This is a genomic window from Candidatus Tiamatella incendiivivens (genome assembly GCA_015522635.1).
Classification (GTDB): Archaea; Thermoproteota; Thermoprotei_A; order Sulfolobales; family Acidilobaceae; genus Tiamatella; species Tiamatella incendiivivens.
The window spans coordinates 1-199,676 of the sequence record WALW01000007.1; the positions used below are offsets into that span (position 1 = coordinate 1).

Annotated in this window: 198 protein-coding genes and 5 tRNA genes; 99 read left to right on the top strand and 104 right to left on the bottom strand. The window is 41.7% G+C overall.

Going from position 1 to position 199,676, the window contains the following annotated elements:
• The 4 genes from F7B60_00680 to F7B60_00695 form a co-directional block, all read left to right on the top strand.
• The coding region (locus tag F7B60_00680) for a hypothetical protein (protein ID MCE4614034.1) at window positions 1-302 on the top strand (302 nt) is incomplete at its 5' end.
• 80 nt (window positions 303-382) lie between these two features.
• The gene (locus tag F7B60_00685) at window positions 383-727 is read left to right on the top strand and encodes a hypothetical protein (protein MCE4614035.1); all 345 of its coding nucleotides are present in this window, start codon (window positions 383-385) and stop codon (window positions 725-727) included.
• Window positions 728-1,021: 294 nt separating this feature from the next.
• Window positions 1,022-2,227 carry an FAD-dependent oxidoreductase gene (locus tag F7B60_00690; GenBank protein MCE4614036.1) on the top strand — a complete coding sequence of 402 codons (1,206 nt, stop codon included), beginning with the start codon at window positions 1,022-1,024 and terminating at the stop codon, window positions 2,225-2,227.
• Complete coding sequence (locus F7B60_00695; GenBank protein ID MCE4614037.1) at window positions 2,224-3,066, top strand: heme-binding protein; 843 nt, start codon at window positions 2,224-2,226, stop codon at window positions 3,064-3,066. The genes F7B60_00690 and F7B60_00695 overlap by 4 nt, the downstream gene beginning before the upstream one ends.
• Before the next feature lie 120 nt (window positions 3,067-3,186).
• Here F7B60_00695 and F7B60_00700 read toward each other — a convergent pair whose 3' ends face one another.
• The 4 genes from F7B60_00700 to F7B60_00715 form a co-directional block, all read right to left on the bottom strand.
• Window positions 3,187-3,522, bottom strand: a complete 336-nt coding sequence (locus tag F7B60_00700) for a VOC family protein (protein MCE4614038.1) — start codon at window positions 3,520-3,522, stop codon at window positions 3,187-3,189.
• 268 nt (window positions 3,523-3,790) lie between these two features.
• A complete protein-coding gene (locus F7B60_00705; protein ID MCE4614039.1) occupies window positions 3,791-4,192 on the bottom strand; it encodes a type II toxin-antitoxin system VapC family toxin in 402 nt (133 codons plus the stop codon).
• Window positions 4,189-4,356: a hypothetical protein gene (locus F7B60_00710; GenBank protein MCE4614040.1), complete on the bottom strand. Its 168-nt coding sequence runs from the start codon at window positions 4,354-4,356 to the stop codon at window positions 4,189-4,191. The genes F7B60_00705 and F7B60_00710 overlap by 4 nt, the downstream gene beginning before the upstream one ends.
• 422 nt (window positions 4,357-4,778) lie before the next feature.
• On the bottom strand, window positions 4,779-6,065 hold the full coding sequence (locus tag F7B60_00715; protein ID MCE4614041.1) for a right-handed parallel beta-helix repeat-containing protein: 1,287 nt from the start codon (window positions 6,063-6,065) through the stop codon (window positions 4,779-4,781).
• Window positions 6,066-6,903: 838 nt separating this feature from the next.
• On the opposite strand from F7B60_00715, the gene F7B60_00720 reads away from it, so the two are divergent.
• The 7 genes from F7B60_00720 to F7B60_00750 all read left to right on the top strand — a co-directional run bounded on the left by F7B60_00720 (window position 6,904) and on the right by F7B60_00750 (window position 10,136).
• Entirely contained in the window at window positions 6,904-7,101 is a 198-nt protein-coding gene (locus F7B60_00720; GenBank protein MCE4614042.1) for a DUF5678 domain-containing protein, read from the top strand.
• Window positions 7,102-7,283: 182 nt separating this feature from the next.
• A complete protein-coding gene (locus tag F7B60_00725; GenBank protein ID MCE4614043.1) occupies window positions 7,284-7,535 on the top strand; it encodes a hypothetical protein in 252 nt (83 codons plus the stop codon).
• Window positions 7,536-7,659: 124 nt separating this feature from the next.
• Window positions 7,660-8,691 carry a hypothetical protein gene (locus F7B60_00730; GenBank protein ID MCE4614044.1) on the top strand — a complete coding sequence of 344 codons (1,032 nt, stop codon included), beginning with the start codon at window positions 7,660-7,662 and terminating at the stop codon, window positions 8,689-8,691.
• Window positions 8,692-8,995: 304 nt separating this feature from the next.
• A complete protein-coding gene (locus tag F7B60_00735; GenBank protein ID MCE4614045.1) occupies window positions 8,996-9,199 on the top strand; it encodes a UPF0175 family protein in 204 nt (67 codons plus the stop codon).
• 29 nt (window positions 9,200-9,228) lie between these two features.
• Entirely contained in the window at window positions 9,229-9,390 is a 162-nt protein-coding gene (locus F7B60_00740; GenBank protein ID MCE4614046.1) for a hypothetical protein, read from the top strand.
• Window positions 9,391-9,562: 172 nt separating this feature from the next.
• On the top strand, window positions 9,563-9,802 hold the full coding sequence (locus F7B60_00745) for a DUF433 domain-containing protein (GenBank protein ID MCE4614047.1): 240 nt from the start codon (window positions 9,563-9,565) through the stop codon (window positions 9,800-9,802).
• Window positions 9,783-10,136, top strand: coding sequence for a DUF5615 family PIN-like protein (locus tag F7B60_00750; protein ID MCE4614048.1), 354 nt, complete (start codon window positions 9,783-9,785; stop codon window positions 10,134-10,136). The genes F7B60_00745 and F7B60_00750 overlap by 20 nt, the downstream gene beginning before the upstream one ends.
• A 205-nt stretch (window positions 10,137-10,341) precedes the next feature.
• Here F7B60_00750 and F7B60_00755 read toward each other — a convergent pair.
• The 3 genes from F7B60_00755 to F7B60_00765 all read right to left on the bottom strand — a co-directional run bounded on the left by F7B60_00755 (window position 10,342) and on the right by F7B60_00765 (window position 12,567).
• A tRNA-Arg gene (locus F7B60_00755) sits at window positions 10,342-10,419 on the bottom strand.
• A 79-nt stretch (window positions 10,420-10,498) separates the two neighbouring features.
• The gene (locus F7B60_00760) at window positions 10,499-11,854 is read right to left on the bottom strand and encodes a nucleotide sugar dehydrogenase (GenBank protein MCE4614049.1); all 1,356 of its coding nucleotides are present in this window, start codon (window positions 11,852-11,854) and stop codon (window positions 10,499-10,501) included.
• The gene (locus F7B60_00765) at window positions 11,842-12,567 is read right to left on the bottom strand and encodes an N-acetyltransferase (GenBank protein MCE4614050.1); all 726 of its coding nucleotides are present in this window, start codon (window positions 12,565-12,567) and stop codon (window positions 11,842-11,844) included. The genes F7B60_00760 and F7B60_00765 overlap by 13 nt, the downstream gene beginning before the upstream one ends.
• 116 nt (window positions 12,568-12,683) lie before the next feature.
• Here F7B60_00765 and F7B60_00770 point away from each other — a divergent pair, with 116 nt between their 5' ends.
• Window positions 12,684-13,271, top strand: coding sequence for a hypothetical protein (locus tag F7B60_00770; protein ID MCE4614051.1), 588 nt, complete (start codon window positions 12,684-12,686; stop codon window positions 13,269-13,271).
• A 7-nt stretch (window positions 13,272-13,278) separates the two neighbouring features.
• Here the strand turns inward: F7B60_00770 and F7B60_00775 are convergent, their stop codons facing one another.
• The 3 genes from F7B60_00775 to F7B60_00785 form a co-directional block, all read right to left on the bottom strand.
• On the bottom strand, window positions 13,279-14,385 hold the full coding sequence (locus tag F7B60_00775; protein MCE4614052.1) for a hypothetical protein: 1,107 nt from the start codon (window positions 14,383-14,385) through the stop codon (window positions 13,279-13,281).
• The gene (locus tag F7B60_00780) at window positions 14,378-14,845 is read right to left on the bottom strand and encodes a hypothetical protein (GenBank protein ID MCE4614053.1); all 468 of its coding nucleotides are present in this window, start codon (window positions 14,843-14,845) and stop codon (window positions 14,378-14,380) included. The genes F7B60_00775 and F7B60_00780 overlap by 8 nt, the downstream gene beginning before the upstream one ends.
• A 97-nt stretch (window positions 14,846-14,942) precedes the next feature.
• Window positions 14,943-15,545, bottom strand: coding sequence for a hypothetical protein (locus F7B60_00785; GenBank protein MCE4614054.1), 603 nt, complete (start codon window positions 15,543-15,545; stop codon window positions 14,943-14,945).
• A 169-nt stretch (window positions 15,546-15,714) separates the two neighbouring features.
• On the opposite strand from F7B60_00785, the gene F7B60_00790 reads away from it, so the two are divergent.
• The 5 genes from F7B60_00790 to F7B60_00810 all read left to right on the top strand — a co-directional run bounded on the left by F7B60_00790 (window position 15,715) and on the right by F7B60_00810 (window position 22,384).
• Window positions 15,715-17,991: an ABC transporter substrate-binding protein gene (locus F7B60_00790; GenBank protein MCE4614055.1), complete on the top strand. Its 2,277-nt coding sequence runs from the start codon at window positions 15,715-15,717 to the stop codon at window positions 17,989-17,991.
• A gap of 196 nt (window positions 17,992-18,187) precedes the next feature.
• Window positions 18,188-19,186, top strand: a complete 999-nt coding sequence (locus F7B60_00795) for an ABC transporter permease (GenBank protein MCE4614056.1) — start codon at window positions 18,188-18,190, stop codon at window positions 19,184-19,186.
• An 11-nt stretch (window positions 19,187-19,197) separates the two neighbouring features.
• Window positions 19,198-20,373: an ABC transporter permease gene (locus tag F7B60_00800; GenBank protein MCE4614057.1), complete on the top strand. Its 1,176-nt coding sequence runs from the start codon at window positions 19,198-19,200 to the stop codon at window positions 20,371-20,373.
• A complete protein-coding gene (locus tag F7B60_00805; GenBank protein MCE4614058.1) occupies window positions 20,370-21,368 on the top strand; it encodes an ABC transporter ATP-binding protein in 999 nt (332 codons plus the stop codon). Before F7B60_00800 ends, F7B60_00805 begins: the two co-directional genes overlap by 4 nt.
• Before the next feature lie 32 nt (window positions 21,369-21,400).
• Window positions 21,401-22,384: an ABC transporter ATP-binding protein gene (locus tag F7B60_00810; protein MCE4614059.1), complete on the top strand. Its 984-nt coding sequence runs from the start codon at window positions 21,401-21,403 to the stop codon at window positions 22,382-22,384.
• Between the two features lie 288 nt (window positions 22,385-22,672).
• On the opposite strand, the gene F7B60_00815 is transcribed toward F7B60_00810, so the two are convergent.
• The 6 genes from F7B60_00815 to F7B60_00840 all read right to left on the bottom strand — a co-directional run bounded on the left by F7B60_00815 (window position 22,673) and on the right by F7B60_00840 (window position 28,915).
• Window positions 22,673-23,014 (bottom strand): hypothetical protein, encoded by a 342-nt coding sequence (locus F7B60_00815; GenBank protein MCE4614060.1) that lies wholly within the window; start codon window positions 23,012-23,014, stop codon window positions 22,673-22,675.
• Between the two features lie 357 nt (window positions 23,015-23,371).
• Window positions 23,372-23,447 (bottom strand) — tRNA-Thr (locus tag F7B60_00820).
• Window positions 23,448-23,506: 59 nt separating this feature from the next.
• Window positions 23,507-24,145, bottom strand: coding sequence for a LysE family translocator (locus F7B60_00825; protein ID MCE4614061.1), 639 nt, complete (start codon window positions 24,143-24,145; stop codon window positions 23,507-23,509).
• 59 nt (window positions 24,146-24,204) lie between these two features.
• Entirely contained in the window at window positions 24,205-24,561 is a 357-nt protein-coding gene (locus F7B60_00830) for a hypothetical protein (GenBank protein MCE4614062.1), read from the bottom strand.
• A 6-nt stretch (window positions 24,562-24,567) separates the two neighbouring features.
• Window positions 24,568-27,225, bottom strand: coding sequence for a penicillin acylase family protein (locus F7B60_00835; protein MCE4614063.1), 2,658 nt, complete (start codon window positions 27,223-27,225; stop codon window positions 24,568-24,570).
• 412 nt (window positions 27,226-27,637) lie between these two features.
• Window positions 27,638-28,915 (bottom strand): amidohydrolase family protein, encoded by a 1,278-nt coding sequence (locus tag F7B60_00840; GenBank protein ID MCE4614064.1) that lies wholly within the window; start codon window positions 28,913-28,915, stop codon window positions 27,638-27,640.
• 100 nt (window positions 28,916-29,015) lie between these two features.
• Between F7B60_00840 and F7B60_00845 the strand changes: the two genes are divergently transcribed.
• Window positions 29,016-29,093 (top strand) — tRNA-Arg (locus F7B60_00845).
• Between the two features lie 34 nt (window positions 29,094-29,127).
• Here the strand turns inward: F7B60_00845 and F7B60_00850 are convergent.
• The 7 genes from F7B60_00850 to F7B60_00880 form a co-directional block, all read right to left on the bottom strand.
• Window positions 29,128-30,138, bottom strand: coding sequence for a zinc-binding alcohol dehydrogenase family protein (locus F7B60_00850; GenBank protein MCE4614065.1), 1,011 nt, complete (start codon window positions 30,136-30,138; stop codon window positions 29,128-29,130).
• Window position 30,139: 1 nt separating this feature from the next.
• Complete coding sequence (locus F7B60_00855) at window positions 30,140-31,708, bottom strand: NAD(P)H-hydrate dehydratase (protein ID MCE4614066.1); 1,569 nt, start codon at window positions 31,706-31,708, stop codon at window positions 30,140-30,142.
• A 190-nt stretch (window positions 31,709-31,898) separates the two neighbouring features.
• Window positions 31,899-32,414 (bottom strand): hypothetical protein, encoded by a 516-nt coding sequence (locus F7B60_00860; GenBank protein ID MCE4614067.1) that lies wholly within the window; start codon window positions 32,412-32,414, stop codon window positions 31,899-31,901.
• Between the two features lie 72 nt (window positions 32,415-32,486).
• Window positions 32,487-32,888, bottom strand: coding sequence for a hypothetical protein (locus F7B60_00865; GenBank protein ID MCE4614068.1), 402 nt, complete (start codon window positions 32,886-32,888; stop codon window positions 32,487-32,489).
• A gap of 208 nt (window positions 32,889-33,096) precedes the next feature.
• A complete protein-coding gene (locus F7B60_00870) occupies window positions 33,097-34,878 on the bottom strand; it encodes a S9 family peptidase (GenBank protein ID MCE4614069.1) in 1,782 nt (593 codons plus the stop codon).
• Between the two features lie 147 nt (window positions 34,879-35,025).
• Window positions 35,026-35,700, bottom strand: a complete 675-nt coding sequence (locus F7B60_00875) for a DUF47 family protein (GenBank protein MCE4614070.1) — start codon at window positions 35,698-35,700, stop codon at window positions 35,026-35,028.
• Between the two features lie 19 nt (window positions 35,701-35,719).
• Window positions 35,720-36,754, bottom strand: a complete 1,035-nt coding sequence (locus F7B60_00880) for an inorganic phosphate transporter (GenBank protein ID MCE4614071.1) — start codon at window positions 36,752-36,754, stop codon at window positions 35,720-35,722.
• A gap of 197 nt (window positions 36,755-36,951) precedes the next feature.
• Between F7B60_00880 and F7B60_00885 the strand changes: the two genes are divergently transcribed.
• Window positions 36,952-38,325 carry a tryptophanase gene (locus F7B60_00885; protein MCE4614072.1) on the top strand — a complete coding sequence of 458 codons (1,374 nt, stop codon included), beginning with the start codon at window positions 36,952-36,954 and terminating at the stop codon, window positions 38,323-38,325.
• Here the strand turns inward: F7B60_00885 and F7B60_00890 are convergent.
• Window positions 38,322-39,374, bottom strand: coding sequence for a methylenetetrahydrofolate reductase C-terminal domain-containing protein (locus F7B60_00890; protein MCE4614073.1), 1,053 nt, complete (start codon window positions 39,372-39,374; stop codon window positions 38,322-38,324). The two genes, F7B60_00885 and F7B60_00890, sit on opposite strands and share 4 nt — an antisense overlap.
• Before the next feature lie 148 nt (window positions 39,375-39,522).
• On the opposite strand from F7B60_00890, the gene F7B60_00895 reads away from it, so the two are divergent.
• Window positions 39,523-40,434 carry a prenyltransferase gene (locus tag F7B60_00895; GenBank protein MCE4614074.1) on the top strand — a complete coding sequence of 304 codons (912 nt, stop codon included), beginning with the start codon at window positions 39,523-39,525 and terminating at the stop codon, window positions 40,432-40,434.
• A 3-nt stretch (window positions 40,435-40,437) separates the two neighbouring features.
• Here F7B60_00895 and F7B60_00900 read toward each other — a convergent pair whose 3' ends face one another.
• The 4 genes from F7B60_00900 to F7B60_00915 form a co-directional block, all read right to left on the bottom strand.
• Complete coding sequence (locus F7B60_00900) at window positions 40,438-41,169, bottom strand: ATP-binding cassette domain-containing protein (GenBank protein ID MCE4614075.1); 732 nt, start codon at window positions 41,167-41,169, stop codon at window positions 40,438-40,440.
• On the bottom strand, window positions 41,166-41,948 hold the full coding sequence (locus F7B60_00905; GenBank protein ID MCE4614076.1) for an ABC transporter permease: 783 nt from the start codon (window positions 41,946-41,948) through the stop codon (window positions 41,166-41,168). The genes F7B60_00900 and F7B60_00905 overlap by 4 nt, the downstream gene beginning before the upstream one ends.
• Entirely contained in the window at window positions 41,923-42,960 is a 1,038-nt protein-coding gene (wtpA, locus tag F7B60_00910) for a tungstate ABC transporter substrate-binding protein WtpA (GenBank protein MCE4614077.1), read from the bottom strand. Before wtpA ends, F7B60_00905 begins: the two co-directional genes overlap by 26 nt.
• A gap of 182 nt (window positions 42,961-43,142) precedes the next feature.
• On the bottom strand, window positions 43,143-44,039 hold the full coding sequence (locus F7B60_00915) for a zinc ABC transporter substrate-binding protein (GenBank protein ID MCE4614078.1): 897 nt from the start codon (window positions 44,037-44,039) through the stop codon (window positions 43,143-43,145).
• Between the two features lie 65 nt (window positions 44,040-44,104).
• Between F7B60_00915 and F7B60_00920 the strand changes: the two genes are divergently transcribed.
• The 3 genes from F7B60_00920 to F7B60_00930 are packed head-to-tail and all read left to right on the top strand — an operon-like array spanning window position 44,105 to window position 46,100.
• Complete coding sequence (locus F7B60_00920; GenBank protein MCE4614079.1) at window positions 44,105-44,875, top strand: metal ABC transporter ATP-binding protein; 771 nt, start codon at window positions 44,105-44,107, stop codon at window positions 44,873-44,875.
• Entirely contained in the window at window positions 44,865-45,659 is a 795-nt protein-coding gene (locus F7B60_00925; GenBank protein MCE4614080.1) for a metal ABC transporter permease, read from the top strand. Before F7B60_00920 ends, F7B60_00925 begins: the two co-directional genes overlap by 11 nt.
• Before the next feature lie 6 nt (window positions 45,660-45,665).
• A complete protein-coding gene (locus F7B60_00930; protein ID MCE4614081.1) occupies window positions 45,666-46,100 on the top strand; it encodes a ribbon-helix-helix domain-containing protein in 435 nt (144 codons plus the stop codon).
• On the opposite strand, the gene F7B60_00935 is transcribed toward F7B60_00930, so the two are convergent.
• A complete protein-coding gene (locus tag F7B60_00935) occupies window positions 46,070-46,501 on the bottom strand; it encodes an acyl-CoA thioesterase (GenBank protein ID MCE4614082.1) in 432 nt (143 codons plus the stop codon). The genes F7B60_00930 and F7B60_00935 overlap by 31 nt on opposite strands.
• Before the next feature lie 152 nt (window positions 46,502-46,653).
• On the opposite strand from F7B60_00935, the gene acnA reads away from it, so the two are divergent.
• Window positions 46,654-49,425, top strand: a complete 2,772-nt coding sequence (gene acnA / locus F7B60_00940; protein ID MCE4614083.1) for an aconitate hydratase AcnA — start codon at window positions 46,654-46,656, stop codon at window positions 49,423-49,425.
• A gap of 8 nt (window positions 49,426-49,433) precedes the next feature.
• On the opposite strand, the gene F7B60_00945 is transcribed toward acnA, so the two are convergent.
• Entirely contained in the window at window positions 49,434-49,775 is a 342-nt protein-coding gene (locus F7B60_00945; GenBank protein ID MCE4614084.1) for a thioredoxin family protein, read from the bottom strand.
• Between the two features lie 89 nt (window positions 49,776-49,864).
• Window positions 49,865-50,377, bottom strand: a complete 513-nt coding sequence (locus F7B60_00950; protein MCE4614085.1) for a DUF445 family protein — start codon at window positions 50,375-50,377, stop codon at window positions 49,865-49,867.
• Between the two features lie 213 nt (window positions 50,378-50,590).
• On the opposite strand from F7B60_00950, the gene F7B60_00955 reads away from it, so the two are divergent.
• Both F7B60_00955 and F7B60_00960 read left to right on the top strand, forming a co-directional pair.
• The gene (locus F7B60_00955) at window positions 50,591-52,552 is read left to right on the top strand and encodes an AMP-binding protein (protein ID MCE4614086.1); all 1,962 of its coding nucleotides are present in this window, start codon (window positions 50,591-50,593) and stop codon (window positions 52,550-52,552) included.
• A gap of 2 nt (window positions 52,553-52,554) precedes the next feature.
• Entirely contained in the window at window positions 52,555-53,454 is a 900-nt protein-coding gene (locus F7B60_00960) for a pyridoxal-phosphate dependent enzyme (protein MCE4614087.1), read from the top strand.
• Here the strand turns inward: F7B60_00960 and amrB are convergent.
• On the bottom strand, window positions 53,451-54,344 hold the full coding sequence (amrB, locus tag F7B60_00965) for an AmmeMemoRadiSam system protein B (GenBank protein ID MCE4614088.1): 894 nt from the start codon (window positions 54,342-54,344) through the stop codon (window positions 53,451-53,453). The genes F7B60_00960 and amrB overlap by 4 nt on opposite strands.
• A 51-nt stretch (window positions 54,345-54,395) precedes the next feature.
• Here amrB and F7B60_00970 point away from each other — a divergent pair, with 51 nt between their 5' ends.
• Window positions 54,396-56,684, top strand: a complete 2,289-nt coding sequence (locus F7B60_00970) for a beta-galactosidase trimerization domain-containing protein (GenBank protein MCE4614089.1) — start codon at window positions 54,396-54,398, stop codon at window positions 56,682-56,684.
• An 8-nt stretch (window positions 56,685-56,692) separates the two neighbouring features.
• On the opposite strand, the gene F7B60_00975 is transcribed toward F7B60_00970, so the two are convergent.
• From F7B60_00975 to F7B60_01000, 6 genes are all read right to left on the bottom strand, one after another.
• Entirely contained in the window at window positions 56,693-57,853 is a 1,161-nt protein-coding gene (locus F7B60_00975) for an MFS transporter (GenBank protein ID MCE4614090.1), read from the bottom strand.
• 108 nt (window positions 57,854-57,961) lie between these two features.
• On the bottom strand, window positions 57,962-59,128 hold the full coding sequence (locus tag F7B60_00980) for an MFS transporter (GenBank protein MCE4614091.1): 1,167 nt from the start codon (window positions 59,126-59,128) through the stop codon (window positions 57,962-57,964).
• Window positions 59,129-59,405: 277 nt separating this feature from the next.
• Window positions 59,406-59,479, bottom strand: a tRNA-Ile gene (locus F7B60_00985).
• Between the two features lie 43 nt (window positions 59,480-59,522).
• Window positions 59,523-60,446, bottom strand: coding sequence for a hypothetical protein (locus F7B60_00990; protein ID MCE4614092.1), 924 nt, complete (start codon window positions 60,444-60,446; stop codon window positions 59,523-59,525).
• A 53-nt stretch (window positions 60,447-60,499) separates the two neighbouring features.
• The gene (locus F7B60_00995) at window positions 60,500-61,201 is read right to left on the bottom strand and encodes an MBL fold metallo-hydrolase (GenBank protein MCE4614093.1); all 702 of its coding nucleotides are present in this window, start codon (window positions 61,199-61,201) and stop codon (window positions 60,500-60,502) included.
• Between the two features lie 10 nt (window positions 61,202-61,211).
• Complete coding sequence (locus tag F7B60_01000) at window positions 61,212-62,165, bottom strand: metallophosphoesterase (GenBank protein MCE4614094.1); 954 nt, start codon at window positions 62,163-62,165, stop codon at window positions 61,212-61,214.
• Window positions 62,166-62,696: 531 nt separating this feature from the next.
• On the opposite strand from F7B60_01000, the gene F7B60_01005 reads away from it, so the two are divergent.
• Both F7B60_01005 and F7B60_01010 read left to right on the top strand, forming a co-directional pair.
• A complete protein-coding gene (locus F7B60_01005) occupies window positions 62,697-64,544 on the top strand; it encodes a C45 family autoproteolytic acyltransferase/hydrolase (GenBank protein MCE4614095.1) in 1,848 nt (615 codons plus the stop codon).
• A 148-nt stretch (window positions 64,545-64,692) separates the two neighbouring features.
• The gene (locus F7B60_01010; protein ID MCE4614096.1) at window positions 64,693-65,031 is read left to right on the top strand and encodes a hypothetical protein; all 339 of its coding nucleotides are present in this window, start codon (window positions 64,693-64,695) and stop codon (window positions 65,029-65,031) included.
• A gap of 58 nt (window positions 65,032-65,089) precedes the next feature.
• Here the strand turns inward: F7B60_01010 and F7B60_01015 are convergent, their stop codons facing one another.
• The 5 genes from F7B60_01015 to F7B60_01035 all read right to left on the bottom strand — a co-directional run bounded on the left by F7B60_01015 (window position 65,090) and on the right by F7B60_01035 (window position 68,796).
• Window positions 65,090-66,547 (bottom strand): hypothetical protein, encoded by a 1,458-nt coding sequence (locus F7B60_01015; GenBank protein MCE4614097.1) that lies wholly within the window; start codon window positions 66,545-66,547, stop codon window positions 65,090-65,092.
• Window positions 66,548-66,647: 100 nt separating this feature from the next.
• Window positions 66,648-66,848: a hypothetical protein gene (locus F7B60_01020; GenBank protein ID MCE4614098.1), complete on the bottom strand. Its 201-nt coding sequence runs from the start codon at window positions 66,846-66,848 to the stop codon at window positions 66,648-66,650.
• Window positions 66,849-66,971: 123 nt separating this feature from the next.
• Window positions 66,972-67,047 (bottom strand) — tRNA-Ala (locus tag F7B60_01025).
• Window positions 67,048-67,120: 73 nt separating this feature from the next.
• Complete coding sequence (locus tag F7B60_01030; protein MCE4614099.1) at window positions 67,121-67,852, bottom strand: ABC transporter permease; 732 nt, start codon at window positions 67,850-67,852, stop codon at window positions 67,121-67,123.
• Window positions 67,852-68,796 carry an ATP-binding cassette domain-containing protein gene (locus tag F7B60_01035; GenBank protein ID MCE4614100.1) on the bottom strand — a complete coding sequence of 315 codons (945 nt, stop codon included), beginning with the start codon at window positions 68,794-68,796 and terminating at the stop codon, window positions 67,852-67,854. The genes F7B60_01030 and F7B60_01035 overlap by 1 nt, the downstream gene beginning before the upstream one ends.
• Window positions 68,797-69,028: 232 nt before the next feature.
• Between F7B60_01035 and F7B60_01040 the strand changes: the two genes are divergently transcribed.
• The 5 genes from F7B60_01040 to F7B60_01060 all read left to right on the top strand — a co-directional run bounded on the left by F7B60_01040 (window position 69,029) and on the right by F7B60_01060 (window position 77,328).
• Window positions 69,029-70,399: an NAD(P)/FAD-dependent oxidoreductase gene (locus F7B60_01040; protein MCE4614101.1), complete on the top strand. Its 1,371-nt coding sequence runs from the start codon at window positions 69,029-69,031 to the stop codon at window positions 70,397-70,399.
• Between the two features lie 127 nt (window positions 70,400-70,526).
• Window positions 70,527-71,786, top strand: coding sequence for a metallophosphoesterase (locus F7B60_01045; GenBank protein MCE4614102.1), 1,260 nt, complete (start codon window positions 70,527-70,529; stop codon window positions 71,784-71,786).
• Between the two features lie 6 nt (window positions 71,787-71,792).
• Window positions 71,793-74,537: an AAA family ATPase gene (locus tag F7B60_01050; GenBank protein ID MCE4614103.1), complete on the top strand. Its 2,745-nt coding sequence runs from the start codon at window positions 71,793-71,795 to the stop codon at window positions 74,535-74,537.
• A 2-nt stretch (window positions 74,538-74,539) separates the two neighbouring features.
• Window positions 74,540-75,793, top strand: a complete 1,254-nt coding sequence (locus F7B60_01055; protein MCE4614104.1) for a DNA double-strand break repair nuclease NurA — start codon at window positions 74,540-74,542, stop codon at window positions 75,791-75,793.
• Window positions 75,790-77,328 carry an ATP-binding protein gene (locus tag F7B60_01060; protein MCE4614105.1) on the top strand — a complete coding sequence of 513 codons (1,539 nt, stop codon included), beginning with the start codon at window positions 75,790-75,792 and terminating at the stop codon, window positions 77,326-77,328. Before F7B60_01055 ends, F7B60_01060 begins: the two co-directional genes overlap by 4 nt.
• Window positions 77,329-77,429: 101 nt before the next feature.
• Here F7B60_01060 and F7B60_01065 read toward each other — a convergent pair whose 3' ends face one another.
• From F7B60_01065 to F7B60_01075, 3 genes are read right to left on the bottom strand one after another with little or no spacing between them, the layout of a single operon-like run.
• Window positions 77,430-78,287, bottom strand: a complete 858-nt coding sequence (locus F7B60_01065; GenBank protein ID MCE4614106.1) for a hypothetical protein — start codon at window positions 78,285-78,287, stop codon at window positions 77,430-77,432.
• The gene (locus F7B60_01070; GenBank protein ID MCE4614107.1) at window positions 78,277-79,113 is read right to left on the bottom strand and encodes a cation transporter; all 837 of its coding nucleotides are present in this window, start codon (window positions 79,111-79,113) and stop codon (window positions 78,277-78,279) included. The genes F7B60_01065 and F7B60_01070 overlap by 11 nt, the downstream gene beginning before the upstream one ends.
• 11 nt (window positions 79,114-79,124) lie before the next feature.
• Complete coding sequence (locus tag F7B60_01075; protein ID MCE4614108.1) at window positions 79,125-80,204, bottom strand: hypothetical protein; 1,080 nt, start codon at window positions 80,202-80,204, stop codon at window positions 79,125-79,127.
• A gap of 85 nt (window positions 80,205-80,289) precedes the next feature.
• Here F7B60_01075 and F7B60_01080 point away from each other — a divergent pair, with 85 nt between their 5' ends.
• From F7B60_01080 to F7B60_01095, 4 genes are all read left to right on the top strand, one after another.
• Window positions 80,290-81,045 carry a DUF432 domain-containing protein gene (locus F7B60_01080; GenBank protein MCE4614109.1) on the top strand — a complete coding sequence of 252 codons (756 nt, stop codon included), beginning with the start codon at window positions 80,290-80,292 and terminating at the stop codon, window positions 81,043-81,045.
• Window positions 81,000-81,878 carry a mechanosensitive ion channel family protein gene (locus F7B60_01085; GenBank protein ID MCE4614110.1) on the top strand — a complete coding sequence of 293 codons (879 nt, stop codon included), beginning with the start codon at window positions 81,000-81,002 and terminating at the stop codon, window positions 81,876-81,878. The genes F7B60_01080 and F7B60_01085 overlap by 46 nt, the downstream gene beginning before the upstream one ends.
• A 97-nt stretch (window positions 81,879-81,975) precedes the next feature.
• Entirely contained in the window at window positions 81,976-82,530 is a 555-nt protein-coding gene (locus F7B60_01090) for a methyltransferase domain-containing protein (GenBank protein MCE4614111.1), read from the top strand.
• A gap of 13 nt (window positions 82,531-82,543) precedes the next feature.
• A complete protein-coding gene (locus tag F7B60_01095; protein MCE4614112.1) occupies window positions 82,544-83,707 on the top strand; it encodes an MFS transporter in 1,164 nt (387 codons plus the stop codon).
• On the opposite strand, the gene F7B60_01100 is transcribed toward F7B60_01095, so the two are convergent.
• Window positions 83,669-84,271 (bottom strand): class II aldolase/adducin family protein, encoded by a 603-nt coding sequence (locus F7B60_01100; protein MCE4614113.1) that lies wholly within the window; start codon window positions 84,269-84,271, stop codon window positions 83,669-83,671. The genes F7B60_01095 and F7B60_01100 overlap by 39 nt on opposite strands.
• 118 nt (window positions 84,272-84,389) lie before the next feature.
• On the opposite strand from F7B60_01100, the gene F7B60_01105 reads away from it, so the two are divergent.
• The 11 genes from F7B60_01105 to F7B60_01155 all read left to right on the top strand — a co-directional run bounded on the left by F7B60_01105 (window position 84,390) and on the right by F7B60_01155 (window position 94,702).
• Window positions 84,390-85,286, top strand: coding sequence for a fumarate hydratase (locus F7B60_01105; GenBank protein ID MCE4614114.1), 897 nt, complete (start codon window positions 84,390-84,392; stop codon window positions 85,284-85,286).
• Between the two features lie 5 nt (window positions 85,287-85,291).
• Window positions 85,292-85,918, top strand: coding sequence for a FumA C-terminus/TtdB family hydratase beta subunit (locus F7B60_01110; protein ID MCE4614115.1), 627 nt, complete (start codon window positions 85,292-85,294; stop codon window positions 85,916-85,918).
• Between the two features lie 126 nt (window positions 85,919-86,044).
• Window positions 86,045-87,793 carry a succinate dehydrogenase/fumarate reductase flavoprotein subunit gene (locus F7B60_01115; protein ID MCE4614116.1) on the top strand — a complete coding sequence of 583 codons (1,749 nt, stop codon included), beginning with the start codon at window positions 86,045-86,047 and terminating at the stop codon, window positions 87,791-87,793.
• 10 nt (window positions 87,794-87,803) lie between these two features.
• Window positions 87,804-88,265: a succinate dehydrogenase gene (locus F7B60_01120; GenBank protein MCE4614117.1), complete on the top strand. Its 462-nt coding sequence runs from the start codon at window positions 87,804-87,806 to the stop codon at window positions 88,263-88,265.
• A 5-nt stretch (window positions 88,266-88,270) separates the two neighbouring features.
• Window positions 88,271-88,621, top strand: coding sequence for a hypothetical protein (locus F7B60_01125; protein ID MCE4614118.1), 351 nt, complete (start codon window positions 88,271-88,273; stop codon window positions 88,619-88,621).
• Between the two features lie 13 nt (window positions 88,622-88,634).
• Window positions 88,635-89,549 carry a succinate dehydrogenase/fumarate reductase iron-sulfur subunit gene (locus F7B60_01130; protein ID MCE4614119.1) on the top strand — a complete coding sequence of 305 codons (915 nt, stop codon included), beginning with the start codon at window positions 88,635-88,637 and terminating at the stop codon, window positions 89,547-89,549.
• Between the two features lie 67 nt (window positions 89,550-89,616).
• Window positions 89,617-90,375: an ATP/GTP-binding protein gene (locus F7B60_01135; protein ID MCE4614120.1), complete on the top strand. Its 759-nt coding sequence runs from the start codon at window positions 89,617-89,619 to the stop codon at window positions 90,373-90,375.
• 60 nt (window positions 90,376-90,435) lie between these two features.
• Window positions 90,436-91,821: a CoA-binding protein gene (locus tag F7B60_01140; protein ID MCE4614121.1), complete on the top strand. Its 1,386-nt coding sequence runs from the start codon at window positions 90,436-90,438 to the stop codon at window positions 91,819-91,821.
• A gap of 6 nt (window positions 91,822-91,827) precedes the next feature.
• Window positions 91,828-92,523, top strand: a complete 696-nt coding sequence (locus F7B60_01145) for an acetate--CoA ligase family protein (protein MCE4614122.1) — start codon at window positions 91,828-91,830, stop codon at window positions 92,521-92,523.
• Between the two features lie 34 nt (window positions 92,524-92,557).
• Window positions 92,558-93,436, top strand: coding sequence for a hypothetical protein (locus tag F7B60_01150; protein MCE4614123.1), 879 nt, complete (start codon window positions 92,558-92,560; stop codon window positions 93,434-93,436).
• Window positions 93,437-93,541: 105 nt separating this feature from the next.
• Window positions 93,542-94,702, top strand: coding sequence for a DUF373 family protein (locus F7B60_01155; protein ID MCE4614124.1), 1,161 nt, complete (start codon window positions 93,542-93,544; stop codon window positions 94,700-94,702).
• Here F7B60_01155 and F7B60_01160 read toward each other — a convergent pair.
• Window positions 94,659-95,408: an undecaprenyl diphosphate synthase family protein gene (locus F7B60_01160; GenBank protein MCE4614125.1), complete on the bottom strand. Its 750-nt coding sequence runs from the start codon at window positions 95,406-95,408 to the stop codon at window positions 94,659-94,661. The two genes, F7B60_01155 and F7B60_01160, sit on opposite strands and share 44 nt — an antisense overlap.
• A 98-nt stretch (window positions 95,409-95,506) precedes the next feature.
• Here F7B60_01160 and F7B60_01165 point away from each other — a divergent pair, with 98 nt between their 5' ends.
• The 6 genes from F7B60_01165 to F7B60_01190 all read left to right on the top strand — a co-directional run bounded on the left by F7B60_01165 (window position 95,507) and on the right by F7B60_01190 (window position 99,092).
• Complete coding sequence (locus F7B60_01165; protein ID MCE4614126.1) at window positions 95,507-96,100, top strand: inosine/xanthosine triphosphatase; 594 nt, start codon at window positions 95,507-95,509, stop codon at window positions 96,098-96,100.
• A gap of 41 nt (window positions 96,101-96,141) precedes the next feature.
• Window positions 96,142-96,534, top strand: a complete 393-nt coding sequence (locus F7B60_01170; protein ID MCE4614127.1) for a 30S ribosomal protein S8e — start codon at window positions 96,142-96,144, stop codon at window positions 96,532-96,534.
• Between the two features lie 81 nt (window positions 96,535-96,615).
• Window positions 96,616-96,912: a signal recognition particle protein Srp19 gene (locus tag F7B60_01175; GenBank protein ID MCE4614128.1), complete on the top strand. Its 297-nt coding sequence runs from the start codon at window positions 96,616-96,618 to the stop codon at window positions 96,910-96,912.
• 184 nt (window positions 96,913-97,096) lie between these two features.
• On the top strand, window positions 97,097-97,432 hold the full coding sequence (locus F7B60_01180) for a hypothetical protein (GenBank protein MCE4614129.1): 336 nt from the start codon (window positions 97,097-97,099) through the stop codon (window positions 97,430-97,432).
• A gap of 37 nt (window positions 97,433-97,469) precedes the next feature.
• Window positions 97,470-98,558: a hypothetical protein gene (locus tag F7B60_01185; protein MCE4614130.1), complete on the top strand. Its 1,089-nt coding sequence runs from the start codon at window positions 97,470-97,472 to the stop codon at window positions 98,556-98,558.
• Window positions 98,559-98,693: 135 nt separating this feature from the next.
• On the top strand, window positions 98,694-99,092 hold the full coding sequence (locus tag F7B60_01190; GenBank protein MCE4614131.1) for a winged helix DNA-binding protein: 399 nt from the start codon (window positions 98,694-98,696) through the stop codon (window positions 99,090-99,092).
• A gap of 14 nt (window positions 99,093-99,106) precedes the next feature.
• Here F7B60_01190 and F7B60_01195 read toward each other — a convergent pair whose 3' ends face one another.
• The 6 genes from F7B60_01195 to F7B60_01220 are packed head-to-tail and all read right to left on the bottom strand — an operon-like array spanning window position 99,107 to window position 104,260.
• Window positions 99,107-100,309 (bottom strand): tRNA (guanine(26)-N(2))-dimethyltransferase, encoded by a 1,203-nt coding sequence (locus F7B60_01195; GenBank protein MCE4614132.1) that lies wholly within the window; start codon window positions 100,307-100,309, stop codon window positions 99,107-99,109.
• A 26-nt stretch (window positions 100,310-100,335) separates the two neighbouring features.
• Window positions 100,336-100,872 (bottom strand): nucleoside-triphosphatase, encoded by a 537-nt coding sequence (locus F7B60_01200; protein MCE4614133.1) that lies wholly within the window; start codon window positions 100,870-100,872, stop codon window positions 100,336-100,338.
• Window positions 100,869-101,834: a helix-turn-helix domain-containing protein gene (locus tag F7B60_01205; protein MCE4614134.1), complete on the bottom strand. Its 966-nt coding sequence runs from the start codon at window positions 101,832-101,834 to the stop codon at window positions 100,869-100,871. Before F7B60_01205 ends, F7B60_01200 begins: the two co-directional genes overlap by 4 nt.
• Window positions 101,835-101,847: 13 nt before the next feature.
• Window positions 101,848-102,291, bottom strand: a complete 444-nt coding sequence (locus tag F7B60_01210; protein ID MCE4614135.1) for a DUF61 family protein — start codon at window positions 102,289-102,291, stop codon at window positions 101,848-101,850.
• Window positions 102,288-102,992, bottom strand: a complete 705-nt coding sequence (locus F7B60_01215; GenBank protein MCE4614136.1) for a fibrillarin-like rRNA/tRNA 2'-O-methyltransferase — start codon at window positions 102,990-102,992, stop codon at window positions 102,288-102,290. Before F7B60_01215 ends, F7B60_01210 begins: the two co-directional genes overlap by 4 nt.
• 5 nt (window positions 102,993-102,997) lie before the next feature.
• Entirely contained in the window at window positions 102,998-104,260 is a 1,263-nt protein-coding gene (locus F7B60_01220) for a C/D box methylation guide ribonucleoprotein complex aNOP56 subunit (GenBank protein MCE4614137.1), read from the bottom strand.
• Between the two features lie 137 nt (window positions 104,261-104,397).
• Here F7B60_01220 and F7B60_01225 point away from each other — a divergent pair, with 137 nt between their 5' ends.
• From F7B60_01225 to gatE, 3 genes are all read left to right on the top strand, one after another.
• On the top strand, window positions 104,398-104,568 hold the full coding sequence (locus F7B60_01225) for a 30S ribosomal protein S30e (protein MCE4614138.1): 171 nt from the start codon (window positions 104,398-104,400) through the stop codon (window positions 104,566-104,568).
• A gap of 153 nt (window positions 104,569-104,721) precedes the next feature.
• Window positions 104,722-106,083: a Glu-tRNA(Gln) amidotransferase subunit GatD gene (gatD, locus tag F7B60_01230; protein ID MCE4614139.1), complete on the top strand. Its 1,362-nt coding sequence runs from the start codon at window positions 104,722-104,724 to the stop codon at window positions 106,081-106,083.
• Window positions 106,076-107,995: a Glu-tRNA(Gln) amidotransferase subunit GatE gene (gene gatE, locus F7B60_01235; GenBank protein ID MCE4614140.1), complete on the top strand. Its 1,920-nt coding sequence runs from the start codon at window positions 106,076-106,078 to the stop codon at window positions 107,993-107,995. The genes gatD and gatE overlap by 8 nt, the downstream gene beginning before the upstream one ends.
• Before the next feature lie 110 nt (window positions 107,996-108,105).
• Here gatE and F7B60_01240 read toward each other — a convergent pair whose 3' ends face one another.
• Entirely contained in the window at window positions 108,106-108,342 is a 237-nt protein-coding gene (locus tag F7B60_01240; GenBank protein ID MCE4614141.1) for a hypothetical protein, read from the bottom strand.
• A 114-nt stretch (window positions 108,343-108,456) separates the two neighbouring features.
• Here F7B60_01240 and F7B60_01245 point away from each other — a divergent pair, with 114 nt between their 5' ends.
• From F7B60_01245 to F7B60_01260, 4 genes are all read left to right on the top strand, one after another.
• The gene (locus tag F7B60_01245; protein MCE4614142.1) at window positions 108,457-109,365 is read left to right on the top strand and encodes a flippase-like domain-containing protein; all 909 of its coding nucleotides are present in this window, start codon (window positions 108,457-108,459) and stop codon (window positions 109,363-109,365) included.
• Between the two features lie 54 nt (window positions 109,366-109,419).
• Window positions 109,420-109,746 (top strand): FeoA domain-containing protein, encoded by a 327-nt coding sequence (locus F7B60_01250; protein ID MCE4614143.1) that lies wholly within the window; start codon window positions 109,420-109,422, stop codon window positions 109,744-109,746.
• 47 nt (window positions 109,747-109,793) lie between these two features.
• Window positions 109,794-111,923 carry a ferrous iron transport protein B gene (feoB, locus tag F7B60_01255; GenBank protein MCE4614144.1) on the top strand — a complete coding sequence of 710 codons (2,130 nt, stop codon included), beginning with the start codon at window positions 109,794-109,796 and terminating at the stop codon, window positions 111,921-111,923.
• Window positions 111,924-112,032: 109 nt separating this feature from the next.
• Window positions 112,033-113,250: a hypothetical protein gene (locus F7B60_01260; protein ID MCE4614145.1), complete on the top strand. Its 1,218-nt coding sequence runs from the start codon at window positions 112,033-112,035 to the stop codon at window positions 113,248-113,250.
• Window positions 113,251-113,255: 5 nt separating this feature from the next.
• Here the strand turns inward: F7B60_01260 and F7B60_01265 are convergent, their stop codons facing one another.
• From F7B60_01265 to F7B60_01275, 3 genes are all read right to left on the bottom strand, one after another.
• Window positions 113,256-113,627 carry a hypothetical protein gene (locus tag F7B60_01265; GenBank protein ID MCE4614146.1) on the bottom strand — a complete coding sequence of 124 codons (372 nt, stop codon included), beginning with the start codon at window positions 113,625-113,627 and terminating at the stop codon, window positions 113,256-113,258.
• Window positions 113,628-113,714: 87 nt separating this feature from the next.
• Window positions 113,715-114,428, bottom strand: coding sequence for a thioredoxin family protein (locus tag F7B60_01270; GenBank protein MCE4614147.1), 714 nt, complete (start codon window positions 114,426-114,428; stop codon window positions 113,715-113,717).
• Between the two features lie 165 nt (window positions 114,429-114,593).
• Entirely contained in the window at window positions 114,594-117,251 is a 2,658-nt protein-coding gene (locus tag F7B60_01275) for an adenosylcobalamin-dependent ribonucleoside-diphosphate reductase (protein MCE4614148.1), read from the bottom strand.
• Window positions 117,252-117,553: 302 nt separating this feature from the next.
• On the opposite strand from F7B60_01275, the gene F7B60_01280 reads away from it, so the two are divergent.
• Both F7B60_01280 and F7B60_01285 read left to right on the top strand, forming a co-directional pair.
• Window positions 117,554-117,871 (top strand): hypothetical protein, encoded by a 318-nt coding sequence (locus F7B60_01280; protein ID MCE4614149.1) that lies wholly within the window; start codon window positions 117,554-117,556, stop codon window positions 117,869-117,871.
• Between the two features lie 16 nt (window positions 117,872-117,887).
• Window positions 117,888-118,622 (top strand): hypothetical protein, encoded by a 735-nt coding sequence (locus F7B60_01285; GenBank protein MCE4614150.1) that lies wholly within the window; start codon window positions 117,888-117,890, stop codon window positions 118,620-118,622.
• On the opposite strand, the gene F7B60_01290 is transcribed toward F7B60_01285, so the two are convergent.
• The gene (locus tag F7B60_01290; protein ID MCE4614151.1) at window positions 118,548-119,324 is read right to left on the bottom strand and encodes a hypothetical protein; all 777 of its coding nucleotides are present in this window, start codon (window positions 119,322-119,324) and stop codon (window positions 118,548-118,550) included. The two genes, F7B60_01285 and F7B60_01290, sit on opposite strands and share 75 nt — an antisense overlap.
• Before the next feature lie 146 nt (window positions 119,325-119,470).
• On the opposite strand from F7B60_01290, the gene F7B60_01295 reads away from it, so the two are divergent.
• Window positions 119,471-121,150 carry a TCP-1/cpn60 chaperonin family protein gene (locus F7B60_01295; GenBank protein ID MCE4614152.1) on the top strand — a complete coding sequence of 560 codons (1,680 nt, stop codon included), beginning with the start codon at window positions 119,471-119,473 and terminating at the stop codon, window positions 121,148-121,150.
• Window positions 121,151-121,176: 26 nt separating this feature from the next.
• Here F7B60_01295 and F7B60_01300 read toward each other — a convergent pair whose 3' ends face one another.
• From F7B60_01300 to F7B60_01345, 10 genes are all read right to left on the bottom strand, one after another.
• Complete coding sequence (locus tag F7B60_01300) at window positions 121,177-121,944, bottom strand: uroporphyrinogen-III synthase (GenBank protein MCE4614153.1); 768 nt, start codon at window positions 121,942-121,944, stop codon at window positions 121,177-121,179.
• Window positions 121,922-122,662 carry a uroporphyrinogen-III C-methyltransferase gene (cobA, locus tag F7B60_01305; protein MCE4614154.1) on the bottom strand — a complete coding sequence of 247 codons (741 nt, stop codon included), beginning with the start codon at window positions 122,660-122,662 and terminating at the stop codon, window positions 121,922-121,924. Before cobA ends, F7B60_01300 begins: the two co-directional genes overlap by 23 nt.
• Window positions 122,659-123,552, bottom strand: a complete 894-nt coding sequence (hemC, locus tag F7B60_01310) for a hydroxymethylbilane synthase (GenBank protein ID MCE4614155.1) — start codon at window positions 123,550-123,552, stop codon at window positions 122,659-122,661. The genes cobA and hemC overlap by 4 nt, the downstream gene beginning before the upstream one ends.
• 2 nt (window positions 123,553-123,554) lie before the next feature.
• Window positions 123,555-124,829: a glutamate-1-semialdehyde 2,1-aminomutase gene (hemL, locus tag F7B60_01315; GenBank protein MCE4614156.1), complete on the bottom strand. Its 1,275-nt coding sequence runs from the start codon at window positions 124,827-124,829 to the stop codon at window positions 123,555-123,557.
• 7 nt (window positions 124,830-124,836) lie between these two features.
• The gene (gene hemB, locus F7B60_01320; protein MCE4614157.1) at window positions 124,837-125,838 is read right to left on the bottom strand and encodes a porphobilinogen synthase; all 1,002 of its coding nucleotides are present in this window, start codon (window positions 125,836-125,838) and stop codon (window positions 124,837-124,839) included.
• 9 nt (window positions 125,839-125,847) lie between these two features.
• Window positions 125,848-127,074: a hypothetical protein gene (locus tag F7B60_01325; GenBank protein ID MCE4614158.1), complete on the bottom strand. Its 1,227-nt coding sequence runs from the start codon at window positions 127,072-127,074 to the stop codon at window positions 125,848-125,850.
• 675 nt (window positions 127,075-127,749) lie between these two features.
• Window positions 127,750-128,442, bottom strand: coding sequence for a bifunctional precorrin-2 dehydrogenase/sirohydrochlorin ferrochelatase (locus F7B60_01330; GenBank protein MCE4614159.1), 693 nt, complete (start codon window positions 128,440-128,442; stop codon window positions 127,750-127,752).
• 5 nt (window positions 128,443-128,447) lie between these two features.
• Window positions 128,448-129,626 (bottom strand): radical SAM protein, encoded by a 1,179-nt coding sequence (locus F7B60_01335; GenBank protein ID MCE4614160.1) that lies wholly within the window; start codon window positions 129,624-129,626, stop codon window positions 128,448-128,450.
• 6 nt (window positions 129,627-129,632) lie between these two features.
• Window positions 129,633-130,601, bottom strand: coding sequence for an Lrp/AsnC family transcriptional regulator (locus tag F7B60_01340; GenBank protein MCE4614161.1), 969 nt, complete (start codon window positions 130,599-130,601; stop codon window positions 129,633-129,635).
• Window positions 130,601-131,764, bottom strand: coding sequence for a TIGR04053 family radical SAM/SPASM domain-containing protein (locus tag F7B60_01345; protein MCE4614162.1), 1,164 nt, complete (start codon window positions 131,762-131,764; stop codon window positions 130,601-130,603). Before F7B60_01345 ends, F7B60_01340 begins: the two co-directional genes overlap by 1 nt.
• Window positions 131,765-131,891: 127 nt before the next feature.
• Here F7B60_01345 and F7B60_01350 point away from each other — a divergent pair, with 127 nt between their 5' ends.
• From F7B60_01350 to F7B60_01360, 3 genes are read left to right on the top strand one after another with little or no spacing between them, the layout of a single operon-like run.
• Window positions 131,892-132,860 carry an AbrB/MazE/SpoVT family DNA-binding domain-containing protein gene (locus F7B60_01350; protein ID MCE4614163.1) on the top strand — a complete coding sequence of 323 codons (969 nt, stop codon included), beginning with the start codon at window positions 131,892-131,894 and terminating at the stop codon, window positions 132,858-132,860.
• A gap of 9 nt (window positions 132,861-132,869) precedes the next feature.
• Window positions 132,870-133,973 (top strand): NAD-binding protein, encoded by a 1,104-nt coding sequence (locus F7B60_01355; GenBank protein ID MCE4614164.1) that lies wholly within the window; start codon window positions 132,870-132,872, stop codon window positions 133,971-133,973.
• A gap of 55 nt (window positions 133,974-134,028) precedes the next feature.
• On the top strand, window positions 134,029-134,526 hold the full coding sequence (locus F7B60_01360) for a hypothetical protein (protein MCE4614165.1): 498 nt from the start codon (window positions 134,029-134,031) through the stop codon (window positions 134,524-134,526).
• Here F7B60_01360 and F7B60_01365 read toward each other — a convergent pair.
• Both F7B60_01365 and F7B60_01370 read right to left on the bottom strand, forming a co-directional pair.
• Window positions 134,523-135,668, bottom strand: coding sequence for a hypothetical protein (locus F7B60_01365; protein ID MCE4614166.1), 1,146 nt, complete (start codon window positions 135,666-135,668; stop codon window positions 134,523-134,525). The two genes, F7B60_01360 and F7B60_01365, sit on opposite strands and share 4 nt — an antisense overlap.
• 20 nt (window positions 135,669-135,688) lie before the next feature.
• Window positions 135,689-136,537, bottom strand: a complete 849-nt coding sequence (locus F7B60_01370; GenBank protein MCE4614167.1) for a M55 family metallopeptidase — start codon at window positions 136,535-136,537, stop codon at window positions 135,689-135,691.
• A 124-nt stretch (window positions 136,538-136,661) separates the two neighbouring features.
• Between F7B60_01370 and F7B60_01375 the strand changes: the two genes are divergently transcribed.
• Window positions 136,662-137,765 (top strand): DegT/DnrJ/EryC1/StrS family aminotransferase, encoded by a 1,104-nt coding sequence (locus tag F7B60_01375; GenBank protein MCE4614168.1) that lies wholly within the window; start codon window positions 136,662-136,664, stop codon window positions 137,763-137,765.
• On the opposite strand, the gene F7B60_01380 is transcribed toward F7B60_01375, so the two are convergent.
• The 7 genes from F7B60_01380 to F7B60_01410 form a co-directional block, all read right to left on the bottom strand.
• Window positions 137,754-138,803 (bottom strand): Gfo/Idh/MocA family oxidoreductase, encoded by a 1,050-nt coding sequence (locus F7B60_01380; GenBank protein MCE4614169.1) that lies wholly within the window; start codon window positions 138,801-138,803, stop codon window positions 137,754-137,756. The two genes, F7B60_01375 and F7B60_01380, sit on opposite strands and share 12 nt — an antisense overlap.
• Window positions 138,804-138,860: 57 nt before the next feature.
• Window positions 138,861-139,361, bottom strand: coding sequence for a dual specificity protein phosphatase family protein (locus F7B60_01385; GenBank protein ID MCE4614170.1), 501 nt, complete (start codon window positions 139,359-139,361; stop codon window positions 138,861-138,863).
• Window positions 139,362-139,440: 79 nt separating this feature from the next.
• A complete protein-coding gene (locus F7B60_01390; GenBank protein MCE4614171.1) occupies window positions 139,441-140,772 on the bottom strand; it encodes a branched-chain amino acid ABC transporter permease in 1,332 nt (443 codons plus the stop codon).
• Window positions 140,765-141,808 carry a branched-chain amino acid ABC transporter permease gene (locus tag F7B60_01395; GenBank protein MCE4614172.1) on the bottom strand — a complete coding sequence of 348 codons (1,044 nt, stop codon included), beginning with the start codon at window positions 141,806-141,808 and terminating at the stop codon, window positions 140,765-140,767. The genes F7B60_01390 and F7B60_01395 overlap by 8 nt, the downstream gene beginning before the upstream one ends.
• Window positions 141,809-141,821: 13 nt before the next feature.
• Window positions 141,822-142,541, bottom strand: a complete 720-nt coding sequence (locus F7B60_01400) for an ABC transporter ATP-binding protein (protein MCE4614173.1) — start codon at window positions 142,539-142,541, stop codon at window positions 141,822-141,824.
• A gap of 2 nt (window positions 142,542-142,543) precedes the next feature.
• Entirely contained in the window at window positions 142,544-143,308 is a 765-nt protein-coding gene (locus F7B60_01405; GenBank protein ID MCE4614174.1) for an ABC transporter ATP-binding protein, read from the bottom strand.
• Between the two features lie 152 nt (window positions 143,309-143,460).
• Window positions 143,461-144,906 (bottom strand): ABC transporter substrate-binding protein, encoded by a 1,446-nt coding sequence (locus F7B60_01410; protein MCE4614175.1) that lies wholly within the window; start codon window positions 144,904-144,906, stop codon window positions 143,461-143,463.
• A gap of 174 nt (window positions 144,907-145,080) precedes the next feature.
• Here F7B60_01410 and F7B60_01415 point away from each other — a divergent pair, with 174 nt between their 5' ends.
• Entirely contained in the window at window positions 145,081-145,998 is a 918-nt protein-coding gene (locus F7B60_01415; GenBank protein ID MCE4614176.1) for a hypothetical protein, read from the top strand.
• Between the two features lie 12 nt (window positions 145,999-146,010).
• A complete protein-coding gene (locus tag F7B60_01420) occupies window positions 146,011-146,898 on the top strand; it encodes an MBL fold metallo-hydrolase (protein MCE4614177.1) in 888 nt (295 codons plus the stop codon).
• On the opposite strand, the gene F7B60_01425 is transcribed toward F7B60_01420, so the two are convergent.
• Together F7B60_01425 and F7B60_01430 are read right to left on the bottom strand one after the other, a co-directional pair.
• Window positions 146,879-147,274 carry a hypothetical protein gene (locus F7B60_01425; GenBank protein MCE4614178.1) on the bottom strand — a complete coding sequence of 132 codons (396 nt, stop codon included), beginning with the start codon at window positions 147,272-147,274 and terminating at the stop codon, window positions 146,879-146,881. The two genes, F7B60_01420 and F7B60_01425, sit on opposite strands and share 20 nt — an antisense overlap.
• A gap of 53 nt (window positions 147,275-147,327) precedes the next feature.
• A complete protein-coding gene (locus F7B60_01430) occupies window positions 147,328-148,539 on the bottom strand; it encodes a DUF401 family protein (GenBank protein MCE4614179.1) in 1,212 nt (403 codons plus the stop codon).
• Between the two features lie 122 nt (window positions 148,540-148,661).
• On the opposite strand from F7B60_01430, the gene F7B60_01435 reads away from it, so the two are divergent.
• The gene (locus F7B60_01435; GenBank protein ID MCE4614180.1) at window positions 148,662-149,771 is read left to right on the top strand and encodes a hypothetical protein; all 1,110 of its coding nucleotides are present in this window, start codon (window positions 148,662-148,664) and stop codon (window positions 149,769-149,771) included.
• A gap of 68 nt (window positions 149,772-149,839) precedes the next feature.
• Window positions 149,840-150,313, top strand: coding sequence for an NUDIX hydrolase (locus F7B60_01440; GenBank protein MCE4614181.1), 474 nt, complete (start codon window positions 149,840-149,842; stop codon window positions 150,311-150,313).
• Here the strand turns inward: F7B60_01440 and gatB are convergent.
• The 4 genes from gatB to F7B60_01460 all read right to left on the bottom strand — a co-directional run bounded on the left by gatB (window position 150,310) and on the right by F7B60_01460 (window position 154,128).
• Window positions 150,310-151,749, bottom strand: a complete 1,440-nt coding sequence (gene gatB, locus F7B60_01445; protein MCE4614182.1) for an Asp-tRNA(Asn)/Glu-tRNA(Gln) amidotransferase subunit GatB — start codon at window positions 151,747-151,749, stop codon at window positions 150,310-150,312. The genes F7B60_01440 and gatB overlap by 4 nt on opposite strands.
• Before the next feature lie 10 nt (window positions 151,750-151,759).
• Window positions 151,760-153,175 (bottom strand): Asp-tRNA(Asn)/Glu-tRNA(Gln) amidotransferase subunit GatA, encoded by a 1,416-nt coding sequence (gatA, locus tag F7B60_01450; protein ID MCE4614183.1) that lies wholly within the window; start codon window positions 153,173-153,175, stop codon window positions 151,760-151,762.
• A complete protein-coding gene (gene gatC, locus F7B60_01455; protein MCE4614184.1) occupies window positions 153,172-153,477 on the bottom strand; it encodes an Asp-tRNA(Asn)/Glu-tRNA(Gln) amidotransferase subunit GatC in 306 nt (101 codons plus the stop codon). Before gatC ends, gatA begins: the two co-directional genes overlap by 4 nt.
• Before the next feature lie 423 nt (window positions 153,478-153,900).
• Entirely contained in the window at window positions 153,901-154,128 is a 228-nt protein-coding gene (locus F7B60_01460; protein MCE4614185.1) for a hypothetical protein, read from the bottom strand.
• Between the two features lie 152 nt (window positions 154,129-154,280).
• Between F7B60_01460 and F7B60_01465 the strand changes: the two genes are divergently transcribed.
• Both F7B60_01465 and F7B60_01470 read left to right on the top strand, forming a co-directional pair.
• Window positions 154,281-155,102 (top strand): hypothetical protein, encoded by an 822-nt coding sequence (locus F7B60_01465; GenBank protein ID MCE4614186.1) that lies wholly within the window; start codon window positions 154,281-154,283, stop codon window positions 155,100-155,102.
• A 1-nt stretch (window position 155,103) separates the two neighbouring features.
• The gene (locus F7B60_01470; GenBank protein ID MCE4614187.1) at window positions 155,104-155,856 is read left to right on the top strand and encodes a hypothetical protein; all 753 of its coding nucleotides are present in this window, start codon (window positions 155,104-155,106) and stop codon (window positions 155,854-155,856) included.
• A gap of 494 nt (window positions 155,857-156,350) precedes the next feature.
• On the opposite strand, the gene F7B60_01475 is transcribed toward F7B60_01470, so the two are convergent.
• Window positions 156,351-156,779, bottom strand: coding sequence for a secondary thiamine-phosphate synthase enzyme YjbQ (locus tag F7B60_01475; GenBank protein ID MCE4614188.1), 429 nt, complete (start codon window positions 156,777-156,779; stop codon window positions 156,351-156,353).
• A gap of 83 nt (window positions 156,780-156,862) precedes the next feature.
• Here F7B60_01475 and F7B60_01480 point away from each other — a divergent pair, with 83 nt between their 5' ends.
• Entirely contained in the window at window positions 156,863-157,381 is a 519-nt protein-coding gene (locus F7B60_01480; protein ID MCE4614189.1) for a 50S ribosomal protein L11 methyltransferase, read from the top strand.
• Window positions 157,382-157,573: 192 nt separating this feature from the next.
• Here the strand turns inward: F7B60_01480 and F7B60_01485 are convergent, their stop codons facing one another.
• The 4 genes from F7B60_01485 to F7B60_01500 form a co-directional block, all read right to left on the bottom strand.
• Window positions 157,574-158,554: an ArsA family ATPase gene (locus F7B60_01485; GenBank protein MCE4614190.1), complete on the bottom strand. Its 981-nt coding sequence runs from the start codon at window positions 158,552-158,554 to the stop codon at window positions 157,574-157,576.
• Window positions 158,555-158,560: 6 nt separating this feature from the next.
• The gene (locus F7B60_01490) at window positions 158,561-158,788 is read right to left on the bottom strand and encodes a hypothetical protein (protein MCE4614191.1); all 228 of its coding nucleotides are present in this window, start codon (window positions 158,786-158,788) and stop codon (window positions 158,561-158,563) included.
• Window positions 158,789-158,885: 97 nt separating this feature from the next.
• Complete coding sequence (locus F7B60_01495) at window positions 158,886-160,637, bottom strand: carbon starvation protein A (GenBank protein MCE4614192.1); 1,752 nt, start codon at window positions 160,635-160,637, stop codon at window positions 158,886-158,888.
• Window positions 160,637-160,897: a hypothetical protein gene (locus tag F7B60_01500; GenBank protein MCE4614193.1), complete on the bottom strand. Its 261-nt coding sequence runs from the start codon at window positions 160,895-160,897 to the stop codon at window positions 160,637-160,639. Before F7B60_01500 ends, F7B60_01495 begins: the two co-directional genes overlap by 1 nt.
• Before the next feature lie 123 nt (window positions 160,898-161,020).
• Here F7B60_01500 and F7B60_01505 point away from each other — a divergent pair, with 123 nt between their 5' ends.
• The 6 genes from F7B60_01505 to F7B60_01530 all read left to right on the top strand — a co-directional run bounded on the left by F7B60_01505 (window position 161,021) and on the right by F7B60_01530 (window position 165,114).
• On the top strand, window positions 161,021-161,689 hold the full coding sequence (locus tag F7B60_01505; GenBank protein MCE4614194.1) for a hypothetical protein: 669 nt from the start codon (window positions 161,021-161,023) through the stop codon (window positions 161,687-161,689).
• A gap of 98 nt (window positions 161,690-161,787) precedes the next feature.
• Window positions 161,788-162,186, top strand: coding sequence for a hypothetical protein (locus tag F7B60_01510; GenBank protein ID MCE4614195.1), 399 nt, complete (start codon window positions 161,788-161,790; stop codon window positions 162,184-162,186).
• A gap of 57 nt (window positions 162,187-162,243) precedes the next feature.
• Complete coding sequence (locus tag F7B60_01515) at window positions 162,244-163,128, top strand: P-loop NTPase (GenBank protein MCE4614196.1); 885 nt, start codon at window positions 162,244-162,246, stop codon at window positions 163,126-163,128.
• A 13-nt stretch (window positions 163,129-163,141) separates the two neighbouring features.
• On the top strand, window positions 163,142-164,131 hold the full coding sequence (locus tag F7B60_01520; GenBank protein MCE4614197.1) for an ATP-binding protein: 990 nt from the start codon (window positions 163,142-163,144) through the stop codon (window positions 164,129-164,131).
• 84 nt (window positions 164,132-164,215) lie between these two features.
• A complete protein-coding gene (locus F7B60_01525) occupies window positions 164,216-164,686 on the top strand; it encodes a ferritin-like domain-containing protein (GenBank protein MCE4614198.1) in 471 nt (156 codons plus the stop codon).
• An 83-nt stretch (window positions 164,687-164,769) separates the two neighbouring features.
• On the top strand, window positions 164,770-165,114 hold the full coding sequence (locus F7B60_01530) for a NifB/NifX family molybdenum-iron cluster-binding protein (GenBank protein ID MCE4614199.1): 345 nt from the start codon (window positions 164,770-164,772) through the stop codon (window positions 165,112-165,114).
• On the opposite strand, the gene F7B60_01535 is transcribed toward F7B60_01530, so the two are convergent.
• Window positions 165,105-166,028: an MBL fold metallo-hydrolase gene (locus tag F7B60_01535; GenBank protein MCE4614200.1), complete on the bottom strand. Its 924-nt coding sequence runs from the start codon at window positions 166,026-166,028 to the stop codon at window positions 165,105-165,107. The two genes, F7B60_01530 and F7B60_01535, sit on opposite strands and share 10 nt — an antisense overlap.
• A 5-nt stretch (window positions 166,029-166,033) precedes the next feature.
• Window positions 166,034-166,918, bottom strand: coding sequence for an alpha/beta hydrolase (locus F7B60_01540; GenBank protein ID MCE4614201.1), 885 nt, complete (start codon window positions 166,916-166,918; stop codon window positions 166,034-166,036).
• A 129-nt stretch (window positions 166,919-167,047) separates the two neighbouring features.
• Here F7B60_01540 and F7B60_01545 point away from each other — a divergent pair, with 129 nt between their 5' ends.
• Window positions 167,048-167,341: a rubrerythrin gene (locus F7B60_01545; protein ID MCE4614202.1), complete on the top strand. Its 294-nt coding sequence runs from the start codon at window positions 167,048-167,050 to the stop codon at window positions 167,339-167,341.
• 27 nt (window positions 167,342-167,368) lie between these two features.
• Window positions 167,369-168,136 (top strand): SDR family oxidoreductase, encoded by a 768-nt coding sequence (locus tag F7B60_01550; GenBank protein MCE4614203.1) that lies wholly within the window; start codon window positions 167,369-167,371, stop codon window positions 168,134-168,136.
• A gap of 5 nt (window positions 168,137-168,141) precedes the next feature.
• Here F7B60_01550 and F7B60_01555 read toward each other — a convergent pair whose 3' ends face one another.
• Window positions 168,142-168,930, bottom strand: a complete 789-nt coding sequence (locus F7B60_01555; GenBank protein ID MCE4614204.1) for an HAD hydrolase family protein — start codon at window positions 168,928-168,930, stop codon at window positions 168,142-168,144.
• A gap of 25 nt (window positions 168,931-168,955) precedes the next feature.
• A complete protein-coding gene (locus F7B60_01560; GenBank protein ID MCE4614205.1) occupies window positions 168,956-170,110 on the bottom strand; it encodes a DUF1464 family protein in 1,155 nt (384 codons plus the stop codon).
• A gap of 105 nt (window positions 170,111-170,215) precedes the next feature.
• Here F7B60_01560 and F7B60_01565 point away from each other — a divergent pair, with 105 nt between their 5' ends.
• Window positions 170,216-171,151 (top strand): zinc-binding dehydrogenase, encoded by a 936-nt coding sequence (locus F7B60_01565; protein ID MCE4614206.1) that lies wholly within the window; start codon window positions 170,216-170,218, stop codon window positions 171,149-171,151.
• Here the strand turns inward: F7B60_01565 and F7B60_01570 are convergent.
• The 3 genes from F7B60_01570 to F7B60_01580 are packed head-to-tail and all read right to left on the bottom strand — an operon-like array spanning window position 171,140 to window position 174,971.
• A complete protein-coding gene (locus F7B60_01570) occupies window positions 171,140-172,993 on the bottom strand; it encodes an aldehyde ferredoxin oxidoreductase family protein (protein ID MCE4614207.1) in 1,854 nt (617 codons plus the stop codon). The genes F7B60_01565 and F7B60_01570 overlap by 12 nt on opposite strands.
• Window positions 172,994-173,052: 59 nt before the next feature.
• Window positions 173,053-174,237 (bottom strand): MFS transporter, encoded by a 1,185-nt coding sequence (locus F7B60_01575; GenBank protein ID MCE4614208.1) that lies wholly within the window; start codon window positions 174,235-174,237, stop codon window positions 173,053-173,055.
• The gene (locus tag F7B60_01580) at window positions 174,207-174,971 is read right to left on the bottom strand and encodes an enoyl-CoA hydratase/isomerase family protein (protein ID MCE4614209.1); all 765 of its coding nucleotides are present in this window, start codon (window positions 174,969-174,971) and stop codon (window positions 174,207-174,209) included. The genes F7B60_01575 and F7B60_01580 overlap by 31 nt, the downstream gene beginning before the upstream one ends.
• Before the next feature lie 78 nt (window positions 174,972-175,049).
• Here F7B60_01580 and F7B60_01585 point away from each other — a divergent pair, with 78 nt between their 5' ends.
• Entirely contained in the window at window positions 175,050-176,051 is a 1,002-nt protein-coding gene (locus tag F7B60_01585; GenBank protein MCE4614210.1) for an alcohol dehydrogenase catalytic domain-containing protein, read from the top strand.
• A 7-nt stretch (window positions 176,052-176,058) separates the two neighbouring features.
• Here F7B60_01585 and F7B60_01590 read toward each other — a convergent pair whose 3' ends face one another.
• From F7B60_01590 to F7B60_01605, 4 genes are all read right to left on the bottom strand, one after another.
• A complete protein-coding gene (locus F7B60_01590) occupies window positions 176,059-176,976 on the bottom strand; it encodes an ABC transporter permease (GenBank protein MCE4614211.1) in 918 nt (305 codons plus the stop codon).
• Window positions 176,977-176,985: 9 nt separating this feature from the next.
• Entirely contained in the window at window positions 176,986-177,999 is a 1,014-nt protein-coding gene (locus F7B60_01595; protein ID MCE4614212.1) for an ABC transporter permease, read from the bottom strand.
• A gap of 14 nt (window positions 178,000-178,013) precedes the next feature.
• Entirely contained in the window at window positions 178,014-179,498 is a 1,485-nt protein-coding gene (locus tag F7B60_01600; protein ID MCE4614213.1) for an ABC transporter ATP-binding protein, read from the bottom strand.
• A 93-nt stretch (window positions 179,499-179,591) separates the two neighbouring features.
• Window positions 179,592-180,920 (bottom strand): BMP family ABC transporter substrate-binding protein, encoded by a 1,329-nt coding sequence (locus F7B60_01605; GenBank protein MCE4614214.1) that lies wholly within the window; start codon window positions 180,918-180,920, stop codon window positions 179,592-179,594.
• A gap of 227 nt (window positions 180,921-181,147) precedes the next feature.
• On the opposite strand from F7B60_01605, the gene F7B60_01610 reads away from it, so the two are divergent.
• Window positions 181,148-182,539: a hypothetical protein gene (locus F7B60_01610; protein ID MCE4614215.1), complete on the top strand. Its 1,392-nt coding sequence runs from the start codon at window positions 181,148-181,150 to the stop codon at window positions 182,537-182,539.
• 373 nt (window positions 182,540-182,912) lie between these two features.
• Here F7B60_01610 and F7B60_01615 read toward each other — a convergent pair whose 3' ends face one another.
• Together F7B60_01615 and F7B60_01620 are read right to left on the bottom strand one after the other, a co-directional pair.
• Complete coding sequence (locus F7B60_01615) at window positions 182,913-183,638, bottom strand: ABC transporter permease (protein MCE4614216.1); 726 nt, start codon at window positions 183,636-183,638, stop codon at window positions 182,913-182,915.
• 1 nt (window position 183,639) lies between these two features.
• Window positions 183,640-184,644 carry an ABC transporter ATP-binding protein gene (locus tag F7B60_01620; protein ID MCE4614217.1) on the bottom strand — a complete coding sequence of 335 codons (1,005 nt, stop codon included), beginning with the start codon at window positions 184,642-184,644 and terminating at the stop codon, window positions 183,640-183,642.
• Between the two features lie 84 nt (window positions 184,645-184,728).
• Between F7B60_01620 and F7B60_01625 the strand changes: the two genes are divergently transcribed.
• Entirely contained in the window at window positions 184,729-186,252 is a 1,524-nt protein-coding gene (locus tag F7B60_01625; protein MCE4614218.1) for a VCBS repeat-containing protein, read from the top strand.
• An 8-nt stretch (window positions 186,253-186,260) separates the two neighbouring features.
• Here F7B60_01625 and F7B60_01630 read toward each other — a convergent pair whose 3' ends face one another.
• Window positions 186,261-186,419, bottom strand: a complete 159-nt coding sequence (locus tag F7B60_01630) for a hypothetical protein (protein ID MCE4614219.1) — start codon at window positions 186,417-186,419, stop codon at window positions 186,261-186,263.
• 162 nt (window positions 186,420-186,581) lie between these two features.
• Between F7B60_01630 and F7B60_01635 the strand changes: the two genes are divergently transcribed.
• From F7B60_01635 to F7B60_01685, 11 genes are all read left to right on the top strand, one after another.
• Window positions 186,582-187,187 carry a hypothetical protein gene (locus tag F7B60_01635; GenBank protein MCE4614220.1) on the top strand — a complete coding sequence of 202 codons (606 nt, stop codon included), beginning with the start codon at window positions 186,582-186,584 and terminating at the stop codon, window positions 187,185-187,187.
• Between the two features lie 114 nt (window positions 187,188-187,301).
• Window positions 187,302-187,712 carry a DsrE/DsrF/DrsH-like family protein gene (locus F7B60_01640; protein MCE4614221.1) on the top strand — a complete coding sequence of 137 codons (411 nt, stop codon included), beginning with the start codon at window positions 187,302-187,304 and terminating at the stop codon, window positions 187,710-187,712.
• A 28-nt stretch (window positions 187,713-187,740) separates the two neighbouring features.
• On the top strand, window positions 187,741-188,001 hold the full coding sequence (locus F7B60_01645; protein ID MCE4614222.1) for a sulfurtransferase TusA family protein: 261 nt from the start codon (window positions 187,741-187,743) through the stop codon (window positions 187,999-188,001).
• A gap of 32 nt (window positions 188,002-188,033) precedes the next feature.
• A complete protein-coding gene (locus F7B60_01650) occupies window positions 188,034-188,477 on the top strand; it encodes a hydrogenase iron-sulfur subunit (GenBank protein ID MCE4614223.1) in 444 nt (147 codons plus the stop codon).
• On the top strand, window positions 188,464-189,804 hold the full coding sequence (locus F7B60_01655; protein MCE4614224.1) for a CoB--CoM heterodisulfide reductase iron-sulfur subunit A family protein: 1,341 nt from the start codon (window positions 188,464-188,466) through the stop codon (window positions 189,802-189,804). Before F7B60_01650 ends, F7B60_01655 begins: the two co-directional genes overlap by 14 nt.
• Complete coding sequence (locus F7B60_01660) at window positions 189,801-191,759, top strand: CoB--CoM heterodisulfide reductase iron-sulfur subunit A family protein (GenBank protein ID MCE4614225.1); 1,959 nt, start codon at window positions 189,801-189,803, stop codon at window positions 191,757-191,759. Before F7B60_01655 ends, F7B60_01660 begins: the two co-directional genes overlap by 4 nt.
• A 4-nt stretch (window positions 191,760-191,763) precedes the next feature.
• The gene (locus F7B60_01665) at window positions 191,764-192,051 is read left to right on the top strand and encodes a hypothetical protein (protein ID MCE4614226.1); all 288 of its coding nucleotides are present in this window, start codon (window positions 191,764-191,766) and stop codon (window positions 192,049-192,051) included.
• Between the two features lie 6 nt (window positions 192,052-192,057).
• On the top strand, window positions 192,058-193,152 hold the full coding sequence (locus tag F7B60_01670; protein ID MCE4614227.1) for a 4Fe-4S dicluster domain-containing protein: 1,095 nt from the start codon (window positions 192,058-192,060) through the stop codon (window positions 193,150-193,152).
• Between the two features lie 173 nt (window positions 193,153-193,325).
• The gene (locus F7B60_01675) at window positions 193,326-194,159 is read left to right on the top strand and encodes a 2-amino-3,7-dideoxy-D-threo-hept-6-ulosonate synthase (protein ID MCE4614228.1); all 834 of its coding nucleotides are present in this window, start codon (window positions 193,326-193,328) and stop codon (window positions 194,157-194,159) included.
• Window positions 194,156-195,088 carry a carbohydrate kinase family protein gene (locus tag F7B60_01680; GenBank protein ID MCE4614229.1) on the top strand — a complete coding sequence of 311 codons (933 nt, stop codon included), beginning with the start codon at window positions 194,156-194,158 and terminating at the stop codon, window positions 195,086-195,088. The genes F7B60_01675 and F7B60_01680 overlap by 4 nt, the downstream gene beginning before the upstream one ends.
• A 368-nt stretch (window positions 195,089-195,456) precedes the next feature.
• Complete coding sequence (locus F7B60_01685) at window positions 195,457-197,271, top strand: prolyl oligopeptidase family serine peptidase (GenBank protein ID MCE4614230.1); 1,815 nt, start codon at window positions 195,457-195,459, stop codon at window positions 197,269-197,271.
• Between the two features lie 190 nt (window positions 197,272-197,461).
• On the opposite strand, the gene F7B60_01690 is transcribed toward F7B60_01685, so the two are convergent.
• Window positions 197,462-199,213 (bottom strand): chloride channel protein, encoded by a 1,752-nt coding sequence (locus tag F7B60_01690; GenBank protein MCE4614231.1) that lies wholly within the window; start codon window positions 199,211-199,213, stop codon window positions 197,462-197,464.
• Between the last annotated feature and the right edge of the window lie 463 nt (window positions 199,214-199,676).

Genomic DNA, 199,676 nt, shown 5'->3' on the forward strand with positions numbered 1-199,676 from the left:
GATTAATACTCGTTAGATCTATTCAACTCTATGGTAGATCAGAATATGTGAAAGCTATGGGCTTTCTCTTTGTAGGATGGGCACTTGGATTAATATTGATGATTCTAAATGTATTAGTAATATTCGCTGATGTACTAGATGCTTATTATCCTCTTCTCTGGGGTGAGAGTGTGGAAGGCTGGTGTTTAGCAAATGATCCTTGGGGAATCTCGCCTTATTTAATCCTTGGAATATTTGCGATACCTATTTATTGGTCAAATGCTGGAATCAAGAGGATGCTTAGAGGGATAATACCTAAATAACTATTTTACTGTTGAGTTAATGATATTTTACGGGCAATGCCAATGATTTATGAAAGGAGTATAAGTTAAAGGTGAGCTATTTGAGAATAGCTATATCAACGAAGGGATATAGAGGGCTGGATGATGAGGTATCGGATGAGTTGGCGAGAAGTCGAACAATAACTTTGATTGATATTTACGGAAAAGAGAAAGGATATCAGCTTGTTGAGGTAATAAAAAACAAGGCCGTAGACTTTAGTCATGGAGCTGGGCCAGTTTTTGCTTATCTTTTGTTAGAGAAAGGTGTAGAATTAGTGGTTGGTCCGGATATAGGAGTGGGTGTACAAGAATTGTTTAATGATATTGGAATAAAGTTCTTGAAATATAGTCCTAAAACCAAGGTTAGGGATGTTGTCAATGATCTTTTAAGAAAAGGTTTGAATTAATTTTATTGTAGGACTGTGTAGGTAAGATCTGTACGGTGACGAGATACCGTTTTCTAAGTTACATGATAATGTTACTATGAACATTATAGTGATCGATCTATTATGCTTGTCATATGATATGGACAAGGAAAGCTATGAAGCTTCCGTTCATGATACTAATATAATTAATAATGTTTTGATGGACATACATAAGGGTTAATTGCTACTGATCATTGTATGTTTGATAAGTTAATAATATATTTCGAAAACAATAATTTTAATACTTGAATTAATGGTTTCAGGAGGGGTTTTTAATTGGAAGAACTAGAAGTGGATGTAGCCATTATTGGAGCCGGTGTAGCCGGTTTATCCGTTGCGAAGGAGTTGTCTAGATATGATATTGATATAATTGTTATTGAGAGAAATGATGATGTTGCTTTAGAGATGACTGGTAACAATATGGGGTTGGTCTGTCAAGGAGCAGACTCTCTAACTTTTAGGCCTGGAACTCTTCATGCTGAGCTTAACATTAAAAGCATCCCGCTATGGCCTAAGTTTGCTGAGGAACTAGGTGTCCCATTCAAAAGGGTAGGAGGATTAGGGCTCATTTGGAACAAGGCCGATTATCTGAGGTTCCTAAAGATGTACTCCAGAGCATTTAAGTCATCGTTAAAACCGAACGCGTCATACTACATTCCGGAAGGCAGTTTTAAGCCGCTGCAGTTCCTAGATAGGAGATCCTTGAAGGATCTAGAGCCCAATATTAATCCTAAAATTCAAGGAGCCCTGTATGACCCTAACCTAGCTGTAATAGACCCGGTAGTACTAACTAAATCATTGGCTGAGAATGCTAAAGCAAATGGCATTGAACTCTTACTTGGAAACGCGGTGAAGAACATTGAGAGGAAGGATACATACTTTCTGATCAACACTAATGAAGCTACGGTCAAGGCAAGCTTTGTGGTGAACGCTGCAGGTATAAATACTGATAGAATAGCTGAAATGGTGAGAGCAAGGAACTTCAGTTACGTTCCAGTGAAAGGTGTTCTAACAGATTTTGATGAGGAGACCAGTGAAGTCTTTAGTCACCAGGCATTTTACCTCCCAAGACTTGGCGATCCTCATGTTAGAGCGGTTGTACCTATAGTTTACGGAGGCCTCAGAATAGGTATATACCTCGACTTCGTAATGAAGAGTGATAAAACCCTCCCTCCTCAGGGACTAAAACATAATCTCAAGGTAGTTAAGGAGGTCATACCAGGCTATCCATTTGAAAAACACATCAAAAGAACATTCTTCGGAATAATGCCTATAACAAACGCTGAAGTAGGTTGGCACGATTTCATAGTCGATGTGCCAGAATATGTGCCAAGATGGGTAAATATAATACTAGGCCCTGCAGGGGTCAGCTCAGCGCCCATGCTAGGGAAGAGAGTCGCTGAGCTACTAATGACATCAGGCCTATATCTTCTACCAAAATCTAATTTCAATCCCACAGAAAAAGGAGGTGTTAAGGCATGACTGCGCTTCCTCAAAAAATTACTCTAAATACTGCCCTCAAGATGATCAATGCAATGATAAGATTTGCAAAGGACAACCAAATATTTCCGGGAAGTTATGCAGTGGTAGATGAGGGAGGTCACGTAATAGCTTTCGAGAGAAGAGACATTGCACCGATAGCAACAGCTGATATAGCGATCGACAAAGCATGGACCGCGGCTACAATGAAAGCCTCGGGCAGGATGCTCGAGGTTATAACTAGAGGAGAGGGATGGAGGCTTAACGTCAAACACAAAGGTAGGCTAACCATAATACCTGGGGCCATACCTATAATAGCTCATGGACGAATCCTAGGAGGAATCGGTCATAGCGGAGGCTCAGCGGAAGAGGACTTGAAAATATCTCAAGCCGGCTGGACAGCTATATTCAGGGAAGAAGACTTCAAAGAAGAAGTCGAAGAGAAATTGTCAAAAGCGAGGCTAATAGCTGAAGAAGTCCTAAGTATAATAAAAGAAAGAAACCTAAAACCTGTAAGTGTAGCCGTTTTAGATGAATGGGGAGGGCTCCTACTGCTTTACAGGATGGACAGAGCTCCATATGGAACCCTTGAACTCTCAAGGGACAAAGCTTGGACAGCTGCAGCTTTTAAGACTTTCTCCGACTACGCTTTACAATTCTATAATAACAATGTAAATAATGTGAACTGGAACGAACGTGTTACACCAGTTCCTGGTGGCGTACCATTCTCTACGGGGGAAACGTTTTGTGGTGCGATTGGGATTTCAGGTGATGAGCCGGAGATAGATAAAGAAGTAGCAATAGAGGCTCTTAAAAGATTAGCAATTAAAGTGCGAGAGTAATTTTTTCCATTTCATTTTCCTATTCTTATACCACAATAGGGCAGGTTATGGGAAAACCAGTAACTCTACTAGCGTATCAATTACTGTGGTAATAGCAAGTGTATGAGCAATCACATGCGTTTATCTAGGCTGGAATATTTCATACTCATTGCCCTCTGGATCATTGAAAAATGCGAGTAAACCGGATCCTATATCACTTATCTCACTAACCTTAACACCCCTGGCCTTCAGTTTCTCCACAATTTCACGTATGCCGTCCACTTCAAATACAACGCCTGTTCTCTTGGGAGAAGCATCTTCGTCATGAAGCAACGCGATTACTATGTTTTCCAGAGGTATCTCGCTCCAAACACTAGTAACGTATGATGGCTTCAAACCTATATTATCTCTCCAGAAAGATACCATTTTACTAACATCAGAGACACGAACAATGACATATCTCACATTCTTAAACAAACCTATGTTCCCCCAATCATCTAGATTCTAGCCTGAAAGTTAAATTAGTAATAGTCAAGAATGGGACTACCGCTTCTACATTTACCATAGCAATCCAGTTTCCCAGTCACTCATACATGTAAAAGATTGTTGCCATGCCTAGTAGAGGCTTTGTTTTATTAAGCTGGTTTGTTTATTGGTCCATTGTTATCTTACATGTAACTCCAAAAAATGACATTATCATCGAGTTTTACCGTTAACCACGAGCTTTCGCATAAAGTAATGTTAATCATAAGTCCTCTAGGCATACTACATCGACCATGCTGTTTGCCTTGCTTGATAGTTTCTGGTCTTCTGTTACTAGTATTAGATTGTGTTTTAGGGCTATGGCTATGTAGGAAGCATCATATACTGTTATGTTCTTTGAAATTGAGGTTTCTAAAATATCTTTCTCTAAACCATATGGTTCTATGATGACCACGTCTCTGAGTAGTTCTGTAAAGTCACTAATAATTAAGCTGGCCTCCTCCTGGTCGAGCTTATGTAGGAGGTTAGCCTCTTTCCAGAAAGCATTGAGTACCTCGTATATTGTAAGCCATTGTAGTGCCTGTCCGCCCAGGGGAATTATCTTGGCTTTCTTTATGGCTTTTACGATGCTTGACGCGTCAAATAAGTATGTGGGCCTAGTCATCTCGAATCCCTATCCTCTCGCATTAGCTTTACCAGCTCGTCCACGTCTATCTTAGCCAGTATATCCTGTTTCTCCCTAAGTTTTTCCTCTAGTTTTAACAGCCTCCTTTTGCGCACCTCCTCCTCAAGAGCTTTCCTCAATACCTCAGAAACGTTAACACCCATAATAGTCTGCTACAAGACAAGATAGAAGAGGTTAGAGTACGACATTTCTTCGTGGAATGTATATATGCACATGATACATACTCTTCTGCTAGGTGCCATAAATTAGGAATGGCAGACTCGTTCACAAGTATTCCTTGATAAATGGCTAGAGAAGGATCTGATCAGCACCATGATCAAAAACACAAAATTAATTGTCGAACAGAGACCTCATGTGGCTATATACAGCAATGGCTATTATAGCTGCTATTCTAATATTTATGCTATCAGAGAGACTAGTTCAGTGCTGGAACAGTGTCCCGCGACTTGAGTTGCATGATCTTTGTCCCCTCATTTACTGTAGGTTTTTGTTATGTTTGTGCAATCAGCAGAATTTGTTCTGGATGGACGTAGGCAATAAGTTTTTCTTTAAGTTAACTGGGGTATCAGTATTTCTTCGGTAACGTGATTGCTACTCCTATAGCTATCGCAATTATTACTCCTACTATTATCAGTGTGTAAGTCTTGTTTGCGTGTTTTGATGGAGAAGCGGTTATCGAAGCTGTCGTTGAGGTGGTTAAGCTCATTGTTACTGTAGTGGTGGAGTGAGTTATTGGTGTCGTAATTGATGTCATTGATGAGCTGGTTGCAGACGAGGTAGTGCTTGTTTGGGATGTTGTAGATATTGGTGTAGAAGTTGTTCCCCCTCCTGTTGTGGTTGGTGTCCTAGATTGAGTTTGTGTTGACGTTGTTGGGTGAGTAGTTGTTGGTGACGATGTTGTGGTTGTTTGGGTTTTAATGATATATGGCTTCATTAGTGGGTAGTAGTCGATGTTGCTCTTACTATTATTAATGATGTATGGTGTGTCGCCTATTCCGTCGCTGTTTGAGTCAGTACCCTTATAGTCACTCCAATAATTTCCCCCTGAAGGATACCCGTTATCCCAAATGTTAACTGAGTTTAAAGCAACAGCTTGCACAGAATTATTGATGAAGTCATTGTGATAGATAGTGTTGTTCGAAGAATCGAGGAGGCCTGCACCGTATTTATTGTTGATAAATAAGTTAGCATAGATAGTGTTGTTTGATGAAGCAAAGAGGCCTATGCCATCATGACTGTTGCTTATTACATTACCGTAAATGGTATTGTTATCTGAATAAGAATAAAGAATTATGCCGGAACTGTTACTCATTTCGTTGTTATAAACAGTATCATATGAAGAATTATACAATACTATGCCAACTTGGTCATTGCCTATTTTGTTATTATAGATCTTATCGTTTGAAGAGCCATAGAAAACCATGCCTAAATACTTATTATTTACTATGTTATCATAAATGTTGCTGTCTGAAATATTAGTTAAAAGCATGCCGTCATTGAAACTTCCACTTATTTCTATGTTTTTTATAGTTATGTCACTTAAGTTTACTGCTACTATTCCTATCCCTCCTCCATTTCCTACTCCCACTATCTTATGACCATCTCCGTCAAGGACGACATTACTCGTTTTTATCATAGTTGCATTTATGTCGGAAGGGATGCTGATGTCCGTATTTAAGACATATGTTCCTGGCTTGGTAATGTTGTATGGCAAATGATTAATGTAGTGGATGGTTTCCCCTGTTGTATTTAACCATTGCTCTCTTAAAGCTGAAATGCTTGAAGCTGAAATGTATGTTAAGAGGAATAATACTGCAATGAAAATTTTTAAGTTTTTAATCGTGATAACCACCAATTTAAACATTTACATATTATAATTATCATATAAAAATTTGTTATATTTAACTACTTACAAAAAATCCAAACTTGATGATAACTCACGTTCATAGGATGCCTTTATTACAGCATTTATTATACAGGTTGCGCAAGAAAACACGAATTCATATTCCTTAACTAGGATGACAAGAGTTACATTGTTATTAAGACTATCTCTTTTCGCATTAACTTAAAAATCTTACTGATGTTAGCTTTGTTCGAGGCTTTACTCTACTCAAATCTACACTAAAACTCACAGCACTCCCTTACTTTATAGAGCTGCTGGCGGGATTTGAACCCGGGATCTCCGGCTCCGGAGGCCGAAACCATAAATACGATCGTCCTATTCTCTCTCATTGTTTCGGGCCAGTTAGGTATGTTTTCACGTCTATTATCTAGTGTGTGAGGTAGCGGGTTTAGATAGGTGGTGTTATCAGTGCTAGTTTTAACCTACTATATTGTCAAGAAATCTAAGGGTTAATGGGTTTTATAAATCACTATTACAGGATATTGTGTTTGTTAATAGTGGTTACCATGATAATTAAGGCCTATACTAGATGTGCTTATAATTGTGTTTTAAGGACTCCGGTATTTCTCCTAGCAGGCTCGTGAGAGTATTCATCACTTGCGGGACTTGCCTTGTATGATTCTGTCTAGAAGAGAAATATTGTTGCTGGATAATCGTTGAGCAATGATGTTTTCATGAGATAGAGGATGTAAATAGTATGCCAGGAATCTAAGAGATATTAGCTATGGGGCCCATTATTAAGTAATGGGTATTTGAGCCTTGTCTGTTTCAACTACTAAAAAAAAGCGTGAAGCTCGTTAAACCTGGTGAGCTGGATCAAGTTCCACCTGGTTACTGGGCTGCTATTATAGATGGTGGAGTCGTGGCTTGGGCTGAAAGTCTCCAGAGACTATTATCAGTAATGGAAAGTAAAGGGTACAAGAGGAGCGAGTATGCTGTAGTCAAAGTCCCGCCGGACGAGCTACTAGTCGCCAAAACAGGTTAAAAAGGAGGTATAGACGTGGCTGAACAACTAGTATTCGAATACGTTGAAAGACTTGGCAGACCATACCCACTAGTACCCGTGACCCTAAGAGCCCAAAAAGAGTTAACCCTATACGCTCTCTAGATAGTGGTGCTGTCATAAGCCTCTTCCCAGAAGATGTCGCAAACGTTATAGGACTTGACTTGAGCAATAGGGAGACACTATACTTAACTGGAGTGGGAGGATATATAAAGGGAAAACACGTTCCAAACGTAGAGGTCATGATAGGAGCATATAGCTTAAGAATCCCAATAGTATTCATACCATACATTCCCATAGAACTAGCAGTTCTCGGGAGAAAAGAGTTTTTCGATGCATTCGAAATAGCGTTCAGGGAGTGGGAGAGAAAACTAATAATAAAACCAAGAAACATGCAAGCAAATTACCAGTTATAATACTTAATGTGTATTTATGTCTAAAATTTATGCATAAATGGCGGCTCCGCCCGGATTAGCTGACCAGAGACCACCGGCTCGGTTTAGAAACGATTAGGAGAATTGTGATGTCATGGGATGCTAAATGGGGAATCAAACCATTTACCTTGTTTACTTAGACTTCCTCATTACGATAATAGGTGCTTTTGCTATATACTCGACGAACTTCATAGCATATACTAATACGGTTTTTATATTTGGAACTATTTATGGCATCGTTATAGTCACACGTGGATTCATGCCATTACTGATTTATAGTGAAAGGCTTTTCAAGACAATGCCGTTCGTCCACCTACTTTTCCTGTTCCTAACAATCACGTTAGCTTTACTTCTCAACAACATCACAATCTACCTTATGGGAATATCAGTCTCTGCGTTACTCGGAATTTATACCGGAGGCTACATATACAATCTAGAGGTGAGCTGGTCTAAACACCTAAGAGATCCGTCAAAATTCTTTTCACTAATCTCAGGTGCTGAGGCCGTTGCGTTCTTCGTTGCGCCGATACTCACATATATAACGCCGAATAAGATAGTCTTCCTCGCAGTCCTATCAGTGTCCACGGCATTCGGACTCATTCTCCTCTTCTATTTTGCTCGTCTTGGTGGTGCTGAAATAAAACCTAGATTCTTCTCCGGGGAACTAGCGTTGATTAGGAATGTTGCTCCTCTTGCAATATTGGCAGCTTTAAACTGGTTCTTACAGTACCTCTGGATGGGAATGGTGTTTGAGCTTGGAGCTAGACAAGGCATATCGGGTTTCCTAGTGTTTGTAGCGGTTGAACTCGAAACAGCCACGTATATGGCTATCCAGTTTATTATCAGTAGGAGGGGTCTTAAGAAGCTAGCAAGTATGAGGTCAGTTTCTATGTTAATGGCTGTCTATGCTCTAGTTGTGATATCGTTTGCTTCTCTTATTATCGTTAAGATAGACTCGAGTATATTCTTCCTTATTTTACTTGCTTTAGCAGCTTCGTCAAGCCCGCTTGAGCCTCTTATTAATACACTTGTCTCGTTTACTGATCGTGCTCCTGAGATCTCTACTATTGTCTTAAGCTTTAACTACATAGGAGGCGGGATTGGCTATACATTATCCTCGCTTCTACTCAGAATCTAACTACTCTCTTTGTCTTTCCCTCATTATTATCATTTCTGGGTCAAAGCTTGATTATGATTTCATTTCTCCAGATATTGTTAGTGTTAGTGAGTTGGAACAGGATAGCGGGCTCCTGATTCTGCAAACTGTAACTGTAAATACAATTGTCCCAGAACCCCATAGGAAATAGAACGAATCTAAATAGGATTTATACCCGCTAGGTTAATTGGATATAGCACTCTTATATTTGACTAGGTTTTGCTCTTATACCCATGGTATCGCTTTTTAGGCTTTCATGTTGATTTATGTTACCGGTGTTGTGTTTTTGTCACGGGAAGCTGTAGTTAGGGTTCGGGTTCCCTCTTATTATGCTGGTAGGGTTGAGGAGGAGGTTAGGCTGGCCTACGCTATTGATCTTTTCCTGCGTGGAGTTGTGAGTGTTGAGCGTGCCGCGGAGCTGGCTGGTTTACCGCTCTACAACTTCCTAGTTGAACTGCGCAGAAGGGGGAATCTACGCTTACTCCTATAGTGACGAGGAGTTCCGGAATGAGCTAGGGATTGAGTAGCAAGTCAGCTGAATGCATAGTGCTGAACTCAAGCCCCATTATAGCTCTCGCAGCCATAAACCTACTAGAAAGCTTAATAGAACTGTTTCCAAAGATTATTGTGTCTACTGCAGTCTACGAGAAGGTCACAGTCAAAGGAAGTGTTTATGGATAATGGAATCTGTCTAAGTGTTTAAAGATCGCTGAGGGAGATAGAAAATGTAAGGCACTGGAAATTAACCCTTAAAGGGATAACGTTAATGTTGGAAACTGGGATAGGAGTCTTATCTTAGAGTTGAAGATATAAAGCATTGTATTTGGAATGATATTGTTTGGCGGTGGCTAGTATGGTTCTTTTGCCTGGTTATAAGTGGCTTGAAATAGTGTCTGGTAGACGTGGCGGCAGACCTACTGTGAAGGGTACAAGGATATCTGTTGACGATATTCTAGACATGCTCGCGGCTGGCTGGAAACCCGAGGAGGTTGCTGAGGAATTCGATATTCCGTTGGAGGCTGTGTATGAAGCATTGAGGTTTGCATCTAAGGCTCTAAAGAGGGTTACAGTGGTTGCTGAGGCTTCTAGCTGATGAGAACATACCTAAAAAGCTGGTAATCTCCTTGAAGCGGTATGGCGTGAATGTTGCTCGTTTACAGGACCTGGGTACCCGAGGTATTAGTGATAGGGAACTAGCCAATATAGCAAACGAACTTGAGAGAACAATATTAACAAGAGACGCTGACTTTACAGAACCAAGCCTCTTACCTCTGATAAGGCATGGAGTAATCTACATCTCCTATCAGCCGCCTAGGAAAGAAATACAAGGACTAGCCGAGAGAATAGCCTCTATAGCTAACCAGCTAGAACCTAAGCCTGAGCTACTCATAATCATAGACCATAAATATATAGAAATCTATGACTAGCATCTACATCAACGGTTTACTACTCTAAATGTAGAAGTCTAAATTTTATGTAATAACCATGATTTCATAGCTAAACTACAGGCTAGTGGCCATATAATTAGGGTTGGCAACCATACAACTCCATTATTTTATTTTAAGAAACAAATCACGGAGGAGAAGCGTATCTTGTGGAATATGGAAAAATATACTAAAAACTATGTATGAGTGGCGGGCCCGCCGGGATTTGAACCCGGGACCCCCGGCTCCGGAGGCCGGTGCCCTATCCTGGCTAGGCCACGGGCCCACTCGTATTAACTTGGTTTCTTTGGATGGTTAATAATAGAGCGCTGGTTATTCTGATTTATCTGTTTAGAAATGTTGTTTCATAGATTATGTGGCTTTCCTAGTGTGATTATGTTCTTGTAGTTGTCGTCGTTTTGTATGTATGTTGTGGTGTCAATGATTAGCGGATTTTCTCTCTTAGTTATCTCCTTTATTTGGGTTGTTTTGAGGTCTTTGTATTGGCTGTGTCTTGTTAGAACTAGTATTATCTCAGCGTTTTCGAGGGCTTTTTCTAAATCGCTTGTTAATGGTATGTGTAGATTCTCTAGTATGGGATCATGCTTAACATATGGATCGTGGGCTATGATTTCCTGGTAGCCTCTGGCTTTGAGTATTCCCAGAATGTCATATGTTGGCGAGAGTCTCGTATCATCTACGTTGCCTCGGAATGCTACTCCTAGTACGGCTACTTTACTCGATGGGGGGATCCCTATTTTTCTACGGTATTCTTCTAGCAGGTTGGCAATGGTTAACGGCATATTCTCGTTTATCTGTCTTCCAGTAATGGTTAGTTTCATGATGTATTTTCTTTCGAGGAGGCTATTTGCTAGATAGTATGGGTATATAGGTATGCAGTATCCCCCGACACCTGGTCCGGGGAGGTGTATGTGGGAGTATGGTTGGGTGTTAGCTGCTTCACATGCTTCGTAGAAGTCTATGCCTAAATTCATTGCAGCTAATGCCAGTTCGTTTGCGAGTGCAATGTTGACGTCTCTATATATTCCCTCAGCTAGCTTCTCGAATTCCGCTGTCATAGGCCGGCCTACGCGTAGAACTCCCTTCCCAGCTATTTTCTCGTATAATTTTGATACGAGCTCTAGGCTCTTCTCATCTATTCCTGAAACTATTTTAAGGTATCTATCTTCTATGTCCTCAACCGCCCTTCCAACGTATACCCTCTCTGGACTGTACGCAAGGTAGAAATTTCTCCCTGCTTTTAAACTGCTAGCCTCCTCAAGAACAGGCTTGGCTTTATATTCAGTGGATCCTGGGGGTACGCTGGACTCTATTATTACTAGGTCTCCCTCTTTCAACCCTTTTCCTATGTCTCTCAGAGTAGCTGTCCACGAATCATAGTTTACATCTTTTGTTATCCAGTCAAGGTATACTGGAACAGTTACTACTTTAACCACGGAATCGGCGGACGCTTTAACACCGTCAGTAGTTAATAATAGCCTGTCTTCCTCAATGCCCGTTCTAATAGCGTCTTTTATTTTCTCCTCAATAACATCCTGTGCTCCTTGCCTGATCTTTTCCAGTTTATCGTGATCTATATCAACGCCGATTACCTTCAACCCTTTCCTCAGGTATACTGCTATGAGCGCCAATCCGACGTATCCTGTCCCGTAAACGGCTATCCATCCTTTGCCATCGAACACTTTGTCTACTGCATCCACGTCTGAACACCTCCCTCTTCCCATTCTCTCTTCTTTCTCTCGAATTCCCATCTATCAGATACGATTCTGGCAGGAACTCCGGCAACCACACTTTCACTGGGAACGTCTCTAGTTACGATGCTTCCCGCAGCCACTATAGAGTGCCTACCGATTTTTACACCGGCTATTAATATGGCGTTTGCACCTATAGCTGCTCCTTCTTCTATATAGACTCCTATAAGCTTCTTTGACATGGGATACCGGTCGTTAGTGACTAATGCGAAGGGCCCTAGGAAGACATTGTCCTCTATAATGCTCTCGGGGGGAATATAGACTCCTGATTCTATCCTGACGTTATTTCCTATTCTAACCCTTCCATCTATAACGCTTGATGAACCTATGACTGTATTGTCCCCTATTCTAACGTTCTCTCTTATGAGGACGTTATGCCCTGTCTCAACACTATTTCCTATAACGGTTCCCTCGTAAATACTCGTACCCGGGCGTATGTGAACTTTAGATCCCAGAATAGATCCATCGCTAACCGCATCCAAGGCCTCCAAGTATAAGTTATTATCTCCTACTTCGAGACCCCGGATCTTCGATCTAATAGGATAGCCTATGATTGTATTGATGTCTACGATGGATCCTTGGCCGATTACTGATTCGCCTAAAACCACTGCAGACTCGGCCAATAGGACTTTGTCGATCCTAGCCTTCTTTGAAACATACAAACCTTGTACACCTACTATAACAAGAATGAGATGGGTAGATAATTATCTTATACTACTTCCGTCGAGTAAATGTATAAGTCTCCTAGTTACTCAAGTGATGCTTATGGGGTTAGATGATGAGGCGGTTGATAAAGAGGGCTAGCTCTAATAGCTGGGAGGAGTTATGTATACCATTGGATGACCGGTTAAAAGAGCTCCTCAAATATTACCTGAACTCTACTGATGAAGGCGAAAAAGGGAAGTCGGTACTTGATTTACTGGAGAAAGGCTACAGATATTGGTTACTTGAGAAGAATTACGGGGAGGAGAAGGTTGGGGATAGGGAGAACTGGGATCCGGTTTACTGGAGTATGAAGCTGGCTTCAGGATTTGCTTTCTACAAGATAAGGCTGAGAGATGCTATTGAGGAATTGAAGAAGTTAACAATGTCCTTGAGCGGTGTACTGGGAGATCTAAAGCTCTGCTATGATAAGCCGGAAACAGTGAGAAGGGATCCTAGTTTTGGCAGGCGAATAGAGGAATACCAGAGGGAAGTCAATGCATATGTTGAGAAGTTCATAACAGCCCTAAGAGAAGACGTGGATTCCTCCGAAAGGTATGTCGAAGACGAAGAAAAATTCCTAGATGAACTAGAGTCCCTCATAAAGGACTATAGAAAACTACTTAGAGAAAAGAAATTAACGTCAAAAACGCATTCTAGCTAATTCGCGTCTAACCTAGTATGAACGTTATAATGATGTAACCCGTTATCGTTATTGTACTAGAGAAAACTAGGCTTTTCCTAACATAAGCCTTCCAACTGACGTTACTTAACCTTAATCCAATAAGATTGGCTAGGCTTCCTATGGGAGTAAGGTATCCAGCGATATTTGCACTTACAATCAAACTGTTCCATTGCTGTGTTATTTTTGTAAGGAAAATAGTTGTGGGAACATTACTGATTACTTGTGAAAAAGCGAGTGTTCCTAGGTAAATTAGGCTTCTATTGGTTACTGGATGAATTAAGTGTTTAGATAAAATAAGTGCTAGCGAGTTGAAGTCTAGGAATAGGAATATGAATAGAAGAGCAAGGGCCCAGTCAACAGAATATACGATGTACCTGTCGACTAGGACGAATATACCTAGTGCTAAAAGAAAAGCATATGAACCATATCCTTCATTAGACAAAGCAATGCCTAATAGCAGTAAAAGTAGAGTTGTATATCCTGTAGTACTGGAGATTTTCACCTTAGGATAACTCGCTACCCTCTCTAATCGTTTTCTCCCTATTTCTAGGTAGACCACTAATAACAATATGAGTGTCGCTATAGCAAAAACTACAGATGAAACTTCTATGAAACCGGTAAAAGACACATTATAGTATTGCCAAATAATGATATTCTGAGGGTTGCTGAACGGAAATAAAATCGAACCCGTGTTTGCAGCAATCAATCCCAGAACAACTATAGAAACAGGGTTCCATCCAGAGATTTCCGACAACTTTAAACCTACAGGAATCATTACGAGTACAGCTCCATCATTAGTTGCCATCGCTGAGAGAACAATAGTGGATAGAAGGTAGAATAATAGAACACTAAATCCGTCTGCCTTACCCTTTGCACGTATCCACTGAGCTAACCTTGTATTTAGACCGCTTATAACGAATCCTCTCGAGATAAGTAAGAAAAACAGGATGGTTGAAAGCGACTTTATATCTAGTAGACGTGGAACATCATAGAGACTTGAACTTGAACATTTAAGCAAAATGGGTGTTGCAATAATAGCTATTGAAATAATTAAACTTCTAAAACCTATCGTCCGCTTAGTTATATTATGCAATTCTACTCGAAACCTCTGCAGTCAATCCACGATCCGAGACGACCTCGGAGCCATCCCTCGAAACTTTAATATGTGCCACAATAAATTTGCCCCAAGCTAAGGGGATAACCCAACAGTCTTCGGGTTCTCTAAATTCGGCAGCATCTAGAACTCTAAGCTCCTTGAACAATTCTTTTACCTTAACTGAAATAGCACCTTCATCTAAACCCGGAATAGCGGATACTGCAGGTCTGCCCTTAGGGGAGAATTCACTAGAATTCAAGTCAAAGTGTATTCTATCCAAAGCAAACCCGTTATAGAGAATGGGCACATCTACACTAATACCATCAGGATGACGATGTACAATAAGAGGCCCGGGAATAATTAAGTTAATGAGTGAGGAAGCAGTCTCGATAGCTTTACTAGCCATCTCTTGGGAGACTGTATTAGGAACTGTTTCCCTTGAGGAGGGTTTAGGCAATATTGTACACCGTATTTAGTACGTACGGGTATCGAATTATTTTAAGGATATAGGTGATAGTGTCCAGGGAAAATACGCAACCCTACCTTCAAGTTGATCAATCTATAGTTAGAGAGGTGTTTAAGCATTTTACAATGTCTACTGTAAACTCTTTTTTAAATTGATTATCCATCTTATAGATTCCAGCATAAATTTTATCGAGAATCCTTATTATTTCATTCCCTTCGATCTCGGCTTCAATTTTGAAATACTTAACATATCCTACTGGGCGGGGATTTGATAAGTCAAGGTTACGTATTAGAAAATGTGCTGATCTAATTTCATTTACATCACTATCATTAACTTCGTTTTCCAATTTCTTATAAACTCGATCTCCCGGGGTTATGAGGGTTGCTAGTCTCAATCCAAGCAATTTTAAGGGATTTTTATTTCTCTTCACCGGTAGATTAGTAATTGCTTCATCCAAAGAGTTCCTCAGGTTTCTAAGATCGGTTAATTGGTTATATACATCGATTTTGCCTTTCAATATACAATCCACATTTCTTATGGACTCTACATCATCGAGGAGGTTTTCAAGCCGCATTAACAGGAGTTTTCTGAAGCCTTTTTCCAAGCTACACCAGAACCTGGCATCTGCTCCAATCTTCTTATTCCCCAGAGCTAGAATATTATATGGTATTGCTACGGCAATCTTTTTCAATCCAGCGAAATACCTCCACTTTAAGGTTATACTTTAATCAAAGTTTTTTAATCTTAATTTTAATATTGTATCAATAGAACTGTGAACTGCAAAAATTATTTAACTACTATCATATTATAGGTTATACATGCCAAGCTCTTTCTAGGAAACGTTAGAAGGTGATATAAATTTGAGTTCAAAGGGACTCTCAACATCAGCTTGGATAGGTATTATTATAATAATCATAGTCATAATAGGCGCTGGTTGGTGGGCTGCAACAAGACATGGAGCACCGACTACAACTACGACTACAACTCCTACAGGTACTTCAACTACATCAACTTCACCGACTACAACTACGACTACGACCACATCATCGATCACTGGAACAGCTACTACGACTACTACAACAACAATGATGCAGGGATATACATTCATACCTCCCAAACCGGGGTATGCAGCTGTAATTGAAACAAGCAATGCGTTCGTAGTAGTCGGTCCTACTGGATCTAAGGTTCCACAATTTGACAATAAAGGAAAGCAGATAATTGTTGTTAAGTTTAAGGCAAATGAAAGCGCTACTTTACCTGCTGAAAACTCTACTGCATTCGTCAATATAGATCCAGGGTTCTACAGGAACTCCTATGCAGATGCATTAATGATGGCTGGAAGACAGGAGCCAAATCCAGCACTCAGGACTCAGATGTATGAAGCTGTTTATAAGCTAAGCAATTATTATGAGCCTATGATCTGGCTAGGACAGTACATTGCAGTCTTCAACTACTGGAGCTGGGTACATGGAAGATACTATCAGCCAACCTTGGGTGAAAGATTCGATCTCATTACCGAAGACTCTAATGCACCTAATATCCCTCTAGGCATCGGTAATTATGCTAATAATGCGACAACATACGTAGATGTCACTATAGGATGGCCTCAAAGTTTTGATCCTGCGAAGTCGTATGAAACATTCGGTTGGCTAATCTTCCACGAGATAGGTGACACACTAGTAACGTACTGGAAGAACCAAACAGAGGTATTAAGCCCGGATCTAGCAGTAGCATGGGCTCACAATAAAGACGGAACAGATTGGTATTTCGTTATAAGAGGCAATGTAAAGGCGTATGATCCATGGCACAATAATGTATATCCTGTTAATGCTACCGACGTCCTCTTCACTCTATGGAGGATAGCTAGGCTGAACCTAGATCCTAGCTGGATGATAACGTCTTTCATCAATGTTAACCAGAGCACTGTACTAACAGAAAATGAGCTAAGTAGTGTATTGTCTAAAGGAGGAATATATACTAGCTATGGGAACTTCCAGGGAGAGGTAAAAAGCTTATCGCAACTACTACAAGTTTACGACTACAGCGGATCTACCGCTGGTGTTGTCGAGCTAAAGCTATATAAGCCGTATGGTGCCATACTCGAAATACTTGCAGATCCGTTCACGATGGTTGTACCTATGAAATACATGTTCGATTACACACCACAACTACAGGGCAAATACACACAGGCACTTAAAGATAGCAACTATGGAAGGAGCCCGTCTGCATGGGCGAAATATGTCGGTACTGGAGAACAAGAGCCTACACATCAGCTTCTACATAAGTATCCTGTAGGTACTGGTCCATACTATGTGAAGGAATACAAGGAGAACAGTTACATAGTGCTCCAGTATAACCCTTATTACTGGAACGTAACACTGTGGAAACAGCTATATGGCACTAATGCACCGGAGCATAAGACGGCTATATTCCTAATTAATAATGATGCTGTCACTAGGATAGAAATACTTAAGAGAGGTCAGGCAGATTATGGAGCTATACCCATGGATAGGCTAAAAGATGTTGAAGGGTATCAATATTCTGGAACAAACTATAAGGTAGTGGTAAAGAATCTAGGGTTGGATCCAACGATACTCTACATAGTTCTCAACGATCTGAAGCCTCCTCTGGACAATCTGTATGTCAGGCAGGCACTAGCATATGCTGTACCTTACACACAGATATATAATCTTGTATATGCTGGTTATGCAACCGAGCTTTACGGTGTATTACCAGCAGGCTTCATAGGTCATAATGACAATATTGTGGCAAAATATTCATTTAATCTAACGAAAGCTAAAGAATTATTGCAAAAGTCTGGTGTCGACCTAAGTAAGTATAGTATAGAGGTATGGTATAACACAGGGAATAGTCAGAGAGAGAAAATAGCGACATTACTGCAAAACACCTGGGGTTCACTAGGACTCAAGGTTACAGCAAAAGCTCTAAATTGGCCGACATTACTGCAAAACACAGAGAAGCCTAGTTTCGATGTATATATAATAGGCTGGGCACCTGATTATATAGATCCCGACGACTATGCAGGACCACTATTCTATGGAGGAACACAGTTCAGTGTACTACAATGGACTACCGTTAACAGCGTATCCAGCGCAGGAAGTTACCTAAGCGGATGATATAGTTTTTCCAAAAGTACTCTGTATTCTTTTTTCCAAACAATTAATCTATCGATATAGTTTTACTTTTTTTGATAATGATATTTTAACCTCTCCAATTACCTCCAAAACAAGGATGCAATGGTCTCCCCCCCGTAGTGGGCCAATCTCGGGAACCTAAGTCTTGGCATACATCCGTTAATAGAGGGAGGATATGATGGCCGAACTTAGGAGGTTTCTTGTTAGGAGGTTCCTAACTTTCATTCCTACCTTAATAGGTGTAACCTTCATAGTTTACTTGATAGCTGCAGTGGTTCCCGCTAATCCAGCGAGGCTTTGGGCGGGGGGTCAAAAAGCGAATCCTCAAGTTATTAACATGCTTGTAAGAGAATATCACCTTAGGGACCCGTTTTATGTTCAGTATTATTACTTCATGAAAGGTTTCCTCGAAAACTCTATGGTAAGCCCCGTTACAGGATATAAAGTATGGTATGAAGTGAAAACATATATGCCTGTAACGGTTCAACTCACGCTTATTTCCTTCGTATTTATTGTCCTTATAGGAATTCCCTTGGGAATCATATCTGCCTTGAAGAAGGATACTTGGATAGATGCAGTGATAAGGGTTATAGCTTTAGTTGGGGTTTCTGTACCGATATTTTGGCTAGCATATTTAATGATATTCCTGTTCTTCACAAAGCTAGGCTGGATAACACTATCAGGTACCCCTACTCCTTCCTATAGTATAACCGGTATTCCGTTAATAGATTCTATCTTGAAACTTGATTGGCATACCCACTATGAGATAATAAAGAGATACTGGCTCCCTGCAATAATACTTGCATATCCAGGTATAGGAGTTATAGCCAGGTTGGTACGGAACTCTTTCCTGGACGCATTAGGTGCTGATTTCGTTGAGTTCATAGATGCGAAGGGTCTTCCTAAGTCACAGAGGTACCGTCATGTCCTAAAGAATGCGATGGTGCCTATTATCACGGTACTGGGACTCCAGTTTGGCGGTCTTTTAGCTGGCGCACCCATAACTGAAACTATATTCGGTCTTCCAGGTATTGGTAGGTTTATGCTGACAAGCATATACAGTTTTGACTATTTAAGCCTGATGGGCGGCGTATTTGTGATAGCATTGATCTATATGACGGTAAATCTAATCGTAGACATATTCTATGCCTTAATTGATCCTAGGGTTAGATATTGAGGTGATGTATTATGGCTACTAAAGCTGCTAGTGAAGTTTATAAGAAAAAGGTTCTGGATAGGTTTTCGGATGTATTTATTGATGGTTTAGCTAGCTTCATGGAGAAAATACGTCCAGGGTGGAAGGTAAGGAACCAGGCAAGAATAGATGAATGGAAGCTAATGTTCTACGCGTTTAATAGGAGTCCGCTGGGTATAACTGGTGCTATCCTGGTTTTAGCGTTTCTCGTAATAGCAATTATCGGACCTTGGATAGCTCCGTTAAGCTATGATACTTCTCTAGCGCTGTGCAACCAGCAAGCATACCTTGCCCCTCCGAAGACGACAGTGACCATTCCAACAGGATGCGAGGCGCTCGGTGTTAAGCCTGGTAACTATACGCTATATCTGGGTGGTGATAGTTTTGGCAGGGATTTAGGTAGTAGAATGCTGTTTGGGGCTAGGACTAGTTTTGTCGTAATGATATTTGTCTTGCTAGTAGGGCCTTGGATAGGTATAGGATTGGGGCTTATTTCAGGTTATTTCGGCGGTTCAACAGATGAGGTAATCATGAGGACTACTGATATCTTCCTAGTATTCCCAGGGCTGATACTGGCTATAGCTTTCTCAGCAGTTCTTCCAACGAGGATTTCCGGGTTTCTTTCAAGCCATCACATTGTAAGTTTATTCTTCCTACACTTATTCTCATTGAAAGTTCAGCATGAGGGATCCTTAGCAAGCCTATTATCTGTGATTATAGCCCTCTGGATAGTTTGGTGGCCTGGTTATGCTAGACTTGTTAGAGGAATGGTTCTATCAGAAAAGGAGAACACCTATGTAGAAGCTGCTAGAGCCTTAGGTATACCTTCAAGGTCAATACTCGTAAGGCATATACTACCCAATATATCAGGTCCAATACTTGTATATCTATCCCTCGATTCGGGGGGAGTAATTCTAACAGAGGCTGGGCTTAGCTTCTTGGGAGTAGGAGCTGTTCCACCGATAGCTGATTGGGGTAGAATAATTTATGATGGGTCACAGTACTTCCCTAATGCTTGGTGGCTCATCTTCTTCCCAGGCCTGGCTATATTTTTAACAGTATTTGGCTTCAACCTACTCGGTGACGTGTTGAGAGACGTGTTAGATCCTAGGACAAGGAGAAGCATTGAGTTCAAGTTGAAGAAGGAGGAGGCGGGCGAGGAGCAGTGAGGTGCAGGGATCCTATAATAGTAGTGAAAAACCTGTATGTAAATTTTTACACGTATGCAGGAATCGTCCAGGCAATAAATGGCGTTTCATTCGAGATTTGCAGGGGAGAGACATATTGCCTTGTAGGGGAAACAGGTTGCGGGAAATCTGTAACTTCAAAAGCACTAACCAGGCTCATACGGTCTCCTGGGAGAATAGAGAAAGGAGAAATACACTATTATCCTGAGCCAGGGAAAAAGGTAGACATTATGAAACTTGCTGAGACGGAATTAAGGGAAATAAGAGGGGATGAGATTTCCTATATATTTCAAGATCCTAGTACTTCTCTAGATCCGTTGTATACTTTGGGTTATCAAATAGCGGAAACTATGGTGTTTCATAATGTAGTCCATGATATTAAGGAAGGTATTAGGAAGGCTGTGAGTGTTCTGAAAAGTGTTATGATGCCAGATTCAGAGACTAGAGTTAAAGCGTTCCCACACGAGCTTAGTGGAGGCTTAAAACAGAGGGGTGCTATAGGTATAAGTCTAGCTAATAAGCCGAGGCTACTTATTGCTGACGAACCGACTACGTCGCTTGACGTGACTATTCAAGCCCAAATAATGGACTTCCTTAGGAAGCTGAAAGAAAAGGAAGGACTAACACTATTATTAATAACTCATAACATGGGGCTTGTTGCAGAGATGTGCGATACTGTTGCTGTTATGTATGCTGGGGAGATAGTTGAGGAGGCTCCGGTTGAGGTATTATTTAAGAACCCGTTACATCCGTATACTAAAGGCCTCCTGAAAGCTGTTCCGGTACATGTAGGTAAGAAGGTGACCCTTCACTCGATACCTGGTACAGTGCCGAATCTAATCTTCCCACCGCCAGGATGCAGGTTCCACCCGAGATGCCCTTATAAATTTGACCCTTGTGACAAGAAGAGACCACCATTGATTGAAGTAGAAAAAGATCACTCAGTTGCTTGCTGGCTGTATGAAGAGAAGAGGTGATGGTGTTGGAGAGTAGGGAAATCTTAAAGTATATGCAGTCTAACCTTGGAAAGCCCTTAGTAGAAGTCGAGGATCTTAGAAAATACTTCCCAGTTAAGGGGATCTTCAGGGTAAAGGGGAACCTCAAAGCAGTTGACGGCATCTCATTCATAGTGCCTAGAGGAAAAACTGTTGGTCTGGTCGGCGAGAGTGGTTGCGGGAAAACTACAACAGGAAAACTAATACTCCGCCTCATAGAGCCTACAGGTGGCCACGTTTATTTCGAGGGTAAAGACGTTTTTAAACTAAAAGGAAAAAACCTCATGAAATTTAGAATGAGAGCCCAAATGGTATTCCAAGATCCATACATGAGTCTTAACCCTAGGAAGACAGTATTCGACTCAATAATAGAGCCAGTCAGGGTTCATAAAATAGAAACTGGAGACCCGCATGAATTTGTAGTTAAACTATTATATGAAGTCGGACTAAACGAGACCCATATATATAGGTATCCTTACGAGTTTAGCGGCGGCCAAAGGCAGAGAATTGCCGTAGCAAGAGTCCTTGCTCTGGAACCTGAATTCATAGTCCTAGACGAACCTACAAGCGCTTTAGATGTCTCTGTACAAGCTCAGATACTTAACATGCTAAAAGACCTCCAAGACAAGAGAGATTTAACATACCTATTCATAAGCCATGACCTAGGAGTAGTACGATACATGAGTGACTATATAGCTGTAATGTACCTCGGTAAAATAGTAGAATTCGGATTAGCCGAGGAGGTATTCGAAAAACCATTACACCCATACACAAAGATGCTGTTTACATCTATGCCTGTCCCAGATCCTGAAGCAGCTAAGAAGAAACCTAAAATGGAAATAAAGGGAGAGCCGCCATCCCCCGTAGACCCACCGCCAGGATGCAGGTTCCACTCGAGATGCCCTTATGTAATGGGTAATTGTATGAGTAATGAACCACCACTTGCCATGGTAGAAAAGGATCACTTTGTAGCTTGTTGGCTCTATGAGAAAAAGTGAGTGTGCTATTAAATGATATTATTACATATTCAATTAAAAGCATCTAAAATATATTATTCTATATAAATATTTTAACTTTAATAGAAAGGTATATAGGAACAAATAAATTATAGTATATAGAACTTGTTAGATCTAATAAATAAAGTTATATAATTAAGGTTTGTTGACGATTTGCCCTATTATGAGAAGGACTATCCGGCCTTTAACTTGGATAGGGTTCCAGAAACCTTTCAAAGAATCAACCGTGATAATAAGGAAGAAAAAGAATGGTGAGTTTAATGAACTCACTTACTTTCTATATGCTATTAGTATTCCACCGATAAGCCCTATCCAAGCTCCGCATGTATAAAATCCTCCGTCGAACGGCAGTGTGATTATTGCTAGTATTGCTACTGTCCATCCAACTGCTTGCGGTGACTTATTGTACCAGTATAGAACGATGAATATTATGATGCTTAAGATAACTTCTGTCCAGCCTACTACTGTAGCACTACCGTAGTGCCATCCATAAAAGTTACCTGTGGCTAGTACAATGGCTCCGTCTATTATTATTAGAAGGGCTCCTATTATTGCAAGCCATAAACCGGTTTTTCCTACTGTGGGTTGTTTCTCTTGTTTCTCTTCAGACATTTTTCTCACCAAACTTATAGTTTTAATGAATTTTAATGTTTATAAAACCTAATGTATATCAAGACAATGAAATTTTTTATTTTAACTAGTATAATTCCCGTGTATTAACAAATGAATAGTTCTATCTTTATGAAAAATTATTTTTAAAAGAATTGTTGTTTTGTTGAAATAATTTTCTAAAATCCTTCCGTATTTATGAGTATGAATGATTAATTCAATGAATTTGTATAAGGTATCATTTCTATAGCTGAGCATTGAATTTAAATTACCGGGATATAATCACTGCTTGACTTCTCGTCGAATTGGAATATAGAATTAAAGTGGTTAAAATGTAGTTAAATATAATTAACTCGGTTTTGGAGCCGCCGCCGGGGTTTGAACCCGGGGCCTCCGCCTTACCGGGGCGGCGCTCTACCGGCTGAGCTACGGCGGCCTCCATTATGCGGGTTTGGATTTATACAAGCTGGGAAATATTAGTTTTGCTTCCCGGGATCACCTGCCTTTATAGGTGTCAACAAGGGTCTTAGCGGCGAAATACAGCAACACTATAGCTAGAATAAACATTAACCCTCTATACACCACTAGACTAATACCACTGGCAAGCCCGCCGGCGGCAGCTAGGAAAGCCAGCCATGCATAGTCCATCCATATATGGCTACCATACATTGCTATCAACCCCTCTCTACCTTTCTTAGAAGCCTCTGTAACCAAGGGGTATCCCACCGTTATCCACCACATTAGGAAATACGGGTTCAAACCTGTTAGCATAGCTCCGACGGATACGGCTCCAAGAGTACCTATGCCGGCTGGATGCGAGTTGACATTAAGAGGATTCAGCTGCATGGATGTCTGGAATAGGAGGTATGAGAAGTAAATCAGGAAAGCTGAGACGAGTAGGTTCATAGGTACTTTAGCTCTCTCCAAGTACTTCTTGGTTTTCTCCATTGAGAAGTAGAGTAAAATGATGTAAGGAAGTTCCACTAGCATATGACCTAGAGCAAGGAATACTCCTCCCAGTATACCGAGTGTGAGACCTGCTGTTACAGCCATGGCTGATAAGGGGCCTGGGCTTAGTGCCCCGCTCGGACTTATTGCAATGGTTAAAGTTGCTATCTTTTTAAGTTCACGCATTGCTCTTCAACTTATCGATAAAAAGAAGGAATAGGTTTTATTTTATAATTTTCCCTGTGTTATTTTCTATTTCTAAGAATAAGTGTAGTTCCAATGGACGTTATCAGAATCACTATGAAGACTTGTATGAAGGGCAGAACCCACATTATACCCGTCTTAGTTATTGTCAGCACTTGAGAGCCAGTCAATAACAATCTTGCACCAATTATCAGTAAAGGAGCGAAAAAACCTGTTAAGATGCCGGCAATAGTAGATTGTTTTACTGTTTTAGACGTAGCTCCTACAACTAGTCCTGCTATGAAAGGTGCAACCAGCGTTATAGTATAGCCTAGAGGTATGTACGCTATTATATAGTACGCTATTAACCCGTACAATACTGCTCCAAGCAGGCCTGGTTCTTTACTAGTTTTCTCCATTCAAACTCACCTCCCAGGGGACAGTGTTATAGTATGTTCTGCTATGTCCTTCAAACTCGCTGGGCTGCTATCCATCCTTATATTGTGATACTCCAGGCTCACCCACTGGAAGTACTGGTCAGTATAATGCCTGCTAAACGGGTTGCCATCGTTACCGCCGGGTAGCATTAGATAGCCTGTACCAGGATCCTTAGGGTTTAGTATTGCTATAAACCTTATACTAGGCCCATGGTTTACAGGAGGCAGACTCTTATAAGGGTTCTTAGGTAGCTGTGGTGCGACATTGATAGTGAAGGCTCCTCCGCTAGCTGGTTCCTTGGGATAGTTGAGCCAGGGGAGTACGCTTCCCATGGCGTGTTGGAAATAGTAATAGTGTATTTTACCCCAAATCCACTTCTGCGGATTGTCTGGTGCCTTATAATAGGATCCAAGTAGTTTCTCTGCTTCATGGAGACGGGTTATGACGAATAGTGACGCATCATTACCAAAGTACTTCTCGAGTTCAGTATTACCGTTAAGTACCTGTTTCAAGCCATAGCTCGTGAACTCTGCTTTGGCGAGGCAGTAATCCATGCCTAGTGACGCCCTCGACATTAGGGGGTACCATGTATTATAATGGACTAACAAAGCCCAGAGGAAGCCTATGCTCGGCTCAGGCTTGTTTTTATCCATAACATAGTTCCACTTGCCAAGCATATTCAGTACTTGTTTATCAAGGTTTGTCAGCTTATCAGGGTGTTTCTCAGCCAATTTGATGAGCGTTGGTACGATATCCTCCATTGCACTGCTCTTTATATCACCCTGTATGTGCATCATATCCTCTATAGTTATACCATTGCTCTTGTACCCGTTCAATAGTTCCTCTATCCTATAGTGTCTATAGTGATCACAATAGTAACTCTGAAGCTCCCATGGATATAAACCATAAGCAAGTATCCTATTATTAGCAGTGGCCACATAGCCCCATGATGGATTAAGTAACCGGGGAATATATGGGAAACTAATGTATCCAACCCATTTGCCTTCATCAGCACTACCGTTGAAAGGTAGCTCGCCATAATCTACTATCTTTATATTACCTTTCTTTAGTATAGGTATGTTATCTCTAACGGGTATGAGGCCAGTAGGACTGTAAAGAATGTTACCTTTATCATCGGCAACTACCGCGTTTTGTATAGCTGCATCAAAATATTGCTGTGCTTTCAAGAAGTCCCAAACGCTTTCTGAGTGATCCATTAGATAAGCCCATACTGGTACTAAACTAGGTTTAAGCCCTGTCCATTGGACGGCATATAGTATTTGTCTTCCCTGGAAATCCTTCTCGAATAATGGTCCATGAACTGTTTCCTTAACAGTTAGATTTACGAGCTTATAACCGGAGCCTTCCTTAACTTTTATTGTCTCAGCTTTCTCCATAGGCTTTATCCATTGTCCATTGTAGTAGTATTCGCCGTTCGAGTTCCACTTATAATAGTACCAGTCAACAACGTCAATGAAGCTGTCTGTAAACCCCCATGCTGCATGAAGCGTTCTCCCTATAATGATGAATGGAACTCCAGGGAAAGCTACACCATAGACGTTTAGCCCTGTATCTTTCGAGACTAAATGCATTTCTATCCATATAGGAGGAACCATCAGGGTTAGGTGGGGATCATTGGCAAGTAACGGGTACCCATATTTTGTTATATTACCACTAACAACCCAGTTGTTAGAAGCCCCAAGGCACCTAGTGTAACCCAATAGTTTATCAACAGTCTTAGAGAGGTTCAATGGAGTAACTGCAACAATATTAGGCGTGTTTATTGGTCCTTTGAATGTCCGTACAAAGGTATGCGGATGAAATGTCTGTGGGTTGATATAGGTATAGTTGTACTTGAATTCCATGCCTTTGAAATCATTAATGTGATCCCAGTAGTGATTGCCATGTATTATTGGTTCATTAAAGTCCTGCTTTAACATGTTGAAGTCGAGGAGTATCTGAGGTCCATTAGCTAATGCTAGATGCAACCTACCTACATCACTATCATCATATGCTAAATCATATATTATCAATTTCGCTACCGCTGCACTGTCAGAAAGCTTCCAGGGTTCTGGTTTCACACCGAGTAGTTTATACTCGACGGGAAGAGAGTCACGATCCTCCGCCCATTTAATATAATCGTTCACACCATTAGTATAGGCTTCAAGCATATCCAATGCTTTCGCAACATTAGGATCCTTTTTAGCCATTTGCTTCATGAGGTTAATGCTGTCCACCGCGCTCTCGTATAGCTGTAGGTTTCTCATAAACTTATCTTGGTTTAATGTTTCATTGCCGAAGAACTCTGATAAGCGACCTGCAACTATTCTCCTCATTAGATCCATTTCAAATAATCTGAACCTAGCCTGCACCCATCCTACTGCAGTAAACAAGTCCTTTTCATTGTCCGCGTAAATATGAGGTACACCCTCTTTATCCACTATAACTGTTACTTTACCTGTTAAACCGGGAATGCTAACCTCGTTAGGGTACTTTGCTTTAACAGGTTCCTCCCATAAACCCTTTACAGGGTCGAAAAGGTAGGGATACGGAGTCCCTTGAGTAAGTGGGAATACCGAGAGGATTATAGCTATTATGAGGAGCAGTGATCCGATTGCTATCTTTGATCCTTTACCAAACCTCAATTCTCTCACCACATTCAAACAAGGTTTAAGGATAGTGCTCGCTAGTTTCATTTTATTACTACTATATATAATATAAAGCTATCATAAAAACCTTGAATTCTATAGAAAACTACGGGTGAAATAAAATAAGCTTGAAGGATGGATCAGGATTTAATAGTAATACCAGCTCTTATAGTCCTCTGGATCTTCCTCAAAGACCTCTGTAGCTCGTCTAAATACATTCTAATAGAGACTATGTCGGTATAAACATATGGGTCAACTAGTTGTATGTTCTTCTCCCACCTTACCTGTAGATATCCCATACAATTATGAGTATAACAATAATGTACCATGGAATACCGTTGAAACTAGTGAAAAAGTGTGTAATCACACATGGTTATAGTGCACTATGGTTCTCACAACTAAAACAGCTTTACCCGCTTATAATGTTCTTTACCACAGCACCTTCCTTTACAACTAACCCTACATTCTCCATTCCAACCAGCAGATTAATATTATCCAAGGGGTTACCCTTAACTGCAATAAAATCAGCAATATAACCCGGCTTCAATAACCCAATTCTATCCTGCAACCCGGCAATATAAGCCGAGTTCACAGTTACGGCAATAATAGCCTCCATCGGGGATAACCCTATCTTCTCAACAAGCAACATTAGCTCAAGACCATTCATCCCATAGACATTATAATCCCTACTATTAATGAAGAAATCGGTTCCAGCAGCTAGCCTCACACCTTGCCTGTAGGCTTTCCGTATATTCGAAATATGCGCGTCATGAGCCTCTCTGGCTTTCTCTAAAGCCCAGCTAGGGAGACCAGAGGCTTCACCGAGCTTCAGTAGTAAATCAACAACCGACAGGGTGGGAATAACAACAGCATTCTTCTCCAAAGCAAGATTAATACCATCTTGGTCAATATAGATTCCATGGGCTATCCTAGTAACTCCAGCCTTCAACGCGTTAACAATACCCTCAGATCCCTCAGCATGGATATGAACGAATCTATTAGCCCTCCTAGCCTCCTCGACAATAGCTCTAATCTCCTCTAGAGTAAACTGGGGATACTCAGGCCTATCCCTCTGAGAAGCAACACCTCCCGTCGTGAATATCTTTATAAAATCAACTCCATTCCTAAGAGCGTACCGTGCAGCTTTTCTACAATCATCTGCACCATCACACAACAAACTCATAAACGGGGATAATAGTCTCGAACTCCTAGCATCAACAAGTTCAACAGGCAGGAAATGAATATCACCATGACCAAAAGTCTGTGAAACAGGATAACCCGAAGCAACTATACGGGGACCCCTAACAGACCCTTCATTTACTGCATCTCTCAAGTGAAGGGCTACCACACTACCGGCATCAACGATAGTAGTGAAACCGGCATCAAGAACCCTACCAATATCAACTATTCCCCTCGCAACAAAAACACCGAAAGGAGTAAGCAGACTCTCCTTTACGTAATCACCGCTCCTGAACCCAGTTATATGCATATGGGCATCAATCAATCCAGGCAGAATAGTATAACCCTTAAGCCAGATAGGCTCAACATTGCTAGGAACCTCCACGGAACCCTGGGTACCCACGGTAGTAACCCTGTTATTCTTCATTACGATGCAACCATTCTCGAAAACTTTACCCAGCTCTCCAGTAAAAACACGGTCGCCGCAATAAACACTAGGCAGAGGCAAATAAATATCACCATTCTAATATGCGTGTTATAGCAGTAAAAAGATTACTAGTCTCAGAAACAAATAAGAATTAACAAATCAATAAACCACAATAAGAAAAGGGCCCGTGGCCTAGCCAGGATAGGGCGCCGGCCTGCGGAGCCGGCGATCCGGGGTTCAAATCCCCGCGGGCCCACCACAAATTAATATGGATGTCTTTACTACTTGACGGGTCAAACCCATATTTTTGCTACAGCCACTAGCCCCCTCATTTCTCCTTTCTTCATTCTTATCATTGCTTCTTGTATATCTTCGAATCGTACTATTTCTTTTTCTATGGTTAGGTTTAGCCTGTTTGCTATTTCTAGGAATTCTCTTCCGTAGTCTCTTCTTACTTGGTATAGTGTTTTGATATTCTTTCCCCAAAGATTTGCTGTATAGTCTCTTATCTCTATTGGTGTCATTGATACTGCTGCTAGAACTAATGTTCCTGATATATCTAGGTTCTCTAATGCTTTTTCAACAAGTTTTCCTGCTGGTGGGAAGAATATTATGGAATCCATTTTCTCAGGCATTCTCTCAGTAGCAATATTTCCCACCCACGTTGCTCCATTATTCCTTGCTATCCTTTTATGTTCCTCGCTTCGAGTACTTACATAGAGATCTATGCCCATGCTCTTAGCTACATGGAGTACGTAGTATGCTGTCGGTCCGAAGCCTACAAGTCCGAGTTTACCACCCTCCTTTACATTGGCTAGTTTAAAGGCGAAATGCCCTGATACACCTGGACACATTAGTGGAGCTAGATCCTCGTCTCTTAGCCTCATTTTATTGAGATTAAAAGCGAAGTCCTCTTTCGCAATAAAGTATTCTGCATATCCTCCGTCTACATCCCATCCAGTCCTCTTTATTTCTGGGCAGTAATTTTCTTCTCCCCTCATACAGTACTTACATTTTCCACAGGTACTGTATAGCCATGTGACTCCGGCTTTATCCCCGGGTTTAAACTTCGTAACACCTTCACCGATTTTATCTACTACTCCCACGATCTCATGCCCAGGTATAACCGGTTTTTTGTGGAGGGGTATGTCGCCCTCGGCGATATGTAGATCGGTTCTGCAGATGCCGCAATAGCTTACCTTTATTCGAATCTCACCTGGATCCGGTTCCGGAGTAGGTATTTCCACAAGCTTCATCGGTTTCTCTTCTATCGGTTTCTGCTCCTCTACGATCCAAGCCTTCACGTTAAACCACCCTGATTGAATATCGTTTTTTGACGCTGTCAAAACTTGTTCTAAGAAGTTTTAAGGCTAGGGGCAGGTACTCCATTATATCTCTAGCCACGATACCATCCTCACCTTTCGCTTCTGCTGCTAAATCACCTGCAAAGCCATGGATGAAAACACCCATTCTAGCGGCTTCTTCGAGGCTTAGACCTAAACCATACATAGCAGCTATAGCTCCCGTTAAAACATCACCGCTTCCGGCCGTAGCCATACCTGAGTTCCCACTCATGTTAATATAGACCCTGTCATCCGGGATAGCTATTTGCGTATGAGCCCCTTTCAATATAATAATAGAATTTAACTCCCTAGCGTATTTCCTAGCAACATTTATTCTATCCTCAACTATATTGCTTATATCTAGGCCAGTTAATCTAGCCATCTCACCGGGATGCGGTGTCAAAATTGTTCCACACTTCCGTTCTCTAATAATACTCGGGTTTCTAGACAAGGCAGTTAACCCATCTCCATCCACTATTAGAGGCTTCTCTATGGCTGGAATAAGTTCTAGCATAAGTTTCTGGGTTTCATTATTCAAAGAAGTTCCAGGACCTAATACAACTATGTCAACAGTGTTGACTAGTTCAAGTATTTCTTCTTTAGCCGAATAACTTATACTCCCATCATCCGTCTCGGGGAGAGGATGGAAAACTACTTCTCTAGCACTAGTTCCTATGAAAGGGGCTACAGAACTTGCTGTTGCGAGTCTTGAGTATCCACCGCCAGCTTTCAAGAATGATAATGACGATAGTAGAGGTGCGCCGTAATATTTTCTTGCTCCGGCGATGAATAATGCTTCACCGAAACTGCCTTTGTGCCCGTCTTTTTTCCTGGGAGGTAGTATTATTGGATCATTCAAATCTATTAATACATTACTACTTTCATAAATAGCGGGTGGGAAGGATATATGGGAGACAACGACTTGCCCACAGTATTCATAACCCGGATACAATATATTCCCTATTTTAGGCAAACCAAACGTTATGGTATACCTAGCTCTCACAGCCTTACCCATAACCTTACCAGTATCACCAGAAATCCCAGAGGGAATATCAATGCTGAAGACTAGTTTATCAGAGCTATTTATCAAATCTATAGCTTCAGCGTAAACACCACCGACGTCTCGGGAAAGCCCTGTTCCAAAAATACCGTCAATGATAGCATCAGCCTCTCTTAGAGCATTCACAACAGCATCATGATCAAAATCCTGAACATCTACCCCTATTTTGCTAGTTATTTCAAAGTTCTCCCCAGCAGGCCCCTTGTATTTTGATGGATTAGTAAGGAGAAATACCTTTACAAACGCACCCATAGAATGCAATTTTCTAGCAACTACTAGAGAGTCTCCTCCATTATTACCCGGTCCAGCAAACACAACGAACCTCTTACCTCTAACATCCCCATAGTGCTGGAGAATAACAAAGTACACAGCATGACCAGCATTCTCCATCAACTGGATGTGACTAATACTATACTTATCCACAGCTATTTTATCCATTCCATGCATTTCCTCGACTGTACTAACCTTCAAAATAATTCACCTAGAAAATTATACCGATTCCAATTTACAGTGTTTGATGGGCAAAAAAGATTTTCACTTAAATTAACCCGATTTTGAAACATCATGATGCGCTATATTGATTTAAGAGTTAGTGGCTATTTAGTTCTAAAAATAATCTGATCGTATGAATATGACGTTTTTAGTTAGTGGAAAAGGGGTTTTAGCTAGGCCCGATTTGAATTGCTATATTCCCCATATTACCTTGTATTTGCATTAGTATTATCAGTTCTATCGAATGATCGGTTGTCTGAGCATATATTCCTAGTTGTGCTGGGTTGGCTGCTATTGTAACATTTGCCCATCCCTTGGTTTCTAGTCCTTTACTTATTTGTGTTAGGTAGTTGTTGATTTGACTTGGATCCAAGTTTGTTACAGTAAAGTCTTCATTATAAGCACCGTTTTGTATTGCTGCGACATTACATGCCATATTATTGGGTCCAAAAACACCCGCAAGTACTTCTAATACACCGTCATTTAATTCTTTAAGGTTGCTTGGAGGTTGTACTGTACACATTGATATACCTGTTTGAGTCTGGGTCGTTGTGGTGGTTTCTGTTTGGCTTGTTGTGGTGGTTGAAATCTGAGTTGTTGTAGTACCGCCTTGACTGGTAGTTTGAGTGCCGGTGGTAGTGTGTGTGGTGGTTTGAGTTTGCTGGCTTGTTGTAGTTTGCTCCATGCATGGTAGTTCGTTGCTCGAGCTTTCCTTTACGCCTTCCCAAGACCCCGAGTCATAGTTTGTTGAGAAGTGTCATGAACCGCTCGCCTTGCCCCCAGAGATTGTTCCTGAGAATAATACTGCATTTGGTCCTACTGAACCTATTTCTATTTTGTCCCCACTGAGTGATACTGTTATTGGCATCCAGCCTTCATCGGATGCGTATGTTCCTGTGCTTTGTAGACAACCGGTGTAAGAAGTTGTTCCGGTTTTCTTGATTATCCATTTCCATTCTCCAGTTCCCTTTACACCTTTATAGGTTCCGTGCCATGTTCCTTCTATGTTAGCTGTACTCTCTTGCGTGCTCTGAGTTACCGTACTTCCGGTTTCGCTTGTGGTAGTGGTGCTACCACTTCCTCCGTGGCCTAATGCAAGTGCGCCAGCTATGGCTACTACTACGATGACCGTTATAATCCCAATTATCTTGGTTTCCAAAGATAATTAACCTCCCTAATTAAAGTGCCGACTGTTTGGATGCCTGTAAAATATCAGGATCCTTGGGGGCCGGCTTTTGATTCTAGGGATAATACGGTGTTAAGCAATATAAATATGTTATAGTCTAATAGAGTGCGTGTTTATATAGATTATATATGTTTTTATGTGTGTAAATTATCTTTATACACGAAAAACTACTCCATTAGATTTAGATTTCTTTCATTTTATCTGTTATGAAGTTGATCATTTGACTATAAACGAGTATTCTATTACTTATCCTTGTTATACGGTGTCCTTCATCCCTTAACAATATGTATTTAACATCTATCCCGCGCTCCCTAAGTTTTGTCACTAGCTGCTCTGCTTCTGAGACGGGGACTCGTGTATCATTTTTACAGTGGATAACCATAAGAGGCGCCTTCAGTTTATCTATATGTGTTATCGGGCTTAGTTCTAGCATTATTTCTCTATGTTTATCAGGGTCGCCGTACTCATCCATCCTATACTTCCTCCTCTGGGGACTAGTATTCCTTATGAATGTGACAAGATTGACTATTCCCGCTATTTCTGTTCCACACTTCCATATGTCGGGATAGAAAGTCATAGCCATCAATGTTAGATATCCTCCGTATGATCCGCCCGTGACACATACTTTGCTAGGATCTAGGAGTCCTTCATTAACTAATGAGAGGTATGCATAGTATACATCTTTGACAGCATCACCTCTTTTCTCTATATCGTCTAGATGGGTGAAAGTTTTTCCATAACCTATAGTACCCCTGAAATTAGGGGCTATAACGAGGTATCCTAACCTTGTGAGTAGCTGAATAAGGGGATTGAATCTAAACGTGACTTGACTTTCCGGCCCTCCATGGAGGTACATAATCCCTGGATATGGCTTATTCCCATTCTTTGGCTTGAATAAGAGGCCGTTTATTGTTAACCCATCGAAAGATTCATACTTAAAATGCTCCGGTCTTACAAAGTCCTTCCGGCTCAAAAGAAGTTTTGGGGAATATGTTAACTTTCTCATTTCACCCGAATTTTCATCCAGGAGAAATATCTCTTCACCGTATTCTGATTTCGACAGTGATATAATTAATTGCGATAGATTTTCACTATATTCTACTCTAGTTACATATCCTTTTGTTGAAATTATTTTAGATGGTTCTCCACCTTCTTCTAGGCTTATTTTATAGAGTTCACTTTCTCCGTTTTTATTTAGTGTGAAATAGGCAGTTTTACCCGTCAATGTCACGTGATCTACATCCCATTCTCCATTGTAAAGGTATTTCCATCGCTTTGATTCAAGGTTGTATAGTCCTATCCCTTTGAATTCGCTATCTACATTTGTTATAAAGAGAAAGCTTTTGTCATTAATTGGGATTGGAGAATAGTTGAGAGCTTCACCGTTATGCCCGGTGAGATTATATAACCGTTTCATTTTTATATCGTAAAGCAATATATCTGAATCTAGGTTAGTGTAACTTTTGGTTAAGAGTAGCTTTGAGCCCTTGATCCAGTGTTCGGCGTGTAGTATTCCCTTGTTTCTCATTACAAGCCTTGGTAGGCTACCTAGTTCGTATAGGTATAGGTCGAAGTTGATTAGATCCTTTTTGTTTGATGTGAATGCAAGAGTCGTACCAGCGGGATTCCATGATCCTAGGTAGTTAATATAGTCTCTTCCCTTTGAAATTTTTATAATACTTTTTCCTGTGTCAATATATAATCCCCAAAACTCGTTGCCGATATCGTAGTCTGTGGTGAAGGCTATTAGTTTGCTAGTTGATATAGTGTAATCGTCTATTCTGCCTTCCCAGGGTATTGCAATGTCATAGATAAAGCGCTTATTCTCGGCGCTGGCAACCCACAATTTGTCTATTCCTGTCGTGTTTGAGATGTAAAATACACAGTGGTCTCTTCCTGGTTTGCCTTCCCTGGCAGATCTTATTCTAAGGTATTTAGTTACTTTGTAACTTGTTTCTTCCAATAATTTTCACCGGAGTTTTCATTGATTGTGTAACTTACTTACTATTTCTATCTGTTAGTGATTATATAGTGTGATAATATATTAACATTGGGTTTATCTATGCAGTTATATTTAACTGAAAAAGGTTAAGGTTTATCTTACTGATTTCTAGATGGAAAGGATAGCTATACTCCTAAGCAAGTCAGCAGTATCCTCACACTTATCAGTGCTCATCTCTAAAGACGTCAAAGTATTGTAGAGAGCAGTACAAGTCCCAGGTGCAACCTTAGTATTACACCACTCTAACAGTCTCTCCTCAGTGGCACTACGTATATCATCGGCCTCTTCTTCCATTTTCTCAACCATTTTAGCGAGCTGTATAGTTTTTTTAGGGTCGCTTCTCACCAGCTTAACTGCATCAATTATTGTTTCAACAGACTCCTGCACAAGTTCAGCTATCTTCTCCAGGGGATCTAACAAGTTTGCAGGTATCTCACACTCAAGACGACATAACAGCAGTATCCTCCTGGAAGCTGACTTCAAATATGCTGCTATATCATCTGCTGCCAGTACAACCCTGAGTAATTCCTCCCTATCTATTGGATGGAATATACCAGTTGAGAGCTGTTCAATTATATGGTCTTTGACTTTATCAGCGTTCCTCTCTTCCCCCTTGACCTTAGTATAAAGTTCATCAACATCCTTTTCGGATTTCCTTTTGAATGCTTGTACTAGGCTCACAGTAGCCTTTGAAGCATCATATATATGGTTGAGGTGCTCTAACTCCATTGCAAGGATTGACTCCTCTCTTCGTTTACTGATCCAAGACCAGGTACTGACCAATTTAAAACTACCTCCAATTCTAAACTATATATAACAAACTATATATCCCCGCGGCAAGCCCCGCGGCGATTGGAAGGGTAAAGACCCATCCTGCAATGATTAATCCAACCATCTTCCAGTCAACGCCGGAAAAGCCTTTCTCCTTAGCCATACCTACTCCTATCACTGAGGAGACGCTGGCATGGGTAGTTGATACAGGCATTCCCATGAGAGTGAAAAGATATACTACACTAGCATTAGCGAGCTCTGCAGCAGTACCTGAGACATAGTCAAGTCTTGTTATTTTGAACCCTATTGTCATGATAACCCTGTAACCCCATAGTAAAGCTCCAGCCATTATTCCGAAACCGCCAAGTACAGCGAGGAGATGCATTGTTTTTTGATCTGGAACTCCGAATGTAGATGAGACCACTGATACGTATACACCAGTAGCATTACCAACATCGTTAGCCCCATAAGCATATGCGCTGAATGCCATTGTACCTATTAGCAGGACTCTGAATATGCTTATAGCATTATATTTTCTTGAAAGCAGATTGCTTGACCATAAGAAGCAGATATAGAGAATTGATGCGAGAATCATTGCTCCCAGCGGGCTTGTTACCCAGCTGAGAATAACTTCACCGACAACATTCCATTCTATTTTAGGTGCTATACCAAGAAGATAGCCATGCATCAGGCCTACTCCAACAATGGCACCTACTGTCGAGTGCGTTGTTGAAACGGGTAATCCTTTCCTAGTCGCTATTGTAACCCATAATCCGGCTCCTAGTGAGGCGCTGATAGCCATTATAGGATCAATATCCTTGACTACTCCTTTGCCTAATGTTTTTATCACATGGTACCCTTGAAAGTATGCTCCAAGGAATGCGAATAAAGTGAAGAGTACCACTGTTTTCTTTAAGGACAATGCACCAGAACCTATTACCATATTAGTAGGGTTTGCAGCATCATTACCACCTAGATTAAAAGCCATATAGAAGGCTAGTATCAATCCTATACCAACTAGGATTTCTGGGTTGATGTTCCCGACAGTCAAACTGTTTCTTCCCAATTCCAAGGTTCCATTTAGCGTTATAGAAAAATTTTCTTGTAAGATATCTCTTGAATCGTATTTAATACCTTAAGTTATACAATTAAAATCTACTAGAGATCATCGGGACGATTGACTTATTGTTTTTATTATAGCAATAATAACAAGCTTGAACGAGAGAGTCTTATATTCTATTATATTCCTGGGGTGTGTAATACTTGGGTTTGCCCATAGAGTATTACCGGGTTAAGATGGTTGAAAAGATAAGGCTCCCCCCTAGAGAAGAGCGTCATAAGCACCTGATCGAAGCCGGCTGGAACGTGTTTCGTTTAAGAAGCAGGGATATATTTATCGATTTGCTGACTGATAGCGGTACGGGTGCTATGAGCAAGGAGCAATGGGCTTCTCTTATGATGGGAGACGAATCTTATGCAGGAGCTGATAGTTGGTTTAGATTCAATGATGCTGTTGAGGAAGTCCTGGGATTTCCTTTCGTTTTACCTGTGCATCAAGGTAGAGCTGCAGAAAGGATCCTGTATACCACACTGCTTGATAAGAGTAAACCAGCAAATACGGTTCCTGCTAATACTCATTTTGATACCGGGAAGGCTGTCATAGAATTTTATGGAGCAAAACCTCTGGATCTGCCGATAAAGGAGGCATTAAATTATAAGAGCAATTATCCGTTCAAAGGAGACATTGACTTGAAAAAGCTCGAGAATGTTCTGTCAACAGGAAAAGTTTCATTTATTCTACTGGTTTTGACTAATAATACGATGGGAGGTCATCCAGTGTCTCTTGAGAATATCAGAGCCGCGAGGAAACTAGCGGACGACTACAGTATCCCTTTGGTTCTCGATATCAGTCGGTTTGCTGAGAATGCTTTCCTTCTCAAGGAACGACACCCATTATATCAAGGTAAAAGCGTAAAGGAAATAGTAAAAGAAACAATGTTCTATGCTGACCACGCGATTATGAGCGCTAAGAAGGATGCCTTAGCAAATATTGGAGGGTTTATAGCGACTAAGAGCGAAGAACTCTATAACGAGATGTCTGCAAGAGTAGTGCTTGAGGAAGGCTATGTTACCTATGGGGGTCTTGCAGGAAGAGACCTTGACGCCATTGCTACAGGGCTCAGGGAGGTTATTGACGAGAATTATCTCCAGTCAAGAATAAGTCAAACTAGATATTTATATGAGAGGCTTATCGAGGAAGGTGTTCCTGTTGTACATCCATATGGTGGCCATGCAGTCTATATAGATGCACTCGAAACGCTTCCTCATATACCAAGGGAACAGTTCCCTGCAGATGCCTTGGCTGTTCATCTATACCTTGAAAGTGGTGTCAGAGGAGTAGGACTCGGGGCGCTTGCCTTTGCTAGAGAAACAGAGAAAGGTGTGGAGTACCCGGAAAACGAGTTCCTTCGACTAGCGATTCCGAGGAGGGTCTATACGGTTAGTCATATAGACTATGCAGCTAGATCGCTAGGAGTGATAGTAACTAACTCCCGTAAAGTTAAGGGTTTAAGAATAATTTGGGAACCTCCTATTAAGGGTATAAGGCACTTCCTAGCAAGACTTGAGCCAGTCTAGAGTTCTCTAAATTGTTTTATTATGTTTGCTATTCCTTCCGCATAGTTCCAGTCTCCTGAGAAAACTATTAAAATACCATTTATATAGTTCAGGGATAGGAGCATATTAATTGTATTTTCAAGCTCTTTCAAGGGATCGGTTATTCTCTCTAGGTTCAAGTGGAAGTGATTTTTAACAACGCTTCTATCCCACTTATTTCTTACAAGCATTACAGTAGCTATTAGAGGCAAATTCCGGAGTAATGGTTCATCTTTAATGTCTTTTAGCTTTCTTATTGCTTCGTCATTGAAGAGGGGTTGTGAAACGATGAACTCCATCCCGGCTTTCCTCTTAGCCTTTAGCTTCCTCAGCTCGATCTCCCATAATGAATACGGGTTCGTTGCACCTGCAATGTTGAATCCTGGAACTTCCTTGATCTTACCTCCCATATAATCTAACCCGTGATCTCGGAGTAATCTAAGCATATAAATTAGCCTCACGGCGTCTAGGTCGAATACTGGTTTGACGTGAGGTCCAGCCATGATCCCAGGCCAGTCACCAGTTAAGGCAAGGTAACTTCTTACACCCAACCAGAGGCCGCCCAATGCTGAACTAGTAAGATTGGCTCTGTTACGATCTTTGCATGATAGATGAACTAGTATGTCTTCAGTGAATCCGTTAGCTCTCAGATAACCTGCTGCAGCAACAGGGTCTGCCTGTACTCTGCCTAATGGGTTATCCGTTATTGAGAACCCGTCTACAAGTCCTTTAAACGACTTTGCTTGATCCAGGAATCTTAATCCATGCCCGCGTCTACTGGGCTCCAATTCTAAGAGGAATACAATATTATTGTTGAGCATTTTCTCCATAAAACCTGCGTATCCTTTTAGATCAAGGCTAATATCCCTCTTAATGAAACCAGGGCCTAGAATGGGATTCTCTAAAACTTCCGGCTTGTCCTCAAGGAGCTGAATATATGGGCAAGGTCTACCATCAACCTCACACCTACCCTTAGGGTCAACTCCTCCACAAGGCCCGTTAACCATGTTTTTAGGGCAGCCTTTTTCCAAGAAACCCACCATCACTAGTAGCTAATGTCAAATCTGTCTCGGAGTAAACTATTAAAACAAATCATATGCTGCTTCAATACCCTTTTTATGAGTATACTGTTTATTATTCCATAAAGTGTAGCATAAAATCATTTTCAGGTGGAGATGTATGGGCAAAGCAAAGATGGTGTTCCTAGCTACAAGACCTTGGAGTTTCCCTATGACTATTCTAGTTGGGCTGATTGCAGGGTTAGCGGGATGTTATAATGGATATCCCATTGATTGGATGCTGCTAACTATAGGCCTTATTGGCAGCGTTCTTCTCCATGCCATGGTTAACGTATTGAACGATTACTATGATACTAAGAAAGGACTGGATAGGCGTGGGGTGGGGACGGTTGAATATAGACCTCATCCAATACTCCATCAAATACTATCGCCTAGAGAAACGTTACTCTTAGGCCTAATATCCGGTATAGTAGGCCTTATACTAGCAGCTTTGGTGTGGTACACGAGTAGACCTTTGGCCATTCCATTAGGGTTAATAGGATTCATACTTGCATACATTTACACAGGTCCGCCTTTTCCACTGAAATATCATGCTTTGGGAGAGATAGGTGTTTATTTAGCATGGGGTGTTGTAATTCCTATGGGAAACTATTACCTTGCTACTGGGAAAATAGACTGGATGCCCATAATTATTGTAATGCCGATGGCGATACTTGTTGTTAATGTGCTTCTAGCTAACAACCTAAGGGACGTTGGAGTAGATAAAGAGGGAGGTATAAGGACTCTAGCTACAGTATTAGGCTTTAATGAAGGAAGGAAACTATTTAAGGCACTCATAATTCTAACGTATACTATTCCACTGCTATATCTGCCTATAAAGTACGCATTGTTCATATCAGCGTTACCCATATATCTAACGATAAGGCAGGGAAGAGATCTATTTAGGATGATGGACACGGGAAAGGCTCCGCCAGATGCGGATCCCAGAGTAGCAGGTGTACTCCAAAACTATGCAATACTATATCTCGTCGGTATTATCGTCGTGTGCATTGCAGGTTACTGGGTAAAATAAAATTCAAACCCAGCTTTTATTCAGACCTATAGATAAGTTTTCAATGAGATTGACATATGGTTTCGAATACTCTGTTTTGAGAAACTCGTCTTTACCGAATACGCCAACTAGTTTTCCTTTAAGCATATAGGCTATTTTATCAGCAATAAACAATGCTTCCAAAATATTGTGAGTTACATGTATTGCCGTGAAATCAAGCTTTTCCCTCAAACTCTTCAGAAACCTCAGACCTTTCAACTGGAGCTCTGGATCAAGAGCATTGAAAGGCTCGTCAAGCAAGATTACTTTAGGATCCACAGCTAATGCTCTAGCTAAAGCAACCCGTTGCTTTTCTCCCCCGCTTAACGTATCTGGCTTCCTATCAAGAATTTCTTCTATTTTTAATAACCTTGCTAGATATAGGGCTTTATTGTATGCCTCGTTTTTAGGCACCCCCCTTACCCGCATTCCATAGATTATATTATTGATTACAGTCATATGAGGAAATAACGCGTAATCCTGAGGTACAAGCGAGACTCCCCTCTTCTCTGGTGGAAATTCAGTTACGTCAATACTTCCCACATAAACTCTCCCTTTATCAGGTTTTATGAGACCAGCAATAGTATAGATGAGTAGTGTTTTACCCACACCGCTGCCTCCTAGAACAGCTAGATATTCTCCTTCACCTACTTCTAGTCTGTCAACCCATAGCTCAAAACCCTCTAGTTTAACATTTATTTTATCTAGCATTATCATTTCGAAGCCACCATCTTCAATACAATAAATATTAGTAATACAATCGACGCGTAAATTGCAGATAACGTTGCAGCATACTTTAATCCATAAACACTCAAATATTCAAGTATGAGTATGTTAACCGTTTTAGGATAGTATGCAACTACAAGTAAAGCACCAACCTCACTTAAACCCCTTGCCCATCCAAGAAGGGCTCCAGCTAGAATATGTTTAAATGATAATGGAAGTGTAATAGAAGTAAACGCCCTCCATTCACTTGCTCCTAAAGTTCGTGCTACAGATTCTAATGACGATCCGATTAATTGGAATCCTACCTTAACAGTATCAACGAGTAAAGGAATAGAAACAAATGCCATAACTATTACAATACCCTTAAAGTTGTCTTCGATGATGAATCCTATGTCACTGAAATAGCTTCCCAATAGCCCTCTCGAACCGAATGCAGAGAGTATCATTATCCCGGCAACTGCATGAGGCATGACGAGGGGGAGATCTACTAATGCTTCGACAAACTGTTTTCCCGGAAAACTGTGTCGAGCTAAGATGTAGGCAAGTGGGACTCCCGTTACAATGAGAAGTAAAACACTCAATATGGAAGCTTCAAGTGAAACTTTAATAGCATTGATAACTTCTTGATTTTCAATCATTTTTCCTGACAAACTAGGATTCGCTTCCATAAAAAGAGATACAAGTGGTGCAACTATGAAGAACAGTAACAATGCGGATAAGCCTATGATTATGTATTCGAACTTGTTAACTTTTACTGTTTGATTCTTCAACAAGTCTCACCAATTCCCTTGGAATGACGCCTGAACCTATTGGTTTCTCCAAGAAAGGTTGGCCAAGATTATTGAAAACATTCCCCCCGTCTTTTAGTATATACTTAACAAATTTTAGAGCATCATTCTGCTGCTTGGATGTTGTAGGTATAGTTAAACCGTATACTATAGGTGCCATAGTTATTGCTTTCTCACTATTTGTTCCTACTAATATGTGGACAATAACTTTGGAATAGTTTTGAGCATAGTCCGGATTGCCTAAGTTTACATCATCTGGAAGTGTTATATAACTCAGGTTGTGTTGAACTGCAACACTCTGATACTCGAACGCATAATCTAGTTCGCCGGACTCCAGTAGGGAGATAAGTTGTATACTTTTAGGTCTAATTACTAAGTTGCCAGTGGGGTTAAATGATGGTGGTATATATATGCTTAGTGTACCATTGGTAAGATTGTATTTTGATCCGGGTATTTTATGGATAACGAGGTTCTCTAGTAGTGACATATTATGAAGATACAGGCTCAGTAAGCCGATAACGCCTACTGATCTGTAACCGCATGGATCTCTGTTAGGATCGGAGAATCCGTATTTAACATTGGAGTTGAGCATGTCATTTAGAATGCTTGTCAAACTATGGTTTCCTTTGGTATTTTGACTCATAACGATAACGAGTTTGTTAGAAGCAAATTCTACATACCATTTCGTATAGTTTGGATACATGTACAAGGGTATAAGCCTGTAATCAGCTACAGCGACTATATCGCATGTTTTATGCAGGTCTGTCACTTTTCTAACTGCATCAACGCTACCGCTGGGTTCTAGGAGTATTTTCACACCGGTTTCCTCTTGGTAGGTATCTGATATTTTCTGCAGTGGAATTGTCAAGCTACCGGCGTTGCATACGACTAGTTCTACATTTTGCTTTTTATTACTTTCATAGTGCTCAAAAGCTAGGGATCCGGCTATGATGATAAGAATGATTATCACTAGTGCGGCTTTCGAACTTGTCAATATAGACCACCGTGTCTTCTCGTTTGGGATCATTAGCTTTTAAAATTATCGGATATCCGATAACGGATAAATTCCTAGCCAGGCTAGCTTTAATCACTAATATTATTTACAAACAAAAAAAGATTCCCGTAATAGGATTAACGAGGTATGCAAAAACTCTATATATACCGGTAAAAAGCACGCTATTTTTGGCAAACCTGTAGATCTGTTATTGTTTCATTAAGTTTCTCTGGGATACTTCCATCAGCAAGAGGTCCGGGAATATAGGCTATCCTAACATTGAACGAGCCTGCGCTTATACTGTTAATGAGGTCTTGAAGTTGCCTCGAGGTTGAGGTTGAAGCGATTATACAATGAACTTCCTTACTTGTAAGTGCCTTGTTTATTTTATTGAGTTCATCGAAAGATGCTGGTGTGCCATGTTCAATAACGAACAGATACTTAACCTTTAGCCCCAGCCATGAAACCTCGTATTGCACTGTTGGGTCTGATGCTATTACTGTCATATTATACTCTCCCTTGAATTTTAACAATTGTTCTATTTCAGCATTGACTTTATGCAGGTTTTGCACATGTATACTTGCGCACTTAGGGTCGACTTGATTTAGGACTGTGACTAGTTTTTCCATGAAGAGAATGTAGTTATAGGGGTCCATAATCGGCATATGATAGTTTGGCTCACCTGTTACAGGGTTATTCAGTATCTTTATCCCCGGCATTTTCGGTATTTCAATTAGAATAGCTCTAGTCTCATTACTCTCAACTAGATTCCGAATTTTAATTTCAAATGGAGCATGTCCTGTTGAAACTATAACTGTAGCTTTCTTCAAAAGACCAGCATCCCTTGGCGTTAACTGGTAATCATGAGGATCAACACCCTTAGGTACAATTGTTTCAACAGTCTCATTCGCACATGTAACCAGTTTGATATCATCTACGAGTGATGGAAATGTAGACACTATTAGAATCTCATTGCTCTGAGTTACTTTTTTACTATTATTTTGCAGTATATAGTATCCTACACTGGTGATTATAAGTGCTAATATTATTATTGAAGCCATTCTCGACATCGTACTCATTGTGCACACCCAAGGTATATAATTTATAAATTTGTGCACAATAATAAGAATTGCGGGAAGCAGGAATGGAGCCAACGATTACGGCGGAAAACGTAACAGTACATCTAAGAAACGAAGAGGTAATCCACGATCTTAACATCGAGTTAGAAGGGCCTGGACTAATTGTGATTATAGGCCCTAACGGAGCTGGGAAAACTACATTTTTCAAAACACTGGTCGGCCTCTTAAAACCTGTCAAAGGCGCTATTAAAATAAATAATATCGATGTGACTGGGAATTCTAAATTAGCTGGAAAATACATAGGCTATATGCCTCAATTATCACAGGTTAACAGGTCATTCCCAGTCACGGGGAGAGAGTTCGTAGAAAGTAGTGTCCTGTTCAGGATGAGGCCTCCGAGACTTAAAGTGCCACTCTGGGTTAGTAGGAAAGCCGAAGAGATAGTCAAGGAGCTTGGAGCTCTAGAATTCATGGATAAACCCCTATCGGAGCTGAGTGGAGGTCAAATTCAAAGGCTTATGATAGCGAGAACAGTAGTACCCGATACTCGTATTCTATTACTAGACGAGCCCACATCAGCTATAGACCCCAAAGGTAAGTTTGGCATCATAAAGTTTATCGAAAAACTCTCGAAGAGCAAGCTTGTCCTGCTAACAACGCATGACCCAACAATCTTCAAGGAGAGGGCGAGGCTACTCATAGTTTTCTGGAGAGGAATAAAGGCTATCGGTAAGCCAACGGAAGTTCTTAAACCAGAAATCCTCCGTGAGATTTACGGCGAAATGGTTGTCCCAATCAAGGAATGCATCCACTTGGTGGATACCCATGCTGTTTGAAATCAGATGGTTGATACTTATCACGCTAGCGGGACTTGCGTTTGGAGTGTTAAGCCCCATTGTTACTGCTAGGAGAATGATGTTCTTAGCTGCTGCCATGCCTCATTCAGCTCTCTTAGCGGCGGTGCTAGGTATACCTTTAAGCGTCGAGTACGGATTATCTCCAAGCCTCTGGGCTATCGTTATAGGCACACCACTACCCCTCATAATCTATGCTCTTGAGAAAAAAGGCATAGAAGAGGATGTTGGAACCTCGGTATACGTGGCTGCTACAGCATCACTAAGTGTGGCTTTAATATACTATGTACTCACCAGGTATCCACTAAAATCTAGCTTGTGGGGCTATATCTTAGGCGACCCTCTTCTCTCAACATGGAATGATATCTACTTAGTTTTAGCTATCACAGTACTCTTACTAGTCCTCTTAGTACCATTCATGAGGGAGCAAATATTATTAGGAGTTGATAGGGATTTCGCTGTATCCTCTGGAATTCACGCCTCTCTGTATGATATTGTTTTCCTATTACTACTTTCCCTCTCATCCATAGGGTTCATGAGAACAGTAGGGTATGTACTGGAGCATGTGCTAATACTCTTACCCGCTTCTGTAGCATTACTCATATCGAACAGTGGTAGAAATGTCGTATTGTATAGTATTACTGCAGCTGTTCTAAGCGCTATAACAGGACTCTTCTTAGGCATATCCTTAAACCTTCAAGTAAGTGCTAGTGTAGGGCTTGTATTACTAGTTGTTTACATATTAGCTATAGTTTGGAGAAGGTGAATAGCTTTGGAGTCTACTGGGAAGAGAAGGTTTGGTATATCTATAGATGAACGTATAGCAATGGATCTAGATTTACTAGCGACAAGGCTAGGTACAACCAGGAGTAGCCTAGTGGAAAGAGCCCTAGAGGAATATATACATGATAGGCTTCACATAATAACTCCACATGACTGTGAGGGTATTCTACTAGTCAAACATTCAACCAACCTCGCGGGCAGGGTCTCTAACGTAATTGAAGGCTATACTGACATTGCACTGATAGGATTACATTTCCATACTAGTGACGGCACATGCATACGAATGCTCCATGTAAAAGGTAACAGTACAAGGATCACTGAGTTCGAGAGAAGGCTAAGGGAAACAGGAGTTGAGATGACCAGGTATATAGTTATTAGGCCTCCTCAGAAGGATCAAGAACAGAACTTATCTACTGCACCATGAGCTTTCAGTATTTCTCTCAGTTCCATAGGTATAGAAATTTTCTTGGGTGGGAACCCGGTTACCGAAACAGTCACTATACTGCATGTTGCTACAGTTTCGCTGGTATCATTCCTAAACTCATAGTAATATGTAATACTACTTTCTCCCAGTTCTATCTTTGTCAATGCTACTTCATATGTGGTTCTTGGAAGTAGTGGTTTCTTGTAATCACATTTAGCATGCACTCTGGGAAACCATATTTTTCTCCCTGACATTCTAGCTTTCTCCCCCATACCTATGTGAAAGTAGAATTCTTCTTCTAGTCTCTCACATATAATGAAGTACCTGGAGAAATGCATTATTCCAGCAGCATCGGTCTCGCTCCACCATACACGCCATTTCATATTGAATATGTCTCCCATTTTCAAACGCTTCACCGTGTAGGGAACGCTGTTTATATCGAAAATATATGCTTAATCAAGAATTTATTCTAGCTATTTTTATAACCATCTTGCATCCACTAGAGAGACTTGGAAAAAAGCCTGTTACTAGAACAGTTTTGAGGTGTATTGTATTGCCGTTTGATAAGAAAAACATCTTAGAGGAAATGGATACATATGAAGGCAGAACTAAGATTTACAGTCTAAGGAAACTAGAAGAACTAGGAATAACAGAACTCGATAAATTGCCATACTCGATAAGAGTACTATTGGAAAACCAAGCCAGACACTATGACGGCTATGTCGTTACAGAAGAAGACGTGCTAGCACTAGCGAAATGGGAGCCACAGGGTGAAAGGAAGGAAATACCCTTCATGCCCTCTAGAGTGGTATTACAGGACTTCACAGGAGTCCCTGCAGTAGTAGACTTTGCAGCACTGAGGGATGCTATGCAGGAACTAGGCGGGGATCCCTCATGGGTAAACCCTCTAATACCCGGGGATCTTATAATAGATCACAGCGTACAGGTAGACTTCTACGGCACTGTCTATTCAGTATTCAAGAACCTAGACATGGAGTATAGGAGAAACCGTGAGAGATATACGCTGCTAAAGTGGGCGCAGAAAGCGTTAAACAATTTCAGGGTGGTTCCGCCTGGTAAAGGTATAATCCACCAAGTAAACTTAGAGTACCTGGCACAGCTAGTACATATAAGGGAAACAAAGAACGGTTTAGAAGCCTTTCCAGATACACTTATAGGTACAGACAGCCACACAGTTATGATCAACGGTCTAGGAGTCCTAGGATGGGGAGTCGGAGGAATAGAAGCAGAGGCAGTCATGCTTGGACAACCCTACTACATGCTAGTCCCAGACGTAGTAGGAGTCAAACTAGTAGGAGAACTCCCGGAAGGAGCAACAGCTACAGATTTAGTTCTAACAGTAACAGAGTTACTTAGGAAAGAAGGAGTTGTCGGGAAATTCGTAGAATTCTTCGGTCCAGGTGTGAAGAAGCTAAGCCTACCCGACAGAGCTACTGTAGCCAACATGGCTCCTGAATATGGTGCTACAATGGGCTATTTCCCACCAGACGAGGTTACATTGACATACATGGGGCTAACAGGTAGACCACCGGAACACATTAAGTTCGTTGAGGAATACCTTAAAAAACAGAAGCTATTCTATAATCTAGACAACCCTGAACCCGTATATACGAAAGTCCTGGTTCTAGATATGTCTACAATAGAACCGTCAATAGCAGGTCCACGGCAGCCGGATGAAAGAATACCTCTGAAGAATGCAAAGGAAATCGTTGAACAGCACATCAGGGACTTCCTAGATCAGAGAAGGAAAATGAGGGGAACAACGGGTGGAGACTATTTGCATCATGAAGGTGCTCCGCACCATGAGATCGTGGAAGAAGAACTCCACAAACCAGAAGTCGAAGTAGTAGTTCACGGTGATAAATCCATAATGACTCATGGAAGCGTTGTCATTGCAGCTATAACCAGCTGTACAAACACCAGCAACCCCAGCGTACTCATAGGAGCGGGATTACTCGCTAAGAAAGCGGTTGAACTAGGCTTAAAGACACGCCCACATGTAAAGACAAGCTTAGCACCTGGAAGCAGGGTAGTCGTAGACTACCTCAAGGAAGCTGGCCTCCTACCGTATCTTGAGGCTCTTAGGTACCATGTAGTAGGATTCGGGTGCACGACATGTATAGGTAACAGTGGACCACTACCTGAACCTGTCGCGAAAGCCGTACAAAGCTATGATCTATATGCTGCATCAGTATTGAGCGGCAACAGGAACTTCGAGGGCAGAATACACCCCCTCAGCAGAGGGAACTATCTCGCAAGCCCGATACTAGTGGTTGCATACGCTCTAGCTGGAAGAGTAGATATAGACTTTGAGAAAGAGCCAATACAGTATGACCCTAACGGTAACCCCGTATATCTAAGGGACATATGGCCTAGCCAGAAAGAGATAAGGGAATATATGGAGAAGGCCATTAAGCCTGGAATGTTCAAGGAGAAATATTCTAACGTCTTCGAGGGCGACGATAGATGGAAGTCTCTACAGGCACCTGCAGGTACGTTATTCCACTGGGACCCTGATTCAACCTATATAAGGAGGCCGCCATTCTTTGAGAATATAACCCTTGAGCCGCCGGAGCTCAAAGATATTAGAGGTGCTAGAGTGCTGATGGTGCTTGGTGACAAAGTGACAACAGATCACATAAGTCCAGCGGGGGCAATACCGAAAGATAGTCCTGCAGGTAAATATCTAATTGGACACGGAGTAAAGCCTTACGAGTTTAATACGTATGGCTCAAGAAGAGGCAACCACGAGGTAATGATGAGAGGTACTTTTGCTAATATAAGAATAAGGAACTTCCTAGTACCGGATAGGGAAGGAGGATGGACGAGGCATTTCCCCGACGGCGCTGTTATGACGGCATATGACGCAGCCATGAAGTATAAGGAAGAAGGTATACCTCTGATAGTTATTGCCGGGAAACAGTATGGGACAGGATCAAGCAGAGACTGGGCAGCCAAGGGAACATACCTACTTGGAGTAAAGGCTGTAATAGCAGAAGGCTTTGAGAGAATCCATAGAAGCAACTTAGTTGGAATGGGGGTTTTGCCACTAGAGTTTATGCCCGGAGAAAATGCAAAGAGCTTAGGATTAACAGGAGAAGAAGTATACGATATAATTGGTATTGAGGAAGGTATGGATCCGGGTAAAATACTGAATGTTAGGGCAACAAAACCTGATGGTAGTGTCACAGAATTCAAGGTAAAGACGAGATTAGACACGCATGTTGAGGTAGAATACTTCAAACATGGAGGAATATTGCAGTACGTCCTGAGAAAATTGTATAAAGAGCACAAAAGTCAGTAAAGAATATCTCACTCTTTTTCTTCCATTATATTCTTTACAGCCTCGCCGACATTATCAGCTGGTACAGCCCCAACCCAAGCTCCCTTTATCACTCCATTATCGACTACTATAGTAGTAGGCGTCCCAGGAATTCCTAAGTGGAATGCCGCTTCAGGACAAGAAGCTATGTTGAACCATACAAATTCGATTTCCGGGAATTGCTCCTTAGCATAATCAAACTCTGGTTTATATATTTCGCATGCCCCGCAAGTGGGACTGGAGAAAGCAATGACTACCGGCTTTTTTGTTTTAAAGTATTTCTCAATAATACTGCAACCCTGTGCTTCGTAGACTGATTCGTATTTCTCCACAAATCTCACCTAAACCTACGATTGGCCGGATAGTTTTTATAGGTTTATATATATTCGAATGGATAAACTTTGTTCGAGTTCAAAGGAGTTTAGATGAGAATGGCTATGATGCCTTCAACTACTCCAATAACGAATCCTAGAATGAATCCCATGTATTCCACGAAGCCGAGCTCTCTTCCTGCTATTTTATGGAAAATATCCTCAAGGTCATTTACATCTAGTCTATTAAATTCTGATTCAATAAGTTCCCCCATATCAATTTTGCTTGAAGCCTGTTCCCCAAGTTTCCTCAGGTAAGGTGATAGATTTTCTGCTAGGGCCTCGGATAATAGTGGAATAGCATTAGCCAATATAGGAATCCTTATTGGGAGGCTTTGAAGCTTTTCTTGGAGGATTTCCCTAACAGCAGTTGCCATGGAACCTTCTATTTTATCCCAATACCTGTTTAAGGCATCAGTAGTCATAGCATAACTGGAGAATATCTCGCCCAGCCTTAATGCGAGCTCTTTCTTCTTACCTGGGATTACTCCCTGAAAACATAGTCTCCTGCCAGGTAGGAGGCATATTTTATCTTTAGGGTGGAACAGCATTTTGATTGCCAATACGTTCGTGAAATACCCTATGATTCCACCTATCACCCCAAACGTTAGTATAATCTCCAAAGTATGCAATGTTAGGTCGAAGATTGCTCACCAGGTGATGAGGAATCTAATCTTCCAGTATTAATATTGTGATGATGCAATCCCACGTTTTTATTCAACCATTGGCTATAATATTTTATATTAGACTGATAAAATGAAGGGTGCTATTTTCCCTTGAACTCGTATCCTAATATTTGGTATCCTCCAAAGGATTTAGTCAACTCAGCTAATGTTACATCTTTCATGGAATCTCAAGGGTTGAAGGATTACAAAGAGTTCGTTAAACGCTCGACTGATGATATAAAATGGTTCTGGGGTAATTTGCCTGATTGGCTTGGTACGGAATGGTTCAATCCTCCAGCTAGAACTATTGATACGTCAGGAGGGCCCATGTGGACTAAGTGGTATATTGGGGGGACTCTTAATATAACCTACAACACTGTAGACAGGCATGTTAAAAACGGTCATGGAGATAGAATAGCGTTTATATGGCAAGGAGAAGACGGTTCACTGGAATACTATTCATATTCTAAGTTAAAGGAACGCATTGATAGAATGGCCTCCAGGTTTGTAGAACTAGGAGCCAATAAAGGAGATAATATCCTACTGTACATTACCATGATCCCGGACATGATGGTAGCTTTCTATGCTGCTCTCAAGATAGGAGCAGCAGTTGCCCCTGTATTCTCCGGTTTCGCCCCGGCTAGTGTAGCTGAGAGAATAGATGCGAGCAAAGCCAAGATAATAGTTTCAGCAGACGGGTACTATAGAAGAGGTAAAAAGATAAACCTTTTACAAAACTTGAGGAATGCTCTAAACTTGTCGAATTACAAGCCTCCAGCTATAATATACTCAAGAAGACTAGGGTCGAATGTTGAGCTGCAGAGTAACGAGTATTGGTTCAATGACCTTGAGAACGGTGCTAGGCCGAGATACGAAGCAGAAGAAGTCTCTGGCGAAGATATAGCACTCCTAATGTATACTAGTGGAACAACAGGGAAGCCTAAAGGAATACAGATACGGCAACACGGAGCACTACTAATGCCCACCAAAGACATTTACTTCAACATGGACCTTAAACAGGGGGATAAATTCTTCTGGGTAACTGATATAGGATGGATGATGGGTCCTTGGCAGATAATAGGAGTGAACACTCTGGGAGGAACGCACATTATAATAGAAGGTGCAATAAACTATCCTAAGCCCACAAGAATACTTGATTTGATAGATAACTTCGAGATAACTCAGTTCGGGTTTGCAGCAACTGTTGCAAGACTATTAAAGAAGGATATAGGTGAAGCCTCGGATAACTATGACCTATCCACGCTCAGAACGTTTGGTAACACAGGAGAGCCCATAGACAGGGACACCTGGATGTGGGTAATGTACTCCCTAGGCAAAGGGAAAAGGCCATTAATAAACTTAAGCGGTGGAACAGACATGTTCGGCCCCATAGTACTTCCATCACCTACCGTTCCACTGAAACCTTCAACACTATGGGGCCCAGGGCTTGGATGCGATGTTGACGTGTTTAACGATGAAGGAAAGCCTGTAAGGAGGGAGGTAGGTTACCTCGTCATAAAGAAACCCATACCTAGCCTAACATGGGGCTTCTTTGGAGAACCTCCGGACAGGTACCTACGAACATATTGGTCGAGATTCCCAGGCGTATGGTACCACGGCGACTGGGCTCTAATCGACGGGGAAGGCTACTGGTTCATACTAGGTAGAGCAGATGATGTGATAAAAGTTGCCGGTAAACGTATAGGATCTGCTGAGATAGAAGACGTAGTAAACTCCCACCCTGAAGTAGCTGAGACTGCCTGTATAGGGGTTCCAGACCCTATTAAAGGAGAAGTAATAGCCTGCTTTTCTGTTATGAAGGAGAAGAAAGAGGTGACCGGACTGGAAGAAGAGCTTAAGAACCTGGTAGTAGAGAAGTTAGGGAAGCCCTTCGAGCCTAAATATGTGCTCATAGTAGACGATCTCCCTAGAACAAGGAGTGGGAAGATTCTAAGACGTGTGATCAGAGGAATATTAAAGGGATGGGAGCTTAAGGATAAATCGATCCTGGAAAACCCGGAGAGCTTGGAATCGATAAGAGCCGTGGTTGAGAAGCTAAAACAAGGTGGCTAATAGTGAACTCTATTCTCAAACACAGACTAGAGAAACTGCGATTACAGGTAGGGAATACCCCAATTAAATGTTACACGATTGATAAAGTAGATGTCTGCGTAAAATTGGAATACACTAATCCTAGTGGAAGCCATAAAGACCGCATAGTTCTAGGTATGCTAGAAAACCTGGTAGATAAAGGAGAGGTAAAAGAGAACGGCTGCATATCTGAGGTAAGTAGTGGTAATACAGCTCTTGCAGTGGCATGGGCTGCAAAATACTTAGGATTAAATGCAAGAATATACACTACACCAGCAGCTCCTAAGACTAAGAAGCAGCTGATTGAAGCTCTTGGCGCCACTTTAATCGAAGCACCCAGAGGCGCTGATAGAGACGAATTGATAGCTGAAGCAAAAGCAAAGGGATGCACCTCCCTGAGACAGGATGACAATGAATACAATATACTCATACATTACACTGCAACCGGGCAGGAAATGCTATACCAGCTAAACGGTGTGTTGGACGCGTTTTTCATGGGTATAGGCACCGGTGGCACAATTGTAGGTGTAGGATCTAGGTTAAAGCAATTCAGTAATGAAATAAAGATAGTTGGAATAACGCCCAGAAACAGTGCACTAGCAGGCGGAAAAGGTGGAGACGTTATCCCAGGGCTAGCGAGCAAAGAAGTCCCCCCTTTAATCACACAGTCCAGAGGAATAGTGGACGCGTTATTGGCTGTTAGTAATGAAGAGGCATGGGAACACTCATGGAAACTTTACCAAAAGACTGGTCTCTTGACAGGACTCTCAACAGGTGCCTCATATGCAGCAATAGAAAAAGCTTTGGAGCAAGGTTTAATCAGTGAAGGCTCTAGGATAGCCATAATTGCAGCTGATAGGCTTTACCCCTATATCATAGGCTAAGACTCCCTCATTGACAACGAAGAGTAGCCTACAATAACTGAGGGATCGCCTGTAAGCTCCCCGGAATTATAGTACTTTAACAACCGTAACTCCCATCCTTTCCCCCTAGCTATCTCCATTAGAATCATTATTCCAGGCCATCCGCAGATCGTTGAATTATACTCTCTTACCATGTTAAAGAAGCCTATCGTGTCTTTTTCAGTTATTTTCTTGATAAACGATCTGTCAAGCTCTCCTACTTTATCTATAGGGTTAACAGTATATAGAACGTATCCGTACATTGGACCGTGATGAGTGAAGTCGCTTGAAACAATAAACAAAGGCTTCCTATCTAAATCTCCTAGAACCTTCATAATGTTTTCAGCATAATACCTCGCCTTATCCGGTGTAAAAGGTTTAGTAACTATAGGAACAAGCCTCCAATCTCCTTTAAGGGCAAACTGTGCAAATGGGATTTGAACCTCTATCGAATGCTCCTGCTCGTGTGCCCTCCTATTATCGACAATACCACGCATATCTCCCAGAAGGCCTCTTACAACCTCCATATCCACTAGAACCCTGCCTAGAGGTGTGATCCATTCGTCAAAGGCTGAAGTAGTAGTTAAATCGCCTCCGAATCCGGTGTGATTAGTACCTATTACAACAACAGTGTCGAAATCGACACTTTTCTCGGCCAAGTCGAGGTAAAGCCATGCTGTACATGGACCACTATACGTGTATCCTGCATGGGGAGCAATCCCACCGTGAACACTTTCCTGCGACTTATCTTCAGGCAATTTTCCAGGTCCAAATTCTTTATCCAAGTAGCATCTCTTAATGCTCTTCAAAAGTAAATCCTTATCTAGAGGGTAAAACCCCCAGATACCCGCTACTGGTTCTCTAGCCGTCATTTCTAACCCATTGTTTTTATATTACTCTCTACCCCTTAAAACGGCTTAAGGATGAAAAGAGAAACCGAGAGAAGACAGCCAGTAATCAAGTATCAAGAGAGTGCTATAGAATTGCCTTGGTGGAGTAAACCCCTAAGAGTATTACAATTCAATCTAGAGGATCCATACGGCTTCTACGCATACCGCGTTAACGATGATCTACTACTGGATCTAGCCTCGAGGCTACATGCCAACATGTTAGTAGTATTTGCCCGAGATCCTTGGGGGAGGGTTTTCTATGACGGAAGTAAACTGTATCCACGCCATCCTAATTCGAATCTAGATGTGTCAAGACTAGTAGAGAAGGGAAAGTCTAGGGGGATCCGTGTAGTAGTGATGAGTGCTCATACTGCAAACCGACATATTTACAGTCTGCATCCCAGTTGGGCTCAGAGAACTAAGGAAGGAGAGGTAGTGGTATTAGAGCACTATCCTACAAAGATGAGGATCAGAGATCCTCATTGGCCTTTGATATGTATAAACAGCCCAGCCATGGACGAGTATTTTATTCCTGAAGTGGAGGAATCCCTGAAAGCGACAGGAGCAGACGGTGTTTTACTAGATAGCTTCAGGTATATGCCTGACCCGGAGAGAGCTTGCTATTGCAAGTACTGTCAAGCTAGGTTTAAGAAGGAAACAGGTTTTGATTTACCTATGGATGATACTGCTGACGAGGAAGCGTATAGATTGGCCTGGGAATGGAGGGAGAATGTGATTGTTGATGCTCTCCGGAAGCTATGGAGAGCTTCCAAGCAGGCTGGGAAAGATGTAATGTTCTTCTACAATAGTCATCCTGCTGGTTGGTCTGGACGTGGGAACGTCATAGTTGAGAAGTCCAGAAACATACTTGATGCTGTTTTCGCCGAGGCATCAGAGGTGGATACAAATGCTCCTGGAATGCTTACCCTCGCAACTAAGCTTACAAGAGGGGTTTTGGGGGATAATACTAAACCGGTATTTGTTAGCAGGAACTTGTTCTATCTCCTTAGAACCACTCAGTCCCCCCCACTTATACATGTCCGGCAGGGTATAAGGGAAGTAGTTGCTGCTGGTGGACAGCCATGGGTACTGTTATTTAGTAGCCAGCTTTTCGAGGATCCTAGAGCCTTGGAAGCTGTGGAGCAAGTATATGGAGAGCTAGAGAAGGCAGAAGAGTATCTCGATACTTCTAGGCCTGTAAGCCATATTGCTATAGCATTTTCGACTGAGACCCTCGAAAAGGCGTACAGAAAGTCCCCAGAATTTTATGTTGGCGAAGTATCAGGATTCACCTATATGCTATCAAACCTTCATATACCCTGGGACATAGTATCCCTTAAAGACATCAGTAGACACGACGTATGGTCGAAATATAAGGTAATAATTCTGCCTAACACAACAGTTGTCTCGGACGACTGTATTAGAGGACTAGTTAACTTCTCCCATAACGGGGGGTATATCATAGCAAGCCATGAACTAGGGACAATGAAACCTGATTATACTTATACACACACTCTTGCCTTGAAAGACTTGATGGGAATAGAGTTTGAAGGCATGTTTAGATTCGGATATGCATATATCCACCTAGATAAGTCAAATGGAATATGGAAAGGACTTCCTCAGGCTATACCTTTCGGAGATCAGAGCATAAGATTCGAGTATGAAAGAGTAGAGGTTAGGCTTGGAGAATTCGTACGGGCCCGCCCCATAGACACAGAGGTTTTAGCACGAACAAGACTGGGAAGAAGCCATTATGGATACGAGTATACTCTGGGGAGAAGTACCCCAGCACCGGATTCAATACTTGATATAGCATCTATAATACATAGAAAAATAGGTGGAGCTGGAGGCGGTATAATATATTATGGAATGAGACTAGGATTACACTATAGTAGACTAGGCCACCCAGACTACAGGGAATTACTCAGAAGGCCACTAGAAAAATATGTAGGTGAACCCCCTATCAAGGTGGAAGCACCTGAAACTATTCAAGCAGAGTACTATCATGTTGGAGAAGGAGTAACAGTCCACCTAGTAAACCATACTTATAACCAGCGCATACTACATGCACCAACAGGTCCATCCAAACAGTCAACACCCGGGTTCTCTCTAACATATACCGTTCACCCTGCTAGAACTATAATACCGATAAGAGAAGTTATGATAAGAATATCTGAAGAACTACTTGGAACCAAAGATGTTAAGGCCATTGATGTTATAAGCGAAGAAGAGTTCGAGGTAACGTATGAAAAAGGCTGTATTATAGTGAAGATACCATATGTAAATGAATATAGATTAGTGTATGTCCATCCCAAAGAGTAAATTCCAATTCATTTCCTCCGTAGGAAATACAGTGTAAATGCGCCGAGTGCAACCACGTTAAGTACAGGATATATTAATATAGCCAACCTATACCCAGAGAATGAACTTAACACTCCTCCTAATAGAGGCCCTATCAGCCCCCCGATATCCCAAGATATTGTCGAGAAGCTGAAAGCGGAACCATATTCCCTGTTATCAGTAACTTGGGAGACGCCTACAAGCATTGATGGAACTAGCGTTCCTAAACCAAGTCCAATGAATACTGGTGAGATAATATATGATATAAATCCTCTTGATAACACTGTCATAGAACCTACTAGAATCAAAGTAAATGCCAACTCTATTGCTCTAGATGCACCTATTCTCTCTGATAGAATTCCACTCCCTGCTCTGGTGGGTATACTTGATAAACCAGCTATAGTGAAGAACGTCCCAGCTAGTTGAACTCCCCTTCCATACGCTTCTTGGTAATATAAGCTAAGAAACGTCTGCAGGGAACTATATCCAGTTGCCATCACTGTCACAGCTACTGTAGTCCAAAGTATGAAAGGCTTCCTGCCCATAGAGAACCATCTCTCCAGTATTTCTGCTAGTTTCAAGGCAGGCTTACGCCTATATTCAATTCCTTCCTCTAGCTTTAATGCAAGATATATGAAAGGTAACGGAGTTAACCCTAGTGCGATAAAAGGTGCATGAAACCCGTAGTCGACCGTGAGATACGCGGAGGCTAAAGGTCCAATAGTAAAACCTAGTCCATTAAGAAGGCTTCTAATCCCCATATGCATTCCGAGCTTACCAGTTTTCTTCGCCAAGTATGATGTGAGAGCAATGCTTCCAGGAACGTAGAAGGCTACACCTATACCTTGGAATACTCTGCCTAATGGTACAATATACCTGGGAGAGACGTATAGAAGACCTGACAAGGCTGTAGCGGACAGTCCCACTACGACAAGGTACTTTCTGCTCCAGCAGTCAGCTACGACGCCTGTGAAGGGCCGGAGAAGCATCGAAGTCAGGGGCGTTAGCATTGCTATGACCCCTATCTCGGTGTCACTGAATCCTAGGGAGGCCAGATAAGGGCCCAGGACGGGTATGACTACGCTCATGGCGAAGAATATTGTGAATGTTGAGCTATGGATAATCGTTAACTGCTCATTGTTTCTATCCATTATCGGCCTCCCAGAGTCAAGGCTTGGTGTAGTATAGGTATATATCTCATTATATTGCATAGAGAGTTATTGGCAAAAGAAAGGCTTCAACAGCTAGGAATTAGCATCTCAATTATTTCTCTCAAATAAATAGTATATCGTAAATGATCCAACAGCTAAAGCGTTTAACAGGGGGTATAATAGTACAGCCAGCCAGTAACCTGACAAGGAACTCAATATCCCTCCCAGTAATGGTCCTATCAACCCCCCTGTATCCCAATAGGTTGTTGAGAAACTGAAAGCAGCCCCATACTCCTCGTTATCTGTTACTTGAGATACTCCCACGAGCATAGAAGGTATAAGCAATCCTAACCCTAGGCCTATGAAAATGGGTGAGAAAATAAATGAAAGAATTCCTTTCAACAATATAGTTGTTGAACCAAGCAGTATTAGGATCAAAGCCGTCTCCACTACCTTATATGCACCCTTCTTCTCGGATAATATACCGCCTATAGCTCTGGTAGGTATACTTGATAAACCCAAAATCGTGAAAAATATCCCAGCGAGAACTACGCCTCTCCCATAGGTTGCCTGGTAATATAAGCTGAGGAATGTTTGTATAGAAGTATAACCCACAGTCATAAGAGTCATCGACAGCGTTGTCCATAGAATGAAGGGTTTTCTTCCTACGACGAGCCATCTCTTCAATATTTTAATGTAATTTATTTCTGGACGTTGCCTATGAGTTATCCCGTCATCGAGCCTCGTGGAAAGATAGACGAATGGTAGTGGTGCGATTGCTAGTGCAATAAAAGCTGCATGATAACCATAATTAACAGTCAGATAAGCTGATGTGAGTGGTCCGACTGTGAAGCCGAGACCATTAAGCAGGCTTCTTGCACCCATATGCAATCCAAGCTTCCTCACTCTCTTAGCTAGATATGATGTAAGAGCTGTACTCCCAGGAACAAATAACGCCATACCTATACCTTGGAATACTCTCCCGAAAGGTACAACTAGCCTAGGACCCACATAGAAGAACCCTGCCAATACTGTTGCAATTAGTCCAGTCATCAAAAGATACTTCCTACTCCAAGTATCTGCAATAAATCCCGCTAAGGGCCTCAGAATAATTGATGTTAGAGGCATAAACATTGCTATGACCCCTATCTCGGTGTCACTGAATCCTAGGGAGGCCAGATAAGGGCCCAATATAGGAACCACTATATTCATTGCGAAGAAAATGGTAAATGTCGCACTATGAATAATTCCTAGTTGCTCATTGGTTTTATTCAAGCAAGTACACCTAGTGACAGTGCATGCAGTCTAATTCAGCATTCTTAATCTTATGTATTAAGCTATATTAAGGTTCCCGAGATAATGGGGTCTTATATAAGCTTCATAATAAGGATAACTGAATGAATTATAGAATCAACCTATACATAGGAATTTACGTTGAAAAGGTATGATCGACTATTTCAATCTTACATTGAAAAATAGAGATCTATCTATACTTTACTTCATTGCTCTCCTTACTAGAAGGTTACTAAGTATAAGAACCTGCGGGGCCTAGTGGGCCCGGGGGGATTCGAACCCCCGACCCCCCGGTTATCAGCCGGGTGCTCCACCTGGCTGAGCTACGGGCCCTAATCCAAAGAGTCATTGGTTTACAGGCTGCGATAAATAAGGGTTACCTATTCCTCCTATCCGTCTTCAGTTTCTCTTCCTCTTGTATCTGCCTGTTAACGAGGATGACTGTTGACTTGTCTTCAAGGGGGAGCTTGGATTTTAATGCAGAGTTTACCTCAATGGCACCCCTCTTCTCTAGTTTACTAAGCGTCTTTACAGTAGAATACGCCGCGAGTGGTTTGCTCAGATCGGATTCGCTATAGGTTTTAACTAGTTCTTTGATGAGGTTGTATATTATTTCAAGGTCTTTCAGGTTATCGATCATCAGTGTTTCTCCGGATGCCATGATGAGCTTTGACAGCCTCTCATAGGTATCCTTGTCCATTATTACGAGAAGGCCGTCTCTCGAGTCTTTTGTTTCTTTTATTATCCTTATTCCCCGATTCATTTTACCATCTGGTCTCAGGTGTGTTCTTTCGAAGTTCTCTTCTTCCTGCTCGAGGACTGATTCCGAGACGTATTCGTCGAATAGGTCATCGTTCTCTGTGTAGATTACTGAGCCTCTCGGTGAGACTACGAGTAACGCTACATAGGGAGGTTGGCCTGATATATTGTTTGCAAGTGACTTTATGCTTTGGATTACAGCGAAGCTTTCACCGGTGTTACTCATGTCCCATGATACTAGTTCCTCGTCATCATCAATGGTATAGTATTCTGTTTCAAATACTCCGGTTGTTTCACCTGTTTTCTTTATCTTGGTAGCTAAAGTTAAGATTAGGTATACTACTGCGGAGACTCCGTATACGAGGACTTGCGTGTAATAGAGAATTACGGCTAATCCTATGGAGGATAGTAAGGCTATTACGGGGTTTTGGGGAGGTACTATTATTCCTTGGATAAGTATAATGAAGAAGGCTATTGCAACAGTTATCGAGAATGCTAGTTGGAAATGCCTGAATCCCAGCTTAGGGGTTAATCTTATCACACCTCCCCTGCATGTTAATGGGATGCTCCAAGCCTTTTATATAAACAATACTTTTACTCGAATGGTATTTCTAAAGTGCTCCCGGTTCTCGCTGGAATGTATTTCTCTGAGTAGACCTTTCTAACGTAGTTTTTGGCTTGCTCTCCACTACAATGTATTGGTGAAACGAACCTGGTGAGGCGAGTGAGGTTATCTAGAGTACCTCTACTAGGCATATGAAATCCTCCGATAACCAGGTATAGTTTTTCACCTATAATTCTCGTAGCTGCCTCCGCTAGCTTATCTACTCCCGGGTGACTGCATCCTACTAGGAGTACAGGATGTTTTTCTTGAGGGTATATTAGGAGCGCTTGTTCTAATAGGCCATATGCGGGTAAAGGCGGTGTCAAGTAAAGGCTTTCGCTTATTCTAAGCCCATCTCTGTTTACTTTGATTAGTTCGAACCCATAGTCTCTTACTTGGCTTAGCGAGTCAGCCGTAACATATAGTTCAATCCTATTATTTACCATAGCTATGTAACTTAAACCGCCGCTGTGATCCATATGCCTATGACTAAGTACTCCTATCCTAATATTACCTGGATCAATACCGAGCTTCTCCATGTTGAACTTCAATACGCTGGGTTCGGTGTCGAAGTCGAAGATAACTTCCATACCTATTGGAAGCTTAGCATGTATACTTAGCCCCCATTCATTCATCAATCCTTGTCCCGGTTCATTATCATTAATGATCGTCAGGACTAGACTAGACTTCAATTTAAACACCTCATTTTACTCTAACGAGTTCTATGGAATCATTCCAGAGCAAGGCTACACCAGCACCTCTTAAATGGTATTCGCTTGTGAAAACCGTGAAAACCGGGTGATCTAGTTCACTAATCATTATCTCTTTACCCTTCACATATTCTTCCAGCATTTCACCTTCATAGTACTTTCCATTAGCAAGCCAAAGGGCATAAGCGTCTTTTACCTCATGAGACCGTATAATGCCCTTGAGACTGTTCCTGTCGAGAAATGATTTCCACGCAAGCCTTCCATATACATATATTCCCTCTCCCCTGATATTAGGGGCAAACCAATTTACACCTCCATCTGGATCATTCCACAGGGCCTGTATTAGAATGCTAGGTATTCCCTCAGTAGTCTCAATAGCATTCTTCGCATTCTCTGCAGATGTGAATAATTCTTCAAGGCCGGCCGGTTCACCGTTTGTAGCACTGCAAATTTTACATGGGACTCCTCCGTGAATTAAATACCAGTCACCAGCTATCATTAACCAAGTTAGCTTCTGGTATAGGTTTAGGATAGCTAGGAACAGTTTAAACCCCAGATCCCCCCCGAACTTTGTATGAAGCTCGTCGAGGAACCCGTAGTATGCATTCATACGTCTAGACTCGTGGTTTCCTCTGAGGAGAAGGATTCTTTCAGGGTCATTAAGCTTCATCTCAATTAGATTGCATATAACTTCAAATCCACTATTCCCCCTGTCTGCATAGTCCCCTAGGAAAACTATTTTGCTAACATTCCTTTCTTCAGCAAATTCTATTGCTTTGGAGAGATTATCAAGTGACCCATGGATATCACCGACTATAAGGAAGCCTTTCGACAAGTCTGCCCTATCAGCCTTCAACCAAGGTGTGAACGGTATTTTCCCCATGTATTCATTTATGAGATTGCTACAATATGTCGAGTCGATTTTACGGGTAAGTTTAATCCTCATCACCTCAATAAAGCTAATCTCCCATATTTGTAATAATTACTGTTTTATAGTTATATTAAAAGAGATGTTCTTTCAAGCAAGGTTAAGTCTATTAACTATGTAGCTGGATGCATCTAATTAAATACGGTCCATCCCTTGAGTAATTACTATTAAATGATTATGTTTTCTACTGTAAGCTCAATTATCAAATTACCTGTCTTCAGATGTTAGAGATTAATTTTTACCATTAGTTAAGCATGGTACTTGAAGAAATTTCTTCACTGAAGCTAATATAACCATAGCATACTTGCTGGAAAGGTAATCTTAGTCAAATATCTCATATTCAGAATTACTTTTAGCGAATAGAATACTGATCAAGTATAGTCGAGGAATTCACCATAATGTATTTCCCAGTACAATAAAGGCACTTACATACTAAGTAAACAGGAAGGAAGCTTCTTCCTTATATATAACCACGAGTTTAAAGTTAACTATATATTCTTCATTCTGGACAAATATAAGCGTCAGTCATTTCCTATGAGGCGGTTTCTATTGAAGAAACCATTAACCATACTAACCGCGGTCCTTATCCTAGTCCTATTCACAGGATCCACTATAGCATATGCGAGTTCATCTGTGAAAACCAATCAAGCCTATATTGGAAGAACATCAGGATTTATAAATCGGCCATCAGGAGCGGGGTTCTTCATTTTAGTTGGTATGACATATACTGGGCCATTAAAAGTCCTCTATATATCTGGCAACCCGTATGATAGGGGATATGAGTATGGTTTCCTTGCTGGAGAGGAGATTTATGGACTTCTAACCTGGGCATACGTAGTGCTAAGCCATGCGCAGGGAATACCAACTAGTACTTGGAGGCAGAGACTACTTGGAGCAGCAGGATTGTATGAGAAGTATATTCCACAGGAATATATTGATGAAATGAAAGGTATGGCAGATGGCTTCAACTATTTCCAAGCAAAATATCCGGGCTTAAGCCTCGGATATAACATAACATACCTTGATATACTTATGATCAACGCATTTGTAGACTTTAGCTGTACTGGGGCGGCAATATCAGGGAACCTAACAGTAGATGGTAATGCTATAATAGGTACAACCATAGACGCTGAAGCCCTTGCACCCTACTTCATATACGTGGTGGAATCGCCTGAACCAGGCGATGGGCATAGAATAGCATACTTCACAGCTGCAGGTAGCCTCTTCCAAAACGGCTTCAACGATGTGGGCGTGGGCATGATAGAACATCATATAGAGGGTTGGGAAAATATTGTAGGTATGCCTGAAATGATAAGGGATAGATACGTTTTACAATACGCTGATAATGTATCCCAAGCTATACAGCTATTCAAAGATATATTCAACAAATACGGGTTCTCCGGCTACGGTGACGATGTGTCACTATCAGATATGAAGGGGAACATAGCTAAGGTCGAAGTAACACCATACAGCCTAGGATTCATAGTAAATCCCCACACACAGCCAACATGGCCTAAAGAAGACCCCTTCCTAAAGACCGGTAGAATGCTCGAGCCGGTGCCGTACATTAAATATTACAAGGAAGGTTATAGCAGTGTCTTAAGAGGAGACGGCTGGATTGTTAACGGTTTATACACTGTTAATGAAACAGTAATAGGAATACCTCATCATCCCTCCACTTGGCAGGAAGCCATTTCAAATGAGAGCTATAGTTGGATGTGGGAGGCACCTGAGAGATATATGATAGCCCACTACATATACGACGCACAAATACGTGGCGACAAGCTAACGTTAAAAGATGGAGTAATAATGTCCCAGCTACCACTAGTTGGTGACGCACCACACGATGATGGAGCAATCTGGATGGAACCCCAGCTAGGCTTAGCAGTTATACTGAAAGGGCAGTCCTCATTCACAAAACCAATATACCTACAGGTATTCTTCTCCGAGAAACCAGTCATACTAGGAAAGGTCTCATACGATCAACTTATGGGTATAGCATACAAGCTCAACGGCTCCCTAACCTATTTGGGCACACTAATACAAAGAATACAAGACCAAATCCACAATCAATGCCAGCAATCCGCTAACATCCAGAACGAGCTCAAACAACTCTCAGAGCAACTCAGCCAAGCCTCTCAGGAATGGGAGAAGGTTATCAGCCAGTATCATAACTTGGAAGCTGATTACCAAGCACTCATAAGCCAGGGAGAACAGGTAAACTATAATGTTCAGGAGGCCAACGCCAATATAGCCAAGGTAAACAACACTCTAAACCAGGTCAAGTCAACTGGTTCAGCAATAATAGGATACCAAGCAGTTATAATCTGCCTGCTAGTGATAATTCTTGGACTCCTAGGATACGTTGCTGTCGCGATAAGGCCTCTTACATCCTAACCTTTTTCACGGCCTATTATTCTTTTATCCTTTTTAGATCTATTGAGTAGCAATAACTACTAGCAGGAATATATTAAAGCGAAAATAACCCATCGGGTATCTTTTATTAATTAATTTACCTAAGAGATTGATAATCTGGTGTTTCTCCGTGAAAATTGCTGTTGCTACTTCGGATGGTAAGGTTGTCCATATTGGTCATTTTGGTGAGGCTAAGTTTTACCTTATATTCGATTGTAGTAGCGGGGAGCCTGTTGTCGTGGATAGGGTTGAGAATGTTTTCAGTGATATGGGCCACGAGTTAGATAGTGAGGAGGCTCGAAAGAGGAGGGGTATTCACGAGATACTAGCGGGTCTAGGGGTGTCCAGGTTGGTTGCCACTGCTATGGGTCCAGGTGGGAAGAGGTTCTTCGAGAACAGAGGTATAGGTGTAGTTATGGTTAAACCTGGGACTTCTGTGGATAATGCCGCGAGAGTTGTCTGTAAATAATTGTTTATTTTATTATAAAATAGTACTTTTCGGTTTTTAACGTTATTTAGTACTGGTTTCATACCTTACGCCTCACAACGAGGTATGTGAGGGCGATGGTTAATAACGCCAGGAAAATTATGGTAATAGGCTCTAGATAATGAACTTGATTGGGTCTTACTGTTTTTGTCTTCTGTAATGTTAATGGGTATATGATGTATACTGAGTTATTTGTGTATAGGCAGCCTGAGGCATAATCATCCAATGTAAACACCGGGCGTTTCCCTATGTATTTGGTTATTGTGGTGGCGTTGTTTCCTGTGATTATCCCTAGTGCTTTTGTTTGATTAGTGTTCGTTATCAGTGTTAGCATGTCTGATGCGTTTGTGTAGCACTTGTTTAGGAACCTGAATCCGTTGCTGCAATAACCCACGTAGTTTCCTTCCATTAATTTAACTGCTGACCTAAACAATGAAATGTTGGATAAAGTAATAACTAAAACATTACTCCTCAACAATAAGTTAGCTAAATCATCCACTTCAGTGGATGGTTCGATAACTATTGAATTATTTAGGGGGTATGAGTAGGCGTAGTCAAATAACATTACACTCTTAATTTGTTGCGCAGCTTCCCTTAATTGGGGGTAGTTACCATCATATACTATTGTCGTGTTTGTCAATGCTAAATACTTATAGAATGGCTCATAATCGCTGGGGTACCTATAATTACTTCCCAAGTAATTAAGCCATTCTCCCTCTAATTCATCGAGATCTAAACCGTAAACCTCCTTAAAGTATTTAATGCTTGGGCTCCGGCACATTAGCTTATATAACTTAAGGTACTTACTTAAACCGTAATTATTTATTAACCAGTAAGCAAAGCTCTCAATTTCTGCACGGTAAGCTAATCCCACTGCAGTTAACCCACTAAAAGCCTCCTTCAACGGTATGTCAGCATTGTGGTCAAATAGGTAAAGCACGGGTTCGTTAGGATAGCCATTCAGCTCAAGCTCGATAGCCTCTACTGGTAATGTTTTCATCATTAGGTAAAGGTTTAAACCCTCCCTGAAATTAACTGCTACGTCGTTAAAACTCGGTGAAATGTAGTTCCTTATAAAGTATAGATTAACAGCATCGGATATCTTAAGGAATAGGTAATTAAGGTTCTCATAATCTTCCGTAACATTCGTGTCGAAGACATGATATCTCAGCTTGTAAGGTACGTAAATAACCGCCACACCGTTCTTAGTGATCTCAGGGAAGTAAGACACGTAAAGAGGTTTCCCAGGCTCCCTGAAATATTCTATGGAGTATATGGTTATGTTGATGCTTACATTACCCTTAATATTAAGGATCTTAACAATCTTGGAAACCATTTCCTCTGCAAGATTATGAATCCTTGCAACATTATGCTTTAGCCAAGGGTCAGCACTAGTAGTGAGATGAATAATAACTTTTACATTGCTTTCCTGGCGAACTTCATAGGCGCTTCCTGCATGAATTACAGGTAAAAATAAACTGCTTAACAGACAAAACAAGACCAAGTAGCATGAAAATCGAATCCGCCAACACATAGTTGTACCTCCTAATGAATTAATGTTTGAATTTTATTGAAATAATTGCATATAACATACTCCCTTACCACTTGAGAGAACACCTTAAAGAACCATGTGGAAATATGGCCAGGAGGTCATCCTCACTAACTAAATTACATAGTTTAGGGTCTAGAGCAGCAGGCACTTCCCTCTCCCCCTTCATATACCTGTAGAGGGATGCCCGAGAAATCCTTAACTTCCTAGCAAAATCTACCGCAAAACCTTCTCCCACTAACTTCTTCAAGAGCTCACATCTCTGCTCTGATGTCAGGCTTCCAGGCTCACATTTCGTTGTCTCCTATTCCTCCAAATTCTAATTCTCTAGTTTGAACACAGTTATAATAAAATTATAAATAAAGTATGGGTGTGGTGGACCGGCCGGGATTTGAACCCGGGGCCTCCGCCGTGCGAGGGCGGCGCTCTTCCAGCTGAGCTACCGGCCCATCTCAATATCTCTTTTAGGTTCAACGGCTTTTTTAAGCATTCAGTGATTATGGTGTGAGGGCTTCCTTGGAACTAGGGTTTGCTTCTTTTGATGACTTCACTGGCTCCCACTAGGAATAGTATTCCTAGGATTAGTGAGACTGTTATAGATATTTCTGGTGGCAGTATGTCGTATGATCCTGTGTAAGCGTATCTTAGGGCTTCTGTCATGTAGGTTAGTGGTAGTGCTAGTGATATTGGAATTACGTAGTATGGCATTGCGGTTATTGGTATTATGATGTCTGATAGGAACATCATTGTGAATCTTACTATGTTGAATACTGTCATGACTTGAGTTGGATCTTTTACCATGAATGATAGGAGAACGCCGAAGGTTGATGATGCGAATGTGGTTATCAGTATGGTTATTGTGAGTAATAGTGTGAATACTGGTGGTTGCGGTAGGATTATCAGGGTTAGGAGTAGTACTGGGATTGCCGATATTATCCCCATTATGAAGCTGCTTAGTGATTTGCCTAGTGATATGCAGTTGTATCCTATTGGGAATAGTAGGAGTCTTTCGAAGGATCCTATTCTTCTCTCGAATACTATGGACATGGCTGACATGGAGGTGGAGCCGAAGAATAGTGCTAGTGAAATCATGCCTGGTGCTAGCCATTCTGTGAGTCCTCCCCTCCTCGTCATGAAGGCTAATGCAAAGACGAAGGGGAAGATTATTCCCCAGCTTAGGGAGCCTGGCTTTAGATAGTACTCTCTGAAATCCTTTCTAGCTATATAAACTGATTTAATAAACTCGTCGAGCATTACTGTTCACCAACGATTTTCAAAAATAACTCTTCAGCATCAGCTCCTCTCAAGTTGAGTATGCTTATCTCAAGTTGAGTAAGTTTAGCGAAATTAATTAGACCTTCGATTACCGGTATAGGATCTGAGGTTACGATTTCTATATGATCCTTCTCACTTTTTATACTCAAAGCTCCTTTAAGGTTTTCAGCTAATTCCTCTCCACTAGGGTTTCTTGGTTGAAAGGCTACTTCAACTACTTCTTTTGCACTAAATTTTCTACTGAGTTCCCCTGGTGTTCCCGAAGCAACTAATTTTCCCTTGTTTATTATGCTTATTCTATCACATATGTGGAATGCTTCATAGACATTATGTGTTGTTAGAAATATAGTTACGCCTGACTTATTCAATTCAAGTATTCTCTTCCAAACCATCCTTCTACTCATAACGTCTAGACCTGCAGTCGGTTCGTCTAGGAATAAAATTTTAGGGTTGTGAGTTAGTGCAGCAGCTATTGTAAGTCTCCTTTTAAGGCCTTTCGAGAGATCCTTGAATTTAAAGTCTTTCATACCCCAAAGTCCAAAGAATTTAAGGAGTTCCCCCGCACGTTTTAGCCTCTCGTCCTTTGGCACGCCATACATTTCAGCTGAGAAGAGGAGGTTTTGAAGGGAGGTTAGTTCAGAGTATAAATTTGATATGTCAGGGACTACACCTATTATTCTCCTAACGTCTTTGTATTCTTTAACTATGTCATAACTGTCTATTCTTGCTTTGCCTAGAGTTATTTTTGTGAGTCCGACGAGCATTCTAACAGTAGTGGTTTTACCTGCACCGTTTGGCCCTAGAAAACCAAAAATTTCATTTCTCTTGACACAGAAGGATATATGGTCAACAGCAGTAAACTGGTCATATACCTTTGTTAAATCTTTTACAGAAATAATGCAATCATCGTTGCTGCTATTCATTTTAACCCCCTGCTCATCCCTACTGTTTGACTGATCGGTTAATAATATAACGATTATATGGATTTCCTACATATCGAATTAAGAGGAAACTATCATGAATAGTATAATGCAAAAGAACCTGCTGACTCCTTTTATTAAGGAAATTAGTATTAGCTGCTAAAAAAGCAGGTAGTTGCAGTGCTACATATTATAACAAGGACAAGAGTTACTTTCTATTACTGGTGTGAATGTTTTGACGAGTCAATGCGATTTTGATGTTATCATTCTCGGGGGAGGTATTGGTGGTTATCCGGCAGCTATATCTCTTGCCCGTAAAGGGTTCAATGTAGGCCTTGTGAATGACGGATTGATCGGGGGGGAGTGTACGAATTATGGTTGCATTCCCACGAAAGCATTGATCGGATACTTCGAGTACCGGAAATGCAAGAGCCTTGTGTCTGTAGATGTTTGGAGAAATGGTATTGATTTTGCTTTGCAAGCCGCTAGCAGGAGTAGAAGTGGAATTGAGAGCGTTCTCTCTTCATATGGTGTTAGTTTTACATCAGGGAAGGGATCTTTTCTGGGAGAGAGGAACGGGTGCTATATAATTAATATAGGAGATAAAGTTTACAGTGGAGAGAAGGTGTTAATCGCAACAGGATCGTCACCAGTTATCCCCATTGTTGTTAGGGGATTGCCTAGATTGCTTGATAATAGGAATATTCTCAGCCTTAAGGATCCTCCTAAGTCTATTCTTATCCTAGGTGCTGGTGCAGTTGGTGTGGAGTATAGTAGGATATTTGCTAATGCTAGTATTCGTGTTGTTCTCGTCGAGATGTTGAAGAATGTTTTACCCGGGTTGCCTAGAGATCTTTCCAAACAAGTTCATAAGGGACTTGACGAGCTTGGTGTGGAGGTTTATACATCAACCGTACTGGATGAGGTATTGGTTATTGACGGTGATAGAGTCTGGTATAAGCTCTCTAGTGGTGAAAAAGGAGCTGTTGACTATGTTTTCAATGCCACCGGTAGGAAGCCGAATACCATGGAGCTTAAGCTGGATAATATTGATGTTGAGGTGGATGAAGGGGGTTTCATTAAAATAGATGATAAGCTACAAACCAGTGCTCCAGGAATTTATGCTGTCGGGGATGTTATCGGCCCTCCGTTGTTAGCTCATAAGGCTTATTATCAGAGTCTCGTAGCTTCAGAGAATATTGCAGGTAACGAGGTTGTATTTGATTATCCTGTACCTACGGTCGTATTCTCTCACCCCGAGATCGTTCAGGTAGGCTATACTTGGAGTGATGCGAAGAAGGAAGGGTATAACGCGGGTAGGAGGAGGGTGCCACTATCTATTTTGACAAGGAGTTTCATTGAGGGTTGGAGTAACGGTTTTGCTAGAATGGTATATGACAGGGATACAGGTAAAATCCTCGGTTTCGAGATGGCGGGCCCTTTGGCTTCAGAGCTGTCCGGGCTGGCTTCTTATTTAGTGGCTAATAGAGTTAAGGTGGAGAGTTTGCATAGAACTGTTTTCCCACATCCTACTATGGCTGAGATCTTCAGGGAGCTTGAGGAGGCTGTGAGGGGAGAGCCCATACACTATTATCTTAAACTTTAAAGTGGAACTTCTAGGTGGATCGTTTTTATATTCATTCAGGTCTCTCCTCGAAAGATCCTATGATAATATAAAACTCGGCTTAGACAAGTTGTTAATAGGAGAACAGGCCCGGGTGGATTAATGATTGATGATAGCACATCTTGCTGATATCCATTTGGGGGCTAAGCCTTATCAAATGGAGTTCAGGCGTAGGGATATATTTGAAGCCTTCTCGGAACTCGTTGACAGCATTATAAGCGAGAAGCCTGACCTTGTTGTCGTGGCGGGAGACTTCTTCGACAACCCTAGGCCTGATAATGATACATTAATCGTTGCATTAAAGGATCTCCGGAGGCTTGTTGACAAAGGTTTTCCCATAGTGTTTACCTACGGTGAACATGACTATCCTAAGGTGAGGGATAGGACTCCTGTCGAGTTACTAGCTGAATCTCTCAACGGCAACGTCTATGCACCTCCTAAGATCTCGTTCTATGAGGGTAAACCGATCATAGACCCGTTCATCTACAAGATGGACGGCCTAACTATCTACTTAACACCCTTCATTAAGGCTTCACATGAGAAGAGGAGAGATATTACTAAAGAGATAATGGCTATCTTCGAGAATGACCGAAGGAACAGGGGAGGTAAATCACTTATTGTAGCCCATCTCGCTTTCGAAACAGACTTTCCATTTGGAGCCATACTAAGCTCACCAGCACTACTGCCGAAAGCGGATTACGCCGCGATGGGCCATATTCATATACCCTCAATATGCCTTGAAGATTGCTTAGACCATGGTGTGACTCCCTATGCTTACCCCGGGAGTTTAGAGGCTCTCAGAAAAGACGAGATAATTGAAAAAGGTCGTGGCTATTACCTTGTTGACCTATCTGGTGATGAACCAGTTATACACCGTGTAATTATTAGAAATATTAGACCTCAGTATATTATCGAGTCTACGCCTCAGAGGCTGATGAACGATATAGGTATCCTTAAACTCAAATACAGTGATACTTGGATGAAAGAGCCTCTCATACACGTTGAGTTGACAGTACCAAGGGAAATGAGGATCACGGGCAGATCCCTCAACCAGCTAATAGAATCGATTAAAGCAAAGTATGGAATCCACATTAGAGTTTGGTATAAGAGAATCGAGGATGAAAGCCGTGATAGAACAGGGAGTTCTACACTGGACGTTAAGAGTATGGTTGCACGCCTAATAGACCCCTCTGGGAAGAAAGATAAAGGTAAACTCTTGGAAGCTGCGAGTATAATTCTAGAATTGAAGGATGCTTTGCTCACCGGAACGGATGAGGATCTAGAAAACATTCTGGCCAAACTTTCTGGGTATAAAAACGTCCTCCTAGAACAGGAGAAGATTCCTAAGACATTGGATCGTTTCTGGTGAATGGTAATGAGGAAAAGAAGCTTGCTCTTGGACTCTTTGGAGTTGAAGGATTTCCTCAGCCATGAGGATACAAGGATTACTTTCGAGAAGGGAATACATGTTCTCGCCGGGGAGAATGGCGCAGGTAAAAGCAGTATAGTTGATGCATTGTTTCTCCTTCTAGCCCAGCCTCAACAACCTAGGAGCATAAGGGGAGGCCGTAAAACAGATTTGATAAGGAGATCCACGGATAAGACAGTGGTTACTGGAGAGTTTACTGATGAGGTGACTGGAGATAAATTTAAGATTAGGGCAGTTATTTCAAAGCATACTAGTGAAGCTTATGTCTTCAAGAACAAACAGGTAGTGGCTTCTGGTGTAACAGCTGTTAGAGATTATCTCAGGAAGGAATTCTATCCGGAAGGACTGGATCCCGAGAATATGTTGGCCAACACTACGATTATTAGACAAGGCGGACTTGCAAATATACTTGACATGATCTCAGGAGGCCGTGTAAGGACAAGGAAGGAGTATTTCCAGGAGCTTCTTGGATTAAATGAGTATGAGAAAGCTGTGGATAAACTCAAAAATAAGGGGATAACCATCCCATTAGATCCTCCTTACAATAAAACCTTCTATCCCACAGAGTCGAGAGAAAATGGTTTAGAAGCAGTTAACAGAGATATTATGAGGACGAAACAAGACCTTGATAAAATTATAGTCAATATAAAATTCGGGGAGGATCAAGTAAAGCAACTCTCAAATAAGATAAATAAGTTAGAGGCACGTAAAAATGATATACTCATCAGACTTAGGGAACTTGAGGAAAAAAGAGATCAGCTTAAAATTAAGAGGACGCTAATGGAGGTTAGGGAAAAGACTCTCGAAGAAATCGTGAATGGAATTAGGAAGCTAGAGGATGAAAAGCAGGAAATAAAAAAGAAAATAGCTGAACTCGAGATACCTGAGGACATAGGAAGCCTATACAATAAAGTTCTGATACCATTACAAGAAACTGAATACAAAATCAGGGAACTAGAACCTGGCATCTCGCAATTAGAAGAGAAGCTAAATGAAGCCAAAAAAGCCCTGGAAGAGAAGGGAAAAGCAGAGGAATACGAAGCGGTTCGGAGCGAGATCGATAGATTGAATAGGGAGATAATGGAACTCGAACATGATATTGTATTATATCGAGATAGCCTCAAAAAGCTCGATGAGTGGAAGAAGAAAGAAGAGGGGTTCCTAGCGGAACTGGAAACGGAAGGGGTTCCTTCGGAAACAGTGGAAAATGCGATAAAGGATTTACAGAGTATAATAAACGGAACTAAGGTGAAGCAGAACAAGGTAAACGAGAGGTTACGAGAGCTTGAAATAGAGGAAGAGTCTATCAAAGCAAAAACTAAAGAATTGAAGGAGAAACTTGACCTAATCTCTTCCGGAACAAGTAATAGGTGCCCATTATGTGGCCACGAGTTATCCACCGGAGAAATGAGTGATTTGGGGGAGAAGCTATCCAAGCAATTAGAGGATCTTGAACAGAGGACTAGTCAAATAGAGCCTGAGATTAATAGACTGAGAAGGGAAAGAGAAACCATTGAGCAGGAGTTAGTAGCATTCCAGGAATTGTATATGAAAGCTCAAAGTCTAAACTTCTCTAAACCAGTGGTTCCAGACGGTCTAGTTGGGCAAATAACGAAGATGGAAAACGAGAAGAAAATAATGGAACTATCTTTTTCGCAGCTCGAAGAAAAGAAAAAAGAACTTGAACCAACCTGGCAGGCTTTCCATGCTATAAGGAGAAAATACGGTAATTTGGAAGCCGCCAAACAACAAATCGAACAAGAGCTAGCTGAGAAGAGAAGGGACCTTAATATTCTAACAGATAAAAGGTTATCGCTAACGAAAAAAGCTCATGAATATGCTTGGAAATGGAGTTTACCTGAAGACTTAACTAAACTTGTACCTCTTGTTAAAGAGTTGCTGGAAAAGGAGAAGGAAAAACTAATGCTTCAAGCGAGGTTATCTGAGATTGAATCTAGTATAAGTGAGAAGAAGGAGAAAAAGAGGGAAATAAGGAGGGAGATTGAGAACCTTGAAAAAGAAATAGCTGTACTCAAAGAAGAATCAAAGGAATACGATAAACTGAGGCAGGACGAGGAGAATATAGAAGGGGAGCTAATTAACCTAGCTCAGCATAAAGGAAGACTCGAAGGCGAGCTTAAAAAGCTGAAGGAAACTCGAGGCATGCTATCCGATTACATGTACGAATTAAGGCAGGTGTCTAGAAAACTGCAAATTCTATACAAGATTCGGAAGATCCTAGAAGAGCTTCCATCCCTAATTCTATACGAGACCTTGAAGAGGCTGGAATCCCAGATGACTGAGATTATTAGAACATTTAACTTGACATATACAGGAGTTTCAGTAGACCCTGAAACACTAGAATTTAAGGTATTAGATCCGACTGGAGCTGAAGTGAGCATATCCCAGTTAAGCGGAGGCGAGCAGACAGCGATTTCCTTAGCTTTTGTTGTAGGGTTGAACAAAGTTTTGGGCGGTATTATGGGGTTCCTAGTTTTGGATGAGCCTACAACCCATTTAGACCCGGAAAGAAGGAAATCCCTAGTCGAAATCATAGAGAATGCTGTTGCAGGAATAACTGGTGTGAGGCAACTGGTTCTGGTCACACACCATGAGGAAGTAAAGGATGCAGCTGACGTGCTCTGTAACGTGTACAAGGCGAATGGATCAAGTAAAGTTGAGTGTGAGTAGGGATGACGGTGTATCCTTCTGATTTCTATGCGAAAATAAGTGTGAAGAGGGGATTGCTAGAAAAGCTTGCTTACACCCAGTTCATGGAATCTATGAAACTAGATAGTTATAGGAAGACTATCGATAAGCCTGTGAAGCCTATACAGCAAGCTGCTACTGATGGAGGGCTCGGAGTAAAGAGGCTTGCTGCTTTCACCGTCTATATGGTCAGAGGATATAGTGTAGCGTACAAATCTAACAATATGGGTGATAACGTTCCATTAGGAGAGGCTGTATACGCTGATCTAGGTGTACTTATACCGCCTTCTAGAGAAGAAACTAGGATATCTATCTACCGTGATACAGCTGAGCTATGGAGTGCTTTAAAAATATTGGACGCTATGGATGCAGGTGGTATATACCTTGGAGATGGCAGTATTGTCAGCCTCATAGTTGAACCAGTAGTTTATAGAATGCTGAGGAGTGCTGAGAGACATCCTATCAAATGCATAAATGAGAGGGTTAATCTAAATGTTCTGGAATCCGAGTCTTTGAAGGAGCCATTAGCGTCGAGGAGATTATTAGATGTTGACGAGGCTTCAGCTGTTGGGGAAGGTGGGATCCTGCTTTTAACTGGTGACAGGGAACTTCGTGACTGTGCTCTTTACCTTGAATTCTTGGAGAAAACTCTTCTTCTCAGAAGGTTACTAGAGAAGGCTTGGGAGAAGAATATTGCACCCATATTCATATCTAAGTCAAGTAGAACAAGTTTCCTATACAACCATGATCTATATAGTGATGTATTTCTAGTACAACTAGTAGATCCCATGGAGCCAGGATATTTCTATAACCCTGAAAGGGTGAGTGTTTCGGGGGACATTGAAGGACATCTATGGAGGCTATTAGAGAAAGGGACTATCAGTAGCCTCGACTTATTCCCAGGGAATGTTCTGGGACTAGCAGAGTTCTACGGTAAATTGAACGTGCTGAGATTCTATGCTAGATTAGCAAGAGATTCTCCCGTCCTAAGAGTGGAAATACCTTTCTCATCAGGCGAGCTTGAGGGAATGAGTAAAAAGGAGTTGTCAAAGAACATGGAGTTTACTATTGCCAGTGTAACAAGAGAATTGGCGGGGCTCGAGTTAACAGATGGTTATCCCATGATTCTAAAAATTGTGCATGAGAGAAGTAAGATTTCCGCCATAGAGGCAGATATATTATTCAACTCTTTAGGTCTCCAAGCTAGACACGGATCCCGTGAGGTGCTCGGAGAATGAGTGATATTAAACTGGAACCCATTGGGGTAATAGTCGGGGAGAGCAGTCCCCTTCAAAGTATCGTGTTATTTGACCCGGACTATGTTATCAAACCTAGGGTGGGAATGTATATTACCACCGAGACGGAGGAAGGAGTCATTCTTGGTATAGTTGAAAGCATAAGGGCCGGTAACCCTCTTCTCCCAGGAGATATGGCGGACGTCAATGACGCCCGTAAGATGAGTAGGTTTAGAGATCTTCCAGGTAAGAAGTATTTGAGAGGATTAGTTCAGTGGCTTTCCCTACTGAAAGCTCTTGAGAAAGGGGAGGTAAGAGCACCTAGTCTCCCACCTATCCCATCCAGCGATGTTTATCCGGCATCACGTGAAAGCCTTGCAACAATATTTGGTCCAGAAGGGAGGAAATGGATAAGAATCGGACGATTGTTATCTGACGAAACTGTCCCATTTAAGATAAACGCAGATCAGCTAGCAAGACACCTGGCTATACTTGCGGTTACTGGCGGGGGTAAAAGCAATACTGTATGCATTCTAACCAAGAGGATAGTAGAAGAACTCGGAGGGACAGCAGTTATATTCGACATGCACGGCGAATATTCTAGCATGGATTTACCTGGTGTAATTAATGTCCAGAACCCTCAGATAAACCCTGTCAACCTAACGTTCGAGGAGCTTAGAACACTTGCAAGGCTACCTGAAAACGCTCATAATCAGGAGAGAATACTCAGGGAGGCCTGGGAGAAAGTTAATGAGATTAGATTAGAGAAGAAGATTTCTGCAAGGGAAATAATGGATCTATTAAAGAACACTGTCAAGTCAACAATTGAACAAAAGAATGACTCTACAACAAAAGGTGCTGCTAGAGGGGTTCTGAATAGACTGGATGATATAACCTATTACTATGGGGATATACTCGATGGGTTCGCTCCGACTGAACTAGAAGAATTCATCGTGCCGTCGAAACTCAATGTAGTGGACCTATCAAGCGTTGATGAGAGAGCTGCTGATGCTGTAGTTGCACATTACTTAAGGAGACTTCTTAGAGCTAGGAAAGAGTATATTCGTAAGAAGGGAGCTAGCGGCTATCCCGTCCCGGTTATAGCTTTCATAGAAGAGGCTCATATACTTGTACCGTCAAATGGCTACACATTGACGAAGTACTGGGCTTCAAGAATAGCACGCGAAGGAAGGAAATTCCAGCTTGGAATAACCCTAGTAAGCCAGAGGCCTAAGAATGTTGATTCAGAAGTCCTAAGCCAAACTAACAATAAGGTCATTCTAAGGATAGTAGAGCCCACTGATATGAGTTATGTGCAGAGATCAACAGAGCAGATGTCTGACAATATAAAGGATCTACTTCCCGGGTTGAATCCTGGTGAGGCTGTGGTCGTCGGTATGATGGCGAGGCTCCCTGCGATTGTCAAAGTTGACTTATGCGATGTTAAGAGGGCAGGAAGCGATGTCAGCTTATCTGATTTATGGATGATCCATAATATAGCTAAGAACAGTTCACGCGATGTTAGCGATGTAATGTAGCCTAAAAACACGTATGGGTATATTTGAGTTAGAGGAGGTCAGCACCGGTGGAGGCCGCCCATTCCCTCCTCAGCAGAAGGGTGGCCTATGTGCAATTTGCATCATCCCAGGATATATTGATGGATGTCTGGAGGTTTTAATGCATAATACATGCTAGTCATAAGTGCTTCAATAAACGCCTTCCTAGGCTCCCATGTTATACAGAGGAACAAACCATAGGATAACGTGAACACGTCTCCACACCCTACTCCGGGTGAAGGGGAGGTTTCTTTCGGCCTTGCCCTCAGCCGCGGGTTTCCATTGGAATCCAATAATACTGCACCATCCGGTCCTAGCGTATATAGTAGACTATGCCTGGATATCCCTGCTATCTCATCCAATAAAGCATCAAATTCACGTTGTGATATGTCATCCGAGGATAAGTGAATGACATCTACAATTTTCCGCGGAAATACGCTTGCAAGCTCTTCTGAGGTCATCACTCTAAGATAGCCTTGAAGGTCAAGTATCGACCATTGAGCTCTACTCGACAATTCTTTAAGCGTTTCTATAGGTAGCTCTCCGTATACAGGGCTGATTATAAGGAGAGCAGGATCTAGATTCTTTACTTTCTCTAAAGCCTCAAAACCTATTTCTTGAGGGGGATGTTTGAAAAAGACTTTCCTCTTTCCGCTAGTGTAATCTAGAACAATTCTCGCTGTAGGATTACTTGTTTCGATAAAAACAGGATTTCCTCCCCGCTCCCTTATAGCCTTATAAAATTCCTCCCCGCCTTTAGTGTTGATATGACTGACAATATCTAACCTAGACAACCTATAGGCCTTAGAGACCCATGACATATGATACCCCGGGCCTCCTAACCTGAGTTCTCTGCCTTCACTCGTTACTATTTCATCGATCGTCAGCGTAGATATAACCAACGGTTTACAGGGAGCGAACACGTCATATTCATCGCCCACATTTCTCACCCCTTGGCTCAACATGCACTGTGAGCTGTGAATAGTATTTACACCCTATTTCCTCTATTTTATCTGCCAAGTCATGTGCCTCAACAATAGAGTACTTTTCTGGGACCCTAACAACTATATCGCCTTGATATCTCCCCGGGTAAACCTCCCTTATTCTCAGCGATGCTACCTCCACTTTTAAGGCATCTTCAATTTCCTTGATGATTGATTCTATAAGGCGGCTACTAGGAGCAGTATCTGAGGTAAGCCTGATGTATTTCCCAGCATTCTCCAAGATCTCGTAAAATATGAATCCTAGGATAATTAAACCTCCAATATAATCGAATATGGGAGATGATGCGAGTGAGAGTGATATCATGGCAATAGCTACGAGGCTTTCAAGTATCTCACTTATAGTGAAGAGACCATATACTTGCAGCGGATCTTCCATCTTCCTAAGAATATATGGAAGCGGAGAATAGAATATTAATCCTGCAACAGCAGAGTAGAGTGCTCCTCTCATTAGGCCCTGACCGGGTCTATGGTGAATAAGCTCCATCGTTGATACTCCCGCTATGAAGCTATAGGTTAGTATAACTATGAATGAGCCGGCTAGACTTAACCGCAGATGGCCGTAAGGGTGTTTTTCATCCGGCCCCTTGCTTGTATATTGACTGTAATATATAGCAGCTCCTAGAGCTACTAGGTTAGCTGTACAAGTAAATGCATCAACCATGAGTGTTATGGAACCATATAGTATCCAGCCTACGCTCTTCGCTACCGTTCCCAAAACAGCTAGAACTGCGACTGTACCTAGTTTTAACACAGTTCTAGTCAAACCATACACCTTTAACGAATCATATGTATCCATGAGAGAATACTTTCCACAGCATCCTCGCCTGCCTTACCTTCTATCTCTATTCCTACAACATTATTTCCAGGCTGATACTTTCCTCCTGCAGTGAAACCCTCTGATCTAGCATATTTGATCAAGTCAATCAGCTTAGGCTCCTCCCGCTCAGTTCTAATGTAAACATATGTTCTATCTAGAGGCTTCCAGTGATATGAAACCATAATGATCTTGTTCCTATAAATGTTGGCTAACTTCCTAGCTATAGCAGAAACATGCCTACCTTTACCCTCAAGCCTGAACAATCTAACACCAGCAATATCAGACCCGTTCTCCAATGCTTTCTGTATTAATGAATTATACTCTTCTTCAACCTGTACACGAAGTATTGAAAGCAGTCCATCCTCTAATAGAATACGGCAAGGATCAGTATCATAATCACCCATTCTAGAGGCGAGATGCTCTAGTATATCCCTTCTTCCCATAATGTCTGCAGCCATAATTTGAGCCACACATTCAGTGATAAGACTATAGTCCTTTAAGTGGTCTAGTTTTGCTTCAACCATATATTTCTGGTACACCCTGCTGGCTCTAGCTTTCTCTCTTATGTCACCAACTATACTCAGTGCCACCACAAGAGGCTTGTACATACCGGTCAAACTTGCTATAACATGCGCGGCACTAGGCCAAAACCCCCTTGGATCTCCATTGCTAGCAGGGTTAAACCATAGGATAAACGGTTTCATAGGAGGCTCTAACTGGTAGTGATGATCTATTACAATGATGAGTTTCTGCAGCTTGGCCCATAGAAGGTCGAGTGATCCACCAGGTAGGTTATAATCTACTATGGCTATAGCTCCTGATTTACCACATCTCCTCTTGATTTCCTCTATTACTCTTCCATCAACCCTATAGGTATACGGTGGAACATAATAACCGGCAACGGTCTTTGATACTAACGAAAGAGTAGCAGCTGAAGCAACGCCGTCAGCATCCCAATGGTGAACTATGCATAAAGTTTTAGACCCTATTACCTGTAATATTTTCCTAGCAGTCGCCCTCAAATCACTTGCACTCAAACCTAACCCCTCTATAACACCCATTAACCTCTAACATTAAAATATAGTGAATAGTGAAATCAAATCACAGAGGGATAATATAGAGTTGCCTGAAGTTTACGGAGCAATAAAAAACTCGGTGATCATAGGGGGCTATACTGTTCATGTGGATGACTATGGTAAGAATTTAAAGAAATACCAAAGACTAACAAGCACCGGTGAAGCAGTTTCCACAGCAGTGCTACCTGGAGACTCTGTATTATTGGCGGAGCCTTCCATGCCCATCTTCCTGCCTTTCCAGTATGAAAGTGAGGCATTACTGATAAGGCTTTCGGAGCCAGTATATGTTACTCCAAACTATACTTCAGTATTCTATTTAGAAGCTCCGTTTGACGTTGTAGTTTACGACGAGGACGGCGAGATCATAGATATATTCACAGTAGAGGATCCTAAGTACGGTCTTTATGGAGATCCGAATAATGGTGTCGTGTGCAGATATGGGAAATCAGGTGTCTACGTATCTGAGGAAGAAATACCTAGGGGGAAAGCAGTTTTACCCGTTAAAGTTAGAAACTCGTTTCATACGACTCTAAAGATAACATTAATCGTAGTTCCCTATAGACTGCTTAAAGCATACTATACCAAGGAAGGGAAGATTTACTATTCCATTGCTAAAATAGAATTAGAGGATAAGAATAGAGCAGTAGTTTACGCTTCCAAGGAACCTCCGCTCAAAGGTCTAAGGCAATCGAGAATAGATCCCTTCAGGAGAAAGGGGATATTTATACCAACTGAGGTTGGGAGGTTTGAGTTAGAATGGGGGTTCTCGTTACCCTTAACCAGGCTTTCACCGCAATCGTAAAGGAGTTTAAAGGATCACTAGGTAATTTAAATGCAGCTGATATAATAGCTGCAAGTATAGTCATAATATTATCATATGTAATAGCAGTTGTTTCTAAGAAGCTAGTAGAGAAACCTCTGAGAAAAGTTGCCCCCCAAGATATCGCGACTCTAGTATCGAGAGTAGTATATTATACTGTCTTATTCTTCGGGTTACTATCGGTCCTAGCACTATTTAATATAAGCCTCTCCGGCCTGTTAGTGGCTGGCGGGATAGCAGGTATCGTAATAGGATTCGCTAGCCAAACGGTCTTCTCAAACTTCCTCAGCGGCTTGTTCATTTATTTCGATAAACCCTTCAAAATCGGAGACGCTATAGAAATAGGAGGGGAGAGCGGTATAGTCACGGACATAAACGTGTTTAGCACAAGAATCAGGAGATGGGATGGAGTTCATATAAGAATACCGAACGAAGATATATTCAAGTCACAGATAAAGAACCTCATTCAAAATAAGGTTAGAAGGGTTGATTATACTATTGGAATAAGCTATCAGGACGACCCGGAAAAAGCTAGGGCAATAATTGGTGAGCACCTTGAAAAGCATCCACTAGTATTAGCGGAGCCTCTTCCAACAGTGTTTCTCAGCGAACTGGGTGATAGTGCTCTAGTTATCCAAGTACGCTTCTGGACGCTGACGAAATACTGGTTTCAGGCAAAGACAAGTATACTAGAAGAATTATACAAGAAGCTAACGGATAATGGTATAACGATACCCTTCCCACAGCAAACCATTTGGTTTGCTAATACGCTTGAGCATCATAACACTAGTATTGAACCTGGAAAACATAAGTAATAAAAGCCCTCGCAGTTTTCGAATTTAAAACATGTATATATACGATGAAAAGCCTAGGATTGAATAATTGTACGTATACCAGAAAGGTGTACTGGTAGTGTGGGGGAACCTTAGCGATCAGATAGTGAGTTATTACTGGGTAATGTCAGCTCTACAAGGACAGCCTTGGGTGCCATTCGTCCCAAGCAATCCGGATATAGTTAGAGAGGCCTTCAGGCATATCAGGCTTGGAAAGGATGACGTGTTCTACGACCTAGGATGCGGCGATGGTAGAATTGCTGTACTAGCAGCAAGCGAGTTCAATGTGAGGAGATCAGTTTGTGTCGAGAAAAACCCTAAACTGGCTGAGAAGGCATTATCAACAGTCAAAGAGGAAAGACTTGACGGAAAGGTTATCGTAATCAATAGAGACATGTTTCAGATCCCAATAAGCGATGCAACAGTTGTTTATATGTATTTACTTACAAGTGTTAATGAAATGCTTCGATCGAAGCTGGAAAGAGAGCTTATACAGGGAACTAAAGTACTTACCCTAGACTTCAAGATTCCAGGATGGACGCCCTATAGGACGCTAGGTACAGGAAAAGGCTGGCAGAAAACTATCTACATTTACGTGAAGGGAGTATCAAACATTGTAACAAGACAAATATAGCTTGGTGTACTTAATGTCTTCTAAAATTCCCCGAATAATTATTCTCTTCGGCTTAGTGTCATTATTCGCTGACATGACGTATGAAGGAGGTAGGAGCGTCCTAGGGCCTTATATGGACTACTTCAAAGCAACAGGTACAATTGTAGGAGCTTTATCTATAGGAGAACTCTTAATGCATCTCTCCAAAGGGCTAGGTGGCTATCTAGCAGATAGGGCAGGATCTATCAGAGCCAGATGGACAATAATATTCGCAGGATATGGACTAAACCTTATATCCATGCCGCTTTTGGCATTTGCCGGAAACTGGATACAGGTATTCATACTAGTTTTAGCCGAACGAATCGGGAAGGGCCTTAGAACTCCGGTTAGAGACGCTATTCTGGCAGAGGCTTCAGTTACTTATGGAAGAGGGAAAGCGTTTGGTATCCACGAAGCACTTGACCAGGTAGGAGCAGTGATAGGCCCGTTTTACTTCGGGCTCTCTATGATGACTGGTCATACATACAGGACTGGTTTTCTGGCATTGTCAATACCAGCGACGGTATCACTTTTATTACTAGGATATACATACATATGGAGTAAATCCAACCGTACCATCCTCAAATCCGGAGGCTACCAGAATATTGGCTTACATTTCAGCCTTTCTTCCTATATCCTGGTAGCAAGTCTTCTTTCTATAGGTATAGTTCAATGGGCCCTTCTCTCCTTCGTTTTATCAAGGGGAGGAGTAGATGTTTCAACAATCGCATATGGCTATGCCGTAGCAATGGGTATAGATGCATTATCTGCCCTCGGCGCAGGCTTTATCTACAGTAAGGTCGGGTTAAAAACACTATGGATCGTCCCGTTATTTTCTGTACTTGCAACCCTGCCATTCATCTCCCCCGGATCCGTATGGTTAATTGTAACAGGCATAGTTTCATGGGGTATAGTCATGGGTTTAGAGGAATCAGTATTCCGTGCTGCATTGGGGGATATTGCATCAAAATCAGATTTAGCCGGCGCCTACGGCGCTTATGGGTTATCCGTGGGTTTAGCTGGATTCTTAGGCAACTTATTCATGGGTTATCTAGCAGATACCAATCCCCTGATGATTCCATTATTTGTAGGTGTAATCGAACTAGTAGCGTTAACGGCCTTATTCACGCTTCCAAGAAGAGGATCCACTCAACTCTAGTCTCTTTATCTCAGTATATGAGAGGAACTCTAGTCCTTCCAAAGAGTCGAGAGCGTGATATAGGCTCTTCTCACTATAGGCTACTGCACCGTGCCCCACTAGTATACCTGTTTTACATCCAGTCTCAACTAATCTTTTAGCTGTGACCTCGGCAAGCTCCGTACTTCCACTCGGCAGCCTAGGGATGAAGGCAACACATTCACCGACAGTGTATTTCGACTCAACATACTTCAACGGATCGAGGGGTAAACTCAACTCCCCTGCCAAAACGGCGTGAGGAAGGTGGGCGTGGAGGACGGCCTTTGCTTTTAGAATCTTTTTATAGATGTGTAAATGCATTCTGTACTCACTGGAAGGTTTCCCAGAAATCGCCTCTCCCTTGAGGCTTACTACAGCAATATCACGGGGATCGAGTAGGTTTTTTGGAACAGCACTAGGAGAAATATACATCATCCCACGGGATCTATCTACTATACTAGCATTACCTCCCATTATATTAATCAAGCCCCTCTCATAGAGGAGTTTCATCACCTCAACGATTTCTTTTCTCGGGCCAATATCCATGGACAAAGTTTTTCCCTACTTTTCTATATAACAGGATTAAACTAAGTATTTAACCTAGATAATAGTAGAACATTTGCATGTACAAATCAAACTGGATCGTTAAGACAGGGTGAAACAAGTGCCTCTAACATACAATCAACTCGTGGATTTCTTCTACAATTTAATACTGACTGGAGCAACAAGAATGCCTTTAGACGTTTATACAGCTCTCAAGAAGGCATATGACGAAGAAGAGAACCCTGTAGCCAAAAAGCAGTTTGAGGCTATCTTGAAAAACATTGATCTTGCAGCGAGAATGACTAGACCAATATGTCAAGACACAGGGACACCATACTTTTTCATAGAGGTTGGAGAGGAGTTCCCATTAAAGACTAAGATAAAACAAGCAGCAGAAGAAGCTCTTGCAAAACTGACTAAACAAGGATACCTCAGACCGAACAGCGTTGACCCATTTTACTTCAAGAACCCTGGAAACAATGCTGGGAGGCATATTCCATGGTATCACTTCGAAATAACTGATGGAGAGAAACTTGACGTCTGGTACTTAGCTAAAGGCGGCGGCAGCGAGGCTCCTAGTACGCTAGTCATGAGCACTCCACTCAAAGGATTTGAGAACTTGAAGAAAACCGTTGTAGAAACGATAGCTAAGTATGGTGCAATGCCTTGTCCTCCTGTAATCGTTGGAGTAGCGGTAGCAGCGGGTGCCGACATAGCTTTAGCGCTTGCAAAAAAGACATTATTACGGGATACGCTGGCAAGGAACCCTGATCCGAAGCTAGCCAAACTAGAGGAGGCTCTACTCAAAGCTGTCAACGAGCTTGAAATAGGGCCTCATGGTTTTGGAGGGAAAACAACAGCTTTAAACGTCCACGTAGACTATGCCTTCAGGCACCCAGCGACATTCGCTATCGCAGTAATAACAGGATGCTGGGCGACAAGGAAGAGCCACGGAGTCATAGATTCCACAGGAGAATGGGGAATAACTTCAAAGCATTACGAACCCGAGGAGGGGTGACAGGTATGAATGAATCTAAAATATATCATTTGAGGACTCCCCTAAAAGACGAAGATATGGAGCAACTTAAACTTGGGGACATAGTATACCTTTCCGGGACAGTGTTCACAGCAAGAGACGAGGCTCACGCAAAGATATTGGAGGTAATAGAGAAGGGAGAACAGTTACCAATGGATTTCAAGGGACTAGCACTATACCATTGCGGACCGGTTGTAAGAGAGAAAGACGGTGGATACGAGATAGTTGCAGCAGGCCCAACTACGAGTATGAGAATGGAAAGCGTTGAAGCAGAGTTCATAGAAAAAACAGGTATTAAAATGGTTATCGGAAAAGGTGGAATGGGCCCCCAGACGGCAGAGGCTATGAGAAAGTACAAGGCAGTATATGCTACATTCACGGGAGGTGCAGCAGTTCTAGCAGCAGCTGCCGTAAAGAGAGTTATCAATGTTTACTGGCTAGAGGAACTCGGCATACCGGAGGCTGTTTGGGTATTAGAGGTAGACGAGTTCGGCCCGCTGGTCGTCACTATAGACTCGACTGGTAAGAATTATTATGAGGAAAAGCTCACAGAAGCAAGGGAGAAAGCTCAGAATGAAATAATACCTAGCCTCCTAAGGGAGAATATTCCATAGGGAGGGCGAGGAACCATTATTCTTTTTTACAAGTTCAAACCTTATCTATTCAATCAATATCCCCGTATATGTGCGGGGAGACCGTGCGCGGTTAGAATAGACTAAGAGTGTGATGGTGAAAATCAATTGCCGGTCGAAACGATAACGCATGATGTACTGATCCTTGGATCAGGTATAGCCGGCCTTAGAGCCGCGGTCGAGATAAAAAGGCAATACAGTGAAAAGGTTGATGTCGGAATAATTAGTAAAATGCAATTAATGAGAAGCCACAGCGTTTCAGCTGAAGGAGGTACTGCCGCAGTCTTATATCCGCAGGAAGGAGATAGCTTTGCATTACATGCTTGGGATACTGTTAAAGGTAGTGACTTTCTGGCAGACCAAGAGGCTGTATGGAATTTTGTAAAGCAAATGCCTGAGGAAGTATATCTGCTCGACCACTGGGGTCTCCCATGGAACAGGAGACCTGACGGCAGAATAAACCAGAGACCCTTCGGAGGACACAGCTACCCAAGAGCAGTCTTCGCAGCAGACAAGACAGGTTTCTATGAAATGCAGACACTATACAATAAACTTCTACAATATGAAGGCTGGGAAAGATACGACGAATGGTTTGCAACTAACATAGCAATGGAGAATGGAGAATACAAAGGACTATTCGCCCTCAACCTCAGAGACGGTAAGCTCTACTTCTTCCGGAGCAAAGCACTCATCATAGCTACAGGAGGAGCAGGAAGACTATTCAACTTCACAACATACGCCCACACAGTAACGGGAGACGGTTATGCAATGGCCTTTAGAGCAGGAATGGCTCTAAAAGACAATGAATTCTTCCAGTTCCACCCAACGGGACTCGTGCCAAACGGCATATTAATAACGGAAGGTGCGAGGGGAGAGGGGGGATACCTCTTAAACAATAAAGGAGAAAGATTCATGAAGAAGTACGCACCTAACTATATGGAACTGGCTCCGAGAGACGTTGTAAGCAGGTCAATGTGGAGTGAGATACTAGAGGGAAGAGGATTCCTCCACGAGCAGAGTGGACTGGAATACATACAACTAGACCTCAGGCATATAGGCGAAGATAGATTGAATGAGAGGCTACCTGCTGTAAGGGAAATAGCCATCCGTTACATAGGAGTAGATCCAGCTGAGGAACCTATACCGGTAAGACCGGTAGCTCACTACAGTATGGGTGGTATAAATAGTAATATGTATGCTATGGCTTTAGATGCTGAGGGCAAGTGGATCAAGGGGATTTGGGTAGCTGGAGAAGCCGGTTGTATGAGTATGCATGGAGCCAATAGGCTTGGAACAAACAGTACGGCAGAATGTTTGGTTACAGGTAAAATGTCTGGATTTCTAGCAGGTAAATATGTTTTGGAGGGAGCTCAATTGCCTGGAATGCCTTCAGAAGATAGAATTAAGAAAGAGGAGAAGTGGATTTACGATGAAATGCTAAAGAAGGAGAGTGGAGAGTCGCTTTATACAATAAGGAACGAGCTTAAGGCAACAATGGGTAAGAACTTCTATATATTTAGGAATGAAGAAGACATGAAGAAAGGATTAGCAAAGATACTTGAACTAAGGAAAAGGATGAGGGATATCTATCCATTCGATAAAAGCAGAGTTTACAACACTGACTTAGTAGCAGCCATTGAAACACAGGATCTTCTTGATGGTGCTCTAGTGGTTGCTAAGGGAGCCCTTGCCAGACAGGAGAGTAGAGGAGCACACTTCAGACTAGACTTCCCTAAGAGAGACGATGAAAACTGGTTGAAACACACAATAGCAGTCAGATATGGAGAAGATGATGTTCAATTGACTTATACTCCGGTCGAAATTACGACCTGGAAGCCTGTAGAGAGGAAGTATTGAGGTGGTATCCATGAGTGGGGATAACTCGAAAAAGAATCTTCCAGGCCTTCTTCAGGCTAGTTTAAACCCTTGGCTTATTAAAGTGAAGGATCATCCTGAGAGGCTAGCCTTCATACTTCATAGGGTAACTGGTGTAGTAATAATACTGTATCTTATAGCGCATGTGTATGTTACAAACACCCCTACTAGAGTAGGCTGGGATGCATGGACGCAGGTTATGGTGCAATTCGGGAATAACATATGGAATAAAATAGGGGAATGGATAATAGCTGGATGCGTAATATTCCACGGATTAAACGGTATCAGATTGTTACTCGTTGAATTCTTCGGAATAGGAGTTGGTAGGCCGGTGCATCCTAAGCCTCCATATAGACCTGTTAGCTTATACGCGGGCCAGAGGCTCATGTTATTGATAGTTTTCGGCCTAGCTATAATTGGATGGGTCTGGGCAGGCCTCATAATATTCGGGTGATAAAAATGGGTAAAGCGTCAAATATCCAGATATGGCAATATCTGACTGCAATACTACTTATCTTCTTCCTAGGCTTCCACTTAGCAGAGAGGATACCACAGATAACAGGAATGAGTTACCATCAGAGCTTGGATGCGGAGAACGCTTATCATAGTTTCAGTAGCTATGGATGGGTCCTCTGGATTCTGGCCGCTATAGCATTATTCCATGGATTAAACGGGTTAAGGGGGATATTCCTCGAATGGAGGCAGGGAAAAACGTATACATTGACTGTCAATGCTCTTTTCTGGATAGTGTTCTTAGTACTCCTAGGTGTAGCTACATGGACTATAATAGCCCTACCTGCCCTTGGGTGAGAGGTGAAGAAATATGAGTCTAATTGAAGGAGGAATACCGACTCCGCCTGAGAAGGTTCTGTTCAAAATAAAAAGATTCGACCCTGAGAAAAAAGAGTTCTACTGGAAAGAGTATGAGATTGCAACATACAAAGGGATGACTGTTCTAGATGCTCTTTTAAAGATCAAGGAGGAGCAGGATAGTTCGCTAGCTTTCAGGTACAGCTGTAGAATGGGTATATGTGGTAGCTGTGGAATGGTAATAAATGGTATGCCCAGCCTGGCTTGTCAAGTACAGGTAGGTGCGGTAGCAACGGAAGGTAACCCTGTTGTTACAGTAGAACCCCTCTATAACTACCCGCCTATAAGGGATTTATTCACGGACTTTACAAGCTTCTTCGAGAAGCACAAGAGTGTGAAGCCTTATTTGATAAGGAAGGATCCGCAGGAGACTGAAACTGGAGATGCGGAGTTTGCAATGACCCCGGAGGAATACGAGGACATATACCAGTTCTCCCTTTGTATAAGTTGTGGAGTTTGCTATGCAGCCTGTCCAGTGTCAGCAAGTGACCCCTCGTATCTAGGCCCTCAGGCACTGGCGTATGCATGGAGATATGTTAGGGACGTTAGGGATGAAGGTTATGAAGAAAGGCTAAAGATAATTGATACAGAGGAAGGATGCCATCGTTGCCACTTCGCAGCCACGTGTAGTGCTGTATGCCCTAAAGTAGTTGACCCTGCTATGGCTATACAGAAACTACGGAGCGCACTGTTTAAGAAGAAGCTTGGTGCGTGGAAGAAGAAAACGAGTAAGAAAGTCGGTCCATACCATTATGAGGGCCCTAGTAAGGCTAAGAAAGTGCCTCAGTTAACGGAGGCGTTGCTACCTAATGTTGACTTAGAAGCTAAGATGAAGGAGCCTGTTAATATAGACATAGAACTCAGGTAATTCTCTTTTTAATTCATACTAAACATTATTTTTTCCTATAACTTCTCTAATTTTTAGTGTGGGAAACTTGGAAGGCTTTATAATTCTAATAGGAACAGCTGGATCTGGTAAAACACATCTTGCCGACTCATTTGGTAGATGGTTAGAAAATATGGGTTACAGCATAGCAAGAGTAAACCTTGATCCTGCAGTAGACTGGCTCCCTTATTCTCCCGACATAGATGTCAGAGATTATGTATCAGCGCAGAATATTATGTCAGAGATGAAGCTTGGACCTAACGGTGCATTACTCGCCAGTATCGACATGCTTGTCGGGCATATTAACGACTTGAAGAGAGATCTATCACAGTATAGGGTTGACTATTATATAGTGGATACTCCAGGTCAGATGGAGTTGTTCGCGTACCGTACCTCTGGGCCGGTAGTCTTAGAAAGTCTACTCGGTAGTAGTGAAGCAGCGACGATATTCCTGTTAGACCCCATTTTCGTGGAGAAACCCTCAAGCCTTGTCTCTGCGTTTCTCTTATCGGCTTCTACCTATCTTAGGCTTCTTAGACCTCAGGTTAATATCGTATCTAAATCGGATCTGTTGCTGCCTGATGTAATAGAGTTCCTCCAATCAGGGTCGGAAGAGGGTGGATTATTGAGTGAAATGGTTGGAAGGGAGGATAGGAGTGATCCACTCTTATATAAGATGGCGGAGGTTCTCGATGAAACAGGGTTCACCGGCCGTTTAATTCCAGTATCGAGTATTACAGAATTCGGATTCGAAACTCTTTATTATGAGTTGCAGAAGATATTCGCGGGTGGAGAGGAAAAGGACTAGCTGTGGTAGATGTATAATAAACCCCATGCTCTCCATATATTCTAAGGTAGGTGTGGGATGGTGAATCAAAGGCCGGATTTAGAACCGTTTTTCAACCCGTCAAGCATTGCAATTGTTGGCGCCTCTCCCAAAAAAGGAAGCCTTGGAAGGGCTATTCTTGACAATCTGGTATCACGGTATAGAGGATTTATCTATCCAGTCAATCCTAAGTATATAGACGAATTGGGACTTAAGTGGTATTCCGGCATAAAGGAGATCCCTGAACCACCTGAGCTTGCCATAATCGCTGTTAAGGCCGATTTTGTTCCAGGAATATTAGAGGAGGCAGGTATGAAAGGGTCTAAGGCGGCTATAATAATAAGTGGAGGGTTTGCTGAGTCAGGCGAACGTGGAAGGCAGCTACAGGAAGAAGCGTCTAATATAGCACGAAAATATAATATTAGAGTTATAGGTCCTAACTGTATTGGAGTATATAATGCTTTAGTAGGTTTGGATACCTTCTTCCTCCCACAAGATAGGATGAGGAGGCCTCCGAGAGGCCCGATAGCTATTATAAGTCAAAGTGGAGCTTTTCTTGCGTCAATAATGGATTGGGCTGCTTTAGAGGGTATAGGTATAGCTAAAGCAGTAAACTTTGGGAATAAAATGGATGTCGATGAGGTGGATATGTTAGAGTACTTCGGCTGGGATGATGATATACGGGTTATACTTATGTATATCGAAGGTTTAAAGCCTGGCAGAGGCAAGGACTTTATTGAAATAGCTAAGAGAGTAACTTCCCGAAAGCCTGTAATACTCTTAAAGGGTGGGAAGACCTCTCGTGGTGCTAGGGCAGCTGCTAGCCACACAGCTGCACTTGCCGGAGATTATAATGTACTTAAGGGAGCACTTAAGCAGGCACGAATACTAGAGTCAGACGAGGTTCTAGATTTATTTGATATGGGTAAAGCACTGGCTAACTTGAGATACCCGCGTGGAAAGAGAGTAGTCATAGTGACAAATGCTGGTGGACCCGGGGTCATAATGGTAGATAACCTTATACGATACGGCTTAGAAGTCCCAGAGCTATCAAAGGAACTACAGGAAAAGCTTAAGTCGGTGTTTCCACCTAGAGTCGCTGTTCGCAACCCCGTTGACTTAACAGGAGATGCTAGTAATGAAGCTTATGAGAAGGCTCTGACGACTATAGTAGAGAGCGGTGAGGCTGATATTATAGTGGTTATAGCGTTAATGCAACCCCCAGTACTTAAGATAGAACTAGGAGATTTGATAGCTGATATTGCTTGGTCACACCACAATATACCTTTCGTTGTAGTTACAATGGGGTCTGATATAGCAAAGCAATTAGAAGAGAGAGTAGAGGGTAGAGGTATACCGGTGTACAACTTCCCAGAGAGAGCTGCAAGAGCTGTATATGCAATAGCACACTGTTCAAAATGTAGGTGAAAACGATTGAATCCTATGGAAATAATAGATAAAGCCCTGTCGCAGGGTCGTAGTAAACTATTAGAAAATGAGGCGTATGACCTCCTCGCAAAGTATAGCATACCTGTTCCAGAGCATTGTCTAGCTAGGAACATGGAGGGACTCCAAGCTTGCTCAAGTAAAGTTACATTTCCACACGCATTGAAAATAGTTAGTCCCGACATTGTACATAAAAGCGATGTCGGCGGTGTCATAATAGGACTGAGGAACATCAATGAAGACATTAATGCATACAGGAAAATAGTGGAAAACATTAGCAGGAAAGCTCCAGGAACTAGAATCGAAGGTGTTCTCGTCCAGCAAATGGTCCCTGAGGGACTTGAAGTTATTGTAGGTGGTATTAGAGACAGGTTCTTTGACATAGTTGTCATGTTCGGCCTTGGAGGAATATTTGTCGAGGTATTACATGACGTCTCTTTCAGAGTTTCTCCTCTAACCTATAGAGATGCCCTTGAAATGCTTGACGATATTAAGGCTAATAAAGTGCTATATGGATTTAGGGGCATGCCTCCGAGAGACAGAGAGGCATTAGCTAAAATAATATATGGGATTTACCAGCTAATGGAGAAGCACAGAAATATAAAGGAGATTGACCTTAACCCGGTCATGAGTTATGAACATGGAGCGTATATCGCAGATGCGCGTGTGATAGTTGGCCAGTAAACATGAAAGTTAATGGGTGGGTAGGTCGATAGTCTTGCAAGAAGCAGAAAACGTTGAGGTTCAGGAGAAGGATATGCTTAACAAAATAACGGAATTAAGGCAGAAACTTAAGGAAATAATTGAACATAGAAGCATTCTTATCGATGAGATTAAGATTGAGAGAAGGAAAAGAAGGGAACTCCTCGATAGGAGAAGAGAGCTTATAGAGGAATTGAAGAAACTCCGCGAAGAGAAGAACAAGTTGTTTGAAGAGCTAAATAAACAAAAAGAGAAGAGAAACGAGCTAAGTAAAATGTTACACGACAAAATAGATGAATTGAAGAAGTTCAAGGAACAATTCAAGGATGACAGTATCATGAGGGTAAGCATATCTTCTATACAAAGAAGAATACAGCAACTTGAATGGAAACAGCAAACCCAAGTTCTATCTTCACAAGAAGAAAACGAGATAGTAAGAAGGATTATGGAATTAGAAGAACTATTGGAGAAGGCTCGTGAAGCAAAGAAGCTAAAGACGCAGTTCATATCCATCAAAGCAGAATTAGCGAAGATAAGAGTAGAACTCAAGGATACTACTGCAAAACTGAGGGAAATTAGAGAGAATATTGGTAAAGTTAAGGAGAGAATATCTGGCTTGAGCAGTGACGTCAATGATCTTAATAAACAAATCGATATTATGACTGAGGATATCGAGGAGAAAAGTAAAAACATTGAAGGATTATCAAAGGAGAGGACTCAACTAAAGTCCCAGCTTAAGATTCTGAATGAACAGCTACGCGCTGTTCGTATGGGAGAGGACGCTAAGAAAGTTGAAGAATTTGTAGAAGAAAGGAGAAAACAGGTCATGGATAAGATGAAGAAGGGAGAGAGACTGACGCTTGAAGAGATGAAGATACTGTACGGAGAGCTATAAGGGAATTGGCCGAGTTTCTGGGTTTAACCTATAAGTTAATTTTCGATACATCTCACAATATTTATTCTAGCAAGAACAATAATTAACTTACTAGAGGAGCCGGGGATGACTGATTCGGGGCCTATTCTAGTATTGGTAATAGATGTCGACGATGATTTAGGCAATGCTGGCATCCAAACTCCTATAATAGGAGAGGAGGCTGTATTAGAAGCTGTTCAGCATTTCGCTTTACAATACCCTGAAGATAGTGATGTTAATGCGATTTACGAAGGCATCAAATTGTATAGAGAACTCGAGAAAACTGGTAGTAATGTCTATATAGGTGTTTTAGCAGGCGATCCTGTTAATAGTGTTAAAGCTCATATGAGAATACTCTCGGAGCTAGATAATGTTCTAGAGAAGCTTGGACTAGAGAAAAGAAAGATAAGGGCAATTATCGTTACGGACGGAGCTGAAGATGAAACAGTGATACCTGTAATATCCAATACTGTGGATATTATCAGTGTGAAAAGAATAGTAGTCACGCAACACGTGGGTATTGAAACAACTTATGTCATACTTGGTAGGCTTATTAAAAAGGCAATATTTGAACCTAGGTTCTCCAAGTATTTCGTAGGAGTCCCCGGGCTTATAATCCTTGTGGGGGCTATATTGACAATAATGAATTGGTTCACATATGCGGTTGAGGCTGGAGCTGTTATACTTGCATTAGCAATGATAGTAAGAGGATTCAGCCTGGAACCGTATCTAGAGAAACTTGCGACTGACCTTAAAGCCTTCTTCATCCCTGGAGGGGAGCATTACCATCTCATAGTTGTTGCAAATGCTACTTTAACACTAAATGCCATCCTATCATTGTTCCTTATCTATTATAACTGGTCGGTATCAGAGGATATTGTACATAGAATTGGATATATTCTCTGGTATCCATTAATAATCTTCGGCTTCGGTGTACTAGCTTTCCAGATAGGTAGATTAATGGTTTACATGGAGTTAAACAAGAAGAAAATGTATGATGAAACCCTCAAAATACTGGTAACTATCACGCTGATACTTGCAGGATACGTTCTAGGAGACGGACTCAGGAGTCTCCCAGCTAACCCGAGCTCTGACTTATTATCCACGGTGATACTTGAGTCAGGTTTCCTGCAGATACTGTTTGGGGGTCTAGGAATAATTGCGATGCTATATGTATATTTAAGAGTAACAGGAAAATATGAAGCTATTTCCCAAAGTTCCTCTGAACACCCTGAAACCAGCGAATAGCCTGGTAGAGATCTGCTATACTGAACGCAGGCCATGGTTTCTCGGAAAAATATAACTCCGCATACCTAGCGTTTACCGGGAAAAAGTCGCTTAATCTTTTCCGATCTCCCGTTCTAATAACAAGATCGATCGGTGGAAGCATTCTATAGCTTATAGGTCTCTCCACTCCTTTTTTATCCATATTAATTTCCCAAACAGTGCTATAGCAAAGAGCTATACTTAGTATTCCACCAATCCTATTCTTTGTAGAGTTTTCAAGCTTGAGTATCCTGTCAACTATACTGCCAGGTAGTAATGAGAGATCTCCAAAGAAGACGACTCTTATCCCGTTGCTAATTAGGTCCTCATCTCTAGATAGCTCTTCCACTCCTCTTACAATGAGATCATAGAGAGTTTCAAGTTCTTCACTACCCCTTTTCATACAGTTGTCTAGCGACATCGCGTAAACTGATAGATATTTTACCCCGATTCTTAAGAGTTCCTTCATTATATTCCTCAAATTTTCATAACCGAGGTTATACGCTATTTTATATGAGAGGTTTGCGAGACGGGAATATCTCCTATTCCCATCCGGGATGATACCCACATGTAACGGTAGTTTGGATGGGTCTAGGTATGTGTCCACTGATCCTTTGACTAGTTCCTTTATTTTCCTCTGGATTTTCGTGGCAGATGTAGCAAGGTTACCTGTAATACTATTTTCCAACGTTTCATCCCCATGGTCAGTTTAGCCTTGTATGAATGTTCGGCTAATCAATATATTAAGATTAAACAAGTCCATTGATAATTCTATGGTGATATATATTGGGGGTTACAAGTAAAGCGTTGATAGGTACGGATAACTCCATGAAAGTCCTCGCAGCCAAGTTAGCCTTCGGGAAAATTGGTATTACCAATGTAAAAGGTGTTAGTGTAGAAACGGGAATACCACCTCAACCTGTGGGTTTAGTTGAAACGCTTGCTGGAGCGTTAACTCGAGCGGTTAAAACCAGGAATATTTGTGGAGACTGTTTCACATCTGGAGTTGAATCCGGAATAATTCCATATCCTGCCCCCACTGGTTATATTATACAACAAATTGCCATTGTAGTAGATCGCCAAGGAAGGATTAGCCTAGGATTAAGCCAAGGTTTTGAGTTATATGAACACGAGGCTATGGGAGTTTCAATGGGAACCGAGCTGGCTAAAGTCGGGTCAAAGTATAGGAGCAGTATCAATATTAAAGAGAATCTAGGTTATATAGGTTGTATGACTCATGGTTTAGTGACTCGTTTTGATCTAACAGTGAATGCGTTGTTAATGGCGTTAAAGCCTTGGATACAGGGTGATACGGCTGTACTTCCATATTACATGGATTATATAGATAGGCTAAAGGATGTATTCGGAATAGACTTATAATCCTCCAACAATGCCTAAGGTGAATTATTGAGGGATAGTTAATGGCTGTATACCACGAGAGGGATAGGAAGAAGCCTAGTGGTGGAAAAAGGAGGTACAATTATAAAGCTAAGAAAAGGGCATTGTCTGGAAGGTACTTTGTGCCTACTATATTAGCATCCGAAGAGAAGGAAGAGAGGAAGAAGCTTAGGGTTAGAGGAGGAGGATTTAAACTAAGGTTAAATAAGGCAGTATATGCTAATGTTATCGATAAAAAAGCTGGTACGGCGTTTAGAGCTAAAGTACTTGAGGTCTCAGAGACGCCTGCTAATAGGGAATATAAGAGGAGAAACATTATCACTAAGGGCACTGTAATCGAGACTGAGAAGGGATTAGCCGTTGTGGTCAGTAGACCGGGTCAGGAAGGTGTTATAAACGCCGTACTCGTTTCTTAGACCTTCGCATGAACTTGTTCTAATAGAGTGTTCTTCCTCTTTATTGGTTTCCACGTTCTATTCTTGTTATGGTGGTTTCATTTGACTAAAAGAGAATATGCTGGTATCAAAATGGTTGTTTGGCCTGAGAACATAGATTCAACTAGAACTAGAAGGTTGGGAAGGAAATTATCTGTAAGTGATTCTATTAAAAAGCCGTCGGTTGAAGAGGTTTATGATGCCTCAGTTGAGCTGGGTTTGGATCCTGAGTTGGTTGAAGTTAAGTATTCGAGGAACTGGATGTATAGTAGAGGATGTGTTCTTGTTGCGAAGAAGGGGTCGAAAATTGAGTTGCTGAGAATGATTGTCAAAAGAATCGAGGAAAAGAGGGGGCATTGATTTATGTCTTTATTCATATCTAGACCTCCAGTATATAGCTAGTGTTTTCCACTATGTGTAGTTTCATTCTACACTCTAATACTTCTGATAACCCCATGAACGTTTGATTTACCGTTAAATCCCTCCTCAAACAAAACTACTATATTCCGGCACCGATAACCGGGGCATCATGGGATAATCCGATATGAAGCAGAAACTCGGAACTGTATACACTATAGCTCCAGGAAAACTAATAACAGTAAGACTGGGTAATATTCGAAAACCACCAAAACTCGGCTTAAGAATTTGTAGCAAACAGGAAATGACGCCTATTGGGAGGCTCATAGACATAATAGGCCCCGTAGAAAGCCCATATGCGGTGATCAAACTAGACGCCGGGGCCCAGGTCTCGATAGGAGAACCCGTATATGTAGAACCTCCCAGAAGCCGGCGGAAACCCAGGCATAAACTTGAGAGGCGGAAAGGACCTCGAAAACAGAAGAATTTCATGCGAAGAAACTCTGTGAGAAAGAAAAGATAATCATACCCCGGTGAAAGGTGCTGGGGGATATTTACACGTGTCCATAGATAATAAGGGATTCTCGAATCCCGGCGTTAATGATCCAAACCTGACCTGTGTAGAGGAATGCAATGATCCTCACGCATATTTTAACACAATAACTAGAACATGTGTTTGCGACACGGAAATAGATTCAAAGATTCTATACAATACTGATGGGTTGAGCAGGCAGAGGAGAAATGATGGCATTGTCCCTAATGATCCAACGAGGCATGATAGAGGTATTGGTGTCTATAGTATTGACACGAGAAGAGACGGACTTGGTAAGAAGCTAACAGGGTCAAGGAGATTAGAGGCACTTAAAATTAGGAAGAATAGTAAGAAAACGAAGAGAAGTGAGAGGGGCGAGATTACGAGTAGGCAAGAGTTGGTTAATCTATCTGTTAGTCTAGGTGTAGAGAGCAATACAGCACTATTGTCAACAGCGTCCCGGATATTAGGAGAAGCAATTAAGATAAGACTAGTTAAAACCGGTAACAGGAAATACTTTGTGGCTGCATCCTTGTATAAGGCAGGTGTAACGCACGGAGTTAATATAAGTATACCTGAAATAATGAAGTACTATGGTAGGGATTTCGCTAAAGAAAAAATGTGGGACGCCTTAACTAAGCTTGAGAAGACGGGTATACTTAGAAAAATAATTCCTGATGCATCAAAGAGAGTTACTAATGTGAAAACTGCAGCGACAAGAGCCCTAGTCGAAATAGGGAATAAGCTTAGTGTTGAGCAGAGTGTTGTCATAGCTGCACTCAAACTCTTAGATAAAATTGATAGAATTGTAAAGGTACAAGGAAGGAGTTCGTATGCTGTAGCAGCCACTACCATGTTTTTGACATCCAGATTCTATGGATTAGAGACAGACAAGCTCATTCAGAAAAATATTGCATCAGCAGCAAACATAGTAGATGCAACAATCAGGAAGACCTATACCAGGATGTTCAAAGACTCAGTAATAATAGTGTATCTAGGGCGCAAGTCACAGGAAACTACATATGGTACAATACCCTCATACGGGTCACATGAGATAACAGGTCTCCCAGGATATGTGAGGTATATAGGCAAGGAACCTATTCACACTAGTTCTTAATCTTTTTCACGGGATACTTAACCCACTAATTCGCTCGTTGAAACACTTAATAGCCTCCTAAGCAATATTATAAATGAGGATACCGGTTTACCGATAGTATATACCCGAGGCTTATTAGTATTAGGTGTACTCCAAGTGAGTAAAAGGGCTGTTACAGTAGAAGAAGAGGCGTTGCGGATCATAAAGGAATCAGGCAAGAAAGGGATTCTGCAAGCAGAGTTAAGGAAGATCCTTAATATAGATAGTAGGGAGGGAAGTAGGCTTATTCTAAGACTTCTGCGTAAAGGTGTTATTCGAAGAAAGGAAGAAATGTATAATGGGAGAAAGACTTTTCGTATCTTCTATGTTGAAATAGTGCAACCTGAGGGAAGGCTTAAAATAAAGCCTGGTATTGCACTTCATATACCATGTTTCACTTGTCCCTTCCTAGATACATGTGGTGAGGGGAGTATATATGATCCTACCAGATGCCCTTACTTAACAGCTTTCATAGACCAGTTGAAGGAAGAGTTGAAAAGTAAGGGAAGAATATAAGGTGAAATACATCCTCAAACAAGGTCACGGCATATTCTAAAAATCTCTCTTACTGGTGCATTAGTCCGAATACTTTGTGGGTCTAGGTAACTAACTACAGCATTATATCCTATGCTCTTCAATGATTCAACTACTTTTCTTGATTTAGGGATTTTGCCTCTCATAAGCCTAGCGCAATGATCGAGTCTGTATGGGGGATTGATAGAAGTATCGTACTCCTCTATTAGCTTACCTATAAACTCGAGGATTTTGCCTTTCAAGTGGGATTTCAGTGAATCCACTTCTCTAGCCAGGTTCTCCATGAATTCCTTCTCCCCTAGCTGTCCAGTCCATAAGGGGCCATAAGTTAACATTCTCTTCCCCGTATAGGGGTCTATTTCACATTCCCTGGGTACCGGTCCATTAGTATAACAAGTATAACCTGTATATGGGGAGTAGCGGAGGTATCCTATTTGGCTTACCGATCTATTAGCTTTTTCAGGGCCCCTCTCTAGCAGGATAAATCCACGGACATAGTAGTCTCTATAAAAAGATAGCAGAGGTTTGACTCCTTTCTCCAGGGAACCCCCTATTCTAGCTATTGCACCTAAAATTACCCTTATTCCTAGTTCCCTGGAGAAAGGAGTCTTACCAGATAAACTGTAGTATCTCCTAATTGCGGCTTTTATCCTAGCACCCACCACTGGAGCTATATCTGTAGCAGTGAAACCAATCATGCCCCTGTGCCCCACGAGTCGAATAGAGTTATCTGTAAAGGGTAGAGGGCTACCGTAGGGGTCTATGTCAACATAAAGTATTGGTTCATTTAGTATCGTTTTAATGTGCAGTAATGCGTAGTTCGCCTCATAGTTTAGCGGTGCAACCAAGTCTTCAAGGTTGTTTAACTTTATGTTCTTGTTTACCAGGCTATATGCCCTAGGATTTTTATCGTTTGCATAAATTTTTTCAATCCCTCTGGATTCTAATGAATACCTTATAGCACGGACACCCGTGGCTGATAATAGGTCAACAGCTTTAATGCTTCGTTTAGGACAATATAAGGTATAATATGCTGATAACGCTAACACACTTATATCTCTATTGAAAATCATCAGGGGATTATAAAATACGGGAGCCCAGCTGGGTTCGAACCTACCATCCCACCGCTTATACCTTGCTGGATTAGGTATTAAGAGTCGTGCTTTTCCTTCTTGTACTTCTATAAGATTCTCGAGCAATTCTCAATCCTCCTATGCACCCCTACTTACTTGCATACTGATATAAGCTCAGTTTCTACAGTTTTCCATGTATTATCCCGATTATCTTTATCAATCCAAAAAGTTTTCCCTTTACTTTTTATCAAGTTAAAGATCTCCGGGTGGCTATTTCTTAACCTCCGGTGATAGACTACTAGAAATCTTTCGGCAATCGCAAGAATCCTTTTCATCTCCATTTCAACGCTTGAAAATACAAGTTCCATAGGCCCGATCTCGTCAATCACAATGAAATCTGAGTCAAGCGATCTGGCTAGGATTTCATGCATGAAAGCACCTGCTTCCATTAGTACTCCATAAGACCCCACTCGGAACCTGCTTCCTATGTTTCTTTTAGCTAGCCAGACTTTTCGCCCAGTTTCTATGTCCTCTATTTGGAAACCGAGGCGTTGTCCTCCTACCCTGACTTCTGGAGTATAGAACCCGGTGACTTCGCATCCCCGAGAAGTAAGGAGCGAAACGGCTTTCTTAACGATAGTAGTCTTACCTGAGCCTGGAGGGCCCGTTAAACCTATTCTTGCTATCAATCCTTTCTTTCCTTCCTAGCTATTTCTTTCCTAATATAGTCTGGAACATCTTTTGCTCTTATAGGTTCTAAGCCAGTAGCCTCAACATCTGCCTTAGATATGGAAGTAGAGTCATAAATGTAGAATGCTTTACTTTCAACTACTTTACTTGCTTTACCTGTGTTCTCAAGTTTCGCATATAATTTTTCAAGACCTGTCTTTTTATGCTCTACTACAAAGAGTATCCTTTCGTCCAAGCGTGCTGCTATATCTATGCTGGACCTCTTAAGATGGAATGCATCCCCTCCAAGAGCCTTTATTTCGTTTATCACCGTTTCCTCACATGGGTTGTGTGCTTGGGTTTCCTTAGATGATTTAGTCCTAGTTGACTGGAACAGGTTTATGGGATCAAGAATGTTGTTCCCGAATAATTCAAGTAGCCTCTTACCTCTCTCAATGTTGGGTTCTAGAGTTTCCCTCTCATATTCATATATAGTTTTACGGGAAACACCTACATGCTCAGCTACGTTTCCAAGGCTGAGGCCAGATTCCAATCTTGCCTCTTTGAGTTTCTCACCTGATATACTGACATGCAATCCATCTTTAGCAGTCTTAACATAAATCTTCCCCCTACCCGATAAGAGCCCTTCCAGAGTGTCTGGTGTTATTGCATAGGAATCATATATAGCATAGGCAATAAAGTCAACTAATTTCTCACCAGACCAACTATCCGCTATTATCAAAGGTGAAGTACCGATGGTTCTTGATGCACCTAAGAGCTCGTTAATTTCTGTCCTAGGAAGATTTGCTATATCATCTGTTACTTTAACAAGTACAGGTTTACCGTTAATTTTAGCTATCAAGTCAATGCTTCTCCTAGTATGACTTGGAGGGTAATCGAGGACAGTGACTTCTTCAGCGTACTTATATAGCATTCCTATCGTCCGGTAGAATAACTCCTTCAAACCCCTTCTACTAATCAACTCAATATACACCCTACAATGATAATATTATAGTAAACAGGCTCTTATATAGTGAAATTAACTTGGCCACCTCATTATACTCAAGAATTCTCTCCCCTTCTACTCCAAACTCCCCCTTAAGTAGTACTTCCACTATTCTCCTGTCCCACTTATCTCCCATGACCCTGAAAACACGTTTATCGCCTACTGCAGCATATTCGATAACTATTGGTATTAGTGTCCTAGGATGCAGGTACCAAGGAATATTTTCAGCAGCATATATGACTTCATTCTTATCGAGCTTATGTATAGTTCCGTCTTTAAGTTCTATCGTATAGTCCTGCTCCTCTAGGATATGCTTCAGACTTTTCCGTTTCCTGGGGGTGGTATTAAATAAGGAAACAATATCCCTCTGGTATTTGCGTATTATAAAATTAGAGCCTCCAGGAGGGAGGCTCCCCTCTTCTTTGAACTTCACTCCCTCTTATACCTGGCGTACACCATTGCGTGATCCTTATCGAACGGCTCGAGGTGTACTACATCCATTATCTCGAACCCACCTTCCCGCAGTGTCTGGACCTCACGCTTGTAAACTTCACTGGGCTCCATAGTTACATCAACGCTTCTGGCCTTTATCGCTAACAACAGGTATCCATTGTCTTCTAAGAAGAACTTAGCGTTCCTCACTACTATAGCTGCCTGCTCAGGCTGAGCTATATCTGCATATAGACCGTTTACTCCTTCAACTAGGTGCCTATATTTTTCTGGGAACCGGGCATCACCCAGTATTGGATATAGATTCTCTCTGGCTTCAACGACTAGTAGGAATTCTCTCATGACTCTCGGAGCAAATTCTACACCGTAAAGTCTACCTTCAGCTCCAATTATATCACTGATGTGGCTGGGTGTTGTACCGCTTGCAGCTCCAAGGTAGAGGATTCGATCCCCCTCGATTATTGGAAGTTCCTCTATTCCCTTAAGTATGCCTGCTGCGAGCTTTGACCTATATGCATTCCATTCTCTATATTCTACACCATCTATTATGTGAAGTCTCTCACCATATACTCTATTACCCGGTACTAGGTTCTTCGTTGCAAGCCTCTCGCTGCCATCTTCCAGTTCTATAATGTATACACCATTATATTTAGGGTGTTCTTTTACACCTATTGCTTCAACCATTTCATTCACCTCCTACTTCCTTTCTTACTTCTCTTACGCCCTCTACCATAGCCTCCTTTCCTAGGTCTACGAGGGAATCTTGAAGGCTTGGGCTTCTCTTCCTCCTTCTTCCTTGCAGGTGGTTTTGCATAGATAGTCTTGATCTCTTCAACACGTTTCCCTAATTCTTCGTTGAGTCTATCTCCAACGTATCTTCCCGTGAATGCATCTATTTTCGCAGCTATTGCTAGTTTAGAAGCTAAAGCTCTGGCCACTTTCCCCCTCTGCCATCTCGGACTCTTATGTATATCTGGGTATTGGAATATTATTCCATGTTTTGGTGGTCTACCGCCTGTTCTCAGTGATCTAAATAAAGCTTTTTCAGCTCCAAGCACTTGTATTGTACTGGCTGGCATTCTGGCTAGCCTGTCGAGTGATCCTGCTAGGCTTATTAGTCTGGCTCCTAGCAGAGCTCCTACTAGAGCGGTTACATTAGGCGCTACCTCCTTCATGACTGAAGCTATGTATCCGGCTAGATTGTTTCTAAGCTGATATAAATCGTAGGTAATTCTTGCTAGAGTCTGGATAGCATCGATATCAAAGTCTGATAGGTCTGCTCCAATACTCTTTTTAGCAGTCTCGGCTATTTTCGCTGCATCGCCCTTATTGAATCCTAGTTTAACCAGGTTATCCACTGTTATATTGTCTCTCGAACCTAATTGAGAAACTATTCTCACATACTTCTCATGATCCTCTACTAAATCATCTAGTTCTGGATAGTGTACAGAATACCATTCCCTAAGCCTGGCAACAAACAAGTTTATAGTTTTATCAATGTCATCAGTAGCCCTTATAGCTTGGGCTGCGAGTTGATCTCTCTTCTGTGCATGAGTCCTCAGCTTCCTCCTCGTATACTCGGATGTCGCCTTGTGCATGAAGTCCATTACTGTTGCAATGGACTCGAGGAACCCTGTTTCAACGGCCAGATCGAATAATCCTATTCTTTTTCCCGCTAGAATGGGGTGTCCTTCTACATACTCTGCTGTAAAGCCTTTCTTATTGACTTTAGGGACAATGGCCTCGTCTTCCACATATACCTTATCGACACCCTTCTCTTTCAATACGTCAAGCAGTTGCTCAAGTGCTGAGGTAAGTTCACCCTCCTCCAATTGGAGAGCCTGATGTACTGTTTCGTCAATGTCATTTGGGGGATGGCTATATGCGATTAAACCCCCATCACTGGAGAACGCATAGCTCCCCAGTACAGAATCAAGTATATATGCCTCCAATTCTCCGATCACCACTCACTGATTATACTTAAGTATTATAAATAGCATAGAGACTATAAAATAATAGGTTTCCATCGTACCCTAACCTTAAATACCTCCTAAAACTATTTTCTTGGTTGGAGGAGGTGTAACGTAAAATGCCGAGTCATGGTTCACTTACGAAAGCAGGCAGAGTTAGGGAGTTAACGCCGAAAATAGAGCCGAAGTCGAGGAAGAATAAACCGCCGAGAATAAGGAACAAGAGCAAATATACTGTAAGGATACTGCAAGCATCTTCCCAGCAGAGCAGGAGAAGGAGAAGGTTCTGAACCTACGGGTTATACTTTTAATTCGATTCAGTCCAACCCAAAATTATCTAGTCAAATGTGCATTGTTATGTTAAGTTTTCGTTTGCTCGAAGTTAAAATACTAGGAGTAAACAGACTACCTAAACGGCTATTAATCCCTAGAGGGGATATTGGTTGGATGAAACCGAGTATCGTGGTATAGTTAAGGAAAAACTACAAAGTGCTGCCGCTGACATAGGAAGTCCAGTCCTAGTTTCAAGGAAAGATGGCTTCACAGTAGAGGGAAGAGTTCTCCCTAGATACATGCTCTCATCGCCTGATATACTAGTTATTAAACTGTCTAATGGGTACAATATTGGCGTTAAAATAGATGATTCAACTGTAATAGAGAAGATCGACGAATCCGAGGAAGCGAAACCTTCAGGGACTACGGTATATCTCGATGAGCACTCCAGAAAGCCGCCTGAGAAAAAGGTTTACATAGTCGGCACAGGTGGGACTATAGCCAGTAGGATAGATTATAGAACTGGTGCAGTATATCCCTATATAAGCACTGAAGAACTCTTGCAAGCGGTTCCTGAGCTCCATAGTCTAGCTGAAGTGGAGGTATACGAGTTATACAATATATTCAGTGAGGATATGACACCACGCCATTGGAGTAGGCTTGCTGAAAAAGTTTACGATCTCTTCGAAAAAGGAGCTACTGGTATTGTTGTAGCACATGGAACAGATACCATGGGTTATACAGCAGCAGCACTAGCATTCGCTTTTAGGGAAACTCTTCCTGGCCCCCTGGTATTTACAGGGAGCCAGAGGAGTAGTGACAGACCCAGTAGCGATTCAGCTTTTAATATTATATCTTCTGTTCTCGTAGCCTCTAGAAGCGATGTAAGGGAAAGCATCGTAGTTATGCATGGAGTGACGGGAGACGATTATGCATTAGCTCACAGAGGTGTGAGAGTAAGGAAAATGCATACTAGTAGAAGGGACGCATTCCAGTCCATAAATACTCTACCCCTCTTGAAGGTATACCCTGAGAAAATGATGTTCGAGCAAATAGGTGAGCCACTGTTCAGGAAACCTTTCAGCGGATCCGTTCAACTGAAGGCCGATTACTCGGATAAAGTTGGTTTAGTCAAGCATTATCCCGGAATGAATGGGGAAATGATTGATATGCTGGTCGATAGGGGATATCAGGGAATAGTAATTGAAGGAACAGGATTTGGACATGTGTCAAATAAAGCGATAAAAAGTATAGAACGGGCCGTGGATAACGGGATACCTGTAATATCTACAAGTCAATGCATATTTGGTAGAGTAAACCTCAACGTATACTCGACTGGTAGAAGAATGCTTAGGGCAGGTGTTATTCCTGCGGAAGACATGTTGTCAGAGACAGCTTATGTTAAGTTATCCTGGCTTCTTGGGCAGGGACTCGAATTCCCTGAGATTAAGAGGCTTTTCCGTCAGAACATAGTGGGAGAGATGGATGATAGGACCACTCTTAGAAGCTATCCGAGGTGGTATCATGGCTGAGAAACTGGATTATAAGGAACTTGGTCTAAAGGTTGGCCTGGAATTACATCAACAACTAGCAACTACTCATAAATTATTCTGCGGTTGCCCTGCGGAATTGGCACCTGAAAGTGAAGAAGAGGAGAAATTTCTTAGAAGACTGAGGCCTACAAGAAGTGAGCTAGGCGAAATAGATCCCGCTGCATTGTTTGAGTGGGAAAAAGGGAGAAAATACTTGTATAATGTGCCAGTCAATCATTCCTGCCTAGTAGAAGCGGATGAGGAACCTCCTCATCCGCTTAATAGAGAAGCACTCTTAGTAACACTTGGTTTTGCATCGTCTCTAGGCTCGAAACCCGTGGATGAAGTATACACAATGAGGAAGATAGTTATTGACGGTAGTAACACCAGCGGATTCCAGAGAACCTCTCTTGTAGCTCTTGGTGGGAGCATTAAAGTGGAAGGGAAACATATAGGTATACAAACAGTTGTATTGGAGGAAGATGCTTCAAGGAAGCTTGGGGAGAAAGGTCTGGTAACGGTCTATAAGCTCGATAGACTTGGTATACCCCTTATAGAAGTAGCTACAGCTCCAGATATAGAGTCTCCGGAGGAAGCCAAAAATGTAGCTTATCATCTGGGGCTTCTTTTCAGGCTAACTGGAAAGGTTAGGAGGGGTATTGGAACAATAAGGCAAGACGTAAACGTGAGTATACGTGGCGGAGCGATAACGGAAATCAAGGGAGTTCAAACATTGGAGCTTATACCTAAAGCAGTTGAAATGGAAGCACTACGCCAACACAGGCTCCTAAAACTTAAGATTATGCTTAGTGAGCGGGGATTATCCAAGGATAATATTAGCCCGGAAATATATGATCTGACTGATATGTTCACAGGAACAAAGAGTAAGATAATAAGTGAAACTCTAAAGAAAGGAGGTAAGTTGCTAGGCGTTGCTCTTAGAGGGATGAGGGGAATACCCGGATATGAACTCGTTCCTAGTAGGAGGTTTGGAACAGAATTAGCTGACTATGCAAGATTCTGGGCTGGAGTAGGAGGGCTATTCCATAGTGACGAACTCCCTGCATATGGTATAACACAGAGCGAGTTAGACATGGTTTACAAGGCTCTAGGATTGAATGAGGAAAAGGACGCTTTTATACTTGTAGCTGACGATGAGGAGAAAGCCTTCAAAGCTTTGAGAGCAGTATTAGATAGAATAATACAAGCATTCGATGGAGTACCTGAAGAGACGAGGCAATGCCTTCCAGACGGTACAACGAGGTTTCTAAGGCCTAGACCTGGAAGTGCTAGGATGTATCCGGAGACCGATATTCCTCCCACACTTATTACGAGTAAATTACTTAAGGAGGCCGAGAAGCTTAAGCCCCCACATCCAGACATCCTCGTAAAGCGGTTGTCTAAAAAATACGGTTTAAATAAGCAATTAGCCTTGCAGTTAATTAGATCCCCTTACTTAGATACCTATACTTTGCTTGCTGAAAAATACAAGGATAAATTGAACTGCACTTGGATAGCTAGTGTTTTCACAAATATAATACCTATGATGAAAGGAGAGGGTGTTCCAGTAGAGCATATACAAGAAAACACTCTAGAAGAAACTATAGAGATGGTCGCTAGAGGAGAGATTGGTAAAGAAGCAGTGGAGCAGATTCTCAGGGAAATTGCTGAGAACCCGGGTAAGCATCCACGTCAGATTGCTGAAGGACTTGGTCTGACTGGTTTAACTGAGGAAGATATTAGAGGACTGGTTGTAAGTATAATTGAGGATAACTTGGATAGCGTCAAAGAGAAGGGGGATAGAGCTTTTGGGTTGATAATGGGTAGAGTTATGGCTAGAGTTAGAGGACGATTCGACGGCAAGAAGATAGCCGAAATAGTCAGGGAGGAGCTTGCAAAAATACTTCTCTAGTGGAAGCTAAAAAACTTAGAACGTCAAAGAATCATATAGGGGGATGATATGTACTCCCGACACTGAATACTCCGGTGTGACGAGAAGGCATTTGTATGACCCTCCATCACCTATTTTCTCTCAACCCATCTTATGACGAGCCACCATGAAAAAAGCCAAACTATGCTTAGGATACCGCCAACTATAGTTACTTTCAGGCGCCACATAAGATCAGTGTTAATTTTATAAAGATAGAAGACGGCGATGTCTAGGGCTATGAAACTGACTATTCCATATGTATAAACGAGAAGAGTTCGCTTGAGAGCCTTTAATACTCTATTGAAATCAAGTCTAGGGCATTCAGGCAACCATTCCACCACTCTTGAATTCGGGGGGAATAATGTATTATATATAAGATATTCTAACCCCATAAAATTCAGCTTTCCATGTGAAAAGGATACAATATAGGTGTAAGCAGTCAAATGAATGTAACAGAGATACCGCATGTGTCGACACCGACGGGAATAAGCTGGGGGAGTTTCATAGTAGCGTTAACTCTCTATCTTGCTGGCTTGCTTTTAAGCTTCGCAAGATGGTATGTGTTACTCAGAAGTTATGGTGTTAAGGAAAATTTTACAAGAGTCTCTATAGCTTACCTTTCAAGCTATGCTGTTTTCACATTTACTCCCCTAGGGAGGTTGAGTTCTGAAGGCTATCGAGTTACACTTATACTAAAAGATAAGCCGGGATCTGGGGTCATAGCTAGTGTCGCATATGAGCGAATGCTGGATGGGCTTTCAATACTAGGTCTTTTTATAGGGTTGATTATAGGAGTGATACTAGGATTGAATCCGTTATACCTAAGTGTAGGTTTCATGGTTCTGATACCCTTTATACTAAGCATTCAAGGGAGCTTGTCACGTTTCAGTATCGGCATAGAGAAGTGGGCCAATAGACTTCCCAAGGTTGGTAAATACTTGTCAAAGTTTATGGGGGGTGAGGCAGATTTTGGGGAAGAACCCGAGAAACGGACTAGAGTAACCTCAGCTTTAACTACAATAGTAATGTGGGTGCTTAACATGTTTCATATAGCAGTACTATTAAAGGCGCTAGGATTAAATAACGTATTACTAGGGGCTCCTGCTGTTTTATTAGTTGAAATGCTAGGACTAGGGCTTCCAGTCCCAATACCTGCAGGTCTCGGCGTTATGGATTCTCTTACAGCTATAACACTGAAGGCTGCTGGTCTTGGAACAAGTTTCGTTGGCCAATACCTAATTATTGAGAGAGTAATCATATCAATAATACCGGGTCTATTAGGACTTCTAGCAATGGTTCACCTTGGAGTGCGCTTGATCTGGCGGAGGAAGTCAAAAGACATATATGGATAACTTATAATTATCTTCTGAACTATATTTGTCAAATAGGATCGAGCGTGGATAGTAATGAAATGGATGGGTAGCGATTTCTGGGGAGGATATGGACGTGGAAGAGGATGGGGAGGAATGGGACCTTGGAACGAGGGACCGTCAAATGACCCTGTCCTTGAAAGAGTTCCCGCTGGTCGTAAGGTAAGAGTAAAGTATATTCTAGGGGGATGGAATGCTAATAGTAGGCTTGCATCTATGGGAATAATTCAGGGTGCAGAGATAGAAGTAGTGAAAAACGATTTGAATTATCCTTGGACTCCTATTATAGTTAGAGTTAATGGCGTTGAGATCGCTCTTGGTAGAGGCATAGCTTCCAGGGTTATTGTAGAGAATACGGAGTGATCGTCTCCTGTCTTTCCTGCTGTTACCGGGAGAGGTGTATTTTTCTATTGGAAGGTGAAAGGGACTCCAAGGATCAAACATACCATGTTAATATACTTGAAGGCTGTACAGTCAAAGTAGTTCTCTTGGGTCCTCCTAATACAGGGAAATCTACTTTATTCAATATTCTTACAGGAGGAAATGTATTAGTAGCGAACTGGCCTGGAGTAACTGTGGATGTAGAGATCGGTAAGATTAAAACACTTAGGGGAACAATATGTATAGCGGATTTGCCTGGAACTTATAGTTTATACCCTACTACACTAGAAGAAAAAATAGCCGAGGCATTCATACTGGACAATAAACCTGACTGGATAGCGGTTCTAATAGACGCGACGACACCGGAGAAAAGCCTGGGACTTCTGATCCAAGCCATAGAGGCTTTTGGAAGTAAGGTTATAGGAATTCTTACAAAGAAGGCGGTAATGCATGGTCTAGGAATCCACATTGACGTTGAAGGTCTAAAGAGAGAGTTGGGTGTGAATATAATTGAGACCTCGGCTTTAGAGGGGATAGGTTTAGAAGAATTAAAAGAAGCCATATCTATTAAACCTACGGAGAAAAGCGGGTTTACTTCTTTAAAAATAAACTATGGTCCTTTAGAAGCTTATATAAACATGCTTGAAGGTAATACAGACTTAATAAATTTTTCAGCGGATTATTGCTTATCGACGAGATATACAGCAATATCCCTCCTAATGAAGGACCTTGTAATATTCGATAAAATACCAAATAACCTGAAGGCTAGAGTTCAAGAACTAGAAGAGGAAGCATCCAAAGCTTTCTCGTCTGGGTTAAGTCAAATAATATTCGAAAAACGATACCAGTTTGTTGACCAGCTTGCAAGCAAACATATTGTTAGAACAAAGGAATCAATAATCATGGATAGAATAGATAAGTTACTAACACATCCTATATTAGGACCGATTAACAGTTTACTTTTAATCTTTATAGTCTTCCTAGCTGTTTTCTCTGTGAACACCGGTTTCCCACTAAATGTAATCTTAGATTACACAGGTTATCATAATGCAGCAGCCATAGTCGAAGAGTACAGTCTTACCTCTCTTCTAGGAGAATTCTTCGATTGGTTAGCAACAAGCGTATATAATTATATAGGTGGTCAAGGTGGAGACTTACTGGGGAACGGGATAATAGGTGGAGTAGGAGCAGTACTCAGCTTCGTCCCACTAATTCTTATGGTCTACTTCTTTCTCGGAATACTAGAAGATACGGGTGTTATTTCCCGTATTGCTTCCAGTCTACACCCCTTCTTAGAGCCGTTCGGGTTAACAGGACGAAGTGTCTTCCCACTATTTATATCGCTAGGGTGTAATGTACCAGGAGTTTATGCAACGCGAGCCTCGAGTATAGAGGAGAGAGTTAAATCTCTATGGGCAGTGCCTTTCATACCTTGTCAAGCTAGACTAGTAGTTATACTAGCCTTCGCCGATGCCTTCTTCCACGATCCTATAACAAAAACTCTAGCTGTCCTTGGACTTTACGGTGCAGGTATATTTGCTGCATTATTTACAAGCGTTATAGCAAGTGTTTTCTTCAAAGGGAAACTGGGTGTAGAAAGAAGAACCCCTTTAGTCCTAGAATTACCTTATCTTCATAAACCATCATGGAAAGTCGTTTACTGGATAACACGTGATAATACCCTCCACTTTATTAAAAAGGCTGGAACAGTCATCTTTGTGATGAGTATAATAACTTGGACAATCGTTAACTACGGACCTCAAGGATACACAGGAACTATAAGCGGGTCTTTTGGGGAATTAATAGGTGAGAAACTCAGCTTTATCTTACATCCTCTAAACATAAAAGGCATCTACGCAAATATTCTAACTTTATCACTTATTGTAGGTTTAGTTGCCAAGGAAGTCGTACTATCAACCATTGTACAAGCCACAAGCATCGGAGATCCGATAAAAGCTGTTGCATCTCTTGGACTGACTCATGCTCAAGCATTCGGTTTCCTCTTGATTGTGACGTTATACTTTCCATGCATTGCAACACTAGCAGCTATGTATACGGAGACTAGGAAAATGTCCTATATACTCCTTTTCGCATTATATAGTATTGCACTAGCTTTATCAGCAGGATATATAGGATATCTACTTCACATTATAATTTAGGCTGACTATAATATCAGGGTGCTAATGGGTGGGGATGAGGACACTTGCCCCCTGGGATTGATGAAGACATTACCGCGAACCGACCCACCAACTAGGAGAGTGGTCTGTTGTGGATTGCTTGAAGAATAAACCTGTTTTCATAGAATGGGATAAAGCATCTAGGATAACTAGCATGCCAATATTGGTGAATAAACTGGGATACAAAACCGAGCCTCCTGATTGCATAAAATGGCTTCATGGCACATATACGATAATAGGAGAATGCCCCGGCAAAGCCGGTCAGCTAGTCACTGACCAACCGGCTCCTCCCACTAAAGATTGTGTTTTTAATATAGGCCAAAACATTAGTTCTGCATGGCTTATCAAGTTAGCTCTACAGGAATCCCTCCTTATGGAGAAGGAGGGATTCAATGTATGGCTTAATACCTCAATATACACAAGTGTGAACGACTTTAAGGTTTCATCTAGACCTTTCCCAGGCTCTGTTTGCGGGAGCGACGGAACCTGTTATGGAACCCCTAATATTCGTCCTCTTACAGCTGGATCATCTAGGCCAGTATATTCCATTGAGATGAAGGTTTCTAGGAAGACTATGAGGATTAAACCAATAGAGAATTATCGATCTGTTTGGATGGGTAGAAAAGGTTATGCCCGAATAGATAATAAGGAATGGACAGGGTATATAGATCGCAATAGAATTACAGGTTTATTCTATTTAAAAAATTCAAGTATACTTGAATTCGAGACAAACTACTACCGACCAAGACTGACATTCCTTCATCCATATAGCTTTGTGCATGGAAGAATGGAGGAAGGAGAGAGTATAATATCACCTGTAATCTCGCTTGAGGGGGTAGATGGAAGGGTACTAACTATAGTTTCACCCTCTCCCGTAAGGGCTTCACTAAACAACGGTATCCTTAGAGTAGAATCATTCAAGGACGAATATCCTATACTCGTCTCGGAAAACCCTCCTTTGGCGAGTTTGAAGGGCCTATATAATTCAATGGCCCCTGTAGTTGAGTTAGACGGATATACCACTAAAAGGATCAAGCTACCCATCGCCTCGCTAAGAGTTGGATGTGGTTTAATCGATTACATAGACTTTAATAAGGATGAACTGTTGCTGAACCTGTATAACCCCGGAGAGAATGTTTGTCTAGGAGAGTTAAAGTTTACAGGAGTTGTTTCTGAAGCATCTCAGGATAACAATATATTAGAACCTCTCTATGACAGAGTGAGGATAAGCCTACCAAGTCATTATTATGGACAGGTTAAAGTGAGAATTAAGAGAAGTTTATCTTTCCTATTGAGAATGAGAGAATGATTGATCTAGGATTCCCTTACTCCCCGAATTATCTTACATATACTACAAGTTTTCTCATGGAATAATGCAGGCTCATATTGTTTATTCGATATAGCAAATGCAATATCTTCTATGTGCTGCCTGGTTTCCGGGCAGTTCAGGATTCTATCTATAAGCTTTATCCCCCTTTTCCCTTTCTTATAATTGGTTATTGCTGCTGGTGTTAGATTGAGCATTTTTGCAACTCTATAGCTAGTGAACCCGTATTCTTCTGTTAAAACTATTGCTAAGGCTGCTCTTATCGCTGGAAGAACATACTTGGCAGCAATTTCGCAAGGGAACATTATTTCTTCCATATCGCTATTACTTATCTGCGGTTCACCATCTCCGTCATACAAATAAGTAACACCTGATAAGGAGAAGAATGATTAACAGGCGTTATATATTTCACCTACATACAAGAGAGTGAATATCTGTATAGAAGGCTAGAGCCCTGTAGCGTCCCCGTAATCCTTCATCTTCATCTTCTCAATCTCGCCGCGGTCAGCATATTCCACATAATTAATGAAGTCCTCTTCCACGGGAAGACCGATGAACACCTTAACGCCGTTAATTGTTATTGTGGGTACGCTCTGGACATTATATCTATCAGCTATATCCGGGTTCTCGTAGGCTTCAACTATATCTGATACATATCTTTTTGAACCCGTCTTCCAGCTCTCAAATGCAAACATATTTGATAATAGAGCGGCATATGGGCAATATGGACAAGGTGGTGTGACTATTACTTCAACATAAATGTCCCTACCGAGTCTTACAAGTTTCCTCCCTGTCTCATCCTCTAAGCCTGATTCACCTTCACTAAGCCTCATAATGGTCTCAATAAAACCTCTAAACTCCTCTCCAGATGGTATACCAGTATATTTAATCATGCCATCCAGTAGTGTTAATGTGGGGATTCTTCTAACACCTTCTTTCTCAAGAACTGTATGGTTCTTTGCTTTATCGAATACTTTGGTAATCACTTTACCGTCAGGAGCGCTCTCTTTTACGAACTCGACCAGTTTTATTGTCTCACCGCACGTTGGGCAATTGTTTGATACAAATATATGAATCTCAACCGGATCGAGCATCTCACTAAGAGTCTCTATAGCTTCATTTCTCTCATCCTCGGATAACTCAAATTTTATCGGGTACACTGCTTTCCACCTCGGCTATGCAAGATGAAAGTTTAGAGTTACAACAAGATTATAATAGTTTAACATGCGTTTAACAGCGATAAACCCTTGGAAAAGCAAGCAAATAATACCTAGGATAGCATGCCTCCCTATTAAGAAACTTTACTAAACGTAAGAAAGCTAGAGTTAGGCATCGCAGGTCAAGCATCCGCCCGCATAGTCTTCACTTGCAGTAACCACTTCGATGATCTTCGAAACCTTACCTCTACCAAGCCTAACCTTAGCCTTCCCAGCTGTCTCCCTAGTCTCACTACCACTCGGCTCACTTGTCACTTCAACATTCTCTATAGCGGTTTCTTCACTCTTTGACTCAGCCTCAATAATAAGAGCAGGCTTAGGCTCTTCAGGCACTGTCCTTTCAACTACTTGTTTCTCCTTGCTAACCTTATCCGGCTGTGGTTCTTTTTTAACGCCAAACTCTATTACTTGGGTACTCTTACTTCTATCTCTATATATTGTGATACCTTTGACGCCGAGCTTCCATGCTAGCAGATATACTCTCCTGACAGTTTCAGGTGGTTCGTCTTGACGTAAGTTAACAGTTTTACTTACACCAGCATCGACCCAAGCTTGCCAAGCTGCTTGGTGTAGGAGATGCCATTCGGGGTCAATGTCGTGTGCAACTTTATAGACTTTCCTTAGTGTTCTAGGTAGATACTTGTTACCAGCTATACTGCCGGTTTGAGCTATCTCAAGTATTAGTTCAGGGTCATCTAGCTCATATTTGGCTAGATCCTTCAGGAAGAGGCTGTCTACCTCTATGAATTGCCCTACACTCACGAACCTCATAAATGCTAATGCAAATAATGGTTCTATACTACTGCTGGCACCAGAGAGTATACTTATAGTCCCTGTTGGTGCTATACTTAGTAATGCAGCGTTTCTTAGACCGGTTCCCTTTATTTCTTCCTCTAATTTATCCCAGTCAACTTTGCCTCTCTCTCTAAGGAGTCTTCCCGCTATACCTTCACCTTTGACGGGTAAACCAGCGATTGACAAAAGGTCTTCCGGATTGTCATGCTTCTTTGTTCTCCAAACAAACCGGTATAAATCGGGGTTCCAAGCAGGGAAGGTGCCTTTCTCCTTAGCCAACAGCATGCTCTCCTTGTAGGAGTAATATGTTATCCACTCGCCGACTATCCAAGCTAGTTTCACAGCATCCTGACTATCGTAAGGTATTCTTAGTCTTATCAGCATCCTAGCCCATCCCATAACTCCTAGCCCAACTTTCCTAGTCTTCAAGTTAGCTCCTGTTATCTGGGGTAATGGATGCCTATTAGCGTCGATAACGTTATCTAGGAACCGTACAGCAACCATGACATCTTTAGCTAGGCCTTCCCAGTCAATGTGTGGTACATCTTTCTCATCCTCATAAACATACTTCTCCAAGTTAATGCTTCCTAGGTTACAGTTCTCCCATTCAAGCAAGGGTTCCTCTCCACAAGGGTTTGTAGCGTTTATCTTACCAAGATACCATGTAGGATGTCTCCGGTTTATCTCGTCAATGAAAAGCATGCCAGGGTCTCCTCCCTCCCATGCAGAGGTGTATATTTCTTTGAAGATCTTACTAGGATCAACCCAGTCTACTATAGCTCCTTTTGACTCGGCAATTGACAATGCTTCTTCCATCGTTATCAAGAGGGAGTCTTCATAGGGTACTGAACCTTTCTCCTCAAGCTCTTTGGCTAATATATCTTTCACCCAGTCTTCCCTAATGCTATGTCTTGCCTCGACGATGGCGTAGTATCTGCTGTCCTTTAGGCCGAGTAAATCTGTTTTACGTGGGTTTACAAGAGGCCATTTCTCACCATTCTCGAGCGCCTTCATAAACGAATCGTATACTCCTACACTTATATTGAAGTTCTGTAAATTAGCGTCCTTAAGTGCTCCTGTCTTCGCTTTTACAAAATCCATTATATCAGGATGCCATACATGCATTACACCCATGTTTGCACCTCTACGCTTTCCTCCTTGCTTTATCACATCAGTGTTGACATCGAATAGTCTCATGAAGCTTATAGGACCGCTTGAGACTCCAGCTGTGGAAGAGACAGCATCATTCCTGGGCCTTAGCTCTGAGAAGTCAAAGCCTGTGCCTCCTCCCTGCTGGAATATTATAGCCTGAGCTCTGAGAGCATCATATATACCGTCTCCTCTTGGAGTTGTTATAGAATCTCTTACTGGAACAACGAAGCAAGCGGATAATATCCCCAGTTTCGTGTCAGCATTCATAAGAGTGGGGGTATTCGGCTTGAACCTGTGGGTATTCAGTAATCTGAGGAATTCATTTTCTATTTGCTTAATTTCCCCCTCGCCCTTACCGTATCTTTCCTCTACTTTTGCTAGGAACTTAGCTACTCTTTTATGGAGCATATAGGGTGTTTCAAGGTATCTTGACGTTTCAGGATTCCGGAGCAGATAGCGGGCTTCTAGAACTTTGATCGCGTTAAACGTAAATGTGAGATCTATGGAATTGAATTCCCACCAATTCCCCTTTCCAAATACATCGTTATATATTCTAGCAAGTGCGTATCTCTTCGCGGGTTCCTCCCACTTAGGGTTTTCCAGGATTTTCTCGATCATAGTTTTCTCTACTATATCACTTATTTTCTTTGAAAGAATTACATTATCGTGAGCGAGTTGCGACATTACTTCATTATACAGGTTGAGAGCCTCATCCCGGGATAATCCTCCGGCAAGAATGGCTCTCTCAATGCTCTTGTAAAGTTTTCTATAGTAGAACTTTTCCTTTGAACCGTTTTTCTTAATGATAGTAACAACCATATGGACTTCATCCTCCCGGGTCGGTTAGCGGGGCGTGTATACCCATACACATGATTGCTAAGGTAGTACATTTTAGTGTGGAGCTTGATTAATCTAGCCTTTTCCACAGGTTTCCATCCAATTAATAACGTAAGTTTACAATGGTAATACCATTGATCACTTCTAGAATAATGATTTAATTGTAATTGAAATAGGAATACTGATCAATATCTTGGTCAAACCCATAAAACCTTCTTTGAGCACATGAAATGATATGGTGGGATGATCCTATAGAGAATAAAGATGTTGAGTGGTGAATAATTGTGAAAAAGAGGCATGAAGGGGATATTGTAATCTACATAGAGAGGATAGATGAACTACTATGGGCTGACATAGACAGGCTAATTTTCGAGAACAAGTTGCCAACACCTGATGAGAGAGAGTACAATAGGCTTCTAGACTTCATATATAGAAAACTTAAGAAAAACTGGTTCAAGAATAAGAAACCATCACCCAAAGATTTCGAGAGGCGCTTGAAATACTATTATGTGCGGAAGAGAAATGAATTATTCATTGTGTTAAGTTATCTTATAACAACTTATTACCAACGAAAAGGATTATTTCAAGGAAGATTTAACTAACATCCTGTTCCTTTAGGTGATTGAGTCGGCTAGGAAGTCACGGAGAAAGAAAATAGGTCTGACTCCGCTTGTGGAGGAAGTTACAGATAGATTAATCATTGAAAACGGCTATGATGTCATAGGAATTCCGAGGGAAATGTTAAGAACTCTGGTACAAGAAATCGTTGAGGATATAGCCTCTCAAATGTCAAGTAAGCCGAAGCCGGGGCCAGTTTATAATAGGATTAAAAGTAACATCAGCTTGTTTGAGAAGGCGTTAACTGCAAAGCTGGCAGAGAATCTTGACGGATTGAAGGGGGATCTCGTGGAATTCATTGTAACTAGGAATCCTGAACTGTCAAGCAGGATAACCCCTATTCTGTATAAGAAGCTCGTCGAATTAAATAGAGATGATCTCATAGAAGTACTCAGGGAGCACTGGAGTAAAACCCATCCAGAACTTTATTTAGTGTGCCCTAGATGTAGGTTCAAAAGCCTAACACCTGACTTTAGATGCTTGGTATGCGGGTATTCTCCGAATGAGGAGGAGATCAGGGAGTTTAACAATATTGATCGTTTATTAGATGAGTTTATAGATTCTCAAGATGCTGAGTCTCTAAAAAAACTCCTATTAACGGGTTTCTTCTACTTTTCAGATAGTATCAGGATCCCTGAGCCGCCTCAAAAGCCTTTTGAGTCAATGTTCTTCCTCACTAGAAGAGATAAAGCTAGAGTGATTTCCCGTCTCCGCGAACTCGGCGAGGATCTCTAAAGTTCTCAGAGAATTGAATTCAACTTCATGGCTGTCTTTCAATAAGTTAAATAATATATTGCCAGAACCCATTTCATTACAAGAATGCTTGGGCTCCAGTAAAGGTAAACCGCGTATAAAAGCATATTTCAGTATAAGTTCCTTCTCCAATCCAAACAAAGCACTAATCACTAGTGGACCAGTATCGTGAAATGGTCTAGACGCTTTTATTAGATCTTTTCTACCAGCCAGTATGGCCTGTAAACCAGCTTTTATTAGAAGCAACCGAGAATAAGGTGTTATAACAACGTCAAAACCTGATTCTAAACCTATTTTCCTAGCATTCTCAATATCTTCTAGAACGCATTCTGCTAGCTGTTTCCCCTTAAATCTATAATTATAAGTTGAAACGCTCCATTGCGATTTAATTAGATTCTGGGTGTAATTCAACATATCTCCTGGAATAATAATAGATATTTTTGTTTTATATTTTGATTCAACTCTAGGGACTATTCTCATGGAGATGAGGCTCTCAATAGGAGAAAGCCAAGTTCCATAGATAAGTATATTCATCCCTGTCGTGAGTCTTCTAGTTTTACCTAGAGTTTTCTTCACGTTTTTTACTACAACCTTTTCTAGGCATTTACTACATATGTATTCGCCGCTTGATGACCTGTATAAGTCTGCACCCCTTTTACCGCATATGCTACATTTTCTTATCATCGCTATCCCTCTAACCAGGTATTATTTTTTTATGTTGGCTTATTGTGTTTGCATGCCTTAACTAGAACTACATTAATAGAAAGATTTATATAGAAGCCATTTTACATGGTTTTACGTGAAGCACAAGTAGGAAGGGGTGACAGAATATGGCAGCAGGAATACCTGTACTCGTACTTAGAGAAGGAACCCAAAGAACAACGGGAAGAGATGCTCTGAGGAACAACATCCTCGCTACAAGAGTTATGGCTGAACTTCTTAAGTCAAGCCTTGGGCCTAGAGGACTAGATAAAATGCTAGTAGACAGTTTTGGTGATGTAACAATAACAAACGATGGAGCAACAATAGTGAAAGAAATGGAGGTACAACACCCAGCAGCTAAGTTACTCATTGAAGTAGCCAAAGCACAGGACGCTGAAGTTGGGGACGGAACTACCACAGCAGTAGTTCTAGCTGGAAGCCTCCTAGAGAAAGCAGAGGCTCTCTTAGACCAGAATATACATCCTTCAATGATAATTGACGGTTACGTTGATGCTTTGAACACAAGTGTAGAGGAACTAGACAAGATAGCTGTAAACGTAGATATAAACGATAGAGATCTACTCAAGAGAATTGCAGCAACAGCATTAGCTAGTAAATACATTGGCTCGGGACCGGAGAAAGACGTGATCCTAGATATAGTAGTAGAGGCAGTAACCTCGATAGCTGAACCCACGGATAACGGAACTTTCAGAATAGATCTAGGACATGTAAAGATAGAGAAAAAGAAGGGAGAAAGTCTAGCCGACACCACGCTAATTAGAGGGGTTGTCCTAGATAAGGAAGTAGTACATCCCGGCATGCCTAGAAGAGTAGAGAAAGCAAAGATAGCTCTACTTGATATGCCGCTCGAAATAGAGAAGCCGGAGATAACTGCAAAAATTAATATAACAGATCCAACTCAGATCAAGGCATTCAAAGAGAAGGAAACTAAGGCCATAGAAAAGATGGTTGAAAAAATAATTGAAACAGGAGCCAATGTAGTCATAACCCAGAAAGGTATCGATGAACTCGCACAGCATTATCTAGCTAAAAACAGTGTAATGGCTGTTAGAAGAGTTAAGAGAAGTGACATAGAGAAAATTGCTAAAGCTACAGGTGCTAGAATAATAAGTACACTCAAAGACCTCAAACTAGGGGATCTGGGAGAAGCAGAGCTCGTAGAGGAGAGAAAAGTAGGTAATGACAAGATGATATATATAGAAGGTGCAAAGAACCCGAAGAGTGTAACAATACTTGTGAGAGGAGCGAACGACATGCTACTTGACGAAGCAGAAAGGAGCATTGAAGATGCACTCCACGTCCTCAGGAATGTACTGAGAGACCCGAAGGTCGTCGGCGGAGGAGGAGCACCGGAAGTAGAGCTAGCTCTAAAACTGCGTGAGTTCGCTAGGAAAGTGGGGGGTAAACAACAACTAGCTGTGGAAGCGTTTGCGGAAGCACTTGAGGAAATACCAACAATCCTGGCTGAAAGTGCAGGTCTAGATGCTCTGGACTCTATGATGAAGTTAAGGCAGCATCATTCAGCAGGTAAAGTATTCGCTGGCATAGATGTATTAAATGGTAAGGTTGTTGAGGATACTACTGCTATAAACGTGTATGAACCTATACTAGTTAAAAAGCAAGCAATAAAGAGTGCTGCAGAAGCAGCCCTTGCAATACTAAAGATAGACGACTTAGTATCAGCATCGCCTCCAAAGAAGGAGGAGAGGGGAAGAGAAGCTGGCGCTGGTATGGGCGGCATGCCTGGTATGGGCGGTATGGGCGGTATGGGAGGAATAGGCTATTAAACCTCCCTCAATAAACTTCAACTTTTCTAAAGTAGTTTATTTTTATCCTTGATCTTTTCTCTAGCATTACATGCTATATTTCTCGCAAGAATAATAGCCTCCTCTAATAAGGGACGACTGGGTATATATACAGTAACACTACTACACATATTGTTTATGGTTTTCAAAGTCGTTCTTCCAAGCGCAATTAAGGGGGAATCATTCGGGCACCCGTAATACTCTATAAATATTCTAGCTATTAGGGAGGAAGACAGAATAATAGGACTTCCCTTAGGTATAACTATTCCCCTAACTTTATTCATTGGAATAACATCGTATAATGCGACTTTCCTATAATGAATATTGCAATCCTTAAGCTTCTCTTCCAATATAGAAGATGCTTGCCTTGCCCTTAGTAGAAGAGAGCATCTTGGGTGAATCTCACATAATAAATCGCCTAAACCCCAACTATCCCACTCGATAGGAAGGCAACAAGGTTTTATATAGAATTCGTTTTCCACTGCTTTACCCGTTGATCCGCCTATAACGATGATTGATTTCTCACTCAACGAGTTCAGTATACTGCTTAGTAATCCTTGCTTGTAGAATAATTCTTTCGTTATTCTAACACCCCTAGGACTGGTAAAAATAATATAGTCACACTTCTCTATAGCATCGAGTATCTCCTTACCAGAATTTTCAATAGGAGATATATGGACTAGGGGTATCCACTGAAGATTAATATCAGCATTCTCTTGTAGATCAGGTTCCTCCGGTCCGAAGTAGAATAGTTTACAGGCATTGTAATTTGCCAAGTTTAACACCTAACTCTACCGATTTACCAATGAAAATTACTGCAGGATTCTCTATGGCAGTTTCTACTTTCTCAGTTAAATCCATTAATCTTCCACACAAAATAGACTCGTCCTCCATTCCTAGTCGCTGGATTATCATTGCGTGTTCGTCTACGCCTCTTACCTCCATCACTTGTTTTAGAATCTGTTTTGCTTTACTGGCAGCCATCAATAACACAAGCGTACCAGGTGTTTCAGCTAGTTTAGAGTAGTCTAGCTCTATTTTCTTCTCCTCTGCTAAATGACCTGTAGCAACTGTGAACGAGCTAGTATAATTCCTGCCTGCTAGGGGGATAATAAATTTGGCTGCAGTAGCTGAGTAGCTAGTGATTCCAGGAATGATTTTGCAGTTAATACCTTTTCGAATCAAGTATTCACACTCCTCTTCGCCTCTACCGAAAATTAGAGGATCACCTCCTTTAAGTCTCACAACGATATTAAATCTCCCGGAGAGGTCTAGGAGAAGATCATTTATTTCACCCTGATTCATGGAATGTGATCCAGGAGACTTTCCCACATAGAATAACTCAGCTGTAGGATTAGCGTAGTCAAGCAAGCCTCTCGGTATTAGCCGGTCGTAAACTACTGCATTTGCAGATTGTAAAAGTCTATATCCTTTAAGTGTTATATAGTCCTTGTCTCCGACACCACCACCTACGATAAATACCTTGCCGGTCAATATTTTACACCCTTCTTTAGTATAATAGCGGTTCTTGACGCTACACTGATGATATCATCTCTGTCCCCACTTGCTTCAGCGTATGATAGTAGTGATCCGTCAGGGGACAACATAATGCCCCGGCAAATAGATCTGTTACTCTCTAAGCAACAGTATCCTCCAGACGGTACATTACATCCTCCACCCAATTCTTTAAGAAACTCTCTTTCAGCCATTGCCTCACTATAATTCAAGTTATCAACCACGTCACGCAGCATTCTCGTAACTTGGCTTGACTTAAGAGATGTTACCGCGATAAATCCCTGCCCGGGAGACGGGAGGAAATCCTTTAATGAGAGTCGCTTGAATGGTCGGTTGTAACCTATTCGATCTAATGCTGCAGCCGAAGTTATAATGTAATCGTATCCCGATCCTAATTTGCTTAAACGAGTCTCAATGTTGCCACGGATAGATCTGACTGTTAAACTAGGATTATAGTGGAGAAGTAAGCTTTTTCTTCTAGCACTCGAAGTACCGACCACGTTTCCGGGTTGTAGATCTTTAATGCTAACTATTTGTTTACCCCTTGCAGGAACCAATGCATCTCGAGGGTCACCTCTGTTTGTAACATATGAAATTGTTAACCTGGAATCTAGTATTGAAGGTAGGTCCTTGAGGCTATGAACAGCAATATCTGCTTTGCCTTCTAAAATAGCTCTATTCACGTTCTTCTCGAATACACCAGCTACTCCTATCTTTTGAAGGGGAGAATTATAATATAGATCACCGTGACTCTCGATTTTCACAATCTCGTAGTTTATCGACTCTAACCTATCCTCGAGTTCTCTAAGGAGGACATCAACTTGGATGAGACTTAGCTTGCTTGGCCTAGTAGCTATTCGTATTTTCACTATCAACCCCCTAGTCTGGGCACAGTTTCCTTTAAGGCCTCAATAGTCTCCTCTAGTATTTCGCTCCTGTGTTTTGTTGAAGTGAATATTGACTCCGATTTACTTGGTGCTATAAATACTCCTCTCTCAAGCAGACCTCTCTGGAACTTCTCAAAGAGAGCAGTATCACTTCTTCTAGCATCATCAGCATTTTTCACCTGCTCGACGTTGAAAAATACTTGGAACATACTCTCGACTCTATTTATAGTATATGTTATTTTTATGTCATCCAGAAGGTCGGTGAGAGTTGACGAGAGGATCTCAGCTGCTTGGGATGCCGCCATTAATTCTCCTTTCTCAAGTATCTCAAGTGTTGCAAGTCCGGCGGTCATTATCACAGGATGAGCATTGAATGTCCCTGCATTGAATACTTTGCCTAAAGGCGTCAGGAGATCCATTATGTCTTTTCTACCTAGTACAGCACCTACCGGAAATCCGCCTCCGATTATTTTGCCTAGTGTAACGAGATCAGGCTTAATTCCATAATAACCCGTAGCACCGCTTAGCGCCAACCTAAATCCTGTTATGACTTCATCGAATATTAAAAGCGATCCATATTCCACAGATATCTTCCTCAAAAACTGTAGAAAGCCCTTATCTCCTGGGATAACACCTAAATTACCCATAACTGGCTCTACAATAATGGCTGCAACTTCATTTCCGTGTTTCTCCATGATTTCCGTGACGCTGTAAGGGTCATTGAATTTAGCAACAAGAGTATATTTAGCAGTATCACCTAAAATTCCATGGCTAGCGGGAACAGAATAGTGCTCTACAGCGCTACCAGATGAGACCAGTAAATAGTCGTTGCTACCATGGTAGCAACCATCGAATTTCACAATGTATTTTCTATTAGTGAAGCCTCTAGCAAGCCTGATAGCGATTAATGTAGCTTCAGTACCACTATTAACAAACCGGATTTTCCCGTCTGGATACATGTGATCTAAGATTTTCCTAGCCAGCTCTACCTCTACAGGTGCCGGTATACCATAAAGCCATCCATTATTTAATTGCTCAGATATTCTAGTCAAAACTCTATCATCTCGGTGGCCGAGTATAAGTGGTCCATAACCTAGAACATAGTCAATATATCTGTCTCCATCTACTGAATAGATGAATGCGTCTTTTGCTTTATTTGCATAGAAGGGATAGGGCTTCAAAGCGGCTCTAACTGGACTGTTTACTCCTCCAGGAAACAGATCTTTGGCGCTTGACCAAAGCTTCCAGGAATAAGCCATGAGCAATTCACCTTTCACGCATGAGTTTCGCGAGAAGCGGAGCGAAATATGTTATGATCAAATCAGCTCCAGCCCTCTTTATCGCAGTAGCAGCCTCTAATACAGCTCCATCAAGCTCTAAGAACCCCTTTCCAGATGCAGCTCTTATCATCATGTATTCACCGCTCACGTTATATGCCGCTAATGGTATCCTAGGGAACGTTTCCCCTACTAGTCTTATTATATCCAGGTAAAATAGAGCAGGTTTCACCATTACTATGTCAGCACCCTCATCAATATCAAGTTGAATCTCTTTTAGAGCTTCCATACTGTTCCTCGGATCCATCTGATAAGATGATCTATCTCCAAATTTAGGAGCAGACTCCATTACAGATCGGAAGGGTCCATATAACACGCTCGCATACTTTGCAGAGTAAGCCATTATACCTACATCACTGAATCCTGACGAGTCCAAAGCGCTTCTTATACTCCTGACTTGACCGTCCATCATACCTGAAGGAGCAACAAAATCAGCTCCAGCCTCTGCTTGGGATACAGCTATTTTACCGTAAACCTCAAGAGTCGAGTCATTATCTATTATTTTTACCCCGTTTCTCTCAACTGGTAATCCGCAGTGTCCATGTGTTGTATAATTGCATATACACAGGTCAGTAAATATTACTGGTTCGCTTCCAATGTTATTCCGGACGTATCTAACCGCTCTATATACGGGGCCTTCTGTAGAGTAAGCTCTGGACCCATGGAAGTCTTTCTTACCGGTTATCCCGAAAACTAAGAATCCTTTAATACCGAGTTCTAGATTTGATAGAATAAAGTCGGCTAAATCACTTGATTCAGGAGGATAATAGAAATGTCCCTCTAAACCTTCAGCCGGCTTCTTTTCACTTATTGCCTCGTTTACGAATATAGGTAAGATTAAATCATCAGTTGATAGATGGGTTTCCGCGAGCATGTCACGTAACTCCTTTTTTGAACGGAGTCTTCTTAGCCGTGTGACTGGGTATTCCAATTCGACCACCTAAACCCGAGAATATTGTTTAAGGAAAACGTTTAATGCTTGATCATTATCAAGACGGGCTAGTTCCTTAAGAGATATGATTAGGGGATGAGCCATTTTTTTCAGGGAAGCATTTAGCGCCAGTCTAACATAGCCATGATATTCTGTGGGTATTTTTCCATTGATCCATTCCATTTCTTCGTTAATTATATTTTCAATAGCGTAATTTACAACGGATACTGCGATATCAGCGTTACGTGATTTCAATCTATTTAATAAATTAGAGAGTTCCTCTCTTACGATATCCTCGGTAATTGAAATCCATTTCTTTCTCTCGGATATACCTTTCTCCACTATTTCCTCCAACTGAAATACATCGATAACTTTATCTCCCCTGGCTATAGGGGGGATAGAAATATCAATGATGAGATTTGATGAATTGATCAAGGATTCTACTATACTATTACCGGGTCTATCATTAATGGCGATGAAAGCAATATCATATGTGTGAAGCCTTATATCATTCAGGCTAATAGGTTCGGCTAATTGACAAATATTAGATAAAAACAGAGCTTTATCTCTACTTCTATTTGCGATGAATATTTTTCTTGGTCTATGCTTGCAAGTTTCCTCTAATATTATTCGTCCTGCCTTGCCAGCTCCTATGATTATGACATTCTTATCTTTGAGTGACCCCGCTTCTTTTAAACCGGCAATCAAAGCAGCCTTGGGATATCCGATAACTCCTTCACTGATTCCTGTTTCTTCTCTAACTCTTCTACCAGTCTTAATGGCATACATAAACACTAAATCAAGTAATTCTGTGGAATAAGAGTTCTCCCTCGCATATTTCCATGCTTCTCTCACCTGTCCAAGGATTTCATTTTCCCCTATTATCTTTGACTCGATTCCTGATGCTACTCTAAACAAATGTCTAATGGTATCTACTCCGGTTTGTATCAAAGGAGTCTGACCTGTTAGCTGGATAAAGGTTTCAACTGTTTCTATCCTAGAAACAGGTTTATCAAGGTAAATCTCGAAACGATTGCATGTGGGAAGCACTACAACCCCGGAGGCTAGCTGGTAAAATCTCTGGTAAGCGTTGGAGGCTATTCTTGAAAGCAAGCCTATCTTATTGAGGCTACTGTTTTTGTGGTCAACAAATAATAACAAGAGGTTATCCAAGCTATTGTGTCCTCTAATAGTTTCTGTTCTCCGGCTTCCTAGGATACCAGCATTTACTTCCAAAGCTTTCTCACACCGTTCTAATCCGATTATTGCCCTCGTATAAAACAAAGTGTATATGATGGAAATTATACGTCTCAATACTAGTATAATCTATAAATACATATTCTCCAACGTTAATACCGGTGGATAGAGATTAGGCAGGCATGGATAGTATATCATAGACCCGGCTTCAGGGAATCAGAAAAGGAGCTATTTAACTTTCTCACCGAATTACGGGGATCCGTACAGACTAAACTTAGATCAATTACTATAGATGAATTCGCTAAGGAGTACAATGGAGGCCAAGTTTTCCTACTGTTACTCTACCGAGGAGGACATTATTGCAGTATCATAGAAAACATTCATGCCAAAAACGGGTGCTTCATAGGAATAATCCCACTTGATTTAACCAGTATTACACTGGCTAGCATAGCTTTAAGAAATAGGGATTGCGGTAAAATAAAACTGCTACACCATAAGCCAAAGAGGTGTCTAACATATTATAACCAAGACTTATCCCGCATTACATCAATCACTCAAAACATAACTGGGATAAAGATCGAACCCGCATCACCTGAGGATGTCTCACAAAAAGATTGTATCATTCTCTTTACTCTCCTTAAAAGCAAAATGATCCAAAACTCGGGAAATACAAGGATTCTAGCAAATGGACTATTCCCTCAACTGAAAAGTGGATTAGTCTGGTGGATTACTCAAGCACTCGGCAGGTAAACCTGAAACTTCTAGAGCTCTAGCTAGAGCCTCTTGTAGAAACCCTTTTTTGATAAGCTCATGGAAACTCCCATCAGAGTCAACCTTAAAGTACAGCGGGACTCTTTCCTTTGGATCACTAATACATTCTATCAGAATTTTCTTAAACAGAGACATAACATTAAACAGATTCCTAAGATACTCATTGTTCTCCAAATAACTTGTACAATGCTCTAAAGCTATTCTCGAAGCTATACCAGTTCTACCCAAACTAGTTATAGCAAGCTCCAACCCTCCATCATATACCTCCGAATGGAAGGGGAAAACAACATTGCCCGTGGAGGCCTTAGTAGCATTGTTTACAAGAACACCTTTTTTACGTAAGAGATCCGATAATTTGCTATTGAACTGTAAGTCATCAGTCGCTATGACTATTAGAGAATATTTTCCATGAAGTTCTCTAGCGAGATCCTCAGGTGTCGTATCGTCATCGATGTATTTAAGTTTGAGAATTCCTGAAGCGTCGAGATCCCTTAAATCTGGAGAAAAATCCTTTGAATAGACTACTACATTAGCACCCTTACTGGATAAGTACCTCGCTCTCCTAGTTCCTACATTTCCGCCTCCTATCACTGCAATTCTCATTCCCTCAACATCAATGTAAAGTGGGATGTACAATGATATCAACTCCTGGTGTCATCAATGAATTTACCTAGTAACTTAATATCCAACGGACACAACGGGTCATCCCCCCAGTAATCTCCATTAATAGCGTACGCCCTATTCCGACTACCTCCACCACACACTTGTTTGAATGGACACATAGAACATTTAGGCCCTCTCAAGTGTTTCGAAATATTCAGGAAGGGGCGTAGCCTGGGGTTACTCGCATTTAATATATCCCTCAACTGATCCTTCCTAAGATCTCCTATCACCACATGATCTATAAACTGACAGGGTCTAACAGTTCCATCCGGATATATGCTAGCTGTCTTCCTCCCACAATCACCTTGCGCTTCAATAAGCGATAAGTATTCCATGAATTCCTCCTTACTACTAGCAAGCTTCCAAGCTATATAGATACCGACAAAGTTTCCTCTGACTATCAGTATTTCCAAAGAATCCTGATACATTTCTGCAAGCTCTATGAGATTATCAGCCCATTCAGCCACCATTCCAGGTGTAAGTAGTTCCCTCCCCAACTTCAATCCTCTTCCTACAGTATCAAGCAGGTAAAGGCTTACTCTTCTTACTCCAAGCCTATAGGCTAAATCCACGATTTCCCCTGTTTCCTTGTAGTTATTAGCGGTTATCGTCGTCCTTATTCCAGCAGGTATTCCAGCATCAACTACATTTCTAATACCTTCAATCGCCTTTTCATAAGCACCTTTTACCCCTCTAAAACTGTCATGCCTCGCAGGATTCGCACTGTCAATACTTATTCCAACATACCTGAAACCCAAATAAGCTAGATTACTGGCTATCTTCCTTGTAATCAGAGTTCCATTACTGCTAAGACTCAATGTAGGCCTACGATAATATGATAAATACTTTACAATATCCCAGAACTCTTCTTTAATGAGTGGTTCCCCGCCTGTAAACACTATCAGCGGAGATTCCTGGTCTACAATTTGTGACGCTATATGCAATAATTCATCTTTATTAAGTTCAGGATAATTTACCCATGGACCACTCCTCATGTAACAATGCTGACACTGTAGGTTGCACTTATAGGTAATGTTCCAGAATATAACAGGCTTTACGATATCAGTAAATCTCGAAGGCTTCTCCTTGTTGTATTCACCTTTTAATCTCTTTGAAACAGTCCCCTTTCCCGTCACCATAACTGTAACAGGTATCACGTCTATTCACCTAATAGTACCCGGCTTCAAATCTCCTACACTTCTAATCAATAGCCATTTTCTAGGATGGCAATGGGATACAACTTGATCCTGTAAAAATTCTAGTTTCTCTCTATTTACAGCATGTATCATCGCGTAACAACTCGTTTCAAATGATCCGGGCGGATAAGCTTCCCTCTGAACTACATGTGTAGTATATTCATTACGAGCGAGGCATCTACATAAATCGCCATAGCCGTTATATAGAGTCATCATTAACATTCCGTTTTCAATAAACCCTAGTTTTCTACCGTCTAACACAGCACCGGGATCTCCGAGAACTCCTTTTTTAACCAAAGACAACATTCTATTGTAAACAGTTTTTTCACTTAGGCCAATCGAACGTGAAACAGCATCATATGGTTGAGGTTCCAATGGAAGACTTTTCAGTCTCTCTGCTACAACGAGTTCATGTTCCCTCAAAGTAGGAATGCTATCAGGGGGGTCTGTATATTTCTGGGATGACCTTGAGATACCATTGATGAGATCGTATTTAACGCTAAGCTTCCATGTTTTTGTTCCAAACAGTACAATCCAATCCTTCACATGATATTTATTAGCTAAATATCTAGCAAAATCGATAAGCTCCTTCCTATCTCTTCTCTTGCTAACTATCCATAAGTCATACGATGGATGATCACGTATGTAGGCGTGGGAAGTGCCTGTATCTCGTATTAAATAACTGGATATCTCACTATAGTTACCGTTGGTAGATAGGGCAATCAAAGCGGCTTGCTGGTTCTTAGCTCTATAGTTTAAATAAAAGCCTATTCTTTTAATTATACCAAGTGACTTCAACTTTCTCAGTCTATCTAGCAACAGATCAACTTGAATACTAAGTCTAATAGAAATATCTTGGTAGGGGGTTTTAGAAAACGGGAAATTATATTGAAGTTCGTTAAGCAACCTTACATCAAACAAGGTGAGACTAGGCATCACGGTAACGCCTCATTTAAACCTAGTTTATTCACTAGTTCACTATACTCTCCGGGCTTGTAGTCGCATGCAGGATCAGACTCGAACGGATCTCCATATACTGAGAAGGCCCTTGCCCTACTCCCCCCGCAAATATTTCTGAACTCACATTCACCGCATCTACCCTTGAACATTGCTTCTCTAAGCAACTTGAATATCCTTGAATTCCTATAGATGTCTGATAAACTTCTAGACCTGACATTTCCGGCAGAAAGTTTAAGGAATCCGCTTGGATAGACGTTACCATCGTATGATACGAAAACTATTCCAAGACCATCCCTAGTGAACATCCTTGGTATATTGGGTTTCGATGAAGGTTTACCTAGTATGCTCCTCAGCCTCCTAACTAGGCGAGTATAGACTTCTCCTGTACCCAATAATTCATCAGGATTGTAACCATATTCCTCGAGTTTACTTCGAATCCATGTAACACGCCTGTACATAGGTCCTTCTGTAGTTCTAATAATTACACTATACTTAGAAGCTTCATATAGAAAATGTGAAATATCCTCCCAATCACGGGGGGAAAGCATTTCCTCAAAGCTAGCTCTTCCAGTAGGTACGAGGTAAAAAACTTCCCAAACATTTATACCTAACTTCTTTACAAGTGCAAAAAGGTCAGCCAGACCTTCTTTCGTAGAATTCATCACAACACTGTTAATTTGAACGTTTACACCTTTATTTAGCAATTCTCTTATAACCATAATGCTCTTTCTCCATACGCCCGGAACACCACGTATCTCATCATGAATGTGTGGCGAAGCTGAGTCAATGCTGATTGAAACAGCATTGACCCCGGACTTTACAATCCAGTTTATACTCTGCTCTAAAAGTTCGGTGACGGCAGGAGATAAAGCTGTTTTTACTTTTTTGTTCACACCATATTCTATTATTTCCTTTATATCTTTCCTCATTAATGGATCTCCGCCTGTTAATACTAGTATGGGATAGGGTCGGCTGAATTCTGTGATCATATCAATTAACTTAAACGCCTCATCAGTATCGAGTTCACCGGGTAAAGGATTTTTTATAGCTTCAGCCCGGCAATGTTTGCATGATAGCATACAGGCTTTAGTTGTTTCCCAGAATACTAGAAGAGGCTTTTCCTGCGCTGGCCAACTCATATTTCAAACCCTAGGACTCATCGGGTAGTATTGAAGGTTTTATGAATGTATATTTGACCTGGATATACAGATGTATACATATATATTCCAATCAATATATTATTATTAGTGTATAAGGTGTATATCAATGATCGCTCATCCTAGGAGAGTGCAAAAGCTCGGGACGAGTAGCCTCGTATTAGCCTTGCCGAAAGAATGGGTTAAGAAGCAAGGAATAGACAAGGGGGACGTATTATATGTGGTTGAGGAAGGCGAGTCCCTTAGAATTATAAAGCCAATAGAAGAAAAGGTAAGTGAGCCACCAGCACTGGAAGCTTACAAACTTAAGGATTCCACACTAGTGTCAATAGCAGCCAACTGCCTCTACATCCTAGGCTATAATGATTACATGATAGACCTAAAGAATCTGCCGGCAGAAGTCCAATTACTGCTTAAGAGGCATGCTTCAAGGCTAATAGGAATAGAGTTCTCATACGTTGACAAGGATAAGATTAGGGTAAAGAATATTATGAATATGGAAACCATAAATCCATATACAAGTATAAAAAGCATGGGTATATCTGTTTCACAAATATTCGAAATCCTATCGAAGGCAACAAAAGGCGAATGGGATATTCTATCTTTAACAGATGAGCTCAGAGAGGAGATATTCAGGTTGCAACACCTAATAGTTAAATATCTCAGCTCAAGAATGTTGCCTGGAACAGATGATAGCAGAACGTATAGCTTACTTCTAGGAACGAGTCTTCTAGGGATAATTTCAGAAGACTCCTATAACGTGACGAAGGTGCTTATGATGAGAAAGGAAACTCCCGGTAGGGATGTTCTTGCGATAATTGATAGACTAACAGCAATTATGCCACAAGTATCTTCAAATTTAACAAACCCTAGTATATCTAGGTCTAAGGAGCTCATAAAAGAAACATCTAATATAAGGCAGAAGTTAAATAAGGTAGTTCTGGAAACGAATACAGTTATAGATGCTATTCTAGCACAATTTCTATTGACAGTTGTAAGCATACTATGGATAGTATCAACAATATCCGTATGCAATTCTTTGGCATGCGAAGATATCTGGAGAAAGAAGGAAGGGTGAACTATTAGTTTGAAGAACATTGCCGTCGTTGGCCTCGGCAATATAGGCCTGCGCACTCTTTGGAGGCTTAATAAGCTAGGCTATAAGGCTGTTGGCCTCGACTCGTCTTCATTATCTGTTAAAAAAGCAATGGAGCTAGGATTGAAGGCAATTCTAGGGGACGCGTCTAATCCTTCTGCAATTAGTGACGCAATGGGATTTAACGTTGATGTTGTAGTTACAGCTCTACCAGGAAGCATGGCTTATGAAATAGTTAAAGGAATATTAAACCACGGATATAATATGGTAGATGTGTCCTTCTTCCCTCAAGACCCTTTGGAATTGCGTGAAATAGTAAGGGGAAAGAACTCGACTGTTGTAATTGACACAGGGATTGCACCCGGGTACTCTAACTTCCTCATAGGCAGAGCTATACGAGTGATTAAAGCAACTAAAGCTCACATATATGTAGGGGGATTATCAGGAGAACCCCATCCGCCTCTCGGAATAGCAGCAACATGGAGTACATATGACCTATTAGAGGAGTATATAAGACCTGCAAGGCTAATAGTAGATGGAAAAACTGTAAGCATTAACCCATTGGAAGCGGGAATATCGTACCTGGACTTCCCGGGGACAGGTAGGCTTGAAGCATTTCCTACTGATGGGCTTAGAACACTTCTATACAGCTACCCATATATGAGTGAATTAGCCGAGTATACCTTGAGGAGACCAGGGCATATAGATTTCATCAAGTCCTTAGCTAAACTGGGTTTCCTAGAAGATTCACCATTAAAGCTTACAGGATGCACTATATCCCCGAGGGAATGCCTAGCAAGAATGATCGAGAAGGGTGTCTCTAATATTGCGGATGTTGTAGTTATGAGCGTTGAGGCAGAAGGTGAAGATGGCCTCTATAGAGCATTCCTAAAAGTTAAACCTGAAAACGACTGGTCTGCGATGGCCAGAGCTACAGCAGCTTTCCAAGTAGCTGTCACCCGTTTATTAGTTGAACATGGTTTACCTAAAGGCCTATTGTTCCCTGAAAACCTGGGAGAAAATGCAAGCTTAGCGGGTATACTGGAAACATATTTAAATGAAGAGGAATTGACGCCGCTAGAGGCTTGGAGCTGAACGTCCGACCAGCTATAAAGGGTTAGCTGTTTACCTGGTTATTGGTGGAGAATTATTGGTGCAATTCTTACAGCTAGATCTAGGGATGATAGAAGAGAATATCGTGTTGGTAGCTGGAGTAATTATAGGAATATACTTACTCCTCCTTATATTAGCCTTAAGGAAGCCGGGTGCACGCATTCCTCTTTACCGCCTATCCGTGATATTAATTATAGTTGGCTTTGTGGCAATTAACTTCCTTATGCAACTACCGAAAGTCATAGTTGCTGAAAACCTGACTTATGCAACACTATTCACTATATCACTAGTCTTCAGCGACGGTAAAGGAGGCAAGCTTCTCTCTATGCTTCTCTCTATGTTTATAGCCGGAAGGATATCGAGGAGTATATTAACACCTAGAGGAAGCATTATGCCTCTCACAGTTAACCATATCCTCTTAGAAGTCCACTTAATATTCATAGGTATAATTTCATGGGTACTCCTATCTATGCCTAGAAACACATGGGAGATCCTAGAAAAAGAATTCGCAGAGCCACCGCCAGATTCTGTCTAAGGAGACTCGGTTATCTGCACACAGGGACCAGCCCCTCGTTCTACCAAGGTTACATTCATTAATGGATGTACTTCAGCCCACATACCATGGTCAGTATCCACTACAAGTGGACCGGACACTACTAGTTTATCACCCTCACAGACCTTACCGCTTAAGGCATTGTAAAGTAACCGGCTTCTATCGTGTGGCTGTATCTCTACGTGAATATGGCTATAACGTAGTACTATACTCCCTCCACTTAGAACCGCCGATTCATTCAGATGATTCAAGTCGAAGCAATAATCGCCATCCTCAAACATTTTTGGAATATTCGCTACTGTTCCCTCAAGTGTAACACAGCTTTCGGCTATCCGGAGTCTTTCAGGGTCATGAGTATATTTGAAGACGTTTTGCGTGGTTCCGCAGGGAGTGTTCTGTATACTCCACCTATTACTCGTCCAGCTGGATGGTTTAAATGGGTAGGAAAGGATACTAGCGTTTACACCGATCGTCCCTATTGCTGGTACCGCTACCAGTATCACTAGTATGAGACTAGCTATGGAGGTAGCTTTATGATGACTAGAGAAGAATGGTATAACAGTAGCTAATAGTGAAAGGACTCCGATAGGTGAGAGATAAAATACTGTCGAGAGAAGGAATACTATTACCCCTAATGCACTTGCAACACCAGCTAGGACTCCTTTCTCAATCCATGCTTTGACGCTTAATGCTGTTGCAACGCCCGTCACTATTCCGAAGACGCTTAGAGCTGTATGTATCCCGTCATTCCCATAGTAGAGTACACCAATGATGGTTGCGAACACTCCATCAAACCCACCTGCCACTATTCCCATGCAAGTATAACCGCATCTCTCTTTAGTATAGCTTGATAGATACGCCTCTATGCTCCTCAGGATAAGGCTCAGATATGCTACTAGTGGGAAAATAGCGTGTGTTTCAATAAGGATTGGAGTCGCTATAATGCTAGATATCAGGATCGCCAAAAAGGATTCAGCAGGTGATAATAATGCTGCAGCGATCACCACTGCTGCTATTTGAGGCCCGTATCCTTGGAATAAGCTTGGTGCATTAACCATTATCGAGAAGCCTATGATTCCAGTTACTATTGAAATTATCCACTGTTTCCATCCAGTGAAATGCAATTAATACCACCCGATCAAGCCTATGCCCTCATGCCTTGCATTAAATATGCAGCCGAAGAACCGATCCATGCGACTAGTTCAACAAACCTAAGCGCGTCCTCACTGGACTTTGCTTTATATGAAAGTCTATAGCCGTCGACTCGTACTGCACCAGGAATCATCTCTGCCATATCTGCGAAAATAGGTTCTTTGACCCATAACTCGACATTAATTGGGGGGTTCCACGTTATGGGGGAGATCTTACCATCATTAAACTTTTCTAGTGACGTGCTAATGGCTTTCCAAACAGCTGACTCTATCCTGGCCTTATCTTGATACCATGCAGCTAATCTACCAGCACCTTCCTTTAAAGCTAAGAAAACTATATCCCTAGAGATGCTCTCAACTTGATTCCTAAGTTTCTCGTCTCCAGCAACCATAATCACTGGAACACCTTTCTCCCCTGCATAAAGAGCATTCAATAGGAACTCGCTTGCATGAATGCCATTGAGTTCGACTTTATGAATAGTCCTTGAGCTATATGTGTGGTCCAAGAAGCCTCCTCTTGTTCCAGCGGCTGAATGATATCCTATGAACAATGATACATCAGCTTTTTCCACCCCTAAAACCATGCTATAAGGCCTAGGATAGCCTTGAAGTAATGTAACTCCTTCTCTAACCTTCATATAATCAATATTTCCCATGTATCCGTGGCTGTCTGCCATAAAAACCTCGTCACATCCGTTAGCCAGTAGGGCTTCGGAAACAAGGTTAGCCATCCATGTCATAATTTCTCTTGCATCACGATACAACGGGTATGCAGGACCTACTTGGGATAAACCATTAATCCCGGGGAGGCCTTCCAAGTCTATAGAAAGGTAGGCTTTCAATTTCAATCGCCCAGCTAATAATTAATTGAGTCCGAAGCAATAAAAACAGCAATCACATTTATATGAGTATCTGAGGTACTTGTTTAAAACTACTTTGATGAAAAAATCCAGTAGGTGCATGCAATTGCGGATACCAATTTCCAAACCCTTTCTAGGTCGAGATGAAGAAGAGGCTGTTAGAAAAGTGATTGAAACTGGAATACTGACTCATGGCCCTGAAGTAGAGAAATTCGAGATGGAATTTGCTGAATATTTAGGTGTTAAACACGTTATTGCGGTTTCGAATGGCACAGTAGCCCTAGATGTTGCCCTGAAAGCTGCCGGAATAAAGAACGGAGACGAAGTTATCACAACACCGTTCACGTTTATAGCAACAGCAAATGCTGTTCTTTATCAGCGTGCGAAACCCATATTCGCAGATATAAAATACGATACATACACTATCGACCCCGACAGCGTCCTGGAACTAGTAAACAATAAAACGAAGGCAATATTGGTGGTTCACCTGTATGGGCACCCCGTTGATATCGATCCGATAAGAGAAATAGCAGAAGATCACAAGCTCCTTATTATAGAAGATGCGGCTCAAGCACATGGAAGCATGTATAAAGGAAGAAAAGTCGGGTCTATAGGCGATGTTGGGGCTTTCAGTTTCTACCCCACTAAAAATATGACTACTGGAGAGGGAGGGGCTGTAACAACTGATAACGATGAAATAGCTAGGAAAGCTAGATTAATCAGGAATCATGGGCAGGAAAAGAAATACTATCATACCGTTCTAGGCTATAATTATAGGATGACAAGTATAGGCGCTGCCATAGGGCGTGTACAGCTCAGGAAACTGGATAATATGAATGAAGCTAGAAGGAAGAATGCGGATATGTTAAACAGAATAATAAAAAATATATCAGGCTTCGAGCCTCCGATAGAGAGCGAATGGGCGTACCACGTTTACCACCAATATGTTATCAGAGTTAAGAGCAGTTGCCGTTACAGTAGAAATAGGCTAAAGGAGTTACTCGAGGAAAAAGGGATTGGTACAAATATTCATTACCCGCTAACGATCCCGGAGCAACCTTTATACAGAAACTTAGGAATAGGATGCATCAAGCCTTGCGAGAATGCTGTAAATGCTGCTAAAGAAGTTCTTAGCTTACCAGTCCACCCGCTGGTAAGTCCTGAGGATATAGAATATATAAGGAGAGTTTTAGGAGAATTATGTGGATAACTCATTGATATAGCTAATATATCCTCTAAGCCCCTTATCTAAATACTGTTTCAGATTCTCATAGCCAGAAGACTCCTCTAATATTATTTCTCTATTTAACTCAGTTGACTCAAGTATTTTATCACATAAGTATATGGAAACTATTGCTTGGTAAACATCTACGGGCGGCTCCCTCTTTTCTATGTATCGTTTAACAGTCTCCAAGTCCTCCAAGTAGAGTGGTTCCTCCTTTCTAACACTAACATTAATCTCCTCATCACCTCTGTAAACCTTTAATTCCTGCTTCATGTAGTCTAGGAATACTACTCCTTTTGTTGTTGTTAAATACATAATTCTAAGCTTAAACGGAGTTATCCTGTTAACCTCAATGCTTGCAAATCCTTCGTCAGCATAACTAAATATGCCAAGACTATGGTCTGTTAACCCAGACACTAATCCTTTAATGGTATACCCACGGATTCTAACGGGGAGGCTCTTAAATATAGTTAGAGCATTATCAGTCTCATGCACACCTAAATCATATACAACATCGACATCCGCTACCCTAGGAGTATACGGACCGACTCTTCTTGCAAGGTAAGTTAGAACTTTCCCGAGTTCACCTTTACTCAAACGTGTATGGAATGATTTAACAGCCGGATTAAACCGTTCTATATGACCTACGCTAACCCATAAACCCGTATCTTCAACAATATCGGCAAGCCTTATAGAGGACGAAGTAGCGTTCGTCAATGGCTTCTCGATCAGGAATCCATTCACACCTTTATCTACTAGTTCCTCAAATACTTGCATATGTAATGTAGTTGGAACAGCTATAACAGCAAAGTTAACAACACCCTTTTCTATTTCACTCACGCTTCTAACAGGTTCCCCCCCGAATTTCTTGGATGCTAGTACTGCTTTATCATAATATGTATCGGCAATATAGGACAGTTCTATGGATCCAGGAATTTCCTCACTTATTCTTTTAAGAACGCGAGCATGTGCTCTACCCATAAAGCCAGCTCCAACAATAACGACTCTTATAGTATTCTTCAATTCAACCGCCTATATAGAATCTGGTATCGAGATGGGTTAAATTAATCAATCTATTTCTCAGAGCGACCTTAGTGCAAATCCCATATACTCTCCTAAATCCGAAGAGCTTTTAACAGCTCCAAGTATATCTTGAGGGTTTATACCTGTCGAGATTAGTCTCCATGTGATATCCAGAAATTTATGCTGATCCCATGACTCTGGGCCACATCCTCTCTTATAATAATAAAGGCGTAAAGCATTCTCCAGGGTATATCCTTGGAAGAGGATAAGGTAGGAAACAACAACAGTCCCTGTTCTACCGCATCCAGCATAACAATGTACATATACTCTTTTTTTCTTTATAAGGTGGTTCAAATGGATTTTTTCAATTGCCTTACCAGCATTGTATACTGGTTCAATGCTCAGGTTGTTGATAGGAATTACTTGACGTGGTGCTCCTCTAACATGACAGTTATTATCTAATGACACTACTAAGTCTACATTCACATCATACTTCCTTAGATCAATGCAACCCGGACCGGCTAAGAGTCTTTCAATTATCATTGCTGGCTTGTTCAAGTGTAGAGACACCTATCTGACGAGTGTAATGGGGATCAGTTAAAAGATAGATATTGGGGAAAAGAAGGAGAAGAGCTGTTCATATTATATAGACTATCCATATAGCAAGTATTATAAGGATTATAAGCCACATTAACATCTCTTTTCTTCTTTCCTTTCTAAGGAACTTCTTACCGATATTCTTGGGATGTTCTTGTATTTTGCTATGCTCCAATCTCCACGATACATCAGCTAGTTCCTCGAAGTCTGTAGTCTTACTCATCTTTTCAGGCACGATACCTTCCGGTCTAGTGTAAAGTATTAGGAGCATTAATACGCCTAAGAGTATTTTATCTAATTGAGTTACGGCATCCAAGGGCATGTGAAACAGGTTACCTATTGTTACTTGATAGACATTGATTAATCTCACACCTAACCATATGACAACAACACCTATAACGGTTCCAATGTTATTACCCATTCCACCAACTATCATCATAGCCCAAGGGTAGAATGTATAGTATATTCTGTGGAAATTTAAGGCTTGCACAGTTTGGCTCTTTACTGCTACAAAGAAACCTCCTAATGCAGCCATTGCACTAGTGAATATTATTACTTTCTTCCGGATTGATACAATGTCTTTTCCGAAGGTTTCAGCGGCAAGCTCGTTATCCCTTACAGCTCTCATAAGCCTACCCATCGGACTGTTAGCTAGTCTCTCTGATAGCATAAATATTAGAATAGCAGCTATAATAGCAAATGCTATCATGGTATTAGCCATCTTGGGTGTTGTTTTAAAAATAGCCAAATAATAGGGTACCCATAAACCCTGTGGTCCTAGTAGGCTAGGTGTTTGATAGAATATATTCATCACAGTGAGTTCGGAGAAGCTGAGGAGTAGTATTGCAAGATAGTCTTCTCTAAGCCTTAGAGCTGGATACGCAGCAATTAGGCCGAGTACTCCTCCAATGGCAATAGCTCCGAGTAACGCCACAAGTAGCATGGCTAGACCTAGATATGGATGCATTAGGAGGTATTTATTCATTAGTTGAACGGTGAGAGTTGAGTAGCTGTGATCAAGGTATGCTGCTAATAGACTTGAGTGTGAACCTCCTGTTATTTTCAGAACCTCCTGCGTAGTTTCTGGGTATAAATGCTGTATTGTAACAGCTGTAATATTCCCGCCTATACCGACTGCTGCCCATGCACCTATGAAAGCGAACACTGCCTTACCGAAGTTAGGTATATCGAAGAACCCGGCTTCCAGGTTAAGGCTGAGAGCAACTATAGTATATACAGCCATCAGGAAAAGCAGTTCAAGTAATGAATTAACTGTTGACCTTATACCGATGCCTATTGCTGATAAGATAACAAGGATTATTACAGTTATCCAGCCCCAAGAAACCCTAAACCCTTTTTCCCCTTCACTCACTTGTCTCCACCTCCTCTCCCTTCATTCCAAGGCTTTTTTCTCCTTTACCGCGAATTTTCCTCCACCATGCACCATAATTTACACCCCCCAATCCTTGTGGGAGGACTAATAATACGATTATAATTACACCAAGACTGAAAACCTTCGGGTAATTGACTAACACAATGTTTTCAGGTCTATGATATATGCTGGAGAACATCCATGATAGGAAGTCCCCTGTATACTTGCTCCCAAGTAATTCGAAAATGCCTATGAGGAATCCACCTATGACTCCTCCGAAAATGCTTCCAAGCCCCCCTGCTATGCTTCCAGCGAATATACTGACTATTAGTAGATTGCTAGTATTCGGGTTCACGGGAACATGGAAGGCTAGTATGACGCCAGCCATTCCTGCTAGTCCTCCAGCTATAATCCAGGCTACTATTTGCACTAAATTCACATTTACTCCGACTACTTCAGCTAAATGAGGGTTCTCTATTGAGGCTCTCATAGCTGTACCAAACTTGGTGTATTTAAGGAAAGCCCAGAATATTGTAGCAATGACGAATAGAATTATAGGACCTATAATTGCTGTTGCTAATATAGGTTGTCCGTGGATATTAATCGTGGGCTCATAGCTTAAAGGGTATCTTGAAAGGGTGTCTAACCCTTCTCTACCGTATTCCGGCCTTTTGATACTAGCATAGATAGTGTATGATGCAAAAAGCATGAGATCCACAGCGAAAGTCGCTATCATCAGCCCAGTTATGGTATTCCCTTTATTAGCTAACGGCCTGAGGACGAATATGTACATTCCAACAGCGATAAGGGATCCTATGATGAAAGCTAGTGGGAAGCCGTAGAGGAAATAGTTGTATGTCAGCTTTTTATGGAATATTTTTACAAGCCAAAGCAAGCTATACATTCCGGCTACAGCGAAGTCTGCGTGAGCAAAATTCGGTACCTTTGTTGTTATATATGTAAGTGACAAACCTAAACTCAGGAATCCTAGGCTAGATGCGTAAGCAAGAGTTTCAAGTATTAGTCTGCTCACCACGAGAATTAACACCTCACTTCTTAATTCCTAAATAGAGTTTCCCTAGCTCTGGGTTACGCAATAGGTCAATTGCCTTACCCGTATAACGCATGTGTCCACTGACCATGAGTATGGCTTCCTCACCCATCTGTAACGCGACCTTAGCATTCTGCTCGACTAGAATTATGGTTATATCCAATTCATCTCTTAGCTTTTCAATTCTGTTGAGAATCATTTTAGAGAGTCCAGGGCTTAGGGCTCCAGTAGGCTCATCGAACATCATTAATTTGGGCCTCCGCAATAAAGCCATACCCATAGCTAGTAACTGCCTTTGACCACCACTAAGAGTCCCTGCCCGCTGGTTCCACCTTTCCTTTAGTAGTGGAAACCTGGACAGTATCTCTTCAATTCTATCTCGAAGAACATTACTATCAAGAGTATATCCAGCCATCTTCAAGTTTTCGGCTACAGTAAGTTTGGAAAAAACATTATCTAACTGAGGTAGATAGGCTATTCCTAGTTTAGTCCTCTCGTGGGGCGGGACTTTAGTTATATCATCTTCATCGAAGATTATATTTCCACTATAAATATTCGTCAAGCCAAATACTGTTTTCAGAAATGTAGATTTACCGCTACCGTTAGGGCCTACGATAACAGTAATATATTTCTCTTTAAACTGGTATGATATATCATATAAAATATGTAGTTTACCATATCCTGAATGAACATTTCTTACTTCCAATAAAACCTTCATTTTTAGCCCTCCAAATAACTCTGTATTACCTTAGGATCATTCATGACTTCTTCAGGGGTGCCTTCGCTGATAACCTTACCTTGAGCCATAGCATACGTATAATCAGCATATGGAGCAGCTATATCTAGTCTGTGCTCAATAATAAGCATAGTATAACCCATTTCATCTACCATCCTCCTGAGGAAATCGAAAATTTCAATAGCTAATGTAGGATTAACGCCTGCAGTCGGTTCATCCATTAAAACCATCTTCTTATCGCCGAGCAAAACCCTGGCAACCTCTAGAAGCTTCATTTGACCACCGCTTAAAGCAGTCGCTCTAGAATCCCATAGATGATTTAACTTAGTCATTCTCAAAATTTTGAATCCGTCAATGACAAGATTATTCTCAAATTTAAACCATTTACTTCTTCTAGGCCCGGTGATAAGTCCTTCACCTGGATGGTTTGATTTTGCTACAACCGAGTTTTCTAGAACAGCAAGTTTATCAAACAAATGCGGTATCTGGAAACTTCTAGCAATACCTTTCTCGAATACCCTATGAGGCGGTAGTCCTGTGATATCTTCGCCATTGAATAGTATTTTCCCATCATCTGGCTTATATACTCCTGATATCACGTTTATCAAGGTGGTTTTACCGCTCCCATTTGGGCCTATTAGTAAAGTTATCTTATTCTCGGGGACACGTAAGGTCGCCTTATCTAGAGCTCTAAGGCCTCCGAACAGTTTTACAACATCATACGCCTCCAGCAAATAGTTCCCCGTCATTGAATTCACCCACTATTAGCCCACTGTATTGAATCCACTAATAGAAAGCTCAATATAAAAAGTCACCTTTAACGATTTAAACTAATCTCACTTAGTTCCTATTAATTGTGGGTCATACTTTAAAGAAAAATTTAAAAAGGTTATATAAGAGGTCACTTTTTCATAGCCCACCAAGCAGCTCCTATGATTATTATGATTATTATGATTACAGCAGTCCATAGCAGTGCGGAGCTTGTCCCCTTATTGGTAGTCGTACTTGATGAGGATGAAGTCTGTGTTGTTGATGTCGTACTTGTCGTCGTTGAAGTGGTTTGTGTTTCTACCGGAGGCTGTAATTTCCATACGATCTTATCTTCCTTATGGAGGTACATTCCTGCCTGTTCCCATTGGTATTGTGTGCCGTTTTTCTTAACTACCCATAGAGCATAGTCTGCAGATGCCCTGTCACCGTTCTGATTTAGTTCGATGAATCCTGTTGCTCCTAGCCCGGTGTTCTTATAGTTATTTGGATCTGAAACGACTTGCGGTAAGTATTTTGCTATGAGGTCGGCATCGTATTTGCCTGCTTTAATTAAAGCTAGTGTAGCAGCCCAAACAATATCATATGCCGCTAACGCATATGTGTCAGGAGCGTTTCCTGTTGTTTTTATGATATAGTTAGCCACTCTCGTCTGCTTCTCATTGTTTGGAGCACTGAATATAGGGTTCAGGAAGAACGTCTTTTCAGCGAAGGCAGCCGCTGTAGGATCGCTTGTTATTTCCGATAGTAATGCTGTTCCATCACTACCAAACCATTTCACTTCTCCGAGGGCTTTATAGCTTGATGCTATGTCTCCTATTTGAACCCACTCATTGAAGCTGATTGATAGAACTCCTATCTGGCTTGCCTTGTAACCGCTGTTCAAGAGTTGCTGAACTTCCGTGTTTGCCTGGTCTACCACATTCGCGAAGTTAGGTGCTTTTGGATCATACTTAACGGGAGTAGCTACTTTACCGTCTGGAACTATTTGCTGGAATGTCTTAATAGCTTCTGTGTATAGACCGATTCCCCAGTCATCATTCCTAACAATGGGAACAACTGCCTTTATGCCAAGGGCATTCATTGCTTTGGCAATCACAGGACCTTGTATAACGTCAGTAGGGCAGAACCTATAAACCATATCATTAGGTATAGCAAGGCTTGGGGCTGTGCTGCTCTGGCTTATAATGAGGACGTGGTTCTGATCAGCTATCTGTTTGACTTGAGCTACTTCTGCACTAGTCTGAGGTCCTATTACTACTTTCACTCCTAGGCCAATTAACGCGTTTAGCTTTGCTACTGCTTGAGTAGGCTGTGTACCAGTATCCTCGATTATAATGTCTATCTGGAAGTTGTATCCATTATCCTTAAGCCATTTATTAACATCATCCTTAGCTAATAGTACGGATGCTTTACTGCTTGCACCATAGCTTGCTAGGTCTCCTGTTAGAGGTAGTAGTGCTCCGAACTGGATAGTCCCAGTGAGACCTCCCTGAGCTCTTGCTGGCACCAAATTATATGAGAATGGTAGCATTAGCATAACGAGAAGAATGCTTGCGATTAGGAGTTTCTTGTCCATAATATCCCACCTTTTCTTTTATATCTAGCTTTAAGGTTTGTCTAATACTTTAAATAGTATGTGCTTAATTAAAAAAGATTGTTTTTATATATGCAAATTATGGGAAAACATTCCCAACTAAACTAGTTAAATCTAAAAACCTTTACGTAGGTAATGGCTATTCGGGATTAAGGATTGACTGAAAAAACGGCGGAACATAAAAGCCTCTTAATGTATGACGCTTATCGTCCCACGACATTCTATAGTGTTGTAGCGTTGTTGATAGTGTTAACTGTTATTATATACGTTGTACTTGCAAGGGATGTAATATCTCTTATTTTATTAGTGGTTCCATTGTGGCTGTATAATTATGTCCAGAAAAAATTCAAACCTCTATATGATAGTAGATTTAAAATTAAAGATGGTAGGTTGATTATAGAGTTTCCTAGGCTTCCGCGAATTAAGAAAATTAGCATGGGAAGACTATCTATTGTTCATCAGGTTAGTAAGGCAGGTGAAGACATTCACGTTGAATTTGAAGAGAGGTCTAGTGTGGTTTATAAATTAGAGAAGCCTACGACCATATCTATGAGATCATTGGGAAGCAAGTTTTATACTGGTGCTAGGATTGAACCCACTTATCTTACAGCGTTATTCGAAGAAGCATATAGGCTAGAGTATAGTGATCGTATTGTCTATTTAGGATTAATAAAACCTAGGGAGCTTATAGTTGCAGACAATGCGGGTTTTGATGTATCGCTAAATAATAGTACTCTCAAGGTTAAAGTCAGAGGTTTTGAGCCGCCGATAACAGTTAAATCTTATAGCAGATGCTGCGGTTTCCATTCTAAAGAGGTTCTGGTTGGCAAAGTAAATGAGCTTAAAGACGAGCTTGCAATTAAACTTGGAGTACCTGAGATGACAGGAATAGCAATCATACCGGACAAACCCTACCTACCAAGCCTTCTAGGAGGCATGCTCTCCTCCGTAAACTACCCTATTTCATATATGTCAAATCATCCTGACTCAGAGCTTGTTGTAGAGATTAATGATTCAACAGAGAATAATGGAGAGATTATTATTAAGCCGAAAAATAACCAAGATAAAAACTAGGTGTACTTCTTAATGAATGATAGAGAGAAACCTCCCCGGAATCTTACTCGTCTAGCAGGGAGTACATACCTGTTAAGAGGAAGTCCTGTGACTATAGTTTACAAAGACAATGATACAGCCTATGTTATAGACCCCGGACACGGCAGTAGGAGAACTAAACAGTTAAGACAAGCACTAAATGACCTAAAAGTCAACAGGATTATCGCATTGATCACTCATTATCATAGTGATCATCTGGGTATAACCAGCAAACTTAATCCCGATGAAACTGTTGCACCAGAACAAGACGCCTTATTCGTGAAGGATCCAGAGCTCAGAATTCTTGTAACATTCGGCTATCCTATACCACCTGGCCATCCATCCTTACCATTTGATGCTCCCGGAGTAAATGTTTCCACATCATTTACACCAGGAGCACATATAGGTCCCTTAGAGACTGTTCATTTACCCGGGCATACACCAGGCCAAGTAGGCGTTGTCACACCTGATAACGTTCTCTACTTAGCTGATGCTGCATTCGGTTTAAGAGTATTAGAAAACTATTACATCCCTTACCACCTAGACTATCCCAAGGCTGTAAATACGCTTCACAAGATAAGAGATGAAATAGCTAGGGATGTGAATATTATAGTTTTTGGGCACGGTCCACTGGTAAGTAAATCTGAAGCTGTGTCAATAATTGAGGAAAATATAAGGCATCACGAAAAGGTCAGTTCTAAAATAATTGAGAGTGCTCCTACCCGCAGTGTAGAAGAGCTTGTTATTAATATACTTAGGAAAGCTGGGAAGCAACCAACTCTTCAACTTGTTTTATTAGCCACGGGGTCTGTTAAGAGTATCATAGCTAGAGAATACGGATTAGACCTTGCTGATGACAGAGTTATTGCGAAGGATGCATAGCTTCAATATGTTTTTCCTTCCCGCATCCTCGTATGCCGGCAAAACCGCCTATTACCCCTGTGAACGATGCAGCTATAATGGAAGATGTGAGTGAGATTCCAGCGGTAATAGCTCCTATTGTTATACCTATTACTGGAGATCCTAGCATGCTTGTTAGAAAAGTTACTAACCCAAAATATAATACTGAGGCCAGTATTGATGATGTAAGTCCAGCCAAGACTCCCTTCATCGGACTACAAGCATAGTATCCAGCTAGAAAGCCGCCTATGAGGCCGGCGAGAACGAATCCTCCGATAAACCCAATTGGTATTATTGTAAAAACTATGAATAATACAAATAGTATGGTTGTACCTACGAGTATAGCTTTTCCTAGCAAAGCAAACCACCTTACTGTAGTTTCTCTACCCTGCATGTGTAATAAAAATTCTATCATAGGAGAAATATGTAAGCCATAACTATAATCGTCGTTATAAAGGCTGCAATAGAACTTAATAGGATAGACTTACTTAATTTAGCCTGGAAATATTCGACAGTTAAAGCAAGGCAAAGATGTACTGGGCTAACCATTACTCCCATGTATCCTCCTGTAAATGCTGCTAGAAGAGTTGGAGCGCTTATAAGTCCTTTACTTGGTTCAATTAAAGGTAAAAGCAATGGTATTGCTGTCGCAGCAAAGAATGCTTCGCCTCCCGCTGCAATACCTGCTATAAATGTGACTAAATAAGAAACTATATATGGATTAAGCCCGGATGATTCTGCCAAGTGTAGTAGGTCGGTAGGTGCACTTGTCCTAACGAGTAGTTCCTTGAAAATAAGGCTTAGTACTATCACACCTATAATTGTTGGAGTAGAGGCGAATAGTACGGCTTTCATTATTTTCTCCATACTAGGTTTATAGTAGAATACCACTAGGATTAATGTAATTATTATGCTAATTACCATGTTTATGTTCAGAAATATTACAAGTGTTGCTATAAGAATAAATGGCCATAACCCGTAAAGTAAGTCTAGTAGTGATCCTCTTTCATTTAAATGGCAAGTTTTGCTTCTAAGTAGAACTAATGCAACTAATACTCCTGCTATTAACGATGCTATCCCCGCAGGCCAAGTTATTCTTATTATACTTCCTTCTTTTACCCCTAGTACTGCTGCAGATATTATGAGAGCTTGAAAAAGCGGCCATACTGGAACCCATATATGTCTAAACCAGAAATTAAGGTATACAGATGTTTCTTTATCTAGCTTAAGCTCCTCGAGATACCTATCTCTTACAATGATAGCTGAAACCAAAGCACCTCCAGGCATAGGAAGCAATCCTACCAGACTAGGAACAGCTATTCCTCCGAAACGGCAGCCGCCTTTGCTAGCACCTTTTAATAGTCTATCTAACACTCCTACTTCTTTCAAAATCCCGGCAGTCATTAGGGAAAAGTAGAGTATAACAATGGCTCTAATATCATTCCATGAGAAGAAAGCTATAACTGAGCTTTCAATTATTCCAGGTGTTGTCGCTAGAATAATAAATGAAACAACCATAGTTAGTATACTATAAAATGCTTTTGCCCCCCTGCTTGATGCCGCAACAAGTAAGGCGTAAGATACTATAAATGCTGTTAATCCATGGAGCAGGGGTAAATGCACAGCTCACTCCTCCAGGAATTGGATTCCATTGCAAAGTGGTATATATCGATTACTCAAATACTCCTTCGAATAAATTCAAATCCAAAGGATGATGAATCATCATAACTAGTAGGTGGATAAATGTGAAACCCTCTACATTAAGAAAAATTAGTAGTATAGGGATAATAGAAACCCTAGCTATACTAGCAGTTTCACTAGGTATTCTACCCATAGGATATCCGAAGATACATGCAAAGCTAATAGTATACGGGCTTATGCCTGTATTCGTGTATTCAATAGCTATGGTCTACCTTGCATCATCAAAGCCAAAGTTCGATAGGATAATCCTCCCATGGCTGCTCATAACATACCCCTTTATCCTGGTGGCTCCTTTCGTTTCACTGTTAGGGAATTTTAATGTTCTCATGTATTATTGTGGAGCTACTATGATATTTGCATCAATACCCTTCTTCCTAGGAGGAATAGTTAAGAAGGGCAGTTTACGCATTAGCCTATTCCTACTAGGCCTCTCAATGCTTCAGACAGGTATAATATTATTAGCAAACGTTTTGACCTATAACCTGAAGCTTCAGCCGTCTGAAATGGGAGTAGCTGCTCTAATAGCCTTTCCTGTAACTGCCATATACGCCGTTTCTGTCCATGCTGTTCCAAAGACCTATAGACTAGAACCTGAAAAATTGTCGACAGCCATATTAATCGCGAGCCTTTTACTGGGAACAATATTTTATACAACTGGATATTATGAGTATGCGTTGATGCTTTACGCTATATCATTCTTAGCTTACCCTGTATCTACTCGCCTATACAGGCTTAGGGAATGGGAGAAAAGCATTAAAGCCAAAAAGGATACTCCAGGCAGGCCAGGAAACCTATACTTCATATATAGCCACTACTATGTAGTGTTTTTCACTATCTTAACCCCGATTAGCCTATACCTATATACGAACGGATTAATCGGGAATATCTTTACATTAATACACGTGCTAACAGTCGGCTTTATAGGAATCCACATCTATATACACGCTCCAATGATGGTTCCTGTAGTAGTTGACGTTAAAACGAAGAGAAGATACACAGTGCTACCACCACTACTACTAACACTAGCAGCAATAATATGGCCTTTCTCCGGTATACTATCCTATGTGCTAGTAATACTGAGCCTCTGCAGGCTATTTGACGTGATCCTAGGATATATACCTGAGAAACTTTATGCTCCATTCCGAATCAAATAATTCTTTTCTCGATAGAATATTGTTTATACTCCATTGGGAGCACATCATTACTTAATGGTTGATGCGATTTGCCAAGATACCCTGATAGGCCTCACATAGGAGTAGGAGCCTTGGTAGTGGAGAAGAGTAAGGTATTGATGGTTAAGAGGAAGTATCCGCCGAGGGAAGGTTATTGGAGCATTCCAGGCGGACATGTGGAACTTGGTGAAAGACTGGAAGAAGCTGCAGCCAGAGAATTAATGGAAGAAACGGGTTTAGAGGCAGAACCAATAGGTGTAGTGAATCTCGACGAGCTTATAGTTTATGATAGAGATGGGAGCATTGAATACCATTATGTTCTCGTAGACGTTTTGCTTAGGCGGAAAGGAGGAACGCTGAGGCCAGGTAGTGATGCACTTGATGCTACATGGATGAATGTTCAGGAAGTCGTGGATCGAGAGGATGTCACGATGAGTACTAGGGGGCTTATAGACAAGATTATTAAAGGAATAGTGAGACTGGATAAACCCTTCAAGCCAAAGCTTACAAGCTATACTTCTTAGATCAAACCTTTGAGTTTATGTCTCAATACTTCAGCAATCTCTCTAGGATCGCCTTTCCCACCTAATTTCCTCATAACTCTACCTATCAAATAGTTGAAAGCTTGCTTCTTCCCCATTAATAAGTCATTGACAGCCTTAGACTCCTCAATTAGAACTTCTTCAACAGCTCTCTCCAAAACCTCGCCACGCGGTAAACCTCCCTCTATTTCCATTATCTTCTTTACACTCTCACCAGTCTCCATCGCCCTAGGCAAAATCAAGTATTTCACAATCTCACGATGAACAATATTTTTGTCAAGTAATTCTGCAAGATAAGCTAGATCTGTTGCAAGAGGAACATACTCTAGTCCTTTCTTTTCCCTAAGTCCCTTAACAACATTGCCTAGCATCCATGCAATTAAACCAGGGTTCCTATATATAGATACAGCTGTAATGAACGTCTTAGCTAGATCGAGTTCCCTTATGATACTCCATGCAAGTCCATTATCAACGCCATATTTATTCATGTCGCTCCAAAGCTTTAGTGGAGTGAATCCTAATGCCTTCTCAGCCTTAACCATCATTGACCGGGTAACTCTCAGCGGTGGAAGATCAGGGTCAGGAAAATACATGTAGTCAGTTTCCTCTTCCTTGCTTCTAGTAGCTTTACTGACTCCTTTAACAGCATCCCAATGCCTCGTCTCTCTAGCTATCTTCCCCCCAGCCTCCACTATCTTAGTCTGCCTTAAAATCTCGTATCTTAATCCTCTTTCAACCTCGATAAGGCTACCGATATTCTTCAATTCAACTCTTCCATCGCCGCCTTCAACACTGATATTGGCATCGACTCTAAATGCCCCTGAAAGCCTTGGATCAGTTACCCCTAGATACCAGAGTGTAAGAAGTAGGTTTTCTACAGCTATCCTAGCCTGCCTAGCATCATGTAACTCCGGCCTTGTAACTATCTCAAGTAATCCTACACCACTCCTATTATAGTCGATTAGAACCCGGTTGCTCCCAATTATTCCCCCTCTCTCGTAAACAGCTTTACCAGGATCCTCCTCTATGTTGATCCTATCCAACCCCACACTATGTATGCTCCAATCAAAGGGGTCTATATAATCGAGTCTCCCCCCAAGACATACTGGGGCACCTGCTACAGTCTTGTACTGGGTTATTTGATAATTCTTCGGGAGATCAGGATAAAAGTAGTGTTTCCTAGTAAACACCAGCCATTCAGGTATCTCACAATTCAATGATTTAGAAGCTGTCACAGCTAGTTCAACTGCCTTCCTATTAACCACAGGCAGAGCTCCTGGGAACCCCATACATACCGGGCATACATTTGTATTCGGGGCCTTATCCCGATAATCTACTGGGCAGTTGCAGAAAAGCTTGGTTTTTGCCCCAGTTACCTGTACATGCACCTCCAAGCCTATCTTCACTTTCCCAACCATAAGCGTCGCCTCAAGATATAGGAGTCATAAACCCAACCTCATCCTCTACTATACTAGCAAGTCCGAAAAGCCTTGACTCTGAGAAGATAGGGCCCATCCATTGTATTCCAACAGGGAATCCCTTGATGATACCTGCAGGCTGAACAAGAGCAGGAATACCCGCTAAGTTGGCTGTCACAGTCATGACATCCATACTATACATTTTTACAGGATCCTCTAATTTATCACCAAGCTTCGGAGGAAGAATGGGGCTAACCGGACTTAGCACCGCTTGATAATCTCTGAACAATTTAATCATTGAGTCTCTGATCACTCTCCTAAGCTTCGTCGCCTTAACATAGTACTCCCTACTATACCCCTCCATAAGCATGTATGCACCCATAAGGATCCTCATTTTAACCTCAATACCAAAGAACTCGCCTCGAGCCTTCGCAGCACAATCCCAGTAGCCACGACACTTCTTTACCCTATTGCCATGGATAACGCCATCATATCTTGCTAAGTTACTTGATGCTTCAGCCATCGCTATAACATAGTATGCCGGTAGTGAGTGCTTCAGGGTTTCAATACTGACCATGTCGACGGTGAAACCCTTTGATTCTAGGAAGCTTACAGTATTCCAGAATATTTTAAGTATCTCTTCATCTGCTTCTTCAACGAGTTCCTTGATTATTGCTATTCGTGTTTTCTCCGCCTCCACGCTCGCCACGGAATACTCTTGATCCACACCTATTGTAGTAGAGTCTTTGGAGTCGTCTCCTTTGATAACGTTGTATAGAAGCGCCAGATCCTTTACCGTTCTGGCCATCGGAGATATTTGCTCCAAGCTATTAGCGTAAGGGATCAAACCGTACCTGCTCACTGTGCCATATGTAGGTTTAAGAGCTACAGTACCCGTATAAGCCGCGGGTAGCCTAACGCTTCCACCGGTATCGCTTCCTAATGCCAAGTCAGCTCCTCCATATGCTAAGACTGCACCGCTTCCACCACTACTGCCTCCAGCCGTGCAGTCTAAGCACCATGGATTATGCACTGGCCCGTAAAGTGTATTTTCACTTGTGGATCCCATCGCGAACTCGTCCATATTCGTCTTACCTATAATTACGGCTCCCTCCCGTATTAGTTTCTCTATTACCGTAGCATTGTAAGGTGGGATATACTTCTCGAGTATTCGGGAGGCGGCAGTTGTCGGCATCCAGTTTGTAGATATGTTATCTTTTACTGCGATAATTACTCCTGTGAGTCTCCCCTTCAACTTTACTTGCCTATCCAGAGATTCTTCTAGTTTCTCCTTTTCATCTATGTGAATGTATGCATTTACCTTAGATTCCCATCTCTCAATTCTATCTAGGATCTCTTCTAAGTGATCGTAAGGGTTTATTTGACCGTTCTGTATCCCCCTAGCTATCGCTGTAGCCGTCTTCATTCATAACCACCTTTCCATGGGGCAAGAATATAGCCGTCCTTAAGCCTCATCCTAAGGCTTTTCCTAATTTCTTCGCTACCATAAGGTTCAGGCTCGTCTTCTCTTGTTTTACCAGATACCTCGAGCACGTGATACAGCGGCCTTATCTCTTCAACATTAACTGAGTCAAGCTGCGAGAAAAATTCTCTTACACTTGTTAACCTTCTGCACATTTCCTTTTCTTCGTTCAGAGATAAATGAAGCCTTGTTCTTTCAGCTAGTTTATTTAGGATGATGCATTCATTTTCAGTTAAAACGCACACCTCGCACCCCGAATTAATGGCTCATGGGATGGGGTTGGAGTTACATAGTATATAAGAATCACGTTGATTCTAGAGCTAGTATGGCTATTGTTGTGTAAACCATGAATCTAGCGAATTCACGCCACCCTAAACTCTTAACCTCCGGGGGAGAGGCTTCTATAGTTCTTGGGCGTGTATCTTGAAGTAAGAATTTGATGGTTGGTTAAAGGATACCTATTGTAATGTAGGGATTATATAATGGGGTTAGGAGGGCTAGAATCCACAGTAGAAGGCTTATCTATGCATTAATCCTTCTGTAGGGTAGGATTGATTCTGTGTAGGCTGATGTAGCTACCACGTGTATGGTGGTTAGTCCCTCAGCCTCTCTTTGTAGCTTGGCAGGAGTACTCACCTATGCTCTGGTCTATCTGTGTAGTTATTAACTTAAACCTGATACATGGGGGACTCGGATAGAGCTGCTAGCAACACAGCACTGTCAATACTCCCGATATCGTCGCTATTACCCAAGACCTTACAAGCCATCCTATGTCTTCTCAGGATTTTATCCATTTTATACTCCACAAGCTTTATGAAATGCCTTCTGCACAGATACCTCGTCTGATAGCCGATGTAGGCAATGGCAGGGGACTTATATATGCTACTTCCGCTCATCTAATGATCCTATGGACATCCAAGGCTCCCTTACCGCATGATGTTATCACTGAGGTTATTATGTTAAGTTTTATTATTATAGAGCTATAGTATAGATAGTAGGGTTAATTAACCCTACTATCTATACTAGGATCATGATAAGGTGTTCATGGATGCCTTCTAGTAAGCTAGTTAGATTAGATGAAGCACTGGAGCTTGTTGAGGATGGGATGAGTATAACCATTAGTGGAATAACTTTCAGTAGGAACCCTATGACGTTCATTGCAGGCCTCATTAAGACGGGCAAGAAAGACCTTTATTTCATAGATAGAGAGCCTGGTTTCGGCCTTGATATCCTTGTAGCGTCTGGCGCGGTTAGAGGAGTTAGGGCAGCAATGGCTACCTTTGAACTCTACGGTCTGGCTCCTAGCGTTAGAAGCGCTGTTGAGCATGGGAGAATAGAGTTTTTGGAGGATACTTGCGGAGCTATTATAGCTGGTTGGAAGGCAGGCGCATACGGTATACCCTTCATGCCTGTTAGAGGGGTTCTGGGATCTGACCTAGTTAAATTACATGAGGAGGCTGGTACATGGAAGGTGATAAAGGACCCCTTCGATGGAGAGGAGGTATTGGCTGTCAGGTCCGTTGAGCCCGACGTGGCTGTGGTACATGTGCATTATAGTGATGAGTATGGAAATGCTATGATAGAGGGTCCTCGCTATGAGGATGAGCTCAAAGTAAGGTCTTCCAAGAAGGTCATATTGACTGCTGAGAAGATAGTACATAGTGACTATCTAAGAATGGTTCCCCACGTCTTATCCGCGTCAACGCTTCACGTTGACGCTGTAGTATACGCTCATATGGGAGCCTGGCCTACTGCGATGTATGGGCTATACCAGGCTGACTATGATTCAATAGGAGAATACTATAATTCTGTCAAGAAGGGTAAGGCCATGGAGTGGATAGAGTCTAGGCTTCTAAAGAGGTGGTTGTAAGATGGCGGCTAATCCTAGGCCCACTGATTATATGATAAAGTGTATGGCTAGCCTAATAGAGGATGGGGAGTCAGTATACCATGGTCTAACAAGCCAGCTTCCAGTGCTTGCAATGGTCTATGCAGCTAGGGTGCTTAAAAGAGACTTCGTATGGATAAGTGTGATAGAGTCTAATATGCCCGTGGTCGAAAGGGTTAGGATAACTCCTTCAACTGGGGACCCGTATTCCCAGCCCTATAGCGTTAGCGATTTGACGACAATAGATGTCTTCGATCTAGCAGCTAGGGGAAGGGTAGACGTAATGTTCTTCGGAGCAGCTCAAGTCGATGAGAGAGGCAATACTAATCTGACGGTTATAGGCGATTACAAGAAGCCGAGGGTGAAGTTGCCAGGTGGAGCGGCGACTGCATTCCTCTTCCCTCTTATTAAGAAGCTCATAATCTGGTCACGCCATGATAAGAGGAACTTGGTGAAGAAGGTGGACTTTATAACAGGGCATGGAGGAGGTAGAGTTGAGAGGAGCATGCCGCTCTATCTCTGCACTAGCAAGGCACTAATAGAGTATGTCAAGGAGGGCCCTGTCCTAAAGGCTATATTTGAGGGTGTTACAGTGGGTGATGTACTTGAGAACTCTTCGATGAATATAATAATTAGGGGGGAGCCGGAGATTATAAAGGCTCCCGACAAGGAGGCTATGACCATAATAAATGAGCATGATCCCCGAGGCCTCAGGTATCTCCAGGGATACGGTTAAGACCGCGAAATTAACTCCTGAAATCCTTTTTCCTACTCTAGTAAACTCAGCTTAAATGCAATCTACCACCCTCAGCGGGCTGAACTATAATAATTAAATCTCTTAGCCTCGACCTTCTCCTTTCTCAGTGGTCTATGAGGGGTTGCAAAGGGTTAGTATACCTGTCAATATGGGCAGGTATAGGATACTTGCATTGATGTCTGATAAGGGAATTTGAGAATGGAGGTAAATTATTTACAAGGTGTTATTTCACATGTTGGCTGGGTGATAGTCTTTGACTCTCTTGTCTGGGTTCCTTGGAAACGCTGAAATACTTTGAAGTTACCAGCTAAACCTCTCAATATTTGTTTGTTGTATTCATTTGAGTCAATCCTTATTGGATCCGTTCTTGATTTATGTATAACTTGGAGGGCTGATGGGGATCGATGGGCAAACCCTAGACTCTCCGGTTAAGAAAGGAGGGTGTGAGGAAGCTCTGCAATACTGAAGCCCTCCTAAAATGCTTCTCCAGCGACTGTGACGATGACACGCCTCATAGACCGGGGCCCGTCTAGCTCAACTAGGAATATGTTTTGCCATGTACCTCTAACTAACTTCCCGTTCTCGACGGGGAAACTTCTGTCGGCACCTATAATACCAGCAGCTAAATGGGCATGTGCATTATTATCAATTCTATTATGCATCCAGTCACCCCCGGGCCTGAACAATTCCCTTATCAGCCTAACGTAATCGCCGAGTAGACCCTGTTCGTATTCATTAGCTATAATGGCTGCCGTTGCATGGGGGACGAAGACATGGGCTAACCCATCCTTGATCCTGCTCTCTTCAACTATTCTCTCTATATCCCTTGTCATATCAACGAATTCAATTAGCTTGCTTGTTCTATAGGTTATCTCTTTCCTGTGAATCTTGAATCCAGTCATATGAACCACCATATTGTTAGATTATATCCAGTGAAGACAAAAATAGCATACCTTATAGAATCCTTGAATAGGGTTCCAAGAGATTGAAAGATAGGATTGTACCTTACATACCGTCGACTAAGAAGGTAGCACAAACTGCTTTGAATGAGGCTTTAGCTCATCGAGCCAAGATTCTGGTTGACCTTGGCTCTGGCGATGGACGCGTACTTGTTATGGCTGCAAAGTACTTCGGATTAAAGGCTATCGGATATGAGATCGATGAGGATTTATGTGTATTAGCTGAGGTTAACGCGAGGGAGAATGGTGTCGATGATCTAGTCGAGGTTAGATGTGAGAGTTTTTACAAGGCTGATTTAGGTGAGGCTGACATAATTTATGCTTACCTTTATTCAAGCATACTAGATACACTTAAACCCCTCTTCAAATCAGCCCCCTACTTCTCTAGAATAGTTGTTGTAGATCTCTTTATTCCTAAGTGGTATCCTATTAGGATTAAAAGATTGTTAGATGAGGCTGGTGTTGTAAGGAGTATAGGTGTATACTTTCGAGGAATTAGTGATGATCTCATTAAACGGTCTTCGTCCCACATTCAGCCTTCTTAGATTTCTATTCTCCTATACATGGTTAACCCACTAGTGTAAAATCGTTGGTTAATAAAAACTCTGGGTACTAAATTAATTTGTAGTGGTGAGTAAATATGAGATATAAGAGGAACTGGTTCAGGATAGATTACAGGGTAACGTCTATGGATACTGAAGTGCTTATACCAACAGGAAAACTATTGGAGCCTGTAGTTAGGAAGTACAAGTGATTTTTTCTATCAAATCCAGTAACTTCAAGGCTTCGCCGAGTTTTCGCGGTGGAATCTTGTGATGTTTAATTGCAATTATTGGAATATTTTTCTTGCAGGCAGTTTGCTTGAGTTCTCTTAGGACATTCTCTTGAGTCTCATATATACCTATGTTTTCCGCTGACTCTCTAGATAAGAGCCTGTTAACAATTATCAAGTCAACTCTAGCTTTCATCTCTTCAAGGAATTTAATAGTATTCCCCGTCTCAAATAACGGCAGAGGCTCTGGTGTTAGAACACTCACATAGGCTGTCCTATTAGGCTTTATAAGGTTCTCCAGAAGAGTTGAATATTCGCCTTTTAGCTTATAAAGCCTTCTAAGAACAGGGTCACTAGGCTCTATCTCTCTACCCATAGTTCTAGCGATAGTGTATCGAAGGTTAATTATTCTCTTTCTAAGCTTGATAAGCTCGTCAAACCAAAATAAATATAACCTTGGAAGCCTAAGAATCCTATAGGTAACTCCAGTTGGAGGAGTGTCAATAACTATATAATCATATTCGTTTTTGTTGAATAGACCGGATATAAATCGTAAGTACACCTCCTCCTCAAAACCCGGATTATGCTTTAAACTTTCAACAACATTATCAGCACTAACTATAGATAATCCGGGCATAACACTCCTTATAAGGCTAACATAATCTTTGCTTTCCTTCTTTATAAGCTCCCTAACATCCACTTGCATGACATCCAAGTTCTCCTTGATAGAATATGTTTTCATAGGTTTTTCAAGGTTCAAATATTCGAGTAAATGCATAGCTTGATCTAGGCTAACGAGTAAAACTTTATGATTCATTGATAATTCATGAGCGAACAATATGGAAAGAGTAGTTTTACCTACACCTCCTTTACCGATTACAATTGTGAGCTTATTCTTCTCACCTTTTTCTCTTATAAGAGGCTGAGTAAGTAGAGGCTCACTCAAAACTAGTCACCACTCACCGCCTAAAGTACTGAAATAATCAGCTATAACATCAGCACCTAGAAACGCTCTTTTCTCCATAATCTTGATTTCGTCGGTAACTAAGGGTAACAATTCTCTTGCCACACGACCGGGGATCAGTGGAATACCTATTATACCACCAAGGATCATAGTGAGAAAAGCCATTTCAAGGTCGAGATATTCTTGCTCTAGTGTTTCAACACTCTGCTCTCTCATAGCTTGAAATATACCCTTATTGAAATTTACGAGTTCACGAATAATTGATTTAAAAAAAGAGAGAATTTCAGGCATTTTTATATATCATCTCCAACTGTTATTTTCCTCTTTTACCCCATAAGCCTTTTACGAATAATACTATCAGCAGGAAGTCTAGAATCAAGCTTATAATCACTATGCTACCAGCTCCTACCTGTTGTACGTGCGGTATATGCTGCATGACTGCTACGATCCACCATCCAAGAGCTACTGTTACAGTGATCCATAGGAACCATGCTGGAACCTGTATGAGCCAATTAATAGCTCCGCTTACCTTCTGGACCCTATAAGCCCATAATGCTACTGTAAGCAATGCCAAAGCTGCTAGCAATTGGTTAGTTCCAGCGAACGCAGGCCATATTACGTTGTACGCCGCTACAACCTTCCCGCCTATCTTGACATTTGGATATGCCATTGCAGTACCAAACAATACTGCTAGGAATCCAGCTACCCATCTATTAGCTATTGCTTTATAAAGCGTTGGAGCAGATTCCCTGAGCGGATCGAAGAATTCTTGCCATGCGAATCTTGCTAGTCTCGTTGCAGTGTCCAATGTTGTCATAATGAATGTTGCTAGTGAGACTGCTGCGAATACTACCATAACGTGGTATGCGTCTGGGAAGCTCAGCCCTAGTCTTGCTAGCGCCTTACCTGCCATGTATCCGTAACCTACTGTGAATCTATGGACTTTATCTAGCTCTAGTATGGAGTGCTTGAAGACACCCATCTTTATCAGTTCTGGAGCACTCCAAGCTAGGCTGACTGGGAGTATCACAGCTAGGCTTGAAACTGCTCCCTCGGTGAGCATTCCACCGTATCCTACGAGTAGTCCTTCCATCTCATTTGATAATTGCTTGCTACTTGTACCGCTAGCTACAACGCTGTGGAATCCTGAAAGGCTTCCACATGCTATTATTAGTGGTATAGCTGGCCAGAAAGGTGTTGGTTGCCCGGAAAATATTTTTGGCGCCCAACTCGTATAAGCTGGACCTGTTAGTTTGAAGTCCGCTACTAGTAGTGAGCCAAATATTGCTATAAAGACAAATGCCCACAAAATATATGCATTGAGATAGTCTCTAGGTTGTAGTAGATACCATACAGGTAGGCTAGCAGCTATGAAGGCATAGGCAGCTAATATAACGAGCCACCAATGGTAAACGTCTCCACCTAGGTATAGAGGGATCTTATAAGCGTAGTAGAATCCTATAACTATCAAGATCAACATAAGTACTGTAGCCTTAGTAAGATTCACACCTACTCTGTAGACCATTATTCCGAATATTAGTGCTAGAGGCATGAATATTACTGCTAGTGTCGCTGCGCCAGGTATTCCTTTGAACAGAGAGGCAGCCACGGATTCGAATGCTGCTACTACTAGTACTAAAGCGAAGTACACATAGGCTAGGAATATGAATCTGGCTTTACGTCCCATGACGTTCTCGCTTACGCTCATGACTGAGATTCCACCATATCTTACACTAGACATTAGTGATAGATAGTCGTGAACTGCTCCGATGAATATGTTGCCGAATAATACCCATATGAGTGGTAGAAACCAGCCGTATGACATGGCTATAGCTGGACCGACTATAGGTCCTGCTCCCGCTATGCTAGCGAAGTGGTGTCCGTATAACACGTACTTGTTGGCTGGCACATAATCTACACCATCGTATTTGGTGATTGCAGGTGTAACATTCTCCGGGCTGGCTCTGACTACTTTCTCTTCGAGTACTTTTTTACCATAGTATACGTATGCGAGTCCGTATATGATGAGGACTGACAGGAGTATCTCAATAGAATATGAGGCCATCAGGCTTCACCTCCCTTCTCTCTAACTTTTTGCTTCACGAGTTCAGGTGCTTCGCCGAATATCAGTGCAGGTCCTATTAGTATTAGGAACCATCCAATAATTGCCGAATACGATGTTGCATCCCAGTTATATGCGGTACACTTGGCATTAGCACATGTTCCTATGTGGCCATTGAGCCATCCAACAGTGAATGAATAGATTAATAGTATTACACCGATTACCACTAGGGTATAACCGAGTGCCTTTACGGCTTTGGACATTTTGTCCACCCCTTAATAGATATGATAATTCGTTTAGCTGTTTGATAGTGGGTTCATTATTTTCATATAATTATATACTGCATAATAAAAGCTTATTCAAGGGATATTGAGGGGCTGAATGTAGTGGGTGTAGACTGGAGTACTGTATTAACATGGACTTTCTGGCTAGTGGTAATAGCTAGCTTCCCATCTGTAATATGGTTTTACAAGTTCAGGAGAACAATGATTAAAAGGCAGATAGCGATAATTAACACCCTAGAAAGAACCTTTAAACCTAAGGATAAAAGGTATACAGTTCACGGCTACCTTGTAGGATTTACTGGCAAGTACTGGATCAATAGAGGTAATATCATTAAGGCATGGGCTTATTATGTAACGCCACCATACCACGTTTTCTTCTATCTGCCGGTAATACAAGCATTCAAGAAAAAGGAGAGGATGGATATTACTGTAGAGCTAAAATCAATAAGATATAGAGGCGAGGCCCACATAGCTGTTCCAAGAGACGGATACGTCTCTAGGACACTGGGAATCGATATGGCTAAAAAGAAGCCGCAGCCGAAAGAGACTAAGATTATGATTAACTCTAAGAGTTTTAGAGCCTACTATACTAGCAATGAAACATTGGATGCTGTTGTTGAAGTTTTTAAAGTGCTTAATAGCTTACAAGATGTGAGGAGAATATCGATTGATTCATCAAAAAAGGGGGTTCATGTCTCTATAGTTCCTAAACTCGAAGCGCTGCAGGAGTTTTTGGATAAGCTTATAAGTATCGCTGATTCTGCCCGTTAGTTTGTATATTCTTTTTAGGTTAATTATGGTGGATAGGATATTTATTCCCGATATACTATTTAACATGTGTTAATATGTGGAGGAGGTTAGGATCCTTGATGAAAGGTATAGATGCTGTGAAGTATATATTAAAGAACCTAGGATGCATCCACCCTTTCCGGCTGAGCAGAATACTTGCATTAGCCGAAATAGCATTTTACAGAGACTACGGAGAAAGAATGACTGATATCATATACAAGGAGGGCCCAGGGGCTTTCTATATCGAGGGTCTAAAAGAGCTGGTGGAGAAGAACTCTTGCTTCGCTAGACAAGAGGGAGATCCTGAAAGAGGGAAGAAAGGATGCCTAGAATATATTTGTCAATTGGATGTAGAAATAGAAGGGAAATACCAAAGATACCTAGATGAGGCTATAGCTGAAGCAGGGAGTTTAAATGATATGGAGTTGAATGAAGCAGTCGTTAACGATTCATTGTTCAGAAAGCTACTCGAAGAGTAGGATTCAGGTAAGGTATTCTGTTAGAGGTCACATTGTTCCTATGGAGGTTCAATAGAAATGAGGATTATCTCTGTCACAGGGGGGAAGGGTGGTACAGGGAAAAGCTTTGTCGCAACAAATATATCGTATTTGCTATCCAAGAATAAAAAACTACTCTTAGCGGACTTAGACGTTGAGGCTCCTAATGACTATATATTGCTTGGAATAGATAAATTAGAGCTGGAGGAACCGATCAAAGTATTCTTTCCAATGATAGACTATTCCAAATGCACTATCTGCGGCGCGTGCGCCAGGGTATGTGATACGGGAGCAATAATAATGTCTAAAGGGAAGCCCCCTATGGTAATGCCTAGATTATGCAGTGGCTGTAAAGCGTGTATGTATGCCTGCGTATATAATGCGATACACCCGGGTGAGAGAGTTATAGGATACACTTATCTCAATGATATTAACATCGGAGAAACTGAATTCAAATTATTAACTGGAATCCTAAGGTATGGTGAGGAACATACTGCACCAACTGTGAGAGGTGCAAAGGACAAAGCAATGGATATAGCGAAGAAAGAAAAGTCTCTACTCCTAGTTGATACTGGTGCTGGAACAGGAAACAGCATATCCATTGGAATACAATACAGTAATCTAGTCATAGCAGTGACTGAGCCAACACCTCTCGGAAAACATGATCTCGAGTCAATACTCAAAATTACAAGCGGCCTCGGCTACAAATCATGGGTTGTCATAAATAGACATGGAATAGCTGATGATAAGCCAGTAATTGAGTTATCAAGGGAATACGGTGTAGAATATATCCACAAAATTCCCTTCCATAAGGATGCAGTTGAAGCTTATACAAAGGGATTGCCAATGCCTCTATATAAGCGGGATTCTCCTGTCACTAGGAGCCTCTGTGAGCTTGCCTCAATCGTTGAGGGTGTAATCTGAGAGGTGGGTTGTGATGGTTAATATTGATGAGAGAATTGAACTTGTAGTTGTAAGCGGTAAGGGAGGAGTGGGAAAATCAACTCTGACATCTAGTATAGCAATAGTAGCAGGGGAGTATAACTACGAGCTAATTGCCGTAGATGCAGATGCAGAAGCCCCTAATTTGCATCTAGTATTAGGCGTCTCTGATTGGGACGATACCGAAGACTACTATGAGGGTAGAACGGCATATATAGTGGAAGACAAATGTACTAACTGCGGTATATGCTATAGTGAATGTCCCTTAGGGGCTGTGGAATATAAAGAGGGAAAATACGTTATCAACCAGTACATATGTGAGGGATGTATAACTTGTAGTATAAAATGCCCGGAAAACGCGATCAGGTATAAGTTCAAGGTAAAAGCAGGGGAAATCCGGGTCAAGGATAGGACATTATACGGGTTCCCCCTGGTTTCGGGGGAAATCCTACCGGGTAGACCGAACAGTGGGAAACTAGTAACTGAGGTTAAGAATAAGGCATATGCGATGATAGGTGAGAAAGGGTTTGTATTGGTAGATGCTGCAGCAGGAGTAGGGTGCCAAGTAATATCGAGTCTAACAGGTGCTCACCTAGCAGTATTAGTCACAGAGCCAACTCCGGCTGGTTTCAGTGATTTACAGAGGATACACAGGCTTACAAAGCACTTCATGATAGCTCCGATGATAGTTATCAACAAATATGATACGAATCCCGGTTTCATCGGTGTAATAGAGGAATATGCAGAGAAGGAGAATGTGCCGATAATAGGGAAAATACCGTATGATGCTAAGGTACCTGAGAGTATGGCTAGAAACAAGCCTATAATAACAGAATACCCTGATACACGGGCTGCAAGAGCTATACGTGATGTATCCAGGAAAATAGTAAGTGAAATACTTCCAGGTTGGCGTGACTTCAGGATGAAATATAAGCCGAAGAGACCTGAACCTTATATTCCTGTCATAGTGAAACCTGCATTGTAATATAAGTACACTATATTTATAACTTCAGCTATTTACTTATTATTAGCGATACAAAACTTGATGTATCTTTTATGGTGAATAGTTATGGCGTTAGATATTAGTAAAATCCTCAATATGGTAGAGGAAGAAAGGAAATATGCAGAAGAACTAGAAAAGCTATCTGCGAGTTTTAGGCATCCAGTTCTACAAGGATTAATAAAGGGTATATCTATGGATAGTAAAAAACATAGCATTCTATATACTGCAATAGCGAACCTGCTGAAAGAGACCCAACCAGGGCTCACTGAAGACGAGCTTGGGATAATCAGGAAAAGCATCGAGAAACACATAGAAATGGAAGCAGAAATGGTTAAACTAACAGGTCAATGGTCAGAAGAGGTAGATGATCCCAGGCTTAAACTTCTGTTGAAAGCTATACATGACGATGAAATAAAGCATCACAAGATCCTCCTTGACGTAAAAGACAAGCTGGCCAAAAGAGAAACAATAACTGAGGCAGATATGTGGGATGCTATATGGAAAGATAGCCCCTGGCATGGAACTCCTGGGGGGTAATCTATACATATTTCCTTATTCTTTTTAATGAATTAATGTCCAATAAAGCTTCTTGGTACAAACATGTATATAGGTGGATCGATATGGTGAAAATAGTTTTCCCAACCGGGAAAGGCGGATTAGACGACATAGTATATGATAGACTCGGTAGAGCACCTACCTTTACTATAGTTGAAGTAGACGAATCTACTGGTGAAATAAAAAATGTCAAAGTAACCAGTAACCCCGGTTACTATGCAGGAAGTGGAGCAGGCGTAAAAGCCGCTCAAGTACTAGGTGACCACGGTGTCAATGTTTACTCCGGCCCTAATCCTGGCCCTAACGCCTATGCGGCCATTCAATACTTAGGTATTAAGGTTATTCCAGGGTTTATCGGGTTGAAAATAAAAGATGCTGTAAAAAAAGTTTTAGAACAACTTCACCCCTGACTTCTCTTGTTTCTGTATGAAATCATGTCCAAAGCTATATTCGCAATGTTTTTAATGGGTTCTGCAGGCATAGCGCCCTCCAGTTCCATATAAGCTCTGTATATATTCCCAACAACCCTCTCCCTGTCTATCCATATATCGAATTTGCCCAGATCGGTTTCTAGAGCTGCTTGTAACGGAGTAAGTTTTCTTTCATATCCTTTCTCAGCCGCTTGAACTACAAGTTTCAAATATTCCAGCATCTCTTCTAGGCCGTATTTCCCTGTAACCGGGCCGTGACCTGGGATGAATGTATCAATATTCAGCTCCAATAAACTTTTCTCCAAGACATCTATCCAGCCCTTCAAATAACCGTCAAGGGCAAATGGAGTAACCTTATAGAACACTAGATCTCCGGTATAAGCTACCCCTTCATCTTCTATCATTACCAGTGTATCGCCAGGAGTATGTGCTGGACCCATATAAATTAATTTGACTTTAATTCTATTCGGTAGGTTCAGAATTCCAATGCCACCTTCATATACTATATTGGGCAATGTATACCTGCTGCCTGTGAAGTCGAGGTCAGGGAAGAATGCTTTAAACATCCTAGGATCTAAATCCATGTTTTGCTCGATAAGTCTTGCTGTTACTATATGGGCAACAACAATGGCATTCTTAACTACGTGGTTAGTCCATACATGGTCTCCATGATGATGTGTATTAATGATTATTCTAGGTTCTGGAAGGCCTTTCTCCTCCAGGGTGTTCAGTATATTCTTCATTCTAAGCTCGTTGTATTGTGTGTCAATTAGAACAGTGTAATTACCGGCATCTATAATACCTGTGTTACTCTTGAACCAGCCTCCTTCAGGGTCTATGTATGCATAGAAACCTGGTTTGACCTCTACAAGCCCACTCTCCCATTCATTCATGCGGATCAACTCAGATACTTTCTAGCAAACTCTACCTCATTCTCCACTGTTTTAGATAAAAGGGGTTCCTCATATATATCGAAATGCCCTCCATCAACTTCAAGTAACACTTTCTCTGACCTGATTGCGCTACTAACTTCCTTAATATGTTGCGGTGGTGTAGTCTTATCACTACTTGCTAATAGTAAGAAAATAGGTCTGGACAATATTCTAGCGTAAAGCCCTGGAGAATAGATGAGTATCCTTTCCAAGCTATCAACTGTGATGTAATTCTTGAACTCCGGGAATTTTAAAGCTTTCTCCATGTAATACTTGTAGGCTTCATCACTCCTAATTACACACGGTCCATCCTTCGAGACTATAGGTATTCTATTAATCCTCCCCTTACAACAGTCGCCCCTGAAGGCCTCCACAAGCTGCATGTATGGATTGAGGCTTCCTGCATAGCTTATGGCTGTCTTATAGCTGTAGAGATTAGGTACTTGTGCTATTCCACACTTAACACCAGGCTGTGGGAATGCTAGCTGGAGAATTACATGGCCTCCGCTAAAACTCGTACCCCATATACATATACGAGAAGGATCCACATTATTCAGTGTTTTAACGTAGCTGACAGCACATCTATAATCCTCAATCTGATCCACCGGGTATAATGTCTGCCTCGGAGATCCCTCGCTCTCCCCAAATCTTCTATAATCGAATATGAGAGTAGTAAATCCTGCTTCAGCGAATTTAGGCCCGTAATCACCGGCGTGAATCTCCTTAATCATCCCGAAACCGAAAGCCATAACGATCGCAGGAGTTTTCTCTTCTCCAATAGGTTCATATAACAGTCCCGCGCACCTAACACCCATGCAGTTGAAAGAGGTTTTCTTGACAGTAAACTTCAACACCAACACCTCGAATAGATGTTATGCTTAGAGTAATTGAGAAAGATATGTGCCCAGAATAACTAGCATTTAGATAATAATATTTTACCTGGAATAAATAGTTAACTTGACTTGAACGGGGGGACCATTTTGTTCGGTAAGCATCCTTTAGATGTTCCTTCAAACACAAAGCTCAGTGGAGAAAGATTATGCGATGCGTTAAGACTTGCCATTATAGCGGAAATAGATGCGATCACGTTATATCGGCAGATAGCAGAAGCCGCAGAAAATAAGCTGGTTAAACAGGTTTTCAATGAGGTAGCAGAGGAGGAGAAAGAGCACTTGGGAGAATTTATGTATCTCCTGAAGAAATGCGATAAGACTATTGTTAGAATGATGGGACATGGTGAAGAGGAAGTAAAAGAACATGAAGAACGAGTTTAAACTCGCTATTATTAAGGGATGAAAACTTTGGTTAGCAAAGTAGCTCTAGTTACAGGATCAAGTAGGGGTATAGGAAGGGCTATATCCTTAGAACTAGCAAAGGCAGGCTATTCTTTGGTTATAAACTATAGGAAGAGGGGCGAAGAAGCGAGGAAGACATTAGAGCTTGTGAAAGACTATGGTGTGGATGCAGTAACAGCTAAAGCGGATGTCAGTGACCCAATCCAAGTTCAAAACATGATAGGCATTGCTAATAACCATTACGGAAGACTAGATGTGGTTGTCAATAATGCGGGATGGGGGTATCTAACACCAGTAGGTAGCATGGACACTGAATTATGGGACAGGCATATACGAGTAAATCTCAATGGAGTGTTCTATGTGACGAGAGAATCTCTGCCTCTATTATCGAATTCTCCAAGCGGTAGGGTAATAAACATAACAAGCATAGCAGGAATTAGGGGTTTACCAGGCCTAGCTGCTTACAGTGCGGCCAAAGCAGGCGTGATATCTTTCACTAGGGCGTTATCACAGGAACTTGCAGGGTCGAGGATAACCGTGAATGCGGTAGCAGTGGGGTTTGCTCGGACAGATATGGGTCTAAGCTTCTTTAAGGCTACTGGTATAAGTGTAGAGGAGTATGAAGCTAGGTATACGTTAACAGGTAAGCTAGTTGAACCAGTTGAGGTAGCCAGATTAGTAGTCTACCTGGCAAGCGAGGATGCAAGAAATATAACCGGCCAGGTTTTCGTGATAGATTCCGGGCAACTCTTAGCTTTACCGTTCCCAAATTAGCTCTCTCACAAGAGGAGGTTTTTCACATATCTATCGTAGAGGAATATCCATCCTTCAGGAGCTGGGTTAGGTGATTTTATGTAGTCGCTGCGTTTAAGGGAGACCTTAGCATATGATGGTATTAGGAAGGCCATATCAGTGTCTTCAAGCATTTCAGCGTCCATATCAGCATCTCCGAATCCCAGTGTAAAGGTGTCTGTGACTGTAAACTTTGATGATAATGTTAGAAGAATATTTATACCTGCTCTTTTACCTGGGATTTTACCTATGGTGAGAAATCTACTGCCTATGTGGACAAAGTAGCCTTTAGACCTGTATTTTTCTGCTAATATTTTCAGGCAATCCCTGTCTGTCGAATAAAGGCTCTCAGTGAATAATCTCATTCTAGCTGCTCTTGCAAACTCGCCTTTAAGCCCAGCAATTTCCCCTAGTTCGTCAAGGCTCATATCCCGATACCCTTTAATTCCGCAGTTCAATTGCCTTGCAATCTCCAGATCCTGCTCAACTAGCCTCTCTCCTAACTCGAGAACACGGTAGCCCTTGCAATTCCAGTCGTATTTTAAGAGATCAACTCCTGCAATCAATCCTCCGGCTTCAGAGATTATGTAAACTTTATTCTTTGGAAGACTCCACTTCTCAGCGTATAGGAGAACCTCGTCTAATGTTTTAGTTGTAGCGAAAACCAAGTAACCGTCGTGTAATAAGAAGTCTATTAGTTTGGGGGCTGTCGGGGAGAGATCGTAAGTCTGATCGACTAGAGTACTGTCTATATCGCTGACAATTATCTTGATCAACTTTATTCTACACCTTTCCCAGGTATCAGAGTTTTGGCGACTTGACGGACGCCTTATATGCTTCTCTAACCCTTTCCTTTGCAAGGACAAGTCTAGGATGAACTGCGAAGTCTACAACAGTTCCCTTTGCTTCACTTAACTGGTTCATGAATATTATGTGGCTGTACCTCCCCCCTAGAAGTCCATCAGCCACAAGGGCATATCCTTGTGCTGCTTCCTTAGACAATTTAGCGCCGTCTAAAAGTCCTAACGGTTCTATTGTAAGCTCGGAAAGCCTTTCAAGTACACTGCTTCTAATTTCATTAACCTTGGATAGTCTCCCAGAAAGTAGAATCGTTCTAATGTTGTGAAGTTTCGATAAACCGTAAACTGTCCTGGATAAATCTTCCAGCATTGACTCGATAATACTGTAAGCAGGTTCTCTAGCTTTCATCCACTCTTTCCAGGCACCTAAGGGATCTTCAATTGATGCAACTGTAGCTACTCCACCATAGAAGACGTCACTCCTAGCCCATTCTCCTCCTAGGACTACATGCTCTAAATCCATTGGTCCGTGTGTGAGGAAACCTCTGCAACACATGGTTCCCCCAAGGCCATTTACGATTCGACCCTTCTCAACAACAGTAATGGCATTATATCCATAGCCCATTTCTACCACTATGAAGTCAGCTTGCCGTGGATCCAGCCCATTATCTCTAGAGTATGTATGTATGCCCAAGAGGGTTAATGCCATCTTATCAGCAGTGCCCATGTCAAGCCTCCCAAGCTTCCTATAGAACGGGACTGTAGGCAGAAGTATAACACTGGGAATATATACCACGGGAAGTTTTTCCTCCCAAAATTCGACTACAGCCTGTGCAAGCGCTTGGTATACCATTACCCCGATTTCTCCAGCAGCTATCCCTCTAGCTATCTGCTCTTCAGTAGATAATAGGAGAACCTCTACCGCAAATCTTCTAGGATCTGTTATGTCCTTACTCCAAGTAATAGGAGCGCCATACCCGGAAGGGCCAGCGATTGCATCTACTCTCCCTAACTCTTTAACAGCCTCGAGTAGCAATTCCGGGTCTTTAGCTATGTCAGGTGTTGATATGCTTTTTTCCCCGACAATATAGCCATCATCTAGTAGTACTATGTCGAAGCTGGCTGTACCTGGGTCAATACCGACAACTCTAACCATTCTTGTTCCCCATGTGAAAGCGTATCCAAGATAGAAATACATAGCTGATTGTTAAAATAACTTGACAATCAATACTATTCATATTTGACTGTGGGGATGGGCGTAATGAAGTTTAAAGCAGCTATAATAGAGGAATACCGTAAGCCTTTCGTAGTTAAACGTATCGAGGTACCTGATGAGCTACGTAAGGGATGGGTTCGAGTTAGGGTAAGAGCAGTAGGGATGTGTGGCAGAGATCTTGTTGTATGGAAAGGAGGATTCCCTAATTTAAGGCCGCCTATAATTCCAGGGCACGAGATTTTCGGCGAGTTGAATGGTGAACCCGTATCAGTTTACCCTGCTATACTGGACTGCAGTGCAGGCGAGTGTAAGACACTTATTCTTGGGGAGAATTTACCCGGAGGATACGCTGAATATGTAGATATTCCTACCGGGAATATAGTAAAGCTAGCCACAAGAGAATATGAGAAATACGCAGCTTCAGTCTGTGGTGTTGCAACTCTAATACACGCGTCTAAAATAGCTGGCATAAAAACAGGGGATTCTGCACTCGTTACTGGTGGTACTGGCGGAGTCGGCATACACGGTATCCAGTATCTCATCAGTATGGGAGTCAAAGTCTACGCTTATACTAGGAGGATAGAGCATAACAGTCTCCTCGAAAGCTTAGGTGCTATACCTGTCAATAATCTATTATTCTATAAGGAATACGGTAAAGTAGATTATGTCTTCGAAAATGTTGGGGCTCCAGTAGTAAACGATAGTCTAAGAGGCCTGAAACAGCGTGGAACATTAGTATTGATAGGGAACACTGAAGGCACACCGATAACACTATATCGTCCGGCAATGATTGTCCAGAGAGAACTAGTAATTAAGGGTTCCATGGCTTTCACTCCTAACGAGTGGGTTGAGGCAATCAGGTTAGTTGAGGATGGAAAGATAAAGCCTATATACAAGGCTTTTCGGCTGGAAGATATAAACTATGCAATAGAAAACGTATTAAAAGGCAGGAGGGTCGGTAGAATAGTTTTACTCCCTTAACCTTACACCTAACCCTGTTAGCCCCAGTTTAATAAGAGTCTCTTTGAACGGTACTCCTTTTTCATCCCATCCCCTAAGACTATAGTATTCCCTCTTCATCTTATCCAGCTCATATATATCAACAACTTCACCCTTTTTCGGCCCATCACTTATTGGCTGATATAGAAGCCTAGGCGGTAGGGTATCATCCGAAGATTCAAGCATGAATCTCAGATTCACCATACGTTCAAGAGTAATTATTCGTTCCCCGGTCATGAGCAGGTCTCCAGAATCAAATTTTGTTCCGAGAACAGTGTTAACGGGTTCAACGAGATTTTCTGGTGGCAGTTCTTTTCTACTAAACTTGCATATTCCCAGGGCATCATATACGGCAAAGAGGTTTTCCATAGCCTGTACTATCACAGGTTTACCTTCATATGATAAGGGATCAATATCCTCGTATATCCATAGGTTGCCGCCCAATTCTAGTGCATACATTCCGCTGGTTAAATGGTCTCCTCCCCTGCTGGCAACAGCGTATCCTAATGCCATCCCTTTTAATCCCCTAGCGTCATAAGCAGGTAAGTCTAAGCCCTTAACGTTCACAGCCTCATCCATTCCCCGGCTAAACTTCCTAACCGCCCATACAGCTCCGTCAGCTAGTAGTCCTCCTAGCTTAGACTTTCTATAAGCCATGTCTTCTACGAGCCTCATCAATACTCCAGTAGCACCCCATGTCAGGCCTTCGTATCCCGTAGCGTAGTCCCCCAGCAGTTCCTTCTCATTCAATTCTATAGCCCATGATAAGGCGGCGCCAAGGCTTATCGCGTCAAACCCTAACTCGTCAGCCATATATGATAGTGATGCAGCTTGCCACGTATCGCATATTCCAATATTGCTTCCAAGGCTGTATAGAACCTCATACTCAGGTCCATCAACCCTTACTTTACCGCCTCTGAAAGGGTTCATAACCTCTATAACCTGACTACAGGGCCTATTACAATGGGGACATGGATTCCTAGAAACCTTATTCTCGGATTCAAATGAAGCAAACTTCTCTCTTACCTCGTCTCTCTCACCACACCATCCCAAAGTACTCCGCTTCCAGTTGAGAGAGGGGAAAACTCCTTGTGACTCAGTAAGCCTTACTATTCCTGGTGTACCGTACTTGACGAGTGATTTACCAGATGGAGATTTCGGGAGAATCTTACTCCAATTGGTAATAATCTCCTTCATCAACACAGGATCCTTTGACTTGAATTCTTTACTCCCTTTTGCTATTATTGCTTTCAACTTCTTTGAACCCATAACGGCGCCTAACCCTGTTCGCCCTGCTTGGCGTCTATTGCAATCTATACTAGCGATCTTAGAAAGATTCTCTCCTGCTGGGCCAATAACGCATATGCCATATCCCTTGTATTCGTTTTTGAGTGCGTTCTCAACGTCTGATATAAGCAACCCCCACAGTCTAGCTGCATCTTTTACATAGGTTTCACTGTTGTTTATTACTAGTATTCCAGGGTTATCTAGCGATCCCTTTATCACCACGGCATCTATACTACTCCACTTGAGATGAGCTCCAAGTAATGCTCCTACAGATGATCTTCCTAAAAATCCAGTTTGCGGGCTTCTAGCGGAGAATATTGTTTTGCTAGCTGTTGGAAATCCTGATCCCGTTAAGAGTCCTGGCGAAATTATTAGAGGATTACTAGGAGATAGTGGATCTGTATCTTGGTTCGAGTTAAGGTATAGTAGAAGAGAAGATATACCCCTTCCGCCGAGGAGTTTCTGTGAATAATCCCTTTCATCTATCCAGCTTTCCCTCTCACTTAAGTCTATATAAAGGATACGGGTGAGAGGCATATCTAGTCACCGTATTAAACAGATACCCCCTGGTTTTTATAAGTGGTAATAGAACTAGGCTATGTGTTTGATTTAAGGCTTTTGAATATAATTGCGTATAGCATCAAGTCGAGGATTAACATGATCGTTGCTAACAAGAAAGTGGTGGCGCCGGGTTTAACTCCTATGAGTGATTTGTGATAAGTATAAATGGTGCCTGCAATTAGGGGGCTTACCATGTTACCAAGATTTGATAAGGTATTTGAAAAGCCTACCATAGTAGACCCGCCTCTACCCACTCCAAGCAAGGCAGCATTTCTAGTTAGAGGCAATGTAGATCTACCTGCAGTCTGAGCGAAAACAAATCCGAGAGCTGTCATCAAAAATATCCCATCCAAAGACAGTAATGTACCTCCAAGCACTGCAATGACTAAAGTTAAAGCTAGTGTTCTCGGTACTCCTATCCTATCACTTAGAGGACCAACAGTAAGACCTCCTATGAGCGCGGCTATTGAGCCTATAGCCAAAAGACTGCCTAAACCCGATTTATCCATGTGGAATTCTTCATAGACATATACATAGAAATACTCCCTAAGCAGACCTGTAAGGAAGCCCGCAGTAAAGGCCGAGTAGAGGATCCATCCAACTCTACGGTCTAATATCCTAGTTGCTTCCTTTAAACGAAGCCTTTTATCAGCGGAAGGAGTTATACCTATAGATGAGGCCCACAATATTACACCGCTCAAGGCTAGTAGGATAGTACCCATTCTAGCTATTTCAAAGTATGATAGAGGGAGAATTCCAAAAGAATAAACACCTATTGCAACACCGAGGGTTCCGGTTGCAAAATAGAGAGAGAGAAGGGTTCCGGGTTTACCTTTTGTAGCATCAACTATTAAGGTTTGAGCAGTAGGCCAAGTTAAACCAGCTAAAGCCCCCCAAACAGTCATGGCTAAAATAAGTGCAGTAGGACTTGCAGTATAGGTGGAAGCACATATTATAAATGCCGCCGTCACTATTGGAATTATAGTTAAAAGTTTCCTTTTCTCCGGACTAATATCTCCTATAAATCCTGCCACTATACTCATAATTGCTCTCCCAGCCATATAGCCGCTAGTGAGACTGGAGACGGCGATTACAGTTGCTTTCAAGTTAACTTTGAGTAATAACGCCAAGGAAGGCCTAATAAGTCCTGCTGCGGTACTTGCTAGTAGTACAGCGGTAAGTATACCAGCTACACGCCACCTTTCTTTTTCTTTCTCCATTCGGTGATCACTCTCCCCATCTCAGCTCTAGCCTCATCAGTCAATGCTTTCTCCGCTAAGGAGTCAATGGTATATCTTATTTCATCAAGGTATTTCCACACGTCTTTTCTCCGCTTCTTTTCATTAAGACGGGGATCTTTGTTTACTGCTCTGAACCATTCTAAGATTTTCTTGACGGCTTCATTTATAGACGAGGCGACATCATCGATTATTCCTATTTTAAGGGCTTCTTCTGTTGTTAGCCTTCTTGCTGTCGTGGCAAGCTCCATAGCAAGCTCTGAGCCAAGTAATCTGCGACCGTGTGTTATTAGCATCGGAGGGTATAATCCTATGTTTACTTCCGGATAGAAAATTTCAATATGTTTTAACGCGACATTATAGTCTAGGAATAGTATTATTTCACCTCCACCACCGGCTGCTAAACCGTTTATGAGAGCTGCCAAAGGCTTCTTACAGTCGACTAGTAGCTCTATTATACGGTATATTCTATGAAAAAACTGTTTGGCTTCAGATGGCGACTTGAAGTAGTACATATCATAGATATCGTCTCCGCTTGAGAAGGCTCTTCCACGACCGGTGAGAGCTATACCTAAATATTCACTGTTGCATGCTTCCTTTAGGTTGGATTCGAGTAGCGTCCATGTCTCGCTGTTCAAAGCATTTAGCTTGCCGGGTCTGTTGAGGTATATCCAATAAAAATTATCCTTGACTATTGACTCTACGGGACGTTGCAATTCTGATCCCTCTAGCCGGTATTGTTTATAGCTAAACAAGGTATAAAATCTACATTACTGGGACCGGAGTGGTTTAATATGAAGGCACTGATGCTTTATTCACCGGGAGATCTTAGACTTGTTGAATGTGATAATCCTATACCGCGTAAAGACTGGGTAAGGATTAAGGTTGAAAGAGTAGGAATATGCGGTACAGACAAATCATTCTACATGGGATCCTATAAGCTAATGAAGAAACCATTGATACTTGGCCATGAGATAGCGGGAACTATAGATATGATAGGAGACGAAGCTTCGAAAGATCTTATTGGTCATAGGGTTACTACTGAGATAAACGTTCATTGCAGGAAATGCTGGTATTGCCGTCATGATATGCCAACTCAATGCCCGTATAGAGAGACTATCGGTATAACTAGGCATGGAGGGATGGCCGAATACGTCTTGACGAGAAGTGACTTAGTTCATATAGCTGATGACCTTGATCCTGGATCCCTAGCTCTAGTAGAGCCATTAGCTGCTGTCATGGAAATCAGTGAAATGGAGAGGATACCGGTGGACGCTAACATAGCTGTTCTAGGCTTAGGAACAATAGGATTATTATCTACTGCATATTTGAAGACCTTCAATCCGAAGCTCCTCCTAGGAATAGCGCGAAAAGATACGCCGAAAGCTAGCCTGGCATTATCACTTGGAGCTCATGGAGTCGTAACATACACTGAGGCACTGGAGATAGCTTCAACTGAAACCCCAGAAGGACAGGGGTTTGACTATATAGTTGAAGCTACAGGCAGTTCTGAGGGACTAGACATGGCTTTAAACCTGGTAAGACCCAGAGGTGTAATAGCAGGAAAATCCACTCAAGGCTCACCCGTAAACTTTGATTACACCAAGCTTGTGGTGAAGGAAGCTAGGCTAATCGGCAGCCGCTGCGGTCCCTTCGATAAGGCCCTTAGTTTCGTAAGGAAGGAGCGTAATATTCTATCCAGCCTAATAACAAGGGTTTATCCTCTGGAAGAGGGTGTCAAGGCGTTCATTGAAAGTTTTAATAGAAAAAGCGTGAAAATACAGTTAGAGCCTTAAAGATCGGTTATTCTTTTATGTAGGGTTTCCCTAATGCACGAGGCATTTTCACTTTCTTCATTATGGCAGCTACGAAGATTAGAGTTGTCAGGTAGGGAATCGTTAGGAATAAATATGTCTCCGCGGTGAACTGGGTTCCAGTTATTTTCTGAAGCATTATAGGAAGATAAGTCCCGGACGCATCCGCGAATCCGAATACGAACGCGCCCAATATAGCTATGAGCGGGTTCCAATTAGCGAATGCTACATCAGCTAAAGCTATGAATCCTCTTCCAGCTGAGATAGTCCTAGTGAATGATCCTAACCATCCTATGGAGAGATACGCTCCTCCAAGCCCCGCTAGCCCTGCTCCTATTACAGTAGCATAAAACCTGGTTTTACTCACATTTACACCCATAGCTTCTGCAGCCCTAGGATCTTCTCCGCAGGCTCTAAGCTTTAGTCCCAGCCCAGTCTTTTCTAGAATGTACCAACTAGCAAAAGCAACTATGAGTGCAACTACAAGTAATTGAGGTATAACCATGTTTGTTCCTGCAATTTCTACGCTCCATGGATTTATTTTTGGGATTTTAGGGCTGCTAGAATAGTCTCCCCATAGGAATATTAATGTAAGTATACTTAGGCCGTATGCGAAACTGTTGAAGCCTACTCCAGCTATGATCTGATCTCCTCTGAGATACACGCTTATAAATCCGTGGAGAACCCCAGATAGAAGGCCTATGATAACTCCTATCGTCAAACCTATTAAAGGGTCGTTTGTATAGAATGTCGCTACAGTAGATGTTAAGGCGGTGATCAAGAAAATTCCTTCCAGTCCTATGTTTACAACGCCGGACTTCTCTGCTATCACTTCTCCTATTGCTGCTAGGAGGAGAGGGGTCATACTTAGGAAAGTATTCGACAATAGATTAACTATGTCAGCCATCAACTTTACCTACCTCCTCCTTAATCTGTATAATTGTACAAGTTTCCTGTAAGCGTAAGGTGCTGATAGTGCTATGATGATTATACCTGTTATTGTATCGGAGACGTAAGGAGGTGCTCCAGTCTCCAATTCTACCCATTGACCGCCGATTATCAGGTCAGCGAAGAAAAGCGCTGAGAAAATTATACCTATAGGATTATTCCTGCCAAGCAAGCCTACTCCTATACCTGTAAAGCCTAGTCCGTAGAGGGATGACATTGTAGTATCGATCGCACTTGACTCACCGATCACTAGGAGTGCACCACCAAAACCAGCAAGTCCTCCTCCTAGTGCCATGGAGAATAAGATACTCTTATCAGGGTTGTATCCAGAGTATAATGCTGTTTTAGGGTTATATCCAGAGACGCGCATCTTATATCCTAGGTCGGTATAGTATAAAATGTAATAGGCAACTAGTGCGCCTAGAACCGAAAGCCAGAATGCTGTAGTCATGGAGAACATTTCATGTGGACTTAACTGTACACTCATATACGGCTTCTCAGGGTTAGGTAGATACTTGATTATAACGTATATAATGAAGTAGTAGGCAGTCCAGTTGAGCATTATAGCTGTTATAACCTCATTTATCCCTCTGTATACTCTCAGGGCAGCCATTAACCAGCCCCAGAAAGCTCCGGCTATGAATCCTAATGTTAATCCTATGGGAATGCTACCTGTAAAAAAGGTTCCTACTAATCCGGCTAGTGCCCCCATGTAAAGCTGGCTTTCACCTCCTATATTAAAGACACCAGCCATTAGTGGAATGGAGAACGCCAAGCCCGTCATAACTAGCGGTGCACTCTTCCCCGCCAAGTGACTTAGGTCTGAGACCCCGCCTGTAATCATAATATTAAATATATTGAGAGCATTGTAACCCATTAATTCGAGTATTACCCCTGCTATAAGGAATCCTGTTAGAGCTGATAGGGATACTTCAATTGTACCTGTAATATACTCTGTTTTCTTCGCCCTTAAAGACTCCATTATACTAGTTATGTTTACCCTTCAACACCTCCCATAAGCATGCCAATTCTATCCCTAGTCAGCTCGTCTGGGGTGCCTATACCTATGAACCTTCCCTCATATATAACAGCTATCCTATCGGATAACTCGTATATCTCATCGAGATCGCTTGAGATGAGAAGGATTGCTTTCCCCTCACCCCTTAGTTTCAGTAGAGTATTTCTGATGAACCTAGTTGCAGATATGTCTAATCCTTGAGTCGGCTCTGCTACCACTATTACATCTGATTCCCTAACTACCTCTCTCCCCACCATAATTTTCTGCTGGTTTCCTCCGCTCAGATACTTTACTATCGCATCTAAACTAGGAGTCTTGACGTCCAGGTACCTCACTATCTTGCCTGAAATACTTCTTGCTTTACTCCACTGAATCATTCTACCCTTAGATAACACCAAGTGCAAGTTAGTAAGTACAACGTTTTCTGTAACACTCATTTCTGAAACTAGCCCTTTTTTCCTCGACTCTGGAACGTAACCAAGACCAAGCCTATATCTGTCTGATGGGCATAAATCAGTAACATCCTCGCTTTTCAGAATTATACTGCCATTTACTGGCTTCAATATTCCGGCTATCGACTCTGCTAATTCGCTTTGGCCATTCCCCTGGACACCAGCAACTCCTAATATCTCTCCCGATTTAAGTTCAAAGGAAAGATTGTCTACTCTAGTGACTCCTTGCCCATCCAAGACTACCAGGTTCTCAACTTTAAGAAGAGTCTCACCTACAACACCCTCCCTTCCCGCCTCTGTTGGTCGGAGAGATTTGCCAATCATCATCTCAGCAAGGATTTTAGGAGTCGCTTTCCCCGCGTCTATGGTTCCTATTCTCTTCCCCTTCCTTAAAACAGTAATACGGTCAGCTAGCTCAAGGACTTCCCTGAGCTTATGGGTTATGAAGATTATGGTTATACCATTATCCTTTAGTTTTTTTAGTGCTGTGAACAATTCCTCGACTTCAACAGGTGTAAGCACGCTCGTGGGCTCGTCTAGTATGAGTATTCGTGCATCTCTCGACAAGGCCTTCACTATCTCAACCCTCTGTTGAAGGCCTACCGGTAGATTTTCAACAATAGTATTGAGAGGAAATTTAAGCCCGGTTTCATCCATTATTTGCCTAGCTTTATCTAAGGCTTCCATTATATTTGCTTTAGGCTTTATGCTAAGATAACTTAGAAACAAGTTCTCAGCAACAGTGAAGGTAGGTACAAGTGCGAAATGCTGGTAAACCATCCCAATGTCTTTCCTAATGGCTTCCCATGGCCCGTGGAATGATACTTTCTCACCGAAGACCCTGACTTCCCCTCTGGTAGGTTTTATTTCACCGTAGAGTATTCTCATCAGCGTTGTTTTCCCAGCGCCATTCTCGCCTAATAACCCGTGTATCTCTCCTTCACAAACTTCGAATTCAACGTTGTCAAGTGCTTTGACACCGTCTGGGTAGACTTTCTCGATTCCACGCATCTCAACAGCTGAAGTGTGGGGCAAGACCGTGCACCGATCAACTATCCTTGGAATAGAAAAAGATGTGGAAGGGTTAAATGAAAAACAGGATTACTAAGATACAGTGCCTTTCTCAAGGGCAGCATTTAGATTGCCTTTCTCTAGCTCCTGTACTATAGCATTATACTCTGCTTCACTGGTAGGTGTCTTGAACACTATTTTCCCCGTCTTTATCTGCTCTTCTAGTTGATTCATTATATTCCATGCTTGCTGAGGGATGTACTTCTGCCTCATTTCCTTGACAGTATTCACTATCTCTGTGGGAGTCAAGTTAGTTTTATGGTTCTCGTATGCTATTTGTGCAAAGTATTGGACACCATCTAGACCCCATATTCCAACCCCGTTGTCCTTAAGGCCTAGTACTTTGATACCGCCTTTCCATGACCCATCTACAACCATCTTTATGGCAGTATAAACAGCGGTATCAACTCTCTTGGCTCCGCTCAATATTATGTAGTGTGGGTTATACCATTCCTGGCTTGCATCTTCACCTATAGCTAATGCCTTTCCGTAACCTTTTTGGTTCCAGTCTATGACGGCATCGAACATTCCTAGGTGTGTTAACCCGGCAACACCGTAAAGTACTTTAGCGCCTTGCTGAAGCATTTGCATTGCAGTCTGGTATCCTTTCTGAGTGTCACCGAATGTTCCGGTGTATTGCCATATCACTTCTACATTCTTCCCAGTAATCTTCTCATAGTATTTTGCCCCGAAGAGATATCCAATATGGAACTTCCAGAGTGGAGGTATGTCCATCCCTGCAACTGCACCTATGGTGTTTCCACCTAGCTGGTAAGCCATTCCCGCTGCTAGTATTCCTACGAGGGATGCCGCTTCTTGTTCCCTGAAGAGTATATCGACTTCATTAGGTCTAATGATCCCTGTTGTAGAGTCTATTAGAGCATATTTCTGGCTGGGGAAGTCGCTTGCAGTTTTGTTTAACGCATCGGTCCAGAGGAATCCAACAAGTACTAGTAGATTATATTGACCTGACTCGGATAACTGTCTGAGGAGAGGTTCCATATCTGTGGTAGATTTAGGTGTAAGGAAGTTAACTGTGACACCAAAATCTTTCGCCGCATTCTCAGCTCCCATGTAGGCCATATCATTGAAGCTTAAGTCACCTCTTCCACCTACATCGAATAGAACTGCAATTTTGGTTTTCTTGCTAGTTGTGGAACTTGACGTCGACTGGGTGGTTGTTGTAGTTGCAGGGCTGGTTGTACCAGTTTCTCCAATGGTGGCTGTTGATGCAATCGGGTTTTGCTGGTTGTTTTGAGTTGTACCTGTTTTTGATGAGTAATAGTATGCTCCAATACCTATTAGGATGATGATAATGATTACGGTTGCGATTGCAGTTTGACTAATTCCCCTCTTATTCATGGTTGAATACACCTTGAAGACCTATCGTGTAGAAGTTTTATTTAAGAGTTATTTAAAAATTATTATATGCATTAAACCTGAAGTAGATCAGTTTTTGAATAAAACGTGAAACATTAGAATAGTATTACACTGCTACCAATTCCAGGATTAGCGTTACCCATCTAGTTCAATAAGCATTTTACCTATGAAATTCTTGGTATACACCTAGAGTGGCGGTGTGTACTCTATTGGAGGCAACCATACGGTATCCCGCACTGAACCTCATAGTGACAAACTCTGCATTACCCAGTTTATTAGTCGAAAATAACATGGTGAAGATATCATATAATCTATTAAAAGCTGATGCATTATACGGTACACTAGGAGAGACAATAGCTTCACTACTCGCATATCCCCCTCTGGATTCAAGGGGAGTTTGGAGTGATCTCAGGAAACTAGCGAGTTATTATAAGATGAGAACAGTCCAATTCTCTCTAAATGACTTATCAAAAGCTTTTGATATTCTAGCTCTTAAAGTTAGAATAACTCCCCTCTACCCCCTGGCTAGGAAAGCTGAAATAGTAGATGGATTACTTTCAAAGCTATATTTAAGCATGGAGTCTAACTTAGACGAAAAGGCCAGAGTTACTAGAGAATATAAAACTATTCTAGATGAAGTAGGAGGAGTTTCATACAATAATGGATTCTACGCTATAGAAGAACCTGAGAAATTAATCAATAAATCCATAGGCAACCCCCCTATTCCCCCATCGGATATTACGCGTGCAATGGCTGCTAGATTACTGAAAAAAGTGAGATCGGAGGTGGAAGGACCAGAATTAAGGATTACAGGTTACCATGCCTTATTAAATTCGACTAGAATAAACCTCAAATGTGGGAAGCCTGAGGAAATAGTTAAGGAATACCTTAATTGCGAAGGTAAAGTAAAGTGTTCTCAAGGTCATGCAATCTCAAGCAGCATCCTGTGTAAATGCCAGGATCTCAAACTAGTAGTAAAGGACTATGCTAGGATGGGTGGTAAATGGATTATCCTCAAAATAATGGCCAAGCCTATGATTGAATACCGTGTAAGCCCTAGGGCTAGAATGATATCGGAGTATAATGCAATGCAAAGACTGAGTCAAGTAGAAGGCGTGGAAATACCTTTTTTCCACGAGCTGTGCAGTACACAGATCCAGAAGGCATTGTCAGTGCGAGAGTATTTGGAAGGAAAGATATTGCGGGAAACTAATCATCCGGATTATTGGGTTAAGGCTGGTAAGGCTCTCGGAGCTATCCATCATTTTGGAATAACCCTGGGAGACGCTAATTCTGGGAACTTCGTTCTCACAAAGGGCAATAATGTTGGAGTTCTCGATGCGGAACAATCTTATGATTATACGTTGAAGACTGGCGTGTGGGATATAGTTACATTCATCTCGACAAGCGTATTCTGGAAAATAGAGCAAAGTCTTATTATACGTTTTCTGGAAGCTTATATGGAGAAAGCGCCAGAGCCGTTGAACGTGCTTAAAGAGGCGTCCAAAGCATCTACATGGATAGGTATATTGCCAACTGTGCCTTACGTCTATATTCAATCGAAAAGGATACTGGATCAACTAGTGAGGACGGTGAATTAGAGGGCATATTATAGATTTTAAGTATAAGTTTGAACAGGAAGCTGTCGAAATATTCAAATTCAATTTGCATAGAAAAGGTTTAACCTTTACTGATGAAGGCGATGGCTACAATAAAAAGTAATACAGATTAACTTTTATCCTATGATGGAAAATCACTTGAGGGATTATTAGCTAGTATTGTCGGAGTAGAATACTGGAATGGTCTGCCCCTATCAAAGAGGAAAAGAGAATTGAGGTTATTTACCGTAAGATTAGAGTGGTGTAATCTAGGGAAAAACAAAGCATAAACTTTCATGCAATATTTAATGGCCTCCTGATCTTGAACTCTTCTTTAAATAATCAATATCCCTTGAAAAATGTAATACAAGGTAGTTTAGGGTGTAAGTGACTTTAATGCAGTTCTATAAGCGATAATGTAAAGTGTAAATGTTATTATCAGTGTTATTATCAATGATGTATAGGGATCAACTGTTTCCCAGCTATTGTACATTCCATATCTAATCGAATCCGTTATGTATAGTGAGGGGAAAGCAAGGGTAAGCTCTTGCATCCAGTGAGGAAGAAGTGCTTGTGGTATAATCATTCCGCCGAAGAATATCATTGAGAACCTTGCTATGTTTAGGGTTGCCACAGTCTTCAAAGGATCCAGTGTTAAAGCGATTAGGACACTCATGAGAGAGTAGAGCAGTGATCCAAGTATTATTGAGGCAATAAAATATAAGATGTGAATAACTATGAGGTGCCCGGTAAATAGATAGACTGAGAGTGTAGCTATGAAAACTCCTATGAGGCCGTAAAACAACCCTCCTAGAGTTTTAGAGGCCACAAGATCAAAACCGGTTAGGGGAGCATATACCAACCTATATATCGATCCATTCATTTTCTCAAAACTCACGGCCACTTGGGCCATGCTTGTTGAGGCAAATAAAAGGCTAACGCTGAACATGGCAGGTACCATAATGCTTTCCCCATATGATTTCACAGTCATCGTTAACAGAACGATTATTGCTATAGGGAAGAGGAATCCCCAGCTAAGCACTGGAGCCTTGAGATAGTATTGCTTTAAATCCTTGAGGAAGATTGCAATGCTCTTACTCAAATTATTCCGCCCCACATGAACAGGGTTTTCTCTCGGAATCCACTGTAAAAGGAACAGGTTGCTTTGCTTCAGTCATATACCTCTTAAACACATCCTCCCAGGAAGGAGGCAGGATATCAATGTCAACAATACTGTAGCCTCTAGTGGCTAGGTATCCTTTCAAGGTATCAAGTAGGAGTAGAGGATCCTTGGTATAGACTTCAAGAAAATCGCCTGTAAACAAGGGTTCTCCTTCGATTGATTTAGCTATCTTATTTTTCAAAGCCTCCCATAGAGAGTAGTCAAGACTTTGATCGAAAGTTATTTTCACTCTTTTACCGAGTTCAAGTATTTCCCTAAGCCTCCTAGGAGCTCCTTCATAGATTTTTGCTCCTTTATAGAGAATTACAACCCTTTGCGATAACTCCATGACTTCATCAATATAGTGAGACGAAATAATGAGTGTTTTACCTGTCGATCTCAACTCCCTTATTATGTTTCTAAGGTGGCTCGAGGAGAAGACGTCTAAACCAGCTGTAGGCTCGTCTAAAACAACTATCCTAGGATCATGGATTAGGGCCCCAGACATATCTGCCCTTCTCTTAAGGCCTTTGCTAAGATGACCATATCTGACTTCGAGATACTCAGTTAACTCCATGAGCTCTGCTGTACGCCTGGCAGCTTCCTCTGTTTCACTTCTAGCTAGTCCATATATTTTCCCCAGGAACTCTAGGTTCTCTTTAACCGTAAGCTCTGGAAATAGACTGGGCACCTCCGGCATTACGCCAATAATCTTCTTAACCTTAGGTGCCTCTCTATACGAGTTTAATCCATAAACAAGTACTTTACCCATGGTAGGCTTTAATGCGCCAGCTATTGCTCTGAGTGTTGTCGTTTTACCAGCTCCGTTGGGTCCTAGGATACCTAGAATCTCACCTTCACCAGCCTTAAATGTTAGTTGTTTAACAGCTATTACTCGTCCATACCTCTTAAACAAGTGATCAACGAAAATAGGGGGCTCCGCCAAATACATCACGCCAATATTGAGAGAAGAGATAATGAGATGTATATTAAGTATCCTCATCTATACCGCTCTACATGGTGTAATGCTTTGAAGACAACTAGCACATTGCTGATCATTCTTGTGTTGATAGGAGCTGTCTCGGGATCATCGATGATTCATGCACAAACCACTAATGTGAAAGGTAGTGTTTTATGGCCTACCTATAAGTATACTGACGCTAGATCGGGATTTGTTCCTACACAATGGAGAATGGCTAAAGCTCTTGACTTCAATGTGGTATGGAATTTTACCGCCAATCTCTGCGTTACATCTGAACCAGCTATTGCTGATGTGAATGGTGATGGTGTGCCTGAAGCTATCTTCGATTCATGCGATGGTTACTTATATGTTGTTTCCACACTGGACGGGAAGATGCTTTGGAAGTTTAAAACAGGGGGAGGCTTCGTTGACCCAGTCGTAGCTGACTTGAACGGTGACGGTAAACTAGAGATACTCAGCGCAGGTGATAGGGGGATTCTGTATTGTCTGTCCGGTGATGGTAAGCTCCTCTGGAGCATAGATGGAGGATTCTATAGGGGTGCACCCGTCGTAGCTGACGTCGACGGTGACGGTAGGCTTGATGTGGCTATGGGTTCAGTAGACGGCTATGTTTATATAAGGCTTGGGAATTCTAGCATAGTGAAAGTCAAGATGGGCGACTTTAACCCTGGGACACTGGATGCAGCAGACGTCGACGGTGACGGCCTACCGGAGATAGTTGGCGTTGAAGGATCATATATACATGTAATAGATTATAATAAAGGTAAATTTATAGTGTATACCGGGAACATAGGTCATCCATTGATCAGTCCTCCCGCACTATACGATTTTGATGGTGATGGTGTGCCTGAAGCTGTTTTCACAACTCGAGACAACTACCTTGGAATCTATAGTCTCAAGGATGGCCGTGTTATCAATATTGTAAAGCTCGACACATATGAGACTACATCACCCCCTTCGCTAGGTCGATTATGGAGGAATGGCCCTCCGTTCATTGTCGTTGGTACAATGAGCGGGTTATTCATATATTACCCTAACTTGACTCTTTACAAGAGTTTCAAGCTAATCAAAGTCTATACTTCAAGCCCTATAATAGCTGATGTCGACGGTGACGGTCATTATGAGATTCTTATTGGAGAGGAAAATGGTCAGTTTGACATAATAGACCCGCTTCTAGGTAATGAGAGTCTTGACGTGTTGGAGTGGGTATTTGTCACTGGAGGGCCTATCATGGGGTCCGCATCTGTTGCAGACGTCAACGGCGACGGAGTTCCTGAAATCTTTATAGGAAGCAGAGATTACAGACTATATATGATAGAGCCTATTGGCCAGCAAGCTACTAGCAGCCAAGCTAGTTCTACTGTAACATATACAACTTCTAAAACACCAGTAAATCAAACAGTCGGTTCTACGAGCGGTGAAAAAACAAGTATGTCTACTGCTAGTGTAAGTATAGGGTTAACTCAAGGCATTGGAAGATATAAACCTGTTATTAATTGGCAATTAGTTGTAGGTGTTCTTATCGTCTCGTTGGCTATTGTTTTTACCGCTTATCTCTATACGAGAGATTAGCTGTGATCTCACTCTTCTTCCTGGCATTCGCATTCGCTTATTTCTTCTATTTCTTCGCATCCTAATTGTGCTTCTTCCTCAGCGTTTTCCATTGCTTCCTCCGGGTCTTCTGCTTCTACGTGTATTATGCATTTTATAATGCAGCTGCACTTGTATTCTTTGGGCATTGCCTCATCTCCTCATGCTGTGCTTTTCTAGTATGGCTATGGGTTTTTATTGTTATTATTATAGTAGCATGACTTCTTCTATTTTTTGTTTTTATATAAAATATTGTAATTAATATTTTTTAACTTATATTATTATATTAATAGGTAATGGTGCATCAAAAATTGGCTTCCCTCGCAACACAGGAGAAAGTTAGACTAGGTATTCTAAACGGAGAAGTAATGGGCAAAAGCCTTAGAGACTATAATCGAATAGCTGTCCTCTCACAGCTAGGAACTCAATGCCTTGCTACTTCCTCATCTCTTATATCCACTTTCGAGAGCTTGACAGGAGGAATAGCCAAGTTTTTCCCGTTATCAAGGGAAGAGTTGAAAAAGACTGTCGATGGAGTCCTGGCCTTCGAGCCGCAGGCTACTATAGTAATTGTAGGTGGTATGGAGAGGATGGAGGAATGCGAAAAATTCCTAAAGATAGTACTTGAAGAATTTGCTAAAAGAACCTTCAAGTCAGACATAGTGATATGCTTGAGAGGTTATCTATCAGGTTGTCTATCAGACATAACAGTCGCTGATGTTAGTGTATTAAGCTATATCGAACTATTGAAATACCTCCGATTATGGAGTGTTATGGGCTACGATGTAAATTTAAGCGAAATGACATTCCTATTCGGAAAACTCTCAGTTTCTAATGGAAATGTATCTTTGGAACGTGTAGCTGAGTTCCCATTGACTGCAGAACATTTTCTATTGTTGAGAAAGCTCTTGGGATAATAAAGTATTATTCTCTCGTACAAGTCATAAATAAACTTATCTTCTATTTTTATAAAAATAGCACACAAAAGTTAAAATATAATTAGATGAATAATAACATAACTGGTGAAAACCTTGCCCGATAAAATATGCCTCACTATAATGTCCGGTAGCATAGACCGTCTCACAGGAGCGGCAATCCTAGCTAGCGGGGCAGTATCAATGGATATGGAAGTAGAAATATTCCTGCAACTCTGGGGAGTATACGCCTTCAAAAAGGATGTAATGCATCAAAATATGAATTTAAGCGAATTCGGAGAACTGGGAGAGAAAGTAGCTCAGCGAATTCAAGAACTCAAACTACCAATGTGGTTTGAACTATTGAAGCAGGCGAAGGAACTAGGTAAAGTAAAGATCTACGCGTGCAGCCTAGCATCAAACATCTGGGATGTCAAGAAGGAAGACCTAGAGATGGTTGACGATATCATTGGCGCTGGCGAATGGATAGAGAAGATGAGGGAGGCAAAGATCAACCTCTTCATCTAAATAAGCAGCTTATAGAGGTGGATAAACCATGAGTATGAGTCCAGATGAACTCAAGAATCTGAAAGCTGATAAAGTTGTAGATGCCCGAGGAACATCGTGTCCAGGCCCACTGTTAGCGGCTAAGAGAGCTATTTCAAGCGTACCTGTAGGAGGTATGCTTGAAATATTATCATCTGATCCAGGGACCAAACGGGATCTACCTCTCTGGGCCAAAAAGATGGGACATGAATTCCTAGGTGTCATAGAGGAGCCGGGGTACTCGCGAATATTCATCAGGAGGAAGAAGTAGCCCCCACCTATCGAGTTTAAGGGGGAATTGTTTTGGCAGAAAATGAGAAAGGGGGAGAGTTCCGCCCCCACATACTGGTTTTTTCCACTAACCTAATATCTGATGTTGGCATCGACTATGCAGGGCTACTGCACATGCATTATCCTGTGACCACGTCTATTGTTAGGCTTCCATGTTCATCTATGATAAGGCCGGAATGGGTTGTTCTAGCACTTGAACAGGGTTTCGATGGAGTATTTATCGCTGCAGACGGAACAGATTGTCCTTATCTTTCAGACTGTACGGATAGGACAGCGAGAAGAGTAGATGAAGCCCTAGGAAAAGCGAAGGAAGCTGGTTTTAATCCTGAGAGAATTAAAATGGCTGCTATATGCTCGGTCTGTGCTGAGCCGTTTGTAAAGCTCATGGACGGTTTCTATGAAACCCTAGTTAAGCTAGGTCCCGTCAAGAGAGGTGAGATAAGTGGGGATTCTTAGTCAAATGCTGGAGCATCCTATTGAACAGGAGGGTATAGAGGAATTCGACGTTCTAGTCATCGGCGGTGGAATAGCTGGAATGGAGGCTTCCCTCGACCTGGCGGAGATGGGTTTCAAAGTTTTGCTAGTCGAGAGAGATCCTTCTATTGGCGGTAAAATGTTTCTCTTAAGCAAGGTATTCCCTACACTAGATTGTGCTAGCTGTATCTCGACGCCTAAAATGGCAGCAGTAGCGCATCACCCTAACATCAAGGCCATGACGTATAGTGAGGTGAAGAGTGTAGAAAAGAAAGGTGAAGGAGAGTTCCTAGTAGAGGTCTTGAAGAAGCCTAGATTCGTCATGGAAGACCTATGCACGGGATGTGCATTATGCGAGAACGCGTGCCCTGTTATAGTTCCTAAAGAATACGATTTCAGTCTCAGAGGCCGGAAAGCTGCTTATATACCCTTCGATACAGCCGTTCCAAAAGTAGCTATGATAGACATAGATCACTGTATATTTTGCGGACAATGCGAGTTAGCCTGTCCAGTGGGGGCAATCAACTTCCTCCAGAAATCAATACTCCAGAAATTCAAAGTTGGAGCCGTAATCATAGCAACTGGCTACCAGTTGTTCCCAATAACGAAGAAGAAGGAATACATGTATGGGAAACTGGCCAATGTAATAACAGCTATGCAAATGGACAGGCTACTATCACCTACAAGGCCATATAATGCCGTTCTAAGACCGAGTGACGGAAGAGAACCGATGAATATAGCTTTCGTTTTATGTAGTGGCAGCAGAGACAGAACTGTAGGTAACCCCCTCTGCTCACAGATATGCTGTATGTACTCCATAAAGCAAGCCCAGCTCCTAATGGGAGCACTCCCCTTAGCTGATATAACCATTTACTATATGGATATTAGAGCCTTCGGCAAGGGTTTCGAGGAGTTTTACCAGCAAGCGAAGGATATGGGTGTTATGTTCATCAAAGGGAGAGTAGCTAAGATAGAACCAGGAGAGGATGGTAACATAGTTGTATATTATGAAGATATAGAAAACGGGGGTAGATTAAGTAGAGCAGAGCATGATCTTGTCGTTTTATCAGTAGGAATACTACCAAACCCAGGCGTAGCCAAGGTCTTCAAGAATACCAGGCTAGAGATAGACGAGTATGGCTACATCAAGCTTCCCGGGAACTATACTAGTACAGCTGAAACAAGCATACCAGGAGTATTCGCAGCTGGCTGCGCAATCGGACCCAAAGATATTCCTGACACAGTTGTTGAAGCCGCTGCAGCAGCATCACAGGCTGCTGCTTATCTTTCGGAGGTGAGGAAGAAGTGAGCGGCAATGAGAAAGATATCCGTATAGGAGTTTATGTTTGCTGGTGTGGTGGAAACATATCAGACGTAGTCGATGTAGAGAAGGTCGTTAGTGTCATAAAGAACGAGGAAGGGGTCGTTGTAGCTAGGCATTTCATGTTCATGTGCTCTGAAGCAGGTCAGAAAATGATTGAGAATGATATCAAGATGCGTAATCTGAATGCAGTGGTAGTAGCTTCCTGCTCTCCGAAACTACATGAATTAACATTCAGAAACACGGTTCTGAGAGCCGGGATAAACCCTTACATGTACTACCATGCTAATATTAGAGAACAGGTAAGCTGGGCACACAGTGATAGCAAAGAGGAAGCGACTAAGAAAGCTATAAGACACATACGTATGGCAACAGCATATGTACGCCATGCAGAGCCTCTCGAAAAAATCAAAGTAGAAGCTACACCTGCCGTACTCGTTATAGGAGGAGGAGTTACAGGTCTTCGTGCAGCAATTGATTTAGCCAGGTCCGGAGTAAATGTCTACCTTGTAGAGAAAGAACCATTCCTAGGAGGTCACGTTGCAAGGCTAGGAGAAACATATCCTTCAGGCCGTCCTGGCTGGGAACTCGTATCGCGTTTAATAGATGAATTATTGAAACACGATAATGTAGCCATATACACACAGGCAACTGTAGAAAAGGTTGAGGGCTATATTGGGAATTTCGATGTAACAATAAAAGTTTCACCTAGATATTTCGTCAAGAACTGTGAAAGAATAGAAGAAGCAATAAGCAGGTGCGAAAAAAGAGTCCCAGATGAATGGAGTTATGGTATCAAAACAAGAATACCAATACTGCTACCTCCCTATCCAAGGGCATATCCAAGGATACCAGCTCTTGATATGAAGGCATGTGGCGAGGATAAGTGTATGGGATGCTTGGAGCCTTGTAAAGATGCAGTCGACCTAACTATGCAGGAACAGGTTATCAAGCTTAAAGTTGGTGCAGTGATAACTGCTACAGGATTCAACCCGTACGAGCCCAGTGAAGGGGAGTTCGGTTATGCGCAGTATCCTTATGTCATAACCCTTCCACAGTTTAATAGTATCCTGAAAGAATCGGGTAACGGGAAACTTGTAGTAAATGGTAGGGAAGTAAAGAGCCTAGCATTTATCTATTGTGTAGGTAGTCGGCAGAGGGAAGGTAGAACTTACTGTTCTAGATATTGTTGTAATGCTACAGTATATGCTGCGTTGCTCGTGGCTAAGAAGTTCCCTAGAGTGAAGCAATACCATTTCTACAGGGACATAAGGACGTATGGAAAGAACGAGGTGATGTACGAGCAGGCATCAAGGAGTGGGGTCATATTCGTAAAGTACCCGGAGGAAGAGCCGCCTAAAGTAACAGCTGAAAATGGGGGTCTTCTAGTTAGATCGAAAGATCTCCTCACCGAAGCCCTAACGATTGATGTACCCGTAGATCTAGTAGTCCTAGTCACAGGCATGGTTCCGAGGAACAATAAGGATCTAAACGAGATATTGAAACTCCCTATAGGAAACGATGGATTCTACCAAGAAGTACACCCCAAGCTAAGACCCGTAGAGACCACACTATCAGGCTTCCTAATAGCTGGTACAGCCCAAGGACCTAAGGACACGTTGGAATCCCTCTCCTCCGGATCAGCAGCAGCCGCTAAAGCAGGAGGCATAGTGTTGAAGAGGATAATAGAACTAGAGCCTTTCAGGGCGTTTGTAGACCCAGGCAGATGTGAACTTAGCAAGCAGTGTATAGCAGAGTGCCCCTACATGGCCATCAGTGTGAAGAACTATGAGGGTAAAGGTGAGAAGGCATGGGTAAATCCTGCGATCTGTAAAGGCTGTGGAGCATGCGTGGCAGTATGTCCGAATAATGCGATTCAAATCAAGGGCTTGACGAATGAACAGGTGGTTGATATGATAAAGTCAGCTGCAAGGGAGGTGTAATTTTATGTCCAAGAGGAAGAAACTCACAGTTCATATACTTAGGGATAAACTCGGCCTCAAGCCATCACAGGAGCTATTGGATCACCTGAAAGAGCAGAAGAGAGTTGAAGGATTGATAAGGAAGGCGATATCAAAGAATCCTAAGACTGTTCCGGGAATCTCTAAGGAAACAGGGTTAGATAAAACACTAGTCTTCTGGTACCTCATGACCTTCTTCCGCCATGGACTGGTGGAGGAGACCGGGAAGACTGATGAAGGATACTTCAAATATGTTTGGAAGAAGAGGAGGTGAATTAAGATGGCTCGAGCTAACCCTGTTCTCTTGAATGATATACTCAAACTAGGGGCATTCGATGTAACAGCATGCTTTAGCTGTGGAGTATGTACAGCTACCTGTCCATTAGTAGAGGAGGGAGGGGAATTCCCACGTAGGTTAATAAGATATGTGATGCTGGGCTTGGAAGATAAACTTCTGGGAGCACCTGAACTATGGGCATGTTATTACTGCGGTGAGTGCACGAGGAGCTGTCCAAGGCAAGCTGATCCTGGAGGTTTTATGATGGCGGCACGTCGCTTTGCGGTAACAAAGTACTCGATAGGGAAGATAGGCAAAGTATTCTACGACAAGATCTATGGGAGCATCGCACTAGCCATACTGTCTCTAATAATGGCTCTCGGCATATGGTGGCTCCACAACCCCATTCTAGGAGGTAAAGTTGATCTATTCGAATACCTGAACGAGAACTACATCCACGAGGGGGGCCTAGTTCTAGGAGTCTATGTCGGAGTAGTTGCACTTGCAAATATTGTAATCATGCTCAGATACCTATTCAAGTCTGGTAACATACCTAAGGCGGGTATAGGAGGTTGGGTTAAAGGCTTCATAGATACACTGTTCGCAGAAGTACTGTGGCAGGGAAGATACGATAAATGTGACAGCAAAGGCAGATTTGTAAGCCATATGGGGATATTCTGGGGCTTCGTGTTGCTAATGATAGCGACGACAATAGACTATGTAACAGGAGCTAGACAGTTATCAGCAATGGTGCTTGGTGCTATAGGCGGAGTATTAATAACAGTGGGGGGAGGATACTTCATCTGGATACGGCTAGCAAAGAAGGACGAGTACAGTACATACAGCGATTTCGTCGACTGGATGTTCATCTGGCTGGTATTCCTAGCAGGTATAACAGGGTTCCTAATTGACTTATTCGCCTATTATAATCTGCAATTGACTACATACACAACATTCGCAATACACCTAATAGTAGTGTTCGACCTCATAGTTACAGCACCCTTCACAAAGTTCGCACACGCTGGCTACAGACCCCTAGCAGTATGGATCTATAAGGTTGCCAGGAAACCCCAAGGAGAGACCGCTGGGGCAGCCTAGTCTCAGACCTCTGTTTTTTACATTATTTTCAACCAATTTCCTCCTACCAAGAGAGACTGATAATAGAAATGAATGAAGAAAGAAATGAACTCTACTCCCTATCTCCAATCTTTGGGCAATAAGGAGAAAGAGCTTAAGGCTCTTAATACACTACTTGAAACAAGGAGATAGAATTGCTTGAAACATTTACCTACTCTACAATAGGAAAGACCATAAGATTATCAAGAATCCTAAATCCTAAAGGGACACTGGTTTTCGCTTTCGACCACTGGCTTGAACATGGACCGGTCGACTTCCCTGATGATAGAATTAATCCCAGGAAAATACTGGAAGACGTTGTAGAAGCTGGTGTTGATGCTGTTATGTTAACTCCAGGTGATGCCCAGTTGTTTTATGATATTTGGAGCGGTAGAACTTCCTTGATAGTGAAAATTACAGGGAAAACTAACATGAGGCCTTCAGATCAACGCCTCCTCCAAAGTATTATTGGAACAGTAGAGGATGCAGTTAGACTAGCTGCTGACGCTGTTGCAGCCACAGTATACTGGGGCAGCCCTTATGAAGACGTTATGCTTAAACAGTGGACAGCTATAAGGGAAGGAGCTGAGCTTTACGGACTTCCAGCTTTACAGCTATCATATCCACGCGGACCCGGAATAAAGGATAGATATGCACTGAATACTGTTCTCTATGGTGTCCGATCAGCAGTAATGATGGGAGCTGATCTCATAAAGACTTATTATACAGGTGCGAAGGATTCGTTTGCAAAGGTCGTAGAGGCAGCCTCTGGTATACCCGTTATGATGAGCGGAGGCCCGCATAGAGATAGCCCCTTAGAATTTTTAATGGATCTTAAGGCGGTTAGAGATGCGGGTGCAGCAGGAGCTGTCGTTGGTAGAAACATATTTCAAGCAACAAACATTAAAGCGATAACTAAAGCCTGCAGGGCAGTAATAAGAGGAGAAATGAAGCCAAATGAGGCGGCTTCCATGGAGGGCCTATTATGACTAAAGGAATCGACGTTGTTACTGTTGGCCACGCATTGGTTGATATTAGAATAGTAGTTGATAGACTACCAGGCCCCGACGAAGAAGCCGAGATAAGGGAAGAAGTGCGAGGGGCAGGCGGTTCAGCAGTTAATGTATCAATCGACACATCCAAGCTAGGAGGGAAAAGTGGCATTATAGCAAAAATTGTTTTTGACTCATTCGGTAGGATAGTTTTCGAGGAACTATGGAAATCCCAGGTAGACTTAAGGGGCCTGAGAATAAGCCCAATAGGATCCACGGGATTTAGCATTGTCGCTATAAGCAAGATGGGCGACATTACGATCTATGGAAGCAAAGGAGTAGCCGAAAACTTCGAACCATGGGAATTAGATAGGGAATTAATAAGCGATGCAAAAGCAGTCCACATAGCCAGCCTCAGACTAGACACCAGCCTTGAAGCAGCGAAAATAGCTAAATCGACTGGAGCAATAGTCTCATGGGACCCCGGTCGAAGGCAGGCCCGTTTGGGAATTAATAGACTCAGAGAGCTTCTACCATACATTGACATAGTATTCCTGAATAAACTAGAAGCCAAGGCAATGACCGGCCATGAACCAGACGTGGCGGCTGAAACGATAAAGTCACAAGGCCCCAGATGGGTAGTTGTAAAACTAGGCAGCCAGGGATCACTACTATACGGGCCTAAAGGATCTAAGAAAATTCCCGCATACAAGCCACCTAAAGTCCTCGATGAAACAGGGGCAGGAGACGCTTTTGCTGCAGCGACGCTTTTCAAACTAGTTGAATCAGAGGACATTGTAGATGCATTAAACTATGCTTCATGTGTAGCCGGACTTAAAGTATCTAGGTTAGGCTCGCACAATATTCCCGACTATAAGGAAATGCGCCAATTATTCAGTGAAATAGATAGTTGCCCGAAACAGTGAAGAACATGCTTGCAATATCCTATCATGTACATATAAGTGGCAGGAATGGATAGTGCATATACTGTAGGGTATAATAACCTGACGTCCAGGATGTTATAATATGTCATAAACATGTATAATGGAAGCATATACCGAGTTATTGGGAAGGGAGATACTATTCTATGGTAAATTATGTAGCAGCGACCGGTAACAGGAATGTCGCTCTATTTCAAATATCTTGCCTACGGAACCCTTTTGCCTCGTCTCGTTTTTTAATACATATACTACGCATTTTGTTATATGGTCACATATAGTTAAATTCTACGAGTTGTAACATAGTTTTTGAGTATATAAGAACTTTATTTAAGATGGTGTAAAAGTTGAACTATATGTTAAATAAATGTAACAAACTTGATTCACATAGTGGTCCATCTTCCCTAGAGTTATCTGAGTGCAGTGGAGGTGGGTTAACTAGCGAGTATGCAAGAATACTTGATGAAGTAATTGGTCTCTTAAACATAGAAATGTATAGTGGTGTAGGTGTGGGATCAGGGGATAGACTAGTACTTATGGGTTTGAGGGAAGGAGCTGTTAACGCCTACTCATTTGATGGTTCTATGCTCTCTAAACTTAACAAGGATCCGATAAGTGGAATTGCACGTGTACCCTACGGCTCTATGCAAGCTGTTTTAACGAGAGACGTCTCTCACGGAAGAGAACAACACTTGATATACACAGTCAATCTGGACGAACCTGGGAACGAGAAAGCGTTAGTGGGCATGGAGCCTGCCCGTGTATTGGGTGTAGTATATGACGATCACAGGATCGTCTATTCGGCTTCAACCGCTGTTGAGAACGCTTTATTCCTAGCGGGGAACGGTATGAAGAAAATATCGACACTACCTGGTTTCGCAATGGTTTCAGATATCCATGATAAATACGCGGTAGGAGTAGGATTACTTGAGCCTGCATCGGGAAGATTCCAAGCATTTGTAGCTGATCTAGATACGGGCAAGATCAATGTATGTAAGCGAATAGATGGAAATGCTCTCACGGCACGTTTCTCTCCCGAGGGTTGGGTTCTAATTGCAATAGAAGGACCGGCTATGGCAGAGCTAGTGAAGCTTGACTCTGAAACCATGAAAGCTGAGAAACTTGAGCTCCCAGGGAAAGACTTGGAGGTATATGAACCTAGGAGCTATAACTACGTAGGATTCCTGCCTGACGGTAGGCTTGTTGTTGTGGGGAGGAAAAATGGCAGAACCAAAGTATTCATAAATGGCAGTGCTATAGACGTTCCTGAAGGAACTCATGGAGGCGTATTCAAGTGGAAAGACAAGCTCGTCCTAACACATACCAGTTTAAGAAACCCGGCTAGAATAATAGACACAGGTGGAGAGGTTGTACTCTCAGGTGAAATCCCTCAATATATATATGAAGCCCTTGGATCATCCGAGTTCCATCTTGTAGAGAGCTTCGATGGATCCCAAGTCGCTACATTCACAGTTGAAAGCAAGAGGGGAGGAAAACCCGGGCCTACCGTAGTATTAGTCCACGGAGGACCATTCTCTGAGGATGCTGATGTATGGGATTTCTTCGCTGCAAGCCTAGCCCTAGCAGGTTACAATGTTGTTAAAGCCAACTATAGGGGTAGCACGGGATACGGAGATCAGTGGAGGATGAAAATAATCGGTGATCCCTGTGGAGGAGAACTCAAAGATATAGTTAGCGCGTCGGAGTGGGCGAGTAAAACAGGTTTAGCAAGTGATCTCTATATAATGGGTTACAGCTACGGTGGATATATGACTATGTGCGCATTAACTAGGAATCCCAGATTATATACAGCGGGAGTAGCTGGAGCTAGCATTGTCGATTGGAAACGGATGTATGAACTGAGTGATGCTGCATTCAAATCATTTATACAAATGATGTTCGGCGGTAAGATGAATCTACTTGAAGAGAGGAGTCCAATAACTTATATTAACGATCTAACCGATCCGCTAATGATAATTCACCCACAGAACGATTCTAGGACACCGCTCAAGCCAGTCCTCCGCTTCATGGAGGAAGGACTTGATAAAGGAAAGATGTTCGAAGCGTATATAGCACCAGATATGGGTCATGCAATAACAAAGGTGGATGATATATTGAAGATACTTTATCCAGCTATGCTATTCCTCATTCGCCGGAAGAAATCCGTCTAATTTTTTTGAGAACCTTAGAATAATTAAGTGGGACTGATTAATCAAGGAGACAGTACGTTCCTCTGATCTTAACAATAGTTGTCGTATTTTTAGGCAGATTCTATAACTCTCTGGTGATTATCCATTCATTGGCAAATTTAGGAGGCGTCATCGCATGTTTTGACTCTAGCTCACATACATAGGGTATATGTTATTGTTCTTCGCTTGTAATTATCTGATAGGCTTTTAGTATGTCTCTCATCGTTATTATGCCTACGAGCTTCATTTCCTTGGGGGAATTAACTACTGGTAAGCGACTCACATTATGTTTCGTCATTATTTCATGTGCACCTCTTACGGTGGCTTCGGGAGTTACAACTAGCAGATCCTTACTTGCAATATCAATGGCTTTAAGATTCATTTTTTCTTCATTGCTGTATTGAGCTTTAGTTCTGTCCAGGTCTGTCCTTGCTATTATACCGACTATTTTCCCCGTCTTTCTATCTACTACTGGGTATCCTCCGTATACGTTTTCCTCGAAGAAAGTTTCTACAACATAGTAAGGAGCATCGGCTGGTATGAAGACTACTTTTCTAGTCATGACGTCTCCTACTCTCACAAGATCCAGTATGTATGATGAGTAAGTCTTGATTCTGAGCCCTCTCTTTAATAGTTTTATAGTATATATGCTTCGTCCTTTGAGGAGTATCCATGATACTACGAAGCTCATTCCAGCTGACGCCATTATAGGAGGTATTAGACTGTAGCTTCCCGACATTTCCGGGATCATCACTATAACTGTTAATGGTGCCTGGGCGGCTCCTGCGAAGAGCGCTGCCATTCCAGCCAGCTCGTAGCCGAGGCTCCCTCCCAAGTATGATGTGGGGAAAATATCGTAGTATACTGTAGCAAGTACCCCTCCTAGCATTGATCCTATGTATAGGCTGGGGGCAAATACTCCTCCACTCCCTCCACTTCCTATAGTGAAAGATGTTGAAAGGAGCTTTGATATTCCGAGGGCAAGCATTAATAATGGGGGGATAACGCCTGCTAGTACCATATCAATTCCTTCGTATCCGACACCTCCGATGCCATAATTAGGCATTGCAGCTATAAGCATTCCAGTCCCTAACCCGCCTACACCTAGTTTTAAGTACCCTCTAATCGGCATCTTCTCGAATAAATCTTCAAAACCATAGAATGATTTAACCCAGAAGTATGCTATCACACCCATTATGACACCATGCAGTAAGTACACTGGAAGTTCTATGGGGGTCCAGACGGCTGCTTTAGGTGCATAAAAAGACGGATGTTGCCCAAGGAAAATGGATGCAGTTGCTGCTCCCATAACAGAGGCGAGAAGTAATGGTATAGCATCGAATAACCCGAACCCTCTTAATAGTACCTCCCCACCGAACAACGCTCCTCCGAGTGGAGCATTAAATGTGCCTGCTATTCCTGCTGCTAGACCGCATGCAACGAGCAAGCGTGAACAGTACGGGTCTAGTTTAATGAACCTTGTTGTTATGGAAGCTATTGAAGCTCCTATTTGGGCTATTGGGCCTTCCCTACCTGCGCTTCCACCGCTTCCAATAGTTATACTGGAGACTAGTATCTTGACTCCAGCAACACGGGTACGAATCTTACCAGCATGGAGTATCAGTGCTTCCAATACCTCAGGTACACCATGCCCCCTTGTCTCCGGCGCATATCCATAGATTAATGGGCCTACAATAAGGCCTCCGAGTGTTGGTAGTAGTATAAGGCCTAGCTTGTAACCATGAAACTCCGGCCCGTCAATATAACTGTATATTGTATTGAAAAATATATAGTGGAAAAATTTTATGAACCACCTGAAAATAACGGCTCCGAGGCCTCCAGCTACACCTATTATAATAGCTAAAATATCCATCCGCATGTGTTTCCTCGCAGTTACTGGTCTCTTGACGTTACGAGGTTGCATACAATGCGCCTCATTACAAGGACAGCATGACAGCTAAATATTCAATTTTGTATTCTAGAGAATTATAATTTTGGCTTCCAATTACCCGGTTTAAAAAGAGTATAAGACTTCTTTCATTATCCCTTAAGCTGTAATAATATAATTAATAACGAGTAATACGTATATAGATCATGCAAGCCATTGGGCTATACAGGGGAATCTTCTATGGAAGAATTGATCCCCCATTCAATATCATGTAATACATAAGAATAGAGCAACAAGATGTAGAGCTAAGAGTAGATACTGTAGAACTAGTACTCCCAGGAGAGGAGAATTGAAGGTGGTTCTATTTGGTATATATTGAAGTAGTGTACTCTATTTTTGGCTTTTCTCAGGTTCAGACTGAGCCGGTGTGTTCTGAGCTTGCTGTAGCATGCCCGATAGGTTAGATTGAAGCCTGTTTCTCTCCGAGACAAGTTCACTA

Coding starts and splice junctions, on each gene's coding strand:
- gatE (MCE4614140.1), top strand. CDS start 106,076: ATGGCTGAGAAACTGGATTATAAGGAACTTGGTCTAAAGGTTGGCCTG.
- F7B60_01215 (MCE4614136.1), bottom strand. CDS start 102,992: ATGGTTGAAGCAATAGGTGTAAAAGAACACCCTAAATATAATGGTGTA.
- F7B60_01530 (MCE4614199.1), top strand. CDS start 164,770: ATGGTGAAAATAGTTTTCCCAACCGGGAAAGGCGGATTAGACGACATA.
- F7B60_01030 (MCE4614099.1), bottom strand. CDS start 67,852: ATGCTCGACGAGTTTATTAAATCAGTTTATATAGCTAGAAAGGATTTC.
- F7B60_01690 (MCE4614231.1), bottom strand. CDS start 199,213: ATGCAACCTCGTAACGTCAAGAGACCAGTAACTGCGAGGAAACACATG.
- F7B60_01155 (MCE4614124.1), top strand. CDS start 93,542: ATGACTGATTCGGGGCCTATTCTAGTATTGGTAATAGATGTCGACGAT.
- F7B60_01345 (MCE4614162.1), bottom strand. CDS start 131,764: ATGAGTTGGCCAGCGCAGGAAAAGCCTCTTCTAGTATTCTGGGAAACA.
- F7B60_00730 (MCE4614044.1), top strand. CDS start 7,660: ATGGGGAATCAAACCATTTACCTTGTTTACTTAGACTTCCTCATTACG.
- F7B60_01600 (MCE4614213.1), bottom strand. CDS start 179,498: ATGCGTGGAATCGAGAAAGTCTACCCAGACGGTGTCAAAGCACTTGAC.
- F7B60_01460 (MCE4614185.1), bottom strand. CDS start 154,128: ATGAGCGGAAGTAGCATATATAAGTCCCCTGCCATTGCCTACATCGGC.
- F7B60_01575 (MCE4614208.1), bottom strand. CDS start 174,237: ATGGAGAAAGAAAAAGAAAGGTGGCGTGTAGCTGGTATACTTACCGCT.
- F7B60_01535 (MCE4614200.1), bottom strand. CDS start 166,028: ATGAATGAATGGGAGAGTGGGCTTGTAGAGGTCAAACCAGGTTTCTAT.
- F7B60_00815 (MCE4614060.1), bottom strand. CDS start 23,014: ATGTCTGAAGAGAAACAAGAGAAACAACCCACAGTAGGAAAAACCGGT.
- F7B60_00900 (MCE4614075.1), bottom strand. CDS start 41,169: ATGATAATGCTAGATAAAATAAATGTTAAACTAGAGGGTTTTGAGCTA.
- F7B60_00825 (MCE4614061.1), bottom strand. CDS start 24,145: ATGCGTGAACTTAAAAAGATAGCAACTTTAACCATTGCAATAAGTCCG.
- F7B60_00895 (MCE4614074.1), top strand. CDS start 39,523: ATGGGCAAAGCAAAGATGGTGTTCCTAGCTACAAGACCTTGGAGTTTC.
- F7B60_01245 (MCE4614142.1), top strand. CDS start 108,457: ATGAATGTAACAGAGATACCGCATGTGTCGACACCGACGGGAATAAGC.
- F7B60_01055 (MCE4614104.1), top strand. CDS start 74,540: ATGACGGTGTATCCTTCTGATTTCTATGCGAAAATAAGTGTGAAGAGG.
- F7B60_01515 (MCE4614196.1), top strand. CDS start 162,244: ATGAGGATTATCTCTGTCACAGGGGGGAAGGGTGGTACAGGGAAAAGC.
- amrB (MCE4614088.1), bottom strand. CDS start 54,344: ATGACGGCTAGAGAACCAGTAGCGGGTATCTGGGGGTTTTACCCTCTA.
- F7B60_01490 (MCE4614191.1), bottom strand. CDS start 158,788: ATGAGAGAGCAGAGTGTTGAAACACTAGAGCAAGAATATCTCGACCTT.
- F7B60_00745 (MCE4614047.1), top strand. CDS start 9,563: ATGGTTCTTTTGCCTGGTTATAAGTGGCTTGAAATAGTGTCTGGTAGA.
- F7B60_01665 (MCE4614226.1), top strand. CDS start 191,764: ATGTCCAAGAGGAAGAAACTCACAGTTCATATACTTAGGGATAAACTC.
- F7B60_01250 (MCE4614143.1), top strand. CDS start 109,420: ATGAAATGGATGGGTAGCGATTTCTGGGGAGGATATGGACGTGGAAGA.
- F7B60_01350 (MCE4614163.1), top strand. CDS start 131,892: ATGATCGCTCATCCTAGGAGAGTGCAAAAGCTCGGGACGAGTAGCCTC.
- F7B60_01035 (MCE4614100.1), bottom strand. CDS start 68,796: ATGAATAGCAGCAACGATGATTGCATTATTTCTGTAAAAGATTTAACA.
- F7B60_01180 (MCE4614129.1), top strand. CDS start 97,097: ATGAAGCAGAAACTCGGAACTGTATACACTATAGCTCCAGGAAAACTA.
- F7B60_01095 (MCE4614112.1), top strand. CDS start 82,544: ATGTCTTCTAAAATTCCCCGAATAATTATTCTCTTCGGCTTAGTGTCA.
- F7B60_00810 (MCE4614059.1), top strand. CDS start 21,401: ATGCAGTCTAACCTTGGAAAGCCCTTAGTAGAAGTCGAGGATCTTAGA.
- F7B60_01500 (MCE4614193.1), bottom strand. CDS start 160,897: ATGTCCAAAGCCGTAAAGGCACTCGGTTATACCCTAGTGGTAATCGGT.
- F7B60_01645 (MCE4614222.1), top strand. CDS start 187,741: ATGAGTATGAGTCCAGATGAACTCAAGAATCTGAAAGCTGATAAAGTT.
- F7B60_01560 (MCE4614205.1), bottom strand. CDS start 170,110: ATGGTTAGAGTTGTCGGTATTGACCCAGGTACAGCCAGCTTCGACATA.
- F7B60_00800 (MCE4614057.1), top strand. CDS start 19,198: ATGGCTACTAAAGCTGCTAGTGAAGTTTATAAGAAAAAGGTTCTGGAT.
- F7B60_01475 (MCE4614188.1), bottom strand. CDS start 156,779: ATGACTGGATTCAAGATTCACAGGAAAGAGATAACCTATAGAACAAGC.
- F7B60_01110 (MCE4614115.1), top strand. CDS start 85,292: ATGAATGAATCTAAAATATATCATTTGAGGACTCCCCTAAAAGACGAA.
- F7B60_01275 (MCE4614148.1), bottom strand. CDS start 117,251: ATGGTTGTTACTATCATTAAGAAAAACGGTTCAAAGGAAAAGTTCTAC.
- F7B60_01100 (MCE4614113.1), bottom strand. CDS start 84,271: ATGGATATTGGCCCGAGAAAAGAAATCGTTGAGGTGATGAAACTCCTC.
- F7B60_01565 (MCE4614206.1), top strand. CDS start 170,216: ATGAAGTTTAAAGCAGCTATAATAGAGGAATACCGTAAGCCTTTCGTA.
- F7B60_01525 (MCE4614198.1), top strand. CDS start 164,216: ATGGCGTTAGATATTAGTAAAATCCTCAATATGGTAGAGGAAGAAAGG.
- gatB (MCE4614182.1), bottom strand. CDS start 151,749: ATGGTTGGGAAAGTGAAGATAGGCTTGGAGGTGCATGTACAGGTAACT.
- gatA (MCE4614183.1), bottom strand. CDS start 153,175: ATGAAGACGGCTACAGCGATAGCTAGGGGGATACAGAACGGTCAAATA.
- F7B60_01465 (MCE4614186.1), top strand. CDS start 154,281: ATGCCTTCTAGTAAGCTAGTTAGATTAGATGAAGCACTGGAGCTTGTT.
- F7B60_01225 (MCE4614138.1), top strand. CDS start 104,398: ATGCCGAGTCATGGTTCACTTACGAAAGCAGGCAGAGTTAGGGAGTTA.
- F7B60_00975 (MCE4614090.1), bottom strand. CDS start 57,853: ATGGATAGAAACAATGAGCAGTTAACGATTATCCATAGCTCAACATTC.
- F7B60_01595 (MCE4614212.1), bottom strand. CDS start 177,999: ATGGAGTCTTTAAGGGCGAAGAAAACAGAGTATATTACAGGTACAATT.
- F7B60_01290 (MCE4614151.1), bottom strand. CDS start 119,324: ATGATAAGAAAATGTAGCATATGCGGTAAAAGGGGTGCAGACTTATAC.
- F7B60_01630 (MCE4614219.1), bottom strand. CDS start 186,419: ATGCCCAAAGAATACAAGTGCAGCTGCATTATAAAATGCATAATACAC.
- F7B60_01520 (MCE4614197.1), top strand. CDS start 163,142: ATGGTTAATATTGATGAGAGAATTGAACTTGTAGTTGTAAGCGGTAAG.
- F7B60_00770 (MCE4614051.1), top strand. CDS start 12,684: ATGAGGCGGTTGATAAAGAGGGCTAGCTCTAATAGCTGGGAGGAGTTA.
- F7B60_01130 (MCE4614119.1), top strand. CDS start 88,635: ATGAGTCTAATTGAAGGAGGAATACCGACTCCGCCTGAGAAGGTTCTG.
- F7B60_01605 (MCE4614214.1), bottom strand. CDS start 180,920: ATGAATAAGAGGGGAATTAGTCAAACTGCAATCGCAACCGTAATCATT.
- F7B60_00830 (MCE4614062.1), bottom strand. CDS start 24,561: ATGGAGAAAACTAGTAAAGAACCAGGCCTGCTTGGAGCAGTATTGTAC.
- F7B60_01000 (MCE4614094.1), bottom strand. CDS start 62,165: ATGAGGATTAAACTTACCCGTAAAATCGACTCGACATATTGTAGCAAT.
- F7B60_01585 (MCE4614210.1), top strand. CDS start 175,050: ATGAAGGCACTGATGCTTTATTCACCGGGAGATCTTAGACTTGTTGAA.
- F7B60_01050 (MCE4614103.1), top strand. CDS start 71,793: ATGAGGAAAAGAAGCTTGCTCTTGGACTCTTTGGAGTTGAAGGATTTC.
- F7B60_01495 (MCE4614192.1), bottom strand. CDS start 160,637: ATGGCCTCATATTCTATTGAGATACTCCTGTCAGTCCTCATCATATAC.
- F7B60_00710 (MCE4614040.1), bottom strand. CDS start 4,356: ATGGGTGTTAACGTTTCTGAGGTATTGAGGAAAGCTCTTGAGGAGGAG.
- F7B60_00920 (MCE4614079.1), top strand. CDS start 44,105: ATGGAGCCAACGATTACGGCGGAAAACGTAACAGTACATCTAAGAAAC.
- F7B60_01295 (MCE4614152.1), top strand. CDS start 119,471: ATGGCAGCAGGAATACCTGTACTCGTACTTAGAGAAGGAACCCAAAGA.
- F7B60_00935 (MCE4614082.1), bottom strand. CDS start 46,501: ATGGGAGACATATTCAATATGAAATGGCGTGTATGGTGGAGCGAGACC.
- F7B60_00695 (MCE4614037.1), top strand. CDS start 2,224: ATGACTGCGCTTCCTCAAAAAATTACTCTAAATACTGCCCTCAAGATG.
- F7B60_01340 (MCE4614161.1), bottom strand. CDS start 130,601: ATGCCTAGTCTCACCTTGTTTGATGTAAGGTTGCTTAACGAACTTCAA.
- F7B60_01410 (MCE4614175.1), bottom strand. CDS start 144,906: ATGGACAAGAAACTCCTAATCGCAAGCATTCTTCTCGTTATGCTAATG.
- F7B60_01120 (MCE4614117.1), top strand. CDS start 87,804: ATGAGTGGGGATAACTCGAAAAAGAATCTTCCAGGCCTTCTTCAGGCT.
- F7B60_00860 (MCE4614067.1), bottom strand. CDS start 32,414: ATGGAGCAAACTACAACAAGCCAGCAAACTCAAACCACCACACACACT.
- hemL (MCE4614156.1), bottom strand. CDS start 124,829: ATGGCTTATTCCTGGAAGCTTTGGTCAAGCGCCAAAGATCTGTTTCCT.
- F7B60_00705 (MCE4614039.1), bottom strand. CDS start 4,192: ATGACTAGGCCCACATACTTATTTGACGCGTCAAGCATCGTAAAAGCC.
- F7B60_01570 (MCE4614207.1), bottom strand. CDS start 172,993: ATGCCTCTCACCCGTATCCTTTATATAGACTTAAGTGAGAGGGAAAGC.
- F7B60_01670 (MCE4614227.1), top strand. CDS start 192,058: ATGGCTCGAGCTAACCCTGTTCTCTTGAATGATATACTCAAACTAGGG.
- F7B60_01125 (MCE4614118.1), top strand. CDS start 88,271: ATGGGTAAAGCGTCAAATATCCAGATATGGCAATATCTGACTGCAATA.
- F7B60_01590 (MCE4614211.1), bottom strand. CDS start 176,976: ATGGCTGACATAGTTAATCTATTGTCGAATACTTTCCTAAGTATGACC.
- F7B60_01170 (MCE4614127.1), top strand. CDS start 96,142: ATGGCTGTATACCACGAGAGGGATAGGAAGAAGCCTAGTGGTGGAAAA.
- F7B60_00970 (MCE4614089.1), top strand. CDS start 54,396: ATGAAAAGAGAAACCGAGAGAAGACAGCCAGTAATCAAGTATCAAGAG.
- F7B60_01680 (MCE4614229.1), top strand. CDS start 194,156: ATGACTAAAGGAATCGACGTTGTTACTGTTGGCCACGCATTGGTTGAT.
- F7B60_01685 (MCE4614230.1), top strand. CDS start 195,457: ATGTTAAATAAATGTAACAAACTTGATTCACATAGTGGTCCATCTTCC.
- F7B60_01510 (MCE4614195.1), top strand. CDS start 161,788: ATGAAAGGTATAGATGCTGTGAAGTATATATTAAAGAACCTAGGATGC.
- F7B60_01045 (MCE4614102.1), top strand. CDS start 70,527: ATGATAGCACATCTTGCTGATATCCATTTGGGGGCTAAGCCTTATCAA.
- F7B60_01470 (MCE4614187.1), top strand. CDS start 155,104: ATGGCGGCTAATCCTAGGCCCACTGATTATATGATAAAGTGTATGGCT.
- F7B60_01060 (MCE4614105.1), top strand. CDS start 75,790: ATGAGTGATATTAAACTGGAACCCATTGGGGTAATAGTCGGGGAGAGC.
- F7B60_00925 (MCE4614080.1), top strand. CDS start 44,865: ATGCTGTTTGAAATCAGATGGTTGATACTTATCACGCTAGCGGGACTT.
- F7B60_01085 (MCE4614110.1), top strand. CDS start 81,000: ATGGGGGTTCTCGTTACCCTTAACCAGGCTTTCACCGCAATCGTAAAG.
- F7B60_01400 (MCE4614173.1), bottom strand. CDS start 142,541: ATGAAGGTTTTATTGGAAGTAAGAAATGTTCATTCAGGATATGGTAAA.
- F7B60_00915 (MCE4614078.1), bottom strand. CDS start 44,039: ATGAGTACGATGTCGAGAATGGCTTCAATAATAATATTAGCACTTATA.
- F7B60_01420 (MCE4614177.1), top strand. CDS start 146,011: ATGAATGATAGAGAGAAACCTCCCCGGAATCTTACTCGTCTAGCAGGG.
- F7B60_00795 (MCE4614056.1), top strand. CDS start 18,188: ATGGCCGAACTTAGGAGGTTTCTTGTTAGGAGGTTCCTAACTTTCATT.
- F7B60_01405 (MCE4614174.1), bottom strand. CDS start 143,308: ATGACGGGGAACTATTTGCTGGAGGCGTATGATGTTGTAAAACTGTTC.